General features: G+C 71.2%; 205 protein-coding genes, 2 tRNA genes and 1 pseudogene (1 of these 208 running past the window's edge). 108 read left to right on the top strand and 100 right to left on the bottom strand.

Annotation, left to right across the window (positions count from 1 at the left end; all coding sequences use genetic code 11):
• Positions 1-441: the end of a threonine ammonia-lyase gene (ilvA, locus tag ACQPZZ_RS35355; protein ID WP_432926272.1), read on the top strand. 774 nt of this gene lie to the left of the window's left edge; the window shows 441 of its 1215 coding nt (coding positions 775-1215); its start codon lies beyond the left edge, outside the window; it ends in the stop codon at positions 439-441.
• A gap of 19 nt (positions 442-460) precedes the next feature.
• Here the strand turns inward: ilvA and ACQPZZ_RS35350 are convergent, their stop codons facing one another.
• From ACQPZZ_RS35350 to hppD, 3 genes are all read right to left on the bottom strand, one after another.
• Positions 461-1969 carry a M1 family metallopeptidase gene (locus tag ACQPZZ_RS35350; RefSeq protein ID WP_432926271.1) on the bottom strand — a complete coding sequence of 503 codons (1509 nt, stop codon included), beginning with the start codon at positions 1967-1969 and terminating at the stop codon, positions 461-463.
• Between the two features lie 118 nt (positions 1970-2087).
• On the bottom strand, positions 2088-2594 hold the full coding sequence (locus tag ACQPZZ_RS35345) for an RDD family protein (RefSeq protein WP_432926269.1): 507 nt from the start codon (positions 2592-2594) through the stop codon (positions 2088-2090).
• 160 nt (positions 2595-2754) lie between these two features.
• A complete protein-coding gene (hppD, locus tag ACQPZZ_RS35340; protein WP_432926267.1) occupies positions 2755-3858 on the bottom strand; it encodes a 4-hydroxyphenylpyruvate dioxygenase in 1104 nt (367 codons plus the stop codon).
• Positions 3859-3955: 97 nt separating this feature from the next.
• Between hppD and ACQPZZ_RS35335 the strand changes: the two genes are divergently transcribed.
• Positions 3956-4423 carry an Lrp/AsnC family transcriptional regulator gene (locus ACQPZZ_RS35335; RefSeq protein ID WP_363644754.1) on the top strand — a complete coding sequence of 156 codons (468 nt, stop codon included), beginning with the start codon at positions 3956-3958 and terminating at the stop codon, positions 4421-4423.
• A gap of 161 nt (positions 4424-4584) precedes the next feature.
• Positions 4585-7077, top strand: coding sequence for a transglycosylase domain-containing protein (locus ACQPZZ_RS35330; protein ID WP_432926264.1), 2493 nt, complete (start codon positions 4585-4587; stop codon positions 7075-7077).
• Between the two features lie 31 nt (positions 7078-7108).
• Here ACQPZZ_RS35330 and ACQPZZ_RS35325 read toward each other — a convergent pair whose 3' ends face one another.
• Positions 7109-8428, bottom strand: coding sequence for an FAD-binding oxidoreductase (locus ACQPZZ_RS35325; protein WP_432926262.1), 1320 nt, complete (start codon positions 8426-8428; stop codon positions 7109-7111).
• A 223-nt stretch (positions 8429-8651) separates the two neighbouring features.
• Between ACQPZZ_RS35325 and ACQPZZ_RS35320 the strand changes: the two genes are divergently transcribed.
• Positions 8652-9548: a LysR family transcriptional regulator gene (locus tag ACQPZZ_RS35320; protein WP_432926260.1), complete on the top strand. Its 897-nt coding sequence runs from the start codon at positions 8652-8654 to the stop codon at positions 9546-9548.
• Positions 9549-9564: 16 nt separating this feature from the next.
• Here the strand turns inward: ACQPZZ_RS35320 and ACQPZZ_RS35315 are convergent, their stop codons facing one another.
• Complete coding sequence (locus tag ACQPZZ_RS35315) at positions 9565-11562, bottom strand: thioredoxin domain-containing protein (RefSeq protein WP_432926258.1); 1998 nt, start codon at positions 11560-11562, stop codon at positions 9565-9567.
• A 153-nt stretch (positions 11563-11715) separates the two neighbouring features.
• Between ACQPZZ_RS35315 and ACQPZZ_RS35310 the strand changes: the two genes are divergently transcribed.
• Positions 11716-12879 (top strand): hypothetical protein, encoded by a 1164-nt coding sequence (locus ACQPZZ_RS35310; protein ID WP_432926256.1) that lies wholly within the window; start codon positions 11716-11718, stop codon positions 12877-12879.
• 7 nt (positions 12880-12886) lie between these two features.
• Here the strand turns inward: ACQPZZ_RS35310 and ACQPZZ_RS35305 are convergent, their stop codons facing one another.
• Genes ACQPZZ_RS35305 through mca form a run of 3 tightly spaced genes read right to left on the bottom strand, consistent with a single transcriptional unit; the run spans position 12887 to position 14259 of the window.
• Positions 12887-13204 (bottom strand): GNAT family N-acetyltransferase, encoded by a 318-nt coding sequence (locus ACQPZZ_RS35305; RefSeq protein ID WP_432926254.1) that lies wholly within the window; start codon positions 13202-13204, stop codon positions 12887-12889.
• Positions 13201-13368 carry a hypothetical protein gene (locus ACQPZZ_RS35300; RefSeq protein ID WP_363644740.1) on the bottom strand — a complete coding sequence of 56 codons (168 nt, stop codon included), beginning with the start codon at positions 13366-13368 and terminating at the stop codon, positions 13201-13203. Before ACQPZZ_RS35300 ends, ACQPZZ_RS35305 begins: the two co-directional genes overlap by 4 nt.
• A 9-nt stretch (positions 13369-13377) precedes the next feature.
• Positions 13378-14259: a mycothiol conjugate amidase Mca gene (gene mca / locus ACQPZZ_RS35295; RefSeq protein WP_363644738.1), complete on the bottom strand. Its 882-nt coding sequence runs from the start codon at positions 14257-14259 to the stop codon at positions 13378-13380.
• A 154-nt stretch (positions 14260-14413) separates the two neighbouring features.
• Between mca and ACQPZZ_RS35290 the strand changes: the two genes are divergently transcribed.
• The 3 genes from ACQPZZ_RS35290 (at position 14414) to ACQPZZ_RS35280 (ending at position 16834) form a co-directional block, all read left to right on the top strand.
• Entirely contained in the window at positions 14414-14839 is a 426-nt protein-coding gene (locus ACQPZZ_RS35290) for a DUF4307 domain-containing protein (protein ID WP_432926252.1), read from the top strand.
• Between the two features lie 75 nt (positions 14840-14914).
• Entirely contained in the window at positions 14915-15415 is a 501-nt protein-coding gene (greA, locus tag ACQPZZ_RS35285; protein ID WP_363644734.1) for a transcription elongation factor GreA, read from the top strand.
• A 162-nt stretch (positions 15416-15577) separates the two neighbouring features.
• Positions 15578-16834, top strand: coding sequence for a C40 family peptidase (locus ACQPZZ_RS35280; RefSeq protein ID WP_432926249.1), 1257 nt, complete (start codon positions 15578-15580; stop codon positions 16832-16834).
• Between the two features lie 19 nt (positions 16835-16853).
• Here ACQPZZ_RS35280 and ACQPZZ_RS35275 read toward each other — a convergent pair whose 3' ends face one another.
• Complete coding sequence (locus ACQPZZ_RS35275) at positions 16854-17486, bottom strand: TetR family transcriptional regulator (protein WP_363644730.1); 633 nt, start codon at positions 17484-17486, stop codon at positions 16854-16856.
• A 134-nt stretch (positions 17487-17620) separates the two neighbouring features.
• Here ACQPZZ_RS35275 and ACQPZZ_RS35270 point away from each other — a divergent pair, with 134 nt between their 5' ends.
• The 4 genes from ACQPZZ_RS35270 (at position 17621) to ACQPZZ_RS35255 (ending at position 22856) form a co-directional block, all read left to right on the top strand.
• The gene (locus ACQPZZ_RS35270) at positions 17621-18139 is read left to right on the top strand and encodes a hypothetical protein (RefSeq protein WP_432926247.1); all 519 of its coding nucleotides are present in this window, start codon (positions 17621-17623) and stop codon (positions 18137-18139) included.
• Between the two features lie 282 nt (positions 18140-18421).
• A complete protein-coding gene (locus tag ACQPZZ_RS35265; protein WP_432926245.1) occupies positions 18422-20218 on the top strand; it encodes a phosphoenolpyruvate carboxykinase (GTP) in 1797 nt (598 codons plus the stop codon).
• A 316-nt stretch (positions 20219-20534) separates the two neighbouring features.
• Entirely contained in the window at positions 20535-21296 is a 762-nt protein-coding gene (locus ACQPZZ_RS35260; RefSeq protein WP_363644726.1) for an isoprenyl transferase, read from the top strand.
• A 249-nt stretch (positions 21297-21545) separates the two neighbouring features.
• Complete coding sequence (locus tag ACQPZZ_RS35255) at positions 21546-22856, top strand: PhoH family protein (protein ID WP_432926242.1); 1311 nt, start codon at positions 21546-21548, stop codon at positions 22854-22856.
• Between the two features lie 3 nt (positions 22857-22859).
• On the opposite strand, the gene ACQPZZ_RS35250 is transcribed toward ACQPZZ_RS35255, so the two are convergent.
• The 3 genes from ACQPZZ_RS35250 to ACQPZZ_RS35240 are packed head-to-tail and all read right to left on the bottom strand — an operon-like array spanning position 22860 to position 25539.
• Positions 22860-23426 (bottom strand): hypothetical protein, encoded by a 567-nt coding sequence (locus ACQPZZ_RS35250; protein WP_432926240.1) that lies wholly within the window; start codon positions 23424-23426, stop codon positions 22860-22862.
• Entirely contained in the window at positions 23423-24868 is a 1446-nt protein-coding gene (locus tag ACQPZZ_RS35245; protein WP_432926238.1) for a sensor histidine kinase, read from the bottom strand. The genes ACQPZZ_RS35250 and ACQPZZ_RS35245 overlap by 4 nt, the downstream gene beginning before the upstream one ends.
• A complete protein-coding gene (locus ACQPZZ_RS35240; RefSeq protein WP_363644718.1) occupies positions 24865-25539 on the bottom strand; it encodes a response regulator transcription factor in 675 nt (224 codons plus the stop codon). Before ACQPZZ_RS35240 ends, ACQPZZ_RS35245 begins: the two co-directional genes overlap by 4 nt.
• Positions 25540-25791: 252 nt before the next feature.
• Here ACQPZZ_RS35240 and ACQPZZ_RS35235 point away from each other — a divergent pair, with 252 nt between their 5' ends.
• Complete coding sequence (locus ACQPZZ_RS35235) at positions 25792-26499, top strand: lytic transglycosylase domain-containing protein (RefSeq protein ID WP_432926235.1); 708 nt, start codon at positions 25792-25794, stop codon at positions 26497-26499.
• Between the two features lie 92 nt (positions 26500-26591).
• On the top strand, positions 26592-28565 hold the full coding sequence (locus ACQPZZ_RS35230) for a glycosyltransferase family 2 protein (RefSeq protein WP_432926233.1): 1974 nt from the start codon (positions 26592-26594) through the stop codon (positions 28563-28565).
• Between the two features lie 17 nt (positions 28566-28582).
• Here ACQPZZ_RS35230 and ACQPZZ_RS35225 read toward each other — a convergent pair whose 3' ends face one another.
• The 7 genes from ACQPZZ_RS35225 to ACQPZZ_RS35195 all read right to left on the bottom strand — a co-directional run bounded on the left by ACQPZZ_RS35225 (position 28583) and on the right by ACQPZZ_RS35195 (position 37002).
• Complete coding sequence (locus tag ACQPZZ_RS35225) at positions 28583-29611, bottom strand: alpha/beta fold hydrolase (protein WP_432926231.1); 1029 nt, start codon at positions 29609-29611, stop codon at positions 28583-28585.
• Entirely contained in the window at positions 29608-30942 is a 1335-nt protein-coding gene (locus ACQPZZ_RS35220) for a 3-hydroxybutyrate oligomer hydrolase family protein (RefSeq protein ID WP_432926229.1), read from the bottom strand. The genes ACQPZZ_RS35225 and ACQPZZ_RS35220 overlap by 4 nt, the downstream gene beginning before the upstream one ends.
• The gene (locus ACQPZZ_RS35215) at positions 30942-32279 is read right to left on the bottom strand and encodes an MFS transporter (protein ID WP_432926227.1); all 1338 of its coding nucleotides are present in this window, start codon (positions 32277-32279) and stop codon (positions 30942-30944) included. The genes ACQPZZ_RS35220 and ACQPZZ_RS35215 overlap by 1 nt, the downstream gene beginning before the upstream one ends.
• Before the next feature lie 76 nt (positions 32280-32355).
• On the bottom strand, positions 32356-34257 hold the full coding sequence (locus tag ACQPZZ_RS35210; RefSeq protein ID WP_432926225.1) for a helix-turn-helix domain-containing protein: 1902 nt from the start codon (positions 34255-34257) through the stop codon (positions 32356-32358).
• A complete protein-coding gene (locus tag ACQPZZ_RS35205; RefSeq protein ID WP_432926223.1) occupies positions 34242-35015 on the bottom strand; it encodes a 3-hydroxybutyrate dehydrogenase in 774 nt (257 codons plus the stop codon). The genes ACQPZZ_RS35210 and ACQPZZ_RS35205 overlap by 16 nt, the downstream gene beginning before the upstream one ends.
• Before the next feature lie 67 nt (positions 35016-35082).
• Positions 35083-36474 carry a class II fumarate hydratase gene (locus tag ACQPZZ_RS35200; protein ID WP_432926222.1) on the bottom strand — a complete coding sequence of 464 codons (1392 nt, stop codon included), beginning with the start codon at positions 36472-36474 and terminating at the stop codon, positions 35083-35085.
• A gap of 87 nt (positions 36475-36561) precedes the next feature.
• Complete coding sequence (locus tag ACQPZZ_RS35195) at positions 36562-37002, bottom strand: DoxX family protein (RefSeq protein WP_363644700.1); 441 nt, start codon at positions 37000-37002, stop codon at positions 36562-36564.
• Positions 37003-37102: 100 nt separating this feature from the next.
• On the opposite strand from ACQPZZ_RS35195, the gene ACQPZZ_RS35190 reads away from it, so the two are divergent.
• Positions 37103-37705, top strand: a complete 603-nt coding sequence (locus tag ACQPZZ_RS35190; protein WP_432926219.1) for a TetR/AcrR family transcriptional regulator — start codon at positions 37103-37105, stop codon at positions 37703-37705.
• 26 nt (positions 37706-37731) lie between these two features.
• Here ACQPZZ_RS35190 and ACQPZZ_RS35185 read toward each other — a convergent pair whose 3' ends face one another.
• The 4 genes from ACQPZZ_RS35185 to ACQPZZ_RS35170 form a co-directional block, all read right to left on the bottom strand.
• Positions 37732-39360, bottom strand: a complete 1629-nt coding sequence (locus ACQPZZ_RS35185) for a serine/threonine-protein kinase (RefSeq protein ID WP_432926217.1) — start codon at positions 39358-39360, stop codon at positions 37732-37734.
• 42 nt (positions 39361-39402) lie between these two features.
• On the bottom strand, positions 39403-40893 hold the full coding sequence (locus tag ACQPZZ_RS35180) for a protein kinase domain-containing protein (protein ID WP_432926215.1): 1491 nt from the start codon (positions 40891-40893) through the stop codon (positions 39403-39405).
• Between the two features lie 99 nt (positions 40894-40992).
• On the bottom strand, positions 40993-42645 hold the full coding sequence (locus ACQPZZ_RS35175; protein WP_432926213.1) for a fumarate hydratase: 1653 nt from the start codon (positions 42643-42645) through the stop codon (positions 40993-40995).
• A 298-nt stretch (positions 42646-42943) separates the two neighbouring features.
• Positions 42944-43870 carry a DMT family transporter gene (locus ACQPZZ_RS35170; protein WP_432926211.1) on the bottom strand — a complete coding sequence of 309 codons (927 nt, stop codon included), beginning with the start codon at positions 43868-43870 and terminating at the stop codon, positions 42944-42946.
• Between the two features lie 67 nt (positions 43871-43937).
• On the opposite strand from ACQPZZ_RS35170, the gene ACQPZZ_RS35165 reads away from it, so the two are divergent.
• Positions 43938-45299 carry a PLP-dependent aminotransferase family protein gene (locus tag ACQPZZ_RS35165; RefSeq protein WP_432926209.1) on the top strand — a complete coding sequence of 454 codons (1362 nt, stop codon included), beginning with the start codon at positions 43938-43940 and terminating at the stop codon, positions 45297-45299.
• Here the strand turns inward: ACQPZZ_RS35165 and ACQPZZ_RS35160 are convergent.
• Together ACQPZZ_RS35160 and ACQPZZ_RS35155 are read right to left on the bottom strand one after the other, a co-directional pair.
• Positions 45289-46503 carry an MFS transporter gene (locus tag ACQPZZ_RS35160; RefSeq protein WP_432926207.1) on the bottom strand — a complete coding sequence of 405 codons (1215 nt, stop codon included), beginning with the start codon at positions 46501-46503 and terminating at the stop codon, positions 45289-45291. The two genes, ACQPZZ_RS35165 and ACQPZZ_RS35160, sit on opposite strands and share 11 nt — an antisense overlap.
• A 157-nt stretch (positions 46504-46660) precedes the next feature.
• A complete protein-coding gene (locus ACQPZZ_RS35155) occupies positions 46661-49051 on the bottom strand; it encodes an ATP-binding protein (protein ID WP_432926205.1) in 2391 nt (796 codons plus the stop codon).
• Between the two features lie 106 nt (positions 49052-49157).
• Here ACQPZZ_RS35155 and ACQPZZ_RS35150 point away from each other — a divergent pair, with 106 nt between their 5' ends.
• Positions 49158-49805 (top strand): DUF1707 SHOCT-like domain-containing protein, encoded by a 648-nt coding sequence (locus tag ACQPZZ_RS35150; protein WP_432926203.1) that lies wholly within the window; start codon positions 49158-49160, stop codon positions 49803-49805.
• On the opposite strand, the gene glpX is transcribed toward ACQPZZ_RS35150, so the two are convergent.
• Positions 49802-50830, bottom strand: coding sequence for a class II fructose-bisphosphatase (glpX, locus tag ACQPZZ_RS35145; protein ID WP_432926201.1), 1029 nt, complete (start codon positions 50828-50830; stop codon positions 49802-49804). The two genes, ACQPZZ_RS35150 and glpX, sit on opposite strands and share 4 nt — an antisense overlap.
• A 146-nt stretch (positions 50831-50976) precedes the next feature.
• Between glpX and ACQPZZ_RS35140 the strand changes: the two genes are divergently transcribed.
• Positions 50977-51570, top strand: a complete 594-nt coding sequence (locus ACQPZZ_RS35140) for a TetR/AcrR family transcriptional regulator (RefSeq protein WP_363644681.1) — start codon at positions 50977-50979, stop codon at positions 51568-51570.
• A 46-nt stretch (positions 51571-51616) separates the two neighbouring features.
• Complete coding sequence (locus ACQPZZ_RS35135) at positions 51617-52165, top strand: DUF4245 domain-containing protein (protein ID WP_432926199.1); 549 nt, start codon at positions 51617-51619, stop codon at positions 52163-52165.
• On the opposite strand, the gene ACQPZZ_RS35130 is transcribed toward ACQPZZ_RS35135, so the two are convergent.
• Positions 52154-53095: a LysR family transcriptional regulator gene (locus tag ACQPZZ_RS35130; RefSeq protein WP_432926197.1), complete on the bottom strand. Its 942-nt coding sequence runs from the start codon at positions 53093-53095 to the stop codon at positions 52154-52156. The two genes, ACQPZZ_RS35135 and ACQPZZ_RS35130, sit on opposite strands and share 12 nt — an antisense overlap.
• 73 nt (positions 53096-53168) lie before the next feature.
• On the opposite strand from ACQPZZ_RS35130, the gene ACQPZZ_RS35125 reads away from it, so the two are divergent.
• Positions 53169-53558 carry a RidA family protein gene (locus ACQPZZ_RS35125; protein ID WP_432926195.1) on the top strand — a complete coding sequence of 130 codons (390 nt, stop codon included), beginning with the start codon at positions 53169-53171 and terminating at the stop codon, positions 53556-53558.
• 150 nt (positions 53559-53708) lie between these two features.
• On the opposite strand, the gene ACQPZZ_RS35120 is transcribed toward ACQPZZ_RS35125, so the two are convergent.
• Positions 53709-53984, bottom strand: coding sequence for an exodeoxyribonuclease VII small subunit (locus ACQPZZ_RS35120; protein WP_432926193.1), 276 nt, complete (start codon positions 53982-53984; stop codon positions 53709-53711).
• A gap of 135 nt (positions 53985-54119) precedes the next feature.
• Here ACQPZZ_RS35120 and asnB point away from each other — a divergent pair, with 135 nt between their 5' ends.
• The gene (gene asnB / locus ACQPZZ_RS35115) at positions 54120-55961 is read left to right on the top strand and encodes an asparagine synthase (glutamine-hydrolyzing) (protein WP_432926191.1); all 1842 of its coding nucleotides are present in this window, start codon (positions 54120-54122) and stop codon (positions 55959-55961) included.
• A 96-nt stretch (positions 55962-56057) separates the two neighbouring features.
• On the opposite strand, the gene xseA is transcribed toward asnB, so the two are convergent.
• Both xseA and ACQPZZ_RS35105 read right to left on the bottom strand, forming a co-directional pair.
• A complete protein-coding gene (xseA, locus tag ACQPZZ_RS35110) occupies positions 56058-57281 on the bottom strand; it encodes an exodeoxyribonuclease VII large subunit (protein ID WP_432926189.1) in 1224 nt (407 codons plus the stop codon).
• A 129-nt stretch (positions 57282-57410) separates the two neighbouring features.
• Entirely contained in the window at positions 57411-58466 is a 1056-nt protein-coding gene (locus tag ACQPZZ_RS35105) for a hypothetical protein (protein WP_432926187.1), read from the bottom strand.
• Between the two features lie 89 nt (positions 58467-58555).
• Between ACQPZZ_RS35105 and ACQPZZ_RS35100 the strand changes: the two genes are divergently transcribed.
• Positions 58556-59521, top strand: coding sequence for a 4-hydroxy-3-methylbut-2-enyl diphosphate reductase (locus ACQPZZ_RS35100; RefSeq protein ID WP_432926185.1), 966 nt, complete (start codon positions 58556-58558; stop codon positions 59519-59521).
• 12 nt (positions 59522-59533) lie between these two features.
• Here ACQPZZ_RS35100 and ACQPZZ_RS35095 read toward each other — a convergent pair whose 3' ends face one another.
• Positions 59534-60028 (bottom strand): DUF6542 domain-containing protein, encoded by a 495-nt coding sequence (locus ACQPZZ_RS35095; RefSeq protein WP_432926183.1) that lies wholly within the window; start codon positions 60026-60028, stop codon positions 59534-59536.
• 9 nt (positions 60029-60037) lie between these two features.
• A complete protein-coding gene (locus ACQPZZ_RS35090; protein WP_432926181.1) occupies positions 60038-61339 on the bottom strand; it encodes a DNA recombination protein RmuC in 1302 nt (433 codons plus the stop codon).
• Positions 61340-61460: 121 nt separating this feature from the next.
• Here ACQPZZ_RS35090 and ychF point away from each other — a divergent pair, with 121 nt between their 5' ends.
• Positions 61461-62549 carry a redox-regulated ATPase YchF gene (gene ychF / locus ACQPZZ_RS35085; RefSeq protein WP_363644659.1) on the top strand — a complete coding sequence of 363 codons (1089 nt, stop codon included), beginning with the start codon at positions 61461-61463 and terminating at the stop codon, positions 62547-62549.
• A 560-nt stretch (positions 62550-63109) separates the two neighbouring features.
• On the opposite strand, the gene ACQPZZ_RS35080 is transcribed toward ychF, so the two are convergent.
• A complete protein-coding gene (locus tag ACQPZZ_RS35080; RefSeq protein WP_363644657.1) occupies positions 63110-63619 on the bottom strand; it encodes a hypothetical protein in 510 nt (169 codons plus the stop codon).
• A 626-nt stretch (positions 63620-64245) separates the two neighbouring features.
• Here ACQPZZ_RS35080 and ACQPZZ_RS35075 point away from each other — a divergent pair.
• From ACQPZZ_RS35075 to ACQPZZ_RS35065, 3 genes are all read left to right on the top strand, one after another.
• On the top strand, positions 64246-65028 hold the full coding sequence (locus tag ACQPZZ_RS35075; protein ID WP_432926179.1) for a formylglycine-generating enzyme family protein: 783 nt from the start codon (positions 64246-64248) through the stop codon (positions 65026-65028).
• A gap of 389 nt (positions 65029-65417) precedes the next feature.
• A complete protein-coding gene (locus tag ACQPZZ_RS35070) occupies positions 65418-65651 on the top strand; it encodes a FitA-like ribbon-helix-helix domain-containing protein (RefSeq protein ID WP_363644653.1) in 234 nt (77 codons plus the stop codon).
• Complete coding sequence (locus ACQPZZ_RS35065) at positions 65648-66067, top strand: type II toxin-antitoxin system VapC family toxin (RefSeq protein WP_432926177.1); 420 nt, start codon at positions 65648-65650, stop codon at positions 66065-66067. The genes ACQPZZ_RS35070 and ACQPZZ_RS35065 overlap by 4 nt, the downstream gene beginning before the upstream one ends.
• Before the next feature lie 134 nt (positions 66068-66201).
• Here the strand turns inward: ACQPZZ_RS35065 and ACQPZZ_RS35060 are convergent, their stop codons facing one another.
• Positions 66202-66678, bottom strand: coding sequence for a GNAT family N-acetyltransferase (locus ACQPZZ_RS35060; protein WP_432926175.1), 477 nt, complete (start codon positions 66676-66678; stop codon positions 66202-66204).
• A gap of 91 nt (positions 66679-66769) precedes the next feature.
• Between ACQPZZ_RS35060 and ACQPZZ_RS35055 the strand changes: the two genes are divergently transcribed.
• The 12 genes from ACQPZZ_RS35055 (at position 66770) to ACQPZZ_RS35000 (ending at position 81914) form a co-directional block, all read left to right on the top strand.
• Positions 66770-67078 carry an RNA polymerase sigma factor gene (locus ACQPZZ_RS35055; protein ID WP_432934648.1) on the top strand — a complete coding sequence of 103 codons (309 nt, stop codon included), beginning with the start codon at positions 66770-66772 and terminating at the stop codon, positions 67076-67078.
• On the top strand, positions 67024-67875 hold the full coding sequence (locus ACQPZZ_RS35050; RefSeq protein WP_432926173.1) for a hypothetical protein: 852 nt from the start codon (positions 67024-67026) through the stop codon (positions 67873-67875). The genes ACQPZZ_RS35055 and ACQPZZ_RS35050 overlap by 55 nt, the downstream gene beginning before the upstream one ends.
• Positions 67876-68308: 433 nt before the next feature.
• Positions 68309-69064 (top strand): hypothetical protein, encoded by a 756-nt coding sequence (locus ACQPZZ_RS35045; protein WP_432926171.1) that lies wholly within the window; start codon positions 68309-68311, stop codon positions 69062-69064.
• A gap of 360 nt (positions 69065-69424) precedes the next feature.
• Complete coding sequence (locus ACQPZZ_RS35040; protein WP_432926169.1) at positions 69425-70435, top strand: conjugal transfer protein; 1011 nt, start codon at positions 69425-69427, stop codon at positions 70433-70435.
• 50 nt (positions 70436-70485) lie between these two features.
• Positions 70486-70773 carry a hypothetical protein gene (locus ACQPZZ_RS35035; RefSeq protein WP_363644641.1) on the top strand — a complete coding sequence of 96 codons (288 nt, stop codon included), beginning with the start codon at positions 70486-70488 and terminating at the stop codon, positions 70771-70773.
• A gap of 22 nt (positions 70774-70795) precedes the next feature.
• The gene (locus ACQPZZ_RS35030; protein WP_432926167.1) at positions 70796-73675 is read left to right on the top strand and encodes a TcpE family conjugal transfer membrane protein; all 2880 of its coding nucleotides are present in this window, start codon (positions 70796-70798) and stop codon (positions 73673-73675) included.
• A gap of 30 nt (positions 73676-73705) precedes the next feature.
• Complete coding sequence (locus ACQPZZ_RS35025; protein WP_363644638.1) at positions 73706-76183, top strand: ATP-binding protein; 2478 nt, start codon at positions 73706-73708, stop codon at positions 76181-76183.
• A gap of 80 nt (positions 76184-76263) precedes the next feature.
• The gene (locus ACQPZZ_RS35020) at positions 76264-78639 is read left to right on the top strand and encodes a type IV secretion system protein (protein WP_432926165.1); all 2376 of its coding nucleotides are present in this window, start codon (positions 76264-76266) and stop codon (positions 78637-78639) included.
• A complete protein-coding gene (locus ACQPZZ_RS35015; protein WP_363644634.1) occupies positions 78639-79289 on the top strand; it encodes a hypothetical protein in 651 nt (216 codons plus the stop codon). The genes ACQPZZ_RS35020 and ACQPZZ_RS35015 overlap by 1 nt, the downstream gene beginning before the upstream one ends.
• Entirely contained in the window at positions 79286-80407 is a 1122-nt protein-coding gene (locus ACQPZZ_RS35010) for an NlpC/P60 family protein (RefSeq protein WP_432926163.1), read from the top strand. The genes ACQPZZ_RS35015 and ACQPZZ_RS35010 overlap by 4 nt, the downstream gene beginning before the upstream one ends.
• Positions 80404-80784 carry a (deoxy)nucleoside triphosphate pyrophosphohydrolase gene (locus ACQPZZ_RS35005; protein WP_432926162.1) on the top strand — a complete coding sequence of 127 codons (381 nt, stop codon included), beginning with the start codon at positions 80404-80406 and terminating at the stop codon, positions 80782-80784. The genes ACQPZZ_RS35010 and ACQPZZ_RS35005 overlap by 4 nt, the downstream gene beginning before the upstream one ends.
• Positions 80785-80876: 92 nt before the next feature.
• The gene (locus ACQPZZ_RS35000) at positions 80877-81914 is read left to right on the top strand and encodes a hypothetical protein (protein WP_432926160.1); all 1038 of its coding nucleotides are present in this window, start codon (positions 80877-80879) and stop codon (positions 81912-81914) included.
• 9 nt (positions 81915-81923) lie between these two features.
• On the opposite strand, the gene ACQPZZ_RS34995 is transcribed toward ACQPZZ_RS35000, so the two are convergent.
• The 10 genes from ACQPZZ_RS34995 to ACQPZZ_RS34950 all read right to left on the bottom strand — a co-directional run bounded on the left by ACQPZZ_RS34995 (position 81924) and on the right by ACQPZZ_RS34950 (position 92864).
• Positions 81924-82607 (bottom strand): DUF262 domain-containing protein, encoded by a 684-nt coding sequence (locus ACQPZZ_RS34995; protein ID WP_432926159.1) that lies wholly within the window; start codon positions 82605-82607, stop codon positions 81924-81926.
• Positions 82608-82672: 65 nt separating this feature from the next.
• On the bottom strand, positions 82673-83629 hold the full coding sequence (locus tag ACQPZZ_RS34990; protein ID WP_432926157.1) for a hypothetical protein: 957 nt from the start codon (positions 83627-83629) through the stop codon (positions 82673-82675).
• The gene (locus ACQPZZ_RS34985; RefSeq protein ID WP_432926155.1) at positions 83619-84947 is read right to left on the bottom strand and encodes a DUF3696 domain-containing protein; all 1329 of its coding nucleotides are present in this window, start codon (positions 84945-84947) and stop codon (positions 83619-83621) included. The genes ACQPZZ_RS34990 and ACQPZZ_RS34985 overlap by 11 nt, the downstream gene beginning before the upstream one ends.
• 86 nt (positions 84948-85033) lie before the next feature.
• Positions 85034-85786 (bottom strand): succinate dehydrogenase/fumarate reductase iron-sulfur subunit, encoded by a 753-nt coding sequence (locus tag ACQPZZ_RS34980; protein ID WP_363644626.1) that lies wholly within the window; start codon positions 85784-85786, stop codon positions 85034-85036.
• Positions 85786-87693 (bottom strand): fumarate reductase/succinate dehydrogenase flavoprotein subunit, encoded by a 1908-nt coding sequence (locus ACQPZZ_RS34975; protein WP_432926153.1) that lies wholly within the window; start codon positions 87691-87693, stop codon positions 85786-85788. Before ACQPZZ_RS34975 ends, ACQPZZ_RS34980 begins: the two co-directional genes overlap by 1 nt.
• Before the next feature lie 9 nt (positions 87694-87702).
• Positions 87703-88488: a hypothetical protein gene (locus ACQPZZ_RS34970; protein WP_363644622.1), complete on the bottom strand. Its 786-nt coding sequence runs from the start codon at positions 88486-88488 to the stop codon at positions 87703-87705.
• A 147-nt stretch (positions 88489-88635) separates the two neighbouring features.
• Entirely contained in the window at positions 88636-89073 is a 438-nt protein-coding gene (locus ACQPZZ_RS34965; protein ID WP_432926150.1) for a response regulator, read from the bottom strand.
• On the bottom strand, positions 89066-90670 hold the full coding sequence (locus ACQPZZ_RS34960) for a sensor histidine kinase (protein ID WP_432926148.1): 1605 nt from the start codon (positions 90668-90670) through the stop codon (positions 89066-89068). Before ACQPZZ_RS34960 ends, ACQPZZ_RS34965 begins: the two co-directional genes overlap by 8 nt.
• Complete coding sequence (locus ACQPZZ_RS34955; protein WP_432926146.1) at positions 90667-91854, bottom strand: PP2C family protein-serine/threonine phosphatase; 1188 nt, start codon at positions 91852-91854, stop codon at positions 90667-90669. Before ACQPZZ_RS34955 ends, ACQPZZ_RS34960 begins: the two co-directional genes overlap by 4 nt.
• An 83-nt stretch (positions 91855-91937) precedes the next feature.
• Positions 91938-92864 (bottom strand): LysR family transcriptional regulator, encoded by a 927-nt coding sequence (locus ACQPZZ_RS34950; protein WP_363644614.1) that lies wholly within the window; start codon positions 92862-92864, stop codon positions 91938-91940.
• 198 nt (positions 92865-93062) lie between these two features.
• On the opposite strand from ACQPZZ_RS34950, the gene ACQPZZ_RS34945 reads away from it, so the two are divergent.
• The 5 genes from ACQPZZ_RS34945 to ACQPZZ_RS34925 all read left to right on the top strand — a co-directional run bounded on the left by ACQPZZ_RS34945 (position 93063) and on the right by ACQPZZ_RS34925 (position 97645).
• Entirely contained in the window at positions 93063-93866 is an 804-nt protein-coding gene (locus ACQPZZ_RS34945) for a succinate dehydrogenase cytochrome b subunit (protein WP_432926144.1), read from the top strand.
• A 74-nt stretch (positions 93867-93940) separates the two neighbouring features.
• On the top strand, positions 93941-95872 hold the full coding sequence (locus tag ACQPZZ_RS34940) for a fumarate reductase/succinate dehydrogenase flavoprotein subunit (protein WP_363644932.1): 1932 nt from the start codon (positions 93941-93943) through the stop codon (positions 95870-95872).
• Positions 95869-96609, top strand: a complete 741-nt coding sequence (locus ACQPZZ_RS34935; RefSeq protein ID WP_139579333.1) for a succinate dehydrogenase/fumarate reductase iron-sulfur subunit — start codon at positions 95869-95871, stop codon at positions 96607-96609. The genes ACQPZZ_RS34940 and ACQPZZ_RS34935 overlap by 4 nt, the downstream gene beginning before the upstream one ends.
• Positions 96610-96723: 114 nt before the next feature.
• The gene (locus ACQPZZ_RS34930) at positions 96724-97170 is read left to right on the top strand and encodes an STAS domain-containing protein (RefSeq protein WP_363644608.1); all 447 of its coding nucleotides are present in this window, start codon (positions 96724-96726) and stop codon (positions 97168-97170) included.
• 124 nt (positions 97171-97294) lie between these two features.
• Complete coding sequence (locus tag ACQPZZ_RS34925; RefSeq protein WP_432926141.1) at positions 97295-97645, top strand: STAS domain-containing protein; 351 nt, start codon at positions 97295-97297, stop codon at positions 97643-97645.
• Here ACQPZZ_RS34925 and ACQPZZ_RS34920 read toward each other — a convergent pair.
• Both ACQPZZ_RS34920 and ACQPZZ_RS34915 read right to left on the bottom strand, forming a co-directional pair.
• Positions 97642-98205 (bottom strand): Clp protease N-terminal domain-containing protein, encoded by a 564-nt coding sequence (locus tag ACQPZZ_RS34920; protein ID WP_432926139.1) that lies wholly within the window; start codon positions 98203-98205, stop codon positions 97642-97644. The two genes, ACQPZZ_RS34925 and ACQPZZ_RS34920, sit on opposite strands and share 4 nt — an antisense overlap.
• The gene (locus tag ACQPZZ_RS34915; RefSeq protein WP_363644603.1) at positions 98206-98439 is read right to left on the bottom strand and encodes an RNA polymerase subunit sigma-70; all 234 of its coding nucleotides are present in this window, start codon (positions 98437-98439) and stop codon (positions 98206-98208) included.
• Positions 98440-98539: 100 nt separating this feature from the next.
• Here ACQPZZ_RS34915 and ACQPZZ_RS34910 point away from each other — a divergent pair, with 100 nt between their 5' ends.
• Complete coding sequence (locus tag ACQPZZ_RS34910) at positions 98540-100234, top strand: ABC transporter transmembrane domain-containing protein (protein WP_432926137.1); 1695 nt, start codon at positions 98540-98542, stop codon at positions 100232-100234.
• A gap of 2 nt (positions 100235-100236) precedes the next feature.
• Entirely contained in the window at positions 100237-101985 is a 1749-nt protein-coding gene (locus ACQPZZ_RS34905) for an ABC transporter ATP-binding protein (protein WP_432926135.1), read from the top strand.
• Between the two features lie 3 nt (positions 101986-101988).
• Here ACQPZZ_RS34905 and ACQPZZ_RS34900 read toward each other — a convergent pair whose 3' ends face one another.
• Complete coding sequence (locus ACQPZZ_RS34900; RefSeq protein ID WP_432926134.1) at positions 101989-104064, bottom strand: DPP IV N-terminal domain-containing protein; 2076 nt, start codon at positions 104062-104064, stop codon at positions 101989-101991.
• Positions 104065-104106: 42 nt separating this feature from the next.
• Between ACQPZZ_RS34900 and mshB the strand changes: the two genes are divergently transcribed.
• The 4 genes from mshB (at position 104107) to ACQPZZ_RS34880 (ending at position 107044) form a co-directional block, all read left to right on the top strand.
• On the top strand, positions 104107-105012 hold the full coding sequence (gene mshB / locus ACQPZZ_RS34895) for an N-acetyl-1-D-myo-inositol-2-amino-2-deoxy-alpha-D-glucopyranoside deacetylase (RefSeq protein ID WP_432926132.1): 906 nt from the start codon (positions 104107-104109) through the stop codon (positions 105010-105012).
• Between the two features lie 10 nt (positions 105013-105022).
• Entirely contained in the window at positions 105023-105457 is a 435-nt protein-coding gene (locus ACQPZZ_RS34890; RefSeq protein ID WP_432926130.1) for a DUF6113 family protein, read from the top strand.
• A 37-nt stretch (positions 105458-105494) separates the two neighbouring features.
• Positions 105495-105932, top strand: a complete 438-nt coding sequence (locus tag ACQPZZ_RS34885; protein WP_432926128.1) for a hypothetical protein — start codon at positions 105495-105497, stop codon at positions 105930-105932.
• Positions 105933-106087: 155 nt separating this feature from the next.
• Entirely contained in the window at positions 106088-107044 is a 957-nt protein-coding gene (locus ACQPZZ_RS34880; RefSeq protein ID WP_432926126.1) for an MBL fold metallo-hydrolase, read from the top strand.
• A gap of 20 nt (positions 107045-107064) precedes the next feature.
• Here the strand turns inward: ACQPZZ_RS34880 and ACQPZZ_RS34875 are convergent, their stop codons facing one another.
• The gene (locus ACQPZZ_RS34875) at positions 107065-108057 is read right to left on the bottom strand and encodes a hypothetical protein (protein WP_432926124.1); all 993 of its coding nucleotides are present in this window, start codon (positions 108055-108057) and stop codon (positions 107065-107067) included.
• A 126-nt stretch (positions 108058-108183) separates the two neighbouring features.
• Here ACQPZZ_RS34875 and rraA point away from each other — a divergent pair.
• A pseudogene (gene rraA / locus ACQPZZ_RS34870) lies at positions 108184-108665 on the top strand (ribonuclease E activity regulator RraA).
• A gap of 146 nt (positions 108666-108811) precedes the next feature.
• Here the strand turns inward: rraA and ACQPZZ_RS34865 are convergent.
• From ACQPZZ_RS34865 to ACQPZZ_RS34830, 8 genes are all read right to left on the bottom strand, one after another.
• Positions 108812-111598, bottom strand: a complete 2787-nt coding sequence (locus tag ACQPZZ_RS34865) for a DUF222 domain-containing protein (RefSeq protein WP_432926122.1) — start codon at positions 111596-111598, stop codon at positions 108812-108814.
• A gap of 157 nt (positions 111599-111755) precedes the next feature.
• Positions 111756-112892, bottom strand: coding sequence for a cysteine--tRNA ligase (locus ACQPZZ_RS34860; RefSeq protein WP_432926120.1), 1137 nt, complete (start codon positions 112890-112892; stop codon positions 111756-111758).
• Positions 112893-113051: 159 nt separating this feature from the next.
• Complete coding sequence (locus tag ACQPZZ_RS34855) at positions 113052-114917, bottom strand: sigma factor-like helix-turn-helix DNA-binding protein (protein ID WP_432926118.1); 1866 nt, start codon at positions 114915-114917, stop codon at positions 113052-113054.
• 55 nt (positions 114918-114972) lie between these two features.
• The gene (locus tag ACQPZZ_RS34850) at positions 114973-117033 is read right to left on the bottom strand and encodes a UvrD-helicase domain-containing protein (protein ID WP_363646983.1); all 2061 of its coding nucleotides are present in this window, start codon (positions 117031-117033) and stop codon (positions 114973-114975) included.
• Positions 117034-117036: 3 nt separating this feature from the next.
• Positions 117037-118770, bottom strand: coding sequence for a hypothetical protein (locus tag ACQPZZ_RS34845; RefSeq protein ID WP_432926116.1), 1734 nt, complete (start codon positions 118768-118770; stop codon positions 117037-117039).
• Between the two features lie 63 nt (positions 118771-118833).
• On the bottom strand, positions 118834-119610 hold the full coding sequence (locus tag ACQPZZ_RS34840; RefSeq protein ID WP_363646981.1) for a class I SAM-dependent methyltransferase: 777 nt from the start codon (positions 119608-119610) through the stop codon (positions 118834-118836).
• Between the two features lie 125 nt (positions 119611-119735).
• The gene (locus ACQPZZ_RS34835; RefSeq protein WP_432926114.1) at positions 119736-120827 is read right to left on the bottom strand and encodes an ABC transporter substrate-binding protein; all 1092 of its coding nucleotides are present in this window, start codon (positions 120825-120827) and stop codon (positions 119736-119738) included.
• A gap of 97 nt (positions 120828-120924) precedes the next feature.
• A complete protein-coding gene (locus tag ACQPZZ_RS34830) occupies positions 120925-121158 on the bottom strand; it encodes a hypothetical protein (RefSeq protein WP_432926112.1) in 234 nt (77 codons plus the stop codon).
• A 97-nt stretch (positions 121159-121255) separates the two neighbouring features.
• On the opposite strand from ACQPZZ_RS34830, the gene fdxA reads away from it, so the two are divergent.
• The 5 genes from fdxA to dapE are packed head-to-tail and all read left to right on the top strand — an operon-like array spanning position 121256 to position 125264.
• Positions 121256-121582, top strand: coding sequence for a ferredoxin (gene fdxA / locus ACQPZZ_RS34825; protein WP_363646978.1), 327 nt, complete (start codon positions 121256-121258; stop codon positions 121580-121582).
• A 44-nt stretch (positions 121583-121626) separates the two neighbouring features.
• A complete protein-coding gene (gene dapC / locus ACQPZZ_RS34820; RefSeq protein WP_432926110.1) occupies positions 121627-122706 on the top strand; it encodes a succinyldiaminopimelate transaminase in 1080 nt (359 codons plus the stop codon).
• 11 nt (positions 122707-122717) lie between these two features.
• Positions 122718-123362: a DUF4178 domain-containing protein gene (locus tag ACQPZZ_RS34815; RefSeq protein WP_432926108.1), complete on the top strand. Its 645-nt coding sequence runs from the start codon at positions 122718-122720 to the stop codon at positions 123360-123362.
• A 21-nt stretch (positions 123363-123383) separates the two neighbouring features.
• Positions 123384-124184: a hypothetical protein gene (locus ACQPZZ_RS34810; RefSeq protein WP_363646975.1), complete on the top strand. Its 801-nt coding sequence runs from the start codon at positions 123384-123386 to the stop codon at positions 124182-124184.
• A 24-nt stretch (positions 124185-124208) separates the two neighbouring features.
• A complete protein-coding gene (gene dapE / locus ACQPZZ_RS34805; protein ID WP_432926105.1) occupies positions 124209-125264 on the top strand; it encodes a succinyl-diaminopimelate desuccinylase in 1056 nt (351 codons plus the stop codon).
• Positions 125265-125470: 206 nt separating this feature from the next.
• Here the strand turns inward: dapE and ACQPZZ_RS34800 are convergent, their stop codons facing one another.
• Positions 125471-125635, bottom strand: coding sequence for a hypothetical protein (locus tag ACQPZZ_RS34800; RefSeq protein WP_432926103.1), 165 nt, complete (start codon positions 125633-125635; stop codon positions 125471-125473).
• Positions 125635-125841, bottom strand: coding sequence for a hypothetical protein (locus ACQPZZ_RS34795; protein ID WP_432926101.1), 207 nt, complete (start codon positions 125839-125841; stop codon positions 125635-125637). Before ACQPZZ_RS34795 ends, ACQPZZ_RS34800 begins: the two co-directional genes overlap by 1 nt.
• Before the next feature lie 183 nt (positions 125842-126024).
• On the opposite strand from ACQPZZ_RS34795, the gene ACQPZZ_RS34790 reads away from it, so the two are divergent.
• Both ACQPZZ_RS34790 and ACQPZZ_RS34785 read left to right on the top strand, forming a co-directional pair.
• Positions 126025-126771 (top strand): TIGR00730 family Rossman fold protein, encoded by a 747-nt coding sequence (locus ACQPZZ_RS34790; protein WP_432926099.1) that lies wholly within the window; start codon positions 126025-126027, stop codon positions 126769-126771.
• Positions 126772-126780: 9 nt separating this feature from the next.
• A complete protein-coding gene (locus tag ACQPZZ_RS34785) occupies positions 126781-127359 on the top strand; it encodes a TIGR00730 family Rossman fold protein (protein ID WP_432926097.1) in 579 nt (192 codons plus the stop codon).
• Here the strand turns inward: ACQPZZ_RS34785 and ACQPZZ_RS34780 are convergent, their stop codons facing one another.
• Positions 127360-127632, bottom strand: a complete 273-nt coding sequence (locus ACQPZZ_RS34780) for a hypothetical protein (protein ID WP_432926095.1) — start codon at positions 127630-127632, stop codon at positions 127360-127362.
• 43 nt (positions 127633-127675) lie between these two features.
• On the opposite strand from ACQPZZ_RS34780, the gene ACQPZZ_RS34775 reads away from it, so the two are divergent.
• Positions 127676-128092, top strand: a complete 417-nt coding sequence (locus tag ACQPZZ_RS34775) for a hypothetical protein (protein ID WP_432926093.1) — start codon at positions 127676-127678, stop codon at positions 128090-128092.
• Positions 128089-128667 carry a DNA-3-methyladenine glycosylase I gene (locus tag ACQPZZ_RS34770; protein WP_432926091.1) on the top strand — a complete coding sequence of 193 codons (579 nt, stop codon included), beginning with the start codon at positions 128089-128091 and terminating at the stop codon, positions 128665-128667. Before ACQPZZ_RS34775 ends, ACQPZZ_RS34770 begins: the two co-directional genes overlap by 4 nt.
• An 86-nt stretch (positions 128668-128753) precedes the next feature.
• Here the strand turns inward: ACQPZZ_RS34770 and ACQPZZ_RS34765 are convergent, their stop codons facing one another.
• Both ACQPZZ_RS34765 and ACQPZZ_RS34760 read right to left on the bottom strand, forming a co-directional pair.
• Positions 128754-129533 (bottom strand): enoyl-CoA hydratase-related protein, encoded by a 780-nt coding sequence (locus tag ACQPZZ_RS34765; protein ID WP_432926089.1) that lies wholly within the window; start codon positions 129531-129533, stop codon positions 128754-128756.
• 1 nt (position 129534) lies between these two features.
• Positions 129535-130362: a PaaX family transcriptional regulator gene (locus ACQPZZ_RS34760; RefSeq protein ID WP_363646966.1), complete on the bottom strand. Its 828-nt coding sequence runs from the start codon at positions 130360-130362 to the stop codon at positions 129535-129537.
• Positions 130363-130488: 126 nt separating this feature from the next.
• On the opposite strand from ACQPZZ_RS34760, the gene ACQPZZ_RS34755 reads away from it, so the two are divergent.
• Both ACQPZZ_RS34755 and ACQPZZ_RS34750 read left to right on the top strand, forming a co-directional pair.
• Positions 130489-130656 carry a DUF3117 domain-containing protein gene (locus ACQPZZ_RS34755; protein ID WP_076433904.1) on the top strand — a complete coding sequence of 56 codons (168 nt, stop codon included), beginning with the start codon at positions 130489-130491 and terminating at the stop codon, positions 130654-130656.
• Positions 130657-130733: 77 nt separating this feature from the next.
• Positions 130734-132182, top strand: coding sequence for a leucyl aminopeptidase (locus tag ACQPZZ_RS34750; protein WP_432926087.1), 1449 nt, complete (start codon positions 130734-130736; stop codon positions 132180-132182).
• A gap of 6 nt (positions 132183-132188) precedes the next feature.
• On the opposite strand, the gene ACQPZZ_RS34745 is transcribed toward ACQPZZ_RS34750, so the two are convergent.
• Entirely contained in the window at positions 132189-132818 is a 630-nt protein-coding gene (locus ACQPZZ_RS34745) for an O-methyltransferase (RefSeq protein WP_363646965.1), read from the bottom strand.
• A 185-nt stretch (positions 132819-133003) separates the two neighbouring features.
• Here ACQPZZ_RS34745 and sigE point away from each other — a divergent pair, with 185 nt between their 5' ends.
• From sigE to ACQPZZ_RS34725, 4 genes are all read left to right on the top strand, one after another.
• Positions 133004-133612 (top strand): RNA polymerase sigma factor SigE, encoded by a 609-nt coding sequence (gene sigE / locus ACQPZZ_RS34740; protein ID WP_432934646.1) that lies wholly within the window; start codon positions 133004-133006, stop codon positions 133610-133612.
• Positions 133609-134172: an anti-sigma factor family protein gene (locus ACQPZZ_RS34735; protein WP_363646964.1), complete on the top strand. Its 564-nt coding sequence runs from the start codon at positions 133609-133611 to the stop codon at positions 134170-134172. The genes sigE and ACQPZZ_RS34735 overlap by 4 nt, the downstream gene beginning before the upstream one ends.
• Positions 134173-134291: 119 nt before the next feature.
• Positions 134292-135656 carry a S1C family serine protease gene (locus ACQPZZ_RS34730; protein WP_432926084.1) on the top strand — a complete coding sequence of 455 codons (1365 nt, stop codon included), beginning with the start codon at positions 134292-134294 and terminating at the stop codon, positions 135654-135656.
• A 107-nt stretch (positions 135657-135763) separates the two neighbouring features.
• A complete protein-coding gene (locus ACQPZZ_RS34725) occupies positions 135764-136111 on the top strand; it encodes a sec-independent translocase (RefSeq protein ID WP_363646962.1) in 348 nt (115 codons plus the stop codon).
• A gap of 6 nt (positions 136112-136117) precedes the next feature.
• Here the strand turns inward: ACQPZZ_RS34725 and ACQPZZ_RS34720 are convergent, their stop codons facing one another.
• From ACQPZZ_RS34720 to ACQPZZ_RS34710, 3 genes are read right to left on the bottom strand one after another with little or no spacing between them, the layout of a single operon-like run.
• Entirely contained in the window at positions 136118-137257 is a 1140-nt protein-coding gene (locus tag ACQPZZ_RS34720; protein ID WP_363646961.1) for an Mrp/NBP35 family ATP-binding protein, read from the bottom strand.
• 17 nt (positions 137258-137274) lie between these two features.
• The gene (locus tag ACQPZZ_RS34715; RefSeq protein ID WP_432926081.1) at positions 137275-137769 is read right to left on the bottom strand and encodes a DUF1003 domain-containing protein; all 495 of its coding nucleotides are present in this window, start codon (positions 137767-137769) and stop codon (positions 137275-137277) included.
• Positions 137766-138971, bottom strand: a complete 1206-nt coding sequence (locus tag ACQPZZ_RS34710) for a magnesium transporter MgtE N-terminal domain-containing protein (protein WP_432926079.1) — start codon at positions 138969-138971, stop codon at positions 137766-137768. The genes ACQPZZ_RS34715 and ACQPZZ_RS34710 overlap by 4 nt, the downstream gene beginning before the upstream one ends.
• A gap of 85 nt (positions 138972-139056) precedes the next feature.
• Between ACQPZZ_RS34710 and ACQPZZ_RS34705 the strand changes: the two genes are divergently transcribed.
• Positions 139057-140001, top strand: a complete 945-nt coding sequence (locus ACQPZZ_RS34705) for an EamA family transporter (RefSeq protein WP_432934644.1) — start codon at positions 139057-139059, stop codon at positions 139999-140001.
• Positions 140002-140037: 36 nt separating this feature from the next.
• Here the strand turns inward: ACQPZZ_RS34705 and ACQPZZ_RS34700 are convergent, their stop codons facing one another.
• Positions 140038-140415, bottom strand: a complete 378-nt coding sequence (locus ACQPZZ_RS34700; protein WP_432926077.1) for a hypothetical protein — start codon at positions 140413-140415, stop codon at positions 140038-140040.
• A 35-nt stretch (positions 140416-140450) separates the two neighbouring features.
• Between ACQPZZ_RS34700 and ACQPZZ_RS34695 the strand changes: the two genes are divergently transcribed.
• From ACQPZZ_RS34695 to ACQPZZ_RS34685, 3 genes are all read left to right on the top strand, one after another.
• On the top strand, positions 140451-141389 hold the full coding sequence (locus ACQPZZ_RS34695) for an HpcH/HpaI aldolase/citrate lyase family protein (protein WP_432926075.1): 939 nt from the start codon (positions 140451-140453) through the stop codon (positions 141387-141389).
• 69 nt (positions 141390-141458) lie between these two features.
• On the top strand, positions 141459-142709 hold the full coding sequence (locus tag ACQPZZ_RS34690; protein WP_432926073.1) for a CPBP family glutamic-type intramembrane protease: 1251 nt from the start codon (positions 141459-141461) through the stop codon (positions 142707-142709).
• Positions 142710-142844: 135 nt separating this feature from the next.
• Positions 142845-146336, top strand: coding sequence for a hypothetical protein (locus ACQPZZ_RS34685; RefSeq protein WP_432926071.1), 3492 nt, complete (start codon positions 142845-142847; stop codon positions 146334-146336).
• Here ACQPZZ_RS34685 and ACQPZZ_RS34680 read toward each other — a convergent pair.
• Entirely contained in the window at positions 146323-146718 is a 396-nt protein-coding gene (locus tag ACQPZZ_RS34680; RefSeq protein ID WP_363646954.1) for an NUDIX hydrolase, read from the bottom strand. The two genes, ACQPZZ_RS34685 and ACQPZZ_RS34680, sit on opposite strands and share 14 nt — an antisense overlap.
• Before the next feature lie 72 nt (positions 146719-146790).
• Here ACQPZZ_RS34680 and ACQPZZ_RS34675 point away from each other — a divergent pair, with 72 nt between their 5' ends.
• From ACQPZZ_RS34675 to ACQPZZ_RS34665, 3 genes are read left to right on the top strand one after another with little or no spacing between them, the layout of a single operon-like run.
• A complete protein-coding gene (locus ACQPZZ_RS34675) occupies positions 146791-147435 on the top strand; it encodes a DUF6758 family protein (protein ID WP_363646953.1) in 645 nt (214 codons plus the stop codon).
• 14 nt (positions 147436-147449) lie between these two features.
• Positions 147450-148160, top strand: a complete 711-nt coding sequence (locus ACQPZZ_RS34670) for an MBL fold metallo-hydrolase (protein ID WP_363646952.1) — start codon at positions 147450-147452, stop codon at positions 148158-148160.
• A gap of 4 nt (positions 148161-148164) precedes the next feature.
• Entirely contained in the window at positions 148165-149094 is a 930-nt protein-coding gene (locus ACQPZZ_RS34665) for a RecB family exonuclease (RefSeq protein WP_432926068.1), read from the top strand.
• Between the two features lie 21 nt (positions 149095-149115).
• Here ACQPZZ_RS34665 and ACQPZZ_RS34660 read toward each other — a convergent pair whose 3' ends face one another.
• The 3 genes from ACQPZZ_RS34660 to ACQPZZ_RS34650 form a co-directional block, all read right to left on the bottom strand.
• Positions 149116-150054: an oxygenase MpaB family protein gene (locus ACQPZZ_RS34660; RefSeq protein ID WP_432926066.1), complete on the bottom strand. Its 939-nt coding sequence runs from the start codon at positions 150052-150054 to the stop codon at positions 149116-149118.
• Positions 150047-150931: an alpha/beta fold hydrolase gene (locus ACQPZZ_RS34655; RefSeq protein WP_432926064.1), complete on the bottom strand. Its 885-nt coding sequence runs from the start codon at positions 150929-150931 to the stop codon at positions 150047-150049. The genes ACQPZZ_RS34660 and ACQPZZ_RS34655 overlap by 8 nt, the downstream gene beginning before the upstream one ends.
• A gap of 302 nt (positions 150932-151233) precedes the next feature.
• Complete coding sequence (locus tag ACQPZZ_RS34650; protein ID WP_432926062.1) at positions 151234-153201, bottom strand: DEAD/DEAH box helicase; 1968 nt, start codon at positions 153199-153201, stop codon at positions 151234-151236.
• Between the two features lie 455 nt (positions 153202-153656).
• Between ACQPZZ_RS34650 and ACQPZZ_RS34645 the strand changes: the two genes are divergently transcribed.
• A complete protein-coding gene (locus ACQPZZ_RS34645) occupies positions 153657-154316 on the top strand; it encodes a ferritin-like fold-containing protein (RefSeq protein ID WP_432926060.1) in 660 nt (219 codons plus the stop codon).
• A gap of 496 nt (positions 154317-154812) precedes the next feature.
• On the opposite strand, the gene ACQPZZ_RS34640 is transcribed toward ACQPZZ_RS34645, so the two are convergent.
• The 4 genes from ACQPZZ_RS34640 to ligD all read right to left on the bottom strand — a co-directional run bounded on the left by ACQPZZ_RS34640 (position 154813) and on the right by ligD (position 156980).
• Entirely contained in the window at positions 154813-155043 is a 231-nt protein-coding gene (locus ACQPZZ_RS34640; RefSeq protein WP_363646946.1) for a DUF3107 domain-containing protein, read from the bottom strand.
• A 96-nt stretch (positions 155044-155139) separates the two neighbouring features.
• Complete coding sequence (locus ACQPZZ_RS34635; protein ID WP_363646944.1) at positions 155140-155760, bottom strand: TetR/AcrR family transcriptional regulator; 621 nt, start codon at positions 155758-155760, stop codon at positions 155140-155142.
• 70 nt (positions 155761-155830) lie between these two features.
• Positions 155831-156031, bottom strand: a complete 201-nt coding sequence (locus ACQPZZ_RS34630; RefSeq protein WP_363646943.1) for a hypothetical protein — start codon at positions 156029-156031, stop codon at positions 155831-155833.
• 67 nt (positions 156032-156098) lie between these two features.
• A complete protein-coding gene (gene ligD / locus ACQPZZ_RS34625) occupies positions 156099-156980 on the bottom strand; it encodes a non-homologous end-joining DNA ligase (protein ID WP_432926057.1) in 882 nt (293 codons plus the stop codon).
• Between the two features lie 307 nt (positions 156981-157287).
• Here ligD and ACQPZZ_RS34620 point away from each other — a divergent pair, with 307 nt between their 5' ends.
• Positions 157288-158208 (top strand): Ku protein, encoded by a 921-nt coding sequence (locus ACQPZZ_RS34620; protein WP_432926054.1) that lies wholly within the window; start codon positions 157288-157290, stop codon positions 158206-158208.
• A gap of 250 nt (positions 158209-158458) precedes the next feature.
• On the opposite strand, the gene ACQPZZ_RS34615 is transcribed toward ACQPZZ_RS34620, so the two are convergent.
• The 6 genes from ACQPZZ_RS34615 to ACQPZZ_RS34590 form a co-directional block, all read right to left on the bottom strand.
• A complete protein-coding gene (locus ACQPZZ_RS34615) occupies positions 158459-158761 on the bottom strand; it encodes a hypothetical protein (RefSeq protein WP_432926052.1) in 303 nt (100 codons plus the stop codon).
• Between the two features lie 653 nt (positions 158762-159414).
• Complete coding sequence (locus ACQPZZ_RS34610) at positions 159415-159981, bottom strand: hypothetical protein (protein WP_432926050.1); 567 nt, start codon at positions 159979-159981, stop codon at positions 159415-159417.
• Between the two features lie 691 nt (positions 159982-160672).
• Complete coding sequence (locus ACQPZZ_RS34605) at positions 160673-161203, bottom strand: hypothetical protein (RefSeq protein ID WP_432926048.1); 531 nt, start codon at positions 161201-161203, stop codon at positions 160673-160675.
• Between the two features lie 749 nt (positions 161204-161952).
• Positions 161953-162423 carry a hypothetical protein gene (locus ACQPZZ_RS34600; RefSeq protein WP_432926046.1) on the bottom strand — a complete coding sequence of 157 codons (471 nt, stop codon included), beginning with the start codon at positions 162421-162423 and terminating at the stop codon, positions 161953-161955.
• A 705-nt stretch (positions 162424-163128) separates the two neighbouring features.
• On the bottom strand, positions 163129-163767 hold the full coding sequence (locus ACQPZZ_RS34595; RefSeq protein ID WP_432926044.1) for a hypothetical protein: 639 nt from the start codon (positions 163765-163767) through the stop codon (positions 163129-163131).
• A gap of 419 nt (positions 163768-164186) precedes the next feature.
• Complete coding sequence (locus tag ACQPZZ_RS34590; protein ID WP_432926042.1) at positions 164187-164828, bottom strand: hypothetical protein; 642 nt, start codon at positions 164826-164828, stop codon at positions 164187-164189.
• 412 nt (positions 164829-165240) lie between these two features.
• Here ACQPZZ_RS34590 and ACQPZZ_RS34585 point away from each other — a divergent pair, with 412 nt between their 5' ends.
• On the top strand, positions 165241-166155 hold the full coding sequence (locus tag ACQPZZ_RS34585; protein WP_363646934.1) for an alpha/beta fold hydrolase: 915 nt from the start codon (positions 165241-165243) through the stop codon (positions 166153-166155).
• Positions 166156-166253: 98 nt separating this feature from the next.
• A complete protein-coding gene (gene moeZ, locus ACQPZZ_RS34580) occupies positions 166254-167432 on the top strand; it encodes an adenylyltransferase/sulfurtransferase MoeZ (protein ID WP_432926040.1) in 1179 nt (392 codons plus the stop codon).
• A gap of 68 nt (positions 167433-167500) precedes the next feature.
• Here moeZ and ACQPZZ_RS34575 read toward each other — a convergent pair whose 3' ends face one another.
• Together ACQPZZ_RS34575 and ACQPZZ_RS34570 are read right to left on the bottom strand one after the other, a co-directional pair.
• Entirely contained in the window at positions 167501-167812 is a 312-nt protein-coding gene (locus ACQPZZ_RS34575; protein WP_363646932.1) for a winged helix-turn-helix domain-containing protein, read from the bottom strand.
• Positions 167812-168279 carry a hypothetical protein gene (locus ACQPZZ_RS34570; protein WP_432926037.1) on the bottom strand — a complete coding sequence of 156 codons (468 nt, stop codon included), beginning with the start codon at positions 168277-168279 and terminating at the stop codon, positions 167812-167814. The genes ACQPZZ_RS34575 and ACQPZZ_RS34570 overlap by 1 nt, the downstream gene beginning before the upstream one ends.
• A 146-nt stretch (positions 168280-168425) precedes the next feature.
• Between ACQPZZ_RS34570 and ACQPZZ_RS34565 the strand changes: the two genes are divergently transcribed.
• From ACQPZZ_RS34565 to ACQPZZ_RS34525, 9 genes are all read left to right on the top strand, one after another.
• Positions 168426-169145: a hypothetical protein gene (locus tag ACQPZZ_RS34565; protein ID WP_432926035.1), complete on the top strand. Its 720-nt coding sequence runs from the start codon at positions 168426-168428 to the stop codon at positions 169143-169145.
• Positions 169139-170404, top strand: coding sequence for a S8 family serine peptidase (locus tag ACQPZZ_RS34560; protein ID WP_432926033.1), 1266 nt, complete (start codon positions 169139-169141; stop codon positions 170402-170404). The genes ACQPZZ_RS34565 and ACQPZZ_RS34560 overlap by 7 nt, the downstream gene beginning before the upstream one ends.
• 9 nt (positions 170405-170413) lie before the next feature.
• Positions 170414-171388: a hypothetical protein gene (locus ACQPZZ_RS34555; protein ID WP_432926031.1), complete on the top strand. Its 975-nt coding sequence runs from the start codon at positions 170414-170416 to the stop codon at positions 171386-171388.
• On the top strand, positions 171382-172560 hold the full coding sequence (locus ACQPZZ_RS34550; protein WP_432926029.1) for a S8 family serine peptidase: 1179 nt from the start codon (positions 171382-171384) through the stop codon (positions 172558-172560). The genes ACQPZZ_RS34555 and ACQPZZ_RS34550 overlap by 7 nt, the downstream gene beginning before the upstream one ends.
• Positions 172561-172661: 101 nt before the next feature.
• Entirely contained in the window at positions 172662-173030 is a 369-nt protein-coding gene (locus ACQPZZ_RS34545) for a hypothetical protein (protein ID WP_432926027.1), read from the top strand.
• On the top strand, positions 173027-173338 hold the full coding sequence (locus ACQPZZ_RS34540) for an MGMT family protein (RefSeq protein ID WP_432926025.1): 312 nt from the start codon (positions 173027-173029) through the stop codon (positions 173336-173338). Before ACQPZZ_RS34545 ends, ACQPZZ_RS34540 begins: the two co-directional genes overlap by 4 nt.
• Before the next feature lie 228 nt (positions 173339-173566).
• On the top strand, positions 173567-176464 hold the full coding sequence (locus ACQPZZ_RS34535) for a CDP-glycerol glycerophosphotransferase family protein (protein WP_432926024.1): 2898 nt from the start codon (positions 173567-173569) through the stop codon (positions 176462-176464).
• Between the two features lie 74 nt (positions 176465-176538).
• A complete protein-coding gene (locus tag ACQPZZ_RS34530; protein WP_432926022.1) occupies positions 176539-177033 on the top strand; it encodes a signal peptidase II in 495 nt (164 codons plus the stop codon).
• Between the two features lie 260 nt (positions 177034-177293).
• Complete coding sequence (locus ACQPZZ_RS34525; RefSeq protein WP_432926020.1) at positions 177294-177710, top strand: DUF6010 family protein; 417 nt, start codon at positions 177294-177296, stop codon at positions 177708-177710.
• Positions 177711-177762: 52 nt separating this feature from the next.
• On the opposite strand, the gene ACQPZZ_RS34520 is transcribed toward ACQPZZ_RS34525, so the two are convergent.
• Positions 177763-178524, bottom strand: a complete 762-nt coding sequence (locus tag ACQPZZ_RS34520) for an SDR family oxidoreductase (protein WP_432926018.1) — start codon at positions 178522-178524, stop codon at positions 177763-177765.
• Positions 178525-178631: 107 nt separating this feature from the next.
• Between ACQPZZ_RS34520 and ACQPZZ_RS34515 the strand changes: the two genes are divergently transcribed.
• The 3 genes from ACQPZZ_RS34515 (at position 178632) to ACQPZZ_RS34505 (ending at position 186042) form a co-directional block, all read left to right on the top strand.
• A complete protein-coding gene (locus ACQPZZ_RS34515) occupies positions 178632-179456 on the top strand; it encodes a helix-turn-helix transcriptional regulator (RefSeq protein ID WP_432926016.1) in 825 nt (274 codons plus the stop codon).
• Positions 179457-179527: 71 nt separating this feature from the next.
• Entirely contained in the window at positions 179528-182782 is a 3255-nt protein-coding gene (locus ACQPZZ_RS34510) for an ATP-dependent helicase (RefSeq protein ID WP_432926014.1), read from the top strand.
• Positions 182776-186042, top strand: coding sequence for an ATP-dependent helicase (locus ACQPZZ_RS34505; RefSeq protein ID WP_432926012.1), 3267 nt, complete (start codon positions 182776-182778; stop codon positions 186040-186042). The genes ACQPZZ_RS34510 and ACQPZZ_RS34505 overlap by 7 nt, the downstream gene beginning before the upstream one ends.
• On the opposite strand, the gene ACQPZZ_RS34500 is transcribed toward ACQPZZ_RS34505, so the two are convergent.
• A complete protein-coding gene (locus tag ACQPZZ_RS34500; RefSeq protein WP_432926010.1) occupies positions 186017-186763 on the bottom strand; it encodes a Uma2 family endonuclease in 747 nt (248 codons plus the stop codon). The genes ACQPZZ_RS34505 and ACQPZZ_RS34500 overlap by 26 nt on opposite strands.
• A gap of 463 nt (positions 186764-187226) precedes the next feature.
• Here ACQPZZ_RS34500 and ACQPZZ_RS34495 point away from each other — a divergent pair, with 463 nt between their 5' ends.
• Complete coding sequence (locus tag ACQPZZ_RS34495) at positions 187227-187715, top strand: hypothetical protein (protein WP_432926008.1); 489 nt, start codon at positions 187227-187229, stop codon at positions 187713-187715.
• 3 nt (positions 187716-187718) lie between these two features.
• Here the strand turns inward: ACQPZZ_RS34495 and ACQPZZ_RS34490 are convergent, their stop codons facing one another.
• The 4 genes from ACQPZZ_RS34490 to ACQPZZ_RS34475 are packed head-to-tail and all read right to left on the bottom strand — an operon-like array spanning position 187719 to position 193290.
• Positions 187719-188813, bottom strand: a complete 1095-nt coding sequence (locus ACQPZZ_RS34490) for a type III PLP-dependent enzyme (protein WP_432926006.1) — start codon at positions 188811-188813, stop codon at positions 187719-187721.
• Positions 188810-190525, bottom strand: coding sequence for an IucA/IucC family protein (locus ACQPZZ_RS34485; RefSeq protein ID WP_432926004.1), 1716 nt, complete (start codon positions 190523-190525; stop codon positions 188810-188812). Before ACQPZZ_RS34485 ends, ACQPZZ_RS34490 begins: the two co-directional genes overlap by 4 nt.
• 3 nt (positions 190526-190528) lie before the next feature.
• Complete coding sequence (locus tag ACQPZZ_RS34480) at positions 190529-192142, bottom strand: IucA/IucC family protein (RefSeq protein ID WP_432926002.1); 1614 nt, start codon at positions 192140-192142, stop codon at positions 190529-190531.
• Entirely contained in the window at positions 192127-193290 is a 1164-nt protein-coding gene (locus ACQPZZ_RS34475) for a siderophore biosynthesis protein (protein WP_432926000.1), read from the bottom strand. Before ACQPZZ_RS34475 ends, ACQPZZ_RS34480 begins: the two co-directional genes overlap by 16 nt.
• 104 nt (positions 193291-193394) lie before the next feature.
• Between ACQPZZ_RS34475 and nudC the strand changes: the two genes are divergently transcribed.
• Positions 193395-194315, top strand: a complete 921-nt coding sequence (nudC, locus tag ACQPZZ_RS34470; protein ID WP_432925998.1) for an NAD(+) diphosphatase — start codon at positions 193395-193397, stop codon at positions 194313-194315.
• Between the two features lie 22 nt (positions 194316-194337).
• Here the strand turns inward: nudC and ACQPZZ_RS34465 are convergent, their stop codons facing one another.
• Together ACQPZZ_RS34465 and ACQPZZ_RS34460 are read right to left on the bottom strand one after the other, a co-directional pair.
• A complete protein-coding gene (locus ACQPZZ_RS34465; RefSeq protein ID WP_363646907.1) occupies positions 194338-194577 on the bottom strand; it encodes a mycoredoxin in 240 nt (79 codons plus the stop codon).
• Positions 194578-194652: 75 nt separating this feature from the next.
• On the bottom strand, positions 194653-195684 hold the full coding sequence (locus ACQPZZ_RS34460) for an alpha/beta hydrolase (protein WP_432925995.1): 1032 nt from the start codon (positions 195682-195684) through the stop codon (positions 194653-194655).
• Between the two features lie 85 nt (positions 195685-195769).
• Here ACQPZZ_RS34460 and ACQPZZ_RS34455 point away from each other — a divergent pair, with 85 nt between their 5' ends.
• From ACQPZZ_RS34455 to ACQPZZ_RS34435, 5 genes are all read left to right on the top strand, one after another.
• Positions 195770-197866 (top strand): ATP-dependent DNA helicase UvrD2, encoded by a 2097-nt coding sequence (locus tag ACQPZZ_RS34455; protein ID WP_432925993.1) that lies wholly within the window; start codon positions 195770-195772, stop codon positions 197864-197866.
• Between the two features lie 24 nt (positions 197867-197890).
• On the top strand, positions 197891-198787 hold the full coding sequence (locus ACQPZZ_RS34450; protein WP_432925991.1) for an acyl-CoA thioesterase: 897 nt from the start codon (positions 197891-197893) through the stop codon (positions 198785-198787).
• A 524-nt stretch (positions 198788-199311) separates the two neighbouring features.
• Entirely contained in the window at positions 199312-199575 is a 264-nt protein-coding gene (locus ACQPZZ_RS34445; protein ID WP_079315495.1) for a WhiB family transcriptional regulator, read from the top strand.
• Positions 199576-199612: 37 nt separating this feature from the next.
• Entirely contained in the window at positions 199613-199798 is a 186-nt protein-coding gene (locus ACQPZZ_RS34440; RefSeq protein ID WP_363646902.1) for a hypothetical protein, read from the top strand.
• 269 nt (positions 199799-200067) lie between these two features.
• A complete protein-coding gene (locus tag ACQPZZ_RS34435) occupies positions 200068-200544 on the top strand; it encodes a hypothetical protein (protein WP_432925988.1) in 477 nt (158 codons plus the stop codon).
• A gap of 70 nt (positions 200545-200614) precedes the next feature.
• Here the strand turns inward: ACQPZZ_RS34435 and ACQPZZ_RS34430 are convergent, their stop codons facing one another.
• Together ACQPZZ_RS34430 and ACQPZZ_RS34425 are read right to left on the bottom strand one after the other, a co-directional pair.
• Positions 200615-201958, bottom strand: a complete 1344-nt coding sequence (locus tag ACQPZZ_RS34430) for an ABC1 kinase family protein (protein WP_432925986.1) — start codon at positions 201956-201958, stop codon at positions 200615-200617.
• A 187-nt stretch (positions 201959-202145) separates the two neighbouring features.
• Positions 202146-203183, bottom strand: a complete 1038-nt coding sequence (locus tag ACQPZZ_RS34425) for a nitrilase family protein (protein ID WP_432925984.1) — start codon at positions 203181-203183, stop codon at positions 202146-202148.
• Positions 203184-203276: 93 nt separating this feature from the next.
• On the opposite strand from ACQPZZ_RS34425, the gene ACQPZZ_RS34420 reads away from it, so the two are divergent.
• On the top strand, positions 203277-204158 hold the full coding sequence (locus ACQPZZ_RS34420) for a LysR family transcriptional regulator (RefSeq protein ID WP_432925982.1): 882 nt from the start codon (positions 203277-203279) through the stop codon (positions 204156-204158).
• 39 nt (positions 204159-204197) lie between these two features.
• Here the strand turns inward: ACQPZZ_RS34420 and ACQPZZ_RS34415 are convergent, their stop codons facing one another.
• On the bottom strand, positions 204198-205283 hold the full coding sequence (locus ACQPZZ_RS34415; RefSeq protein WP_432925980.1) for a ThiF family adenylyltransferase: 1086 nt from the start codon (positions 205281-205283) through the stop codon (positions 204198-204200).
• A 200-nt stretch (positions 205284-205483) separates the two neighbouring features.
• Here ACQPZZ_RS34415 and ACQPZZ_RS34410 point away from each other — a divergent pair, with 200 nt between their 5' ends.
• Both ACQPZZ_RS34410 and ACQPZZ_RS34405 read left to right on the top strand, forming a co-directional pair.
• Positions 205484-205999, top strand: a complete 516-nt coding sequence (locus ACQPZZ_RS34410; RefSeq protein ID WP_363646896.1) for a M48 metallopeptidase family protein — start codon at positions 205484-205486, stop codon at positions 205997-205999.
• Entirely contained in the window at positions 205996-206571 is a 576-nt protein-coding gene (locus ACQPZZ_RS34405; protein WP_432925978.1) for a DUF2064 domain-containing protein, read from the top strand. Before ACQPZZ_RS34410 ends, ACQPZZ_RS34405 begins: the two co-directional genes overlap by 4 nt.
• A gap of 16 nt (positions 206572-206587) precedes the next feature.
• On the opposite strand, the gene ACQPZZ_RS34400 is transcribed toward ACQPZZ_RS34405, so the two are convergent.
• The 3 genes from ACQPZZ_RS34400 to ACQPZZ_RS34390 all read right to left on the bottom strand — a co-directional run bounded on the left by ACQPZZ_RS34400 (position 206588) and on the right by ACQPZZ_RS34390 (position 209533).
• Complete coding sequence (locus ACQPZZ_RS34400) at positions 206588-207604, bottom strand: endonuclease/exonuclease/phosphatase family protein (protein WP_432925975.1); 1017 nt, start codon at positions 207602-207604, stop codon at positions 206588-206590.
• Positions 207605-207669: 65 nt separating this feature from the next.
• The gene (locus ACQPZZ_RS34395) at positions 207670-208212 is read right to left on the bottom strand and encodes an NUDIX hydrolase (RefSeq protein WP_432925973.1); all 543 of its coding nucleotides are present in this window, start codon (positions 208210-208212) and stop codon (positions 207670-207672) included.
• 28 nt (positions 208213-208240) lie between these two features.
• Positions 208241-209533: a zinc-dependent metalloprotease gene (locus tag ACQPZZ_RS34390; RefSeq protein ID WP_432925971.1), complete on the bottom strand. Its 1293-nt coding sequence runs from the start codon at positions 209531-209533 to the stop codon at positions 208241-208243.
• Between the two features lie 82 nt (positions 209534-209615).
• On the opposite strand from ACQPZZ_RS34390, the gene ACQPZZ_RS34385 reads away from it, so the two are divergent.
• The 5 genes from ACQPZZ_RS34385 (at position 209616) to ACQPZZ_RS34365 (ending at position 215552) form a co-directional block, all read left to right on the top strand.
• On the top strand, positions 209616-210686 hold the full coding sequence (locus tag ACQPZZ_RS34385; RefSeq protein WP_432925969.1) for an NAD-dependent epimerase/dehydratase family protein: 1071 nt from the start codon (positions 209616-209618) through the stop codon (positions 210684-210686).
• A 42-nt stretch (positions 210687-210728) separates the two neighbouring features.
• Entirely contained in the window at positions 210729-211154 is a 426-nt protein-coding gene (locus tag ACQPZZ_RS34380; protein WP_432925967.1) for a molybdenum cofactor biosynthesis protein MoaE, read from the top strand.
• 43 nt (positions 211155-211197) lie between these two features.
• The gene (locus tag ACQPZZ_RS34375; RefSeq protein ID WP_432925965.1) at positions 211198-212244 is read left to right on the top strand and encodes a YlbL family protein; all 1047 of its coding nucleotides are present in this window, start codon (positions 211198-211200) and stop codon (positions 212242-212244) included.
• A 232-nt stretch (positions 212245-212476) separates the two neighbouring features.
• Complete coding sequence (locus ACQPZZ_RS34370) at positions 212477-215392, top strand: UPF0182 family membrane protein (RefSeq protein WP_432934642.1); 2916 nt, start codon at positions 212477-212479, stop codon at positions 215390-215392.
• A gap of 83 nt (positions 215393-215475) precedes the next feature.
• A tRNA-Met gene (locus tag ACQPZZ_RS34365) sits at positions 215476-215552 on the top strand.
• An 82-nt stretch (positions 215553-215634) separates the two neighbouring features.
• Here ACQPZZ_RS34365 and ACQPZZ_RS34360 read toward each other — a convergent pair.
• Positions 215635-216597, bottom strand: coding sequence for a GlxA family transcriptional regulator (locus ACQPZZ_RS34360; protein ID WP_432925963.1), 963 nt, complete (start codon positions 216595-216597; stop codon positions 215635-215637).
• Positions 216598-216759: 162 nt separating this feature from the next.
• Between ACQPZZ_RS34360 and ACQPZZ_RS34355 the strand changes: the two genes are divergently transcribed.
• The 4 genes from ACQPZZ_RS34355 to ACQPZZ_RS34340 all read left to right on the top strand — a co-directional run bounded on the left by ACQPZZ_RS34355 (position 216760) and on the right by ACQPZZ_RS34340 (position 220933).
• A complete protein-coding gene (locus ACQPZZ_RS34355; RefSeq protein WP_432925961.1) occupies positions 216760-217824 on the top strand; it encodes a proline dehydrogenase family protein in 1065 nt (354 codons plus the stop codon).
• A 17-nt stretch (positions 217825-217841) separates the two neighbouring features.
• A tRNA-Met gene (locus tag ACQPZZ_RS34350) sits at positions 217842-217918 on the top strand.
• Between the two features lie 97 nt (positions 217919-218015).
• Entirely contained in the window at positions 218016-219557 is a 1542-nt protein-coding gene (locus tag ACQPZZ_RS34345; protein WP_432925960.1) for a PucR family transcriptional regulator, read from the top strand.
• 116 nt (positions 219558-219673) lie between these two features.
• On the top strand, positions 219674-220933 hold the full coding sequence (locus ACQPZZ_RS34340; RefSeq protein WP_432925958.1) for an NAD(P)/FAD-dependent oxidoreductase: 1260 nt from the start codon (positions 219674-219676) through the stop codon (positions 220931-220933).
• Positions 220934-221000: 67 nt separating this feature from the next.
• Here the strand turns inward: ACQPZZ_RS34340 and ACQPZZ_RS34335 are convergent, their stop codons facing one another.
• Both ACQPZZ_RS34335 and ACQPZZ_RS34330 read right to left on the bottom strand, forming a co-directional pair.
• A complete protein-coding gene (locus ACQPZZ_RS34335; RefSeq protein WP_363646884.1) occupies positions 221001-221372 on the bottom strand; it encodes a DUF742 domain-containing protein in 372 nt (123 codons plus the stop codon).
• A complete protein-coding gene (locus tag ACQPZZ_RS34330) occupies positions 221369-223381 on the bottom strand; it encodes a sensor histidine kinase (protein ID WP_432925955.1) in 2013 nt (670 codons plus the stop codon). Before ACQPZZ_RS34330 ends, ACQPZZ_RS34335 begins: the two co-directional genes overlap by 4 nt.
• Before the next feature lie 174 nt (positions 223382-223555).
• Between ACQPZZ_RS34330 and ACQPZZ_RS34325 the strand changes: the two genes are divergently transcribed.
• Entirely contained in the window at positions 223556-225154 is a 1599-nt protein-coding gene (locus tag ACQPZZ_RS34325; RefSeq protein ID WP_432925953.1) for an ABC transporter substrate-binding protein, read from the top strand.
• Positions 225155-225170: 16 nt separating this feature from the next.
• Here ACQPZZ_RS34325 and ACQPZZ_RS34320 read toward each other — a convergent pair whose 3' ends face one another.
• Positions 225171-225575, bottom strand: a complete 405-nt coding sequence (locus tag ACQPZZ_RS34320) for a hypothetical protein (RefSeq protein ID WP_432925951.1) — start codon at positions 225573-225575, stop codon at positions 225171-225173.
• Positions 225576-226566: the final 991 nt, after the last annotated feature.

Below are 226566 nucleotides of genomic sequence, written 5' to 3'. Positions count from 1 at the left end.
TCGGAGGAGTCGCTGTCGCGCGCCCTGCTGCTGTGCCTCGAACGCTCGAAGCTGCTGGTGGAGCCGGCCGGAGTGGCGGGGGTGGCGGCGCTGCTCGACCAGCCGCACGCGTTCGAGCCGCCGGTGGTCGTCGTGCTGTCGGGCGGCAACATCGACCCGCTGCTGCTGGCCAGGGTGCTGCGGCACGGCCTGGCGGCGGCGGGCCGCTACCTCGCCTTCCGCATCCGGCTGACCGATCGTCCCGGGGCGCTGGCCGCGCTGCTGGCCCGGCTGGCCGACCTCGGGGCCAACGTGCTCGACGTGGTGCACGAGCGCTTCGGCTCCCGCCTGCACCTGGAGGAGGCCGAGGTGCTGCTGCAACTGGAGACCCGCGGCCCCGCGCACTGCGACGAGGTGCTGAGCGCGCTGCGGCGGGACGGCTACAAGCTGCTGTTCTCCTGATTCCGCCGCCACCGGCCGCTCAGGTGACCGGAGCGGGACGCTTCGGCTGGAACAGCCAGGCGTCGAACAGCTCCTTGAGGTTCTTGCCCGAGACGCGCTCGGCCAGCGCGATGAACTCCCGCGTCGTGACGTTGCCGTATCTGTGGGCGTCGGTCCACGCCCTGATCAGCGGGAAGAACTTCTGGTCGCCGATCTCCCTGCGCAGGGCGTGCAGTGTCATCGCGCCGCGGTTGTAGACGGCGGCGCTGAACAGGTCGTCGGCGCGGGCCGTGCCCGGAGGATAGGCCCACATCGGGTCGGCCGCGTTCGCGTAGTAGCGCTGGAAGGCCGATTCGGCCGTGTACCGGCCGGTGTGCTCCGCCCACAGCCATTCGGCGTACGTCGCGAAGCCCTCGTTCAGCCACAGGTCCCGCCAGCGCGCGATGCTCACGCTGTCGCCGAACCACTGATGCGCGAGCTCGTGCGCGATGATCGCGGGCTCGGGGGAGAAACCGCCGTAGATGGGCTTGGTCTGGTTCTCCAGCGCGTACCCCGCCGCGTAGTCGTCGATCACGCCGCCCGTCGACGAGAAGGGGTACGGCCCGAACACGCTCGACCAGTAGTCGGTGATCTTTCCCGTCTCGGCGAAGAGCTTGTCGAGCGAGCCGCGGAAGGAGTCGGCGACGGCGGCGTAGATCGGCAGGCCCTTGCCGCTCGTGCCGGTGCGGACCTGGAACTTCCCGGTCGTCATCGTGGCGAGGTAGCTCGCCATGGGGTGCTTCTCCCGCCAGACGAAGGTCGTCTTGCCCGCCTTCGTCTGCGGCGTCCCGTCCATCTCGCCGTTGGCGATCGCGGTCAGCCCTTCGGGAACGGTGATCTGGAAGTCGTAGGTCGCCTTGTCCGAAGGATGGTCGTTCGACGGGAACCACGTCTTCGCGCCGTTCGGCTCACACGTGACGAACGCGCCGTCCGGAGTGGAGATGAAGCCGTATCGGCCGAGGTTGGCGGAGTCGCGCATCGGTTCCGGCACACCGGAGTAGTCGACCGTGACCTCGAACGCGTCGCCGTCGGAGACCCGCCGGGCAGGCTCGATCACGAGCTCGTCCCGGCTGCGGCTGAACGAGGCCGCCGCGCCGTCCACCGTCACCCGGCTCACCGTGAGCCCGTGCAGGTCCAGGTCGAACGACGTCAGGTCCTGTACGGCCTTCGCACGGATCGTGGCGCTGCCCGCGAGCTTCCTGGTCGACGGGTCGTACGACAGGCGGAGGCCGTAGTGCTGGACGTCGTAGCCGCCGTTGCCGTCGCTGGGGAAGTCCGGATCGCCGATTCCCGGAGCGCCCGTGGTGCCCGCGGTGTTCGCGGTGCCGCCGGCGCCGGGGGTGGCCCTCGACGTGCCCGCATCCGCCGATGCCGGCGCGACCGCGCCCTGGGACGGCGTGCAGGCCGTGGCGGTCCCGACGGCCACGGCACAGATCAGCGCAGAGATCGTTCTGCCCCGGGCGCCGGTCGGCGTCGTGATCGGCGAGGGGAACGAAGGAAGACGATGCATGGACATATGTCTGGCAACTGTACGCGAGGCGGTGGCGTGGTCCGGGTAGTGACTCCGGATGTTTTCCCTGTTCGCGGGGGTCGCAGGGGGGTGCAGGGGGTCCGCGGGCGCGCGGAGCTCAGGCGTCCACCACGAGCGTCCGGGCCGCCTTGTCGTGCAGGGCCTGCTTCCTGCGGTCGAACAGGATCCATGCGAGGTTCACCACTCCGAGGCAGAACAGCCAGCCCAGCACGATCTCCACCGCCTGCCGCACCGCGATCGGCCCGGGACCGGCAGGCGCCCCGGTGTCGCGTACGACGCGCATGCCGAACAGCCGCTTGCCCACCGTCTGGCCGTTCCAGAACGACTGGAGCAGCCAGTAGTAGAGGAATCCGACGATCCCGGCGAGTAGGCCGCTGCCGACCGGGATCCTCGTCGCCGCCCCCGTCGTGCCGTCGTACACGGCCCTCCAGCTGTCCCAGGTGAGGAGCGAGGTGACGAGCCCGACGAGCACGGCGTCCACGATCCCGGCGAACAGGCGGCGCCAGCGGCCGGCGAGCCGCGGCGCCGTCTGCCCGAAGGGCGGGGGCGTCCAGGGAATCCTCGGTTCCTCGTACGGGCTTCCCGGAGGCGGCGGTGTTCCCATGGCTGAATGGTCACCCCGCCGGCCTTCGGTCAAAGCCGGGCGCGCGCAAAGGCTGGGGAGTGTCCGTCAAATGCTGCCCGTCGCGTTCCCCAGGCGGCGGAGCGCGGACAGGCGCCGTCCCGGACGCCGCGAGGCCTGATCCGCCGGACATCGAGCCGGGTCAGAGCGTGCCCCGGCGTTCCTGCTCGCGCTCGATGGCCTCGAAGAGCGCCTTGAAGTTGCCCTTGCCGAAGCCGAGGGACCCGTGGCGCTCGATGAGCTCGTAGAAGACGGTCGGGCGGTCGCCCACCGGCTTGGTGAAGATCTGCAGAAGGTAGCCGTCCTCGTCGCGGTCGACGAGGATGCGGCGCTTCTTCAGCTCCTCGACCGGCACCCGCACCTCGCCGATGCGGCCGCGCAGCTCCGGGTCGTCGTAGTAGGAGTCGGGCGTGTCGAGGAACTCGATGCCCGCCTCGCGCATCGTGTCCACCGTCGTGACGATGTCGTTGGTGGCGAGCGCGATGTGCTGCACGCCCGGGCCGCCGTAGAACTCCAGGAACTCCTCGATCTGGGACTTCTTCTTGCCCTCGGCGGGCTCGTTCAGCGGGAACTTGACCTTCCGGGTGCCGTCCGCGACGACCTTGGACATCAGCGCCGAATATTCGGTGGCGATGTCGTCGCCGATGAACTCCGCCATCTTGGTGAAGCCCATGACCCTCTCATAGAACTCCACCCACTCCTCCATGCGCTCGACGTTGCCCACACAGTGGTCGATCGCCTGGAAGAGCCGGCCGTTCTTCACGGCGGGCGGCGCGACGAGAGGCTCGGCCGCGACGTATCCGGGGAGGTACGGGCCGGTGTAGTTGGCGCGGTCGATCAGCGTGTGCCGGGTCTCGCCGTAGGTCGCGATGGCCGCGACCACGACCTTGCCGTGCTCGTCCTCGACCACGTGGGGCTCCTCCAGCCCCCGCGCGCCGCGCTCCAGCGCGTGCCGGTAGGCCGTCTCCACGTCCGGCACGTCGAGCGCGAGGTCGACGACGCCGTCGCCGTGCTCGGCCACGTGCCGGGCGAGCGGCGTGCCCGCGCGTACGGCTCCGCGCAGCTCGAACCGGGCCGAGCCCGACACGAGGACGTACGCCACCTCGTCGCGGCTGCCCGTCTCCGGCCCCCGATAGGCCACCAGGCGCATCCCGAAGGCGGTCGAGTAGTAGTGGGCGGCCTGCTTCGCGTTGCCGACCGCGAAGACCACCGCGTCCATGCCGTGAACCGGAAAGACATCGTTCATGCCCTCAACTGTCCGTTGGTGTGGCCAATTTGTGCAACAGTAATCTGATTCAGTGGACAATATGCTCAGTGATCGCTTCACATAAGAGGAAATCGTTATGACGATTGACCACCTCGATGCCCGGCTCGTCGCCCTGCTGGCCGCCGAGCCCAGGATCGGCGTGCTCGAGTGCTCCCGCAGGCTGAACGTCGCCCGGGGGACGGTGCAGGCCCGGCTCGACCGGATGGCCGCGAAGGGGGTCATCACCGGCTACGGCCCGGACATCGACCCGGCCGCGCTCGGATTCGACGTGACGGCGTTCGTGACGTTGCACATCCGGCAGGTCGCGGGGCACGTGCCGGTGGCCGACCAGCTCGCGCTCATCCCGGAGGTCCTGGAGGTCCACACGATCACCGGCGGGGGAGACCTGCTCTGTCGCGTGGTCGCCCGCAGCAACGCCGATCTCCAGCGCGTGATCGACCTGATCGTGGACGTGCAGGGCGTCGTACGGACGGAGTCGGTGATCGCGCTCGACACGCCGGTGCCGTACCGGACTCTCCCGCTGGTCCGCGCGGCCGGGGGCTGACGCACGTTTTCCACAGGGTCCTTCCGTGGGCGAGGCTTTTCCACAGACGTCGCGGGAAGTGCCGGACCACCGATGGCCATCGTTTACCGTGGTCTCATCCGCCCAGCTCAGGGGGCACAAATGGGCGTATCGGGGGTATCGGACTTATCGGGGGTCACAGCGTGGACAGCGCCGAGGAGGGCCCGATCGAGGAGGGCGCCGTGGATCCGCGGGCGCCGCTCGGCGGCCCGAACGGGGGAGAAGGCGGCGGGGACGGCCGCGCGCCACAGCCTCGCCGGCGAAGACGGCTGCCGCGCGTCCTGCTCGTGGGCCTCGCCGCCGGGATCGCCGGGCTCGTCGTGTTCCTCGCCGTGGTGTGGGCGCTGACCCCCATCCCGGACAGCACCCAGGAACTGGCGACGGCCCAGGGCTCGGTGATCTACTACCGGGACGGCAGGACGGTCCTCGCCAATGAGGGCGTCAACCGAAAGAACGTGCCGCTCACGCAGGTCCCGCAGGTCGTCAGAAGCGCGGTGATCGCGGCGGAGAACCGGACGTTCTACCAGGATCAGGGTGTCTCCCTGTCCGGTACGGCCCGCGCTCTGTGGTCGACGGTGACCGGACGCCAGCTCCAGGGCGGCTCGACGATCACCCAGCAGATGGTCCGCAACTACTACAGCGGTCTCGGTCAGGAACGCTCCATCGGGCGCAAGCTCAAGGAGATCATGATCGCGCTTAAGGTGGATCGTTCCAAGTCGAAAGACTGGGTGCTGGAGCGTTACCTCAACACCATCTACTTCGGCCGCGGGGCGTACGGCATCCAGGCCGCCGCGCGGGCCTACTTCGACAAGGACGTGCAGAACCTCACGGCGGCCGAGGGCGCCTACCTCGCCGCCGTGATCCAGCAGCCCACCCGGTTCGCCAACCCCACCGGCGCCGCGCTCGACGCGGTGAAGGCCAGGTGGGCGTCGGTGATCCAGGGGATGCGCGAGATCGGCGCGATCACCCGCGAAGAGGCCGGCGCGCAGGTGTTCCCCACCCTCGCCAAGCAGCGGGCGCCGCTGTCCCTCGGCGGCCAGAACGGCTACATGCTGGCGCAGGTGCGCGCCGAGCTGAACCGGCTCGGCTACACCGACGAGGACATCAACCACGGCGGCCTGAAGGTCACCACGACGTTCGACAAGAAGCTGATGGCGCAGGCCCAGCAGGCGGTGAAGTCGGTCCTGCCGGACGACACCCCGAAGAAGGTCCGCACCGGCCTGGCGGCCGTCGATCCGGAGACCGGCGAGGTCGTCGCCTTCTACGGCGGGCGTTACGAGACCAACCAGTACGACAACGCCTTCTCCGCCAAGGTCCAGGCCGGCTCGACCTTCAAGCCCTACACGCTGGCCGCGGCGCTCGAGGCCGGATACGGGCTCGACACCCTGGTCTACGGCAACTCCCCCATCCATATCGGCTCCGCCGACATCCCCAACTCCGGCGGCAAGTCGTACGGGCAGGCGATCACCCTGCTCCAGGCGACGCAGTATTCGGTCAACACCGCCTTCGTGGACCTCGCGCAGCGGATCGGCCTCGACAAGGTCGTCGGGGCGGCGCGGGCCGCCGGGATCCCCGCGGCGCAACTCGCCCCGCACCAGAGCGCCGCCACGCTGCCCCTCGGTGTGGCGTCGGTGAGCGCCGTGCAGCAGGCCTCCGGGTTCGCCACGTTCGCCGCCGGAGGCATCCACCACGAGGCCCACGTGATCCGTGCGGTCACCGACGGCACGGGACTCACCCGTAAGTTCGCCCCTGCCGGCACCCGGGCCTTCAGCGAGAACACCGCCGCCGACACCACGTACGCGCTGGAGCAGGTGGTGCGCGGCGGCACCGGCACGGCCGCGCAGCTGTGGGACCGCCCGGTGGCGGGCAAGACCGGCACCACCGACGAGTCGGCGGCGGTCTGGTTCTCCGGCTACGTCCCCCAGCTGGCCGTCGCGGTCGACATGTTCCGCGACGACAACAAGCCGGTGACCGTCCCCGGGTACGGCGAGCTGTACGGCGGCACGCTGCCGGCCGAGATCTGGAAGACCTTCATGAGCACCGCCATGGAGGGCAAGCCGGTCCGGGAGTTCCCCGACCCGGTCACCTGGAACCCCTACTACTGGGACACCTACGGTGTGGCCCTGCCCCAGCAGGACGGGGGGCCCACGGCCTATCCGTCGGGGCCCGCCGGATCGCCCATCCCGTACGGGCGCGGTGACGGGACCACGGTGCCCGGCACCGACGTGCCCGGCGTTCCCGGCGGGTCCACAGGCGCGGACGAGGAGCAGCAGAACCCGACCGGCCAGGACGGCGAGCCCGGTCCGAGAGGCGGCGCGAACGGCATCGCGGGCCCGGACGGAACCGGCGGCGCGACAGGCCTGACAGGCCCGGCGGGCACGGGCCGCGCCGGCGACACGGGTGCCCAGGATCCCGCCCGCGGCGCCGCCACCGAGGCGGGGAACGCCAGATCCGACGCGAACACCACCGGCACGGGCGCGAGACGGCCCGGTCAGACAGAGCCGGGCGCCAGGCGGGCCGGTCAGACAGAGCCGGGCGCCAGGCGGACCGGCCAGGACGGTCAGGGTGATCAGCCCGGCCCGGCCGCGCAGATTCCCGGGCCTCAGCTCCCGGTCGCCCAGATCCCCGCCCGCTGACAGGCGAACGCCTCACACGCGAGCGTGACGTTCAGGCGAGGACCGGGAAGTTGCCGCGGAAGACGCCGTGGGGGTCGTGGCGGCGCTTGACGTCACGGAGGCGATCCAGCACGGCGGGGGTGAAGGCGTCGGCCACGCTCTCGCGGGGGTTGAGGAAGGTGAAGGGTTTACGCCCGCTGACGGGGAGGGCCTCGGTGAGCGCGCGCTGCCTGACCGTGATCGCCTCGGCCGTCGCCGGGTCGGCCGGGACGCCGAACAGGTAGAGCGCGTACGGCTCGGCCAGCGGTCCGTGCGGGCTGTCGGACGGGCGGGCGAACGCGCCGCCCAGATGGCGGATCTGCACGCTCATCAGCGGAGCGATCGGATCGGCGAGCAGGGTCTTGGCCGTCGTGTCGTCCAGTCCGGTCAGCAGTTCAGCGCGTGAGAGGCCGGCGCCGGGATCGGTGGGCTCGGCGGTGATGCCGCCGATCTCGGAGACCGGCATGATCCGCCGGGTGTCCGACAGTGGCCGGGGAAGGCGGTCCAGGGGAGCCAGCAGGTCGCGAGCCTCGGACGCCTCGCCGAGGTAGGTGACGTCGATGGCGACCATGGGATCGGCGCCCGGGAAGTGCAGCAGGTCCAGCCAGAGCGTCAACTCCGCGGGGGCGGTGGCCGTGATCCGCCGGTAGGCGTCCATCACGTCGGGCGCGTGCCCGGCCGGCCACAGCACCCGCCCGCCGTACAGTCGTGGGGCGGGGTGGAGGGACAGCTCCAGGGCGGTGACGATCGCGAAGTCGCCGCCTCCGCCGCGCAGGGCCCAGAACAGGTCAGCGCAGAACAGGTCGGGGTCGGCGCCCGGGGTGACGCGCCGCCGTCGTCCCTCGGCGTCGACGATGTCGAAGGCCGTGACGTTGTCGGCGACCCAGCCGTGTTTGCGGCCGAACCAGCTGAGCCCGCCACCGAGGGCGACGCCGGTGACGCTGACGACCGGAGAGCTGCCCGGCAGGCCGGTCAGGCCGTACGGCGCGGCGGCGGCCTGCAGCCGGCCCGAGGACACGCCGGCTCCGACGCGGGCGCGCCGGGCGGCCGGATCGATCTCCACGGAGTCCAGCGGCCGGGTCCGCAACAGGACGGAGCCGTCGGTGCGGCCGGTCGCGCCGTGCCCGTTCGGCTGAGTGGCGACGGTCAACCCGGCGGCGCGGGCGTGCCGGACCAGCGCGGCGACGTCGTCGGCGTCGGCGGCCTCCACCACGGCCGCGACCGGTTGTTCGACGGCCAGGTTCCACGGACGGCGGGAGGCGTCGAAGCCGGGATCGCCGGCCAGCCAGACCCGGCCGCGTACGACGGAGCGCAGGGTGTCCAAAGCATTCATGATCATTTTCTTTCCGTGAGGCAGGTCAGCAGGCTTCGGCGGGGCCGAAGAAGGCCGTCGGATCGCCCGTGTGCCAGGCGTTGTGGATGCGCATGCGGCATCGGCTGATCCCGTAGCAGGTGAGAGAGATTGCGGAACGTGTCCCACTCTCGGGCGGAGCGGAAAGCCGATCAACGCGGTCCTGTGCAATGATCGTGAAGCCTGGGTTAACGATGGGGGTGTCATGCTGGAACGGCACGAGCTGGAGGCGTTCCTCACCCTCGCCGAGGAGCTGCACTTCGGCCGCACCGCCGAACGCCTGCGGGTGTCCACAGCCCGGATCAGCCAGACCATCGCCAAGCTGGAACGCCGCGTCGGCGTCCCGCTGTTCGCCCGCACCAGCCGCCGCGTGGAGCTGACCCCGCTGGGACGCAGGCTGCACGAGGAGGTGCGGCCCGCCTGGCGCCGGATCACCTCGGCGTTCGAGCAGGCCGTCGCCGAGGGCCGCGGCATCGTCGGCACCCTGCGCGTCGCCTTCGTCGGTGCCGCCGCCGGGCAACTGCTCGTCGGGGCGGCCGAACTCCTGCGGCGGCGCGAGCCCGGTTGCGACGTTCAGCTCCGGGAAGCGCAGATGGTCGATCTCATGCCCTGGCTGCGCGCCGGCGAGGTCGACGTCGCGCTGGGCACCTTCCCCATCGAGGAGCCCGGCATCGCCACCGGGCCGGTCCTGGCGTCGGAGGCGCGCATGCTCGCGGTGCCGTCCGGGCATCCGTTCGCCCGCCGGGAGTCGGTCTCCCTGGAGGACCTGGCCAGGGTTCCCCTGCTCCAGCTCCCCGGCACGCTCCCCGACTCCCTGCGAGGCGATCGGACCCCGCGCACCACGCCCTCCGGCCGGGTGATCGAACCGGGCCCCTCGGCCGCCACGTTCAACGAGATGCTCACCCTCATCGGCGCCGGCCGAGGAGTCTTCCCTGTCGGCGCGCAGGCCAGGCGCTATTACGCCCGCCCCGACGTCGTCTACATCCCGTTCAGCGACGCCCCGCCGCTGCGTTGGGGCCTGCTGTGGCGAACGGACAACCGCACCGCACGCGTCCGCGATTTCGTCCGGGCCGCGAGCGATCTGGTCGGCGGCCGCACCTGAGGACGGGCCGCCGCCGCTACCGGGCGAGCTCGGCGCGAAGCTCGGCGGGGGTGGTGACCGGCGCCCGGCAGGTGAACTTCCGGCACACGTAGGCGGCCGGCGAACCGTCGACCATGCCCCGCCCCTCCAGCAGCGGCACGTCCGCCGGGACGGTGCCGGATCGTCCCGTGCCCAGCGCGACGACCAGCCCCGGCGTGCCGGACATGAGGGCCGCACGATGCAGCGCGCGCGTGCGGGCGTCGTCGGCCGGGCCGACGATCGCCACCTCGGCCGGGCCGCCCAGCGCCGCCTCCGCCACCGCGAGGCCCCATCCGGCGAACCGGGCGTACCGCCCCGCCAGCGCGGAGACCGTGCCCAGCGCCGCCTCTGCCGCCTCCCGGTGCCGGGCCGAACCGGTGAGCGCGGCGTACGACAGCAACGCTCCCGCCGCCGCGAACTGACCCGACGGCGTCGCGTTGTCGGTCGGGTCCTGGGGCCGCTGGAACAGCCTCTCGCCGTCGTCGGGGGCGTCGTAGAAGCCCCCCGACCCGTCGGGGAAGCGGGTCAGCACGGTCTCAAGCAGGTCTGCGGCGCGGTGGAACCACCGGCTCTCGCCGGTGACGCCGTAGAGGGCGAGGAAGCCCTCGGCGGTGTTGGCGTAGTCCTCCAGCATGCCGGCGTTGGCCCCCGCCCGGCCGTCGCGGGAGGTGCGCAGCAGCCGGGCCGGGCCGCGGCTCACCGTGTGCAGGTCGTCGAGCAGCACGGCCGTCTCGCGTGCGGCGTCGATCAAATCGGGCCGGTCGAGCAGCGCGCCCACCTCGGCCAGGGCGGCGATCACGAGCCCGTTCCAGGAGGCCACGATCTTGTCGTCCCGCCCGGGCCGTGGCCGTTGCTCTCGCGCAGCGCGCAGGGCCGTACGGACCCGATCGAACCGGGCCGGATCGTCGGGGTCGGCGAGAAGCTGCAGCACCGACATGCCGTGCTCGAACGTGCCGGTCACCTCGAACACCGAGGTGGCCCAGGCGGCGTCGTCCTCTCCGAGGACCTCGCGCAGCTGTTCCGGGGTCCAGACGTAGAACAGGCCCTCACCGTGGGTGCCGTCCGGCCCCTCGCTGTCGGCGTCGAGGGCCGAGGCGAAGGCGCCCTCGGGCGTGCGCATCTCCCGCAGCAGCCATTCGGCGGTCTCCAGGACCACGCGCCTGGCCAGGACCGAGCCGGACGCGCGCCACCAGTGGGCGTAGACCCGCAGCAGCAGCGCGTTGTCGTAGAGCATCTTCTCGAAGTGCGGCACGATCCAGTCGGCGTCGACCGAGTAGCGGGCGAAACCCCCGCCGAGCTGGTCGTACATGCCGCCCCTGGCCATCGCCTCCATGGTCGTCTCCGCCATGGCGACGGCCTTCCGGGTGCCGTGCCGCAGCAGGAACTCCAGAGCCATGGACGGCGGGAACTTCGGTGCCCCGCCGAACCCGCCCCGCCGCTCGTCGAAGCTCTCCGCGAGGTTCCGTACGGCAAGGTCGAGGGTCTCGGCGGTGGGCAACGGGCCCGACGGCGCCCCGGTGCGCTCCGCGAGCGCCTCCACCACCTTCTCTCCCTGGGCCAGGACGCCCTCCCGGTCCTGTCGCCAGGCCTGCGAGACGGCGTGCAGCAGCCGCTGGAAGTGCGGCCGGGGGAAGTAGGTGCCGGCGTAGAACGGATCTCCGCCCGGCGTGGCGAAGACGGTCATCGGCCAGCCGCCCTGACCGGTCATCGCCTGGACCGCGCCCATGTAGACGGCGTCCACGTCGGGCCGTTCCTCGCGGTCCACCTTGACGTTGACGAACAGCTCGTTCATCAGCTTCGCGGTGGCCTCGTCCTCGAACGACTCGTGTGCCATGACATGACACCAGTGGCATGCCGAATACCCCACGCTGATCAGCAGGGGGACGTCACGCCTGCGCGCCTCCGCGAACGCGTCCTCGCCCCAGGGGAACCAGTCCACCGGGTTGTCCGCGTGTTGCAGGAGGTAGGGAGAGGTCTCGCCACCCAGCCGGTTCATGGAACCAGCCTCCCACATCCCGTACGGCCCGCTTCCGCCGCCGCTCACGTGGGCGATGTTTCCCGGCGCGACTGCTCCGGCCGGCGTGGGGAGGGGGCGCGCGGGGGACGGCGGGGATGTGTTCCGGCGCGTCCCGGCGTAGGCTCACAGGACGTGGGCTTGAATCTGGACTTCGCTGTCAGGCACTCGGGACGTCCCGCGGCCGCCATGACGCGGCGCGACGTCGCACGGGTGCTGCTGGCCGTTCCGTCCGGGCAGGCCCTGGTCGCCCTTCCCGACCTGCGGCGGCAGCTGCTCGCGGCGGGCAACCCGCTGTCGCCCGCGTTCTGGGAGTCGGCCAAGGCCGTGCTGATGAGCATCGAGTCGGGCGTCGCGACGGTCGGCGACGTGCAGCGCTGGCTGGAGTCGAGCGGGACCGAGCCGATCATGCTCACCCGCAGCTACTTCCTGTGGCCGGAGGAGAGCGAGCGCGGCCCGGTGGCCACCGAGATGTACGAGCGGCTGGTCGAGTTCCTGGAGGAGCGGCTGGCGGCCGGGGAGATCGACGCGGACGCGCTGGCCGCAGGGGACCCCGACGCCCGGCACGCCTACGAGGAGCTCCAGGAGCGCTGGCTCGGCACCCCGTTGCCGGACGGCCGGGTGCCCAACGTCGTGGTCAACGACGAGCAGGACCAGGAGCTGTACGCCGCCTGGGACGAGGAGGAGGCGTACGCGCTGGGTGAGCTGCGGCGGCTGCTCGACGACCTGCCCGAGCCGCCCTTTCCCGGGGCCGATCTCCGCTCGGCGGCCCGGCGGCTGCGTGTGACGCTGACCCGTCCCGGCTACCCGGGCAACGTGCTGCGCGCCTGCGCCGGGCTGGAGCACGGCGAGCTGCCCGAAGGCGACGAGGACCTGTGGCTCACCGTCGCCGCCGGGATCGTCGCGCCGATCTCCGACCTTCCCGACGAGGAGGACGCCGCCCGGTTCTTCGACATGGAGGGCGAGCTCAGCCACGAGGACTCGATACTGGCCTCGTTGTGCGCCATCCACCACGCCGACTGGCTCGCGTCGGTGATCGCTCTGGTCCGGTACGGCCCCGGGGTGCTCGCCTCGCCCGAGCGGATCGCCCGGTTCATCGCCGACTCCGAGGACATCGACGTGGACCCGGACGAGCCTGAGGACCTGGAGGCGACGGAGATGCTGTTCACGGCGGTCACGCCGCTGTGGGCGCACCTCGGCATCGTGGACCGGGCCGAGGTGCTGACCCCGCTGGGCTGGTGGGGGCTGCCCAAGGCGCTGGAGCGCGCCTGGTCGTCCGGCCCCGCGCTGCCCGACTGAACGGGTCTCACCCGGCGGTGTCGGTCAGGTCGCGGTAGTCGTCGTCGACCAGGTCGCGGTATTCGGGATGCTTCTGCACATACCAGGCCACGAACGAGCACAGCGGGACGATCCGCAGGCCCGCAGCCCGCGCGCCGTCGAGGGCCGCTCGCACCAGCCTGCTGCCCAGGCCCCGGCCCTCGAACTCGTCGCGCACCTCGGTGTGCGTGAAGACCATGGCGCCGCCCCGCAGCCGGTACTGCGCGAACCCGACGACCACGCCGTCGAGCATGATCTCGTAACGCGACGCGGCGGCGTTGTCGTCGACCTGGGCGGCCGTGTTCACGCCTCGGGCCCGTTGCCGCGCCGTTCGTCCTCGCGGCCGTCGTGCGGCACCTGGATCTTCTTGATCTGCTTGTTCATGTTCTTCAGCAGGAAGAACAGAGCCAGCCCGATCGCGGCGACGACGAGGAAGCCCAGGAGGCCGGGCCCGTAGCTGCTTGCATCCACGCCCCCAGCTTACGAGCAGGCAGGGGTGACCTCGGCGTGGATCCCCGCGAACAGGTCGTCCTCCGGCAGCGTGGTGTCCACGAGCGACCGCGCGAGATGGTAGTCCTCGGTCGGCCAGATCTCCTCCTGGAGCTCACGCGGGCAGACGAACCAGAACCCGTCGGGGTCCACCTGGGTGGCGTGCGCGAGCAGGGCGAGGTCGCGGACCTCGAAGTAGTCCGCGCACGGGACCTTGGTGGTGACCTCCCACTTCTGCGGCCGGTCCTCCCACCGCGCGATCCAGTCGGCGTACGGCGAGCCCATGCCGCGCTCGGTCATCACGTTGTGCAGCGCCTCGAACCGCTCCCGCGTGAAACCCATGTGGTAGTAGAGCTTCAACGGCTGCCACGGCTCGCCCGTCCCGGGGTAGCGGTCGGGGTCGCCCGCCGCCTCGAACGCCTCGATCGACACCCGGTTGGTCATGATGTGGTCCGGGTGCGGATAGCCGCCGTTGTCGTCGTACGTGAGGATCACGTGCGGACGGAACTCCCGGACGGCGGCGACGAGCGGCGCCGAGGCCACCTCGAGCGGCTGCAGCGCGAAGCAGCCCTCGGGCAGCGGCTCGTTCTCGTCCTCCGGCAGCCCGGAGTCGACGAAGCCGAGGAACCGCTGCTGGACGCCGAGGATCTCGCGCGCCTTCTCCATCTCCTGGCGCCGCACCTCCCCGATGTTCTCCAGGATGTCGGGCCGGTCCATCTTCGGGTTGAGGATCGAGCCGCGTTCACCGCCCGTACATGTGACGACGAGCACCTCCGCGCCCTCCGCCACGTAGCGGGCCATCGTGGCGGCACCCTTGCTCGACTCGTCGTCTGGGTGCGCGTGCACGGCCATCAGCCTCAACGGTGCACTCACGGCTCTCCTCACGGTGTCCTCTGGCTACGAAAAGAGGTTAGCTTCTTAGTGACCGTGTGTTCCGAACCCGGTATGGCCCGCGTCGCGGCCACGGTCGAATCTGTGCGGAACGATCGTCTCGCACAACACCGACAATCCTCAGGGAGATTCCGCGATGCCCACCGATGAGGCCGGCGGCCGGGGGACACGCCCGGTGCTCGGCACGCCGGACGACTTCGCGCCCCGCCCCGCACGGCCCGCCAGGCTGGTGCCGTACATCGTGATGGCGCTGATCGTGGCGGTCATCGCGGGTGGATGGGGCTACGTCATGCTCCGGGCCAACGGCAATCCGTCCGTGAGCGCGGACGTGATCACCTTCGACGCGAGCGCCGCGGACTCCGCCCAGATCACCTTCACCGTGCACAAGCCCGCCGACCGGGCGGCGATGTGCCGGATCCAGGCGCTCGACACCAAGCACCTCGAGGTCGGCAGCCGCGAGGTCGACATTCCCAGGGGGCGGTCGGATCTGGAGTTCACCGAACGGCTGAGGACGAGCGCCCAGGCCACAGCGGTGCATGTCGACTACTGCGATCTCGTATAGTGGAATCTTTGGGGAAGCGTTCGAAGGCGTTATCTTGACAGCCTTCCGAGTCACTTACGGAAACAAGGAGAGCCCGTGGCCGTCTCCCAGAACGACAACGTCACCTGGCTGACGCAAGAGGCGTACGACCGCCTCAAGGAGGAGTACGAGTACCTTTCGGGCCCGGGTCGCACGGACATCGCCAAGAAAATCGAAGCCGCCCGGGAAGAGGGTGACCTCAGGGAGAACGGCGGCTACCACGCCGCCAAGGACGAGCAGGGCAAGATGGAGGCCCGCATCTTCCACCTCCGGCAGATCCTGGACAACGCCAGGGTCGGCGAGGCTCCCCGCGCCGAGGGCGTCGTGGGTCCCGGCATGACCGTGACGGTCCGCTTCGACGGCGACGACGAGGAGGTCACCTTCCTGCTGGCCTCCCGCGAGGAGAGCGGCGCGCCCATCGACGTCTACTCGCCGAAGTCTCCCCTCGGGTCCGCGATCAACGGCAAGAAGGTCGGGGAGAAGGCGACGTACACCCTGCCGAACGGCAGGCAGAACGCCGTCGAGATCCTCGAAGCCGTCCCGTACGTCGGCAACTAGTCCCTTTTCGCCCCGGCCGGGAACTCCGCAGTCGTTTGCGGTATTCCCGGCTGTGCGGCAGTCTCGTCGTGGACCGGACCACATCGCCGCGGGAGGGGTGAGATCGTGCTCGAACGCCGAGCGCGGCCATCCACCGGTTCCGGCGGAAGGCTCGCGAGAGCCGTGTCCGAGGCTCGCCAGGATCTCGCCTACCGGCCCCGCCTGCCCCGTCCGGGGCGCCTGCGCAGAACCGTTCCCCTCATCGCCGCGGCGCTCGTCGCCGTGCTGACGATCGACGTGTTCGTGCTCGGCGAGATCAGGTCGCAATCCGCCACTTCGGGCGCGGTCACGGCCCTGTCCGAGCGGCGCGTGGGCAACGGCTACGTGGCGGCGGCACGGCAGTTCCGCGACGGCCCGTCCCCGACGCCGGGGCGCCAGGCCCCGGCCGCCCAGACCGTGACGCAGCAGCCGGTGGCCCCGCTGGAGCGGCTGATCCGCCCGCACCTGTTCGTGGTGGCCAGCCGCCCCCTCCCGCCGGAGGTGGTGGAGAAGGTGCGCCGGGAGAAGGGCGTGACGGCGGCGGAGGTGACCGGCGCGGCCGATGTGGTCGTGGACGGCAAACGGGTGCCGACGATGGGTGTCGACCCGTCCACCTTCCGTTCGTACACGCCGAAGGTGACCGCCTCCTCGGACGGGTTGTGGCACAACATCGCCGCCGGCGACATGGCGGTGTCGTTCGAGCTCGGCCACGACGGCGGCGTCCAGCTCGGTTCGCAGGTCAAGAGCGGTGGCAGGCAGCTGCGCATCGGCGCGTACGCCACCGTGGGCATGGGCTCGATCGCGGCGATCGTCTCGAAGGGGACGGCGGCGGCGCTCGGCATCCCGGAGGGCAACGCCCTGGTCGTGAGCGCCCCGAAGGTCGACTCCCGCAAGCTCCGCCTCAGGCTGCTGAAGATCCTGCCCAAGGGCAGCCAGGTCGCCACGATCAACCCGGTGGTGGTGACGCCCAAGGGGCGCACGGTGTGGCCGCAGACCGCGTTCATGTCCGCGGAGCAGCTCAAGGTCGCGCTCACGGCGGCCGTCGGCAAGCTCGGCCGGCCGTACGTGTGGGGCGCCGAGGGGCCGGACAGCTTCGACTGCTCCGGGCTCGTGCAGTGGGCGTACGCGCAGGCGGGCGTGCGCATGCCGCGCGTGACGTACCAGCAGTGGGTCACCGGTCCGCAGGTGCCGCTGTCCCAGGCGCAGCCGGGCGACCTGCTGTTCTGGCGCAACGATCCGACCAACCCCGGATACATCTCGCACGTCGCCATCTACTGGGGCAACGGGAAGATGCTGCACGCCCCGCACACCGGCGACGTCGTGAAGATCGCGAACGTCTACACCAAGAACCTCGCCGGGGTCGTCCGGGTCAGTCCGCAGATCTCCGCCCGCGTCCGCTGACCCGGGCGGCCGGACGCCGTCAGATCGGCAGCCCGGCCTCCAGGTAGCCGAGGGCCTCGTCGAGCAGTACGGGCAGCGGCGTCCTGCCGTCCTGCTCCACCCAGGTGAACAGTGCCGGGAGCATGATCCCCATCACCGCGCCGACGAGCGTCCGTACGGCGGGACTGCGGGGGTCGCGGCCCGCCCGCTCGGCCACCGCGCCCGCGAGCACGTCGATCGTGGCGTACAGCCCCTCCACGGTCCGCGCCCGCAGGGCGGGCACGGAGGCGGACAGCTTGGTCCTCGCCAGCATCCGGTCGAGCTCCTCGGCCCCCATCGACTCGAGAGCGGAGCGGAACGCGGCGCGCAGCGCGGTCAGCGGGGGCAGATCCGCCGGCTGGGCCTTGATCGCCTCCAGGAGGATCGGGTCGTAGTCGTCCTGGGTGACCACGTCCTCTTTCGTGGGGAAGTAGCGGAAGAACGTGCTGGGGGAGACCTCGGCCGCCTCCGCGATCTGCTCGACCGTCGTGGCGTCGTACCCCTGCTCGGCGAACAACCGCATGGCCTCCTCCTGGATGGTCCTGCGGGTCTTGGCCTTCTTGCGCTCGCGCAGGCTCGTGACAGCGCGGTCGGAGGGGTACGAGGTCCGGTCAGCGCGCTGTGGTGAGCTCATGCCCCGATTCTGCCGCCTTTCCGCCCCTGGCCGTACTCCCCGGTAGGAAGGCAGCATCGGCGCCCTGATCACGGCCCGCGTGCGCCCGCGTACGTCGCGACCACCAACGCGCCGTGCGTTGTAATGTTGATTACATGAATGCAGACGAACAGTTGAGTGCCTGGTTCGCCGGGCGGCTGCCGGAGAACTGGTTCGCCGAGACCCCCAAGGTCGTCGTGGACCGCGAAGAGATCACCGTGCTCGGCACGCTGCCGTCGCTTTCGGTGGCCGAAGGGCTCCCCGAGCTGGAGCGCGCGGCGGCGATCGAGGGGTACGTCGAGCGGTTCCGCGAGGAGACCCGCGAGCGCAGGATCGACATCGCCAGGGAGGCCGAGCACCGCTTCCGCCGCAAGGTCTCCTGGGGCGTCGTCGTGGGCGGCGAGGCCGTGATGTTCACCACTCTTTCCGTTCCGGTCATGACCCGGTTGCGCCAGCCGGAACGACAGGTCCTCGACACCCTGGTCGCCGCGGGTGTCGCGCGCAGCCGCAGCGACGCGCTGGCCTGGTGCGTCCGGCTCGTCGGCAAACACACCGACAGTTGGCTCGCTGACCTGCGCGATGCCCTCCAGCACGTGGACCGGGTCAGGGCGGAAGGGCCCGGCGGATTGGACTGAACCAATTCCCGGAATGGTCTGGACCATTCGAACTGGCCTAAACCAATGTGTAACGCGGGCGAGATGGGTAAGGGGGGATAAGGACGTTTTTTCCAACAGGGCCGGAGTGGGTAAGGTCCCACGACATCACGGCCGCTGCCTGCGCTGACGCCGTCGGGGGTCGTGATGTTGAGAATGGCGCCGATTTAGCGGAGTGGAAACTCGGTGGTCTACTCCAATTGGATTCGGAGGCCATTCTCCGCCGATGATGCTCTGGCCCTGAGAGATTAAGGAGCCGCCCCCGTGTCCATTTCAGTAGAGGTACCGACGCCCACCACTCACAGCGATCTGGCGGACTGGGTGAGCCGGATCGCGGAGCTGACCCAGCCGGACCGGATCGAATGGTGCGACGGCTCCGAGGCCGAATGGACGCGCCTGACGAACCTTCTGGTCGAGCAGGGCACTTTCAAGCGGCTCGTCAAGCGTCCCAACAGCTTCTACGCGGCCTCGGACCCGAGCGACGTCGCCCGCGTGGAGGACCGCACGTTCATCTGCTCCGAGCGCGAGGAGGACGCCGGGCCCACCAACAACTGGATCGCGCCCGACGAGATGCGCCGGACGTTCGCCACCTTGTTCAAGGGCTGCATGCGCGGCCGGACGATGTACGTCGTGCCGTTCTGCATGGGCCCCCTGGGCGGGAACATCTCGCAGCTCGGCGTCGAGATCACCGACTCGCCGTACGTCGTGGTCTCCATGCGGATAATGACCAGGATGGGCGATCAGGCCCTGCGCCTGATCGAGGAGCGCAACGACTTCGTCAAAGCGGTGCATTCGGTGGGGGCGCCGCTGGAGCCCGGCCAGGCCGACGTGCCGTGGCCGTGCAACCGGACCAAGTACATCAGCCACTTCCCCGAGACCCGCGAGATCTGGTCGTACGGCTCGGGCTACGGCGGCAACGCGCTGCTGGGCAAGAAGTGCTACGCGCTGAGGATCGCCGGCGCGATGGCCCGCGACGAGGGCTGGCTGGCCGAGCACATGCTGATCCTCAAGCTCACGCCGCCGCAGGGCGAGGTGCGCTACATCGCCGCGGCCTTCCCGTCGGCGTGCGGCAAGACCAACCTCGCCATGCTCCTGCCCACGATCCCGGGCTGGAAGGTCGAGACGATCGGCGACGACATCGCCTGGATGCGCTTCGGCCCGGACGGCCGGCTGTACGCGATCAACCCGGAGGCCGGCTTCTTCGGGGTGGCGCCCGGGACCGGCCAGACCACGAACGCCAACGCGATCGAGACGCTGTGGGGCAACAGCATCTTCACCAACGTCGCGCTGACCGACGACGGGGACGTGTGGTGGGAGGGCCTCACCGACGAGCCGCCCGCGCACCTCACCGACTGGAAGGGCCGCGACTGGACGCCGGAGTCCGGCGAGCCCGCCGCCCATCCGAACGCCCGGTTCACCACTCCGGCCGAGCAGTGCCCGACGATCGCCCCCGAATGGCAGGACCCGGCCGGGGTGCCGATCTCGGCCATCCTGTTCGGCGGGCGCAGGGCGACCGCCGTACCGCTGGTGACCGAGTCGCTGAGCTGGCAGCACGGCGTCTTCCTGGGCGCCAACGTGGCCTCGGAGAAGACCGCGGCCGCCGAGGGCAAGGTCGGCGAGCTGCGCCGCGACCCGTTCGCGATGCTGCCGTTCTGCGGCTACAACATGGGCGACTACTTCGCGCACTGGATCGAGATCGGCACGATGACCGACCCGGAGAAGCTGCCGAAGATCTACTACGTGAACTGGTTCCGCAAGGACGAGAACGGCCGCTTCGTGTGGCCGGGCTTCGGCGAGAACAGCAGGGTGCTCAAGTGGATCGTCGACCGGCTGAACGGAGTGGCCGACGCCGTGCCGACGGCGATCGGGAACCTGCCGGCCACGCTCGACACCGAGGGCCTCGACATCACGCCCGAGGACCTGGAGCTGCTGCTCAGCGTCGACCCCGAGGTGTGGCGTGAGGAGGCGGCGCTGATCCCGCCCCACTTCGAGACCTTCGGCGACCACATGCCGGAGGAGCTGTGGGACGAGTACCGCGCCCTCGTCCGGCGGCTCGGCTGACCCACGCGTACGGCCCGCGCCCGCTCCCCGTGGACGAAACCACGGGGCGCGGGCCGTCGCCGGTGCGGCTCGCACGCCCGCGCGGGGGCGTGCCCGGCCGTGCCCCGCACCGTGTCCCGGACCGGCCCCCGGGGAAACCGGAAGAAGGGCAGGGCATGCCGCTGCGCCCGCGATAATTGATGATCGAGCCCCACCGCAGCGAGGAAGAGGGTCGCATGAGCGAGCGCAGCGAGCGATTCGACGAACACGGCGCGTCGCGCGAAGTGCCGACCCGCGCGTGCCCGGCCCGGCCGGACTCCTCGCACGGGGAGGAGGCATGAGCATGCGCGATCTCGTGTACAAGCTGTATGAGCGCAGGCTCGAACGGAAGCTGTCCGCCGACCAGATTCCCCGCCACGTCGGCGTCATTGTGGACGGCAACCGCAGGTGGGCGCGGGCCATGGGGCTGCGCGACGTCAGCCGGGGCCACCAGAAGGGCGCCGACAAGATCTCCGAGCTGCTGGTGTGGTGCCGCGAGGCCGGGGTCGAGTACGTCACGCTGTGGCTGCTTTCCACCGACAACCTCGCCAGGGACAAGGCCGAGCTCGAGCCGCTGCTCCAGGTGATCGAGAACCTCGTGCAGGATCTCGTGGACCAGGGATGGCACATGAACCCCATGGGCTCGCTCGACCTTCTGCCCGATCACACGGCACGTGTCCTCAAACACGCAAAAGAAACCACATCGCATCGTCCGGGCCTGATTGTGAACGTTGCCGTTGGGTATGGAGGAAGGCGTGAGATCGCTGATGCGGTGCGCTCCCTCCTCCAGGAGCATGCAAGCAAGGGCGCGAGCATCGAGGACCTCGTCGAGGTCCTCGACGTCGAGCACATCGCGGAGCATCTCTACACGCGCGGCCTGCCCGATCCGGATCTCGTCATCCGGACCTCGGGAGAGCAGCGACTCTCCGGATTCCTGCTCTGGCAGAGCGCCCACTCCGAGTTCTACTTCTGCGAGGCCTACTGGCCCGACTTCCGCAGAGTCGACTTCCTGCGGGCGCTCCGCTCGTACGCCGCACGACACCGTCGGTACGGCTCCTGAGACGGTACGTGACCAGCATCTTTTAGCCAGCGTAAACCTATTGGGCTGGGGAGATTCGTTACGTAACGTGGTAGCTGAGCGGCCGTCGAGGAGATCGGCGGCCACCACCTCGGGAGAGGGCCCGTCCTTGCGCGACCACCATGCGAGGAGGGCCGGAGCCCCGGTCGGCCTTCGCAGGAGGTCACGGGCCCGGTCCGTTCACCACCAGTCAAGGCAGGGCGCCCACCTCAGGCGCCCGGGGGAGAACGCGTGGCAGTGTCCTCGAGCAACCCGTCCACATCCCGCACCTACGTTCTGGACACGTCCGTCCTGCTCGCCGACCCGGCGGCGCTGAGCCGCTTCGCCGAGCACGAGGTCGTCGTCCCGATCGTCGTCATCACGGAACTGGAGGCCAAGCGCCACCACCCCGAGCTCGGCTACTTCGCCCGGGAGGCCCTGCGCTTCCTCGATGACCTCAGAGTGCGGTACGGACGGCTGGATGAGCCCATGCCGATCGGCGACGGGACCATCCGGGTCGAGCTGAACCATAGTGATCCGTCCTGCCTCCCGGCCGGCTTCCGGCTGGGCGACAACGACACCCGCATCCTCACCGTCGCGCAGAACCTGGCGGCGGAGGGCAAGGACGTGGTGCTGGTGTCGAAGGACCTTCCGATGCGGGTCAAGGCGGCGTCCATCGGCCTCAGCGCGGAGGAGTACCGCGCCGGCATGGTGGTCGAGTCCGGCTGGACCGGGATGGCGGAGCTCCAGGTCACCACGGAGGAGATGGACGCGCTCTTCGAGTCCGGCACGGCCGACATCGACGAGGCACGCGACCTGCCGTGTCACACGGGCCTGCGGCTGTTGTCCAGCCGCGGCTCGGCGCTCGGCCGCGTCCTGCCGGACAAGTCGGTGCGGCTGGTCAGGGGCGATCGGGAGGTCTTCGGGCTGCACGGCCGTTCCGCCGAGCAGCGCATCGCGCTCGACCTGCTGATGGACCCCGACGTCGGCATCGTCTCCATGGGCGGCCGCGCGGGCACCGGCAAGTCCGCGCTCGCGCTGTGCGCGGGGCTGGAGGCGGTGCTGGAGCGCCGCCAGCACCGCAAGATCATCGTTTTCCGTCCGTTGTACGCCGTGGGCGGCCAGGAGCTCGGTTATCTGCCCGGCACCGAGAACGACAAGATGGGCCCGTGGGCCCAGGCGGTCTACGACACGCTCGGCGCGGTGACCTCCCCCGAGGTCATCGAGGAGGTCATCGACCGGGGCATGCTGGAGGTCCTGCCGCTGACCCACATCCGCGGCCGGTCCCTGCACGACGCGTTCGTGATCGTGGACGAGGCGCAGTCGCTGGAGCGCGGCGTGCTGCTGACGGTGCTGTCGCGCATCGGGGCCAACTCGCGGGTGGTGCTCACCCACGACATCGCCCAGCGCGACAACCTGCGGGTGGGCCGGCACGACGGCGTCGTCGCCGTGGTGGAGAAGCTCAAGGGCCACCCGCTGTTCGCCCACATCACGCTGACCAGGTCCGAGCGGTCGCCGATCGCCGCCCTGGTGACCGAGATGCTGGAGAACATCACGCTCTGACGGTTACGGAGGGAGATGGCCGTCCTTGGGGGCCAGATCCCAGAACTCCCGGCAGGTGTGGACCTTCAGGGGGCCGTTCCTGTCGGGAGTCGCGTGAGCGATCTCCACGGCCCAGATCTCCGGGCGCAGCCGCGCCGTACAGGTGATCTGGGCCATCGCGGTCCTGGTGATCTTCCAACCGCTCACGAACAGCCGTACGCGCAGGCTGAGGGTGTTGTCGGGGTCGTTGCGGCTGCCCGCGTCCGGGGTGTATCTGACGAGTTGCACCTGGGCCAGCGTGAGCCCGGTCAGCGCGGTGGACAGCCGGTTCGACGACCGCCCGCTGGCCGCGAACAGGGCGTCCAGCGCGTCGTTGACGTGCGGCGAGCGCGCCGCGACCCGGGTGGGCTGCAGCCGGCCGTTCCGCAGCAGATAGATCGTGACGAGGGTGGGGGTGCCGCTGATGACCGGCGCGGGGCCGGCGTCGACCACCCCGGTCGGCGTGACCCCGCAGGCCGTCGTCGTGAGCAGCCCCGCGAGCAGCACCGCGAGCAGGGCCGCGACCGCGCGCTTGATCCGTTCCCTGCTCACGGTTTCGGGATCCACACGCAGAAGAGGGTGCCGGGCTCGCGCCGCTCGGCCGTGATCGAGCCGCCGTGCAGTTCGGCGTTGGCCTTGGCGATGGCCAGGCCGAGGCCGCTGCCCGCGCTCCTGGCGCGGTCGGTGCCCACCTTGTAGAAGCGGTCGAAGACGTGGGGGAGGACGTCGTCGGGGATGCCGCCGCCGTGGTCGCGGACCGTCACCTCGAGCCCTCCGTGCCTCTCGCCGCCGACGGCCACCCGCGCGCCCACCACGACGGGAGGCGCGCCGTGGTTGAGCGCGTTGCCCACGAGGTTGGCCACGATCACGTCGAACCTCCGGACGTCCAGGGAGAACGTGAGCCCGACGGGCACGGTGAGCTTCACCCGGTCGGCCCAGCCCCGCACCTCCAGGCAGTCGGCCAGCGCGTCGCCCACGTCGACGGTCTCCCGGCGGAGCGTGGCGGCTCCCGCGTCGAACCTGCTGATCTCGATGAGGTGCTCGACCAGCACCCGCAGCCTGTTGATCTCGCGGACGACGATCCGCACGGCCTCCCCGGCGTCGGACGGCAGGTCGTCGGCGTCCTCCGACAGCATGTCCGTCACCGCGGTCATCGCGGTCAGCGGCGTGCGCAGCTCGTGGGAGACGTCCGCGACGAACCTCCGCGACATCGACTCCAGGGTCCGCAGTTCGGAGACCGTGCCCTCCAGCGCGGCCGCCGTCTCGTTGAAGGTCGCGGTCAGCTCCGCCAGCTCGTCCCTGCCCCGTACGGGGAGGCGGACCTGCAGCTCGCCGGCGCCGAGGGCGCGGGCGGCCGCGCCGAGCCGCCGTACGGGCAGCAGCACCCTCCGGGCCGACAGCAGGGCCAGGGTCAGCGCCAGGACGAGCGTGATGCCCCCGGCCTGCGCGAGGGCGGCCTTGAGGCGGGACAGCACGGCGTCCTCCCCCGACAGCGGCACGAAGACGTAGGTCGTCAGGCCCGTCGGGCGCAGCACGCCGTCGCGGGTGGCCCGCTGGATCTGCGTGGCGACGATCAGCCACGGATGGTCCCTGAGCAGCACCGTCTGGTGGACCAGCCGCCGGGCCGCCTGCCAGCGGAGCTGGTCGGGCACGTCGGTCATGGTGAACCTGGCCCCGGCGCTGGAGCGCCGGCGGTCGCCGTAGGTCACGATGACGGTCCGCTCCGGCGCCTCCAGCGCCTGCACCACGCCGCCGAGGTCCTCCTCGGTGATGGTGGCGTCGCTCGGCCAGACGACGTCGCCCGCGCCGATCGGCAGCGTGATCCTGGACAGCGTCTCGCGCACGTCGGCGATCGCCCCCCGCTCCGCGCGCTCCAGGAGCCCCCGGCGGATGATCTGGTATCCCAGGCCCGCGACCATGGCGGACGCGGTGACCGCCACCAGCAGGAAGGTGATCACCAGCCGTGCCCGCAACCCGGTGGGCACCCAGGTCATGGCGGGCTGAAGCGGTACCCGAAGCCGCGGACGGTGTGGATGTAGACGGGGTCGGCGGGCACCGGCTCGATCTTGGCGCGGATGCGCTGCACGCACGCGTCGACCAACCGGGAGTCGGCCACGTGCGTGTGGTCCCAGACGGCGCGCAGGAGGTAGCGGCGGTTGAGCACCTGGCCGGGGTGGCGGACCAGTTCGAGCAGCAGGCGCAGCTCGGTCGGGGTGAGGTGGATCTCCTTGCCCGCGAGGCTCACCTTGAGGGCGCCGCGGTCGATCACGAGGTCGCCGAAGGTGAGCCGGTCGGGCGAGGCCGATTCCAGGCGGCGAAGGATGGCGCGGATTCGGGCGTCGAGCACCCGCGGCTCGACCGGCTTGACGACGTAGTCGTCCGCGCCGGCCTCCAGCCCCACCACCACGTCGAGGTCGTCGCCCCTGGCGGTGAGCAGGATGATCGGCAGCGGGTCGAGCCTGCGGATGCGGCGGCACACCTCCACTCCGTCGATGCCCGGCAGCATGACGTCGAGGATCGCGATCTCCGGACGCCGGGAGCGCACGTGTTCGAGGGCCTCCTCGCCCGTGGCGTACGCGGTCACCGAGTGGCCCTGCCGGGTGAGCGCGAGCTCGAGTCCGGCACGGACCGAGGGGTCGTCTTCGACCAGGAGGATGCCTGCCACCCGGTCATTATGGTGCGGACCACCCAATTCCCCTATTTGTCACAGTCCTGTGACCTGGCGCGCATCCCGTTGTCAAGAAGTGGGAGCACGCTGGTTGCGGGAGCCGCGGCCCGTCCGCAGGACCGTCAAGTGTGACGAAAATCACATCGCACGGGAAAGTCCATGTGATCGGCGGTGGGGTCAAGACGTCACCAAACAGGTACCACGATTCGGTTGCGGAGCACCCCCCAACACAGGGCAAGCTCATAAGCCGTGAGCTCTGGTCAGCAGTTGAAGGATCGCCCCCGCGCCTCCCGGTCCCGGCGGGGAGGAGACGGCCGGTCCGGTTCAGGCTGGCTGAGCCCCAAGCGCATCGCCGTCCTCGCCGTCACCGTGGCCGTGGTCGCGGGCGGGGGGACCTGGCTGGTCCGCACCTCGATCGAGAACAGCAGCGCGCCCAAGAAGGAGCTGGCGCCGGACAGCTTCCTCGCCCTCGATCCGGACGCGCCCGACCCCGAGGCCGACATCCTCAAGGAGAACGCCGTCCAGGCGCTGCGCAAGGCCAGGCTGGAGAAGGCCCGCGACCGGAAGAGGGTCCTCGACCCGGTCGACATCGTGGAGAAGGCCCCCGGCGGCGGCGGTTTCACCCCCGCCGACTTCCCGCCCGGCTCCAGCCCCGACCCCGGCAGCAACAAGGCGCTCGGCAAGCAGATGGCCGAGGCGCGCGGCTGGGGCGGCGAGTGGGGCTGCCTGGAGAAGCTCTGGGACAAGGAAAGCCACTGGAACGAGCGGGCCATGAACCGCTACAGCGGCGCCTACGGCATTCCCCAGTCGCTGCCCGGCAGCAAGATGGCGAGCGCGGGCTCCGACTGGCAGACCAACCCCGCCACCCAGATCAAGTGGGGTCTCGGCTACATCGCCGGCCGCTACAAGACCCCCTGCGGCGCCTGGGCGCACTCCCAGTCCACCGGCTGGTACTGAGATCTCTCCGGTCCGCGAAACTCTGGTCAGGGTTTCTCGACCTTTCGGCAAGCCCGCGCGTACGGCGGGGGTCGCACTGCACCCTTGGCCTCATGGGTGTGAAGGTCAGCGTGGTTATGCCCGTGTCCAACCCCGGGCTGTCGGACGACGCCTTCGGCGCGTGTGTGCGTTCGGTGCTGGAGCAGTCGCTGCCGCCGGAAGAGTACGAGGTCATCTTCGCGGACGACGGGTCGACGGACGGGACCCGCAGGCGGCTCGACGCGATCGCCGGGCAGCGCGACAACGTGCGGGTCCTGCACCTCGACCACAGCGGCTCGCCCGCCCGCGGGCGCAACGTCGGCCTGTCGGTCGCGCGCGGCCAGTACGTCTACCTGCTCGGCCAGTACGACAGGCTGGAGCCGCACGCCCTGGAGCGGATGTACGACAGGGCGGTGGAGACCGACGCCGACGTGCTGGTCGGCAGGCTCGCCGACAGGAATCCGCCGCCGGCCGCCTTCGCCCGTGACCGTGACCGGGCCGACGTGCTGCGCGATCACCTCCTCGCGCTGCCGACGGCGCACAAGCTGTTCAGCCGCGACTTCCTGGAGACCTGCCAGCTCCGCTTCGCCGACCGGCCGTTGTCCGAGCAGGTCTTCGTGACCAGGGCGTACCTGACCGCGAAGGTGATCGCCGTACTGGCCGGCCAGATCTGCTGCCACCTGGGCCCGGCACCGCGGGGGACGGCCGAGGAGGAGGTGCCGGACGCGGAGGCGCTCTTCGACGGCCTCAACGCGATCTTCGACGTGGTGGACGCCCACACCGAGCCGGGTCCGCAGCGGGAACGCATCCACGCCCACTGGTATCGGACGCTCGGGCTGCGTCGCCTGTCGGGCGCGCGGTTCCTCGCCGCCGGGCCGGACGAGCGGATGGTCCTTTTCTCCTTCCTGCGCCGCTTCACTCTCGACCGCTTTCCCGCCGCGCTCGACGTCCACCTGCCCGCGCATCTGCGCGCCCGTACGGCACTGCTGCGCCAGGACCGGCTCGACGCGCTGATCGCCCTCGCCGAGGCGTCCCGGGGCACCAGGCTCAGCGCCGAGCTGCGCGAGCTGCGCTGGGACCAGGGCGTGCTGTCGCTCGATCTGAGCGTGGAGATCCTGCGGGCGGGCGGCGGCCCGCTGTGGCTGCGGCAGCGGGACGACCGGCTCCTGTGGACCCCGCCGCCCGGGGTCGACGGCCTGCTCGACGGCCTGCTCGACGACGAGGGCGCCGACGTGACCGACGCGGTGCGCCGGGCCCGCGTGGAGGTCTGCGTGCGCCACGCGGAGACCGGAGTGGTCCACTCCCTGCCGGTCACCTGCTCGGTTGGGCGGGCCGGCCTCGGAAACCAGGTACGCGTCTGGGTGACGGGGCAGGCCCGGCTCGACGCCGGTGCGGCGGCTCTCGGACGGCCGCTGCCCGCCGGGCTGTGGGAGATCCATGTGCGCATGCGGGGCGTGCAGGCGGGCCGCACCCGGGTGGCCCGTCCCGCCCTGCCGATGAGCTGCGCGGGCGCGCTCGCCGGTGAGCCGAGGCGGCTCGTCGTGCCGTGCTGGTCGGAGCGGGGCGAGCTGGGCGTCTGCGTGGAGCCGAAGTCGTTCCCCGAGTCGATCGCGCTGGTCTCGTCCCGGGCCACGGTGGCCAGGCAGGAGGGGCACGTCTTCGTCGTCGTGCCCGTGCCGTACGTGCCGCCGAGCGGCGGGCCGCCCACCGAGCTGGTGCTGCGCGAGCAGGACGGACGCGGGCGCAGCATGGTCGTGCCCGCGCTGGTCGAGCCGGGCATCCCCGGCCGGGTGGCCGGGCAGCTCGTCGCGCGGGTGCCGGTGAGCCGGATCGGCGGGGACGACTGCCTCGGTCCGGGGGCCTGGCGGCCCGCGCTGCGCGTCGAGCAGAAGGACGTGGATCTGCTGTTCGGGCTGGCGGTGCGCCGCGGCGGGCAGGTGTCCGTCCTGCCCGCCGCGGTTTCGCCGCAGGCCCCCTCGCTGCTGCGGCGCATCGCCGTCCGGCTGCGGGGGACGCTCACCCCTCGCCACTCCTCGCTCACGCCGTGATCATGTAAACGACAGGATCACGCGGCGGGGGTGGGGAGGTGGGCGAGCAGGGCGGCGCGGAACTCCTCGGGCCTGTCGATCTGCGGCCCGTGGCCGGCGCCCTCGATGACCACCTCACGGTAGGCGCCGTAGCGCTCCAGGGCGGCCCGCGTCTGGGTCACCATGGGCTGGGCGGGCGTGCCGTCCCAGCCGGGCACGGCGCCGATCGCGCCCAGGTGAGCGAGGTCGAACAGCGAGCCGTCCGAGACGATCACGTCCTGGTCGCCCCTGATCCACAGGATGGGCGGCTTCGGGTCGATCTCGTGCAGGTCGTCGATCCTGAAGTTGGTCGGCGCGATCGTGTTGAGCACGCCGCGCTTGCCCGGGGCGACGTTCGGCCAGGCGTCCGAGGGCAGGGAGTCGCCCGGGTAGTGGTCGTCGCCGATCCGGGTGGACAGCATCGACTCCACGTACGCGTCCTCCTCCTCGCCCAGGTCCGTGCCGGGGGCGACGTACGTGGCGCGCAGCACGTTCCGGGGCGAGACGGGCGAGTCGGCCGATCGGTCGCCCGCCCGCAGAGCCGCCACGAAGTCGGGATTGGCCGCGCCGCCGCCGGAGCCGACGCCGTCGGGGCTCGTGAGCACCCCGTCCGGGCCGACGGTGCCGCCGAAGCCGTACGGCGAGACGGGGTTGACCAGCGTCGCGGTCAGGACCGCCGTGGGCCTGTCACGCATGGCCTGCATGACCACCCCGCCGCCGAGGCTCCAGCCCACCAGGTGCGCCGGGCCCAGCACGTCGAGCAGGGCCAGCACGTCGTCGGAGTAGTCGCGCACACCCCGGCTCGCGTCCACCGGTTCGGGGTCGGAGTCGCCGAAGCCGCGCAGGTCGACGGCGTACGGCCGGAAGCCCGCCGCGGCGACCGCGGTCATCGTCGGGCGCCAGAACGCGCTGGAGGAGACGTTGCCGTGCACGAACAGCACCGGATCACCCGACGAGCCGGGCACCGACAGGACGTTGAGGGTCAGGCGGGGCGTGCCGACGCGCTCGGCCGATATGGGCAGGGTCATGGTGTTGCTCCCAGTGTGCAGGTGTTTTCGAGGTCGCCCGTGGCCGGGCGAGGCAGGGTGGCGCTCGGAGGCGGTGGCGTGCCCCTGCCGAGCCACGTCTCCAGCGCGGTGAACGCGCTGCGGAAGCAGGGCAGCAAGGGCCGCAGGCGGTCGGGGAAGGCCGGGTAGAGGCTGTCGACGTGGGTGCCGTCCTCGACGCGGTAGTAGCGCAGCAGCCGGTCGCGGTGCCGGTCGGCGATCATCCTGGCGTATACGTCGGAATCCTCGCGGATCGGCAGCAACGCGTCCAGAGTGCCGTGGACGATGACCAGCGGCCGCTTGATCTTCCCGGTGAGACTCACCCGTGCCATCGCCTGCTTCACGGATGCGGGCCTGGAGGCGTAGTCGTAATCGGTGTCGCAGCCGGGCGTGCCGGAGGCGCAGAACGGCGTGCCCGCCTCGGTGTCGCCGTCGTAGGCCGGGTCGAACTCCTCACGGAAGACGCGCTGGGTGAAGTCCCAGTAGTACTGGTAGTGGAACGGCCACAGGAAGTCGGACTCGGGGGCGAAGCCCGCCGCCGCGACCCCCGCCGCGTCGCCCTTCGCGTACGCGCGCAGCGCCTTCGGCAGGAACGTCAGCAGGTTGGGTCCTTCGGCGGTGAACAGCGTGCCCTCCCAGTCGACGCCGCCGTCGAACAGGTCGGGGCGGTTCTCGAGCTGCCAGCGGACCAGGTAGCCGCCGTTCGACTGGCCGGCCGCGATCGTCGTGCGGGCCGGCCTGCCGTACCGCTGCCGGACGACGGCCTTGGCGGCGGCCGCGAGCTCGCTCACCCGGTGGTTCCACTCGGCCACCGCGTCTCCGGGACGTACGCCGTCCCGGTAGAAGTCGACGCCGGTGTTGCCCTTGTCGGTCGCGGCGTACGCGTAGCCCTTGGCCAGCGCCCAGTCGGAGATCGTGAAGTCGTTGGCGTACGTCTCCCGGTTGCCGGGCGACCCGGCGACGACCAGGCCGCCGTTCCACCGTTCGGGCAGGCGGACGACGAACTGGGAGTCGTGGTTCCAGCCGTGGTTGGTGTCGCCGGTGGAGGCGTCGGGGAAGTAGCCGTCGATCTGCACGCCCGGCACGCCGCTCGGGTTGACGGCGCCGGGGGAGCTGAGACCCGACCAGTCCGACTGGTCGGTGTGCCCGGAGGCCGACGTGCCCTTCGTGGTGAGGTCGCCGAGGCAGGCGATCACCTGCTTCTCCGCTCCCGGGACTCGCACCTGCGGGCAGGCGGCGGCCTGGGCGGGGAGCGCCGCGGCCAGGGGGAGGGCCACCGCCAGGGCGGCCAGGACACCGAAACGCCTGCGCATCAGGCCTCCTTCACGATCGCGGCGGTGCGGGCGGCGCCCGGGGCCGGTTCGACGGCGGACAGGTCGCGGTCGCGGGTCTCCCTGGAGGCGATCACCGCGATCATCGTGAGGATCGCCGCCGCCACCACGTAGACGGAGACCGGCACGCTCGAGCCGTACGCGTCGAGCAGGGCGACCGCGATCAGCGGGGCGACGCCGCCGGCCGCGATCGAGGCGAGCTGGTAGCCGATCGAGACGCCCGAGTAACGCATGCGAGTGGCGAACAGCTCGGAGAAGAACGCCGCCTGCGGGCCGTACATCGCGCCGTGCAGCAGCAGGCCGACCGTCACGGCCACGGTGACCAGGGCGAAGTTCCTGGTGTCGATCAGCGGGAAGAACGCGAAGGCCCACAGGCCGACGCCCGCCGCGCCGAGAAGGTAGACCGGCCTGCGGCCGAGCCGGTCCGACAGCGCGCCCCACAGCGGGATCGTGACGAAGTGGACCGCCGAGCCGATCAGCACGGCGTTGAGCACGGTGCCCTTGGGCAGACCCGCGGCCGTCGTGCCGTACACGAGGACGAACGCGGTGATCACGTAGTAGGAGACGTTCTCGCCCATCCGGGCGCCCATCGCCACCAGGACATCGCGCCAGTGGTGGCGCAGGACGCCCACGATGGGGGTCTTCGGCGCGGGATCCCGCCGCTCCAACGCCTCCTGGAACACCGGCGACTCGGCGACCGTCAGCCTGATCCACAGGCCGATCAGCACGAGCACGCCGGACAACAGGAACGCGATCCGCCAGCCCCAGGCGAGGAACGCGTCGTCGGGCTGCACCGCGGCCAGCAGCGCCAGCACACCGGTGGCGATCAGGTTGCCACCGGGAGCGCCGGCCTGCGGCCAGGACGCCCAGAACCCGCGGTTGCGGGGGTCGCCGTGCTCGGAGACCAGCAGCACCGCGCCACCCCACTCGCCGCCGAGCGCGAAACCCTGCACCAGGCGGAGCGCGGTCAGCAGCAGGGGCGCGCCGGCGCCGAGGGCGGCGTACGTCGGCAGGAGGCCGATCAGGAACGTCGATCCGCCCATCATGAGCAGGCTGATGACGAGCAGTCGCTTGCGGCCGAGCCGGTCGCCGTAGTGGCCGAAGACCAGCCCGCCGAGGGGCCGGGCGACGAAGCCGACGGCGTAGGTGAGGAACGCCAGCAGGGTGCCCGTCAGCTCGTCCTCGGTGGGGAAGAACAGCTTGTTGAAGACCAGGGCGGCGGCCGAGCCGTACAGGAAGAAGTCGTACCACTCGATCGTGGTGCCGATCAGGCTGGCCCCGACGACCTTGCCGATCCGGGCAGGTGGGGTGTTTGCCATGGGAACTCCTCCGATGGGGGGTTCCGCCACGGTATGCAGTGACCGAGGTCACTCCTATGGGGCGTCGCCACACACCTCAGGCGTCCGGCATGTGGGTGCGCAGCCGGTGCAGCCGCAGGGCGAGCTGGATCTCCAGGGCGCGCTCGGGCTCCTGCCAGTCCGCGCCGAGCAGCTGCCCCACCCGGTCGAGCCGCTGGGTCACCGTGTTGACGTGGATGTGCAGGGCCTCGGCCGTACGCGACAGCGAGCCGCCGGTGCCGAAATAGGCGATCAGCGTCTTGACCAGGGCGGTTCCCCGGCGCGCGTCGTAGTCGAGCACCGGCCCGAGCGCGCCGGACAGGAAGCCGGACACCTCGCGCCGCTCGCCCACCAGCAGGCCGACGAAGCCCAGCTCCTCGGCGCTCGCGCCGTCGCCCGTACGGCCGAGCGCGACCAGCGCCCCGGCGCAGCGCCGGGCCTCGGCGTAGGCGGCGGCGACCGCCGTCACCGGCCCCGAGGCCGGCGCGGCCCCGGCCGTCGCCGGGCGGCCCAGCGAGGCGCTCAGCTCGGCCGCGACGCGGCGGGCCAGCGCGCCGGGCCGCTCGCCGGGCAGCAGCAGGACGACCTCGTCGCCCCGGGCGGTGGCCAGGCCGTGCGCCAGCGTCGCCTGCGACGAGGCCCAGAAGGCGGCCCGCTCCCGCTGTCCGTCGTGCCGGGCCACGACCAGCACGTGCGGCGCGTCGAGGTCGACGCCGAGACGGCGGGCCCGGTCGTGCAGCCCGCGCAGCTCGGGGCGGGAGACCAGGTCGTCGAGCAGCTCGCCGCGCACCCGCCCCTCCGCCTCGGCGACGCTGCGGCGAAACAGCAGCAGCAGCGCGGTGACGATCGCGGCCCGCTCCAGGATCCGCTGGTCGGTGTCGGACACCGGGCGGTCGGTCCGCAGGACCAGCGTGCACAGCGGCGCCGCCCCGACGTCCACCGACGCGACGTACGCGTCGCCTCGCTTGACCGTGCGGCCGAGGGCCCGCGAGGACCGGGCGGCGTCGAACACGCCCGCGTCCAGGTCGCCGGACTCGCCCACGAGGGGGCGGCCCTCGTCGTCGAGCACGGTCAGGCGGCCGCCCAGCACCTCGGTGACGACCGCCGCGACGTCCTCCACCCCGCCTCCGCGCAGCACGAGGCCGGTCATCCGGTCGTGCGCGTCCGCGGCCCGCTCGATCGACTCGCTGTGCGCCCTGATCAGCGTGTTGGCCTCGCTCAGCTCGGCCAGCGCCGCCCGGGTCTCCTGCAGCAGCCGGGCGGTGTCGATGGCGACCGCGGCGTGCGCTGCCAGCGAGCACAGCAGCGCCACCTCCTCCTGCGCGAACGGCCTGGCGCCGCGGTTGGCCGCGAACAGCACGCCGATGACCTGCGTGCCGAGCCGCAGCGGCACCCCGAGGATCGCCACCAGGCCCTCCTCGTGGACGGCCACGTCGATCGTGTTCGTGTGCCGGAACCTCGGGTCGGCGAAGTAGTCCGCCGTGTTGTACGGCGTGCCGCTCTGCGCCACCAGCCCGCCCAGCCCGGCGCCCATCGGCAGCCGCAGCCGCCGGAAGCTGGCCGAGATCGACCCGTCGGTCACCCGCATGTAGGTGTCGCCGCGCTCGGGGTCGTTCAGCGTCATGTACGCGATGTCGGTCGCGAGCAGCTGCCTGGCCCGGTGCACGATGGCCTCCAGCACCGCGTCGAGGTCGCGTAGCCCGGCCAGGTCGCTCGCGGTGTCGAACAGCGCCGACAGCTCCGCCTCCCGCCTGGCCCGCCGGCGCAGCACGGCCCGCACCCGCAGCGCGGCGACCTTGGCCCGCTCCAGCTCCTCCAGGGTCGCGGAGTCGGCTCCCGCCGCCCTGGCCTGCAGGATCGGGCCCTCGAACTCGACCGCCGACGCCTCACGGGCGAGCAGGTCGAGGTAGGCGTACGCGCTGTTCTGGTCCGGAGCGGTCGGGGTCAGCGCGCGCTCCATCCTCCGTCGACGGGGATCGAGGCGCCGGTGACGAACGATCCCTGGGGCCCGCACAGGTAGGCGACCATCTCGGCCACCTCGTCCGGCTCGATCAGCCGCTTGATCGCCGCGGGGGCGAGCATGATCTGCTCGACGACCTCGTCCTCGCTGATGCCGTGCGTCCGCGCCTGGTCGGCGATCTGGTTCTCCACCAGCGGCGTGCGCACGTACGCCGGGTTGACGCAGTTGGAGGTGACCCCGTGCGGCGCCCCTTCGAGGGCGATCACCTTCGACAGGCCTTCGAGCGCGTGCTTCGCCGTCACGTAGGCCGACTTGAACGGCGAGGCGCGCAGGCCGTGCACCGAGGAGATGTTGACGATCCGGCCCCAGCCGCGCTCGTACATGCCGGGCAGCACGGCCCGCACGAGCAGGAACGGCGCCTCGACCATCACCCGCATGATCGCGCTGAAGATCTCGGGCGGGAACTCCTCGATCGGGGCCACGTGCTGGAAGCCCGCGTTGTTCACCACGATGTCGGCGTGCAGGCGGGTGTCCGGCGAGGGCGGGAGCTGGCCGCGCCAGGCCACCAGGAACTCCGGATCGGACAGGTCGACGGCCACCGGCGTGCCGCCGATCTCGGCGGCCACCTTGCCCGCGGCCTCGGCGTTGACGTCGGCGACGACGACGTGCGCGCCCTCGGCGGCAAGCCGCCGGGCGCACGCCCGGCCGATGCCGCTCCCCGCGCCGGTGACGAGTGCGGTACGCCCTTCAAGGCTCATGCTGTCTCATGATAGGAACCGGGCCCTTCCGGGCACATGGCGACCGGCGACATAGATGCCCGCCTTCCTATGTGGGGCGGGTCATGGACAGCACGTCCAGCGCCCGGTCGAGTTGCTCCTCGGTCAGCGTGCCGTTCGCCACGTGGCCGCGCTCGATGACGACCTCCCGGATCGTCTTGCGCTCCTTCAGCGCCTGTTTGGCGATCTTCGCGGCCTCCTCGTACCCCACATATCGGTTCAGCGGGGTGACGATCGACGGCGACGACTCGGCGTACTCGCGCAGGCGCTCCACGTTCGCCGTGATCCCGCCGACGCATCGGTCGGCGAGCAGCCGCGACACGCCGGCCAGCAGCCGGATCGACTCCAGCACGTTGCGGGCCATCACCGGCAGCATCACGTTGAGCTCGAACGCGCCGGAGGCCCCGGCCATCGTGACCGTGGCGTCGTTGCCCACGACCTGGGCGGCCACCATGGTCACGGCCTCGGGGATCACGGGGTTGACCTTCCCCGGCATGATCGACGAACCGGGCTGGAGGTCCGGGAGGTTGATCTCACCCAGCCCGGCGCGCGGGCCCGACCCCATCCACCGCAGGTCGTTGGCGATCTTGTTGAGCGAGACGGCGATCACCTTGAGCATGCCCGACAGCTCGACCAGCCCGTCGCGCGCGCCCTGCGCCTCGAAGTGGTCCCTGGCCTCGGTGAAGGGCAGGCCCGTGATGCGGCTCAGCTCGGCGATCACGGACTGCGCCCAGCCGGGGGCGGGCACGTTCACCCCGGTGCCCACGGCCGTGCCGCCCAGCGGCAGCTCGGCCAGACGCGGCAGCGCGGCCTGCAGCCGTTCGAGCGCCAGCTCGATCTGGGTGGAGTAGCCGCCGAACTCCTGCCCGAGTGTGACCGGCGTCGCGTCCATGAGGTGGGTGCGGCCCGACTTCACCACGTCGGCGAACTCGGTGGCCTTCTCCTCCAGCGTGGTCGCCAGGTGCTCCAGCGCGGGCGTCAGCTCGTGCACCACCGCGTACGTCGCCGCGACGTGGATGGAGGACGGGAAGACGTCGTTGGACGACTGGGCGGCGTTGACGTGGTCGTTCGGGTGGACGGGCCGGCCGAGCCGCTCCTGTGCGAGCGTGGCGACCACCTCGTTCATGTTCATGTTGGACGAGGTGCCCGACCCGGTCTGGAAGACGTCCACCGGGAACTGGTCGTCCCATTTCCCCTCGGCGACCTCGCTCGCGGCCTCCTGGATCGCCTGCGCCATGTCCTTGTCGATCACGCCGTACTCGGCGTTGACCTTCGCGCAGGCGGCCTTGATCCGGGCGAGCGCCGCGATGTGCGCGGGCTCGAGCCCCCGGCCCGAGACCGGGAAGTTCTCCACCGCGCGCTGCGTCTGGGCCCGCCACTTGGCCCGGGAGGGCACCCGGACCTCGCCCATGGAGTCGTGCTCGATGCGGAATTCGTCCATGCCTCAGTCCTTCGGGTCTTCCTACGGCTCGTTCCTGCCCGGATGCGCGCCCCCTGAACGAGGATCTTCGGACGTGCCGGCCCCGCGTCACACGGCCGCCGCCACGGCGGCGGCGACGAAGAGCACTTGAAGGGCCGTGCGGGCGGGCAACGGGGTCACCGGTTTCCCGGCCAGGGTGAGACCGCGGCGGGCCGCCGAGACGTTGGCCGGGAACATGGCGATCATGAGCAGGGCCAGCCCGATCGCCGCGTACGGCGCGACCGGCGGCGACAGCAGCCCGGCGGCGCCGGCCAGTTCCAGGACGCCGGTGACGGTGACCAGCAGGGCCGGGTGCGGGAACGCCCGCGGGATCATCGCGACGAAGTCGCGGCGCCACGAGGGCAGGAAATGCGGCACGCCGGTGACGACGAACATCAGGGCGAGAGCCCCCCGCAGCGCCGGTTGCCAGGCGTCCAGGGCGTCGAGCCCGACCAGGCCGATGAGCCGCAGGACGACGAAGCCGCCCGTGAGGGCGATGAACGGAGCCATCCCGTCCTCCAATCTTGTCAATGGAAAGATTGAAGGAACGCCGCCATCTTGTCAATGTCAAGATAGGGTGGGATCGGCACAGCGGCACCGGAACGCGGAGGTGAGGCAGATCAGCCAGCCGTCCTATCACCACGGCAACCTGAGGCGCGCCATCGTCGACGCCGCCCTCCAGGCCATCGCCGAATCCGGCCCGGCCGGATGGAGCCTGCGCGAGCTGGCCCGCCGCGCGGGCGTCTCACACGCCGCCCCCGCCCACCACTTCGGCGACAAGCAGGGCCTGCTGACGGCCGTGGCCGCCGAGGGCTTCGCCATGTTCGCCGACGCTCTCGAGGCCGCCGCCGACGACGTATGGGAGGTCGGCGTCGCCTACGTCCGCTTCGGCATCGACCACCGGCCCTACTTCGAAGTGATGTTCCGGCCCGAGCTCTACCGCACCGACGATCCGAGCGTCCGGACCGGGCGCGAGCGCGCCGCCGGGATGCTCGTCACCAGCACCCGCTGGCTGTCGCCCGGCCTGGAACACGACCGGATGACCACGATGGCGGCTTGGTCGCTGGTCCACGGCTTCACCAGCCTGTGGCTGAGCGGCGCCCTGCCGGAAAGCGCCGGCGGCGATCCGGAAGCGCTCGCCCGGTCGATGATCCGCCTTGTTCTCGGCGCCATGCGGACAGGATCAGGCGGCCGGGGGCTCGCGCCGGGCTGAAGCGGCGGCAGGCGTCCGGCGCACCGTCACCTGGCGAAGATGAAGACGCCCAGGAGGATCAGCGCGAGGACGGCGACGAGCACGATCCCCATCGTCACGAGCACCCGGGCCTGCGTCTTGGCGTCCGGACCGTCGGGGCCGCGCATCGCGAACAGGTCCGTGCCCAGGCTGGGCGGACGTGGGGCGCCACCGCCGGGACCTCCCGGGGCGTACGGGCCGGGACCCGCCGGGGGGTACGGCCCGGGCGGCGCGGGGTTCCGGCCGCCAGGGTGCGGAGCACCGGGAGGCGCGGTGTGCGGAGCACCGGGAGGCGCGGTGTGCGGAGCACCGGGAGGCGCGGTGTGCGGAGCACCGGGGGGCGCGGTGTGCGGAGCACCGGGGGGCGCGGTGTGCGGGCCGCCGGGCATTCCGGCGGAAGGCGCCGGCGTGGCGGGCGCGGGGCGGTCGCCGGCGTGAGGGCCGCCCGCTGCGGCCGCGGGGCCGCGGCCCGGCGCTCCGCCGGCCGGCGGAGGCTGGACGGCACCGCTACGCGGACCGGGCGCTCGCGGTGCGGGCTGTTCTCCCGGCCGGGCGGGTGGGGGAGGCAGGCGCGGGCCGCTCTGCGGGCGGGCGACGACCAGCGTGCGGTTGGCGTCGTCCTCGTCGTCCCGGGTCGCGCTCCCCCCGCCTGCCCGGCCTCCGGCCGCTCCGGCGGCCGGGGCGCCGCCGTGGGGTGGGCCGGCGTGGGGTGGGCCGGCGTGGGGTGGGGCGGCGGAGCCGTACCCGCCGGGGCGCGCCTTCATATCGCCCATGTCGCCCGGCCCCGCCGCGGGCACGGCGGGGATGGAACCCGTGGGGGTGTCGGCGATCACGCGCAGCATCGCGGCGGCCCGTTCGGGCGTGATGCGCGCGGTGTGGTCCTTCTCCAGCAGGCCGTCGAGGACCGGCCGCAGCGGTCCGGCCTGCGTGGGCGGGTCGGCCCTCTCCGTCATCAGCGCGGCCAGCGTCTCGCCCACGGTCGCCCGTTCGTACGCCGGGCGTCCCTCGACGGCGAAGTACAGCGTCGCGCCGAGCGACCACAGGTCGGACTCGGGACCGGTGTGGTCGCCCCTGGCCCGCTCCGGGGCGGTGTAGCCCGGCGAGCCGATCACCATGCCGGTCTGGGTGAGCGCGTTGTCGCCCAGCGCCTTGGCGATGCCGAAGTCGGTCAGGACCACCCTGCCGGTCTCGGTCAGCAGTACGTTGGCCGGCTTGACGTCCCGGTGCAGGATGTCCTGGGCGTGGGCCGCGCGCAGCGCGCCGAGCAGGTCGTAGCCGATCTCCGCCACCAGACGCGGCGGCAGCGGCCCCTCCTGGTCGATCACCTGTTCCAGGGAACGCCCCTCGACGAGCTCCATGATGATCCACGGGATGCCGTCGTGGACGATCACGTCGTGGATGGTGGCGACGGAGGGATGGCTGACACGCGCCGCCATGCGGCCCTCGCGCATCATGCGTTCGCGCAGCTCCTGCTGTTGCCGAGAGCTGAGCGAGGAGTCCTGACGGATCTCCTTGACCGCGACCTCCCGGCCGAGCGACTGGTCGTACGCCCGCCAGACGGTGCCCATGGTTCCCCGGCCGATGCGGGTGCGCAGCTCGTAGCGGTCGGCGAGCAGCGGCGGGTGCTGTTCCGGCATATCTAGAAAGATAGCGATCCCGTCTTGTAAATCGCTTTCCGGTTACTTGATGAAGATTCTGGGCCAATACCGGCGCGGGAGCAGAATCTTGATCATCTTTGCCACGTGCCGCATCATGGGGATGCGCACGACGTGGTAGAGAGTGGGCTCCGGCGGCTTCCGGTGCAGGCCCTCACTCGGCCGCCGCCGCTGGGACGGCACGGCCGGCATCTCCCGGGAGTCCCGGAAGTCGCGCGAGGTGCCGTGGTGGGGACCGGACTGCCCGTACTGTCCTTCGTACTGCCCGTACTGTCCTCCGTACTGCGGCTGCGGGCCGCTGTGTAGCCCACTGTGTGGACCACTGTGTGAGCCGCTGTACGGTCCGCTGTGCCGCAGGTGACCGCTCTGACCGAACTGTCCGTAGTGCCCGGACTGCCCGTGCGGGCCGTACGTGTGGGGTGTCTGCGGCCCCCTCGGCTGCCCGCTCTGCGGATACGGCTGGCCGTAGTCGCCGGGCCGGTACAGCTGGCCGTACGGGCCCGACTGCCGGTGGGCCCCCGAGTCGCGGTCGCGCGGGGTCACCTTGGGCGTGGGCCGCGACTCGGCCCGGTGCTGCCCTCGCTGGCCGCGCTGCGGCGGCTTGCGGGTGTCCGGGGCCGTGGGCTGCGGGGCGGTCGGCGGCGGCGTGGGCCGGCCGGCCCGGAACGGGGAGGCGAACGGGTCCTCGGCCATGCCTCCGGCGGCGATCCTGGACAGCGCGTGGGCGGCGCGGACGCTGTCGAGCCTGGCCGCGGGGTCGATCTGGAGCAGGCCGCGAAGGACCGGGGCGAGCGGGCCCGCCTTCTCCATGGGAATCGGGGCGCCGCTGGTCAGCGCCGCGAGCGCGGCCGCGGCCGTACGGCGCCCGTGCAGGCCGCGGCCCTCGACGGCGGTGTAGAGGGTCGCGCCCAGCGACCACAGGTCGGCCGCCGGGCTCGCCTTGTCGCCGAGGACGCGTTCCGGGGCGATGTACCCGGCGGAGCCCAGCACGATCCCGGCCTGGGTGATGGAGGCGTCGCCCTCCAGGGCGGCCAGCCCGAAGTCGGTCAGCACCGCCCGGTCGTCGTCGGTCACCAGCACGTTGCTGGGCTTCACGTCCCGGTGCAGGATGCCCTTGCCGTGGACGGCCCGCAGCGCGCCGAGCACCTGCCGTCCGATGTCGGCCACCCGGCGCGGCGGCAGCGGGCCCTCCTGGCGGATGAGCTCCTCCAGAGACCGCGCCCTGAGCAGCTCCATCACGATCCACGGGCGGTCGTCCTCGGTGATGACGTCGAAGACCGTGATCACCGCGGGGTGGGCGACCATGGCTGTCGCCCTGCCCTCGCGTTCGGTGCGCGCGCACAGCTCCGCACGCAGGTCCTCGTCCAGGACCAGCGGGAGGCGCACCTCCTTGACGGCCACCTCGCGGTCGAGCAGCTCGTCACGCGCGCGCCACACAGTGCCCATCCCGCCGCGCCCGACCGGCTCGATCAGCCGATAGCGCGCGGCTAACAGGTATCCGGACGGCGCACGCATGGGTGGCAGCTTACCGATTTGTACACTGCGACCTGTAGAGACCATGCCGGGAAATTGTTGAGATCTTCTGTCAAAGATCCTGACAACACCCCTGCAGGTTCAGCGCCGCCCGATGGTAAGGACGGGACCGGTCGTGTCGGCGAAGAAGTCGTCTCCCTTGTCGTCGACGACGATGAAAGCGGGGAAGTCCACGACCTCGATCTTCCACACCGCCTCCATGCCCAGCTCCGGATATTCCAGGACCTCGACCTTCTTGATGCAGTCCTGGGCCAGCCGGGCCGCCGGGCCGCCGATCGATCCGAGGTAGAAGCCGCCGTACTTCTGGCACGCCTCGGTGACCTGCTTGGACCGGTTGCCCTTGGCCAGCATGACCATCGAGCCGCCCGCCGCCTGGAAGCGCTCCACGTAGGAGTCCATCCGTCCGGCCGTGGTGGGCCCGAAGGAGCCGGACGCGTATCCCTCGGGGGTCTTGGCGGGGCCGGCGTAGTAGACCGCGTGGTCCTTCATGTACTGCGGCATGTCCTCGCCGGCGTCGAGCCGTTCGGCGATCTTGGCGTGGGCGATGTCGCGGGCCACGACGAGCGGGCCGGTGAGCGACAGGCGGGTCCTGACCGGATACCTGCTCAGCTCGGCCAGGATCTCCGGCATCGGGCGGTTGAGGTCGATGCTCACCACGTCGCCGCCGAGGTGCTCGTCGGTCGTGTCCGGAAGGAACCGGGCGGGATCGGTCTCCAGCTGTTCGAGGAAGACGCCCTCCGGCGTGATCTTCGCCAGCGCCTGCCGGTCCGCGCTGCAGCTCACCGCGATCGCGACCGGGCAGGACGCGCCGTGCCTCGGCAGGCGGATGACCCGCACGTCGTGGCAGAAGTACTTGCCGCCGAACTGCGCCCCGATGCCCAGCTTCTGGGTCAGCTCGAAGACCTTCTTCTCCATCTCCAGGTCGCGGAAGCCGTGCCCGCTCGCCGAGCCCTCGGTGGGGATCGAGTCGAGGTAGCGGGCCGAGGCGTACTTCGCGGTCTTCAGGGCGTACTCCGCGCTGGTGCCGCCCACGACGATCGCCAGATGGTACGGCGGGCAGGCGGCGGTGCCGAGCGAGCGGATCTTCTCCTCGAGGAAGGTGAGCATCCGCTTCTCGTTGAGCACCGCCTTGGTCTCCTGGTAGAGGAACGACTTGTTGGCCGAGCCGCCGCCCTTGGCCATGAACAGGAACTTGTACTCGTCCGGGTGGCCGTTCGGGTCCTCGGCGTACAGCTCGATCTGGGCGGGCAGGTTGGAGCCGGTGTTCTTCTCGTCCCACATGGTCAGCGGCGCCATCTGGGAGTAGCGCAGGTTGAGCCTGGTGTAGGCGTCGTACACGCCGCGGCTGAGGTGCTCGGCGTCACGGCCGTCGGTCAGCACGTGCCGGCCGCGCTTGCCCATGACGATCGCGGTCCCGGTGTCCTGGCACATCGGCAGCACGCCGCCGGCCGAGATGCTCGCGTTCTTGAGCAGGTCGAGGGCGACGAAGCGGTCGTTGCCGCTCGACTCGGGGTCGTCGACGATCTTGCGGAGCTGGGCCAGGTGGGACGCCCGCAGATAGTGCGAGATGTCGTGGATCGCGGTCTCGGTGAGCAGCCTCAGGGCCTCCGGCTCGACCTCCAGGAACCTGCGCCCGGCGGCCTCGGTGACCCGCACCCCCTCGCTGGTGATCAGGCGGTACTCCGTCTCGTCCGGTCCAAGCGGGAGCAGGTCGGTGTAGTCGAACTCCGGCATCGTCCTCGGTTCCTCGTGGTCTGCCTGGTCGGGCGCGCCCGCCGACCGGGCCGCCCATGGTCTTTGCACAGCGTACGGCGCGCGAGCCGCGGTCATGATGTCCGGGCTATGAGTAGGTTTTGAATAACTTCATACTGAACATTCGGCCGTAAAGCGGGATAATTGAGACAGAGGACAAAGAGGGGAGGGGCCATGGACGGCGGACTGTGGGTCATGGTCATCTTCGCGATCGGCATTCTCGTGGCCCTTGCGGTGTCGCTGCTGACGCTCGTGTTGCGGCAGGTCAAGGACGGCGACATCACCTGGTGGACCCCTCCAGCGGCGCGAGTGCAGCCCCGCGAGGAGCCGCGGCCGGCTGAGCGGGCAGACGAGGTGAGGGCGAGCGGAGCCCGAGGGCGATCCCGCTGATCACGAGGGCCGCTCCCGCCAGGTCGGCGGCGGAGGGGACGGCGACCCCCAGAAGGGCGGACGTGGCGAGCGCGCCGACGGGGATCATCCCGGCGAACAGCCCGGCCCGGTCCGCGCCCAGGCGGGGCAGCGAGCGGTACCACAGGAAGAACGCCACGGTCGTCACCACCAGGGCGAGGTAGGCGAGGCCGCCCGCCTCCGCGGCCGTCGGCACGCGCAGCACGTGACGGCCGTCCAGGGCGACGCCGGCGACCAGCAGGAACGGCACCGCCAGCGCGGACGTCCAGGCCGACAGCCTGAGGGGGCCGATCAGCGGCAGGAGCGGCAGGGCCAGCAACGAAAAGCACAGTTCGCAGAGCAGGGCGCCCAGCGACCACAGCAGTCCGGCGATGTTGCCGCTGCCTGCGCCGGTCGCCAGCGATGCCCCGGCGACCACCACCAGACCCGCGGCCACCACGCGAGGGGACGGCCGCGCCCCGGTGGCGATCGGGCCCACGAGGGCGAGCGCCAGCGGCACGGTGCCGAGGACGATGCCGGGCAGCGCCGGCCCGGCCGCGCGGGTCGCCTCGACCACGCAGACGTTGAACAGCACGAGTCCCGTCAGCGACAGCGCGGCGAGCAGCGCCCATTGGCGCGGCCGGAGTCGTACGAGCCCGAGGCCGCGTGCCCGGGCGACGACGAGCAGGATCACGGCGGCGAGGGCGTAGCGGAGCGCCTGACCCCCGTAGACCGGGTAGTCCGCGATGACGCCGGAGACCGCCGCCAAGGTCCCCACGAGGAACATCGCGCCCGCCGCTCCGGTCACGTGAGTGTTCATGTCAGGTGATGCTAGGGACGGCTTGGTCCTGGTTCATGGTCCAATCGGAGGCCGTTAGAGTGGACCAATGGCCGATCTTCATCTCGTGGTCGACCGGACCGCGGGCGGGCTCGCCGGGCAGATCGCCCGTGAGGTGCGGGAGGCCGTCCGGTCCGGGCGGCTCGTCCCGGGCACGCGCCTGCCCGCCACCCGCGATCTCGCCCGCGATCTCGGCCTGTCGCGCGGCGTCGTGGTCGAGGCGTACGAGCAACTGGTGGCCGAGGGAGTGCTCGACTCCAGAACGGGCGCGGGCACCCGGGTCGCGGCGGGGGCCGGGCGGCAGGCCGTCGAGCAGAGCCCGGCCGATCGGGAGGGCCGGCCTCACTATGGCCATCGGCCCACGTCGCCGGACCTCGGCCTCTTTCCCCGGCAGGCGTGGCTCGCCGCCGTCCGTCATGTGCTGGCCACGCTGCCCAACGACGCGCTCGACTACGGAGACCCCGGCGGTGTGCCGGCTCTGCGCCGCGAACTCGCCGCCTACCTCGGCAGGGTGCGCGCTGCCGACGCGTCACCGGACGACGTCGTGGTCGTGACCGGGGTGGCGCAGGGGCTCAGCCTCGTCGTGCAGACCCTGGTGCGGGACCGGGGCCGCGGGATCGTCCTGGCTGTGGAGGACCCGACGAGTGCGCGCCAGATACCGCTGCTCCGCCGCGCCGGGGCGGACATCGTCCCCGTGCCCGTCGACCGCGAGGGGATCGTCGTCGAAGCCCTGCCGGGCGACGCCGACGCCGTGGTGGTCACCCCCGCGCACCAGTACCCCACCGGCGTCGTCCTGTCCCCGGCCCGCCGCGCCGCGCTGATCGGCTGGGCGGCCCGCACGGGCGCCCTCGTGCTCGAAGACGACTACGACGCGGAGTTCCGCTTCGACCGAGACCCGGTCGGGTGCCTGCAGGGCCTCGCGCCCGACCGGGTCGTGCTCGCCGGCAGCGTGAGCAAGGCCCTCGCCCCGGGGCTGCGGCTCGGCTGGATCGCGGCGCCCCCGCGCGTCGCCCGTGCCGTACGGCTCGCGCGCGGAGAGCTCGACCTCGGCTCGCCGGTCCTCGACCAGTACGCGCTCGCCCACTTCATCGACGCCGGCGCGTACGACCGGCACCTGCGCCGGATGCGCCGGGAGTACCGGCGGCGCAGGGACGCTCTCGCCGGCGCCCTGGCCGAGCATCTGCCCTGGATCACCGTGCACGGGATCTCGGCGGGACTGCACCTGTACGCCGAGACGGACGGAGGGCGCGACGTGGACGGCCTGGTGCGGGCCGCCCGCGCCGCCGGCCTGTCCGCGGAGGCCGTGACGCCGGTCCACGGCCCGCGGGGGCTGGTGATCGGCTTCGCCCGCCTCCCGGCCCACCGCGTGACCGAGGCCGTACGCGCCCTCGCGGGGGACGTCAGGAGGTGACGGCGGGGGCCGCGGGTGCCGGGCCGGCCGCACGCGGCTGGAAACCGCGTGCGAGCAGGATGATCGCGGCGGCGAGGACGAGCGGTGCGGCGAAGGCGACGCGGAAACCGGAGGCGTCGGCGACACCCCCGACGACCGCGGCCCCGACGATGAACCCGACGTAGTTGAACATGTTGACCCTGGCGATCGCCACGCCCGTGCCCTCGGGGTCGAGCCGGCCGGCCGCGGAGAACGACTGCGGGGCGACGACGGACAGGCCGATCCCGGTGAGGGCGAAGCCCGCGATCGCCAGCGGCACCGTCGGCGCCGCCACGATCGCGACGAAGCCCAGTGCCGCGACGGAGCCTCCGGCCCGCACGATGGCCGCGGGGCCCCACCTGCGCACCGCGAGGTCGCCGCCGACGCGCACCAGGAACGTGGTGAGCTGGTAGGCACCCAGGGCCAGCGGGATCACGGTCGCCGAGGCGTGCAGGACCTTGTCCATGAAGACGGTGCCGAAGTTGGAGACCGACGAGTCGCCGACGTAGAGGAACGCCATCGCGAGGCAGAGGGGGATGATCGGGCGCCACGCCACCCCGGCCGGCGTGCCGGCGGCCGGGTCCTCGTCCCGGGCCGCGGACGCGTGGTGTTCCTCCTCGGGCCGGTAGAGCCGGAGCGAGGAGGCGACGGCGACCGCGGCGGCCGGAACGAGGGCGATCGCGAACGTGACGGGCAGGCCGAGGCCGAGCGTGGCCGCCACCGAGGCCCACAACGACCCGATGACCGCCGCGACGCTCCACAGGGCGTGAAACCCGGTGAGCACCGCCCTGCCGTACTGCCGTTCGACCGCGACGCCCTGCATGTTCATGCCCGCGTCCACCCCGCCCAGGCCGAGGCCGAACAGGACGTTGGCCGCCACCAGCATGGGGACGTTCGGGGCGAGGCCCGCGAGCACGACGGCGGCGCAGGCGAGCGGCTGCACCACGCGCAGGATCAGGCGGCTGCCCCACCGGGACGCGGCGGCGCCCGCGAGCACGCTCCCGGCCCCCGCGATGACCGGGACGACGAGAAGCAGGATCGTCAGCTCGCCGTCCGTCAGGCCGTGCTTCTTCTGCAGCGCCGCCACCTGGGTGAGCAGTGTGGCGAAGGTGAGGCCCTGCACGAAGAACACCGCGAACGTGGCGAGCCGCGCCTGCCGATCGCGAGGATTGGGCACCGTGTCCATAAGTGGCACCGTGGGCCTCCGCGAACATGAGGGGGGTTCAAGTTTTGGCCAGCGTAGGAGCCGTCACCCGCCCGGTCAATGGGGTGCGCCGGCCTGTGTGATCGGCCCGTGTGACCGGCCCGTGTGACCGGCCGGTGCCACCGGTCGGCGCCGCCGGTCAGGGCCTGCCCCCTGCCTCCCGTGCGGCCATCCAGGCGGCGACCTGGGCGCGGGAGGCGAAGCCGAGCTTGTCCAGGATGTGCTCGACGTGGCCCTCGACCGTGCGCTGCGAGATGACGAGGGCGGAGGCGATCTCCTTGTTGCTTCGTCCCTGCGCGATCAGCTCGGCGATCTCCCGCTCGCGCCGGGTGAGCGGGGACGGCTCGGCCGTCGAGTCCGCCGCCGGGGGGCGTCGTGGCCGCGTGGGCTCGGCCTCCACGAGCGTCTCGTCCGCGCGCGTGCGCCCGGCCTCGATCCGGTCGCCGAGCGCCTCCTCGATCGCCTCGTCCGGCGTCATCCGGCGGCCCCGGCGCAACTCCAGGCCGAGGGCCTTGTCTCCCATCCTGCTCCGGAGCGTGGCCAGGCAGCTCTCGTGGAACTCGGCGAGCCGCTTGACCCTGGTCGCGGTCAGGCCCATCGTGCGTCCGATCTCCTCAACGGCTCCCAAGAGCCGCGCGGCGTCCGCGTGACGGCCTTTCCTCGTGAGGATCCAGGCGAGCGTCTGCAGGTTCGTCGCGGCGTTCAGCCGGTCGCCGAAGTCGCGGCCCAGAGCCAGCCCCTCGCGCGCCAGTGCGGTCGCCCGCTCGTCGTCGCCGTACTGCCACAGGTAGATCGCGAAGAACGTCAGAGCCCAGGCCCGGCCGACTTTCTCCCCGTGTCTGCTGGTCAGCTCGATGCTCCGCTCGAACAGCTCCGTCGCGCGCTCGTGGTCGCCGAGCTGGCCCAATGTCGCCGCCAGCGTGGTCAGCGACGACAGTATCCCGTTCTTGTGACCCGCGGCCTCCTGTTCAACGAGGGCCAGGTTCAGCAGTTCGGCGCAGCTCGTGTAGTCGCCCCTGTAGTGCGCCGCCAGCCCGGCGATCAGGGACACGTACGCCAGGATCTCCGGATCGCCCAGTTCCTCGGCCAGCGCCCGGCCCTCGTCGAGAAGCGGGAGGCCCGCCGCGGTGTCCCCCTGCGTGAGCGCCAGGAAGGCGTCGAAGAGCAGAGCGCAGGCGCGCAGCCCGGTGCGTTCCGGCGTCGCCGCCAGCATGCGGTCGAGCCAGTGGCGACCCTCGTTGTAGAAGGCGTTGGTTGTCCAGTAGGGCTCGATGAGCAGGGTCGCCAGGCGCAGCCCGGTCTCCGCCTCGCAGGGCTCCTGCAGGCAGAAGTCCATCGCGGCGCGGAGGTTCGCCTGCTCCAGGTTGAGCCGCCTGGACCAGGAGAACTGGTCGGGGCCGAACCACTCGTCGGCGGCCTGCCGCGTCAGCAGGAGGTAGTGATCCCGGTGCCTCCGCTGGAGCGACCGGCGCTCCGCCGGCCCCCCGAGCCGCTTGCGGCCGAACTCGCGCAGCGTGTCGAGCATGCGGTAGCGGACCGCGCCGGCGTGCTCCTCGCGCAGCAGCAGCGACTTGTCCAGCAACGCGTCGAGCAGATCGAGCACGTCGTCCCGTTCGATCCCGTCACCGGTGCAGACCGCCTCGACGGCGTCCAGGTCGAAATGCGAGGGGAAGATGGACAGCCGGGTCCACAACGTCCGCTCGGCGCCGGGCAGCAGCTGGAAGCTCCAGTCGACCAGCGCGTGCAGTGTCTGCTGTCGTGGCACGGCCGTACTGCTGCCTCCGGTGAGCAGGCGGTAGCGATCGCGAAGGCGCTCGACGAGCGCGTTCACCGACAGGGTCCGCAGCCGCACCGCGGCGAGCTCGATGGCCAGGGGGATGCCGTCGAGCTGGCGGCACAGCTCGGCGACGGCCGCCTGGTTGTCCTCGGTCACGGCGAAGCCGGGCAGCACCGCCGCCGCCCGTTCCGTCAGCAGGCTGACCCCGTCGTACAACTCCAGCGACCTGCGGTTCAGCGGCCGGTCCGGCTCGGGGACGGGCAACGGCGGGATCTTCATCTGGTGTTCGCCGGTGATGCCGAGCGACTGCCGGCTCGTCGTGAGGATGCGCAGCTCGGGGGCCGCGCGCAGGAGCCGGTCGGCGAGCACGGCGCACGCGTCACGCAGATGCTCGCAGTTGTCCAGTATGAGCAGGGTCCGCTGCGAGGACAGCACCTGCTCCAGCGCGTCCGCGGGGCAGGCCGACGCCTCGTCCCGCACGCCCATGGTGGCCGCCACCGTCTCCGTGACGAGCCCGGGATCGGTGACCGTGCTCAGGTCCACCAGCCAGACGCTGTCGAACGCGCGGCGCTGCTCGGCGGCCGCCCGCAGGGCCAGCCGGGTCTTGCCGACGCCGCCCACCCCCGTCAGGGTCACCAGGCGCGACGCGGCGAGCAGCCGCCTGATCTCGGCCAGCTCGCGCCTACGGCCGACGAAGCTGGTCAGGTCGGCCGGAAGGTTGCCGACCTGCCGTGTCACCGCCCCCGCGACCACCTCCTCACGCTAAGCGGCCACGAAGTGCCCGGTCAACGCGGGGGCCCGGCACCGGGTGCCGCGTCGAGTGGTGACCGCCGCGCGAGGACCGCTTACTCTCGATGGTGTGAGCAGCAGCGAGTCCTCAGCCGTGAAGTGGATCTCCGCCTTCCTCTCGCCACGCACCCCGGACACGCCCGACCCCTCCCTGCTGCGGGCCTCCGACGCGGACCGGGAGCGGATCATCGAGGTGCTCGTGGACGCCGTCACCGACGGGCGGCTCACGCCGCTGGAGCACGAGGAGCGGGTGGAGCGCGTCTGGGCCGCGCGGACCCTCGGCGAGCTGGCCGAGCTGACCGTGGACCTGCTACCGCCGGAGAGCCAGCCGTTCCGCATGGACAGCCGCCCCGTCACCGCCTTCTTCCGTACGGAGACCCGGGGCGGCCGGTGGGTCGTGCCCTCCCAGGTGCCGGTGACCTCCCTGGGCGGCACCGTCTCGATGGACCTGTGCGAGGCGCTGCTCCAGTCACGGCACGTGGTGGTGCAGCTCGCCGTCATGGCCGGCACGGTCAACCTGACGGTTCCCGAGGGCGTGCGGATCGTGACCGCCCCGGACGCCCGCGTCCGGTCGCTCAGGAACGAGGTACGGCTCCCGCCGGGCGTGACCGATTTCGCGCCGGACGCACCCGTGATCGAGCTCGCCGGGTTCGTCTTCGGCGGAAAGGTCGTCGCCCGCTCGCCGAAGCGCCCCCGCCGCCGCCTGTTCGGCCGTTAGACGGCCGTGTCGAAGTTGATCGCGCTGTAGGCGCCGAGCTTCCAGAGCTGGTGCTCGCTCTCGATCTTCCGGATCGTGCCGGACCGCCCGCGCATGACGAGGGAGTGCGTGACCGCCGCGCCGCCCTGGAACCGCACGCCGTGCATCAGCTCGCCGTCGGTGATGCCGGTCGCGGCGAAGAACACGTCGTCGGAGCGTACGAGGTCGTCGGTGGTGAGCACCTGGCCGAGGCCGAGCCCGGCGTCGAGGGCCTTGCGGCGCTCCTCCTCGTCGCGCGGCCACAGCTTGCCCTGGATGACGCCGCCCATGCACTTGAGCGCGCAGGCGGCGACGATGCCCTCGGGGGTGCCGCCGATGCCGAGCATCAGGTCGACACCGGTGCCGTTGCGCGCCGCCATGATCGCGCCGGCCACGTCGCCGTCGGTGATGAAACGGATCCGGGCGCCGGTCTCCCGGATCTCCTTGACGATCCGCTCGTGCCGGGGCCGGTCGAGGATCACCACGGTGACGTCGGACGGTTTGGCGCCCTTGGCCCGCGCCACGGCGCGGATGTTGTCGGCCACCGGTGCGTCGATGTCCACGTGCTCGGCCGCCTGCTGACCGGTGACCAGCTTCTCCATGTAGAACACCGCGGAGGGGTCGTACATCGAGCCGCGCTCGCCGACCGCGATCACGGAGATCGCGTTGTTCATGCCGAGCGCGCACAACCGGGTGCCGTCGATCGGGTCCACGGCGACGTCGCACCCGGGGCCGGTCCCGTCGCCGACCTCCTCGCCGTTGTAGAGCATCGGGGCGTTGTCCTTCTCGCCCTCGCCGATCACCACGACGCCCTTCATCGAGACCGTGTTGATGAGTTGGCGCATGGCGTTCACAGCGGCGCCGTCCGCCCCGTTCTTGTCGCCGCGCCCCACCCAGCGCGCGGCCGCCATCGCCGCCGCCTCGGTCACCCTGACCAGTTCCAGAGCCAGGTTGCGGTCGGGTGCGCGTTCTCCCGTCGCCAGAGCGGCCGGTACGTGATCAGCCATCGATCCCCTTCCGGGCAGGTGCCGTTCCAGCGATCGTAGTTCGCCAAGCCGTTCCTGTCCGATTGGTCTGAACCTGTCGGGCCAGGTAGGAGGCCGTTTGCGGGCGTGCCCCCCCGGAGCGGACGGGTCGGGGATATCGTCGCCGCATGAGCAGCGACACCGAACGACCAGTGACGATGCGCACGTCGGAGCGCGGCGCCGCGACACGGGGAGCCCTCCTGGAGGCCGCGAAGGAGACGTTCATCACGAGCGGCTTCGCCGAAGCGGGCGTCACCGACGTCGTGGCCAGGGCCGGCGCCAGCGTCGGCAGCCTGTACCACCACTTCTCCGGCAAGGCCGACCTCTACCTGACGCTGTTCGAGGAGTTCCAGAAGCGGCAGACCCAGCGCACCCGGCAGGCGGTGCAGGAGGCGCGGGCGGCCGGGGAGACCGACCCGATGCCCCAGTTCCTCGCCGCCGCGCGGGCCTACCTGGAAGGCTGCCTCGCCGAGCGCGAGCTCGCGGCGCTCTTCCTGCGCGGCGACGCCCCGCCCGGTTTCGAGGTCATCATGCGTGACCGCCTCCGGCAGTGGGCCAGGCGCACCGCGGCGTTGTTCGAGCACGAGGACGCCCTGGTCGTCGTCGTCACCGGCGCCCTGGCGGCCGTCGTACAGGAGGTGACGCTGTCCGACGACCCGGAGACGGCGCACCGCATGGCCGAGGACGCTCTTCGCATCATCGGCGATATTCGGCATCCCTGACGGCCGGTACGGCCACCGCCCGCCCCACCGACTAATCTCGCATTACGTGGGACGATTCACCCAGGGTCTGTACGGCTACGCCTTCGCGCTCTTCGTCTGCCTCGCCGCCGTCGGAGTGTTCCTGCTCATCACGCCGCAGAGCCGCACCGAGCACATCCCGCGGGTGGACTTCTCCATCGACCAGGTCAACGCGGCGCGCACGGCGCCGTACGAGGTCGTCGCTCCGAACCAGGTGCTGCCCAACTGGGTGCCCAACAGCTCGTCGCTGAGCCAGAAGAACGGCGTTGTGACATGGCGGCTGGGGTTCGCGACCGCCAAGCGGCAGCACGCCATGCTCGCCCAGAGCGACGAGAAACCGGCCGCTGAATTCGTCAACCGCATGGCCAACACCGACAAGCCCGGCGGAAGCCGTCAGATCGACGGTGTGACCTGGGAGGAGCGGTTCCGCCAGGACAAGAACCAGCGCACGCTGGTCCGCGTCTTCCCCGATCACGCGGTGGTCGTCACCGGATCGGCCGACTGGGACGAACTGACCGCCCTCGCCCGGACCCTCGCCCCCCAGGCCACACCCTCTCCCGTTCCGTCAGCCGGCTGATTCCGGATCCCGCCCGAAGGCCGCCAGCAGATGCGCGACCAGGGGGCTCCGGTCGTCCTCGCGCCAGCCGACGGCGACCCGGGTGCGCGCGTTGGGCTCGACCGGGCGGAAGGCGACGCCCTTCAGCCGGATGCGCCGGATGCTCGCCGGGGCAAGGGAGACGCCCAGGCCGGTCTCCACGAGGGCGCACACGGTCTGCCACTCCACCGCGCGCTGCACGACCCGGGGGGTGAAGCCCGCCGCCTCGCACAGGCCGACGATCTGGTCGTGGAGTCCCGGTCCGGCCGCGCGGGGCAGGAGCACGAAGGGCGAGTCCGCCAGTCGCGCGAGCCGTACGGTCCGCGGGGCGGCCAGCGGGTGGGAGGACGGCAGCACGGCCACGAAGGGCTCGGTGAGCACCGTCCTGAAGTTCAGGCCCGCTGCGTCGGCGGTGTCGTCAGCGGAGTCGCCGGCGGCGTGGGCAGAAGGGGGTTCGCGCAGCAGGCCGACGTCGATGACCTTGTCGCGCAGAGCGGCGATCTGCGGAGCGGTGGTCATCTCGCGGATGTCCAGCCGGACGTCGGGGTAGCGCTCCCGGAACGCGCGCAGCAAACCGGGCAGGACGGTCAGGGCGGCGGAGGCGGCGAAGCCGATCCGCAGGCGGCCGGTCCGGCCGCTGCCGGCGGCCCGGGCGGCGGCCAGCCCGTCGGCGAGATCGGCGAGGGCGCGCCGGGCGGCCGGCAGCAGTTCGCGACCCGCCGCGGTGAGGGCGACACGACCCGGTTCCCGCGTGAACAGCGGGTGGCCCACCTTGTCCTCCAGGCGGCGGATCTGCTGGCTGAGCGGTGGCTGGGCGATTCCCAGACGGGCCGCCGCATGGCCGAAGTGCAGTTCCTCGGCGAGCACGGCGAAGGCGTGCAACTGCGCCAGGGGGAGTTCGGGACGCTCCATACGCCTACAGATATCAGGAACTCTCCGAAGACGTATTAGACGTATCGGCATGCGTCGGCCTAGCGTTCGGCGCATGACAGAGCGACGCGCGATCCTCGGCGGTTCGACGTTCGAGGAGCAGATCGGCTATGCCCGTGCCGTGGTGGACGGCGACCGGGTGCACGTGTCCGGGACGACCGGTTTCGACTACACCACCATGACCATCTCCGAGGACGCGGTGGAGCAGGCCGAGCAGTGCCTGCGGAACATCGAAGCGGCACTGGCCGAGGCGGGGTGCACGTTCGCCGACGTGGTGCGGGTGCGCTACCTGCTGCCCGAGCGGGCCGACTTCGAGCCGTGCTGGCCGGTCCTGCGCCGCCGCTTCGGCGACGTACGGCCGGCGGCCACGATGATGCAGTGCGGCCTGGCCGACCCCCGCATGAAGATCGAAATCGAGGTGGACGCACGGCGGCCCGGCATCTGACGGCCCGGCCGGAGGATCTGCAAGGCATGCTGCCCCGCACGCCCGGCCTGGCCACGGACCTGCTCGCCAATCAGCTGGTCGACCGCGATGTGTTGCTGCGCGCCGTGCCGTCCCGCCTGGCCACCCGTGGGACGCCTGAGAAGGGTCTGGTCAGAAGGGGGCCTCTTCGGGGCCGTTGGGCTGGGGCTCCTGGCGCTGGGCCATCGCGGCGGCCAGCTTCGCGCGGGCGCCCTGAAGCCACTCTTCGCAGATCGCGGCCAGCCTCTCTCCCCGCTCCCACAGCTCAATCGACTGCTCCAGTGTGAGCCCGCCGGTCTCCAGCCGGCGCACCACCTCGGTCAGCTCCTCGCGGGCCTTCTCATACGACGGCGTCTGCTCGTTCGACGGCGTCTGCTTGTCCGACGGGGTCTGCTTGTCCTCAGCCACGTCCCCACCTTAGAGGCGGGGACCGACACTCCGGGGACCTCTTCAACCTGTCCGCTATGGGCATAAATGGGGTGATTAGTCCGTTATTTAGGTGTACTAACCATCTTCGGGGGCGATGATCGGGGGGTCATCTTCATGTGTGGAATCAGCGGCTGGGTGGACTACGGACGCGACCTTCGTCGCGAACGGGAGGCCCTGCAGGCCATGACGGACACGATGGCGTGCCGGGGGCCCGACGCCGAGGGGGCGTGGCTCGCTGCGCACGTCGCGTTCGGCCACCGGCGGCTGGCCATCATCGACATCGAGGGCGGGCGCCAGCCCATGACCGCCGAGGCCGAGGGCGAGGTCGTGGCCGCGCTCACCTACAGCGGCGAGGTCTACAACTTCAGGGAGCTGCGTGCCGAGCTCGAACAGCGCGGGCACCGGTTCCGGACGCAGAGCGACACCGAGGTCGTCCTGGAGGCGTACCTCGAATGGGGTGAGGGCTTCGTCTCCCGCCTCAACGGCATGTACGCCTTCGCCATCTGGGACGCCCGCCGCGAGGAACTGCTGCTCGTGCGCGACCGTATGGGGATCAAGCCCCTGTACTACTACCCGACGTCCAACGGGGTCCTGTTCGGCTCGGAGCCCAAGGCCATCCTGGCCAACCCGCTCGCCGAGCGGGTGATCGACGCCGACGGCCTCCGCGAGATCCTGGCGTTCGTCAAGACGCCGGAGTGCGCCGTCTTCCGCGGGATGTACGAGGTGCGGCCCGGCCAGGTCGTGAAGGTGCGGCGCGAGGGCCTGAGCAAGCGCCGCTACTGGCGGCTGGAGGCCCGCGAGCACACCGACGACCTGCAGACCACCATCCGGACCGTGCGGGAGCTGCTCGACGACATCATCGAGCGGCAGCTCATCTCCGACGTGCCGCTGTGCACGCTGCTGTCCGGCGGTCTCGACTCCAGCGCGGTCACCGCGCTGGCCGCCCGTGCGCTCGCCGGCCAGGGCGCGGTGCGGTCGTTCTCCGTCGACTTCACCGGCTACAGCGAGAACTTCCAGGCCGACGACATGCGCGACACGCCGGACACGCCGTACGTCCACGACGTCGTGCGGCACGTCGGCTCCGACCACACGGACATCGTGCTGGACTCGGGCGACCTCATGGATCCCGCCGTCCGTGCGGCCGTGCTGCGGGCGAGGGACCTCCCCCTCGGCATCGGCGACATGGACACCTCGCTCTACCTGCTTTTCAAGGCGATCAGAGGGCACTCGACGGTGGCGCTGTCGGGGGAGTCCGCCGACGAGGTGTTCGGCGGCTACCGGTGGTTCCACGACCCCGAGGCCGTCAACTCGGGCACCTTCCCGTGGCTCGCCATACAGGGCCAGACGGGACTGTCCAGCCGGGGCGAGTTCCTGAACGAGGAACTGCTGCGCAAGCTCGACCTCCCCGCGTACCGCGCCGACAGCTACCAGCGGGCGCTGGCCGAGGTGCCCCGCGTGCAGGGGGAGACCGGGCTGCAGAAGCGGATGCGGGAGATCAGCTACCTGCACCTGACCCGGTTCGTGCAGATCCTGCTCGACCGGAAGGACCGCATGAGCATGGCCGTGGGCCTCGAGGTCCGGGTGCCGTTCTGCGACCATCGCCTGGTCGAGTACGTCTTCAACGCCCCCTGGGCCATGAAGACCTTCGACGGGCACGAGAAGAGCCTGCTGCGCGCCGCCACGGCGGACGTGCTGCCCCGGTCGGTGGTCGAGCGCCGCAAGGTGCCGTACCCCTCGACGCAGGACCCGGCGTACGAGCGCGCGCTGCGCGCCGAGGTGACCCGGGTGCTCGACGGGGACCCGGCCATCGGCTGCCTGGTCGACGCGGGCAAGGTGCGCACGATGCTCGACCAGCCCCTGGGTGCGGTGAGCCTCCAGGGCGCCCGGACGTCGCTGGAGGGCATCCTGCAGATGAACGCCTGGCTCGGCGCCTACGACGTCAGCCTCGCGATCTGACCCACCCCCCGCGCGTGATCTTGTAGTTGATCGCACGCGTACAGGAGGACCTGGTCATCTACCGTCCGTGATCTTGCGGCTCCGCGGAGTGCAAGATCACGGGCGTGGGTCGTCCTCGTCGAGGGTGGCGGTGACCGTCACGCGGTCGTCGGAGAAGCGGATCGTGAGCTCGTCACCGGGCTTGACGTCCTCGGCCAGGCGGACGACCTCGCCCGAAGGACGCTGCGCGATGGCGTAACCGCGCTCCAGGGTGGCGGCGGGGGAGAGGGCGACGAGCCTCGCCCTGAGGTGTTCCAGCGAATCCGCCGAGCGGTCCAGCGACGCCGACAGGCAGCGCCTCGACCGCTCGCGCAGCGCGTCGACCTGCTCGGCCCGCCGGTCGAGCTCGCGCACCGGATCGGCGAGCGACGGCCGGGAGCGAACCGACTCGAGCCAAGACATCTCGCGCTCGACCCAGCCGCGCAGCACCCGGCGGCCCCGGTCCCTGAGCTGATGGATCAGTGTGAGCTGCTCGCCCACGTCGGGCACGACCTTCTTGGCCGCGTCAGTCGGGGTCGAGGCACGCACGTCGGCCACCAGATCCAGCAGCGGGCTGTCCTGCTCGTGGCCGATCGCGCTCACCACCGGCGTACGGCAGGCCGCCACGGCCCGCACCAGCGACTCGTCGGAGAACGGCAGCAGATCCTCGAGCGAGCCGCCACCCCTGGCGATGACGATCACGTCGACCTCGGGGTCGGCGTCGAGCTTCCGCAGCGCCTCGGTCACCTCGCCCACGGCGTACGGCCCCTGGACGGCGACCTGCTCCACTGTGAAGCGGACGGCGGGCCAGCGGCGGCGGGAGTTCTCCAGCACGTCACGCTCGGCGGCGGAGTCCCGCCCGCAGATGAGTCCCACCGTGCCAGGAAGGAACGGCAGCCGTCTCTTCCTGTCGACGTTGAACAGGCCCTCGCCCGCCAGCACCTGACGGAGCCGCTCGAGCCGGGCCAGCAGTTCGCCGATGCCGACGGGGCGGATCTCCAGGGCCGTGAACGCGAAGGAGCCCCTGTTGACCCAGAAGTCTGGCTTGACGTGCATCACGACACGCGCGCCGTCCACAGGACGCGGCACACTCGCCTCGTACACCCCGCGCGCGCAGGTGATGCGCGCCGAGACGTTGGCCACGGGATCGCGCAGCGTCAGGAAGACGGTGCCGCCCCGGGCCGTCAGTTCGGTGATCTGCCCTTCGACCCAGACGGAGCCCAGCTTGCCGATCCACTGGGCGACCATCTGCAGCACCGACCTGATCGGCAGGGGCGCCTCCGGGGACGTCTTCGCGCTCAAGTGCCCTCCTCGCCTGACCCGCTCGTCCCTGCAGGCTAGCCGTACTCCCCGACAATCCACAGGCGAGCAGGCGGATGACGGCGCGCCCCGGCCCGCCCGGGACGTCCCGAGGGCGGGCGCGGCGCGGGATCAGGCCTCGGACTGCAGCTTGGACAGCCGGTTCTGGAACATCCGGACCACCTCGGGGCGGTTCAGGTGCGCCTGCTCGTAGTCCAGCAGCGCGTGCACCTGCTCGGCCGACTTGCCGCGCATCCGGGCCCGCAGCGACGCCACGGAGAGGTTCGCGTAGTTCGGCATCGGCTCGGCGGACTCAGCCGTCGCCGTCTCCTTCACCGCGGGCTGCTCCGACGGCTGTTCCGCCGTCGCCTCGGCAGGGCTGCTCTGCTGCGCCTGTGCGGAGGTGGTGGTCTTCCTGCGGGTCCTGGGGGCCTTCGGCGCGGCGGTTTCCGTGGTCTCGGCGGTCCCGGGGGCCTCGGCGCCCTCGGGGCTCTCGGCCGTCTCGGCGGTGGCCTTGCGGCGGGTGCGTGGCTTCTTGGGGGCCTCGACGGGCGCTGCGGCCTCGGCGGTCCCGGCGCTCTCCGCTGTCTCGGCCGTCTCCACGGGCTTGGCGGCGGCCTTGCGGGTGCGCGGCTTCTGCGGCTTCTCGGGCACTTCGGCGGGCGCAGCGGCCTCGGCCGGCACCTCGGCGACGGACTGGGGCTCGGCCTTGACGGGAGCGGCCTCGGCGGGCTTCGGGGCGACCTCGGCCGCCGGCTCGGCTACGGCCTGAGGCTCGGCCTTGACTGGTTCTGCCTCGACGGGTTCTGCGACGGGAGCGGCCTCGGGCTTCGGGGCGGCCTCGGCCGCCGGCTCGGCTACGGCCCGGGGCTCGGCCTCCGCGGGCGCCGCCTCCGCGGGCGCCGCCTCCGGGGGCGTCTCGGGCGTCACCGCGCCGGCCTGCTCGGCCTGCTCGGCCTTGCTCGGACGGGGAGCGTAGATGACGGGCTTGCGGGGCTCGGTGCGCTCCTCGGCGGTCTGCGCGTCCCGCGGCGCCTCGGTGGCCTCCGGACGTCCGCCGTCCTGCGCCTCGCCACCGGCGAAGCGTTCCTTGACGGTGGTCTTGATCTTGTCGCCGACCAGCAGCGCCTGTCCGACCCCGTTCAGAGCGGTCTGAAGGACTGTAGTTATTGCTCTAAGGACGGACATTTCGGCTCCCGGGGAGATGTGTATCTGGTACACCCAGTCTTGCAAGACCAGGGTCAAGAAGCGGCTCGCGTTCCACATAGCATAGGAACATGGACGTGCAGACCTCAGCGACCCGCCGTGTCCTGATCGCCAAGCCCCGCGGCTACTGCGCGGGAGTCGACCGCGCGGTGCAGGCGGTCGAGCGGGCGCTGGAGCAGTACGGCGCGCCCATCTACGTACGCAAGCAGATCGTGCACAACACCCACGTCGTGAAGACGCTGGAGGAGCGCGGCGCCGTCTTCGTGGAGGAGACCGAGGAGGTCCCCGAGGGCGCCATCGTCGTCTTCTCCGCTCACGGCGTCGCGCCCGCCGTGCACGAGGAGGCCGAGAGCCGCCGTCTGCGGACCATCGACGCGACGTGCCCGCTGGTGACCAAGGTGCACAACGAGGCCAAGAGGTTCGCGGCCAAGGACTACGACATCCTCCTCATCGGACATGAGGGACACGAGGAGGTCGAGGGCACCTCTGGTGAGGCGCCCGAGCACATCCGGCTGGTGGACGGGCTCGACGGCGTCGACGCGGTGTCCGTACGCGACCCGGAGAAGGTCGTCTGGCTCTCCCAGACGACCCTGTCGGTGGACGAGACCACCGAGACGGTCGCACGGCTGCGGGCGCGCTTCCCGAACCTCATCGACCCGCCGAGTGACGACATCTGCTACGCCACCTCCAACAGGCAGACCGCCGTCAAGCAGATCGCCGCCGAGTCGGACCTGGTCATCGTCGTCGGCTCGGCCAACTCCTCCAACTCCAAGCGGCTGGTCGAGGTCGCCAAGGACTACGGCGCCGCCGCCTCCTACCTCGTCGACGACGCCTCGTTCGTACGGGACGAGTGGCTGGAGGGCGTGCGCACGGTCGGCCTGACGAGCGGCGCGTCCGTCCCCGAGGAACTGGTGCAGGGAGTGCTCGCCAAGCTGGCCGGCCACGGCTTCACCGATGTCGAGGAGGTCGAGTCGGTGCAGGAGAGCATGCGTTTCGCCCTCCCCCACGAACTCCGCAAGGACCTCCGCGCGGTCTGACCGATACCGGGGCTACTCGTCGGCCGCCCTGCCGTACACGCGGGGCTCGAAGTAGCCCTCCGGCTCGGGATCGAACGCACCGGCGCGGCGACGGCGGGCGCGTGCGGCGGGCGTGGGCGTTGTTGCCGGCGCGCCGCGCAACTCCCTCAGGTTGCCGGGCAGTCCACGCACCCACGCGATCCCCAGCGTCAGCGCGGACCCGAGGAACAGCCACGGCGCGCCGGACGACAGCGCGGTGAACATGCCGAGCCCGAACGTCTGGAGCAGCGAAGCGGACCCGACCGCTCGCACGAGTTCCACCAGCAGGGCCGCGCCGAAGAAGACCAGCGGGGGCGTCACCACCAGTGGCAGCAGGTCGCGGGGGCGCACCAGCAGGACCGCCGCGAGGCAACCGGCCACGAACGCGGGCCCGGGCAGGAACGGCATGCCCACCAGGCTGATCACGAAGAGCATGACGATCGCCCCCCGAGCGGTCAGCCGCAGCCCCGCTCGACCGGTGCCTGTCATCGGGCCCCCTTACGACAAGTCTCGCGTCAATTTACCGTTCTGATGTTGCGGGGGAGGGGGGCTTACCCGCTCTTCACCTTCGAGTTCGGGGATGGCGACCGGCCGGGGGACCTCCTCCACCGCCGCCGGAGCGTCGAGCGAGTAGTCCACCAGCCCGAGGTCGTTCATCCTCCGCGCGCTGACCAGGACCCGGCTCTCCAGCGAGCCGACCGTCTGGTTGTAGGCGGTGACCGCTCTGGTGAGCGCCTTGCCCAGGTTGTCGACGTGGCGTCCGAGGGAGCCGAGCCGCTCGTACAGCTCCTTGCCCAGATCGAAGACCGCCTTGGCGTTCTCGCTGACCGCGGCCTGCTGCCAGGCGTACTGCGCGGTGCGGAGCATCGTGACGAGCGTCGTGGGAGTGGCGATGTGGACGCGCCTGCGCATCGCGTACTCCAGCAGCCCGGGATCGCGCTCCAGCGCGGGCGCGAGGAACGCCTCGCCGGGGATGAACAGGACCACGAACTCGGGCGACGGGCTGAACGCCTGCCAGTAGGACTTGGCGGCTAACCGGTCCACGTGCTCGCGCACGTGCCGCGCGTGGGCGTCCAGCCGGGCCGAGGCGAAGGCGGGATCGGCGGCCTCGGCCGCCTCCAGATAGGCCGCGAGCGAGACCTTCGCGTCGACGATCACGTTCTTGCCGCCGCTGAGCCGTACGACCATGTCGGGCCGGACCACGCCGTCGCGGGTGGCGGCGCTCACCTGCTCGTCGAAGTCGCAGAAGCGGGCCATCCCGGCGATCTCCGCCACCCGGCGCAGCTGCAGCTCTCCCCAGCGTCCCCGGGCCTCCGGCCGCTGGAGCGCCCGCACCAGCGCGTCCGTCTGGGCCTTGAGCCGATCGGAGCTCTCCCGGACGAAGTCCATCTGCTTGCTCAGCTCGGCGCGGGCGGCGCGCGCGCCCGACTCGCTCTCCCTGAGCTGGCTCTCCACCTTGGCGAGCGTCTCACGCAGCGGCGCGACCAGGTTCTCGACCGCCTGCCTGCGCTGGTCGAGGTCCCCGGCCGCCTCGGCCCTGGTGGTGTTCAGCCGGTTCTCGGCGAGTTCGAGGAAGCGCAGGTTGGCCACGTCGAGGGCGTGCGCGGAGATGGCCTGGAACCGCTCGGTGAGCTGGTTTTCCATGTAGGCCACCTTGTCCTCGGCCGCCCGCGTCCTCGCCTCGGCCTCGGCCACCCTGGCGGCGTCCCGGGCGGCACGGCCCGCGGTCCGCATCCCGGCGAGCGCCGCGCCGACCACCACGCCGATCACCAGTCCCAGTGCGAGAGCCACGACATCCACGGTCTGGATGATTTCAGGCATTGGCGTGCCAAACAGGGAGGCGCGCCTGGGAGCGGGCCGAGCCGGACGACGACGCCGTCGATGTCCGGCGCACCCACCGAGACCCCTAAACTCGGGGTACGTGAGCCTGAGCATCGGCATCGTCGGCCTGCCCAACGTCGGCAAGTCCACGCTTTTCAACGCCCTGACCAAGAGCGGGAACGCCCTGGCGGCCAACTACCCGTTCGCCACGATCGAGCCCAACGTGGGCATCGTCGGCGTGCCGGACTCCCGTCTGGACACGCTGGCGGAGATCTTCGGCTCCGCGCGCATCCTCCCGGCCAAGGTCGAGTTCGTCGACATCGCGGGCCTGGTCAAGGGTGCATCGGAGGGCCAGGGACGGGGCAACCAGTTCCTCGCCAACATCCGCGAGACCGACGCGATCTGCCAGGTCATCCGGGTCTTCTCCGACCCCGACGTCACCCACGTGGACGGCGAGGTGGCGCCGGAGCGCGACATCGAGACGATCAACACCGAGCTGATCCTCGCCGACCTGCAGACGATCGAGAAGGCGGTGCCCCGTCTGCAGAAGGAGGCGCGCACCAACAAGGACCGCAAGGTCCTCCTGGAGGCCGCCGAGGCCGCGGCGAAGCTGCTCGACACCGGCACGACCCTGTACGCCGGGGGCAAGGCGGCCGGGATAGACCTCGCCGACCTGCGCGAGCTCCACCTCCTCACGGCCAAGCCGTTCCTGTACGTCTTCAACCTCGACGCCGACGAGCTGACCGACGCCGACCTGCGGGCCAAGCTCTCGGCGCTCGTGGCGCCGGCGGAGGCCGTGTTCCTCGACGCGAAGATCGAGTCGGAGCTGGTGGAGCTGCCCGACGACGAGGCGCTTGAGCTGCTGCAGTCGGTCGGCCAGGAGGAGTCGGGCCTGTCCCAGCTCGCCCGGGTCGGGTTCGAGACGCTGGGCCTGCAGACCTACCTCACGGCCGGGCCGAAGGAGGCCCGGGCCTGGACGATCCGCAAGGGCGCGACCGCTCCCGAGGCCGCCGGGGTCATCCACACCGACTTCCAGCGTGGCTTCATCAAGGCCGAGGTCATCTCGTTCGACGACCTGGTGGAGGCGGGTTCGATGACCGCGGCCAGGGCGGCGGGCAAGGCCCGCATCGAGGGCAAGGACTACGTGATGCGCGACGGCGACGTCGTGGAGTTCCGCTTCAACGTCTGAACCGGCCCTGTCCGCCCTGCTCATGCCTCCGGGGCCTCGTTCTGGGGCACATCTGGGGCACACGACCCGCGCCGCCGTCACGGCAACGCCGCCGCCTCCCGCTGGCGCTCCCGGCGGACGGCTAAAAGCACCGCCGGACGGCTGGCGCGGACGAGTGGAGCGGGCCGCCGCGCGACAGTACAGGTCGGTCACAGGGCGGTGGGCTGAGCTGGAACAGCCGCCACGTGCCGCGCCGAGCATGGTGGCGCCTCCGGCGGGAGGCGCTCCGGCTCCGGAATGGCTTCGAACAGACGTGCGGGTGGTGGGGTGGCTGGGGTAGGTGTCCATCTCGCCCGCCATCGACCCCAGGCAAGCCCAGCAGCCCGCCTCCTCCGCCGCAAGCCCGGCTGTGACCGTTGGCGTCCAATCACCGTGGAAGGTGCCCAGGCGGAGGGACACGTCAAGCCGGGCTTGCGCCTCTGGCACCGGCCCGCTGCCGCTCCGCGGTGGGGTCGACGGCAGACGGGATGGCCAGCACGCGCGTCCGCGATTGTCCCCGAAGGCTCTGATTGGGGAAGTGGTCAGGGCGTCAGGCCGGGCCGCCATAGTTGGAGGCGGTAGAGCTGGACTTGGTAAACGTCGCGCGGGAAGTCCGGCTCCTCGGTATTGGTCATGACTTTGGTCAGCACGCGAACCGACCAGGAAAGGCCAGTCTCCCCGAGGTCGAACGGCTCGAATTCTTTCGGCTCATGTTCAGAGACGTACTCCGAGAGGGCGATCGTCCCCGAATCGATCCGCAGTTCGCCAGTCCATAGCTCCGCCCAGGACTCCAGCGGCTCCGGGGGGCCGTCCCACAGCTCATACCGGACGAAGTGGTCGTTCTCTTCAACCATCCGACTGGTCTGAAAAGGGAGTTGGCTGGTCAGAACAAGGCCGCTCCGGCCCGCGTGGATGCCGGGACCGACTAGGGGAGCCCCACCCCCGGGACCGGGGTCACCGGTGATTTTCCCGTCCGTCACCTCGGTGATGACGAAAGGATCGCCAGGGGTGAGGCTGATCATCTCCACCATACTGGCGAGCAGATTCACCATGGTCAATTCTCTCCAAGGCGACGCACAACGTCGGCCGCGTTCCGCGTGTCCCGCGCGGCATGATCGTAACCTATCCTCAAGCTGATAACGCGGATCGAGAACGATACTGCTGGCCGGAACCTAGACGAGCCACCCCGCCCCGGAGCGCTATGTCCCCTGATCAGATGCGTGTTCCGGTTGCTTCACACGGACGCAGTAAACAGGAAGTCGGGACGGCCTAAGCGCGGCACTGCCCAGGGGACGGCGCTGCCCAGGGGACCATCTGGGGACCACACAACATGCGTACGGGCGAACGCGTCGTCCATCTTCATCTGAAGGCCGCCGAGCTATAAAAACGCGGACTCCAACGTCCTGGGGGTCAAGAGGGAGCACAAGGACGAACTTACGCACCGCCATTGGCGGGCCCGGCGCTCGTCCTCGCGATCCATGAGGGCACAACGAGGGCACATGACACCATGATCAGCTGAGAAATGCCGAGAACCGCCGAGACAACCAGGGCCAGGTCATCACGGCGGTTCGGATGTTTCGCCAGGTCACGATCAAGGGTGGATCAGATCTCGATGTACTAGGCCCGCAAGCCGTCTACCTGCATGTTCCGCGCTAGCAGCGTCGGAAAAGAACAGCCGGTGATCGGGCTGCTAGCGTTCGGCGCCATGTGGACCGAGGAGATCGTGGCCGGGCGACCGGCATGGCGGCATGCCCCGTCGGGCGTGGTGTTCCGAGAGGTTCCGGGCGGCACGTTCCGGATGGGCTTGTCCGACGCGGAGCTGGACGCGGTACGCGCCATCGAGCGCAGCGGCGGGGTCGAGGACACCATCGAGCCGTTCCTCGCGGGCGCCGGGGACGCACAGCCGGTACGCGAGGTGCGGGTCGAGCCGTTCCTGATCGCGCGGCACCCGCTGACGGTCGCGCAGGTCCGGCACTGGCTGCCCGAATACGAGGACCCGTACGCCGAGGCGGGCACCGGCACGGCCCGGCTCGAAGGCGACCTGGACGACCTGCTCAAGCTGTTGCCGTTCCAGCTGCCCAGCGAGGCGCAGTGGGAATACGCGGCGCGGGCCGGCACTACCACGCTGACCTTCCGCGGTGACGGGAAACCCGGCGAGGACCAACTGCTCGACGACTTCGGCGACGAGACGCGGGTGGCCGCGGCGGAGAACTCGTTCGGGCTGGCGGCAATGGGGTCGGCGAACGAGCTCTGTGCCGACGTGTGGATCCCCGGATTCGCGGGCGCGCCGGCAGACGCACAGCCACGGACCGGCGACGGGCCTCGGACCGTACGTGGCGGAGCCGCCGACGTATACCCGTGGCAGGGCTGCGACGAGTGGCTGCTGTTGCTCTCCGCCACCCGATACGAGCACGCGGAGTTCACGGCGGTTCGCCCGGTCGCACCACTGCCACTCCGCTGAAAGCCATCTCAGCGGATCCAGGGTGCCGGTAGTTTCCGGCCCAGAACAACGCTAAGCACTTTGATCTAAGGCAGCAGGCCCGTCTACGGCCGGCGGAACGTTGTAGCGCGCGCCACGCGGGACGCTCGTGTCCCTCCCACTGGGGCACGTAAGGGGCACAAGCCACCGTGAAACGTCGGCAACCAACGACCACCGACGTGAGACCAGAAGACCGCCCGACCAGCGCAGCAAGCATCCTGACCCAGGTCGACAGGATGGCGGTCAGAGTTCCGCTTCAACATCCGCTCGCTCGCCACTGAGAGGGGCCCGCGCGGCGGTCAGCCGATTCGCTGTTCGCTGATACGACCCGAGCGCTATCATGGCTGATATCAGTTGAGGAGGTGGCTCTGATGTCAGCCATCGTCATCCGCGGGCTCGATGAGTCCGTGAAGAAGCAGCTCGCCGCTCAGGCGAAGGAGCACGGCCGCTCCATGGAAGCCGAGGTCCGCGACATCCTCACGAAGGCCGCGCGTCGGCCCCACATCGGCCTGGCGCTCATGCGGGCGGCGCAGGAGGTCGGCGGGATCGACGATCTCGTCGTCCCTGAGCGCGGCGACGTCGCACGAGCCGTGGACTTCGAATGATCGTCCTCGACACGAACGTCATCTCGGAGATCTTCCGACCGAAGCCCGATGCCCGCGTCGTGGCATGGTTGGAGTCTCTCGCCGGTGATGTGGCCATCACCTCCATCACGCTCGCCGAGCTTCTGGCCGGCGTGCGCCGTCTCCCGGATGGTCGCCGCAGGTCGGCGCTGAGCGCGGTGATCGAGAGCGCGTTGCAGCCCTACCGGGAGACCAAGGCTGTGCTGGCCTTCGACGACGAGGCGGCAGACCACTACGCCAAGGTGCTAGTCGCGCGTGAGCAGGCAGGGCTGCCGATCAGCACGGCCGATGCCCAGATCGCCGCGATCTGCCGGTCTCACAAGGCCGCGTGCGCGACCCGGAACACCAAGGACTTCGTGCAGACCGGAGTCGAACTGCTCGACCCCTGGGCAGACTGAGTTGGCTTCCTCGCTGCGCCCGACCATCGCACGCTCGCTCCGCTTCAACGTTTGAACCGGTGCTGTCCGCCACCCCCTCATGCCTTCGGCCCGAGGGGGTGGCGGCAGGCGGGACGGACGAGCGCGGCCGGCTGTCAGGCGAGGTCGCGGTAGTAGTAGAACATCGGCTCGGTCGCCCCGGGCTCGCTGTTGGCGAAGCCGTGCGCCTCGTAGAAGCGGCGGGTGTCGGTGTCCTCGCCGTCGACGTTTATTTCGAGCGTCTCCGCGCCGCGTTCCCGCACCAGACGGCACGCCTCTTCCAGCAGGGCGTGCCCGAACCGCTGCCCGCGCAGGTCGGGCCGCACATACAGCTCGTCCAGGATCGCGGCCGGACCCTCCTGCCACACGTTGGGCCGGAAGGACAGAACCGCGACGCCGACGGCCGGTTCGCCGGTGAGAAGGGCGACGAGATGGTCCCCGGCGATCAGCCGGCGGAGGCGTGCCGTGAGCACGTCCGTTCCCGGTGACGGCGCGTCGAACTCGCGGTTGAAGGCGTCCAGCAACTCGGCGACGACAGCGGCGTCGGACGTCGTCGCCTGCCGTACCAGGTGCTCTTGCTGAGGTATGGCCACCTCTGGAACCTTCCTGCCCTGTCCGGCGGACCGCAAGATATTTTCGAACATCCGGGGAAGAGGCGCGTGACCATTCCCACCCCGGCCGCGTCTGGTCTGTTGTGACAGACACGAAGACGCGGGGGGCATCATCATCGAGGAGCTGTACCGCGAGCACTGGGCGCTCGTGTGCGGGTTCCTGTTGCGCCGCACCCGCGACCCCCACCTCGCCGAGGACCTGGCTCAGGAGACGTTCGTCAAGGCGACCAGGGCGCTGCTCGGCTGGCGCGGTGAGAACCTCCCGACTTCGATCCCAAGGCGACCCGCCGGGCCGTACGGCGGGGTGTCGCCCGCACCGCGATCACGGTGCTGGCGGCACTGCTGGTCCTCGTCCTGGCGGCGACGGTGGGCTCCGGCCTGATCCAGCGGCGCGGCGACCGGGAACAGCGCATGACCGACGTGCTGGGCACCGCCTTCAAGATCTACAACCCCGCCTACGACATCGATATCCGAAGCTGGGGTGCCACCACACCGCTGTCGATGTCGTTCACCGTGGCCGCCCGGCCCATGCGGGCCTTCGGGGGCTTCACTGAAGGGTACGGCGGCGTCGAGCATGTCGTCACCCAGGACTTCTTCGGCCACGTGGGCAGGCTGCCGCTCGGCAACTTCGCCGGCACCTCGCTGAGCAGGGCGTTGATGAACGTGGGGACGACCCTCCAGCGCAAGGAGGACAGCCGCAAGATGCTGGCCCGGATCCCGGAGGGGCTCAGCGCGCTGGCGGTGGTCGAGTTCGCGAGGCCGCTCACCGCCGACGAGCTGGTCGCCTTCACCGCCAGACACAAGTCGCATGCCGAGAAGGTGGTTCTCGAGCGGCGTCCCGGATCCATGCCCATCACCTGGGGAGGCACGACGACGTGGGACAGGGCGCCGATGCCGGGAGAGCCCGGGGAGGAGCATGCGATCGAGCCCGTTGACGGGAACAAGCTGGACCTCAGGAACTTCCGCCGCTGGGTCGGCATCCTCGAGGACTACGACGACGACAACCTGCACGACTTCGATCTGAGCCTGGCCCGGCTGCGCAAGGCCGCGAACGACAGCCTGGCCTACGCCTACGTGGACTCGTGGGCGAGGATCGGGCAACTACGGGAGATCATCGAGGATCCGCTGGTCCGCACGGTCCGCGTGGCGGACGTCACCTACAACCTCGAAGGACCCTGAGACGGCCCGGTCACGCAAAGCGGCGGTCATGGCGGTGAGGGCTCGTCATCGGGGGCGGCTGACGGGCTCGCCGTGCTCGCGGCGCCCGCATCTCGCGACGATCGCGGAAGGACAAGCCCAGACTGCTCGGCCGTACAAGCAGCCGCAAATCGCCCTACCGGCATCACCTGCCGCATCCCTCACTCCGGTCAGATCCTCCATGGCCAGCGGAAACGCTTGAGCCAAGTGCCCTAGACGCATTCGGGAGGCTCGTTGAAGCATCGAGATGAGGCCGTTCGGCGTGAAGTCGCCACATCGAATTCTCCCTTTTCGCGACAAATCTTCTCGTCTGCCGTAATCCGGCATGCGGAAGGGGAGACGGCCGAATTCGGGCACCGGGAAAAGCCCAGGTGGCCCGATCTGCCGAGGCCCGATCGGGCCCGAGGAGGCAACCATGCATCGGAAATCCAGACAGCCGGCTCTCGCGGCGATTGTCGCCTCGACGTTCGCGGCCGGCGCGGTCGCGCTGCTCGGCGGCACCGCCTCCGCGGCCACCGGCGTCCCGGGCTCGGCCTGGGCGTCGCAGGCGGGCGAGCCCGGCGGTTCGGTGCGGGCGACGTCGTACACCACCACCATCAGCGAGCCGCTGCTGGTGACCGAGTCCGTACCCGGGGCCAGGATGCTGTCGGCTCCGCTGATCACCGCACCGGTGATCATGGAGAGCCTGCCGGTCCAGGCGCCGCAGCTCACCGTCTCCATGCCGCGGATGTCCGTCGCGGAGCTGCCGCAGACCGTCTCGGTCACGGTAGGCCAGGAGTTCCCGGCGCAGTGGTCCGCCCGGCACCACAGCGGTTCGAGCCTGCGCAGTGAGGCGTTCCCGGCCAGGGGCATGTCGATGGAGCAGACGGCGGAGGAGGCCAGGCAGAGCATCAGGGACGAGGCGAGCAGCGCCAAGCAGCAGATCATGCAGCAGGCGACGAACGCGCAGCAACGCATCGAGCAGATGTCCCAGCGCGCCCAGCAGCAGGTGTCGGAGGCGCAGTCCCAGTCCCCGTCGCTGTCCCAGTCGCAGTCGTCGGCGGGCCAGTCGCAGAGCTCCTCGCTGCCCGAGAGCGCCTTGGGAAACGCGCCGGAGAGCGGTCCGCCGGCGGCCATCCCGCCGACCTTGGGCGAGTCGTCCTCCTCGTACTCCTCGGAGGCGTGTCAGTAAGGGCGCGGGCACCGGCCCGCCGACGGCCCCGCTTCGGGCGGGGCCGTTCGCCGTCCGGGGCGAGGCGCGCGGTCGGTTTCGTTATGCCTGCGAGCTGCGAAGACAGCAATAGGTGGCGGTTAGGTAATCGCTGCCCCCGCTGGCCAGGCGTAACGTGCTTTTCCGCAGAGTGGATAGGTGTGGGGCGTCTCAACGGGATGTGGACCTGGTTTGCTCGGTCGCGGCGATGCTTGCACCATGGGCGTGGCTTACCTGGAAGAATTGGCGAGACCGCTAGGGTGAATACTTCAATGCGGTTAACCGGATCGAGAGCAAGAGGAAACCGCGCCAGCCGGAGGGATCGGCGCGAGCGGAGGCGTGATGGCTCGCAGGTCAGACGTCCAGCAGGATCCGCGGATCGCTGGCGACCCTGACCCATACCCACTGGAAGGCTTCGAGCCGGCCGGCGCCGCGAACGGCACGGCCCTCCGCCGCAGAGGCTGGAGCGGCGGTGGAGGCCGCTGGCTCGTGTGGACCGGGCGGGTCATCCTCTGGGCGCTGATCGTCGTCATCGTGGTCAACGGCATACGTGCCCCGTTGGAACGGCTGGCGGGGGACGACCCGGCCACCGTGACTCCCACCGGCACGGCCACGTCCGGATTCCCGGTGACGCAGGCGACGGCGTTCGCCAACCAGTTCGCGGCGGTCTACCTCAACTACGACGCGGCCAATCCCCAGCAGCGCGCGGAACGGCTCAAGTCGTTCCTGCCGGAGGGCGCCGACGATCAGTTCGGCTGGAACGGCTACGGGCGCATGTCGGCCGGAGCATTCCAGTTCGCCGGGATCGACGTGGTCGACGACCACAACGCCCGGGTGACCGTGACGTACCAGTCCGGAGCCAGCCGCGGCCTGCTGTCCGTGCCGATCTACTACGACAACGGCAGGTTCGTGGTCTCGGCCCAGCCGGCTCTGCTGCCCGAACCTGGTCCGGCGGGCCTGCCGCAGCTGCCGGACCCCGACCGCGACTCCGCCACCGAGGCCGAACTGCGTCCCCAGCTCGAAGGCTTCTTCAAGGCGTACGCCGCGGGCAACCAGAACGATCTGCAGCGTTACGTCGCGAGTGGGGCGACCGTCAACGGGTTCGACGGCGAGTTCACCCTCGCCGAGCTGAAGGACGTCGTGGTCCCGCCGGGCGGCGCCGACAGCAGGAAGGTCACGGCGGTGGTCGTGTGGGCGGTGGCGTCCGGAGAGTCGGCGGCGGTGGCCAGCCCGTCGCAGGACCCGGAGGCGCAGCCCGCCGGTCTCGAGCAGGCATACCAGTTGACGATCGAAAAGCAGGGCGGCAAGTGGTTCGTCAGGGACATCCAGGGTGCGAGCCGATCCGTGGGGTAGCGCATGCCCGGCAAAGACATCGCTGATCCATACCCCCGGGAGGGCGAGAGTTGATACTGAAGACCATCGCGGACCACGTCCTTGATCTGGCCGCGCCGTCACCGGCGCCGACGACGGGCATCAACACCGAAGGTCTCGCCGAATTCCTCCGGAGGTTCTTCGCTCCGCTCTTCCTCGCGGTCGTCTCGGTCGTGGCCCTCTTCTTCCTCTTCACCCGCGAGATCACCAGGTTCGTCCAGTTCATCATCCTGGCGATCGCGATCGGCGTGATCTTCTACGTTCCCAACATCATCGAGGTGACGGCGAAGGCGATCGCGGGCGCGCTTGGCATCAAGTGATCGGGCGGAGAGGAGGTTCGGGGTGGATCTGCCCACATATACCAATATCTGGCGTATTGAGAAGCGGCTGTACAAGCTGTACGACCTACGGCTGCCGATGCCGCTTCCGGTCGTCTGGATCGGTGTGTTCGTGGGTGTCTCCGTGCCGTGGTGGGTCTTCCTCTACCTGGTCGGGCTGCCGTTCGAGGCTCCCTGGCACGTCATCTACCTGGTCCCTCCCGGCGTGCTCACCTGGCTGTCCACCCGTCCCGTCATCGAGGGCAAGCGCCTCACCGAGCTGCTCCAGTCGCAGCTCCGCTACGTGAGCGAGCCCCGGATCTGGTGCCGCATGGCCCCGTTCGACGAGCCGGACGAGGTCGCCCTGACAGCGCGTGTCTGGCGGACCTCGCCGCCGGCCGTGGCGGTGCGCGGCAAGGCGGCACGCAAGGCGCGCCGCGCGGTCTCGGTCAAGGTGCCCGTTCCGAAGACCCCCCGGACGGGCGTACGGGCGGCCCCGGGAGTCGCGGCGCGAGCGGCCGCGCACGAGGTGGACCCGTCGCGCGTCGTGCGCCCGGCCGTGGCGGCCGCCGCGGCCGCCGCCGTGCCGGTCACCGGCACCCCCGCCCCTTCCCGCAGCGGTACGGCCGCCAGGACCGGCGCCGCCGGTGAGCGCGTCTTCTACCTTCCGGAACCGTCCGCGCCCCCCGCGAGCCCGGCGGAGCCGCGAGCCGGCCATGACGCCGTACGCGAGGAGCGACCGGGAGGTCATGTCACCGGCCCGGATCACGGACACGACCCGGATGAGAGTCATGGGCATGCGGGACACGGCCATGCGGGACACGGCCATGCGGGACACGACGTCCAGGAGGGCCATGAGCCGAGCTCTGCCGAGCCGGAATCTCACGCGGCTCCCGCCGAGGCGTCGGACGCGCCCGCCGTTCCCCCTATCGGCACCGAGACGCTGCGCCGTCTGCGCAGGCTCGCCGCTTCGGCCGAACCCCGCGCCGTGTCGCCGTCCGCTGTGACGTCCTTCACGACACCGGGTGAGCCCGCCCAGGATTCCTCCGCGCGAAGTGAGCCGAGCGGGCCCGAGCCGGCCACGGGCGAGTCCGCAAACGAGGAACCGGCCCACGACGAGCAGGCGGTGACGGAGGAGGCTCCGGCGTCCGCGCCGTCCGTGGAGCCCGCCGACGATGCGGCCGATCCCGCGGACGGCGACCAGGCCGCCTCGCACGACACGGCGCAAGAGGACCCGGCGCAAGAGGACCCGGCGCAAGAGGACCCGGCGCGGGAAGACACGGCGCAAGAGGACACGGCGGGGGAAGACACGGCGGGGGAAGACACGGCGCAGCGGGACGCCGAGGCCCTTGAACAGCATCGCAAGGGCCGTCCGCCTCGGCTCGTGCGGCCCCGGGTGCCGGGTGGCGCCTGGAGCGGGACTTCCCGGATTTCCTCTCCGGAGCCGGAACCGGAGCAGGCGCCCTCGGCGGCGGGCGAAACGACCGAGGCCGGGGGACACGCGGAGGCCGTCGATCGGCATCCTGGGGACGCCACGACGGGCCCTGCACCGGCGACCGACGCCACGACGGAGGAAACGCCGCACATGTCCACCTCCACGACCCGGCTGCACGCCGCTCAGGAGGGCGGGCCGAGAGAGGCCCTCGACGACACCGGTTCTGGGGCGCACACCGCCCGGGAGGGGACGCATGCGCCGGGCTCGCGGCCGTACGAGAGTGCCGGGGGCGAGTCCCGCGGCGGATTCCGTGGATCCGGTGCCCACAGCAGAAGTGACGCCGGCAGCGAGGAGGCCGCGCCCGCGATGCCGGCCGTCCTCCCCGAGCCGGGCGTGCCCACCGGTAAGGGAAGCGTGACGCCGCCGGCGGGCCCGGCGGGGGTGTCGATCCGGGCCGTGCCCGCGGGACCCCGCGCGGCCGGCCCCGCCGGTCCCGCCCGCCCGTCCCTGCCCGCCGCGGGCAGGACCACGCCCGGCAGGCCGGCGCACGAGGAGCCGCCGCGGCTGCGCCGTGTCGAGGCCGTCGTCGGGCGTGACACCTCGGGCGGCTGGCGGCGGCTGGCACAGGTCGTGGTGGGCGGCAGCCGTACGGACGGCATGGAGGTCGACGAGGCCCGGACCCGCATCCCGCTCACCACGAGCAGGCGGATCATGGTGCTCGGCTGCACCGGCGGCGCCGGGCAGACGACCACGGCGTTAATGCTGGGCCACACGCTGGCCCGCTACCGCGAGGACCGCGTGCTCGCGCTCGACGCGAACACCGGAGAGGACACGCTCACGACGAGGATCGCCGCCGAGTCCCCCGAGACGCTGAGCTCGCTCATCGAGGGCTCGGAAGAGGTGACCGGCTACCTCGGGATGCGGGCGTACACGACGCGCTGCGAATCGGGGCTGGAGGTCGTCGGCGCGGACACCGACGACCGGGTGACGCAGCGCCTGGCGGAACGCGCGTTCCTGGCCGACTGGCGCAGGACGCTCGCCGCGCTCGACCGGCACTACCGGCTTACCGTGATCGACCCCGCGGCCGCGCTGGCGGCCCGGCTCCTGCCGTACGCCGACCAGCTCGTGCTGGTCGCCCCGGCGAGCGAGGACGCCTCCGAGGCGGTGGCGATGACCTACGAGTGGCTCGACGGGCACGGCTGCTCCGACCTGCGGCGCCGCGCCGTCATGGTGATCAACGGCGTGAGCCGCCGCAGCCTCCCCGACGTGGAGCAGGCCGAGGCGGTCGCCAGCGGCCGCTGCCGGGCCATCGTCCGGGTGCCCTGGGAGGACGAGCTGGCTCCCGGACGGCCGGGACCGGTCGACGTCAATCACCTCCGCATGGGCGGCCGCAGGGCGTACGTTGCGCTTGCGGGTGTGATCGTGAGCGGCCTGGCGGCTGTCCAGGCCAAGCAGGAGGTGGCCAGATGAGGGGCGAGCGAGGAAGCTGGTGATAGGTCGATGAGCAGGGCGCGCAGTCGCCTCGCGGTACGGTACTTCGACGATCGCGTTCTCCTCACCGACTCGGCGGCCTGGGCCTACTTCCGGCTGCCGACGGTGAGTTACGAGTTCCTCACCCCCGAGGAGCGCGAGGCGCTGGCCACGAACATCACGATCGCGCTGGCCGCGATCAGAATGTCCGACGCCGAGGTGCACCTGCGGATCGCGCACCGGGCCTATCCGGCGGCGGAGTGGGCCATGGCGCTCAACTCGACCTCCGACGAGGGCCCGGGCTGGCGGGAGTATCTGGAGGAGATGTACCGCCACGTCTGGGCCAAGGACTTCTGGAGCAAGGAGGTCTACCTCGGCGTACGGCTCGGGCCGCGTGGCGCGCAGCTCGGCACCGGCGTGTTCGGCCAGCTCTTCGGCTTCTACCAGCGCAGCGAGAGGGCGCTCGGCATCGAGGACGACCACGTGCCGGACAAGGAGATCAACCGGTGGACCGAGGCGGCGGAACGGCTCGGCCGGGCCCTGGCCTCCAGCGCGTTGTACGCGCGCCACGCCACCTCCACCGAGATCGCCTGGCTGTTCCAGCACGCGGCGGCGGGCGGCCTCGGCGAGCCGCTGCCGTCGGCCACGCCGCGCCGTAGGTGGGGCAAGGGCGAGATCGAGTCGCTGGTCGAGGGCCAGATCCACAACGGCAGGTCGCTGCTGCGGATCGAGCAGCCGGCCGGAGACTCCTACACCGCGCATCTGTCGTTCGCCCGGTTCCCCGACCTCATGCCGTTCCCCGACGGCGAGCCGTGGCTGCACTTCGCCGACCAGTTGCCGTTCCCGGTGGAGGTCTCCAGCCGGATGCGGCTGATCCCCCCGGTCAGGGCGAGCAAGGACGTCGCGCGCAAGCTGGCCCACGCCCGCGACATGGACATCCACATCCGCGAGGCGGGCGCCGAGGCGCCGCTCGCGCTGGCCGAGCAGATCGACGCCGCCCGCATGCTGGAGCACGGCATCACCAAGGAACGCCTGCCGTTCGTGTACGGCTGGCACCGGCTGAGCGTCAGCGCGCCCACCGAGGAGATGTGCGTCCAGCGGGTCGAGGCCGTCGTGGAGCACTACCGCGACCTCGGCATCGACGTCGTCAACTCCACCGGCGACCAGTTCTCGCTGTTCTGCGAGGCCCTGCCGGGGGAGCGCCTGCGGGTCAACGCGTACGCCCAGCGGCAGCCGCTGCGCACGATCGCGGGCGGCATGGCCACCGCGACCGTCGAGATCGGCGACCGGGTGGACGAGTCGAACGCCGGATGGACCGGGCCGTACATCGGGGAGACGCTGGGCCGGGCGCGCAGCATCGTCCACTTCGACCCGCTCGTCGCGGCGGCGCGCAACCGCCCGACCGCCATCGCGATCACCGGCGAACCGGGTGGCGGCAAGACGACGCTCGCGTTGCTGCTGATCTACCAGATGGCGCTGCGCGGCGTCACGATCGCCGTCATCGACCCCAAGGGCGACGCCGAGTCGCTCGTACGGCTGCTGCGCGACCGGGGCCGCAAGGCCAGGGTGATCCCGCTGGGGTCGGCGGCGCCGGGCCTGCTCGACCCGTTCTCGTTCGGCGACGACATCGCGACCAAGAAGACGATGGCGACCGAGACCCTGCGGCTGCTGCTGCCGAGGATGTCGGAGGAGCGCGAGTCCGCGATGATCCAGGCGGTCGCCGCGGTCTCCAACGAGCCCGATCCGTCGCTCGGCAAGGTGGTCGACCACCTGGAGCAGTCCACCGACCCGGCGTCCAAGAACCTCGGCGCCGTGCTGCGGTCGATGTCGGAGATGCATCTGGCACGGCTGTGCTTCGACGCGTCGGGGGGCGAGCAGATCGACACCGAGGGCTGGACGACCGTGTTCACGCTCGGCGGCCTCACGCTGCCGGACGTGATGACGGCCAGGGACGACTACTCCTACGAGCAGCGGCTGTCGGTCGCGCTGCTCTACCTGGTGTCGCAGTTCGCGCGGCGGCTGATGAACGGGCTCGACCGGCGCACACCGAAGGCGATCTTCCTCGACGAGGCGTGGGCGATCACGTCCACCCCGGAGGGCGCCAAGCTCGTGCCGGAGGTCTCCAGGATGGGCCGTTCGCGCAACACCGCGCTCGTCCTCGTCTCGCAGAACGCCGGTGACCTGCTCAACGAGCAGGTGACCAACTGTCTGTCGTCGGTCTTCGCGTTCCGTTCCACGGAGCGTGTGGAGGTCGAGCACGTGATGGAGCTCCTCGGGGTGGACCCGTCGGAGGAGCACAAGGGGGTGCTGCGCTCCCTCGGCAACGGGGAGTGCGTCTTCCGAGATCTGGACGGCCGTGCGGGCCGTATCGGGGTGGACCTGATCTCGGAGGAACTCCTGCGCTGGCTTGACACCAATCCGACACACGACAAACCCGGCGAGAACGTGCATGATCTTCTTGACGGGGGCTCCGGTCGGTCGGGGGTCGCGCAGGAGGTGCGATCGTGAGCGTGCGCAGGAACGGTCCCAGAGGTCGCACCAGAGAGGGAGGCAGACGCGGCAGACGGATTCGGCGGAGCCTTGCTCTGTTGTTCGTCGCGTTCGCGGCGTTCGTGACGCTGCCGCTGGTCTTCCCCAGCGGCACGGCGAGCGCGGTCGGGCCCTGTGACCTGTCACCCGCCCTGGCTCCGGAGATCGTGGGCGGCGGCGTCGACGGGCTGGTGCAGCCGCCGTCGACAGAAGAGACGACGGCCGGCGCCGGCCAGCCCACCCAGGCGCCGAAGGAGCCGCAGACCAACTACGAGCGGTACGGCATGGCCGGCCAGTTCTGGCACACCTATGACCTGGGGTGCTCCGACGTCACGGCCGTGCTCGGCAACGCCTGGGCCAACACGATCTTCTCGTGGGCCAAGGCGGTCGACCGGCTGACGATCAGCACCTACCAGGCGGCGGCGACCGAGGGACCGCTGCAGCCCATCAAGGAAGTCGCCGACGAGATCGTCACCAATCTCGCCAACGCGATGTACTGGCCCTACCTGCGGCCGATCGTCATCCTCGGCGCGATCTGGCTGGCGTGGTACGGCCTGATCCGCAAACGCGCCACGACGACCACTGAGGGCGTCATCTGGATGGTCCTCGCCGTCACGGTCGCGATCTGGTTCTTCAGCCGTCCCGGCGATTTCACCAGCCTCGGCAAGACCGTGACCGACAAGACCGGCGAGATCGTCAACTCGGCGTTCTCCGGCCTGCCGGGAGCGGGCGGCGCGTCCTGCCTGCCCATGAAGGAGACCGAGCCGGGGCAGACGCCGAGCGAGCCCACGCCCGGGGGCTACGGCCGCCAGGGCACGCCCGGGGTGGCCCAGAACGCCGACGCGCTGTGGTCGGTGCTGGTGTGCAAGCCCTGGCTGATGGGCGAGTTCGGCACGGCCGACCCCGACGCCGGCGTGGTGAAGGGCCTGGGCGCGAAAACCCTGAACCTTCAGGCGCTCGACGCCCAGGAGCAGGCGGCCGGCCAGATCCCCAGCACCGACGAGCACCAGAAGCGGTTCGAGGAGGAGGTCGCCAAGCCCCTGCAGGGCACCCCGATGTACTTCCTCTTCCAGGGCAAGGACTGGACCAGCCGCCTCGGCATCGCGATCGGCGCGTTCATCGCGGCGATGGTCGCCGGTCTGCTCATCTTCCTCGTCGCGGTGTCGCTGCTCGTTTTGAAGGTCGGCTTCCTGCTGCTGCTTATGCTCGGGCCGATCTTCCTGCTGATCGGCGTGCATCCGGGCTCGGGCCGCATCATCGCGATGCGCTGGGTGGAGATGCTGGTCGGCACCCTGCTCCGCCAGGCGGTGCTGGCCCTGGTGCTCGGCGTCCTCGTGTACGGCTACGCCCTGATCATCTCGACCAACCTGCCCTGGGGCATGCAGATCCTGTTCATGGCGCTGATGACGATCGCGGTCTTCTTCTACAGGCGGCCGTTCCAGCACCTGTTCGCCTCGATGGACGGGCACACGCTCACCACCCGGATGCTCGGCGAGGCCACCACCGCGCCGACCCTGTCGCGGGCGGCCAACGCGCTGCCGCCGGTCGCCGCCGCCCGGGCGGGCCGATGGGGCCTGCGCAAGGCCGAGCCGGTCATCGGCGCGGCCGTGATGGCGACCGGCGCGGGCACGGCGGCGGCCGCCGCGGCGGGCGTGGCGCAGGGCCGCGTGCGCGGCGAGGAGGGCGCGGGCAATGTCGCCGCCCAGGCCGGAGCGCGTGCGGGGGCGCAACCCGCACCGCTCGACGCCGACGCGCAGGGAGCAGGTCGCCGCAAGGCCGGGGTCACCGCCTCGCGTCCGGGAACGGCCCCGCCGCTCAACCTGTCGGGGGTGCGGCCCGGCGGGTCCGTACGGGCGTCCGGGCCGTCCGGCCCGGCCTCGCCCTCCGCACCCCAGGCCGCGCCGTCGCAGCGGGTCACCGGCGCCTCCGCCGCGCCGGCCCCGTCCGCCGCGCCGTCCCGAGGCGGGTCCGGCGGTGGGTCCGGCACCGGGTCCGGCACCGGGTCCGGCGGCGGCTGGTTCAGCGGCAGGTCGGGCGGCTGGGCCTCCCGGCCGTCCTCGACGCGATCGTCCGGCGGCGGCTCGGGCGGGTTCTTCGGCGGCTCACGCGGTTCGTCGAGCGGTTCGAGCAGGTCGGGCGGCTCGGGCGGATTCTTCGGCGGCTCCTCCGGCAGGTCCTCGAGCAAGTCCGGTGGTTCGTCCGGTGGTTCGTCGTCTGGAGGCCTGTTCGGCGGGTCGTCCCGGCGGGGCGACGGCGGCCGTTCCCGGCCCGCCCCGCCGCGTGACTCCGGTTCGTCGGCCGGCTCGTCCTCCAGCCGTTCCCGTGCCGCCGAGCCGCCTCCGCTCTGGCTGCCGACCAGGGGAGCGGGGACACGCCGCGACAGCGACGCACCGACCCCGTTCTGGGCCACGCCCGCCGACCACGACTCAGACTGATGAGAAACCGAAACAGCGACCGGGGGAAGGGCCTCGCCTTCGCGGCGGCCGTCGTGGTGCTCGCGGCCGTCGGCGTCTACCTCACGATGAGCCCGCCGTCGGGTTCCTCCTCCGAGGGCGGCGAGCAGACGAGGGAGCAGTCCGTCGTGGTCACCCCGCGGGTGACGACCGCGGTCAGGGAGCCCAGCCCGGTGGCCACGACTCCCGGCGCCTTCGACGTGTATGCGTACCTGCCGCTGTCGAGACAGGAGATCGGCGCGGCGGCCGACCTCGCCCGCCGCTTCACCGAGGCGTACGGCGGTTTCTCGCCCGGTGAGGAGCCGGCGGCGCGCGCCGAACGGCTGACGCGGTTCGCGACCGAGGAGTTCGCCGGCCAGCTCACCAGGACCGTCACCGACCCCGCCGTGGTGGAACAGAACAAGGCCGACCAGGTGACCTCGAAGGCGTCGGCGAAAGTGGCGACGATCCGCGACATGACGGCGAACCAGGTGGTGTTCGTCGTCGACTCGGTCCGTCACGTGACGGACAAGAACGGCCAGAAGGACGTGCCCGAGCGGTTCGCCGTGACCGTGGTCAAGGCGGGGACCGACTGGCGGGTGTACGACCTGCAACTGGCCGACGCGGGTCAGGACGGGGACACCTCGTCATGACCGTCTCGGCACGCGTCCTACGGGGGCTCACCTCGGCGGGGCGGGACTGGCGGACGATCGCCGTGGCCCTCGTCGTGATCGTCCCGGCCACGCTGCTCGGCTCGATCATCCTGATGACCCCCAGCCCGTCGATCCTCCTCGGCGGCGGTGCGGCCGAGAACTGCGCGGAGGCGGCCACCGGGGACGCCGCCGACGTCTCCCAGACGGCGCAGGGCGACATCCCGGCCGACTACCTGGAGCTCTACAAGAAGTTCGGCAAGCAGATCGGCGTGCAGTGGAACGTCCTGGCCGCCATCGGCAAGCGGGAGACGAACCACGGCCGCTCGACGTTGCCGGGAGTGGGCAGCGGCACCAACTACGCGGGGGCCGCCGGCCCGATGCAGTTCCTCATCAGCACCTGGGGCGGCCAGGCCAAGATGAAGATCGAGCCGGGCATCAACGGCTACGCCTCCGACGGCGACGGCGACGGCTACGGCGACGTCTACAACCCGGCGGACGCCATCCTCGGCGCCGCCAAGATGCTCAGGCGCAACGGCGCCCCCGACGACCTCAGAAGAGCGATCTTCGTCTACAACCGGGCCACCTGGTACGTCGACCAGGTGCTGGAGATCGCCAAGCGCTACGCGGCGACCGGGGACATCGGCGTGCCGCCGGAGGCCGACCCGGCCTGCGACTCCGGCTACGTCGACAGCGCCCCCGACGACGTCGTACGAGAGATCCTCGAGTACGCTCTGGCGCAGCGGGGCAAGCCGTACCGGTGGGGCGGCACGGGCCCGGACGCCTTCGACTGCTCGGGGATCATCTACATGGCCTACCGCAACGCGGGTCTGACCATTCCCCGCACGACCTTCGGCCAGTGGCCCTTCGGTGCCAAAATCGAGGAGGGCGAGGAGCAGCCCGGCGACCTCGTCTTCTTCAACGCCGGGCCGGGCACGTCCAAGGACAGTCCAGGCCATGTGGGGATGATCGTGTCGCCCGGCAAGATGATCGAGGCGCGGTGCACGCTCTGCGGGCCCATCAAGGTCACGACGTACCGCGACCGGCCGAACATCGTGGGCTTCACCCGCCCGCTGGAGAACGAGACCGTCATCGCGCAGCTCAAGCGGGCCCAGACATGACGCGTCTCGTCGTCGGCGCCGCGATCGTCGGGGACGGCCGCCTCCTGGCCGCCCAGAGGTCCGGCCCTCCCGAGCTGCGCGGCGGCTGGGAGTTCCCCGGCGGGAAGGTCGACCCGGGGGAGGACGAGCGCGCGGCGCTGGTGCGCGAGTGCGCCGAGGAGCTCGGCGTCGAGGTCGTCCTAGGGACCCGCGTCGGCGGGGACTGGCCGCTGGCCAACGGTTATGTGATGCACGTCTGGCTCGCCGCCGTCGTCGAGGGCGTGCCCCGCCCGCTGGAGCACCTCGCGCTGCGCTGGCTGGAGCCGCACGAGCTGTACGACGTGCCCTGGCTCGCGGCGGACCTGCCGGTCGTCGCCGCGATCGAAAAGCTGCTGTAGTCGCCGAATCGTTCGCAAGATCCGGCTTTGCTCCTGCTTTTACCGAACTACAATCGGTGTTGGTTTCGGAGCGGCCCGACAGGAGGCGATCGGTGATCGGACGCGCGTACATGAGGGCCGCGTCCACGGCTGTCGCGTCGGTGGCTCTCGCCACGGTGGCGACCCTGGCGCTGGCCCCGGTGATCGGCGTCAAGGCCGAGCCGGTGGAGCCGTGTGACCCCACTCAGGATCCCCAGTGCGCGGTCGTCACGGTCACCGTCACGCAGACGCCGCCGGCCAGCCCGGCGGAGGCGAGCCCCACCGCCGATCCTGTGGTGACCAAGACCGTCACCATCACGCCGACGCCGAAGCAGACCAAGACCGCGACGCCCAAGCCGGTCAAGACGACCACCGCTCCTCCTGCATCCACCACGGAGCAGGAAGCGCCGGCACAGAACACGCAGACGTTCCCCGCGCTGACCGACGCTCCCGCCCCGAGTCCCAGCCCGAGCCCGCAGGACGAGGGGCAAGTGGTCCTGCCCACCGCGTCGGCCGAGCCTTCGCCGGACGTGGCGCAGCAGACCCCCAGCGCGGGTGTGTCGTTCGAGCAGCCCGATCCCGAGACGGTGCCGATCGAGATCCGCAACGCGTCCCCCGAGTACGACAAGCCGACCCTGGCCCACCGGCTCGCCATCCCCGCCGGGGTTCTCGTCGGCATCGCGCTCATCGCCTGGCTGATCTTCGAGGGCCGGCTGCGGAGGATGGCGCACGCGGCCGCCGTACGGCGGGGTGGCCCGGTCGCGGCGCGGACGCCGGCTCCCGCCGAGGCGGCGGCGGCCTATCCGGCGGCCACGCCCGGCTACGCCCCGATGGTCGGCTTCGTGCCCGTCCAGCCCTACACCATGGGCTATCCGCAGCAGCAGCCCTACGGCTACCCGATGCCGTACGGCTACGCCCAGTCGCCGTACGGGTATCCGGTGGCGGACCCCGCCCAGATGCAGGCCCAGCAGCAGGCGGCACAGCAGCAGCAGACACACGGCCAGCAGTACCCGGCCCCGGCCGACCCCTGGGCCGAGGCCACCCGGCCGGGCAACCTCCCGCAGCAGCCTCCTTACGGCCCCGTGGACGAGGACCCCACGACCCGCCGCTGACTGACTGAGTCACCCGCTGTCTTGAGCGCTCTCAGAGTCGTCGGTGTGCTCGCGCACTGTGGCCGATTCGTCCGCGGTCAGTGACACGCCGCTGCTGTTGAGCCGGGAGAAGACAGTGGTCGCCTGGGAGAGGGACCCTCCGATCACTCGGACGACGGGGACCCGATAGTCCTTGATGTGGTGAATCACGTCGTACGCCTCGTAGAGAAGCTCCTCCAGTTCCTCCCCCCGCGCTATACCGGTGAGCACGCGCTGGTAGGAGAGGAAATCCTTCGTCCTGAGCACCGATCTGAGCGGCAGCCAATCCGGAGGAGCCTCGACAGCGCCCCAGTGCCGATAGCGGCTTTCATGGAGCAGTCGAAGGCCGAGAACGCGGTAGATCCGCCACATCCAGGCATCGGCGGAAGCCTGTGCGGACGCGGGAGCACGCAGACAGCCGAACAGGGTAGCCAGGCGCTGGTGCCCGTCGAGCACGTAGGAGATCGGCAGGCCGGGTGGTGGCGACGGTATCGGGATCCCGCCGATCTCACTCATGCTTTCCACACCATCGGCAGGCTCCCATAGGATCAGGCTGCCGATGGGATAGCCGTCCTCGATGCTCTCGAAGAGAGCGGTCATTTGACGTGGATGCCAGATGAAGGGGCGGCTGAACAGCGGCACACGGACGGCACCGCTCGCGACTTTCTCGATCAACGCCTCCAGATCCCAGCTCTCCGGGACGGACCTGAGCTTCCCGCCACGGTCTGGCACGGCATCCCCTAGATAATCTGTCGAAGCATGGCGAGAAGCCGGCGTAGTTCGGTGGCGATGCCCTCGCCGAGCTTCTCGAAGTCGGACTGCGTCAGCCGGCCGTCTGCCGCAGCGCGTTCCATGAGCTCGGGCAGACTGGAGCCGAAACCTTCCCGTAGCTTAGCGATCGTTTCGTCGGGCACCCCGTCGTACAGGTCCTCATGGCCGCGCGGCACCCGGGAACCGCCGAGCCCGTAGGCGGGGAAGCCCTTCTTCATGTCGAAATAGCCGCGCTGTTCCGGCGTCAGGGTCTTCAGGGCGTCGATTTTCTTGGTGGTCTCTCGGATCGGCTGAAGCATCGCCAGGACCTTGTTCGGGACGTAGTTCTCCACCTCGCGGAGTTCCAGCACGTGGACCTGCACGCCGAGCGCGCGGACGCTGTCTGCGATCTTGTGGCAGCGAGTCACCTGGCCCGGGGCGAATCGATCACTGTCCAGAAGAAGGGCCGCCCGAGTCGTCCGCCGGAACCGAGAGGATACGTGGAGCGCCTGTCTGTACGCCCGGTCCTTTCCTCCGCAGTGCCTGATGTCGAGGCGCTGAGTGGCCTCCGCCTCCGCCAGGGTCGTCATCTCGAAGACCCGGGCCACCGCCAGGAGAAAACAACGATCAGAGAACTCGTCCTCGACGAGGAGCACCGCGGGCTGCCGCAGATCCCAGACGTCGTCGTGGATGGTGTGCGCGGTGACGAGCAGTGGTGCATCGGCGTGGTTCATCCACGCCTGGGCGACGCTGGCCTTGACAGCGAATTCGGTGTAGGCGGACGAAAGGGTCGGAAAATGCGTCTTGAAGAAGTCCGACACCTCGTCCACCTGATCCGGATGAACGGTCCAATCGTGGCGACCTTCGAGAAACAGGCGGATCAAGTCGTGAGCAGTCGCGACATCGTCGTCCACCGCGAACACCCCGGAATGGATCTCAACGCGCATCGGTGTCCGTCCGCTCGGCCTGGGCTGCGGCGAGTGCGCGCGTCTCCTCGAAGTCCTCGGCGAAGACTCCACGCGGCCAGTAGTCGAGATTGCCCAGCCCGTCCAGTCTGATCCGCCGGGCGCTGGCCGCCCCCCCGTTGTTCTCCACGAAGTAGATCGCGATGTCCTCGGGGTCCACGATGCCCTCCGCGACCCGTCTGCGGAGCCGGAGCAGGAACGTCTCACTGTGCGTTTCGATGAGAAAACGGACCTTCGACGCTTTGGTCGCGGCCAGGAAGCCGTCGGCGACGAGTGCGTGAGCGGACGGGTGCAGGTGGAGTTCGGGCTCTTCGACGATCTCCAGGACCGGTTCCCTCGGGGGGTTCGCGGCATCCACTGCTCGTTGGATGAGGATGGGAAGGAGCTGGGCGACTCCGGTGCCCGCGTCGGCGAGGTTGACTTCGAGACCGGTTTCGCGCGACCGCAACACGACGGAGTAGAGATCGTCCACAAGATCCTCGACCTGAAGCGACCAGCCCGGAAGATGGTCCGTCAGCAACTCGTTGAGCTTCTGGTTCACCCGGCCGTGTCGACGTAACCGGTCGTGCGCGAGGAGACTCAGCGCCTGCTCGCCGTCTGCTCCCACGACCAGAGAGGAGAGACGGGGCGGCAGGCGGTGAACGCGGGCGGGCCTGTCCCGATAGGGCCCGAGATAGCGGACCTGGTCGAAGTCCGCGCGTATGGCTTCGACGTCGGCGCTCAGGTCCTCCGGATCCCAGTCGTCATTCCAGCCGTTCCCGAAATTGACAGGTGTGGCCGGCAGCAACCCGTGAAAGACGACATCACCGGGGGGCGCCGCATCGGAGAGGAGGTCGGTCCTTGCGACGTAGAGGTGCGGCTCATCCCACTTGTCTTCCTGCTCGGCCCTGTCCAGCTCGTATTCGTCCAGCCACATCAATGTCGTTGTGGCGGAACCCGATGTGACGGCCAATTGCCTGACAACCTGATCCTGCCACTCGTCGATGTTCTGCACGGTGACGTCGACGCTCCGTGCGTCGGTCGGTCCGCCGGCGAACTCCAGTCCCAGCCGGATGCTGCCGTGCGGGCGGCCACCGTGCACCAGATGGCGGAATTCCGGCGCCTCGTCGCCCAGCTGATCGAGGTCGAAGGGCGACCGGGACATCGTACGGATGCCTGCTTGTAGGAGGAGCGGTGTCCGGACAAGTGCACTCTTTCCGGAATTGTTTCTTCCGAGCACCACGGTGATCGGCCGCAGCTCCACTTTCTGCGGCTTTGCAAAACACCGATAGTTTTCGACGGTGAAGCTGATCAGCGGCATGCGCCAACGCTAGTCCGGATCTCGATGGCCTGTAAGGAAAACGAAAGCGCCGATCGGGCCGGCCGATCGGCGCTTCTTCAGCGGGCTCAGCGCTGGCGCTTGAAGATCTTCGAGCCCAGCCAGACCAGCGGGTCGTACTTCCGGTCGACCACGCGCTCCTTCATCGGGATCAGCGCGTTGTCGGTGATCTTGATGTGCTCGGGGCAGACCTCGGTGCAGCACTTGGTGATGTTGCAGTAGCCGAGGCCGTGCTCCTCCTGCGCCGAATCCTTGCGCTCCGCCACGTCGTACGGGTGCATGTCGAGCTCGGCGATCCGCATGAGGTAGCGCGGGCCGGCGAAGTTCGGCTTGTTCTCCTCATGGTCGCGGATCACGTGACAGACGTTCTGGCACATGAAGCACTCGATGCACTTGCGGAACTCCTGCGAGCGCTCGACGTCGACCTGCTGCATGCGGTACTCGCCCGGCTTGACGTCGGCCGGCGGCGTGAACGACGGGATCTCGCGAGCCTTCTGGTAGTTGAACGACACGTCCGTCACCAGGTCCTTGATGACCGGGAACGTCCGCAGCGGCGTGACCGTGATGGTCTCGCTCTCCTCGAAGGTGGACATCCGGGTCATGCAGCCCAGCCGGGGCTTGCCGTTGATCTCCATCGAGCACGAGCCGCACTTGCCGGCCTTGCAGTTCCAGCGGACCGCGAGGTCGGGGGCCTGCGTGGCCTGGAGCCGGTGGATGACGTCGAGGACGACCTCGCCCTCGTTCACCTCGACGGTGAAGTCCTCCAGGCGGCCCTCGCCGCCCTCACCGCGCCAGATGCGGAACTTCGCCTTGTATCCCATCACGACTCCTTGACCGCGGTGTCGTATTCCGCCAGCTCTTCCTCGGTGAGGTACTTCTCCAGCTCGGAGCGCTCGAACAGGCCGATGAGGTCGCCGCGCATGGACGGCTGGATCTTCTCCTCGACCGTGATGGACGTGCCGTCCGGGTTCGCGGAGCAGACCAGCAGCCTGCGCCGCCACTCCGGCGACATGCCGGGGTAGTCGTCGCGGGTGTGGCCGCCGCGGCTCTCCTCCCGCAACAGCGCGGCCTTCGCCACGCACTCGCTCACCAGCAGCATGTTCCGCAGGTCGAGAGCGAGGTGCCAGCCCGGGTTGTAGATCCGGCTGCCCGCGGAGGCGGTGTTCCCGGCCCGCTCCTTGAGCTTCTCGATGACCTGGAGGGCCTCGCTGATCTCCCCGGACTTGCGGATGATGCCGACCAGGTCGTTCATCGTGCGCTGCAGCTCGTGGTGGACCTCGTACGGGTTCTCCCCGCCGGTCCGCTCCAGCGGGGTCAGGGCCTCGGCCTTGGCCTCCTCGACGCCGGTCACGACCGGCCGCCTGGCCAGCCCGTCCACGTACGCCGCGGCTCCCGCGCCGGCCCTGCGGCCGAACACCAGCAGGTCCGACAGCGAGTTGCCGCCGAGGCGGTTGGACCCGTGCATGCCGCCGGAGACCTCGCCGGCCGCGAACAGGCCGGGGACCGACGCCGCGCCGGTGTCGGCGTCCACCTCGACGCCGCCCATGATGTAGTGGCAGGTCGGGCCGACCTGCATGGGCTCCTTGGTGATGTCGACGTCCGCCAGCTCCTTGAACTGGTGGTGCATCGACGGCAGCCGCCTGACGATCTCGGCGGCCGGCAGGCGGGTGGACACGTCGAGGAACACCCCGCCCTGCGGTGAGCCGCGCCCGGCCTTCACCTCGGCGTTGATCGCCCTGGCCACCTCGTCACGCGGCAGCAGCTCCGGCGGGCGGCGGTTGTTGGCCTGGTCGTCGTACCAGCGGTCCGCCTCCTCCTCGGTCGTGGCGTACTTGTCCTTGAACACGTCCGGGATGTAGTCGAACATGAACCGGCGGCCCTCGGAGTTGCGCAGGACGCCGCCGTCGCCGCGCACCGACTCGGTCACCAGGATGCCGCGCACCGACGGGGGCCAGACCATGCCCGTCGGGTGGAACTGGATGAACTCCATGTTGATGAGCTTCGCGCCGGCGAGCAGGGCCAGCGCGTGACCGTCACCGGTGTACTCCCAGGAGTTCGACGTGACGACGTACGACTTGCCGATGCCGCCGGTGGCCAGCACCACGGCGGGGGCGTCGAAGACGATGAAGTCGCCCGTCTCACGCCAGTAGCCGAAGGCCCCGGAGATGGCACCGTTTTCCCCGTGCCCGGAGCCGGCGTCCTTCAGCAGCTTGGTGATCGTGCATTCGGCGAAGACCTTGATGTACGCCTCGGGGTCGCCGTGCAGCCTCTCGTCCTCCTGCTGGAGGGCGACGACGCGCTGCTGGAGGGTGCGGATCAGCTCCAGGCCGGTACGGTCGCCCACGTGGGCGAGGCGCGGGTACTCGTGGCCGCCGAAGTTGCGCTGGCTGATCTTGCCGTCCTTGGTGCGGTCGAACAGCGCGCCCCAGGCCTCCAGTTCCCAGACGCGGTCCGGGGCCTCCTTGGCGTGGAGTTCCGCCATGCGCCAGTTGTTGAGGAACTTGCCTCCGCGCATGGTGTCGCGGAAGTGCACCATCCAGTTGTCGCTCGGATTGACGTTGCCCATCGCGGCGGCGGCGCCGCCCTCGGCCATGACCGTGTGGGCCTTGCCGAACAACGACTTGCAGACGATCGCCGTCCGCTTGCCCTGCTGCCGCGCCTCGATCGCCGCGCGGAGCCCCGCTCCACCGGCTCCGATGACGACGACGTCGTATTCGTGACGCTCCACTTGAGATCCTTATGCGAACGGGAAGTTGATGACGCCCTTGGCGACGAGCCGGACGTACAGGTCGGCGATCATGACCGAGAACAGCGAGGCCCAGGCGAACTGCTGGTGCCTGGCGTTGAGCTTCGAGACCAGGGTCCACGCCTTGTAACGCAGCGGGTGCTTGGAGAAGTGGTTCAGGCGCCCGGCGGTGATGTGGCGGCACGAGTGGCAGCCGAACGTGTAGCAGAGAATGAGCGCCGCGTTGGCGAGCAGGATCCAGGAGCCCAGCCCGGCGGGCTTGTGCACCAGCGCGAGCACCGCGTCGTACGTCAGGATCAGGCCGATGAGGATGGCGAAGTAGAAGAAGTAGCGGTGGATGTTCTGCAGGATCAGCGGCAGACGCGTCTCACCGGTGTACTTCCCGTGCGGCTCGGCCACGGCGCACGCCGGCGGCGACATCCAGAACGACCGGTAGTAGGCCTTGCGGTAGTAGTAGCAGGTGAGCCGGAACCCGCCGGGCAGTCCGAGGATCAAAATCCCGGGCGGCAGCGTGTACCAGTCACCGAACGGGGCGAGCCCGAACAACCGGGCCCCCTCGGGACACGACGTCGCCAGGCACGGCGACGAGAAGGGCGCGATGTACGGGTCGACGAAGTAGCTCTTGTCGAAGATCGCCCAAAATCCGTAAATCAAGAACAACAGGAGCCCGGCGGCGGTGAACGCCGGAGCCAGCCACCATCGGTCGGTGCGAAGCGTGCGCACCCTGATTTGCGCGCGTTGTTTCCTAGCCGTGCTCTCGGCCGTTGTCTGGGTCATCGGAGACCTTCCACCCTCACTGACTCCGCGCACGCCGGAGCGACCGCGCCGTACTGCTCAGGCCGTGCGCGTTATTGGTGGGGCACACATTACGACGAGCACATCACGAAGTGTGAGGAGGGTCACTCCTCCCCGCTGTGATCTCGGTCACTTCCCAGGCAGTTTGACGACGGTCACGAAGAATTCGTCGATCTGCCGTACTACCCGCGTGAACTGGTCGAAATCCACCGGCTTGGTGATGTACGCGTTGGCGTGCAGGTTGTATCCACGCAGGATATCCTGCTCGGCCTCCGATGTGGTGAGGATCACAACGGGGATGGTCCGCAGGGAGGGGTCCCTCTTGACCTCCTCCAGCACCTCGAAGCCGTTCACGCGGGGCAGGTTGAGGTCGAGCAGCACCAGGTCGGGCCGGGGCGCGTCGGAGTACTGCCCCTCGGCGCGCAGGAAGGCCAGCGCCTGTTCGCCGTCGTTGACCACGTGCAGGTTGTTGCCGACCTTGTTGTAGGAGAACGCCTCCTGGCAGAGCAGGACGTCGCCCGGGTCGTCCTCGACCAGGAGGACCTCGATCGGGCGGAATTCAGTCATCGGGATCTCCCAAGGCCGGCAGCGTCCAGCGGAACGTGGCTCCGGCGTCCTCGTTCGTGTCGAGCCAGATCCGGCCGCCATGATATTCGACGATTTTCCGGCACAGGGCCAGTCCGATACCCGTCCCCGGATAGACGTCCCGCGGGTGCAGGCGCTGGAAAATCAGGAAGATGCGGTCGGCGTACTTGGACTCGACGCCGATTCCGTTGTCCGAGCAGCTGAACTCCCACACGTCGCCGTCCCGGCGTACGCCGATGTGGACGCGGGGAGGCTCCTCGGAACGGAACTTGAGCGCGTTGCTGACGAGGTTCTGGAAGAGCTGGGTCAGCAGCGTGCGGGTGCCGACGACCTTGGGCAGGTCGTCGTGGGTGACCGTCGCGCCGGTCTCCGACAGCCGGGCGTCGAGGTTGCGCAGCGCGGTGGCCAGCGCGTCGCCCGTGTCCATCTCCTCGGGTTCGCCGCCGACGCGGCCCACCCGGGAGAAGTCGAGCAGGTCGTTGATGAGCAGCTGCATGCGGCGGGCGCCGTCGACCGCGAAGCCGATGTACTGCCGGGCGCGGTCGTCGAGGCGATCGGCGTAGCGCTGCTCCAGCATCTGGGTGAAGCTCGCCACCTTGCGCAGCGGCTCCTGCAGGTCGTGGCTGGCCACGTAGGCGAACTGCTCCAGCTCCCGGTTGGAGCGCTTGAGCTCCTCGGCCTGCTCGGCGAGCTGCTGACGGGCCTCGGCGGACGCCTGCCACTCGGTCATGATCCGGCGGCGCATCCCGTCGACGTGGCCCGACAGCTCCCACAGCTCGGCCGGCCGCTCGACCCGGATCTCGTGGTCGAAGTCGCCCGCGGCCACCGCCCTGACCTGGCGGGTCAGCCGGGCGATCGGGCCGCCGACGGCGCGGCGCACGATCAGCGCGCAGAACACGATCGCCAGCACCATCGCGCCGACCAGCGCGGCGACCGCCACATAGATGGTGTCCCAGCCGGAGTAGAGCCGGGCCCTGGCCACGTCGTGCAGCCGCCCCAGCAGGGCCTGCTGCTCGTCGAGGGAGGCCTTGACCGCCGAGAAGCGCTGCAGGTTGTTCCTGGCCAGGTCGGTGAGCGAGCCGGGACCGCTCTTGAGGGTCCTGGCGACCACGGGCTCGGCGTAGTCGCGCCGCCAGGCGTCCGTGGCGTCGGTGAGCTCGCGGATCTGGCGGCGCACGCCGTAGCCTTCCGGAAGCCGGGGGACGAGCCTGGCGATCGCGTCCTTGGCCGACTGCTCCTCCGAGACTCCCTGGCGATAGGTGTCGAGGTACTGCTGCTCTCCGGTGAGCCCGTATCCGCGGATCGCGCCCTCCTGCGCCTGCACCGCCCTGGCGACGCGCAGCGTCTGCAGGGCGGCGGGATCGACCGCGTCGACGAGGGTCTGCCGGGCCTCGTACGTCGAGGTCAGCGCCAGGAGAATGGCGCTGACCGCGATCACGAAGATGAGCAGGACGCCGGCCCCGGCGAGCAGGAACCACCGGCCGACCGGCATGCGGGAGCCCCGCGCGGACGGGGCGAGCGGGGGCAGCGGGGCCGGGGCCGTCTCAACCTGCCCCTGTGTGGGGTACGCCGTGCTCACGCGATCGCCTCCCGAATGTCCTCCCGGACGCTCTGCTCGGCGTGACCGCGCGCGACGAGGACGGCCGCGACGTCGTCGTGCATGGCGCCGTCGAGACTGGCGATGATGCGGTCGAGGTCGATCCCCGCCTGGGCGCGGATCAGGTTCGCGAGCCCCTCGGTGCCGAGCAGGTCCCGGTTCTCGCCGACAGTGGCCTCGATCAGGCCGTCGGTGTAGAGCAGCAGCGACCATCGCTCGCCCAAGGTGACGTCGATGGGCGTCCACTCGATGTCAGGGAAGATCCCCAGCGGCGGGCCCGACGGCGTCTCGGTGACCACTTCGAGCACGCCGTCGCGCAGCAGCAGCGGGGGCGGGTGACCGATCACGTGCAGGCGGGCGGTGGTCAGGTCGGGGGTGATGGCGGCGGTGCACATCGTGGTGAAGATCTCCGGCGACTTGCGCTCGTGCCGCAGCAGCGTGTCGAGGGTGCGCAGCACGTCGTTGCCGGCCTGCCCGGCCAGCACCAGGGTGCGCCAGGCGATGCGCAGCGCAGTGCCGAGCGCGGCCTCGTCGGGCCCGTGCCCGCACACGTCGCCGATCAGCACGTGCACCGCGCCGTCGGGCGTCTGCACCGTGTCCCAGAAGTCGCCGGCCAGCAGCCCGCCCGTACGTCCGGGAAGGTAACGGGCCTGGTGGTGCAGGAGCGTGGGGTCGAGCAGGGGGACGGGCAGCAGGCCGCGTTCGAGGCGGGAGTTCTCCTTGCTGATGATGCGTTCCTGCAGGAGCTCGCGCATGGCGAGATCGGCGCGCTTGCGCTCGATGGCGTATCGGATGGCCCGGATCAGCAGCCGGGCGTCGACGTCCTGCTTGACCAGGAAGTCCTGTGCTCCGGCGGCGACCGCCTCGATGCCGACGTGCGCGTCCCCGAGCCCGGTCAGGACGAGCACCGCCGTGTCCGGGGCCATGGCGATGACCTGCTGCAGCGCCTCCAGCCCGGAGGCGTCGGGAAGGGACAGGTCGACGAGCACGCACTGCACGTCGTCGGTGAGCCGCGCGCGTCCCTCGGCGAGCGTCCGCGCCCAGGTGATCTTCGGCGGCCTCTCGGCGCCCGCCAGCAACTCCTCGACGAGAAACGCGTCGCCGGCGTCGTCCTCGATCAGCAGGAGGGTGAGCGGATCGGGCAGATCAGGGGAGACCGGGGTCACGAACGCCTCTCGTCAGCGTCGGCATCATCGTCGTGCAGCATCGTGTGCACAAACTTATCGTCTGGGAACTGCTCGGTAGGGGATCACACGTCAACGAGTGTCTCTATTCCCGGAGGAAGCGTCCCGTCACGTGCGGCGTCGCCGAGGAACGACAGCAGCGTCCCACGGAAGGCCTGCGCCGCCCGAGTCGGCTCCACGTCTTTGCGGTGGGCGAGGGCGACCGTACGGCGCAGCCCCGGCAGCAGCGGCGTGCCCGTCAGCCTCGGGCGGTTCTCCAGCACCATCGAGGGCACCACGGCGATGCCCAGCCCCGCCTCGACGAACCGCAGCACCGCGTCCATCTCCCCGCCCTCCACCGCGAAGCGCGGTTCGAAACCCGCCTGCCGGCACGCCGCCAGCGTCGCCTCCCGCACGTCGTACCCCCGGCGGAACATCACGAGGGGCCGGCCGCGCAGGTCCTCGATCCGTATGTACGACCTGCGCCCCCGGGCCGACGTGGAGGCCACGACGAGGTTCTCGCTCAGGATCTCCTGGGTCACCAGCGACGGATCGCTGCTCTGCAGCGGCAGGATGATCAGCGCCAGGTCGAGCTGACCCCTGGCGAGGTCGCGGACGAGGTCGCGGGACCCGCCCTCCTCGACCTGCAGCTCAACCCCGGGGTAGTCGCGGTGGAAGCGGGCCAGCGCGTCGGCCAGCAGCCCGGCGCACAGCGACGGGGTCGCGCCGAGGCGCACCCGCCCCCGCCGTAGCCCGGCGAGCTCGGCGACCTCGCGCCGGGCCGTCTCGGCGTCGGCGAGCATGCGCCGGGCGAGCGGCAGGAGCGCCTCACCCGCCGGGGTGAGGGTGACGTTGCCCCTGGCCCGGCTGAACAGCGGGGCTCCCAGCTCGGTCTCCAGGCTCTTGATCTGCTTGCTCAGCGACGGCTGCGCGACCCGCATCCGCTCCGCGGCCTGCGTGAAGTGCCGCGTCTCGGCCACGGCCATGAAGTAGGCCAGTTGCTGGAGCTGCACACCTCAATAGCCTAGGGCTATCGCCGAAGCCGGCTCGATGCGCCCCCCGTGCCGCGAAACCGTGTGAGTTTCGTCGCACCCATCCGGGACTTTCGACCCTGGGAAGCCGTATGGGTCAGAGCGCATAGCCGGGGGCTATCGAAACCAGGCCTGTCATGACTTGGACGTCTGAAAAGCGCGAACCTAGCGTGAGCATTCGTGACTGCCACTGTTGACCACTCTGTGGACTCCGCTTCCGTGGATCGGGGCTCGGCGACCGCTCCGGTTCCCACGCACAACGCACCTCCCAAGCCCGCCGGGCCCGCGCCGCGTACGCCCGCCCGTCGCGGCCTGCTCGGCACCTCCGCGGGGAGGAAGGCCGTGATGGCCGTCACGGGCGCCGTTCTCGTGCTCTTCCTGATCGCCCACATGCTGGGCAATCTCAAGATTTTCATCAGTGGCGAATCTTTCAACCACTATGCCGAATGGTTGCGCACCGTGGGCTCGCCCGCGCTGCCGAACCGGACCCTGTTGACGATCGCCGAGATCGTGCTGGGGCTCTGCGTCCTGCTGCACATGTGGGCGGCCGTGTCGCTCGCCCGGCGGGCGTCGAAGGCGCGGCCCGTCAAGTACGCGGCCAAGCGGAAGTCGCAGGCCAACGGGTACGCGACGCACACCATGCGGTACGGCGGCGTGATCATCCTGCTGTTCGTGATCTGGCATCTGCTGGACATGACCTTCGGCACGGTGAACCCCAAGGGCGGCGACGCCACGCCGTACGACCGGATGGTCGCCGGCTTCCAGCCCGAGCGCTGGTGGGTGACGGTGTTCTACCTGGTCGCCATGGTGCTGGTCGGCCTCCACCTGCGCCACGGCATGTGGAGCGCGTTCCAGTCGCTCGGCCTGACCCGCCGCCCCCGCGTCCGCAGCGCGCTGCAGACGGGCGCCGCCGTGGTCTCCGCGGTGCTGGTGCTCGGATTCGTCGCCGCGCCCATCTGCATCATGATCGGAGTGGTCAAGTGAAGTTCCGCCGCCGCGCCCAGCAGGACGCACAGCAGGACGTTCAGCAGCAGGAGACCCGGGACACGGCGCCGGGCATCGTCGGGCAGTACCGGGTCGGTGAGCCCATCCGGGACACCAAGGCGCCGGAGGGTCCCATCGAGGACCGCTGGGACACGCGCCGTTTCCAGGCCAAGCTGGTCAACCCGGTTAACAAGCGCAAGCTGACCGTCATCGTGGTCGGCACCGGCCTGGCCGGCGGCTCCGCCGCGGCCACGCTCGGCGAGCTGGGCTACAAGGTCAAGTCGTTCTGCTACCAGGACTCGCCGCGGCGGGCCCACTCGATCGCCGCGCAGGGCGGCATCAACGCCGCCAAGAACTACCGCGGCGACGGCGACAGCGTCTACCGGCTGTTCTACGACACGGTCAAGGGCGGCGACTACCGCGCCCGCGAGTCGAACGTGTACCGCCTCGCCCAGGTCAGCGTGAACATCATCGACCAGGCGGTGGCGCAGGGCGTGCCGTTCGCCCGCGAGTACGGCGGCCTGCTCGACACCCGCTCCTTCGGCGGCACCCAGGTGTCGCGCACCTTCTACGCCCGGGGCCAGACGGGCCAGCAGCTCCTGCTCGGCGCCTACCAGGCCCTGGAGCGGCAGGTCGCGGCGGGGAACGTGGAGGTCCACACCCGCCACGAGATGCTGGAGCTGATCGTCAGCGGCGGCCGGGCCCGGGGCATCGTGGTCCGCGACATGGTCACCGGCGAGATCGAGACCCACCTCGCCGATGCCGTCGTGCTCGCCAGCGGCGGCTACGGCAACGTGTTCTACCTGTCCACCAACGCCAAGGGCTGCAACACCACGGCGATCTGGCGGGCGCACAAGAAGGGCGCCTACTTCGGCAACCCCTGCTACACGCAGATCCACCCGACCTGCATCCCGCAGAGCGGCGACCACCAGTCGAAGCTGACGCTGATGTCGGAGTCGCTGCGCAACGACGGCCGCGTCTGGGTGCCCAAGCGCAAGGGCGACAACCGCGCGCCGGGCGACATCCCCGAGGACGAGCGCGACTACTACCTGGAGCGCATCTACCCGGCGTTCGGCAACCTCGTGCCCCGTGACATCGCCAGCCGGGCCGCCAAGAACGTCTGCGACGAGGGCCGCGGCGTCGGCCCCGGCGGGCTCGGCGTCTACCTCGACTTCGCCGACGCCATCAGGCGGATGGGCCGGGAGGCCGTCGAGAAGAAGTACGGCAACCTCTTCGAGATGTACGAGCGCATCACCGGCGAGAACCCGTACGACGTGCCGATGCGCATCTACCCGGCCGTCCACTACACGATGGGCGGGCTGTGGGTGGACTACGACCTGCAGTCCACGATCCCCGGGCTGTTCGTGATCGGCGAGGCCAACTTCTCCGACCACGGCGCCAACCGCCTGGGCGCCTCGGCGCTGATGCAGGGCCTGGCGGACGGCTACTTCGTGCTGCCGACGACGATCGGCGACTACCTCGCCGGGGCCGGCGCGTTCGGGCCGGTCGAGGAGGGGGACGTCGCGGAGGCCAGGAAGGCCGTCCAGGACAAGATCGACAAGCTCCTGTCCGTGAACGGCGACCGCACCGCCGACTCCTACCACCGCGAGCTCGGCCGCATCATGTGGGAGTACTGCGGCATGGAGCGCACCGAGGAGTCGCTGCGCAAGGCGCTGGAGCGCATTCCCGAGCTGCGCGAGGAGTTCTGGAACAACGTCAAGGTGCCGGGCGACTCCGAGGGGCTCAACCAGGCGCTCGAACGGGCCGGCCGCGTCGCCGACTTCTTCGAGCTCGCCGAGCTGATGTGCGTCGACGCCCTGCACCGTACGGAGTCGTGCGGCGGCCACTTCCGGGCCGAGTCGCAGGACGCGGACGGCGAGGCGCTGCGCGACGACGAGAACTTCGCTTACGTCGCCGCGTGGGAGTGGACCCCGGACGGCCCGGTCCTGCACAAGGAAGAGCTCAACTACGAGTACGTCAAGATGACCCAGCGGAGCTACAAGTGAACCTGACCCTCAAGATCTGGCGGCAGAACGGCTCGTCGGACAAGGGACGGATGGTGACCTACCGGGTCGAAGACGTCTCTCCGGACATGTCGTTCCTGGAAATGCTCGACGTCCTCAACGAGCGGCTGATTCTCGAGGGCGACGACCCGGTCGCCTTCGACCACGACTGCCGTGAGGGCATCTGCGGCATGTGCGGCATGGTCATCAACGGCGTGGCGCACGGCGAGCAGAAGCTCACCACGACCTGTCAGCTGCACATGCGGCACTTCAAGGACGGCGACGTCATCACCATCGAGCCGTGGCGTGCCGCGGCGTTCCCGGTGGTCAAGGACCTCGTCGTGGACAGGTCGGCGTTCGACCGGATCATCCAGGCGGGCGGCTTCATCTCCGTTCCCGCCGGGTCCGCCCCGGAGGCGCACTCCGTCCCGGTGCCGAAGGCCGATGCCGACGCCGCTTTCGACGCCGCCACCTGCATCGGGTGCGGCGCGTGCGTCGCCGCCTGCCCGAACGGTTCGGCCTCGCTGTTCACCGCGGCGAAGATCACTCATCTGAGCCTGCTGCCGCAGGGCCAGCCGGAGCGCGAGTCCCGTGCCCGGGCGATGGTCGAGCAGATGGACGCCGAGGGCTTCGGCGGCTGCACCAACACCGGCGAGTGCACGGCGGTGTGCCCGAAGGGCATCCCGTTCGACACGATCGCTCAGATGAACGCCGACTACCTGAAGGCCGCTTCCAAGTAGCGGACGAGTGACGTGGGCCGGTCGGCCGTAACATAATCGACCCGCCTCCCGGGTAACGTGTGCTCTGTGTCGGCGTAACACGCCTGCCGTGATCCCGCAGGCGAGGGAGAGAGCATGTCCGTGACCGGTCCACGTTCCACTTTGAAGGTCGCGTCCGCGGTCCATGGCGCCGCTGTCGTCGTGCGCGTGGAAGGCGATCTCGACGCCGGCACCGTTCACCTGCTCCACGACGAGTTGCACCGGATATGGGAGTCGCCGGGGACGTCCGTCCTCGTGCTCGACGTCGCCGGGCTCATGTTCTGCGACTCGCGGGGGCTGAGCGAGCTGATCTCCGCGTTGCAGCGTGGTCAGGCCCTGAACGTCCGGTTGATTCTCAGCGGCGTGCAGGGCGTGCTGCGCCGCGTTCTGACGATCACCGGCCTGCGCAACGTGTTCGAGCAGTCCGCGACGGCCTCGGAAGCGCTCGCGCAGGCGGCGGACGCCGGGCCGCGTCAGTCCCGGCCCGGCGGCGACTCGGACGCCGGCTCGGGCGGGCTGTACGAGACCGCCGGCGACCGCTGAGCCCGCCCGTCCTGTCCCGCTCCTCCACGCGGGTGAATTGGTAGCCTTGCCTCCCCCCGCCTGCCGGGGTATCTAGAGGTGTAACTTCTCTGTAGATCTTTGAGATCTCGGGATGAGGACAGGGATGACGACGAGACTTGGCGTCACGGTGAGCCATGAGCCGACGCACACGCTCGTCACCCTGATCGGCGAGCTGGACGTGATCTCCGGCGAGCGGCTGCGCACCGTGTTCGGCAAGTTGTCGGACGAGGGCGGCACCCGGCTGGTCGTGGACGCGTCCGAGCTGACCTTCTGCGACTCCATGGGCCTGCGGCTGCTGCTGGAGGCGCATGATCGCGCCGTGGAGGCGGGCGGGTTCATGAAACTCGCCGGCGTCAAGGGCGTCTTCCGGAGGATCCTCACGGTGACCGGGCTGCACGCGGCGTTCCCCATCTACGACACCCCCGCGGACGCCCTGGCGGCCCTGAATGACTAAGGGGTCAGGGCGCTCCTGACGTCCGTCCGTAGTTCCGCCAGGTCGACTCCGGCGTCGGTCAGGATGCGGACGCCCAGGCCCTCGCCCTCCCGGATGACACCGAGGAGGATGTGACCGTCGCGGATGTCCTTGCTCTTGAGCGCGATGGCCTCGCGGAGCGCGAGTTCGAGCGTCTTCCTGGCCCGCGGGCCGAACGGGGCCCGGCGCCCGCTGAGGAGCGCCCCCCGACGGTCGCGGCGCGGCTCCCGGTCGAGGGCCCCGACGCCGAAGACCTCCTCGACCCTCTCCCGGACGGCCGACAGGTCGATCCCGATCGTCTCCAGGGCCTCGGCGTCGATGTCCCCGCCGGTGGCGTCGCCGAGGATCCGGACGACCTCGGCCCGCACCCGCTCATGAGTGACCCCGCGGGCGGTGAGGAGCCGGGCGGACGTCGTCTCCGGACGGCTCAGCAGGCCGAGCAGGATGTGCTCGGTGCCCACCTGCCCGTGCCGGAGTTCCCTGGCCTGCTCGTTGGCGTGTATGACGACCTGCCGCGCGTCGTCGGTGAACCTCTCCAGCATCTACTTCTCCCGTCTCAGCAGTCCTCGCCCGCCCGCGTACTTCTTGTGCACCGCCTGCCGGGACACCCCGAGCAGGAGCGCGATGTCCTGCCACGACCATCCCGCGGTGCGTGCGTTCTCCACCTGCAGCGCTTCGAGCCGGTCCACCAGGAGCCGCAGCGCCCGTACGGCCCGTAGGCCGACGGCCGGATCGCGGCTGCCGGCGTCGCTCGCCAGCTGTGCCGTATCGCTCATGCCTGTCAACATAGGTTGACAATCCCATGCGTGTCAACCCTGGTTGACACAAGAAAACGATTTGCCCGCCGACCTGCGTCTTTGCGAGCCTGGAACGACTATGCGCGCTCTTCCTGTGGCCGATCCCGGCACTCCCGACGCCCGTGGGCCGCTGCGCTACCTGTGGTGGGTGGCGCGCGGCCAGGCCGGCCCGATGCTGGCCGGAGCCGGCCTGGCGGTGCTGTGGTGGCTGGGGCAGGCGCTCGTGCCGGCGGCCCTGGGCAAGGCGATCGACGCGATGGCCGCGCGGGACGCCGGCACGCTGATCAAATGGTCGCTGGTGGTGCTCGGCCTCGGTGTGGTCCAGGCGGTCGCGGGTGTCACGCGTCACCGGTTCGCGACCTTCGCCTGGCTGTCGGCGGCCTACCGCACCGTGCAGGTGACCGTACGGCAGGCGGCCAGGCTCGGGGCGACGCTGCCGAAACGCCTGTCGACAGGCGAGGTCGTCAGCGTCGGCAACTCGGACATCGCGCACATCGGCAACGCCATGGACATCCTCCTGCGCGGCACCGGCGCGGCCGTCGCCGTCGTCGCGGTGACCGTGATCCTCATCGCCACCTCGGTCCCGCTGGGCCTGGTCGTGCTGATCGGAGTGCCGCTGATGGCGGCCGCGGTGGGTCCTCTGCTCAAGCCGCTGCACCGGCGCCAGCACGAGCAGCGCGACCTGCAGGGCGACCTCGCCACCCGGGCCGCCGACATCGTGGCCGGCCTGCGGGTGCTGCGCGGCGTCGGCGGCGAGCAGGTCTTCGCCGCGCGCTACCGCGAGGAGTCGCAACGCGTACGGCGGGCGGGGGTGCGGGTGGCCTCGGTGGAGTCCCTGCTCGAAGGCGCCCAGATCCTGCTGCCCGGCGTGCTGATCGCGTGCGTGACCTGGCTCGGCGCGCACTTCGCGCTCGAGGGCCGCATCACCCCCGGTCAGCTCGTCGCGTTCTACGGCTACGCGGTCTTCCTGATCGCGCCTCTGCGCACGCTGACCGAGGCCGCCGACAAGCTCACCAAGGGGCATGTGGCGGCGCGCCGCGTCTGCCGCATCCTGTCCCTGGAACCCGAGATCACGGGCGGCGACGGCCGATTCCCGGCCCGGGCAGGCGCGCTCCGCGACGGCGAGTCGGGTGTCGAGGTCCGGCCCGGCCGGCTCACGGCGGTCGCGGCGGCCGCGCCGGAGGACGCCGTCGCCGTCGCCGACCGCCTGGGCGGGTTCGCCCCCGGCGACGTCACGCTCGGCGGGGCGCCGCTGGCGGAACTGCCGCTCGCCGAGGTCAGGCGGCACATCCTGCTGGCCGACAACGGCGCGCGGCTGTTCACCGGACGGCTGCGCGACGAGCTGGACGTGCGGGGCACGGCCGGCGACGAGGACGTCCGCCAGGCGCTGTACGCCTCGTGCGCCGAGGACATCGTGGCGGCGCTGCCCGAGGGCCTCGACGCGCACGTGGCCGAGTCGGGCCGCGAGTTCTCCGGCGGTCAGCAGCAGCGGTTGCGGCTGGCCCGGGCGCTGCTCGCCGATCCGGAGATCCTCATCCTGGTCGAGCCCACCAGCGCCGTCGACGCGCACACGGAGGCGCGCGTCGCCGAACGGCTGGGCAAGGCGCGGGCGGGCCGCGCGACCCTCGTCTGCACGAGCAGCCCGCTCGTGCTCGACCGGGCCGACCACGTGCTGTACGTCGAGGACGGAGCGGTGCGGGCCCAGGGCACCCACCGGGCGCTGCTGGACAGCGAGCCGGGATACCGGGCGACTGTCACGAGAGGGGAAGGCTGAGCATGGCCCGCGAGATCCTGCCGGTCGCCGACCGGGCGCAGGTGCGCGCCTACGCCCGGCGGCTGACACTGAAGTATCCGCGCGAACTCGGCCTGGCGCTGGCCCTGCACGCCCTGGCCGCGGTCGCGGGCCTGGTCGCGCCCCGCATGCTCGGCGACCTGGTGGAGGGTCTGGCCGAGGGCCGGGCCGACCTGCGCGTGGACGCCGTCGCCCTGGCCATCGCCGCCTTCGTGGCCGCGCAGGCGGTGCTGGTCAGGTTCGCGGTGTACGCGTCGTCGCGACTGGGCGAGAAGGTGCTGGCCGAGCTGAGGGAGGACTTCGTCGGCCGGGTGCTCGCGCTGCCGCTCTCGACGGTCGAGCGGGCCGGTTCCGGCGACCTCATCACCCGGACCTCCAGGGACGTGGACGCGCTGTCCCGGTCCGTACGGCACGCCGTGCCCGAGACGCTGATCGCGGTCGTGACCGGGATCTTCGTCGTCGGCGCGGTGATCCTCGTCGGCCCGGTGATGGCCGTGCCGTCGCTGGTCGCCGTGCCGCTGCTCTGGGGCGCCACCCGGTGGTACCTCAACCGGGCCAGGGACGGCTACCTGCGGGAGAACGCGGCGTACGCCGACATGACCGAAGGACTTGCCGAGACCGTCGAGGGCGCGCGCACGATCGAGGCGCTGGGGCTGGACAGGCGCCGTCATGACCGTACCGACCGGGACATCTCCCGGTCGTTCGCGGCGGAGCGGTACACCCTGGGCCTGCGCATGGTGTGGTTCCCCGCCGTCGAGTTCGGCTACGTGATCCCGGTCGTGGCGACCCTGCTCATCGGCGGGCTGTTCTCCATCGAGGGCTGGGTCACGGTGGCCCAGGTGACGACCGCCACGCTCTACGTCCAGCAGCTCATCGACCCGCTCGACCGGCTGCTGTCGTGGGTGGACGAGCTCCAGGTCGGCGGGGCCTCGATGGCCCGGCTGCTGGGGGTCGCCAACGTGCCCGACGACCGGATCGCGGGCGAGGCCCGGCCGGTGGGGGAGGAGCTGAAGGTCAGCGGCGTGCGGTACGCCTACCGCGAGGGCCGCGACGTGCTGCACGGCATCGACCTCGACGTACGCCCGGGGGAGCGGCTGGCCATGGTCGGGCCCTCGGGGGCGGGCAAGTCGACGCTGGGCCGCCTCATCGCCGGGGTGCACGCGCCGGGGAGCGGGTCGGTCACGGTCGGCGGGGTGCCGCTGGTCGAGCTGCCGCTCGACGAGCTGCGCGGGCACGTCGCCCTGGTCACCCAGGAGCACCACGTGTTCCGGGGGACGCTGCGCGACAACCTGCTGATCGCCAGGCCCGACGCCTCGGACGCCGACGTGCGCCGCGCGCTGGAGGCCGTGGACGCCTGGGAGTGGGTGGCGACTCTGGACGAGGAGCTGGACACCGCGGTCGGCTCCGGCGGCGCGGCGGTCTCGCCGGCCCGGGCGCAGCAGCTGGCGCTCGCCCGGCTGGTGCTGGCCGACCCGCACACGCTCGTGCTGGACGAGGCCACCTCGCTGATCGACCCGCGGGCCGCCCGCGACCTGGAGCGGTCGCTCGCGGCCGTGCTCGAGGGCCGTACGGTGATCGCCATCGCGCACCGGCTGTACACCGCGCACGACGCCGACCGGGTGGCCGTGGTGGAGGACGGCCGGATCAGCGAGCTGGGCTCGCACGACGAGCTGGTGGCGGCGGGCGGCGCCTATGCCGCGCTGTGGGACAGCTGGCACGGCACCGCCCGCTGAGCGTCAGCTCGTGGTCAGCGACTTCTTGAGGAAGTCGAGCTGCAGGAGCAGCAGGTTCTCGGCCACGACCTCCTGCGGGGTCATGTGGGTGACGCCCGACAACGGGAGCACGGTGTGCGGGCGGCCGGCCGCGAGCAGGGCCGACGACAGCCGCAGCGTGTGCGCGGCGACCACGTTGTCGTCGGCCAGGCCGTGGATCAGCAGCAGCGGGCGCTCCAGCTTCTCTGCGTCTCCCTTCTCGGCGTCTCCCAGCAGCGATGACCTTTCATAGTGGCCCTCGTCCGGATGGCCGAGGTAGCGCTCGGTGTAACAGGTGTCGTACAGCCGCCAGTCGGTGACCGGGGCGCCCGCGACGGCGGCGTGGAACACGTCCGGGCGGCGCAGCACCGCGAGCGCCGCGAGGTAGCCGCCGAACGACCAGCCCCGGATCGCCACCCGCGACAGGTCGAGGTCATCGGGGTGCAGGGCCGCCACGCCCTGCAGGGCGTCCACCTGGTCCTGCAGCGAGATCGTGAAGTCGTGCAGCATCTCGCGCTCGAAGGCAGGGCCGCGCCCCGGCGTGCCCCGCCCGTCGGCCACGATCACCGCGAAGCCCTGCTCGGCCCACCACTGGGACTCCAGGAACATCCGCCGGGCAGACAACACCCGCTGGGCGTGCGGCCCGCCGTACGGGTCCATCAGGACGGGCAGCGGGCCCGAGCCGGGCACGTGCCACGAGGGCAGCAGGACGGCCGTGGACAGTTCGCGCGCGCCCGCCCGGACGAGCGACACGCGCGGTTCCAGGCCGGGCCGCTCGGCGAGGGACGCGATCGATACTCCCCCTATCGACACGGCCGTTCCCTCGGTGTCGAGGCTCTGCCGGGCGACGAGCGTCACGCCGCCCGCGCGGCGGCCGGAGTGCACGCCCGGCTCGGTGGTCACCGGGCTGATGGTGCCCGCCGAGTACGTCCACAGGTGGATCTCGGTGGGCTCGCCGCTCGCGGAGAAGAGCACGGTGTCGCCGTCGACGTCGAGCACCGCGCGGACCTGCAGCGACGGCGGCGTCACCGGCTCGTCGCCGACCACGAGGCGGTGGCCGCCGTCGGCGTCGGCAACCCAGACCAGGGTGCCGTCCGACAGGCGGGCCGGGACGCCGGCGACGATGTCCACCCAGGCGGGGTCGGTGTCCTCGCGCAGGAGCGTCGTCCCGCCCGTGTCCGGGTCGACGGACAGCAGGCGCATGGTCCGCTGGTCCCGCGACAACGTGACGATCGCGAGGCCGTGGGCGTCCCAGGCCGCCGTCACCAGGTACTCCTGCTCGAACGGCACAGCCGTACGCGCGCCGTCCAGCCCGATGACGTGCAGCGTGACCTCGGCGTTGGCCGTGCCGGCGGCGGGGTAGCGCTGCGGGACGGGCTGACGGCCGGGGTTGGCCGGGTCGGAGATGTGCCACAGGGTCACCGGCGACTCGTCCACGCGGGACACCAGCAGGCGGTCGCCGGTGGGCGACCACCAGTAGCCGCGCATCCGCTCCATCTCCTCGGCCGCGACGAACTCCGCGAGGCCGTAGGTGACCAGGTCGCCTTCCGGCTCGGCGAGCAGGGTGTCGGCTCCGGTAGCGACCTCCAGCACGTGCAGGGCGCCGCCCGTGACGTACGCGACCAGCGCGCCGGCGGGGTTGAGACGGGGATCGATGACCGGCCCGGCCGCCGGGAGCCGCCGCACCTCTACCTCGCCGGCCTCGCCCGAGGCGAGGTCGGCCAGGTAGAGCTCGCCCGACAGCGCGAACACGGCCCGCCGGACCTCCCGGTCGGTGGCGTAGGCCACCACGCCGCCCGCCGACTCCCGCGACCGCTCGCGGCGGGCGCGCTCCTCCGGCGGCAGGTCCTCGTCGGCGGCGCCCAGGGCGAGGGGGTCGACGACGAGCCGCTCGGTTCCGGACGCGACGTCCAGCTCCCACAGGCAGGTCACCGGATCGGTGCCGGATCTCGTCCTGAGGAAGGTCACGCGACCGCCGTCAGGGGAGATCGTGAAGTTGCGCGGCACCCCGAGGGTGAACCGCCGGGTCCTGGCATGCAACCGCGGGAAGCTCTCCGTCATAGCTCCTCATACTGCCAGCACGAGGGCACTACCCTCGGAGGCATGACTGACCGTCGCTTGCTGCTCGTGCACGCCCACCCCGACGACGAGTCCATCGGCACCGGCGCGATCATGGCCAAGTACGCCGCCGAGGGGGCGCACGTGACGCTCGTGACCTGCACCCTGGGGGAGGAAGGCGAGATCATCCCCCCGGAGCTCGCCCACCACGGAGCCGACAGGGACGACACGCTCGGTCAGTACCGCATCGGCGAGCTGGCCGCCGCCTGTAAGGCGCTCGGCGTCACCGATCACCGGTTCCTCGGCGGGGCCGGCCGCTGGCGCGACTCGGGCATGATGGGCGCGGCGACCAACGACCGTCCCGGCTGCTTCTGGCAGGCCGGCCTCGACGAGGCCGCGGGCGAGCTGGTGAGAGTGATCCGCGAGGTCAGGCCCCAGGTTCTCGTCACCTACGACGAGAACGGCTTCTACGGTCATCCCGACCACATCCAGGCGCACCGCGTCTCCTGGCGGGCCTTCGAACTGGCCGCCGACCCCGCGTTCCCCGGCGGTGAGCCGTGGCGGGTCGCCAAGTTCTACCTCACCGCCATGCCGAAGTCGGTGCTGCGGCGGACCATGGAGACCATGCGCGAGGCCGACGTCGAGTTCTGGGTGCCGGAGTCGATCGACGACATGCCGGGATGCGCGGACGAGGACGTGACGACGGAGATCGACGCCCGGCCGTACGTGGAGGCCAAGCTCGACGCGATGCGGGCGCACGCGACGCAGATCGCCGTGGACGCGCCGTGGTTCGCGCTCTCGAACAACGTCGGTCAGCAGGCCCTCGGGGTCGAGCACTTCATCCTGCGCGCGGGGGTGCCCGGCCGGCCCGGCATCGGCGCTCCGCCCGAGGTCGGCGGCCTGGGCGAGCCGTACAACCGCGAGGCCGACCTGTTCGCCGGTATCGACTAAGTTGGTCGACATGACGCAGGAGACGCATATCGGCGTCGAAACGACCGAGGACGCCCCCGGCCCGTTGGCCGGGGCCGTGACCGGCGCGGCGTACGGCGTGCTCTTCCTGCTTGGCCTGGTGCTCGGCGTCGTCGGGGGCTTCCAGCACGCGTGGTACGCCGGGCAGGTGCCGGTCGCCGCGATCGCCTGGCTGGCGGTGCTGTTCGCCGTGCCGTACGGCATGGGCAGGCTGATGGGCGGCAAGCTGGGCGCGCTCGCCCCCGGCGTCGGCTGGCTCCTCGTGTCGTTCCTGCTGTCCACGCCGCAGCGGGCCGGCGACCTCGCCATCGCGGGCAACTCAGCCGGCTACTGGTACCTGTACGGCGGCGCCGTCGCCGTCGCGGCGGCCGTGGTCGTCACCCGTTCCACCAGCTCGTGGATGCTCAGGTCGTACGGCCGCGCGTGAGCTTGTCTGTGTGGGAGCGGTCGCGGATCCTGGGGGCATGCGGCGGTCGCATCGGTTCCGGCAGATCATCAACTACGTCAACCTCTCCACACCCCTCGGGCTGCTGATCGCGCGAATCGGCGGAGCGCGCACCCGCGCGGGGGAGCGCGGCCTCGTCTACGCGCACGGCTATCGCATTCCCTTTCCCGTCGCCGGTGCGTTCACCGTGGGCAACGTCATCCTGACCAAGCACGGGGAGGGCTATCTCACCGGCTGCCTGCTCGACCATGAATCCCGCCACGCCACTCAGTACGCGTTCTGCGTCGGCCTGCCCATGCTCCTGCTGTACGTGCTCGCCTCGGCCTTCTCGTACGCCGTCTGCGGCCATCCGGCCTCATGGAACCTTTTCGAGCGGATGGCCGGTCTCGACGACGGCGGCTATCCCCGGGTGCGTCCCTGGTGGAGGAGAACGTGGAGGAGGTCGCGTTCCCCCTGAAGACGGAGTGAACGTGCGCGGAATCGACCGGTCGTAGGAGGAATATTTTCGGCTCTGTGGGGATCATGGGAAGCGGAAGGGAGTTCCCCATGTCGCAGACGATTCATCCGGAAAGCCCTGAGGCCCCAGAAATCCCCGTTTCTCCCGTTCCGAATGTGCCGAGCGCGCCGGCCGTGCGTCCGGCCGAACCCCGCCGATGGCCGTCCAGCTTCGCCGACAGGCTGACCGCCCCTCTCCCGGACTTCCGCGAGGTCACGAGCGTCATGTGGCACGGGCAGCTACGGCCCGACATCGGTGACAGCGACCAGATTCCGGTCCACCGGGTCGGCCTGCCCCGCGCCGCCGCGACCGAGACCGTGGTGACCTGGGTCGGCCACGCGACGTTCGTCCTCCAGATCGGCGGGCTCACCGTGCTGACCGATCCGGTGTGGTCTCGCAAGATCCCCGGCGTGCGCCAGCGGCTGACCCCTCCCGGCGTCGCCTGGTCCGACCTGCCGGAGATCGACGCGATCGTGCTCAGCCACAATCACTACGACCACCTTGACGCGCCGACGATCCGCCGCCTGCCGAGGGACACCGCCGTCTTTGTGCCGGCCAAACTCGCGGGGTGGTTCCGGCGGCGCGGCTTCCGCCACGTGACCGAGCTGGACTGGTGGGAGTCGGCCCGTCTCGGCGATGTGACGTTCGACTTCGTACCGGCCCACCACTGGAGCCGCCGTACGCTGTGGGACACCTGCCGCACCCTGTGGGGCGGCTGGGTGCTCACCTCCCCCGAGCACCGGGTCTACTTCGCCGGCGACACGGCCTACGGGGAGCGGTTCGCCCAGATCGGCGAGCGTTACCCGGGCATCGACCTCGCCCTGATGCCGGTCGGCGCCTACGAGCCGCGCTGGTTCATGAAGGTCTCGCACGTCGACCCCGCCCAGGCCGTGCAGGGCTGCCTCGACGTGGGCGCGCGGCGGATGGCCACCATGCACTGGGGCACGTTCGTGCTGTCGGGCGAACCGCTGCTGGAGCCGGTACGCGAGGCCCGGGCCGTGTGGGAGTCCCGCGGCCTCGACCCCGCCGACCTGTGGGACCTCGCCGTCGGCGAGAGCCGTACGCTGCCCTGATCGGGCGTCGTCGCCCGGCGCTACGGCCGTTCTCCGAGCATCGACGCGGCGTTGGCCAGCCGGGTGCGCAGCTGCTTGCGGAAGGTCCGCAGCTCCGGGCGGTGAGCCTTGACGATCGCCCGCTGGGCCGCGATCTCCGTCGTCACCCGTACGGTCAGGTAGTCCACCCGAAGCTTGCAGCGCATGTCCGCCGCGGCGGTGGCCCGCTGCCGGGCGTCGACGGGGCCGCGCCAGCGCGGGTCCTCCCACGCCTCGACGGGCGTCGGGTAGGTGTGGCCGGCCCTCTTCATGCAGGCGCTCCACTCCGCGTTGACCGCCTTCACCCGAGGATCCCTGAGCGCCCTGTCGTACGCCTGCGACGCCAGCCGGACGATCAGCCACTCGCTCTCGGGCGGGACTCCCTTCATCACGCGCCGGTTGGCCTCACCGAGGCAGCCGCCCTCCGGCACGCGGACGCCCCGCACCGTCTTCGGTCCATTCCCGCCGCCCAGGACGGCCTGCTCCTCGAGCGGCGTCAGACCGGTGTCCATCCTCTCCGGCCTCCTCTTTGACGCGCTTTTGTCCGATGGCAGGGGCACGCGGTAGTAGCCGTAGCGGGCGGCGAGGGCAGGATCGACGAACAGGTATCGTCGCGTCCTCGGCGCCGGGTCGCGCAGCGGCGGCAACGGCGTGTCGTCGTAACCCTGGATGCCGAACCTCCTCGCGCACAGGGCCACCGAATGACGCACGGCATTGGTGAGCCGGGCCTGCTGCTCGGGAGTCGGTCCGAAGGCGTCCAGAGGGAACACCGCCTTCTCGACCCTGCGCACCGCGTCGTCGGCCGTCTGCCCGCCGGACGGCGCGGGCGACGCGGCGGCGGTGGTGGCGGTCGCGGTTGTGGGAATGGTGGCGGCGGTGGCGCTCGTCTGGCACCCGCTGAGCCCGGTAGCGGCCAACACGGCGGTCGTGGCGAACGCGGCGAACGCGGCGGCTCCGGTGGGCGGAAGCGGACGAAAGCGTGAGGCATTCTTCACGGCTGTCATCTTCTACCGTGCGAGTCCTGCCCACATACATAAGACATTTACGGACATTCACTGATTGGCGAATGGCGCGTTTTCGGGCGGCGGCAGCGGCCCGGACGACCCTGCCACAATGCGGGCATGAGCTTCGCGACCGCTGATCTCTACGACACTCATGGCGACGCGCTGCGCAGTTGCGTCACCCTGTTTCGCTCGTACGGCGCTCGCACGAAATTCTCCGGACGGATTTCGACGATCCGGTGCCTGGAGGACAACGCGCTCGTCAAGCAGGTGCTCGCGACGCCGGGCAAGCGACGCGTACTGGTGGTCGACGGCGGCGGATCACTGCGTACGGCTCTGCTCGGCGACCTGATCGCGACCTCGGCCGTGCGGAACGGCTGGGCGGGCGTAGTGATCAACGGCGCCGTGCGGGACACGGCGGCGCTGGCCGGGCTCGACCTCGGCATCAAGGCGCTCGGCGCCAACCCCGCAAGAGCGCCAAGACGGGCCTGGGGAAGGTCGACGTTCCGGTGACCTTAGGGGACGTGACCTTCGCCCCGGGAGAATGGCTCTACAGCGACGAGGACGGCATCGTCATCAGCGACCACCGCCTCGACGCCTGAGCAGGCCGATGCCGGCCGGTGCCCCGCGTGCGGCCAGTGCCCGGCGTGTAGGCCAGTGCCCGGCATGCGGCCAGTGGGCCGGTCGCTCGGGCATGGTCACGGGAGCCGTAACTCGCGCCGTAATGCGTGCCGTTCCACAGGCGCGTTCAGTCTCGCCGCCTCGGGGCTCGGGTGGGGTGGTGGTAGGTGAAGGCCCAGCGGTCTTTGCCGGTTGTGTGGCGGGTGTAGCGCTCGGGGTGCTGGTAGCGGTCGCGGTTGTGGAACTGGCAGGCCGGGCCGAGGAGTTTGAGGTCGGTGAGCCCGCCGGTGCTCCAGTTGTCGGCGTGGTCGATCTGGCACATGGTGGCGGGCAGGGGGCAGCCGTCGATCCAGCAGGTGGCGTAGCGGGCGAAGACCGCCCGTCGCTGGGCCGGGGTGGCGAGTCTGACTTTTCGGCCCATGTCGAGGACCTGTCCGTCGGCGTTCATGACCAGGCGCACCAGGGTGGAGGTGCGGGCCAGGCGGTGCACGCCGGAGACCGGCAGCACCTGCCCCGTGGCCAGCAGCAGCCCCGGCGCCCTGCCCAGTAACGCCCCCAGCCCTGACCCCGGGTCTGCCCCTGGCCCTGGCTCCGGGTCTGGGCCCGGCCCTTGCCCCGAATCTGCCTCAGGCCGTGAATTCGGCCCTGGCTCCGGGTCTGCCCCCGGCCCTGGCACCGGCCGTTGCCCCGGCCATGTGCCCGACTCATGAGGGCCCGGGTCATGGGAGCCCGGGTCATGGGAGTGCTGCCCGCCGCGCACGCCGCCGTGGGCCTCAGGCGTGCCCAGCCCATGCCGGGATTCCCCCGCGGGCCGAGGCCCGGCGTGGGCGTGACGGGCAGAAGCGCCCCACGCAGGAGGATCCGGCGGTTGCCACTCATCCCAGCGCGACCTACCCGACCGTGACTCGCTCTGCTGTGACTCACGCTGTCGTGGCTTGCTCTGCTGGGGCTCGCTCGACCGCGCCTTCTCCGGCCGAGCCTCCTCCGACTGCGTCCCCTCGGGCTGTGTCCCTTCCTGCTGCTTGCTTTCCGGCTCGTTGCCCTCCGGCTGCGCGTATCCGGCCGCGTCACCGAGGCCAGCACCGGCGCCGGGGGCGACCGCGTCCGTCCCTTCGGCCTCGCCGGGCGCGGGCTCGACTGCCTCGGCAGGACCGACGGACTCGACTGGCTTGATGAGCTCGGAAGCGGCCGACTCAGAAACGGCGGGCCCGGGCTCTGCAACCTCGGTAGTCTCCGTGCGATCGCACAGGTCATCGCCCCGGCCGGCAGCGTCAACGACGTCAACGCCGCATGCGTCATCCGCGCCACTCGGGTCGTCCGCGTCAGCGGCGTCGTCCACGCTGCCGGTCTCCCCGGCCTTCTCCGCGTTCCGGCCGCCCTCGGCGCCCAGGACGTTGTCGGCGTCTGCGGTGTCTTCGGCGTCCTGAGTGTCCGGGCGGCTGCCGAGATCCTCGGTGTCGCTGGCGCCAGCGTCCTCGGGCTGGTCGTCCTGGTCGCCCTGGTCGTGGACCGGGTCGGGGGCGGCGGGGTCGGTAGCGGGGTCAGGGGCGGTGTCGGTGGCGGTGTCGGTGACCGGGTCGGTGGGGAGGGACTCGGCGTTGACCAGTACCAGAAGCTCAGCGACGATCTTCTGCTCCAGCAACGCGATCAACGCATCGGCCTGACGTACCCGCAGCGGCCGGTCATCACCCTCTGCCCGGGGCCGGGCATAGGCGTCCAGCAACGCCCGCAACCGGGCGGCCGCCTCACGAGGCAGATAAAACTCCCCCTCCAGCCCACCCCCCTTACCCGGACGAACCCGCAGAAACTGCCGCCCGTAATCGGCCCGCTCATCACGCTCGTCCCCATCAGGGTCCAGCACCGCCCGCAGATACCGGCCCGCCCTGGCCACCTCCGCCGGCCCCGCCCGGCCCGCCAGCTCCAACAAAATCGGCTCGGCCAGCCCCACCTGCTCACCGGTCAGATGCTCGGTAGCCATACAGATGGCCTCCACCACCCCCGCCGACAACCCCCCGCCCGCAAACGCCTCCCGCACCCGCGGCAACCGCGCCAACTGCACGCCCAACGTCAGCAGCCGGCCCGCCCCCGCCACACTCAACCCACCCACCGTGCGCAACCAACTGCGGGTCGAGGCATGCCCATGCTGCCTAGCCTGCCCCGCCCGATGCACCCGCCCCACCCGATCCGCCAACGCCGAGGTAATCCGATCGCGGACGAACATCAAGTCCTCGGCCTCGGCCAGGCAGATGCCGGCATCGTCCGGAACCGGCGCCAGCGCCAACGCCTGCGCCGACTCCCGCAACGAGGCCACCAACACCCACGACGTCCGGACCCCCGACGACCGGCCCCGGCCCCGACCCGCACCACCACCCGCATCCCCGACAGACCCGGCATCCCCGGCAGACCCGGCACCAGCCGAACCAGTCCCGGCACCACCGCTACCGGCGGCGCTTGCGCCATCGGGACCCGCGGCACCACTGGAACCAGCCGCGGAAGCGGCCCTGGAATCGTCGCCAACAGGACCGGCGGCATCTGCCGCGCCAGCCCTGGCAGGACCGGCGGCACCAGCACTTCCGGCACCGGCGCTGTCGGCACCAGCGCTGTCGGCACCGGTGCCGACAGCGGCGCTACTTGCGGCAGAGCCGACCGTGGCCGCATCCTCCACCGCATCGGTCGAACCGATCTCGACTGAACCGCCGACGCCTGCACCGGCACGGGCTGAACCGTTACGCGCGCCCTCGGGACCCGGCCTCCGCGGGATGCCGCTCAGGAGATGCCTGACGGGGCACTCGTCACGGGCGAGGGAACCCTCCAACGACCACAAAGGGGAATCGGCGGTCAGCCGCTCCCACCAGTCGCCGTCGGCATCAATCGAACGACGAGGGCGGTCAGGATCAGAGTTGAACAGATCCATCAGACCCTCCTCACACTGATTCGAACTCCTGTCCTAATTCTTCCACGCCGTTGCATGGCGAACACGAATGAGCGGTGATTTGTTGGAGCGACAGGTTGAGCCGTCTGACGCGGTCGTCTGACGCGGCGGCCGGGCCGTACGCGCGCCAGACGCGCCGTCAGATCCGTCCGATGTCGGCGGGCAGGTCGAGGGCGAGCACGTGATCGAAATGGAGGAAGGTCTCGAACTTGGATCCCGGCGCGACCGACCCGTCGGTCTCCAGGTCGCGCAACAGGCGCAGGACCGCCGGCGTGTCGAGGTCGTCGTCCAACGCCCGCTGGACGCGCTCGGCGTGGGCCCGGTCGATCGGACGGCTGGGCGACTCCGCCCATTCGGCCACCCGCCGCCGCAGCCGCCGCAGCTCCTCGTCGGCGGCGCGCAGGCTGTCCCAGGTGAGGTCGATGGGCCGCCGGTAGTGGCGTTCGAGCAGGGCCAGCCGTACGGCGAGGGGGTCGAGGCCGGCGGCGGCGACGGCGGACAGCGGTATGACGTCTCCGGAGTCGGCCGGACGGCCGTCGAACAGCAGGCGTCCGGAATGCGCCCAATGGGCGGCGGCCTCCTGACCTGTCGCGGCGTTCGACTGGGCCCGCGCCCTCTCGTGGTGGGGGAAGCACAGGTCGGTCCCGCCCACGTACAGGTCGAAGCGTGGGCCGAGGAAGCGCAGCGGCGTGGCCGAGCACTCGATGTCGCGGGCGGGAAGCCCGCGGCCCCAGGGCGCGTCCCATGTCGCTCGCGCGCCACCGTCGGCTCGCCGCGTCCGCTGACCCACGGGTTCCGGCAGAGGCTCCCACAGGGGCCAATCCGACGCCGAGCCGGGCTTGCCGGAGATCTCGCCGTACGTGGGGAAGGACGCCGCGTCGAAGAACACCGCCCCCTCCGGGGTGGCGTACGCGTGGCCACGCTCGATGAGCCGGCCGATGAGCTCGATCACCAGCCCCATCGTCTCGCTGGTCCTGGGAGAGTGCTCGGGGGCGCGCATGTTGAGCGCGAGCGTGTCGGCGTCGAGAGAGGCACCGGCGCCGTCGCCGCGCCCGCCGCCTTCACCGTTGCCGAGGTCGGAGACGTTCCGGCAGGCGAGCACCCGCAGCCCGGCGCGCTCGGCGACACGGCGGACCAGGTCGGCGAGCAGGGCGGGGCGCAGATCGGCGAGGCCGACGGGCCCGTGCGCGGCGCAGGTGTACATGCGCAGGATCCGCGAGCCGTCCGGGGTGACGGGCACGACCTGGCGGGTCAGGGTGTCGTGGAGCCGCAACATGCTCCGAGCCTACGTGCTGCCCCCGACAGCCCACCCCCGGCCCCGCACGGCCACTCCGGCCCCGCACGGCCACCCGGGCACCCCGCATGACCGTGTGGCACCCTCGCATGGCCGCCCCGGCCGGCTCCGCTACCGGCTCCGGCCCGCGGCCAACGGCCCTCAGGTCAGGAAACGCAGGATGTCGCGGTCGCCGCGTTCGCGTAGGCGCTCGAGGACCTCCTCGCGCGTGGTTCCCTCCGGCAGGCCGATGCGGGCGCCGATGAACCGCAGGCCCTCGGCCTCGGACGCCACCGGAGCGGTGTACCCGATCAGGTGCAGCGCATGGTTGATCGCGGGCAGCCCGGCCCCCGCGACGGGCAGGAAGCGGGTGAGCAGCTCGCCGCCGTCGGAGACCGTGAGGAAGACGTGGTCGCCCTCGGACGCGTTGTACTCGGCGAGCACGTGCCTGATCGAGCCGATGGTCGGCTGGTTGTGCCAGCTGATCACCACCTCGCCCGACGTGGTGGACGCGGTGAGCTGGCCGCCGGGCGCCATGCCGAGGTGAGCGGCGAAGCCGGTCGGCAGCGGGGAGCCCGAGCCGCGCAGGTGCTCGGCGTTCACGTCCACCCGGTGCCACCAGCGGCCGTCCCTGCTGCGGAAGCAGCGGCGGGTCATCGAGACGTCGCGGCGCGGCTGGTACTGCTCGGCCTGGTCCTGGGCGGCCACCCTGATGTAGCCGCGCTGGGTCCGCTCGAATCCGGGCCCTCCGGCGTACGCCCTGATGGAGCTCTCGCTCACGTCGTAGCGGGAGGTCAGGTTGTCCACCACCGTGCTCACGGACGCCTCGCCGCCCGCGCGCTCGATCTCCCTGATGATCATCTCTCGGATGCCGAGGTACTCGTCTCCGCCCCAGCGCCGCAGGCCGTACTTGCTGCGGTCGAGCCGGATGAACCGTTCGTCGGAGGCGAGCTGGTTGCGGATGCCGACGATGCTGTAGTCCTCGCCGATGCGACCCTGGATGTCCTCGGGGGTGAGCGGAGTGTGGACGACCGCCAGCACGGCCTCCGCCTTGTCGCCCATGCTGCGCGGCCAGGGGCTGACGTGGCCGTCCATGACCCGCAGGTGCGGCACCGACGCCAGCCAGCGCTCGGCGACGTCCTCCCGGATGCCGAGCTGGGCGACGAGGGAGACCGCCTCGTCGAGCGGCCGGGGGCCGTCGGCGAACAGCTGTCGTGTCTTCTCCCTGAGCTCGTCGGCGCCGCCCGCGATCAGCCAGCCGTCCACCTGCTCGTACCCGGTCAGCAGCGTGCGGACGAACCGCCAGGCGGGGATCGCGAGCGTGATCAGCTCGGTGCGGTGCCACGGCACGGCCGCGGCGAGGTCGTCGGCGGGCACGGCCGAGCCCAGGCGGGTACGCAGCCAGGACAGATGGGCGTTCAGAGGCGCGGCGGCCGGGCCGTTGAGCCAGTCCGTCACGTGATCGCGCAGGTCGCGCTCGATCTGGCGGATGCGCTCGCGGGTCACCGAGAAGCGCTGGGCCAGCTCGTCCAGGGTGGCCCGCTGGGCCTGGCCGGGGTGCTGGGAGGCGTCGAAGTAGAGCCGGTCTCGCGCGATGGCCCGCTGACGGTCGTCCAGCCGCGCGAAGATCTCGTCGATGATCTCGGGCATCGGCCGCTCGGGGAGGGCCGGCGGGACCGGCGCCCCGGCCGGCTCCCGCGCGGGCTCGGTGGCCAGCAGCTTGTCGATCACGTCGATGTACAGCTCGTGGACGCTCTCCCGCGGGCCCGGCGTCTGGAGGCTCTCCTCGGGGTGGGTGAACCTCAGCAGCGGCAGGATGTCGCCGAGGACCAGGTGCGCCCAGCAGGCGATGGTGAGGTCGGCGAGCCGGGAGGCGACCTGACCGGTCCCCACCGCCGCGCAGGCCCGGTCGAGCGGAAGCGCCTGCCACCACGCGTCGGGAAGACCGGGGTCGCTCGCGATCGGCTCTACCTGGCTGGGCGCGGTCCAGCGCAGGGGAGGCACGATGTCGCTAAGGCTGAGGTTCATGCAGGTCCAACCGGCAAGGGGAATATATCCGCAGTTCAGACTAGGGGATGAGGCGTCAGGCCGGGATGAAGGGACTGGCTCGGCCGGAATAGGACACATAGAGCAACTCCCCCGCCCGCGTACATGCCACGTAGAGCAGCCCCCGTTCGCGTTGCAGATCGTGCGCCCGGGCCGTCGGGTCCTCGTCGGCCGGGGTCAGCGCGTCGGGCGCCGGCACGATTCCGTCAGCCACGCCTATCACGGCCACCCGACGGAATTCCAGCCCTTTCATGCCATGGAGGGACGTTACTTTGACCATGATGCCCGCTTCGCGTAGTGCGGTGCGGGCGGTGCGCACGAGGTTCGCGGTGCGTGCGGCCACCGCGATCTGGGCGGTCGGCACCCCCTCCTCCAGCCATTCGGCCACAGTGGAGACGAGCCCAGCGATCTCCGCCTCCGCGTTCACGTATCCGCGCACCATCGGACGCGCGCCGTGGTCGAGCGCGCGATAGCCGTACATCTCGGCGTTGCCCGCGACCAGGCCGTCTGCGGGGCCGCCGCCGCGCAGGCGCACCCCCCACGACAGGGTCTCGGCGGACAGCCGGTGGGAGATCCTCAGGTGGAACGTGCGGGCGGGAACGCCGACGTCCGCGAGCGCGACCCGCGTGTCGAACATGCGCTGGTGCGGGTCCCCGACGATGAACAGGTCGTTCGGGGCGGTGGGCACCGCCGCCCGCAACAGCCGCCACTGCGCCGGGTGCAGGTCCTGCGCCTCGTCGACCACGATGTGCCGGTACGGCTCCCGCCCCGGCGCCTCGTCGCCCAGCAGGTCGCCCACGGCGCGTCCGAGCAGGCCCGCCGCCTCCGAGGCGAGCTGGAGCAGGGTGCGCCGGCCGGACTCGCGCAGCCGTCGTATGACCTGCTGGACGGCCTCCCACACCATCGTCCTGGCCTCGGCGTCGAGCCGGACGCCGCGGCCAGGACGGGCGGCGGCCTGATACTCCTCCAGCGTCCGGAGGTCCTGCGCGAGGATCACCTGCTCCCACTCACGCAGCAGGAACGCGCTGCCGAAGCGTCCGACGGCCGCCTCCTGCCACAGGTCGGCCAGGTCATCGGAGGAGACGAGCGCGGGGGAGCGGCCCTCCGCCTCGGCGACGATGCGGTGGGCGATCCTGTCGACGTTGCCCACCTCGACGCGCTTGCGGACGACCTCGTCATTGATGATCTTGTCGAGTCGTGCGGACAGCTCGGTCGCGAGGCCCTGTGAGAACGTGACCAGCAGCACCGGGCCGGTGGCCGCGCGGGCCAGCAGGGCCGCCCGGTGCAGCGCGATCACCGTCTTGCCGGTCCCCGCGCCGCCGGTGATCAGCACCGGCTGCTCGTACGCCGGCCAGTTGGCGTACGTGTGCTGCGGCGGGTACAGGAACGTGCACCAGTCGGGCAGTGTCAGGATGCGTTCGAGTTCCGCGGCGCCGGCCGCGAACGCCGCCCGGTCGGGGCTGCGCCGCAGCGCCGCGAGGAGGTCCTCGGGGTCGATGTCGTCGACGCCCCGGGAGCGGCAGGCGTCCAGTTCGCGCCAGGCCGCAGCGAGCGAGTCGCCGCGGGCGAGCGCGGCGAGCGGCGCGTACTGGCTCTGCGGAAGCAGCGGCTCAAGGGCCGCGAGATGCGACTCCGACGTCATGAGCCGCAGCAGCGGCAGCAGGCGGGCGTCGACGCCGACGCTCTGCAGATCGGTGTCGCACCAGTTCTCGAACAGCGGCCGTCCGCCGGTGTCCGACGCACGGCGCAGAGCGGGCTCGACCCGCTCCAGGGCCTCGGCGTCCCATGTCTCGACGATCCCGACCGCCGTGTTGACGCCGAACCTGTGCCGCTGGGCGTACGACCACGCCTCGGCGTCCGGCAGCACGGTGAGGAGCCAGTAGACGTCCTCCTGCCGCACCACCACCCCTCGGTGGCGGTCGGCGAGCCGCAGGGTGGCGACGCGGGGGTCGCGGGAGTTGCGCACCCTCTCGGGATGCGGCGCGCCGGAGGCGTTCAGCAGGAACCGGCGTACCGCGAGGGCGACGTCCCGTCGGACGGGCCGGGTGAGCGCGCCGAGCCCGCGCAGGAACTCCGGGGAGATCGCGAGCCGGGGCATGGGCTATCCCAGCAGGGTCAGCAGGTCGCGGTCCCCGCGTTCTCGCAGCCGCGCGAGGAGCTCGGGGCGGTCGGCGGGTCCGGAGAGGCCGACGCGCGTCGCGATCACCCGCGCGGCCTGCTCCGGCGTGCCGCCCGGCGCGGTGTAGCCCACCAGGCGCAGCGCACGGCTCGTCTGGTCGCCGCCGTTCGCCGCGGGCAGGTGCCGTACGCGGAGCATGCCCTCCTCGGACAGGGTCAGGAAGATGTGGCTGCCCTCCTCGGCCGAGACCTCGCTGAGAATCCGCTTGAGGGAGCCCAGAGCCGGCCGCGCGTGCCAGGAGAGGCCGACCTCCCCGGCCGCGCTGCGTACCATGCGCTCCTCGCCCGGGGCGAGACCGACGTACGCGGCGAACCCGCTCGGCAGCGGCACCTCGCCGCCGTCGAGGTGGTCGCCGGAGACGTCCACTCTGAGCCACCACCTGCCGTCCGGCTGCCGGAAGCACCGCCGGGTCAGCGCCACGTCCTTGAGCCCGCCCCGCTGCCCGTCCTGTTGCCCGTCCTGTTGCCGGTCGGGCGGTTGCTCCGCGTCGATCTCCGGGTTGATCTCCGGGTTGATCTCCGGGTCGATGTCCGCGTTGGTCCCCGGGCTGATCTCTGGGTTGATCCCTGGGTTGATCTCCGACGCCTTCTGCGCGCGCAGCTGCGGCACGCTCTCCAGCCACTGCCTGGCCACGTCGGGACGGATGCCGAGAGAACCGATCATCTCCAGCGCCTGGGGGACGGTCGGCGGCCGCTCGGCCGAGGCGATCAGATTCCGGGTCCTGCTCCGCAGGTCCTCGATGTCGCCGGCCACGAGCCAGTCGCCGTGGAGCCGGTGGCCGGGAAGCGTGGCGAGCACGAACCGCCAGGCGGGCACCTCCAGCGAGCGCAGTTCGCGCCCGTGCCACTCGGCCGCAGTGACAAGCCGCGCCTTCGGAACCGCGGCCCCGAGCGTGTCGGTGAGCCGGGCCAGGTGCTCCGCGTACGGCGCGGCCTCCGGCAGCGCGAGCCAGCGGGTTAAGCGGTCACGCAGGGCCGCTTCGAGATCGTGGATCACGGCGGGAGGGACGGCCAGCAGCTTGGCGAGCTGCTCGGGGGCGGACGGCTCGTCGGCGAAGACCCGGTTCTGCGCCACCATCCAGGTCTGGTCGTCCAGGTCGCCGAAGGCCGCGTCGATCAGCGAGGGAAGATCCTCGTCCGGCCGTTCCTCCGGCGCCTCGTCCTGCTCGATGTCCTGCTCGATGTCCTGCTCGGGGTCCTGTTCGATGTCCCGCTCGGCGCCGGGAACGGCCTCCTCGGGGAACATCCGTAAGAACACGGCGGTGAAAAGGGCGGTCAGCACGGGACGAGCCTTGACGAACGGCTGGTCGGCCAGTTCCCGGCCGGACAGCGCGAGCAGGCCGTGCCACGACCCCGCCCGGTCGAGCGCGATGGCGACCTGGGGGTCGTCGGCCTCGTCGGGGTCCAGCACGTGCAGCGCGGGCAGCACGTCACCGACGGCCGCCGCCGGCCAGTGGCCGAGCGCGAGCTCGGTGAGCAGGTCGCCGAGCGCCTCGGCGTCCAGGACGGCGAGCACCCGGTGCAGGGGCAGCGTCCGCCACCAGGCGTCCGGCAGGCCGGGCCGGTCGGCCAGCGTCGTGATGCGGGCAGCGTCACTCCAGCGCAGCGGTGGCACGAGGTCACTCAGGCAGAAGTTCATGCTGTCCCCATCACTCACAAAGACCAGTCCATAGTCTGGCAAATCGCCCCCGCAGCGGTGGAGATTCGTGGTCCACCCGACTCAACGGCGTTCGGCGGCGAAGCGGAGGCGGACGTAGTCGGCCATCCAGCCGGTCTCGCGGCGCAGGGCGGGGGCGGCCAGTTCGTTGACCCGGCGCAGCAGCGGCTCCACGGCCGCCGGGGGCACCCGGTCGAGCAGCGACCCCGCGAACATCCTGACCCAGTCGGCCGCGCCGTTCGGGCACTCGTCGAGCGGGGTGGGCCGGTCGAAATACTCCAGCAGCCGGACCGTGAACCCGCCCTTCTCAAGGCGGAGGGCGTACTCGGCGGGGCTCGGGAAATACCACGGCAGCTCGGGCTCGGGCAGGCCGTACTCACGCCAGGCGGTGAACACGGCGGCGGTCAGGGCCGCGCAGTTGCCCGCGCCGCCCATCTCGGCGACGAACCGGCCACCGGGCCGCAGCGCCTCCCGCACGCAGTCGATCACCGCGCCGGGGTCGCGGCTCATCCAGTGCAGCGCCGCGTTCGAGAAGACCGCGTCGTACGGCTGGGCGACGGTGAAGTCATAGCCGTCGCCCACGGTGAAGTCGAGTCCGGGGTGGTGCGCGATGGCCTGTTCGATCATCGAGTGGGAGCCGTCGATGCCCAGCACGTGGGCGCCTCGCCTGGCGATGTCGGCGGTGAGCACGCCCGTGCCGCAGCCGAGGTCGAGCACGCGCTCACCGGGGCGCGGGTCGAGCAGTTCCACCAGCGGCGCGCCCTGAGCCGAGACGTAGCCGAAGGAGCTGTCGTAGGCGCGAGCGTTCCATCGAGTGGGACTGGGAGTTTCGTACCGCAAGATCGGCTCGCATTCTGACACGTGGTGCCCGGTGTCGGGATTGCCGCAATCTCATGCCGACTTGTGAGACTGCTGGGATAACGACACACTTTACGGCTTCCGTCGCCCCTGCGAGATCAGGCTGCTCAACCGACCATCTGGGCCCAGTGCGCGTTGACGTACGACTTGGCCTTGTCCTGTTCGGGGATGCTCAGGATCACCGGGTCGCCGGACGCCTCCGGCAGCCTGGCGGCGGCGTCCCCGTCCAGCGTGTCGCGCATCTCCATCGCCTCCATGCGGGCGGGCCGGGCGTAGGCCTTCAGGAAGAGGTTCTGGCCCTCGTCGGACAGCAGGAACTCCTCCCACAGCCGGGCGGCGGCCGGATGCGGCGCGTCGGCGCTGATCGCCTGCATGTAGTAGGAGGCGAGCACCTCGTTCTTCGGAACCGTCACCCGCCAGGCCGCCGGGCCGCGGCCGGAGGCGGCCCGCGCCGTGTTCATGAAGTCCCAGTCGACCACCGCGCCGGCCTGGTCGGGGCGGCCGAGCATGCCGCCCTTCTTCAGACGTGCGAACAGGTCCACGCCCCGTGCGGCGTCCGGCAGTCCCTTGCCGAGTGAGGCGGCCATCACGGCGCTGAACGCCGAGGCCACCCGGCGGGGGTCGCCGGGCAGCGCCACGATCGTCCCCGGCCTGACCAGCGCGCCGTACGACGCGGGGGCGGGGACCTTCTTCGGGTCGTAGCCGACCGACATGTATCCGCCATAGGCGGCGTACCAGCGGCCCCGCTGCTCCTTGGCCTCGTCGGGGATGTCCGCCCACCCCGTCACCCGGTACGGCGCGAAGAGCTTGGTGTTGGCGGCCGCGACCTCCATGGTGAGGTCGAAGACGTCCGGCGCCTGCTTCGTCCCCCGCAGGCGGGCCGCGGTGTCGATCTCCTGTTTGCTGCTCGCCTCCGGCACGATCGAGGTCACCTTGATGCCGTACTTGCCGGAGAAGCGCGCGATGATCTCCTTGTAACCGACCCAGCCGCCCGGCAGGCCCACGACGGTGAGTGCGCCCTCGTTCTTGGCCGCCTCGACGAGCCTGTCCATCGTGCCGAACCCGGACTCCAGGCTGTCGGCCCGCGGGTTCAACGGGGGCAGCGGCTTGTCCGGCGACGACGACTTCGAGCACGCCGAGGCCGCGGACAGGAGGATCGCCGCCGAGGCGATCGTCACGACGCAGGCACGTATGGTCACGCCGCGTATACTCCCCGCGCCGCGGCGGACGTTCGCGGCGGCGCGCTGGACGATTGCCGGAGGATTACCGAGTCGGCGTCCGCACGAGGCGAGGGGATTACCGGGCGGGCGGCGCGGGCGGCACGACTTTGGCGGCGGCCAGGGTGTCCTCGGCGATCTCGACGAGGCTTCCGTCCCGTTTGCGGACGATGAGCAGCCCGTCGTGCCAGGATTCCAACACGCCGACGGCGTCCCGGTGCCCGCCGGGCACCCTGCGCCGCGTCGTCACCCGTTTGCCCACGTCGGCGGGGGTGATGGCGATCACGAGACGGGCTCCGAGCCGAGGGGCCACGACGATTGCCCCCCTCCTGTTCCGGCTAGTCGGCAGGCACCGCAATACTAGGGCTAGCAACCCGCGGTCGAGCCGTGCAACCCAGAAGGAGCCTGAGGTGACGTACGTCATCGCGCAGCCTTGCGTGGACGTCCTGGACAAGGCGTGCATCGAGGAGTGCCCCGTCGATTGCATCTACGAGGGCGAACGCATGCTCTACATCCACCCCGACGAGTGCGTGGACTGCGGTGCGTGCGAGCCGGTGTGCCCCGTAGAGGCGATTTTCTACGAAGACGACCTTCCCGAGCAGTGGAAGGACTTCTACAAGGCCAACGTCGACTTCTTCGAGGAGCTGGGGTCGCCCGGCGGCGCATCGAAGGTCGGCAAGATCAACAAGGACCACCCGGTGATCGCGGCGCTTCCGCCACAGGGTGAGGACCACTGACCGACGCCTGACCGGCGTGGTCCGTGACGACTGGGGGATTTTCTTTGCTTGCGTTGCCGGACTTCCCATGGGATCGGCTCGTGCCCTACCAGGACCTGGCGCGGGCGCATCCCGGCGGGATCGTCGACCTGTCGGTCGGCACGCCGGTCGACCCGGTGCCCCCGGTCGCACGTGAAGCGCTCGCCGCCGCCGCGGACAGCCCCGGCTATCCCCTGACGTACGGCACCCCGCGGTTGCGTGAAGCGGCCGCGGGCTGGCTGCGGCGGCGGCACGGCGTCACGGTCGACCCCGCCGACGTGCTGCCGACCATCGGCTCCAAGGAACTGGTGGCCTGGCTGCCGACGCTGCTCGGCGTGCGTCCCGGCGAGCGCGTGGTCTTCCCCGAGCTGGCCTATCCCACGTACGACGTGGGAGCGAGGCTGGCCGGAGCGGAGCCCTACGCGACCGACGGGCTCCTCGCGCTGGGCCCGGAGCGGGTGCCGCTCGTCTGGGTGAACTCGCCGTCCAACCCCACCGGACGGGTCCTGCCCGCCGAGCACCTGCGCAAGGTCGTCGCGTGGGCGCGCGAACGGGGCGCGGTCGTGGCGTCCGACGAGTGCTACATCGAGCTGGGCTGGGAGGAGCACCCGGTCTCCGTCCTCCACCCGGACGTGTGCGAGGGCTCCCACGAGAACCTGCTCGCGGTCCACTCGCTGTCGAAGCGGTCGAACTTCGCCGGATACCGCGCCGGCTTCGTCGCCGGCGATCCCCGGCTCGTACGACGGCTGCTGGAGGTGCGCAAGCACGCCGGCATGATGATGCCCGCCCCGGTGCAGGCCGCGACGGCGGCCGTGCTCGACGATGACGCGCACGCCGACGAGCAGCGGGAGCGCTACGCCCGGCGCAGGTCGGTGCTGCGGCCCGCGCTCGAGCGGGCCGGCTGGCGGGTCGAGCACTCGGCCGCCGGGCTCTACCTGTGGGCCACGAACGGCACCGGCTGCTGGGACCAGGTGCGCGCCCTGGCAGAAAGGGGCATCCTCGTCGCGCCGGGCGAGTTCTACGGCGACGCCGGACGCGGTCATGTCCGCATCGCCGTCACCGCCACCGACGAGCGCGTCGATGCGGCGGTGAGCCGCCTCCAGTAGGATCGCGCGCCATGACGACAGCGATCGTGATCGTGCTGGGCCTTGCCACGGTCGTCGTCGTGCTGGGCGCGATCGTGCGGAGCGCCGCGGCCCGGCGCACGCGTGCGCGAGAGCCTGTCCGCACCCCGCCCGCCGCCCCGGGGCGACTGCCGCTGAGTGCCCCCGTGGCCGACGCCGACTTCTTCGACCCCCGGACGATCAGGGTCGGGGACACGGTCTACGTGGATGCGGCCCGCTATCGGGCCGTGGGCGCCCTGCACTGCACCATGCAGGGCGAGAAGTGGACGGAGTACCTGCTCGACGAGGGCGCCCGGCGCCACAACTGGCTGTCGATCGAGGAGCGGCCGGGCACGCAGGGCGAGTCCCTCCACCTGGAGGTCCTTCTGTGGACCGACGTGCCGACCCAGGGCATGGTGCCGGCCAGGCACATGCTGATCGTCGACGGCGTGGAGTTCGCTCCTATCGAGCGCGGCACGGCCGCCTTCCGTTCCGAGGGGAACACCGGGCTGCCCGAGCGCGGCCTGCTCGACTTCGCCGACTATCGGGCGGGAGACGGCCGCCTGCTGTCGTTCCAGCGTGTGCAGGGCGGCCAGTGGGAGGCGGCCTACGCCCGGCCGCTCACCCCGGGGTCCGTTCGAGTGGATCGGATGCCCTGATCACCGGGGTAGGTTCTGCTCGTGGAACGGCGCCTCACCAAACCTGTCCTGACCGTGGTCGTCATCGTCGTCCTGCTGGGCGCGGCCATCTTCTACGGCGCCTATCACCTGCTGAAGCGGACCCAGCCCTTCGCACTGGGCGAACACTGCATGATCAAGACCTCCGACGGCACGCTCGACCTCGACATCGAGCAGGCTCAGGTCGCCGCCACCATCGCCGCCGTCGCGGTGCGGCGCAAACTGCCCGAGCGCGCCCTCCAGATCGCCTACGTCACCGCGATCCAGGAGTCGAAGCTGAGCAACCTGCCCTATGGCGACCGCGACTCGGTGGGGGTCTTCCAGCAGCGGCCCTCGCAGGGCTGGGGGACGGCCCGGCAGTTGCAGGACCCCGTCTACTCGGCGCGGAAGTTCTTCGCCGCGCTGGAGAAGGTCAAGCACTACCGGACCCTGCCGCTGCACGAGGCGGCCCAGGCCGTGCAGCGCTCCGCCGACGGCTCGGCCTACGCGGAGCACGAGTACGACGCCAAGATCCTCTCGGCGGCGTTCGCCGGGCGCGTGCCCCAGGCCGTCCACTGCTGGTACCCCCCGGCAGACAAGCCCGCGCCACCGCAGACGGAGGCCGCGCGCAAGCAGCTCGTACGCGCGCTCGGCGCGGACTCCGCGCCCAAGCGCGGCTGGCTGGTCGCCGCCTGGTACGTCGTCCACGCCCAGAAGTACAGCCTGCGCCAGGTGCGCTTCGAGGGCGTCACCTGGACGGCCGCCGCCGGTCACGACGGCTGGCGCAAGGACACCAAGCCCGTCGCCACCGTGCAGATCGCGTGAGCCCGTGGGTTAGGGTCGGGTGACATGCGGCTCGACCTTGCCCAGGACGTGGGCGCGCTGACGGCGCGACTGGTGGACATCGAATCGGTGAGCGGCGCGGAGAAGGCGCTGGCCGACGCCATCGAGGAGGCGCTCCGGCCACTGCCCCATCTCACGGTGCTGCGGGACGGCGACGCCGTGGTGGCGCGCACCGACCTCGGCCGGTCCGAGCGCGTGGTGATCGCCGGGCACATCGACACGGTTCCGGTGGCGGGCAATCTGCCCAGCAGAGCCGAGGACGGCGTGCTCTACGGCTGCGGCACCTCCGACATGAAGAGCGGGGTGGCGGTGCAGCTCAAGCTCTGCCTGCTGGCGGAGCCGAACCGCGACCTGACCTTCGTCTTCTACGACTGCGAGGAGATCGAGGCCGAGCGGAGCGGCCTGCTGCGGCTCACCCGCACCCACCCCGAGTGGATCACGGGTGACTTCGCGGTCGTGATGGAGCCGACCGACGGGCTCATCGAGGGCGGCTGTCAGGGCACGCTGCGCGCCGAGATCACGGTGAAGGGCGTGCGCGCGCACAGCGCCAGGTCGTGGGAGGGCGTCAACGCCATCCACGGCGTCGCGCCGGTCCTGGAGACCCTCTCCCGGTACGAGGCGCGGCGGCCGGTGGTGGACGGCCTCCAGTTCCACGAGGGGCTCAACGCGGTGGGCGTGCGCGGCGGGGTGGCCGGAAACGTGATCCCGGACGAGTGTGTGGTGACGGTGAATTACCGTTTCGCCCCCGACCGCACGGTGGAGGAGGCGTTCGCCCACGTCCAGGAGGTCTTCGACGGCTTCGACGTGCGGCTCACGGACGGAGTCCCGGGCGCGCGCCCGGGACTGACCCACCCCGTCGCCGCGGCGTTCGCCGCCGCGATCGGCGGCACCCCCCGGGCCAAGCTCGGCTGGACCGACGTCGCGCGGTTCTCGGCCCTCGGCATGCCCGCCGTCAACTGCGGCCCGGGCAACCCGAACGTCGCCCACACGGCGGGAGAGAGCGTGAGCCTGGCCGAGATCGCCGAGAGCGAGCGCCGGATGACGGCCTGGCTCAGCGAGTGAGCCTTATCGGCCGTAGAACTGGCCATAGATACTGGCCATAGATAGAAGAAAGTGGCTTTCCTCGCCGGCCATTTGGCGGGGAAAGCCACTTTCGTCCCGAGCAGCACCCTCGTTTCTTAGACGGAGCCTCGGCGACGACCGGTTCCGTCCTTCCGAGGATCTTTTTCAAGATTCTTCCGGAGCGGCGCCTCAGGCGGGGGTGCCGGTCAGGCAGTGCGGCGGACGCTGCGGAAGTAGGCGTTGGCCATGGGGCTGAACATGAGAGTCATCGCTCCCCACACCGCCGACAGGTGCAGCACCCGGCTGAAGGTGAAGGCGAGGGTCGTGGCGTCGGCGCCGGTGAGGAACTCGACGATCGAATGCCCGTCCATCAGCCACTGAAGAAGACCCCCAAGGTCAAAGCGAGGGCGACACGTGCCCAGCCTCGCCCCTGACGCAGGCGCACCGCCATGAAGATCGCCGCGGCGAAGACCGTCAGCCGGAAACCGAGGCCGCCCGCCAGGCCGGTCAAGGAGGCCGATCCGTCGGCGAGCATGCCGGCCACCGCCAAGGCGGACTCGAACACACCGGCGCCCACGGCGGTGAACCAGAGGGACGACGCGGTCGTGACGGGAGCGGGAACGGAAGGCGACCCCAGCCGAAGGTGGGAAAGGCCCTACCACGAACCCCTGCGGCCGGTGCCGCGCGTTTGGGCCGCGGGGTGCCCGGGCAGTGCGTGCGTCTTGCACCGTTCCCCGTCCCGACCGTTAGCGTGACCGTCATGAACCACACCCGACCCGAACGCCGGCAGGGTCCGTCGCTCGTCCGCGGCGGCCTCGTCCCCGAATCCACGCACGACCAGCGCCTGCTCGACCGCCGCGGCCCCACCGGCTGGCTGCACGAGGACCCCTGGCGGGTCCTGCGCATCCAGTCGGAGTTCGTCGAGGGCTTCGGCGCCCTCGCCGACCTTCCTCCGGCGGTGACCGTCTTCGGCTCGGCCCGCACCGGCCCCGACAGCCCCGAGTACGAACTCGGGGTGAAGGTCGGCTCGGCGCTCGCCAAGGCGGGCTACGCGGTGATCACCGGCGGCGGGCCCGGGGTGATGGAGGCGGCCAACAGGGGCGCTCTCGAAGCCGGTGGCGTCTCGGTCGGCCTCGGCATCGAACTGCCGCACGAGCAGCGCCTCAACGACTACGTGGACCTCGGCATCGAGTTCCGCTACTTCTTCGTGCGCAAGACGATGTTCGTCAAGTACGCCAGCGGGTTCGTGTCCCTGCCCGGCGGCTTCGGGACGCTCGACGAGCTCTTCGAGGCGCTGACCCTGGTGCAGACGCGGAAGGTCACCTCGTTCCCGGTGATCATGATGGGTGTCGCGTTCTGGTCGCCGCTGATCGACTGGATCCGCGACACGCTGCTCGCGACGGGCAAGATCTCGCCGCAGGACGTCGAACTGGTCTCGGTAACCGACGACCCCGACGAGGCCGTACGGCTCATCGTGGAGGCCGATCGGCGCGCCGGCGCTCAGTAGGGTTGCGGTGTGTTCGTCTGCGTGTACTGCTCCTCCAGTCAGAAGATCGACCGCAAGTACCTCGACCTCGCCGCGGAGGTGGGAACGGAACTGGCCCGCCGCGGCCACGGCCTCGTCAGCGGGGGCGCCATCGTCTCCTGCATGGGCGAGGTCGCCCGGGCCACCCGCGCCGGCGGCGGCCACACGATCGGGGTGATTCCCCAGGCCCTGGTCGACATCGAGATCTCCGACACCGACTCCGACGAGCTGATCGTCACCACCGACATGCGGGAACGCAAGGGGATCATGGACGCCAGGTCCGACGCGTTCCTCGTGCTCCCCGGCGGCATCGGCACCCTGGAGGAGCTGTTCGAGATCTGGACCTCCCGGGTGCTCGGCCTGCACGAGCGGCCACTGGTCGTCCTCGACCCCTGGGGCCTGTACAGGCCGCTGCGCGACCTGGTCGACGGCATGTACGAGCAGGGCTTCACCCGGCCGAACGTGTTCGACGCGATCTCCTGGGCCACCACGGTCGAGGAGGCGCTCGACCTGCTGGAGCGGCCTGCGCCCCACCTCAGCCCCACGGGGGAGGAACTGGGCGAGTCCTGATCAGGCCAGGCCGCGGCGGGTCAGGACGGGAGGCCGGCGGCCCAGCAGGGCCTCGGTCATGTCGAGGGCCCGCCGTATGTCATGGGACGTCCTGAAGACGCTCGCGCCCGCCCAGGCGTAGGCGGCGGCGGCCGCGAGCGCCTCGGTCTCGTCGCCGGGAAGCGTCACGACGACGGTGTGCCCCGCCCGGGCCAGGGTGGACACCTCCGGCAGCGAGGCGGCCTCGACCCAGCCGGGCTCGGTCTCGTCGTCGGGGCCGATCACGCGCGTCATGCTTCCATGCTCGCATGCCGGAGAGTTGTGGCACGATTCGTATGTGCTGGTCGTACTCGTCATCGCCGGACTCGCCGTGATCGCCTGCGTGGTCATGGTCTCGCTGGGACACGGCGGCGAGATGGCGGAGTTCCCTCCCGACGTGCCACCGCTCGACCTGCCCGCGGCCGGCCAGGTGACTCCCGCCGACCTGGTCGCGCTCCGGCTTCCGATCGGTCTCGTGGGCTACAGCACCCAGGCGGTCGACGAGACCCTGCACCGGGTCTCGGTCGCGCTCGGCGAGCGCGACACGCGCATCGCGGTGCTCGAGCAGCGCGTGGCCGAGTTATCGTACGCGCGGCCGCAGGCGCGTCAGGAGACGCGACAGGTGGAAGCGGAGCAGGCCGAAGCGGAGCAGGACGGCGACGCCGACGAGAGCCGGGCCGAGCGTGACCGCGCGGAGGCGGAGGAGGCGTGGTGACGGCGCATGACGGGCTGGTCCGCTGCGGATGGGCGGGCACGACACCCGACTACGTCGCCTATCACGACGAGGAGTGGGGCCGTCCGGTCCACGGAGACGACCTCGTCTTCGAGCGGGTCACCCTGGAGGCGTTCCAGTCCGGCCTGTCGTGGCTGACGATTCTGCGCAAGCGAGACAACTTCCGTAAGGCGTTCGCGGGCTTCTCGATCCCGGCGGTGGCGGCCTTCGACGAGGGCGACGTGGAGCGCCTGCTCGCCGACACGGGCATCGTGCGCAACCGCGCCAAGATCGAGGCGGCCGTCGCCAACGCCCGCGCCGCCCTGGAGGTGCCGGGCGGGCTGTCGGCGCTGGTGTGGAAGTACGCCGAGGAACCCGGGCGGGCGCCCGGCACCCTCACCGACGTCCCGGCCCGCACCGCGGGCTCCACGGCGCTGGCCAAGGAGCTCAAGAAGCACGGCTTCCGCTTCGTCGGCCCCACGACCGCGTACGCCCTGATGCAGGCCATCGGCCTGGTCAACGACCACGTGGCCGACTGCCACGTCCGCGAGGCCGTCAGCGCCCTTCGCCGTGTCTGATTGCTTCGAAGCGCCTGTCGGCCTTCGCTGTGTCGTTTGCTTCGAAGCGCCTGTCGGCCTTCGCTGTGTTGTCTGCTTTGAAGCGCCTATCGGCCTTCGAAGGCCGGCCTCTCCTTGTTGAGGAACGCCTTGGTGGCCGCCGCGTGGTCGGCGGTGGCCGCGCACTCGTCCTGAAGCACCGCCTCCCGCTCCAGCGCCTCGGCGAGGGAGCAGGACGCCGCGTGGTCCAGCGCCGCCTTGGTCGCGGCGTACGCCCGGGTGGGCCCCTGCGCGAGCCGTACGGCGAGGTCGCGGGCGGCCGACGCCAGCCGGTCGGCTGGGACCACCTCGCCCACCAGACCGAGCTGCAGCGCCCTGGCGGCGTCCACGACGTCGCCGAGCAGCAGCATCTCCCGGGCGCGCGCGGGGCCGACGAGCCGCTGGAGCGTCCAGGACGCCCCCGAGTCCGGCGCGAGCCCGATCCCGGTGAACGCCATCGAGAACCTGGCGCTCTCCGCCGCCACCCGGAAGTCACACGCGAACGCGAGTGAGGCGCCCGCCCCCGCGGCGACCCCGTTGACGGCGGCCACGACCGGCTTGCCCATCGAGGTGACGGCCAGCACGATCGGGTTGTAGTGCTCGCGCACGGTGCCGGCCAGCCCGAGGCCCCGGTCGAGGTTGTCGGCGTGCTCGCGCAGGTCCTGCCCCGCGCAGAAGGCGCGGCCCGCGCCGGTGAGGAGCACGGCACGCACCGATGCGTCGTCCGCGGCGCGCCGGACGGCCGCGAGCAGGTCGGTCTTCATCGCGACGGTCAGCGAGTTCATCGCGTCGGGGCGGTTCAGCGTGATCGTGGCGACGGCTTCGTCGACGTCATACGTCACGGTCATCTCAGGCGGCTCCATTCAGTGTGCGGTCCACGAACGCGGCGGCGGCGGGCAGCAGCCGGGCGGCCTCCTGATCGAAGAAGGCGCGGGCCTTGTCGCCCGGCCAGCCCGGCGGCAGCAGGTCGGCGGGCAGCCCCGGGTCGCGGAACAGGAAGTTGCGCCACCCGTGCACGAGTCTGCTGCGGACGGCGAAGACCCGGTCGTCCGCGGCGTCGTCCGGCAGCGAGCCGACCAGGTCCGCCGCGCTGGCCAGCCAATCCTCGTACGCGCTGCCGATGGCGTCCAGGTCCCACGCGCGGGCGAGCAGGTCCCGCGGGTCGCCCTCGTACGCGGCGTCGAACCGGTGGCCCGGCACCCGCAGCGCGTCGAGTTCCGGCGAGGGCCGGGGTCCGATCCAGGTCGTCTCCGACAGCGGGGCGTACCCGAGGAAGGCGAGATCGGCGCGCAGCCGCTCACGGCGCGCCCGGTCCCTGACCGGTTCGAGCACCAGAACGTGCCAGCGGCCGGTCCACGGCGTGTCGCCCCCGCTGTAGACGCGGGCGACCGTCTCGTCGAGCCTGCGTTCGCACTTCGGCGTGACCGCGTATCCCGGTCCCTGCGGCAACCGTACGGGATCGAGCCAGCCCTGCCTGACCATGCGGGATATCGCGGTCCGTACGGCCGGCGCCGCGATGTCGAGCGGTGCGAGCAACCTTACGAGCGCGGCCACGGATGCACGGCCGCCACGGGTGCGAAGGTGGTCCCCATAGAGATCGAAAAGCGCGGCTCGGGCGTTCACCCCACCCAGTGTGGGGTCACGTCCGGTCCGCCCACAACGCGTGCCGCGTCGCATTGATCCACTGACCGGAGCCGGGCCGTTACCTTTTTGAGCTCGGAGGCGGGATAATAGAACATCACAGAAACGTGAATACGCCGGTTACCCTCCGGGGCGGCCGACAACGCGGGAAGGGATACACGCATGGCGGCGATGAAGCCGCGGACCGGTGACGGTCCGCTGGAGGTCACCAAGGAAGGACGGGGCATCGTCATGCGGGTCCCTCTCGAAGGTGGCGGCCGACTCGTCGTGGAGCTGTCCGCGGACGAGGCCAGCGCCCTCGGTGATGCGCTCAAGAAGGTGGTCGGCTGATTCGTCAGCCGACCTGTTAGATTCACGGCCCTGGCGGCGGGTGCTCCCGCGCCGGGGCCGCCCTGTTGGAGGTGGACGTGCCCATCGAGACCACGCCGGTCCTCGCCGGTTCCCGCGGTGTCAACGGTCCCCACGGTGCCGGCCCCGCGCCGGACGCCGAGCTGGTGGCCGTGCCTTTCGGCCCTGATCTGGCCCTCGCCCCGGCGCCCTGGCTGGAGCCGCCCGTGCCGGTGGACGCGCTGCTGGCGCACTACGAGGCCAAGGGAGAGCCCGGCGAGGTCGTGGAGATGCCCACCGTCCGGGACGGCGGGGTGCGGCGTGTTCTGCTGTACGGCACCGGCGACGGCTCGGCCGCCGCGCTGCGCAAGGCCGGAGCGGCCGTCGCGAGGCGGGCGAAGGGCCGGGCGTCGCTGTCGGTCGTCGTCCCTTCCGAGGGGGACGCCGCCGCCCTGGTCGAGGGCGCGCTGCTCGCGGCATACACCTTCACCATCGGCAACGGCCGCACGAAGCCGGTGGGCGAGATCGTCTTCGTCGGCGGGGACGAGCGCGACCTGAAGCGCGGCGAGGCGGTCGCGCGGGCCACGGCGCTCGCCCGCGACCTCGTCAACACCCCGTCGTCGGTGAAGACGCCCGCCTGGCTCGCCGAGCAGGCCGTGGCGGTCGCGGCCGAGTCCGGGCTCGGCGTGCGCGTGTGGGAGGAGGCCGAGCTCGGCGAGTTCGGCGGCATCCGGGCGGTGGGGCAGGGGTCGGTGAGCCCGCCCCGGCTGGTCATGCTCTCCTACGCCCCCGAGGGCGCCACGACCCACGTGGTGCTCGCAGGCAAGGGCATCACCTTCGACACCGGCGGCCTGTCCCTGAAGCCCACCGAGGGCATGAAGGCGATGAAGACGGACATGGCGGGCGGAGCCGCCGTCATCGCCGCGATGAGCGCGCTGGCGGCCTTCGAGGTGCCGGTGCGCGTCACCGGCCTCGTGGCATGCGCCGAGAACTCCATCTCCGGATCGGCGCAGCGGCCCGGAGACGTCATCACCCAGTACGGCGGGCGCACGGTCGAGGTGCTGAACACCGACGCCGAGGGCCGTCTCGTGCTGGCCGACGCGCTGGCGTACGCCGACGCCGAGCTGGACCCGGACGTCGTCATCGACATCGCGACGTTGACCGGTGCGGCCAAGGTCGCGCTCGGGCAGTCGGTCGCGGCCGTCTACGCGACCGACGAGTCGCTGGCCGCCGCGCTGACCGGCGCGGGGGAGGCCAGCGGGGAGCGGCTGTGGCGGATGCCGCTGGTCGAGGACTACCGCGCGATGCTCGACTCGGACGTGGCCGACCTGTCCAACATCGACAGGATGAAGTCGGGCGCGGCGGGGTCGATCACCGCGGCGCTGTTCCTGCGCGAGTTCACCGGCGGCCGGCCCTGGGCTCACCTGGACATCGCGGGGCCCGCGCGGGCCGGCTCGGACGAGGCGGAGATCACCAAGGGCGGCACGGGCTTCGGCGTCCGCCTGCTGCTGCGCTACCTGACCGGCTGACGCCGCTCAGGAAAGTTTCACGGCGGCCAGCAGGCCGGAGCCGAGCGGCAGCATCAGCGGGCGCAGCCGCTCGTCGTTCCTGACGAGCTTGCCCAGTTCGCGGATGGCGACCGTGTCGGGGTCGCGCTGCGTGGGGTCGGCCACCTGGTCGTCGCAGAAGGCGTCGCCGAAGACGACGACCCCGCCCCGGCGCAGGAGCCGTACGGACTCGGTGAGGTAGTCGATGTACTCCTGCTTGGCCGCGTCGCAGAAGACCATGTCGTAGCCGCCGTCGGCGAGGCGGGGGAGGACGTCGAGCGCGCGGCCGCCGATGAGGCGGATCCGGCTGCCGGAGAATCCCGCCTCCGCGAACGTCTGGCGAGCCATGCGCTGGTGCTCCGGCTCCACGTCCACGCTCGTGAGCGTGCCGTCCGGGCGCATCCCGCGCAGCAGCCACAGGCCGGAGACTCCGCACCCGGTGCCGACCTCCACCACCGAGCGCGCGTTCACGACGGTGGCGAGGAAGCAGAGCGCCGCTCCGCACCCGGGCAGCATCGGGCGCGCTCCGACCTCGATGCCACGCCGGCGCGCGGTCCGCAGGATGTCGTCCTCCGGGACGAACTCCTCCGCGTACTCCAGGCTGGCCGGTGTCGCCATCGGCCTCTCCCTCCCCTGCTTCATCTTGGTCGCAGCCTAGGGGAGTCGGACCGGAACGGGAACTCACGCCACAACGGGGACGTTGCACGCTTTGAACGGTCTTTGTTCGAGACCGCTCAGCCCGCGGTGCGCAGGAAGGGGCGAAACCAGGCACTATGGCTGTAGCGACGATCCTGCAGAGAGGAATGCCGGTGGACGAGCACGACCACCAGGCGGAGACTTCGGTGTCCGACTGGACGCCTCCCACATGGGAGGAGGTCGTCCGAACTCATTCCACCCGGGTCTACCGGCTGGCCTATCGGCTGACGGGCAACGTCCACGACGCCGAGGACCTCACTCAGGAGGTCTTCGTCCGGGTCTTCCGGTCCCTTTCCAGCTACACCCCGGGCACGTTCGAGGGGTGGCTGCACCGGATCACGACGAACCTCTTCCTCGACATGGCGCGGCGCAAGCAGCGCATCCGCTTCGAGGGGCTCGCGGACGACGCCGCCGAGCGGCTGCACGGCCGCGAGCCGTCCCCGGCGCAGGCGTACGACGACGCGCACCTGGAGCCCGACATCCAGGCCGCGCTCGACGCCCTGGCGCCGGAGTTCCGCGCGGCCGTGGTGCTGTGCGACATCGAGGGACTGTCCTACGAGGAGATCGCCGCGACACTCGGCGTGAAACTCGGCACGGTGCGCAGCCGCATTCACCGCGGCCGCGCCCAACTGCGGGAGGCACTCGACCACCGGGCGCCCTCCGCGAACCGGAACGGCGATCAAACCCCCCCTTCATTCAGCAGGGAGGGACTGTGAGTCATCTTGGCGAGCGCGTCTCCGCGCTCATCGACGGCGAACTCAGTCACAACGAGCGGGAACGCGCCCTCGCGCACCTGACCTTCTGCGCGGACTGCCGTGCGGAGGTCGACGCGATGCGGGCGCTGAAGACACGCCTGCGGTCCATGGATCCGCCCGCCATGCCGGCGGACCTCACCATGTCGCTGCTGCGTATGGCGGAGCCGGGAGGGCCGTTGCCGCCGCGGATGCGGCCCTTTCCCGACCATCCGGCCTTCGGCGCGGGGCGGCTGCCCGGAATGCACGCCGCCGGGCCGATGGACAACCGGCCCCGGGGACGGGACGACGGACGATCGGGCCCGGGGCGGCCCGGCAGGATCAGACGCGCGGGGTACGTCGCCGTGGGAATGGCCGGCGCCGCCGTCGCCCTCGGCACCATGCTCATGGCCGGCGGATCCACAGCCACCCCCAACCCGACGCCCGGGCAGATGTTCGTACAGCACCCCGGCCAGAACAGGGCACCCGTGGTGAGCGTGTCGCCCACCCCGTCACCCAGTGTCACCAGGGGGCTTTCGCGCTGATCGGAGGAATCGGCATACGATCGGACACCACAGCCGTCGTGTGCCGCTTTCCTCATGGTCGCCGGCATGGCCGCCCGGCTGCCAGCGGATGACGCCGTGCGCGAGGAGTGACTGCCGCGATGACCGACAACACGCGACCCTTCGGCGCGTCGGACCGGCCCGAGTTCCTTCCCGCGGGCGAGGAGCCCCCGCAGGGGCCCTCTCAGGAGCCGCCTGCGGGCTCGTGGGGCGCCCCCGGGGAGAGACCGCAGGAGGGGGCACGGGAGGGGGCGCAGGCCGGCCCTCCGCCTCCCACCGGCGCGTACGGCATGGGCCCCGGCTGGGCTCCGCCGCCGCTGTATCCCGTCGTGCCGCCGCGCGAGTCGCGCGGCCCCAACATCGCGCTGTACGCCGCCCTGGCCGTGGTCATCGCGCTCGTGGCGGCGGGGGTGGCGAGCTGGGGGACGTTCCTGCTGACGCGTCCGGCCCCCGGCATCGACCCCGGATACGCGCTGAGCACTCCGTCGAAGCAGCCCACGGCCCGGCCGCCGGAGTCGGTGGCCGGGGTGGCCGCAAAGGTCCTGCCCAGCGTGGTGTCGCTGGAGGTCAAGGGCAACAGCGAGTCCGGCACCGGATCGGGCTTCGTCATCAGGGGCGGCTACATCGTTACGAACAACCATGTCGTGGCCGTCGCGGGACAGGCCGGGGAGATCCGCATCCGCTACAACGACCGCACGTCCTCGGGGGCGCGTGTCGTCGGCCGCGACCCGAACTCCGACATCGCGGTCGTGAAGCCCGACGCGCCCGCCAAGGCGCCGGAGCTGCCCCTCGGCAACTCCGACGGCGCGGTCGTGGGCGACCCGGTCATCGCGGTCGGCTCGCCCCTCGGCCTGAGCGGCACGGTCACCACCGGCATCATCAGCTCGCTCAACCGGCCCGTCGAGGCGGGCGGCAGCACGGGGTCCGACTACGCGCTCATCAACGCGATCCAGACCGACGCCGCCATCAACCCCGGCAACTCGGGCGGCCCCCTGGTCAACACCGCGGGTGAGGTGATCGGGGTGAACTCGGCGATCGCCACGGTCGGCGGCTCCCTGCTGGGCGAGCAGTCCGGCAGCATCGGCCTCGGCTTCGCGATCCCGGTCAACCAGGTGCGCAGGATCGCCCAGGAGCTCATCACCACGGGAACGGCCCGCACCTCCAGGATCGGGATCACGATCGACCAGGGCTACCAGGGCCAGGGGGTGCGGATCGCGACCCGGGCGGAGGCCGGGGCCGCGCCGGTCACGCCGGGCGGCCCGGCCGCGAAGGCGGGCCTGCACGCGGGGGACGTCATCCTGGAGGTCGACGGTCAGCCCGTGAGCGACAGCCGGGAGCTGATCGTGACCATCCGCAGCAAGGCCCCCGGCGACCAGGTGCGAATCAAATTCCGGCACGACGGCGAGATGCGGACGGCCACGGTCACGGTCGGCGCGGCGCCGGCGCCCAGCGCGCGGCCTTCATGAAGCAGGGCCCGTGAAGCAGGGCCCATGAAGCAGGGCGTCCCCTGTCCACAGCTCGGGGCGCGGGCATTAGTCTGATTTCAGCGTCGCACGTGCAGGAGGAGATCGCCATGTTCGGACTCGGCTGGGGGGAGGCCCTGGCACTGGTGGTGATCGCCCTGCTCGTCTTCGGGCCGGAGAAGCTGCCTCAGGCCGCCTCGCAGGCGGGCCGCACGCTCCGGCAGCTCCGGCAGATGGCCAACAACGCGAAGGCGGACCTGCAGGCCAACATGGGGCCCGAGTTCGCCAACTTCGACCCGGCCGACCTCAATCCGAAGAACTTCGTGCGCAAACACCTGCTCGACGACATCGAGAAGGACTGGAACGCCACGCCGGGACTGGAGACGGAGCCGGCGGCCGCCCCCACGCCGGAGCTGGGCGTGGGGGAGATCCCGCCGTACGACAACGAGGCGACCTGATCCGGGTCAGTGCTTGACCGGCGAGATGTCGAGCTTCAGGCCCTTGAGGCTGGTCGGCTTCCTGCCGAGGCCGGACGCGATACGGCGCAGCTCCGCGGCCGCCGGGGCGTCGGGGTCGGTCAGCACGAGCGGCTTGCCCTCGTCGCCGCCCTCACGCAGCCGCATGTCGATCGGCACCTGACCGAGCAGCGGCACGCGCGCGCCCAGCGTGCGGGTGAGCGCGTCGGCCACGGTCTGGCCGCCGCCCTCGCCGAACACCGAGATGCGCTCGTCGCAGTGCGGGCAGGGCAGCCACGCCATGTTCTCGATGACGCCCGCGATCTGCTGGTGGGTCTGGGCGGCGATCGACCCGGCGCGCTCGGCCACCTCGGCGGCGGCCTGCTGCGGGGTCGTCACGACCAGGATCTCGGCCGTGGGCATCCGCTGGGCGACCGAGATCGCGATGTCGCCGGTGCCCGGGGGCAGGTCCATCAGCAGGACGTCGAGGTCGCCCCAGTAGACGTCGGTGAGGAACTGGTAGAGCGCACGGTCGAGCATCGGGCCGCGCCACACCACGGGCGTGTTGCCCTCGGGCTTGAACATGCCGACCGAGATGACCTTGATGTCATGCGCCACCGGCGGCATGATCATGTCCTCGACCTTGGTGGGCCGCTCGCTCACGCCGAGCATGCGCGGCACCGAGTGGCCGTAGATGTCGGCGTCCACGACGCCGACCTTCAGGCCCTGGGCGGCCATCGCCGCGGCGAGGTTCACCGTGACCGACGACTTGCCGACGCCGCCCTTGCCGCTCGCGACCGCGAACACGCGGGTCAGCGAGCCGGGCTTGGCGAAGGGGATCTCCTTCTCCGGCCCGCGGTCGCCGCGCAGCTTCGTCTGTAGTTCCTTGCGCTGCTCCGCGCTCATGACGTCCATGTCCACGTGCACGCGGGACACGCCGTCGATCCGGGACACGGCTCCGGTGACGTCGCGGGTGATGGTGTCCTTCAGCGGACAGCCGGCGACGGTCAGGAGCACGCCAACGCGCACCACCCCGTCGGGGGAGATGTCGACGTTCTTGACCATGCCGAGCTCGGTGATCGGCCGGCGGATCTCCGGATCGTTCACTGTCGCCAGCGCGGCCATGACCAGTTCAGGGGATGGTGCCATGAATCCATGCTATGGACTCAGCGGGGATCCTCAGAACCCGGCCCACGCGATCTAGGCGTATCGGCGCTCAGCTCGTCCTGCAGACGCTGGAGCTCGGAGCGGATGTAGTCGCGCGTGGCGACCTCGCCAAGCGCCATGCGCAGGCCGGCGATCTCCCGGGTGAGGTACTCGATCTCGGCCTGGTTGCGCTCGGCCGTCGTCCTGTCCTGCTCGTACTGGACGCGGTCGCGGTCGGCCTGCCGGTTCTGCGCCAGCAGGATCAGCGGCGCGGCGTACGACGCCTGGAGCGAGAGCATCAGGGTCAGGAAGATGAACGGATAGGGGTCGAACTTGTACGGCGCGAACACGTTCCACAGCAACCACACCCCGACGAACACGGTCATGTAGACGATGAACCGTGCCGTGCCGAGGAAGCGCGCGAACCGTTCCGAGAACTCGCCGAACGCCTCGGGATCGTAGTAGATCCGCAGCCGGGGGGTCAGCTCGCGCGGCTGATCGAGGCGTTCTGTCATGGGCGTTCCCGCCAGTCCTCCGGCAGCATGTGGTCCAGCACGTCGTCGACGGTCACCGCGCCGAGCAGCCGGCACAGCTCGTCCACGACGGGGACCGCGACCAGGTTGTAGGTGGCGAGGTAGGCCGCCACCTCGTGCACGGTGAGTTCGGGCCTGATCGGGTCCACGGTGATGTCTATCACGCTGCCGAGCAGCGTCGACGGCGGCTCCCGCAGCAGGCGCTGGAAATGCGCCACCCCCAGGAAGCGCCCGGTCGGCGTCTCGCTCGGCGGGCGGGTGACGTACACCTGGGCGGCGATGGCGGGGGGCCGCTCCTCCTGGCGGATGTGCGCGAGGGCCTCGGCCACGGTCGAGGTCGGCGGGAGGATCACCGGCTCGGTCGTCATCATGCCGCCGGCGGTGAACTCGTCGTAGGTCAGCAGCCGCCGGACCGGCGCGGCCTCCTCCGGCACCATGAGCCGCAGCAGCCCCTCGGCCTGCTCGGCGGGCAGCTCCTGCAGCAGGTCGGCGGCGTCGTCCGGGCTCATCTCTTCAAGCACGTCGGCGGCGCGCTCGCGGTGCAGCCTGCTCAGCACGAGCACCTGGTCGCGCTCGGGCAGCTCCTCCAGCACGTCGGCGAGCCGGTCGTCGTCCAGGGCCGCGGCGACCTCGGCCATCCGCTTGCTGGGCAGCTCGTGCAGCATGTTCGCGAGGTCGGCCGGGCGCAGCGCCTCGAAGACGGCGAGCAGGTTGGCCGCGCCCTGGTCCTTCTGGATCCCCGTGAAGCCGCTGACCTCGTCCCAGTCCACGATCAGCGTCTCGCCCCTGCGCCGGCTCCCGCGGCGTACCGCGACCTTTGTGATGAGCCAGTCGGACGGCCGGGGCTGCTCCATGGCCAGGTCCTGCACGGTCACCCGCTGGCCCTTGTACTCGACGACGCGGTCGAGCATCTCCCCGATGGCCAGCGTCTCGGCGTCCCGGCACTCGAACCTGCGCATGTTGAGCTTGCCGGTGAAGATGACGGCGCGGGCCTCGATGCCGGTGACCCTCGTGATCGGCAGGAAGACCCGGCGGCGTGGCTGGACCTCGACGACGAAGCCGTGGACCCGGGGGAGCAGCGGTCCTCGCAGCGAGACGACGACGTCCCGGATCCGGCCGATCTGGTCGCCGGCCGGGTCGAAGACCGCCAGCCCCGTCAGGCGGGCCACGAAGATCCGATCCACTCTGTCAGGTTACGCAAGGATGCGGACCGCTCCGGGTTATGACAGGATCAAAGCCGTTTATTGGTAATTACATGGGCAGGTGACGATGAGGGCTGTCAGCCTGGCGATCGCGGGCGTCTCGGCCTTCTGCTTCGGGTTCTCCGGACCGATGGCGAAGATCATCGGCATTGCGGGGCTCACGCCGCTGGAGGCCGTGTGGATCCGCATGGCGGGGGCCGGGGTGCTCCTGCTGGCGGTCCTGGCCGCCGTCAGGCCGCGCGCGCTGCGCATCCCCCGCGACCGCCTGCTGTTCTTCGCGGCGTACGCCGTGGTCGCCGTGGCCGCCGTGCAGGCCCTGTATTTCGTGGCCATCACCCGGCTGCCGGTCGGCGTCGCGCTGCTAATCGAGTACACCTCGCCGGTGATGGTGGTCCTGTGGGTGCGGTTCGTCCGGCGCGTACGACTGCCGCGCTCGGCCTACCTGGGGGCGCTGATCGCGATCGTCGGCCTGGCGATCGTCGTGCAGGTCTGGGAGGGGCTGCGCCTCGACGCGCTCGGGCTGCTGCTCGCTCTGATCGCCGCCGCCTGCTGCGCTGGATATTTCCTGATGAGCGACTCATTCGGGGACGATGTGGACAGCCTTGGCCTGATCGGCTGGGGCATGCTCGGCTCGGCGGTGGTCCTGCTGCCCGTCTCCAGGCCCTGGAACATCGACTGGCCCGCCTTCACCCGCGCCGTCGAGGTCTCCGGGCACACGGTCCCCGTCGCCGCGGCCGGTGTGGTGCTGGTCGTGGTGGCCACCGTGATCGCGTACACGACCGGGGTGACCGCCGTGCGGCGGCTGTCGGCCGCGGTCGGCGCGACGGTCGCGTCGGTGGAGGTCATCGCGGGAGCGGTGATCGCCTGGGTGCTGCTCGGCGAGCGTCTGGGAGCCGCCCAGATCACCGGAGGCGTGATCGTCCTCGCCGGGGCCCTGCTGGCCCAGACCGCGACCGTACGGCTCGGCCCGGAGCACCACGCCGCCGAGGTGGCCGAGACCGTACGCGCCTGAGCGTTCAGGTGCCGGCCGGATCAGTTGCCGGGGGGTTCAGGTGCGGGGGACGAGCCGTACGACGGTGGACCGCTCGGCCCAGCGGGCGGTCAGGCCGGCGGCGTCGCGGGCGTTGAGACGCTCCTTGGCCAGCGCGGCCACGGCCTCGGGGGAGGCCGCCTGGTCCACCACCTCGGCGACGGCCGGGAAACGGACGAGTTCGGCGCCGTTGTCCTTGCTGCGCAGCACGACCTCGATCTCACCCCGCCCGGCCGCGATCCCGGACAGGCCGGGCAGGGACTGCTCCTCGCCGCCGGTCACCACGTAGACCGCGCCGTCGTGCCAGACATGCCAGGCCAGCCGCGGTCCGGACGGCAGGCCGAGCCACAGCACATTGGACTTCTTCGCGCCCTCTTCGATCACCGACAGGGTCATGAGGGACAGCCTATGCACCGCGCTACCGTTGGCCCATGCGCGCTCGACGTTCGTGCCTGGCGGTGCCCGGCAGCAACCCGCGTTTCCTGGAGAAGGCCCAGGGCCTCGCCGCCGACGAGATCTTCCTCGACCTGGAGGACTCCGTCGCCCCCGGCGCCAAGGACGAGGCGCGCCGCAACGTCGTCGCCGCGCTCAGGGAGGGCGACTGGACGGGGAGGACGGTCGTCGTCCGGGTCAACGACCTCACCACCCGGTGGACCTACCGGGACGTCATCGACGTCGTCGAGGGCGCGGGCGACCGGCTCGACTGCCTCATGCTGCCGAAGGTCTCCGACGCCTCCCACGTGGCCTGGCTCGACACCCTCCTCGGCCAGATCGAGCGGGCCACCGGCCTGCCCGAGGGCGGCATCGGCATCGAGGCGCAGATCGAGGACGCCCGGGGCCTGGTCAATGTGGACGACATCGCGGCATCCTCGCCCCGGCTGGAGACGCTGGTCTTCGGCCCCGCCGACTTCATGGCCTCGATCGGCATGCGCACGCTGACCGTGGGCGAGCAGCCCCCCGGCTACGGCGAAGGGGACGCCTACCACTACATCCTCATGCGCATCCTGATGGCCGCACGCGCGCACGGCCTCCAGGCGATCGACGGGCCGTACCTGCAGATCCGCGACCTGGACGGCTTCCGCCGGGTGGCGATGCGCTCGGCCGCGCTGGGGTTCGACGGCAAGTGGGTGCTCCACCCGTCGCAGGTGGAGGCGGCCAACGAGGTCTTCTCTCCGTCGCAGAAGGACTACGACCACGCCGAGCTCATCCTCGACGCGTACGAGTACCACACGACGGTCGAGAAGCGGGGCGCGGTCATGCTGGGGGACGAGATGATCGACGAGGCGTCGCGGAAGATGGCCCTGGTGGTGGCCGCGAAGGGCCGTGCCGCCGGCCTTTCCCGCTCCAGCGCCTTCAGCCCGCCCAGCTGATCGCCCGCGGCAGGGCACAGGGCCGGGGGCGTCGCGCGAGGGCGGGCGGGGGACGCGAAGAATGGACACATGAACGAACCACAGCCGGATCCGGCCGTCCCCTCCCCGCCGGCCACGCCGCCGGGCCTGCACCAGGCGCCGGGCCCGGATCAGGCCGGCGGAGCGACTCAGATGCCCGGTCCCTACCTGGCGCCAGGGCCGTACGCGGGAGGGACGGCCTGGCCTGCCGGCCCGCCGCAGCCGCTGCCGCACCCGGCGATCGGGCCCCAGCCCTGGTCCCGGGGACAGCGGCAACAGCCCGGCGGGTGGCCGCCGGGCGCGTACCAGGGGCCTCATCCCGGGCAGTATCCGGGGCAGTACCAGGGGCCTTATCCCGGGCAGTATCCGGGGCCCTATCCGTGGGGGCCGCCTCCGCGTACCCGCTGGGACGTCCCGCCCCCGCCCGGCACCCGTTACGACCGGCTGGCCCGTACGCCGTTGCACCGCTGGTGGCGGCCGATCGCCGGGACCGCGGCGATCATCGTGGCCTTCCTGGCGCTCTCGATCGTCGTCGGGCTGGTGGCCTTCCTGGTCTCGCTGGTCACCGGCGTGCCCATGGTGCGGACGGGGACCCGGCTGTTCGCCGACCCCGTCCTCGACCTCGGATTCCAGCTGGGGGTCATCGCGCTGCTGCTGCCGCTGGTGCTCGGGGCGGCGTGGCTGTTCCAGCGAAGACCGCCGGGGTCGCTGTCGTCGGTGGCCCTGCGGCTGCGGTGGCGGTGGCTGGGGGCCTGCCTGCTGGTCGCGCTGGTGGCGGTCGTGCTCGGTCAGGCGGTCGAGGCGGTGACGCTGATGTCCGCCGGGGTGGATCCCGGATTCCGCTGGGCGGGCTGGGAGCGGTTCCTTCCGGCCATCATCGTGATCCTGCTGCTGGTGCCGTTCCAGTCGGCGGCCGAGGAGTACGCCTACCGCGGGTGGATCATCCAGGGGTTCGGGGCGTACCTGCGTAATCCGTGGCCGGCGATCGTGGTGGGAGCGGCGGCCTTCGCCGCCTCACACGGGTACACGGGCTGGGGAATCGTCTACGTCTTCGCGTTCGGCATGCTCATGGGGTGGCTGGCGGTCCGGACCGGCGGGCTGGAGGCGCCGATCGCCCTGCACGCGACCAACAACATCGTGGCGTTCGGAGTCGTCGCGGCCTCCGGGGACATGGGCAGCGCGATGGAACAGGGCGAGGTGCCGTGGGAGGCGCTGATCGGATCGGCCGTCCAGTTCGCGGTTTTCGGCATTGGCGTGCTGATAATCGCCCGAAAGTGGGCAATTCAGACCCTCTCCCGATAAATCTCACTAGAGAGGTATGGTCCGCGGGCTCTTCCCGTGTTGCTCTGTATCCGTGATGGGGTATCACTGTGATCGCTTTGCCGTACCACAGGTGGAACGGTCCGGATCGACCCCTCCGGGGAGGAGGTACTGACCGTGGCCTCGGGCCCCCACGAGCGCGACCGCCGGCGCGCCGCCGACGAGCAGGACGCGCCGGGTGCGCGGGAGTCGCGACGCCCTGCGGCGACCCCTCCCACGCCCCCGTCCGCCTCCCTGCCCCCGCCGGAGCTGCACCACCGGCCGCCCGCCCCGTCACCGTGGGCGCTGCCTCCGTTCGCCGCCCCCATACCTGAGGACGCCGTACCCGAGGACGCGGGCGGCCCGGACTTACACGACCCGGACTTACGCGGCCCGGACTTACGCGGCGGCCAGCCGGGCGGCGGCCGGGATCGGCCCGCGGACCCGTCCGCCGCGCCGGACGCCTGGGCGCCGCGCCCCACGACGGACGACCCACGCGACCGCGGTCCCCGGGCCGGGCGCAGGCCGTACGCGGCGCCCTACGAAACAGGGGAGCACGGAACAGGGGAGCAGGGGACGCCGGAACCGCGCCACAGCCGCTCCACCCCACGAAGTCCCGGAGATCCCGGTGAGCCGGGCGACGCGGGGCCGCCCGGCCCCGCGCCCACCTCCACGACCTGGCACGGCGAGGGTGCCAGGTCGGCGGGGGAGGCGGCGCCCCCGCCGCATGAGGAGGGCCGGCCCCGCCGGATCGTGAACCGGCCGGACAAGCTGGTCGCCTCCGGCCCGCCCCGGCCGAGGCGTGCCCAGATTCCGCGGGAGAACCCGGACGGGCCGGGCGCCCCCGAGATCGACACTCCCCTGTCGAGGCCGCTGCGCGAGCAGGCCCCCGGCGATCAGGAACGCGGCGATCAGGAACGCGACGATCAGGATCGCGGCGAGCGGGGGGAGCACGTCTGGGCGCACACGCCGCCCGAGCCCGCCTCGCGTCACGGCCTCGGGTGGCCGTACGAGCCCGCGGAGCCGCGTGAGGCCGGGGAGTCCGGCGGCATCCGCATGAGCCCCGAGATTCCGGTCGAGCCCGAGCCCGAGCACGGGCCCGAGCACGAGGGGGGGCCGGGGAGCCGCCAGGATGAGCCGGTCGAGCGCATCGGGCGCCCGCCCGGGGGCCGTCCGGCCCGGCGCGACGTGCTCGTGGCCGCCGGCCCGCCCCGGCCGGGCGGCGGACGCCGCCACAGGCGGGTGCTGCCGGTCCGGCGGTTCTCCCCCCGGTTACCCGTACGGCTTCCCCGGCTGGTTCCCGCGGCGGTGGTCGCCGTGGTCCTCGTCGCGGCCGCCGCGCTGGGCGTGGCCGTCGTCAGGTGGTGGACCGGCGGCCCGTCCACGGCCGGGCTGCGCCTCGCCGCCGGCGACGGCCAGTCGGGCGACGCGGCGTTCTCCGCGCCCGGCCTGCCGGGCAACGGCTCCAGCCAGGTGCTCAACGCGTTCGCGGCGGACGGCGCGACGGTGGTGGCGGCGGGCAGCGACACGACGAGCCCTCTCGCCCGGCCGCTGTTCCTCGTGTCCGCCGACGGCGGTGAGCACTGGCAGACGGGCCGGGTGGCCGACGCTCCGGGGTACGAGTCCGCGCCCGGTGCGGTCGGCAGGGTCGCGGGCGGCGACGGCCGCTGGCTCGCCGTCGGAACCGACGCGCCCGGCTCCGTGGGCCCGGCCTCGCGCGGCATGTGGGTCTCCTCCGACGGCCGGTCCTGGACGGCGGTGGACCCCGCCAGGCTGACCGCGTTCTGGAGCCAGGACAGGATCACCGACGTGGCGCGGACCGCGACCGGTTTCCTGGCCGTGGGCGCCACGACCCTGCGTGACGGCACGGCGGGCCCGGTCGCCTGGACGTCACGCGACGGCGTCGGCTGGACGAGGGTGGACACCGACCAGATCGGCACCCCCGACAAGGTCCGCACCATGCGGGCGGTGGCCGCCCGAGGCGACCGGGTGGTGGCACTGGCCGACGCGGGCTCCGACAACCAGGGCTCCGACAACCAGGGCTCCGGCGACTCGACCTCGATCGTCCTTCGCTCCGACGACGGCGGCCGCACCTGGTTGCGTACGGCCGCGGCCCTGGCGGGCGTACGGCCGGAGCCCGGCGCGCTGGCCGCCACCGGCAAGGGCTTCGTGCTCGTGCCGACCCGGCAGAAGTCGGACGGCGGCGAGGTCCGGGTCTACTGCTCCCCGGAGGGCGCCGAATGGACCCAGTGCGGCACGATCGGGCCGCTCGGCGCGGAGGGGACGGGCGTGCGCGGCCTGGCCGCGTCGGCGGCGGGTGTCGCGGCGGTCGCCGAGTCGGCCTGGGAACGGTACGCCGTCTACACCAGCCAGGACGGGCACAAGTGGACCAGGAGCGCCGACCTCGGCGACATCCCCGGGACGCTGCGCGGGCTGGCCGTCACCGACGCCGGGGTCCTCGTGGCGGGCGGCGACAAGCGCGGGCCGGGCGACGTCGAGAACCTGCCCGTGCTGATCACCGCGGGGAAAGGCGAGGCGGCCCGCGCCGTGCCGCTCAAGGGGATCGCCGGACTCAACCGGATGGCCAGGGACATCGCGGACGTCGCCGCCGCCGGAGGCGCGTTCGTCGCCGTGGGCTCGGCCAACGGCGACGCCGCGATCTGGACGAGCGGCAACAACGGAGCCAACTGGAAGGACGCGGCGTTCCCCGACCTGCTGGGCGGGCCGGGACGCCAGGCGCTCGGCGGCGTGGCGCACGGACCCAGGGGATGGCTGGCCGTCGGCAGCACGACGACCGACCCGGCGGTGACCCGGCCGCTGCTGGTCACCTCGGCCGACGGGAAGAGCTGGCGGCCCGGTCCCGCGATCGAGGTGCCCGCGGGCCACTTCCTGCTCGCGCCGGGCGTGGTGGCCGCCGGGCCGAAGGGCTACGTCCTGGCGGGGGAGGACCGGTCCGCGACCGGGACGCTGCCCGCCCTGTGGTTCAGCCCCGACCTCAAGCGGTTCACCCGTTCCGCGCCGGGCAGCATGCCGGCCGGAGGGGCGGGCGTGCGCCTGCACGACGTCACGGCGACGCCCCACGGGTTCATGGCGGTCGGCGGGTCCGGCACCGCCGACCGCGAGACGGGAGTGGCCTGGGTCTCCTCCGACGGGCTCAACTGGAACGCGCGCGGCCGGATCCTGCCGCCGGACGCGACCTCGGCCGGGCTGCGCCACGTGGCCGTGACCGAGGCCGGCGTGGTGGTCGTCGGCACCGCGATGACCGAGGACGGCCCCCGCCCGTTCTCCGCGCTGTCCACCGACGACGGCGCGAGCTGGGAGTACGGCACGCTGCCCGCCGACGCCGCCGCCTCGGTGCTCGACGTCACCGCGACCGGGCGGGGACTGGTCGCCGTCGGATCACACCGGTCGTCGGCGGAGGACGGTGAGGGCGACAGCGCGGCCTGGGTCTCCGAGAACGGAGTCGACTGGTCGCGCCAGGCGCTCACCCAGGACGGCCTCGGCGGTCAGGGATCGCAGTGGCTGGGGGCGGTGGCGGTGTCCGGTGACAGGGTCGTGGCCGTCGGCAGATCGGCCGGGTCCGCCGATGATCATTTGACGATCTGGCGCAGCACGGTCACACGGCGATGATCCCCCATGCGGTGAGGGCGTCGGCGAGGCCGTCGGTCAACGGGAGCCGTGCCAGATCGGACGGCGCCCACCAGCCGGCGTCGGCGGCGTCGTCCCCGGCGACCGGCACGCCCGAGGCCGTCGCGACGTAGTCGTGGATCTCGTATGTCGCGCCGCCGGGAGCGGGCCGCAGCACGGTTCCCGCGAGCCGCACGACGGTGACGTCGAGGCCGGTCTCCTCGCGCAGCTCGCGGCGCAGCGCCTGCTCATCGGTCTCGCCGGGCTCGACCCTGCCGCCCGGCAGCGACCACAGCCCCTCGCCGGGAGGGCGGCCCCGCCGCACCAGCAGGAGACGCCCCTCGGCGTCGGCGACGATCGCCCCCACACATCTGATGCACCGCACATCACCAAGATTACGACTAGATAACGGGCAGACTCTTGACGTATGGACATCACGGAAGCACCGTGAATATTTGTGAGAACCGCGCCAACTTGTCCGCGGTGCTTCGGGCCGCTGCACGAACCTAACGTCTGGTCGAGTTCCTGGCGTTGTGACGCCCACGGGGACGTCCTGCCCCTCCAGCCGCCCCGGCGGCCCTCGCAGGCCGCTCTGGAGGCCCTGTGCGAGGCGGCCAGGGTGCCCGTCTGGCTCCCGTGGCCGCTCCCTTCCGGATGGCTGGTGACCGGCTTCGCCGAGGTGGGTGACGAGCGCACCGGTGTCAGGGCGAGCGTCGTCGCGCTCGCCGGCCCGTCGGTCACCCACGGTCCCGCCGACATGCTCCTCATCGCGGAAGAACCCGGCATCGGTCTCGGCGCCGCGTACGCCGGGCTGCCGGGCCCGGACCCCGGCGCGGGCTTCGACGCCGGGCCGCCGCACGCCAAGATCGACGCGCGTGGCCATCCGACGGCGCTGTGGTGCGCGGGGCGGGGAGTGCCGGGGGACCGGGCCGTCTACGTGGGCGAGGCCCTCGGCAACTGGCTGTGGACGGTCGCCTGGCCGGTCGAGGCCGGCTGCTTCATCGCGCTGGCCAACCTGTCGCTGCGCGACCTGCGGGACCAGGACCAGGCGCTCGACCTGCCCTTCGGCGCCTTCTCGCCGCGTTTGGACGGAGAGGGATAGTAAGGTTCTGAGCCGTGACAGCGCGTATCGAACGAGTGGTGAGCTCGGGCCTGGTGGACATCGAGGGCGACGAGCACAAGGTCGAGAACAACACCTGGATCGTGGGCGACGACGACGAGGTGATCGTCATCGATCCGGCGCGGGACGCCGACAAGATCCTTGAGAAGGTCGGCGACCGCGAGGTCCTCGCCGTCATCTGCACCCACGGCCTGCCCGACCACGTGGGCGCCGCGATCGAGGTGGCGGCCAGGGACGAGGCCGTGATCGCGGTGCACCCCAAGGACAAGCGCCTGTGGCGGCAGACCTGGGAGGAGACCTGGCCCGACATCGACATGGAGGACGAGGGACTGTTCTCCGTGGCCGACGTCGAGCTGGAGGTGCTCTCCACGCCGGGTGTCACGCCGGGCGGGGTCTCGCTCTACTGCGAGGGCCTCGGCGCGGTCTTCACCGGCAAGACCCTGCTCATGGACGGCCCCGGCAAGCTCGGCGGGGAGTACCCCGCGCTCGCCGACCAGCTCACCTCGATCGGCGAGCGGCTGTTCACGCTGCCGCACGAGACGAGGGTGCTGCCCGCGCACGGCGAGGAGGGCAAGATCGGCGACCTGGAGCCCGAGTTCGACCGCTGGCTGTCGGGGTCGCTGACCGGCGCCCAGGAGGCCGACCCGGCGATGCCGCTCGTGGACGGCACCGCGGCGTCCGGCATCACGCTGAACCTCGACGAGTAGGGCCGTGGAGCAGCTCGGCCTCGACGGCATGCCGAGGCGGCTCTACACCTGCACCCCGTCGCGCCTGAACACCTGGCTCGACTGCCGGCGTCGCTACCGCTTCACCTATCTCGACCGGCCCGCTCCGCAGAAGGGGCCCCCGTGGGCGCACAACAGCGTGGGGGCCTCCGTCCACAACGCGCTGGCCGCGTGGTGGCGGGAGCCGTACGACCGGCGTACGCCGGTGATGGCGGCCGTGCTGCTCACCAACGGCTGGATCCGCGAGGGGTTCAGAGACGAGGAGCAGTCGGCCGCGTGGCGGGACCGGGCGCGTGAGATGGTCTCCTCCTACGTCGCCACGCTCGACCCGGGAGACGAGCCGGTGGGCGTCGAGCGCACCGTCGCCACGCGTACGTCGGTCATCGCCGTCTCCGGCCGCGTCGACCGGCTCGACCGGCGCGGGGACGAACTCGTCGTGGTCGACTACAAGACCGGACGCCGGCCTTCGACCTCCGACGACGCCCGCTCCTCCATCGCGCTGGCCGTCTACGCGATCGCCTCGTCCCGCATGATGCGCAGGCCCTGCCGCCGCGTGGAGCTGCACCACCTGCCCACCGGGACGGTCGCGGAGTGGGAGCACACCGACGAGTCTCTCGCCCGCCACCTGCGCAGGGCCGAGGACATCGCGACGGAGGCGGCCGACGCCGACGACGCCTACCGCGCATGGGCCGGGCCCGCGAAGGGCGCCGTGCCGGCCCCGCGGCGGGAGGAGGGCACGCGGGCGCCCGCGGTGCCGCCCGAGATCGACCGGCTGTTCCCGCCAGAACCGGGCCCTATCTGCTCCTGGTGCGACTTCCGCCGCCACTGCCCGGAGGGTCGCGCCGTATCCCCCGACCGGCTCCCCTGGGACGGCCTCGCCGGCCACGAGAGTCAGGAGCTCCCCCCTCGCGCGTGATCGTGCGCGGAAACTACACGATCACGGTGGTGGTGAGGGGGCGGCGGGGTGGTGGTGGCGACGATCGACCAGGGCCCTGAGGCCCTTGCCGACGTCGTACCCGGCGGCGCCCAGGCGCTCGCGTGAGGCCTGCAGCATGGCCCTCGTGCCCTCGTCCAGCACCCGTTGGTGCACGAAGTCGGGAATGGTGTTCATGGTCAGCCGGAAGGCGCGCAACGCCGCCGTGACCGTGATCTGCGGCACCTCGGGCAGCGCGCCGTACAGGCGGCGGGCCCAGCCGGGGAGCGTGTAGTAGCAGAGCGCGCCGAACGGGAAGTAGATCGGCTTAGCCGGGGACAGCAGGCGCATGTTGTCCGGCAGCCGCGGCCACAGCAGGAACCGCACGGCGGCGGCGGACTCGGGGATCACCCGCAGGAGGGGCCGCATCCGGGTGAAGTAGTCGTTCATCTCGCCGACCGAGCCGGGCACGTCGTCAGGATGGAGCCCGACGTACGTCGCGCTGTGCCGCTGCTCGGCGAGGTACCGGTCGGCCTGCCGGTCGGTGATCGGGGCGCCCGCGCGGCGGACGACCTCCAGGTAGGACATGACCTCCGCGCAGTGGACCCACAGCAGCAGCTCGGGGTCGTCCACCCGGTGCGTCCTGCCCGTGTCGGGGTCGCGGATACGCAGGGCCCGATGGATCGCACGCACCCGCCTGCCGATCGCCTCGGCCTCCTCCGGACTGCCGTACGTCACGCGGCCCACGAAGTCGGCGGTACGGCGCAGCCGCCCGAAGGGGTCCTCCCGGAAGTTGGAGTTCTGCCACACGCCCCGCATCGCCAGCGGATGCAGGGCCTGCAGCATCAGGCCGCGTACGCCGGCCACCCACATGGTCCGGTCGACGTGGACCAGCCACGTCACGGACTCGGGAGGCTGGACGGTCGGGCCGCCGTTGCCGGGCATGGCGACCGGGTCATCCATGCTGGTGCTGGAGCAGCCGGCTCTCCGCCGCGTTCCAGAAGCGGGTCAGAGCCGCCGCGGTGGTCTCGGGGGCCTCGACGGCCGGCGAATGGAGCGCCCCCGGAACCACGACGCACTCCGCGTCGAGCCGGCGGGCCATCTCGGCCTGCAGCGGCGGCGGCCAGCCGTCGTCGTGCTCGCCGTACAGGACCAGGAGGTCGAGCCCGCACCGGGCCAGCTCCGCACAGCGGTCGGGGGCGTCCAGGACCTCCTCCGCCATGGCGAGGAGACCGGCCGGATGATTGGCGAGCAGCCGCTTGCGCAGGAACGCGACGATGTCATCGGGGATGCCCGCGGCCAGCGCGTCGGGCTCCATCCTGTTCGACCACATGTACTCGAGGCCGTACTCCGGAAGCTCGGCCAGCATGACCCGGCCCATTCGCTCCCGCGGCCCGACGATGCCCGCCGGCCCCGAGCTCATGAGCGTCAGCGAGGCGAGCTTGGCGGCGTCGTTCAGCGCCGCCTCCCGGGCGACCAGCCCGCCGAAGGAGTGCCCCAGCAGGTGGACGGGCTCACCCTGGCCCACCTCCGCCGCGATCGCCTCGATGTCCGCGCCGAGGGCCCCGCAGGTGTACGCCGCCGGATCGTCCGGGCCCGGCGTCTCGTACTGCCCGCGCATGTCCACCGCGATCACCTTGCGGCCGGCCTGCGCCAGCGTCTGCAGCACGGCGATGAAGTCCTCCTTCGACCCGGTGAAACCGGGGACGAGAAGGGCAGGCCAGCGCTCGGGGACACCGCTGACCGGAAGCGCTTCGAGGGCCGCGAACGATCCCAGCGGCGTCTCGATCTGCTCACTGCTGACACCCGGGGGAAGGGTCAGGAACCGTGGCGTGCTCACGAGGCCTCCTCCACCTCACCCCGGATCCCGGGAATCGATGGGCCTGACCGGCCCCACGTCCTGGACCGTCTGCTGAAGGCTCGCTCACTCACGTGGCATCACGATACCCAGGGAAGATCCCGGTGACACTGTCGAAGTGACTACGCCGGTTTCGGACGGTCATTGCGCATGCCTCCTGTCCAGGTCATACCCACTGCGGGGCGAGGCGGCCCCCAAACACGGCGCAGGGAGAGCGCCGGTCGCCCGGTGCCCTCCCTGCCCTTGCGGTCGTGCTCATCGACGAGCGGGCCCGTGCCGGCCCGTCACCCCGTACGGCGAGGCCGCGGCCGGGGCGGGCGGCGCCGCTGCTGGGCGCGCTCGCTCGCGGCGGACGGCGCGGGATCGTCGTCATCGGTCGCGAGGTCGGGAGACTTGAAAATGATCATAAACGGGCTGGCCGGGATGATCCGCTCCTGTTCCGGCTCCGCCTTCGCGGCCGGCCGTTCGACCGGTTCGTCGTCGGCGACCTCGCTCGCGAGCGCTTCCACGGCCGGCTCCCGCGCCACGAGCGCCTGGTCGGCGGTGTCCGCGGCGCGGGTCCTGCGGCGGCGGGCCGGGCGATCCTCCGCCGGCTCCTCCGGGAGCGCCCGGCCGGCGGTGTCCGCGGCGCGCGTTCCGCGGCGGGTGGTCCTGCGGGCGGGTGCCGCCTCCGGCTCCGGCCCGTCACCGGGCCGCGTGGCCTCCCCGCTCACCGGAGCCTCGGCGTGGTCCTCCACGCCGCCCTCCACACCGGCCTCCGTGCCGTCCTGACGGGGCCGTACGGCCTCGGCGTCGGCCAGCGCGTCGCTCAGGGCCGCCGTGTTGGCGCCCCTGCGACCACGGCGCGTCGGCGAGGCCTCGGCGGCAGGGGCCTCCACAGGGCTCTCCAGAGGGCTCTCCACAGGGCCTTCCAGGGAGGTCTCCACCGGAGCCGGCGCCTCGGTCTCCCCGGAGGAGAGCCCGTCGGCGTCGTGAAGGCGTCCCCCACGGGTCCGCCGCCGCTCGCGGGTGCGGGCGGGGCGCTCACGGCGCTCCTCGGTGTTGTCGCGGGCGTCGCCGCGACGGGACTTGCCACGGGAGCGGGAGCGCCCGGTCTCGCCGAGGTCCTCCAGCTCCTCGGCCTCCAGCCCCGCCCGGGAGCGCTGGGCGCGCGGCAGCACGCCCTTGGTCCCCTCGGGGATGTCGAGGTCGGCGTACAGGTGCGGGGAGCTCGAATAGGTCTCGACGGGATCGGAGAAATCCAGCGAGAGGGCGTTGTTGATGACCTTCCAGCGGGTCAGCTCGGTCCACTCGACGAAGGTCACCGCGACGCCGGTGCGGCCCGCCCGGCCGGTACGGCCGATCCGGTGGACGTAGGCCTTCTCGTCCTGCGGGCAGTCGTAGTTGACGACGTGGGTGACGTCGTCGATGTCGATGCCGCGCGCCGCGACGTCGGTCGCCACCAGCACGTTGATCTTGCCGCTGCGGAACGCCCGCAGCGCCTGCTCGCGCTGGCCCTGGCCGAGGTCGCCGTGGACGGCCGCCACCGCGAAGCCCTTGTCCTTGAGCTGCTCGGCGACCATGTCGCAGGCCCGCTTGGTCTCACAGAACACCATCGTGAGCCCGGCGCCCCTGCTCTGCAGCAGACGTGCCACAATCTCGATCTTGTCCATGCGGTGCGTGCGGTAGACGTGCTGCGTCGTCAGCGTGGTCGTCTCGGCCTCGGCCGTGCTGCTCTCCGCCCGGACCCGGGTCGGCTGGGTGAGGTAGCGGCGGGACAGGTTGACGATCTCGCCGGGCATGGTCGCCGAGAACAGCATGGTCTGCCGCTCCTCGGGCACGAGCTTGATGATCCGCTCGATGTCCGGGAGGAAGCCGAGATCCAGCATGCGGTCGGCCTCGTCGAGGACGAGCATGGTGATCTGACCGAGGTCGAGGTGCTTCTGCTTGACCAGGTCGAGCAGCCGCCCCGGTGTGCCGACGATCACGTCGACGCCGGCCTTGAGCGCCTCGATCTGCGGCTCGTACGCGCGCCCGCCGTACACGGTGAGAATGCGCGAGCCCAGCTTGCCGGCGGCGAGGACCAGGTCCTCGGTCACCTGGAGGGCCAGCTCGCGGGTGGGGACGAGGACGAGTCCGCGTGGCTTCTTGCGGTTCTTCCTCGGCTTGCCGACGAGCTGGAGCATGGCGACACCGAAGGCATATGTCTTGCCCGTGCCGGTGCGCGCCTGTCCGATGACGTCCTGGCCGGCCAGCGCCAGCGGGAGCGCCATCTCCTGAATTGGGAACGGTGAAGTGATGCCCTCGGTCTCGAGCGCATCGGCGATCTCCGGGATGACTCCCAGGTCTCGGAACGTCGTTGTCAGCGTGGCCTGCCTCAATCAATGCGAAGGCGGCCTTCCGGGACATCCGGCCGGCAGATCCTCCCCGGTCCGGGTCCTCGCGGGCAGTCGCGCCTTCATCGTGATCAGCGACCGCGGCATCCAGTGGTTCCTGGGGGTCCGGGGGTGGCCCCGGATCGACACAGGGATCGATACGGTGATCGACACCGTACTGATCCACGCAGTGCGGTCGCACTTCCACGAAGCAGTCTACTCGATACCACAACACAGAACCGATTTCTGCGTCTTCTCGCTAAAAGCTCTTGCTGTGTCGCCCGGCGAGCCGAGGGGAGCCCGGTGACGAGCGCGGCACCGGAGGGGGAGCCGGGGAGCCGTACGCTGCACCCATGAGTGATTCCTCTCCAGGGGTTGTGGACCTGCTCGGCGTTCTCGCTTACGCCGAGCTCACCGCCTTCCTCAGGCTGGCCGAGGACGCCGCCCTGCTGGCGCCGACGCTCAACGACAGGGCAGCCCTCGGGGACGTCGCCGCGACCGAGTACGGGCACTTCCGGGCGCTGCGGGATCGGCTGGCCTCGCTCGGTGTCGAACCGGAGGAGGCGATGGCCCCCTTCACGGAGGCGATCGACGCCTGGCACGCTCAGACCAAGCCGAAGGACTGGTACGAGGCGCTGATCAAGGCGTACGTCGGCGTGGGGATCGCGGGCGACTTCTACCGTGAGGCGGCGCGTCACACCACTCCCTCGATCAGCGCCCTGGCGGACGATGTGCTGGCCGACGAGAGCCGCGGGGAGTTCGCGGTGGAGCGGGTGCGCGCCGCGCTGGACGCCGACCCCCGGCTGTGCGGCCGCCTCGCGCTGTGGGCACGCCGCATGGTTGGCGAGGCGCTGAGCCAGGGGCAGCGGCTCGCCGCCGCCCGGCCGCAACTCGCCGCCCTGCTGGTGGGCGAGGAGGGCGAGGACCTGGCGGAGGTCGGGCGGATGTTCGCCAGGCTGACCGAGGCGCACGGCAAGCGGATGGCGGCCCTCGGCCTCACGCCCGGGCCCTAGCCGGCCTGCACGGCTTCCTCCGCGGTCTTCACCGTGTCGCGGTCGTCCGCGACACGGGTGCCCGGCGCACTCGGCTTCGCTGACCTGGCCCGTCTTCCGTGACGGCGGGGACCGGTGGGGCCGGGAGTCCGGTTCGCGCACCGGCCGGTCCGGCGTTCGTGGGTCGCGCACCCGCCAAACGGATGTACGGTGCGAGCATGAGGGCCTCGCGCCGCTACGGCACTTCCTTGACGAGATGTGGGCCGAACAACTGGACTCCGCGTGCGGTGTTGCGGAGAGAAAGCGCGGGCTGCCCGACGATCAGCGGGAGGCGGGATCCCCATCGCGCGGACCTCACCCGCCGCCCCCGCGGATGCGGGTACGGGCGCACCTGAGCCCGCCGCGATCCGGACGGCCGATCAATGAGGCACCCGGCGCAGGGATTCAACAGGACCAGCCACTCCGGCGGCGCGCCTGATCGGTGCGCCGCCGGCGGGCCTGCCTCGGCCGGGAAACGCTAGAGCGTCCCGCCGAAGCCGACGGGGCGCGTCTCGTCCTCGCCGATCTCGACGAATCCGAGCGAGGCGACGGGGACGACCACTCGGCGACCCTTGGTGTCGGTGAGCGAGAAGACCCCCCGGTCGGAGGCGAGCGCCTTGCGGAGTTCCTCCTCGATATCCTCGGCCGACAGGTCGGTCTCCACGACGAGCTCACGGTGCACCGACTGCACGCCGATCTTTATTTCCATCGGGCTCCCCTTTCGCGAGGGCTGGGTCCCTACCCATCGTCGTCGCCCGCGGAGAACGGCGAGCCCTTTGATCGCGTGGAGCGAACAGGATTCCGGTCAGCCGGTGCGGGGGAAACCGCTGATGCCGCGCCAGGCCAGGCGCGCCATCAGCTGCGTCGCCGCCTCCTTGGGAATCGAGCCGTGGCTGCTCAGCCAGTAACGCGCGCTCACCTCGGCCATGCCGACCAGGCCGACGCCGAGCAGGTGCGCCTCGTCGCTGGAGCAGCCGGTGTCCTCCTGGATCACCCGGCTGATCGCCTCGGCGCTTTCGTACAACGAACGCTCCATGCGCTGCCGTACGGGCGCGACGTTGCGCAGGTCGGATTCGAAGACGAGCCGGAAGGCCTCGCCCTGGCTGGAGACGAAGTCGAAGAAGGCGCCGATGGCGGCCTGCACCCGCTGCTTGTTGTCGGTGGTGGACTCGAGCGCCTGCCGGCACCGGGTCACCATGTCGTCGACGTGCAGGTCCAGCAGCGCGAGATACAGCTCCAGCTTGCCCGGGAAGTGCTGGTAGAGCACCGGCTTGCTCACACCGGCCCGCTCGGCGATCTCGTCCATCGCCGCCGCGTGGTAGCCGTTCTCCACGAACACTTCCTGTGCCGCGCTCAGCAGCTGGCGGCGGCGGGCCATCCGGGGTAGCCGGGTGCCCCGGGGCTTGGCGTCCGGGGTAGCGGTCACGGCAGTCTCCTTGCAAGGCGCATCGGGGGCTCCCGCCCCGGGGCCTCATCCTACGTGTCGGTAACTCGGATCAGCGATAGTCCTCGTCGTCGAGGTCGACCGTGCGCTCCTGTTCGGTCACGTCGGCCGGGTCGGCGTCGAACGGGACGTGCTCGGGCCAGCGCCGGTCGTCGGGCACGTTGACGAGCTGGTGCTGCTCGACCGCGTCGGCCTCCGGCGCCTCGATCGAGATCTCCCCGACCACCTCGTCGAGGGGGTCCATCTCGGCCATCTGCTTGTCCTTCCGTTCGAAGGTCGGCTGCGACAGGTTCAACACTACGGCCAGGGCGGCCGCCGGGCTAAGCGGTGAGGGGTCCCAACAGGTCTCCGTGTTCCGCCACGCGCTCCAGCACGTCAGGTGCCGTGAACACCAACTGGTCCGGGCTCTCGCACGCCTCGACCTCCTCCCACAGCAGGGGGGTGGACGCGGTCGGTCCGCGCGCGGCGCGCAGCGAGTACGGCGCGACCGTCGTCTTGGCGGGATTGTTCTGGCTCCAGTCGATGAAGACCTTGCCCGGCCGCTCCTTCTTCGCCATCACGCTGGTCACGAACGGATGCTCCGCCTGCATCCGCCGGGCGAGCGCCTTGGCATAGCCGGACGTGCCGGGTCCGCGGTCCCAGGGGACGTAGACCTGCATGCCCTTCTGGCCGCTGGTCTTGGGGTGGCTTTGCAGGCCGTCGTCGGCCAGGGCCCGCCGCAGCAGGACGGCGACGCGGCAGCAGTCGACGATCGTGGCGGGGGCGCCGGGGTCGAGGTCGAAGACCAGGGTGTCGGGCGGCTGCGGTTCCCCGTCCTTGGCCACCCGCCACATGGGCACGTGGATCTCCAGGGCGGCCAGGTTGGCGTAGTACACGAGCGTGGGCAGGTCGTCCACGAGCGCGAAGTCGATCTCCTCGCGGTTCTTGGTGCTGCCCGGCGCGGGCAGGGTCACCGTACGGACCCACCCGGGGGTGTGCTCGGGCACGTTCTTCTCGAAGAAGAACTGGCCGTCGACGCCGTTCGGATACCGCTTGACCGTGAGCGGACGCCCCTTCAGGTGCGGGAGCAGGACCGGCGCGATCCGGGTGTAGTAGTCGATCACCTCGGCCTTGGTGAACGCGGCGTCGGGATAGAGCACCTTGTCCAGATTGGTCAGGACCAGCAGGCGACCGTCGACCTTCACCCGCACCTTCTCCGTCATCCCTGCCCCTCCCGCCGCACCTCCGCGACGATCTCGTCGCCACGCACGCCTCGGCCGGATCCATCGGGCGTTCCCGGGGATCCGCCTCGGCAGCCGGCCAGAGAAGGGGCTCTGCCCGATCTCGGGCGGCTCAATCAGGCGGAGGAGGTCGCCGGACATCGCCGGCGATCCGCGGAGGGGACTTGTCCGGGAATGGCGAGCATCGGTGCGGTCGGATACGGCACCGCCATAGTGGGTACCTGCCCATGAGGTAACTCCCTTGAATCCCACCATGGCGTTGTTCGAACACAGAGACGAGAATGTGGCTATGCGCAGCATCTGGAAAGGCGCGATCTCGTTCGGTCTGGTCACCATCCCGGTGAAGCTCTATTCGGCGACCGAACAGAAGGACGTGGCGTTCCACCAGGTGCATCGGGATGACGGCGGGCGGGTCAAGTACAAGCGGGTCTGCTCGATCGACGGGGAAGAGGTGCCGTACTCCGACATCGCCAAGGGGTACGAGCTCGCCACCGGCGAGATGGTCGTGCTGACCGACGAGGACTTCGCCGACCTGCCGCTGACCAGCTCCCGCAGGATCGACGTGCTGCAGTTCACCCCCGCGGAACAGATCGATCCCATCTACTTCGCCAAGTCGTACTACCTGGAGCCGGACGGGCAGGGCGCGAAGCCGTACGTGCTGCTCAGGGACGCGCTGGAGCGGTCGGGGCAGGTGGCGGTCGTGAAGATCGCCCTGCGGCAGCGCGAGTCGCTGGCCGCGCTCCGCGTCCGGGACGGCGTCTTCGTGCTGGAGACCATGCTCTGGCCGGACGAGATCCGCGAGGCCGACTTCGGGTTCCTGGAGGAGGACGTCGACGTACGGCCCCAGGAGCTGAAGATGGCCGAGTCCCTGATCGAGACCATGGTGGCGGATTTCGACCCCACCGAGTACAAGGACGCCTACCGGGAGGCGCTGCAGGAGGTCATCGAGGCGAAAGTGGCCGGCAAGGAGGTCGTCGCCCCCGAGGTCCCGGCCGAGGCCGGGCCGGCCGTCGACCTCATGGCCGCGCTGCGGGCCAGCGTCGAGGCGGCCAAGCGGGAGCGTCAGGGCGCCGCCGAGTCGAAGTCGCCCGGCGGGGCCGCCAAGGCCAAGACCGCCGCCTCCGGCACCGCTGCCAAGAAGGCCGCGTCGAACGGCGCGGACGAGGAGGAGAAGGCGCCCAAGAAGCGGAAGACGCGCCGCTCGGCCTAGACCCTGCCCGAGCACCCTGCGGGCCTATTGTGAGGAGCCCCGGCGGGCGATTCCGCCGGGGCTTACTTCACGGTACGGAAGTGGGCGATCCGTACAGGGCCGCAACTCTCGGCCGTCCGTTCGCCCGGCCGCCCGATTCACCCGCCCGCCCGATCGACATGGAGGTGGCGGCGAAGGCGTGATCAGGGCGGGCCCGGACACCGCGGCTTCACGCTGACGGCCCCGTACGGGTGGGCGTCACCCGTCAGTGTCAGTCGTCGTCGTCGCCGTCGATCTCGACGACGGCGTCACCGGATGCGAAGGCCGCGTTGCTGCGGTGGACCTTCTTCTCCTTCTTGAACTTGAAGAAGCGGAAGTCGTTGCGGTTGACGGCCGTGTTACGGCAGCCGCGGCCGCGACGTCCGCAGTGACCCCAGCCGTGGCCGGAGTTGCTGGAGATGGTCGGGGTGCTAGGGGTGGCCGCGTGAGCGGCGGTGGTGCTCAGGGCGAGCGCGCCGCCCGTCATTACCGTCCCGACCGCCAGGCTGGTGATGACGTTCCGGAATTTGGGCATTGAGGTCCTCCTCGAAGGATGGAGTGCCCGAGTGCGACATTTCCAGGGACTGCCGGAAATGCCCGGGAGATGTCCTGTATGTCCGACTATCGCCCGTGGCGTCTTAATTACCGATGCGGCCTGCCGGCAAACTCGGCGGGAGGGGATTTGGGCCGGCGTTGTGCTGTGGCGCCCCACGTTAGGCGACGGCTGACCTGATCGACGTTCATGCCTGACGCGTTCGGGCGGGATCCGGGGTAGGGCGGGCTCCTGGTCCGCGGTGCGGTGTTGCCAATCCCCGGTTCTCGTGCGCTTCGTCCCTTTCTCAGCAGTGTCCGGGGGAGAGCGGCGGCGGGCCGTGGGAGGGGGAGACGGCGCGAGGTCCACCGCGTCGTGAGGTGGCGGGCCGTGAGGTGGCGGGCCGGGATCGGGCGCGCAACGGTCAGGGCTCCGGCGAGGATCTCGCCGGAGCCCTTGTCTCATGCCATCCGATGGAGGGTGTTTCCAGGCATCCTGTCGCTCAGCGCGCGGATGCGCTGGAAACACCTGGCTGCACTCACCGGCGCCGTCGTCCCCGGTCGTTGGCGGAGAGGAACGCGTGAGCGGTCCCGCCCACCGGCTTCCGTCACCCGACCGGACGGCGCGGTGTCGCGCGAGGCGTCAGGCCTCGCGGATCAGACGTCGTTGTTGTGGTTGTTGTTGTGGTTGTTGTTGTTACGCTCGCGGTCGTTGCGGTTCCACCAGTCGTTGTTGTTGTGGTCCCACCAGTTCTGGTCGGCCCACCAGTTGTTGTTGAGCCAGTTGAAGTCGCGGTCGTCCTTCTCCTGGAAACCGAAGGCGACGTCCTTGGCGACGAGGCCGAAGGCGTCGTGCCCGGAGCGGTCGTCCTTGTAGAGGTTCTGACCCCACCAGTTGTTGGTGTCCCACCAGTTGTTCTGGTTGCGGTCGTTGAGGTTGTGGTTCTGGTCGTTGCGCTGCGGGTTGTTGTTGTTCGGGAAGAAGGCGTTCGGGAAGTCGTTCCCCTTCTTGTTGTCCTGGGCGATGCCGCCCGTGCTGTCGTCGACGCCGTTGGCCGCGCCGTCCTTGACGATGGGGCGGTCCTCGTTCTTGTTGAAGAAGAAGTCGTTCTTCTTGAAGGGGTTGTCGTCGGCGCTGGCGGCCGTGGCGCCCATGGCGACGGCCCCGCCGACGACCGCGGTGCTGAGCGCGAGCCCGGCGAAAATCTTCTTGAGGTTGGGCATTATGGTTCCTCCCTGACAGGATTCGATTTCGAATTGCCCTGCGTTTATCGGTATTTCCCGCCCGCCTGCGGCGGGCGGAAATTTCTTCATGGCTCTTATTGAGCCTTGCTTCCGACGCTAGGGTGATTTCCTGCCGGGCGGCCCGACAAACTGACGTCTGCTGCTTTTAGTTAATGATTAGCTGCGTATAGGCTTGATTCGATGGATAATGCGCCTTATGTAGTGATAGGTACGATTTGTCCCCCAGGCGCGGACGCGTCCTGACGTCCGGTGAGCGGGGGTGCCGACTTACCTGCGTTTGCCGTCGATGGGCGGGTCGGGGAGGTCGGGGAGGTCGGGGAGGTTGGGGAGGTTGGGGAGCGGTCGCGATCGCCGGCGGTGGAAAGGCCACGGAGGGAAGGCCGCAGAGGGAAGTGAGTGGCGGCGATGGCCGTGGTCAGGGGAAAGAGCAGGGCTCCGGCGGAACCTTCCCGCCGGAGCCCTTGGTTGTCACTGTAGGAGGATTGACGGCCGTTCCCGTTCAGGCCGCCGTCGCTCGATGAGCGAGCGGCCGGCCGGTCGAGGAACGTGTCTCTGCACTCAACGGCGCCAGTCCGTGTGCCGGGATTGGAGACCTCGTGGGAGGTTCTCCGGATCCGTCACCTTGCGGAACGGGCGCGATCGTCTCGCAGGAGCCGCTGGACCTGCCTTTTCAGTTCACGCGGTCGTTGTTGTTGTTGTTCCACCAGTTGTTGTCGTTGCAGTTCCACCAGTTGTTGTTGTTCCACCAGTTGTTGTTGAACCAGGTGTTGTCCTTGTTCGTCTTGTCCTGGAAGCCGATCGCGACGTCCTTGGCGACGAGCCCGAAACCGGAGAAGTCGTCGCGCCGGTCGGCGAAGGCCCCCTGGTTCCAGAAGCTCTGGTTGTTCCACCAGTTGTTGTTGTCGTTCTGGTTGAAGTCCTGGTTCTGGTTGTTGCGGTCGAAGTTGTTGTTGTTGTTCGGGCTGAAGAACACAGGGAAGACGTTCTCCCGATCACCGCGCTCGCCGATTCCCCGGTTGCCCTGGGCGATGCCGCCCGTGCTGTCGTCGACGCCGTTGGCCAGGCCGTCCTTGACGATGGGACGGTCCACGTCGACGTTCTTGGAGTCGGCGACGGCGGCACCGGCGGCCAGGGCGAGCACGCCGCCGGCGGCGGCGGTGCTGAGCGCGAGACCAGCGATGATCTTGTGGAGCTTGGACATTCGTGTCCCCCTTGACAGGATTCAGTATCCCTGAATTTGTTTAGGGCATTTCTGAGAGAAATGTCCTTTGGGCTCTTGATTGAGCCCCAACTTCCTGTGCTGTCATGATTTCCAGCTGGCTGGCCCGACAAACGGTCATCTAAGCCTTTTGATCACTAGTTAGACTCTTATGAACTGACTTAGAGACATTAGAAGAGAAATGTCTCGATTGACCGATTTCCGGCAGGGGTGGTCGCGTTCGGAACTCGGCGGTGAGACGAAAACGGGGGGCGGCGGCCTGAGCTCCTGGGCATGGTGAGCGTCGTCCCGCCCGCGTTCCGCTGCCGCATGGCCGCGGCCCATCCGGCGGGGCCGGGAACGGCGTTCCGGAGGGCTGTGCGCTGTCCGGAACCTGTGCGCGAATCTGTCGATTCCGGCTGCGCACCTGAGGCTGTGCGTCTGAGGCTGGTCACCTGGGGGCTGCGCGGCCTGAGGGCGGCCCTGGGCCCTGCCCCGCCGTACGGGAAAAAAGTCAGGGCTCCGGCGAGAGTCTCGCCGGAGCCCTTGTCTCTGCTGGATCGAACGGCCGTTCCCGGAGCGTGGAGTGCTCACAGAGCTTTCGACGCCGTGGGAACGTGACTGCGCCTCAGGGCGCCGTTCTCCTGTCAAGGCGGTGGAGGACGGTGTAACCGGCCGTTTCAGTCATCCCTTCACCTGGCAGGATTCCGAGCGGCGCGGTCGTCTCACGGGCCGTCGCCGGCCCCGCCTTCTCAGTTGCAGAAGTTGTCGTTGTTGTTGTTGCACCAGTTGTTGTTCTGGTTGTTGTTGAACCAGTTGTTGTTCTGGAACCAGCCGTTGTTGAACCAGTTGTTCTCGCGGTTGGTCTTGTCGCTGAAGGCGATCGTGGCGCACGGGCCGACGATGGCGAAGTTGGAGTCGCTGTCGAGGTTGTCGCAGAACGCGCTCTGGTTCCAGAAGCTCTGGTTGTTCCAGAAGTTGTTGTTCTGGTTGTTGTTGCACCAGTTGTTGTTGTTGCAGTTGTTGTTGTTGAAGGGCTGGCAGTTGTTGTTATTGTTACAGTTGAAGGGAACGAAATTGTTGTTGTTGCAGGGCATGCCGCCCATACCGAAGAAGCCGTCTCCACAACCGGCGCTCGCAGCCGTGGCGCTCATGGCGATCGCGCCCCCGGCGATCGCGGTGCCGAGTGCGAGGCCGGCGAGAACGTTCTTGAACTTGGGCATTGCTGTCCCCCTTGAAAGGATTGGAATTCCCCGCATCCTTCGATATTTCTCACTTGGAGATTCGAGAGAAATATCTCTATGGCCCCCGTGGGCCGGGTTCCTGCGATACGTTGATGTCCGGCGGCGTCACCTGACAAACGCCCCTCTGTAGCCTTTGATCGCCTATTAAAGCTTTATGGTGCGACTTAGAGTAATAAAGGGCGACTTGTCCCGAAATGTCCGATTTAAATGTGGGGTGCCGGATCCGCGGAAGCGGCGGCGCGAGCGTGGTGGCAGGCCTGCGAGGAGGGAGCAGCCGGGAGGCGCGCGGTCTCAAGCGACGCGTTCGAGGGGCCTTGCGAGAGGGCCTCGGGAGAGGGCCTTGGGGCGTTTCGAGGGGACATGGAGCACGGCCGTGGCGGGCCGGGCCCGGCGGTGGCGGCCCACGGGCGGCCCGGGAGACGTGACTGCGGGCTCCGCCTGGGGTGGGGTGGGTGGGCACAACCCCGGAGGCCGGCGGCTGAGGGAAACCGGGCCTGGACGACGAACCCTGGGAGCGGGCGCGGTGAAGAGCGGCCGAAATGGGGGAGACGAAACAGTGCCCGTGCTCACGAGGGGCGCGAAACTTCACCCCAGGCGAGCACGGGCACATCTATCCGGCAGCCGGGCCGACGGCCCGAGGCTCAGCGCGACCGGTCATCCCGGCCATGCGAAGGACGCCACGGATCAGGGGATGGGCGTGTACCCCGGACGCTCGTAGTCGTCCTGCCAGTAGCCGCCCTTCTTCTTCTTCTCCTTCTCCTCTTCCTTCTTCTTGATGTCGGCGTCGACGTCGATGTCGACATCCTTGGTCTTGGCCTCCGGGTTGACCTGGGTGGCCGTGTTCGTGCGCGGGTCGGCCTGCGAGGACTGGTCCTGCCAGGGCCGGTTGTGCAGCTGGTTGTAGTCGCTGGTGTTGGTGTACGGCAGCGTGGAGTTCTGCGACCACTGGGAGTTCCACGGAACCGCGGCGGAGCCGTTCGACGACTTCTGGAACGGCGTGAGGACGAGCGTGAAGTCACGCAGCAGGAACTGGCTCTGGTTCTCCGACTGACGAGCGTGCTGCCACTCGTGGTTCTTGTTCTTGTTCTTGTTCTTGTTCTTGTTACGGCCCTTCTGCCCCTGGGCCTGCCGGTTGGTGTTGTAGTTGCGGTTGTAGCTCGGCCGGACGTAACGGACACCGCCGGACGGAGCAGGAATGTATCCGCCCATAACGGTCGCTGCGCTGGCCGTGCCGACGGTGGCGACGCCACCGAGCACGATGGCCGCGCCGCTCAGCGCGGTGCCGAGGGCGAGGGCCCCGGCGATGTTCTTCAACACGGACATCTGGGTGTTTCTCCTCTGAATATCGCGACCCCGGCCCGGTCCGGCGGGGGACCAGGGCGGGTGGTAGTGGGTTCGGCGCCGTCGTGTGTGACGCGGCGCGATGCGTTCGCCTGGCACCGGCGGTCCTCTCCTCGAAACACGCCGCCGGTGCTCTGCTCTCTCAACTGCTCTCTCAGCTGCTCGCTCGACCGCGGACGGAGCGGCGGACGCGGGTGGCGCCGGTGCCGTGTCTCACGGTCATCCGGTCGCCGCCCGTTCCGCGGGCGGGTGTGTCCGCCGCTCCGCCGATCGAGCGTGTCTCCCGTCGCTCGCGGGCCGCGGCTCAGGTGAGGCCGCCGGTCACGAGCGCGGGTGGCCGTCGGCCGGTGCGTTACCCGCCGTGGCCGGGACGTTCACCGAGGCCGTTCGTGCGGATCCCGTCAGGGCACGATCACGGGCTCGTCGCCGCGGTCGTAGCCGCGGTCGTAGCCGTGGTCGTAGCCGTGGTCGTAGCCCTTCTTCTTCTCCTTCTCCTTCTCCTTCTCCACGTCCACGTCGATGTCCGCGTCGATGTCCTTCTTCTTGATGCGCGGGTTGACCTCGGTGGCCGTGTTCGTCTTCGGCTGGGCCAGGGAGTCCTGGTCCTGACGCGGGTTGTTGAACTGGTCGCTGAAGCTGTTCGTACGCGTGTACGGGTACGACTGCGTGTTTCCGTACTGCCAGTTGTACGGAAGCGCCCGCGCGTCGGTGTCCGTCTTCTGGAACGGCGTGAGGACGAGCGTGAAGTCACGCAGCAGGAACTGGTTCTGGGCCTGGTTCTGCCGCTCGTGCTGCCACTGCTTCGTCTTGTTCTTGTTCTTGTTCTTGTTGCCGTTCAGCGCCTTGTTCTTCTGCCGCTGCCCGTTCCGGTTGCGGTTGTAGTTCACGTAGGGGTAGTAGCCGCCGCCACCGCCCACGTAGCCGCCCGTGACGGTCGTGGCGTTCGCGCTGGTGGCGGCGACAGCGGTACCCAGGGTCACGGCACCACCGGTGAGCGCGGCGCTGATCGCGAGGATCCCGACCAGGTTGTTGAACTTGGGCATTTCATGTCCTCCTTGAAGGATTGTTGCCCCGACACTCCGGCGTTTTCCAAGTCGTTCGGAAAATGCCCTTACTGATGACCCTTGGTGGATCATCCCTGCATTGTCTTGTTTTCCTCGCCGTCCGAGCGACAAACGGCGATCGGCGGCTTTTGCCATTCACTTATCGCTTTATTGGCATCGTTGACACCGATAGGAGTGCTTTAGTCCGGATTGTCATTCATATCCGCATTTCGAAATGTCCGAATAAGGGTGATATTGGCTCTATGTCGCTCTCGCCGAACGGGGTGAACCCGGATGATCGATCCCACGTCCCACGGGTAGCGGGAGTGCCCGCCGAGGTGACGTACGGGCGGGGTTATCGTCGAGAAACTCGACGCGAACGAGGCGAACGAGGCGAAACAGGGGAGGACGTGTGGGTGACGAGCCGATTCCGTCGTGGCCCGGCCGGCTCATCGACGTGGGGGGAGCGCGCATCCATGTGCGGACGACCCCGGAGGGGCCGCCCGAGACCGCCGTGTACGTGCACGGCCTGGCGGGCTCGGCGACCAACTGGACCGACCTGATGGGCGAGCTCGCCGACGAGGTGCGCGGGGTCGCGGTCGACCTGCCCGGGGCCGGCTACTCGCCGGAACCCGTGGACGGCGACTATTCGGTCCCCGCCCACGCCAGGGCGGTGGCCGGGCTCGTCGAGGCGCTGGGAGAGGGGCCGGTCCACCTCTTCGGCAACTCCATGGGCGGCGCGGTCTCGGTGCGGGTCGCGGCCACGCGGCCCGATCTCGTCAGGTCGCTGACGCTGGTCTCGCCGGCGCTGCCCGACCTGCTGCCGAGGTACGGACCGGCGCGGGTCGCCATGTCGGCCGCTCCGCGCCTGGGAGAGCTGGCCGTGCGCTGGCTCAGCGCGCTGCCGCCCGAGCGGCGCGTCCAGGCGACGCTCAGCATGTGTTACGCCGACGCCGGGCGGGTCCACCCGGAGCGGCTGCGTGAGGCGGTGGAGGAGCTGCGCCGCCGCGACGGGCTCCCGCACGCGGGCGCGGCCATGGTCGGATGTGCCCGCGCGATCGTGCGCGAGTACTTCCGCCTGGGCCCGGACAACCTCTGGCGCCATGCCGAGCGGGTCACCGCGCCCACCCTCGTCGTGTACGGCCTGCGCGACCGGCTTGTCCACGCCCGCATGGCGCATCGGGCCGGACGGGTCTTCCGTGACGTGCGACTGGTCACACTTCCGCGCGCCGGCCACGTGGCACAGATGGAGTATCCCGAGCTCGTTGCCCGGGAGGCACGCCGTCTGCTGGCCTACACGAGGACGCCCCTGCGCCGAACAGCGTGATTGGGGAATGCGGGGCCACCCCGGTTAAGTTGTGAGAAGAGCTTGTGATGGGCCCATGGAGCCGAGCGCGACATTGGCACGAAAACGGGAGTGGAACTGTGTCGTTGCCACCGCTGGTAGAGCCGGCAGCAGAGCTGACGGTTGACGAGGTGCGCCGCTACTCGCGCCACCTGATCATCCCCGACGTCGGCATGGCGGGTCAGAAGCGCCTCAAGAACGCCAAGGTGCTGTGTGTGGGCGCGGGCGGGCTGGGCTCTCCCGCGCTGCTGTACCTGGCCGCGGCCGGGGTAGGGACGCTCGGCATCATCGACTTCGACGTCGTGGACGAGTCGAACCTGCAGCGTCAGGTGATCCACGGGCAGTCGGACGTGGGCCGTCTGAAGGCCGAGTCGGCCGCCGCGAGCGTGCGTGAGATCAACCCGCTGGTCAACGTCGTCATTCACAACGTCGCTCTCACGACCGACAACGTGATGGACATCTTCTCCGGCTACGACCTCATCGTGGACGGCACGGACAACTTCGCCACCCGCTACATGGTCAACGACGCGGCCGTGCTGCTGGGCAAGCCGTACGTGTGGGGGTCCATCTACCGCTTCGACGGGCAGGCGAGCGTCTTCTGGGCCGAGTACGGGCCGTGCTACCGCTGCCTCTACCCCGAGCCCCCGCCGCCGGGCATGGTCCCGAGCTGCGCCGAGGGCGGCGTGCTCGGCGTGCTGTGCGCGTCGATCGGCTCGATCCAGGTGAACGAGGCCATCAAGCTGATCACCGGCGTCGGCGAGCCGCTCGTCGGCCGCCTGATGATCTACGACGCCCTCGAGATGAAGTACCGCGACGTCAAGGTCCGCAAGGACCCCGAGTGCCCGCTGTGCGGCAAGAACCCCTCGATCACCGAGCTGATCGACTACGAGGCGTTCTGCGGCGTGATCTCCGACGAGGCGCAGCAGGCCGCCGCGGGCAGCACGATCACCGCGGCCGAGCTCGAGGCGATGCGCGAGCGCGGCGAGGACATCATGATCATCGATGTCCGCGAGCCGAACGAGTACGAGATCGTCAACATTCCCGGCGCGGTGCTGATCCCCAAGGGCGAGTTCCTCAACGGCTCGGCCCTGGAGGGGCTGCCGCAGGACAAGAAGATCGTGCTGCACTGCAAGTCGGGCGCCCGCTCGGCCGAGGTGCTCGCGGTCCTGAAGAACGCCGGCTTCTCCGACGCCGTCCACGTGGGCGGCGGCGTGCTGAGCTGGATCAAGACGGTCGACCCCAGCCTGCCGACCTACTGATTCACCACGACCACGGCGACGGCCGCCGCCTCATCACGAGGCGGCGGCCGTCGCCGCGTTGAGCGCCCTTATGCGCGTTTGTCCGGAGTGACGCTGAGACCGCTGGGTGCGACGATGCGCTGCAGGTTCTCGACGTACGCGGTGAAAGCCGCCCGTCCCTTGTCGGTGAGCTTGAACCACGTCTTGGGCCGCTTGCCCACGTAACCCTTGCGCACGGCGACGTAGCCGGCGGCCTCCAGCGCGCTGCCGTGCTTGGACAGGACCGAGTCGCTGACGCCGACGGTGTCGCGCACGAACCCGAACTCGGCTTCCTGTGCGGCGGCGAGCAGCGAGACGATCTGCAGCCGGGCGGGGGCGTGGATGACCGGGTCGAGCTCCATCAGCGACCGCTCTCCACTCGGCGGGCCATCCGGTCCGAGATCCACCGCGCGACGAAGGGCCCGGTCGCGGCCATGAACACCGTCATGGCGAGGGCGCCGTACGTCCGCCCGTAGGGCACCTCCGCGAAGGTGAGCCAGAACGTCAACGCTATGTCGAGGGCGATGGAGCCGACGAGCCACACCGCGAAGGCGACGGAACCGGACCCCGTCATCAGGCTGCGGTGCGCCGACATTTTGCGCCTGCGCACCATCAGGAAGGCCAGGATGACCATGCCGGTGAGTAGCACGAGCCCGCCACCGATCATGACCGGGATCGGGGTGCCCGGCTCGGTGACGAACTGGCCGCCGGTGACGAACACGCCGACGCCGGTGGTGTACCAGTGGGGGAACCAGGGCTCCGACCGCAACGCCTTCGCCTGGGTCCGCCGGATCGTCGCCAGGCTCTGTGCCGCTTCTTCGGGGTTCATTCGCGTCACCACCTCTTTCCATCTAGGAAAGTACTTTCTACTTTCCGTAGCGTCAAGTACTTTCCGGAGGCATTTGTGGGGATGACGGGTGGTAGGTCGCGTTAAGGTCACTGGAGGAGGGAGGCCGTGACGGGAACGGAGGCGCAGTGGGCGAGACGCGGACCTGGCCGGCCGTGGCCGTGGCCACCGCGATCACCGTCATCTGCGCGATCGCCGGCGGTATCGCGGCCAGCGCCGCCGTCGCCGAACTGACCAGAGGGCCGAGCGCCGCCGAGCTGCGCGAGGCCCGGGCGGCGGAAGTGGCGCTGCGGTGGGAGCGCTGGCCGGCCGGCCGGATCTTCCCCGCCACCCTGCCCTACACGAGTGAGCAGGGCGGGCGTGAGCAGGCGCGGCGGGTGGGCATCTCCCCGCGCACGGACTGCCGCGGCGCGGTCGACTCGGCCATCGCCGGCCAGATGAAGGACGCCGGCTGCCGGGCGATCCTGCGGGCCACCTACCTCGACGCCCTCCAGGGCATCGTGGTGACGATCGGCGTGGCGGCCTTCCGCGACGAGCTCAAGGCGCGCTCGGCCATCCCCATCTTTCCCAGCGACGGGTCGGCCGCCCCCGGGCTGCGCGCCCTCGCGTTCCCCGGCACCGTGACCGACCGCTTCACCGCGAGCGGACGCCAGTCGCTGGTCCTGCGTGCGGTCGGGCCGTACCTCGTGATGACGACGGCGGGGCAGATCGACGGGCGTCCGGCCCGTGCGCTCGGGGAGCAACGGGAGACGATGTTCTCGTTCACCGAGGACCTGGCCGAGGAGGTGGCCGCGAGCCTCACCGCCCCGGCGTCGCCCGACTGCGCGGCCAAGGAGTGGCAGTGCTGACCGCGCTCCGGCGCAGGGCCCTGGCCGCGTCGTCCGCCGCGGTGCTCGCCCTGTCCGGCGGCACGTTTCTCGTTCCGGTTCCGGCCGGCGCCGACGACGTACGGCTCAGCCAGCAGGACGTGCTGCGCACCCTCGACGTCGACGACGCCTGGCGGCTGACGAAGGGCGGCGGCGTCACCGTCGCGGTCCTGGACTCCGGGGTCGACCCCGATCACCGCGACCTCGCCGGATCGGTCGTCACCGGGAGGGACTTCACCGCCGGCGCCAACCCGCGGGGGGTGCAGCCGGTGCGCCTGCACGGCACCTACATGGCCTCGCTCATCGCCGGGCACGGGCACGGCCCGGACGGCGCCGACGGCATCATCGGCGTCGCGCCGGAGGCCAGGGTGCTGTCCGTGCGGGTGATCCTGGAGGACGAGGAGCCCGGGTTCCGCACGTTCAACTCGGACGCCCGTTACGAGGCCGTGGTCGCCAAGGGCATCCGGTACGCCGTGGACCACGGCGCCGAGGTCATCAACATGTCGCTGTCGAAGGACATGCCGACGAAGGACGAGCGTTCGGCGATCGCGTACGCGATATCCAAGGGCGTCGTCCTCGTCGCCGCGGCGGGCAACGAGGGCGCGGGCAAGCGGACCGCGCCGTACTCCTATCCGGCGGCGATCCCCGGGGTGATCTCGGTGGCCGCCGTCACGTCCACGTTGCGACGCGCCTCGTTCTCCAACCGCAACTCCTCGGTGATGGTGGCAGCCCCGGGCGTCGACGTCCTCGGGGCCGGGCCGGGCGACGAGTACTGGGTCGGCCGGGGGACCTCCCAGGCGACCGCGCTCGTCTCCGGCGTCGCCGCGCTGATCAAGTCGCGCCACCCCCGCATGTCGCCCGCCCTCGTCGCGCAGGCGCTCACCTCGTCGCCGGACCACCGGGGGCCGTACAACATCGGCACCGGGTTCGGGGTGGTCAACGCGTACCGGGCGCTGAGCGTGGCGGCCACCCTCTCCCGCCATCGCACGACGGCGTCGGGATCGGGCGTGCAGAGCCCCTCGCGTCCCGTCCGTTCGTCCGCGAACGACCACGACCCCATCGTGGTCGTACGGCGCGACACGGGGACGATCCTCCTCTACGGCGGCATCGCGCTCGGCGCCTTCTCCGGCTCGGGCGCGGGCCTGGCCGTCCTGCTCGTGCTCGCGCGGCGGGCGCGCAGACGGCAGGAGGAGAACGACGCGCTGCCGCCGGCTCCTTGGCCGACGAGGCTGCCGACGTAGCATCGGAGTATGCCGCCCGAGCAGCCCCGCATCCCGCCGACGGCACGGACGCCGTCCGGCCTCCGGCAGGCCGGCCTCCGGCAGGCCGGGCTCAGGCAGGCCGGGCTCAGACGGGGCAGCCTGCGGGGAGACGGCCGGACGGCTCCGGGGGCACCGCCGCTCGGCGCGTCCGCCCGCCGGACCCGGGCACGGACCTGGACGGGGTCGAAGGGGCGGACCGCCGCCGCGGAGGCGGCCAGGGAACGGGCCGAGCTCGAGCGCGGCATCCGCTTCCGCTCGCTCTACCTGACGATCATGGGCGTCGTCCTCGCCGTCGCCGCGGTCAACGTGCTGCTGGGGTCGGTCGGGTTCATCAAGGAGAACAGGTCCCGGCCGCTCACCGACGCCGAGCGCGCCCGCTATGTGGCCGAGGACGTCGCCAGACGGTGGCGTGCCTGGCCCGCCGGGATGGTCTTTCCCGAGGAGCTTCCGTACACGGCGCTCGGCCGCGCGCAGCAGTACGCCCGCCGGGTCGGCATCGCCCCCGAGGCGGCGTGCGCGGCGGCGGTCGACGCGCCGGTGGCGTCCGTGCTGCGCAAACACGGCTGCCGGGCCATGCTGCGCGCCACCTACGTCGACCAGACCTCGACGTTCGCCGTCACCGTGGGCGTCGCCGTGCTGCCGGGCGAGCAGGCCAGGACCGACGCGGCGGGCGAACTGCCGGTGGACGACCGGGTGGGCGTACGGCCGATGGCCTTCCCCGGTACGGTCACCGACACCTTCGGCGCGGCCCAGCGCCAGCGCACCGGATGGGTGGGCGCGGGGCCGTACATCGTCTTCTCCGCAGTGGGGTACACCGACGGAAGGACGCGTGCCTCCGTCCCCCTGGAGGAACAGGTGAACAGCGAGATGTGGCCCGTGGCCGAGACCGTGGCCGGGCGCATCGCGCGTGCCCTCGCCGAGCCCCCGGACGTCCCCCGCTGCACGCAGGGGAACGTGTGCTGAGGCCGGCCTCCGTCTGCGCGGCGCTGACGGCCGTCCTCCTGGGGACGGGGCCGGCGGCCTGGGCCGCGGCGCCGGCGCCCGGCGGTGAGGACGGGCAGTGGGCGCTCCACGCCGTCAACGCCGCCGCCGCGTGGAAGGTCAGCAAGGGCGCGGGCGTGACCGTCGCCCTGCTCGGCGGCGGCCAGCCCGACACCGGTGTGCCCGAGCTGAGCGGCCGGGTCGAGCGGGGGCCGGACATGACGGGCACGACGTTCGACGACGAGACGATGAGACCGGGCGACGACGTGACCGCGCTGGCCTCGGTGATCGCGGGAAACGGGCGCGGCGGGGGGATCTCCGGGGTCGCGCCGCAGGCGCGGGTGCTGTCTTTGCCCGTGACGGCGGCGGGGCCGGGGCAGGGCGGCTCCGCCGGTCCCGAGGGCCCGGCGCGTGAGACACAGGACAGCCCTCTGGCCCGCGGCATCCGCTACGCGATCGGCCGGGGGGCCAAGGTCATCTGCCTGCCCGTCCCGGCGTACGGCGTGGACCGCGTGGAGCGGGACGCCATCTCCTCGGCGCTGGCGAGGGGAGTGGTGCTCGTGGCGGCGGTGGGGGACGCGGGCAGGTCGCCCTACGCCAGGCAGAACGGCACCTCCTACTGGGCGTTCCCGGCGGGCTACCCCGGAGTGGTGGGGGTCGCCGCCGTCGACCGCCGGGGCGCCAAGACCGCCGGCAGCAGCGACAACCTCTCGGTCCTGGTCGCCGCGCCCGGGGACCGGGTGCCCGTCGCTCTCGCCGGGGGCCGCCATGGGACGGTGTCGGGGACCGGAGTGGCCAGCGCGATCGTTGCGGGAACTATCGCGCTAATTAAGGCGAAATATCCTGATCTGCCGCCGGAATTGGTGTCGCGTGCTCTGACGTCGACCTCCCGTCCCCACCCGTCGTCGGGCTACGACGACAAAGTCGGATTCGGAGTGGTGGACGCGGCGGCGGCCCTGCGAAAGGCCGGGGAGCTGACCGGATACGGCCCCGCCTCCGCGGTGCGGGACGACGCGCACTTCGGCAAGGGCCCGGTCTCGCAGGGGCCCGCGCGCCCGGGACCGGATCCGGTTAGGCTCTGGATCTACGGCATCGCCGTTCTGCTCGGAATCGGCGGTTTTTGTGCCGCCGCCGTCGCGCTCATCCGCCGGTGATCACATGTTGGCCGCCGTTTCGCTGCATTTCGGACGCGGTACTCCCGATGTTCGTGTTTCCGGTGACACAGCCGGGTCAAGTTTCGCTAAGGTCGCGGCTCATGGGGTACGAGCTGCGCGTAGAGCGTGAGGCACCGCTCGCCTACGCCGAACTCGCGAGCGTTTCGGCGCAGGCCGGATTCGAGCTGCGCGGGTCGCACGAGGCGAGCGAGATCGTCGCGCGCCACGGCGACTCCGTGCACCCGGTCGCGACCTGGTCGGGCCGGCTCTCCGGTCAGCCGGGATCGGACTGGCAGGTCGCTCAGCTGGCCCGTCTCACCGACCTCATGGGGGCCCGGCTCGTGGGCGAGGACGGCGAGGCGTACGGCATCAGGAACGGGGTCGTCGAGCAGATCAACGGATCGTCGGTCTACGAGTTCGGCAAGCTCGAAGAGATCCTCGCCGCCGGGCCGGCCGAGTGGAGCGCTTGAAAGACGGCCGCGGCCAGCCGCCGCCGTACGCCGAGCGGGTGCTCGACCTGGTCGAGCGGATCCCTCCCGGCAGGGTGATGTCCTACGGAGACGTGGCCGAGTATCTCGGCGAGGGCGGCCCCCGGCAGGTCGGCCGCGTGATGTCGCTGTGGGGCGGGGCCGTGCCGTGGTGGCGGGTGATCCACGCCGACGGCACCCCAGCGGCCGGTCTCGAGGCCGAATGCCTGGCGCGGTGGCGCGAGGAGGGCACTCCGGTCCGCGGCGCGCGGGCCGACATGCGCGCGGCCCGCTGGGACGGCCGCGCCTGACCGCCGAATCGTCTCCCTGATCCCTAACCGGATGAATGACAAACCGCTGTGTGATCGGTCGGACGGGCGCCCCTCCCCCCGCGTAGTGCTGCTCGTCACCCCGTGCCACAGGGGTGTCACACGGCGATTCCCAGGAAATCCACAGGCTTGCGCGAGTCAGATCTGGCAGTGTTCTGAGGGCATTACCATTTTCTGAACACAGGTCTGGCGAAGGGTGGTGCCTCCCGTATGACACCCGCACCCACGAGCGACGCCGTCGCTGAACGACTGCGGGCTGTCCAGGAGCTTTACGACCGGGGCGAGCCGATCGACGCGCTGGTCGCGCTCGTGCGCGCGGAGGGGCTTAGCCCCGCGCAGCGCCGGGAGGTCGACCGCGAGGCGATCGCCGGTCCCCTCGGTCTGCGCCTCGACGCCGCAGCCAAGCGCGGGCCAGCCCGCCGCCGCCAGACCATCGACGCGCTCCGGCCGTATCTCGCGGAGGTCGATCCGAAGGTCAAGCGGGAGCTGCCGGTCGGGCGCCGGGTCGCCTGCCACCTGATCGAGACGCAGGACCCGGGCGAGCTCGCCGAGGGCGACGCGCTGGTCAAGCTCGCCGCCGCCGCGGCCGAGCCGTCCCGCCGAGTCCGGCGGGGCCTGCGGTGGTACGCCGACCTGCCGGTCGAGGTCGGCGACCCCTCGCTGCTGCGCCTGCGGGCGGCCGACCTCGTGCCGGTCACGCAGATCGACGACATCACCTGGGTGGGCAACCGCCTGAGGGTGACCGGGCACGCCTACATCGCGGGCCTGTCGGTCCGCAGCGGCCGTTTCAACCGCGCCACCGTCGTGCTGCACGGTCCCCGCTGGCTGCCCCGGGTCACGATGAGGACCCGCAGGACCTACCGCCCCGAGGCCACCCACGCCGCCCGCGAACCCGGATGCAACTACGACTGGGCCGGCTTCACGGCCGAGCTGCATCCGTTCTCCCTGCGCTGGCGTGCCGGGGTGCGGGCCCTGGTGCGCGGCACGAAGCGGGTGCTGCGCCGCCGCCACACCGTCCAGGACACCACCACCTGGCGGGCCGAGATCGTGATCTGGAGCCGCGCCGCCCGCGCCAAGGGCGTGCTGCGCGGTCCCGTGATCGGCCGCACCGAGCGCCCGGCCGGGCTGCAGGTGCGCCCGCGCTGGTGGGTGCGGCCCGTGTGGACCTCCGACAAGGCGCTGCAGGTGGTCTACCAGCCGACCCGCGCCCAGCTCACCGATGTGCAGCTGAACGGCGACAACATCGAGCTCACCGGCTTCCTGCCGGGCCGGCCGATCACCAAGGGCAAGGCCCGTGTCGGCGGGCACCGCATGTCGGCCGACTTCGCCCCGGTCGAGGGCGGCAGCCGTTTCTCGCTGTCGCTCGCGGTCGGCACCCTGCTCAACGCCGAGTCCCGGCGGTTGTGGGTCGAGCCCAAGGGCGACCCGGCCGCGGCCGTGATGCTGGAGGGCGCGGAGGAGACCCGCCTGCTCCTCGGCGAGCGCGAGGTCACGGTGCAGGGCGACCGGCGCGACCGCGTCGTCATCTCGGGTCACAAGATCCTGCCTGTGATCACCTCGGCCGAGTGGCACGACGAGTCGATCACGCTCACCGGCCGCTACCCCGACCCCGACCAGGGGCCGCGCGACCTGGTGCTGCGGCACCGGGGCGGGCTCACGATCCGGATGCCGCTGGAGCGCGACGGCGAGCGGTTCACCGTACGGCTGTCGCCCGGCGCGATGCCGCGCTTCGGGTCGGCCGTGCCGCTGGCCGAGGGCACGTGGAACATCTCGGTGGCCCCGCCCGGCAGGTACGGCCCCGCCATGGTGCCCGCCCGGTTCGACCACGCGGGCCTCGACGTGCTGGACGAGGGACCGAGGGCCATCGGCGGCCGGGTCTACCGGTTCGTCGCCACCCGCTACGACGTGCCGGTGCTGGTCGCGGCGGAGGACCGTCCGGGCGACGAGCGGAGCGCGGCGGGTGTCTGGGCGCTCAGCCGCACCTTCTACCCCGCCGAGCGCGCCCGGCCCCTGCGCGAGGCGACGGTCTACGTCTCCTTCGACGGCCGCGCGTACTCGGACAACCCGCGCGCCATCTACGAGGAGCGGCTGCGGCGCGGTGACGAGAGCGAGCACATCTGGGTCGTCAGGGACGGCGCGTTCGTGCCGCCGGGCTCGCACGAGCTGGGGCTCGGCGACGGCGTGACGCCCACGGTGGTCCGCGAGGGCAGCCGGGAGCACTACGAGGCGCTGGCACGCGCCCGCTACATCGTCTCCAACGGTTTCCTGCCGCAGTGGTTCCGCACCCGTGAGGACCAGGTGTGCCTGCAGACCTGGCACGGCACGCCCGTCAAGCACATCGGCCGCGACCAGGCCCACATGAAGCGCGAGCCCCGGCCCCCGGTGTGGCACCGCCAGGCCGTGGAGGTGCGCGGCTGGGACGTGCTGCTGTCGCAGAGCCCGTGGGCGTCGTCCGTGCTGCGCAAGGCCTTCGGCTACGAGGGCGAGATCCTGGAGGCCGGCTACCCGCGCAACGACGTCCTCGTCTCCGGCGAGCGCGACGCCCTGGCGGCGGAGATCCGGCGCAGGATCGGCATCCCCGAGGGCAAGCGGGTCGTCCTGTACGCACCGACCTACCGCGACTACGACCGCAGGAACGCCGCGGTCAAGCTCGACCTGGCCGACGCGAAGCGGGCACTCGGCGCCGATCACGTCGTGCTGGTGCGAGGTCACATGATGCAGGCCTTCCCGCACGTGAACGCGCAGGGCGGCTTCGCGATCGACGTGACGACCTACCCCGACACCGCCGATCTCCTGCTGATCGCCGACGTGCTCGTCACCGACTACTCGTCGGTCATGTTCGACTTCGTGGCGACCGGGCGGCCGGTCGTGCTGTTCACGCCGGACCTGGCCAAGTATCGCTCCTCGCGCGGCCTGTACCTCGACCTGGAGTCGCAGCGCCCGGGTCCGCGCCTGGAGACCTCGCCCGAGGTCGTGGAGGCCCTGCGGAACATCGACGCCGTGACCGCCAAGCTGGCCGACCGTTACGCGTCCTTCGTGCGGACCTACGCGCCGCACGACAACGGCAAGGCCACCGCCCGCGTCATCGATCACGTCTTCACGTCCTGACCGAGACCGAGAATGTCGTGGATCGCGAGGTAGGGGTGTCGGACGGGCGAGGTTCGCAGGGGACGAGACCAGGCATGCGGCAATATGGGCGGATGCTCGTGCTGGCCGCGGTCGTTCTTCTCGTGGACCAGGCCTCCAAGTTCTGGGCGACGTCCGCGCTTTCCGACGGTCGGACCATCACGGTGATCCCGCAGCTGATCCGGTTGCGGTTGTTGCTGAACGCCGGCGCCGCCTTCTCGACCGGCGAGGGGGTGACGTGGGTGTTCACCCTGACGACGGCCGCCGCGGTCGCCGGCATCCTCTACGTCGGGCGGCGGCTGCGGTCGCCGGCCTGGACTCTCGTGCTGGGAGCGTTGCTCGGGGGCGCCACATCCCATCTGCTCGACCGCCTCTTCCGCCCGCCCGCCTTCGCCCAGGGCCATGTCGTGGACTTCATCGACTACGGCGGCCTGTTCGTCGGCAACGTCGCCGACATCGCGATCGTGGGGGGCGGCGCCTTCCTGCTGCTGCTGAATCTGCGCGATGTCCCTCTCGGGGGTGTGCCCGACAAGGGACGTCCATCCGCGTAGGAGAACCGCCGCGGCGGTTCTCCTCCTCGCCGGTGAGCCTTCTACGCCCCGGGCCCGTCTCCATGCGGCCCGGGGCGCGGCATGTCGCCCCGGCGCCTGGCGGGATCCCGTCGGCATGTGTCGCCAATGCCCCTGGGAAGGCATGTGGCCGTCTGATTGGCTTTCTGCCGCGGGTTCGCCGTCGCCATCCGCGGTGCCGGCCGTCCGCTCGCGCCATCACGACAGCCATGTGAGAGAGCCGCACAATCATGAGTCTTGTCATGCCGATCCTGATCGGCCTCGCCTACGCCGTGCTGATGTCGCTGATCCCCGAACCGCACCGCCGTCGCTTCAACGCCGTCATGGTGGCCGGAGCGGGGGCCGCCTACCTCAGTGGCGGGGGGCTCGGCGGCTGGGAGTTCCCCTTCACCGCGCTCGTCGCGTACTGCGCCTATCGCGGCCTGGAGTCGTGGACGTTCATCGGGATCGCCTGGCTGCTGCACACCGGATGGGACATTCTCCACCACCTCAAGGGCAGCCCGATCATCCCCTTCGCCCACGACTCGTCCTTCGGCTGCGCCATCTGCGATCCCGTCATCGCCCTGTGGTGCTTCTGGGGCGGTCCCTCGCTCATCGGCCTCGTCCGGGCCCGCGTCACCCGGCCCCGCACCACGGACGTGGTTCCTCTTGACGAGTAGTGCTCTCTGGGTGAGCTGCTCGCCTGACCGAGACGCCCGGCGCACGGAGACCTCAGGCCTGGTTCGTCGGCAGCACGACGACCTGACGGAGGTTGACGTGCTTGGCCCTGCTGACCGTGTAGCCGATCAGGTCGGCGATCTCCTCGGCGGTCAAGGGCGTGATGACCTGGAACATGCCCGCCAGCTGTGCCCCGAGCTCCGGGCTGTCGACGTGGTCGCCCAGCTCCGTCGCCGTCAGGCCCGGCTCGATGTTGGTCACCCGCACGCCGCGCGGGCCGAACTCGGTGCGCAGGAGTGTGGACAGGTGGGTGAGGGCGGCCTTGGTCGCCCCGTAGACGGCGTAGCCGGGGAAGACGGCGTGGGCGCCGATCGACGAGACGTTGACGAGGTCGGCCGTCCTGCCGTCCGCCGCCGCAGCGAGCAGGTCGGCGGTGAAGGCCCGGATGATCCGCAGGGCGCCGGCGAGGTTCGTGTCGAGCATCCGCGTCCACTCGTCGATGCGGCCGTCGTCGATCGGGTTGGGCAGCATCACGCCCGCGGCGTTCACCACCAGGTCCACGGGCCCGAGTTCGGCGTGGATCCGGTCCACGGCGGCGGCCACGCTGTCGTCCCGAGTGATGTCCGCGGTCACGGCCAGCGCGGTGCCGCCGTCGGCTGCGATCTTCCGGGCCAGGTCCTCCAGCCGGTCGGCGCGGCGGGCGAGCAGCGCGACCTTCGCGCCGGAGGCGGCCAGCAGCCGCGCCGTCGCCTCTCCCATGCCGCTGGCGGCCCCGGTGACCACGGCGACGCGTCCGGCCAGGTTCTCGTAGCTCATCGTGACTCCTTCGCGTTCGAGGTTGACGAGAGCCACTCTGGCGGGGCGGGGCGGGCCTACCCAGGCCACGCCCTTTCCTGGTAACGGCAGTACTAGTCTTGGGCGTCATGGATGGTGATCTGGGACGGTTCCTGCGCTCTCGCCGGGCCCGGATCCGGCCGGAGGACGCGGGGCTCCCGGCACACGGACGGCGGCGTGTCAGCGGGCTGCGGCGCGAGGAGGTCGCGCTGCTCGCGGGCGTGAGCGCCGAGTACTACATCCGCCTGGAGCAGCAGCGCGTACGCAACGTCTCGGACGAGGTGCTCGACGCGGTCGCCCGGGTGCTGCGCATGGACGGCACCGAGCGGGCACACCTGCGCCGCCTCCTGCGCCCGCCCGAGGACCGGCGGGCTCCTGCCTCCCATGTCCGGCCCGGAGTGCGGATGCTCCTGGACGCGGCCGACAGCGTGCCGGCGTTCGTCCTCGGCCCCCGGATGGACGTGCTCGCCTGGAACGCCCTCGCCGACCGGATCACCGGCTTCTCGGCCATGCCCGAGGGTGAGCGCAACATGGCCCGTCAGACGTTCCTGTCGCCGCGTGCGCGTTCGCTCTACCGCGACTGGGCGACTGTGGCCGTCGAGATCATCGCCCATCTGCGCCTGTACGCCGGGAGGCACCCCGACGACCCCCTGCTGGGCCCGCTCGTCGCCGACCTGTCCGCCGACCCGGACTTCGCCCGCCTGTGGGAGGAGCACCGGGTGGCCGAGAAGACCTTCGGGGCCAAGCTGCTGCGGCACCCGGAGCTCGGAGACCTGGACTTCGCATACGAGACCCTGGCTCTGCCGGGCGACCCCGACCTGCTGGTGGTCATGTACACCGCCGATCCGGCCTCCCCGACCGGCCGCACGCTGGCCCGGCTCCGGCAGGACCAGGGGCTGAGCATGCGGGGCTGATCCGCCCAATCGTGTCACGGACTGGGCGTTCGGGCACGATCTGCCTCAGTGATCTGGTGGAATGCTGTGCTGTGAGTGGTCAGAACTACCGGCTGGTGCGTCGTGGGGGCGTGGGACGCCGAGCGGCCCCGGTGCTGGACGAACATCAGCGCGCCGTCGTCGAGCACAAGAGCGGACCCCTGCTGGTGCTCGCCGGGCCGGGCACCGGCAAGACCACCACGATCGTGGAGACCGTCGTCGACCGGGTCGAGCGCCGCGGCGTGGACCCCGAGCGCGTGCTCGTCCTCACCTTCAGCCGCAAGGCGGCCGGTGAGCTGCGCGAACGTATCACGGCCCGGATGCGCAGGACCACCAGGACGCCGCTGGCCCTCACCTTCCACAGCTACGCGTACGCGCTGCTGCGCCGGGAGGCGGTGCTGGCCGGCGAGCCCCCGCCGCGGCTGCTCACCGGGCCCGAGCAGCTGCTGGAGATCCGGCGGCTGCTGCACGGCGAGCTGGAGGACGGCGCGCGGCACTGGCCCCCGGACATGCGGGAGCTGCTGAAGACCCGGGGGTTCGCCGAGGAGCTGCGCGACTTCCTGTCCCGGGCCGCCGAGCGCGGCCTGTACGGCGATGCGCTGGTGCGGCTGGGGCGCGAGCACGGCAGGGCCGACTGGGAGGCCGCCGGCCTGTTCTCCTTCCGCTACCAGGACCGGTTCGACCTCGACCCGGTGCCCGCGCTGGACTACTCGGAGCTGATCCGGGCGGCGGCCGGCCTGCTGACCGACGGCGAGGTGCGGCGGCGCGAACGGGCGGCCTATGACATGGTGCTGGTCGACGAGTACCAGGACACCGACCCGGCGCAGGAGTTCCTGCTCGGGCAGCTCGCCGGGGACGGCCGCGACCTCATCGCCGTGGGCGACCCCGACCAGTCCATCTACGGCTTTCGCGGCGCGGACGTGCAGGGCATCCTGCGGTTTCCCGAACGGTTCCCGGCCCCGGACGGACGGGACGCCCCGGTGATCGCGCTGCGCGTGTGCCGCCGCAGCGGCCCGGCCCTGCTGGAGGCCTCGCGCCGCGTCGCCTTCCGCCTCCCGGCCGTACCGGGCCATGAGAACAAGACCGGAGGCCATCGCGATCTGATCCCCGTCGGGGACGCCGACCCGGGCGAGGTGAAGGTCCTGGTGGCCGGCAGCGCGAGCCAGGAGGCCGCGGTGGTGGCCGACACCCTGCGCCGTGCCCACCTGCTCGACGGGGTGCCGTGGTCGCGCATGGCGGTCCTCGTGCGCAGCGCCGTACGGCAGCTGCCGATGCTGCGCCGGGCGCTGGTGTCGGCCGGGGTGCCGGTCGTGGTCGCGGGCGACGAGCTGCCGCTCGTGCAGGAGCCCGGCGTCCGGCCGTTGGTCACGCTGCTGCGGGTCGCCGCGTCGCTTGCGGCCCGCGACAAGAGGCCGGTCCCGCCCGCCGCGCTCGAAGCGCTCGACGTGGCGACCGCCGAAGAGTTGCTGACCGGCCCGCTCGGCGGCACCGACATGATCGGCGTACGACGGCTGCGCCGCGCCCTGCGGATCGCCGAGCACGAGGCGGCCGTGGCGGAGTCCGCGAAGGAGGACAGCGGGCAGCCGGCCCTGCCTCTCACCCTCCACTCGTCGGACGAGCTGCTGGTCGCCGCGCTGCTCGACGCCCGCGAGCTCGGCGGCGTCGAGCCGCACGTGGCGGCCCCGGCCGAACGCCTCGCGCGGCTCATCGCGATCGCCCGCGAGGCCGTACGGCACGGCCGGGGCGCGGAGGAGACGCTCTGGGAGATCTGGCAGGCCAGCGGGCTCGCGGAGCGCTGGACCGAGGCCAGCCTCGCGGGCGGGGCGCGGGGCGCGCAGGCCGATCGCGACCTCGACGCGGTCGTCGCGCTGTTCGACCACGTGGCCCGTTTCACCGACCGGCTGCCCAAGGCCGGAGTCGAGGTCTTTCTCGACGACCTGACCTCTCAGGAGATCGCCGGCGACACGCTCGCCGAGTCCGCCCCCGAGGGTGAGGCCGTGCGGATCCTGACCGCGCACCGGTCGAAGGGCCTGGAGTGGGACGTGGTCGTGGTCGCCGGCGTACAGGAGGGCCTGTGGCCCGACCTGCGCCTGCGCGGATCCCTGCTGGGCACCGAGGCCCTCGTCGAACTCGTCTCGGGCTCCGAGGCGGCCACCGAGAAGGTGACGGCCGCGACCATCACCTCCAAGCTGCTCGCCGAGGAGCGGCGGCTGTTCTACGTCGCGGCGACCCGCGCCCGCAGGAGGCTCGTCGTCACCGCCGTCGGCGGCGAGGACACCGACGAACGGCCCTCCCGGTTCCTCACCGAGCTGCTGCCGCAGGGGGTCGCCCCGGCCACCACCGACGACCGGGCCCGGTGGCTGAGCATGTCCGCGCTCGTGGCGGACCTGCGTTCCGTCGTGTGCGACACCGACAGGCCCGAGCCGATGCGCCGGGCGGCCGCCGGGCACCTCGCCCGGCTGGCGCAGGCCGGGGTGCCCGGCGCGAACCCCCGCGAGTGGTACGCGCTGACGCCGATCAGCGACGACCGGCCGCTGGGCTGGCCGGACAACGTGGTGCAGATCTCGCCCTCGGCGGTGGAGAGCTTCACCAGGTGCGGGCTGCGGTGGGTACTGGAGACGGCGGTGGGCGCGCGCGACACCAGCGTCGTCCAGAGCCTCGGGACCGTGGTCCACGCGATCGCCGTGCTGGCGACGCAGGACGGCAGCGACCTGTTCGGGCGGCTGGACGACGTCTGGGACCAACTGGACTTCGGCGGCGTGTGGTTCAACCGCAAGCAGCGCCTCGTCGCCGAGCAGATGGTCGAACGGTTCGTGCAGTGGCACAAGAACAACGACCGCGATCTCGTCAGGACCGAGGAGGCGTTCACCGTCGAGATGCCGGAGATCGGCGTACGCATCAAGGGCCGGGTCGACCGGGTCGAGCGCGACGGGAACGGCCGGGCGGTCATCGTGGACATCAAGACCGGCACCTCCAAACCGAAGGACGGCGAGATCGACCGGCACCCGCAGCTCGGGGTGTACCAGCTCGCCACGACGCTGAAGGCGTTCGAGAAGCTCGGCCTGACCGAGCCGGGCGGCGCCTCGCTCCTGCACGTGGGCAAGGCGGCGGGGACCAAGGAGGCCAAGGAGCAGGTGCAGGGGGCGCTCACGGACGACCCGGAGCCCAAGTGGGCCGAAGAACTGGTGAAAACCGTGGCGACGGGCATGTCGGCGAAGGTGTTCCAGGCCACGGTCAACGACGGCTGCCGCACGTGCGCGGCCAGAATCGCCTGCCCGGTGAACGACAAGGGGGGCCAGGTGTGCTGACGCCGGGGCAGCTCGCCGAACGGCTGGACATCCGCACTCCCACCCCCGAGCAGGCGGTGGTCATCGAGGCGCCCACGGAGCCGATGGTGGTCGTGGCGGGCGCGGGGTCCGGCAAGAGCGAGACGATGGCCGGACGGGTGGTCTGGCTCGTGGCCAACGGCGTGGCCAGGCCCGAGCAGATCCTCGGCCTCACCTTCACCCGCAAGGCGGCCGCCGAGCTCGCCGAGCGGGTGCGTCAGCGGCTGGCCGGCCTGGCGAAGGCCGGCGTCGTCGAGGACGAGCAGGTGCTCGACTCCGAGCCGACGATCTCGACGTACCATGCGTACGCGGCCCGGCTGGTGACCGACCACGCGCTGCGGGAGGGGCTGGAGCCCACCATGCGGCTCGTCACTCCCGCCGTCGCCTGGCAGATGGCGGCACGGGTGGTCGGGCGGTACGACGGGCCGATGGACCGGGTCGACTACGCCCCCACCACCGTCACGGCCGCGGTGCTGGAGCTGGCCGGGGAGATGGCCGAACACCTGTGCGGCCCCGAGAACGTGCGTGAGGTCGGCGACCGGCTGCGCGAGCGCCTGGCCGCGCTCACCGGACGGGTCACCAAGGACCAGCGCAAGCCGGTGGACACCCAGGCCGTACGCGAGCAGTTGCTGCCGATGGTCGAGGCGTACGAACGGCTCAAGCGGAGCCGCGAGGTCATCGACTACGGCGACCAGATGGCGCTGGCCGCGCGGATCGCCAGCCGGCATCCGGAGGTCGGGATGTCGGAGCGGTCCCGGTTCTCGGTCGTCCTGCTGGACGAGTACCAGGACACCAGCCACGCCCAGCTCGTGCTGCTGCGCTCCCTGTACGGAGGGGGCCACCCGGTCACCGCGGTCGGCGACCCCTGCCAGTCGATCTACGGCTGGCGCGGTGCGTCGGCCGGCAATCTGTCCCGGTTTCCCCACGACTTTCCCACGGCATCCGGGGAGCCCGCGCCGGTGCGGCAGCTGTCGGTCAGCTTCCGCAACGGTGAGCGCGTGCTCGACGTGGCGGCCCGGATCCAGTCACCCCTGCGCGGGGAGGCCCGGCAGGTGCCGGTGCTGGTGCCGGGCGGCAACCGAGCGGGCCGCGGACGGGTGCGATGCGCGTTCCACCGTACGGCCGAGGACGAGGCGGCGTGGATCGCCGGACAGATCGGGGACCTGCTCGGATCCGGGCACGCTCCCGACGGCCTGCCCTGGAGCGAGGGCGAGCGGAGCAAACGCGGCCCCGTCCTGCAGCCGCAGGACGTCGCGATCCTGGCCCGCAAGCGGTCCCAGTTTCCCGCGCTGCGCCGGGCGCTGGAGAAGAGGAACATCCCCGTCGAGGTCGTCGGGCTCGGCGGCCTGCTGACCGTGCCCGAGGTCGCCGACATCGTGGCGACGCTGCGGGTCCTCTACGACCCCACCGCCGGCGACGCGCTGGTCCGGCTGCTCGCCGGGCCGCGCTGGCGGATCGGGCCGGCCGACCTGAAGCTGCTCGGCGACAGGGCCCGCGAACTGAACAGGGAGCTTCGCGGCGGCCGGGATGAGCCGCGGCCACAGGACCCGCTCGACCAGGTCGTCGCCGACCTCGCGGAGGAGCGCGGCAGTCTCGTCGACGCGCTGGACGAGCTGCCGGACCGGCAGGGCTGGCTGGAGGGCTTCTCCCCGGCCGCGCGGGAACGGATGCCCGCGCTCGCCCAGGAGCTGCGCCTGCTGCGCTCCCACACCGGGCAGCCGCTGCCCGATCTCGTCAGCGAGATCGAACGCAGACTCGGCCTCGACGTCGAGGTGGCCGCCAAGGGAGGTAGCCCGCTGGCCGCCCGTGCCGCCCTGGACGCCTTCCTCGACGCGGCCTTCCGCTTCGCCGGCGACTCCGAGGACCCGACGCTCGGCGCGTTCCTGGCGTACCTCAAGGCGGCGGAGACCGAGGAGTTCGGGCTGGACGCGGGACGGGTCGGCGACAGCAACACGGTCAAGCTGATGACGGTGCACGCGTCGAAGGGCCTGGAGTGGCCGGTCGTGATCGTGCCCGGGCTGTCGGAGCTCACGACGAAGGACGGGGCGCCGACGAAGGGCACGCTGTTCCCCGCGGCGCCGGTGACGAACTCACGCTGGACGGAGAACCCCCGCAAGCTGCCGTACCCGCTGCGCGGCGACGCTGCGGACCTGCCGGCCCTTGCCGGGCTGGAGAAGGAGGCGCTGGCCGAGTTCGACGAGCGGTGCCGCGACCGCGACCTGATGGAGGAGCGGCGCCTGGCGTACGTCGCCGTGACCCGGGCGCACTATCTGCTGATCGCGAGCGGCTACCGCTGGGGGACCTCGTCCAGGCCGCTCGCGCCGTCCCGCTTCCTGGAGGAGATCAGAGACGCCGGGGCCGAGGTCGCGGGCTGGGCCGGCGAGGCGGAGGACACGGAAGACGCCGTGAACCCCTTGCTCGCCCAGCCCGCCTCGGCCGACTGGCCGTCGATCGAGGTGCCCGCCGCCGTCGAGGACGGCGCTCGCCTCGTCGAGGAGGCGATGACCGGCGTCGCCTCCGGGGCGGCCGACGACCAGGTCCTGCTCAGCATGCGGGAGTGGGAGCGGATGCGGGCCTGGGCGCGCGACACCGACCTCCTGCTGCGTGAGCGAGAGATGAACCGCCGGCGGGCCGGGGCGGTCGTGGAGCTGCCGTCACGGCTGTCGGTGTCGTCGCTGGTCACGCTGACCCAGGATCCGGCGGCGTTCGCCCGGCAGGTGCGGCGTCCGGTGCCGCGCAGGCCCGCCCCGCTGGCTCGCAGAGGCACGACCTTCCACCGGTGGCTGGAGTCGCGCTGGGGCCAGCAGCGCCTGATCGATGACCTGGAACTGCCCGGCGCCGCCGACGAGATCTCGGAGACCGACGTCCAGCTCGCCGAGCTGCAGGAGCGGTTCGAGGAGAGCGAGTGGGCCGCGCGTGAGCCGGTCGACCTGGAGGTCCCGTTCGAGACCATGATCGGAGACCGCCTGCTGCGCGGGCGGATGGACGCGGTCTTCCGCGAGGGCGACGGCTACGTGGTGGTCGACTGGAAGACCGGCGAACGGCCGCAGGGCAGGGCGGCCGAAACCGCGTCGGTCCAGCTCGCGGCCTACCGGGTGGCCTGGGCGACGCTGTCCGGGGTGCCGCTGGAGAAGGTGGGGGCCGCGTTCCACTACGTCCGCTCGAACGAGACCGTCCGCCCCGTCGACCTCCTCGACGCGGACGGCCTCACCACCCTCATTCAGCGGGTTCCTGAGGAGTGACCACCGGTTCGTCCTGGTCGAACAGCGCGCTCGTCTCGATCTTGATCTCGAAGGGCCAGGGTAGCTTCAGGACCTCGCCCTCCTCGGCCGTGACGATCTTCCGGTACGCCTGCCGGTGATAATCGAAGGGTTCGAGGTCGGAGAGGGGATCGCTCATCAGCGTCACTCTGCGCGGAGACGCCACGGGGTCCATGATCAGGTAGAGCGGCACGCCCGCCCGCGCATAGTCGAGCGGCTTCTCCTGCCAGTCGACCTTGTACGTTCCGGGCGAGCACACCTCAACCACGAGGAGGGCGCAGTGTCCGCGCATGCGCATGTTGTCGAATTGCTCGACCTCATCGGGGGCGACCATGAGATCGGGTAGCCGAAGATCCTGATATGGCGGGATGTGCACCCCCCAGGTCTGGTGGAACCGCCAGCCGTTCGCCAGCTTCAGCGGGATCAGCAGATCGGAGAGCCTGTCGACGATGTATGTACTCTCCCTTCCCGCGGGCGGCGTCACGACGACCTGCCCGAGACGAATTTCCGCCCGGTAACCGGCGTCGTTGAGTTGCGTACACAGGTGCAGCACCTCGTCAGGGAGCTCCTGTGGTTCTTCATGCTCGTGCTCTTCGGGCTTCCCGGCGTCTGGGGGCTCGTGCTCGTCGGAGACGGGATCGTCCTGCTTCTGCGGGACGGAGTGGTCGTGCCTGCCGCGCTTGGTCGGCTTGGTGAGGGCCATGTCGTCATCCTCTCCTGCTCCTCCATCGATGGTACGGAAGGTTTCCGGATCGCCACGGAAAGTAACAGGGGGATGATGGGAGGGAAATTCCTGGAAGGGGCGACGAGGTGAAGGAAAGCCCTACCGGGAAGAGGAAAACCGGCTCCGTGAATCGGTCATAGGCGACGTACCTGCAGCAAATGTCTCGCGACGGGATCGGACTTTTCCGCGAGAGTGATTACCTCTTTCGCCGACGCGGGCTGTTCATGATCGGCTATGAATTCCCTATGTCGGGTTTGCGGATGGCGATGGCAGCGGCCTGTGTCGCGGCGGTGACCGGATGTTCGGCCTCGTCGGCGGCGGTGAATCCTCCGGATCTCACCCTTCCCCTGGACGCCTACAGTCTCGGCGCGAAAGACCGTGCGCAGGTGATACGAGCCCGGTTCCTGCTCGTGGAGGAATGCATGCGCCGCCCGGGGGGTGTATGACCGCGGCGGACGCCCTGCTGAACCGGGGAGCGCGGGGCCTCGGCCCGGCCGATGCCGGCAAGAGGTTCGACGACGACGAGGTCCCGCGCTTCGTCGACAGCGCGACCGACCTCGCCCTGAGTGACCCGCGGATCGCGGCGGCCGAGCGCGAGTGGAGCGACTGCATGAGGTCGGAGGGCTTCGACTACCGGAGCGCCGACCAGGCCCTGGGAGACCCCCGCTGGGCGGTGACCGTCAACGACGACTCGATCGGCCACACCCCCAAGCCGCGCGGCACACGGGCCGAGATCGACACGGCGGTCGCGGACGCGGAGTGCCGGGCCGAGACGGGCTACTCCGACGTGCGCCGTACGGTCTTCGTCGAGGCCGAGAACCGGGTCATCGACCGCGACCGTGCCCGGCTCGACGTGGTCAAGGCGCTCAACCAGGCCCGCCTCGCCAACTCCGCCAAGGTCCTCGACGGCACGCTCACGCTGTCCTGGTAGCCCTCACCTCAGGTAGTGGAACGCGGGTTTCGGATGCATGAGGAAGTCGTGGTGCGAGATGTTCCACGCGTACGCACCGGCCATGGCGAAGGCGACGACGTCGCCGACGGCGAGTGAGGCGGTGACGCGGCGGGCGAAGACGTCCTTGGGGGTGCACAGCTGTCCCACCAGGGTCACCGGCCCGTCCTCGCCCCCGCCGCCCCTCGGGAGCACGGCGAACGGCTGGTCGTGTCCCTTCGTCACCGGAGTCCGCAGGTGGTGGGTGCCGCCCGACATGATGGCGAAGCGCTCTCCGTGGACGCGCTTCACGTCGAGCACGGTCGCGAGATACCACCCGCAGTAGGCCGTCAGGGCGCGTCCCGGCTCCACGCGCAGCGTCTCGCCCGGCAGTGCCAGCCTCCGCAGGCCCGCGCCGTACGCCGCCCAGTCGAACCGCTCCTGCGGGCGGGCGTAGGAGACGGCCATGCCGCCGCCCACGTTGAACTCGCGCAGCCCGAGGCTCCTGCCGTACGCCAGGACGGCCTCGGCGAGGGTGAGCAGGCCGGGGGCGGCCAGGCCGCTCGCGAGGTGGGCGTGGACGCCGCGCAGCCGCACCGGTGAGGACCCGAGCAGGGCGAGGCACTCGGCGACCCCGCCGTGGTCCATGCCGAACGGCGTGGCGCCGCCGCCCATCGCGAGCGCCGCGCCGGCGACGTTCACGTCGAGGTTGACCCGCAGCAGCACGTCCGCGGGTTCCCGCATCCGCCGCAGCTCGGCCGGGCTCTCGACGTGCCAGCGGTACGCCGAGGGGGCGAGGGCCAGCTCGGCGCCGGTCTTCCCCGGCCCGCCGAAGCTCAGCGGGACCTCCGGCAACACCGCCCTGACGTGGGCGAACTCGCCGCCGGAGGAGACCTCGAAGCCGTCCACGTGCGGCGCGAGCGTCCGCAGCACCTCCGGGTCGGGATTGGCCTTGACTGCGTAGCAGATCTCCGTGCCCGCCAGGGCGGCCCGTACGGCGGCGGCGTGGCGGGCGAGCCCGGCCAGGTCGTAGACGTAGGCGGGGACGTCGTCCAGCGACTCGGCGACCTTCCGCACGCCCGCCGGAATATCGATGCTCATCCGCGCTCCCCGCACACCTCGGTCAACGTCTCCACGCCCGTCTGCCCGCCGATCACGCGCTGGCCGGGCTGCGCGAGCGGGTTCGGGACGGGCACATATCCGGCGGTCCGGTCGGCCGCCCTCGCCCAGCGCACGCCCAGGTTGGCCTTGGCCGGCAGCGGCGCCCCGGCCAGCAGCCGCGTCAGCGGTTCGGCCGGACCGGCGGCGTGGTCCTCCACATAGCGGCTCAAAGTCGCACGGGCGGCCGCCCACAACGCGCGCAGAACGTCGTCGACCGTGCCGGCGACGGTGTCTGCCACGGTGGCGGCGACCTCCGCGAGGTGGTTGACGAACAGGCAGTAGGCGACCCGGTTCCAGCCGCCCGCGGCGTCGTACGACAGGGGGGCCGCCACCTCGCCGGGCAGGCCGGTCAGGTCGTGGCGGCCGGCCACCAGCTTGGTGCCCTCCAGGTCGCGGAAGACCGCCTCGACCGGCCACCCGGCGGCGTCGAACCCGACCAGCACGTTCTGCACGTGCGCTTCGAGCACGACGCCGTGCCGGAAGAAGGCGTCGAGCACCGGATACGCCACGCGCTCGACGTACGCCTCCCACCATGCGACAGGGTCGGCCGCGCGGCGGGCCAGGACGGCCCGGGGCACCCCGTCCGCACCGGCGGCCAGGGCGGCGGCGAGGACCGGCGTGATCCCCGGCCCGCACACCCCCCACGGGCCGGTACGCACGATCACCCCGAGCCCTTCCAGCAGCCGGGTGCCGAGGGCGGCCGAGCGGTAGCCGGGTTCCGGCAGCCACCGCGTGCCGGGGAAGCGCCGGGCCAGCCGGTCGAAGACGGGCGAGAGCCGCCGGGTCAGCTCGACCGCGCCGGACAGCTCATACCACGCGTTCTTCCGCACGCAGTTGGTGATCCGCACGTTCAGGCTGAACTTCAGGCACATGCCGGTGCCGGGGTCGTACACCGTCCTGACCGAGGACGTGGGCACGACGGCGCGGGGGCCGGGCCCGAGGTCGACGAGCCGCCCGTCCGCGAGCGGCCCGCGCAGGTCGGCGGCCAGCAGGTCGAGTTGCCAGGGGTGGGCGGGCAGCGGGAGGTATCCCGCAGGCGCGCCGCCGAACGCGTCCAGCGCCGCCGTGTCCCCCTCCTGGGCCACCAGATCGGCGCGCACCCCGAGCAGCCGCGGCGCGAACCGCGCGTGCGTCTCGGGCGCGTAGTCCAGCCAGCCGTCGCCTCCGTGGGCTTTTGGAGCCGGATGGAACGGATGCCCGGCCACGAGGGCCTGCTCGGAGGCGAGCCACGGGTCGGCGGGGGGGACGGCCCGCTCGCGGGCGGCCAGGATCGCCGCGATCGCCTCCCTGCCTGCGCGCACCTGCGCGGCGAACTCCTCGTTGCCGCCGTCGAGCTCCCGTTCCAGCAGAGCGACGAGCGCGGGCAGGTTCAGGGGCCGCCACCGGCCCTCCGCCCCCTCACCGGTGACGAGGTGCTCGGGCGGGCCGTCGAAGCGCAGCGCGATTCCGCCACGGGCGCGTACGCGCACCGGTGTCCCGGCCACGCGGAGCGTCAGGTGAGGCCCTGCGGCCCTCACATGGCCACGGGGGCCGCCGACCTCGCGCAGCCAGCACCGCAGCAGCGCCCCGAGCGCCGCCTCCTCGGCCGGGCCGGCGTGCGGGTCCGAGGCATGCGGTTCGGGGGCGTGCGGGCCGAGGAGAAGGCGGTCCATGGCTCAGGCACCCCTCAGATAGTTGGGGCCGGTCGTGCCGTAGAACTTGTTGACGTCCCTGGCTCCGGTGCGCTCCTTGGTCACGAGCGTCCCGGCGACGACCATCGACTTGCCGGTGAGACGGGCGGCCTCCAGCGTGCGGGCCCGCAGCAGCCGGGCCATGGGGTCGTCCCCGTACGGCTCCAGTGCGGCGGCCAGGGCCCGTCCGACCAGCGTGGCGGCGGAGCCGGGCAGCGCGCCGTGGGCCACGGCCATGGCGGCCAGATGCAGGGTGATCGTCACGAAGACGTCGGCGAGCGCGTAGGGGTCGTCGGTCAGCATGCGCTCGTCGCCGAAGTCCGGTGTCGCGATCCCCGCCGCGCGCAGCCGCCGCGGCGAGGCCAGCAGCCCGTCGTTGTCCTTGATCAGCAGCCGCATGGGCCCGTCGCCGAACAGCAGCGCCAGGTTCTGCTGGTGGGCCTCCAGAGCGACGCCGTACCGGACGAACAGCGCGACGTTCCACTCCAGCAGCGCCGCGAGGTAGTCGCGCAGCAACGCCTCCGCGTCGCCGCCGTGGTGGCGCTCGGCCACCTCGTGCAGGACGAGCCGCCCGTCCGCGTCCGGGAGCGGCGCGAGCAGGGCGGCGACCGGCACGATGTCGCCTTCGGGCAGGCCGCGGACGAGCCAGCCCAGGTATTCGTGCTCCGCGTGCCCGTAGGTCTGCTCGTCCGCGAGCGTGACGCGCGGGCCGGGCTCGCGCGCCAGGATCTCGCGCAGCAGCGACTCGGCCAGCGCGCCGTCCCGCAGGGTGCCCGGTTTGATCGACCGCCGGTTGCGCAGGCCCAGCGTGCTGGCCGGGAGCGGCACCTTGAGGTGGACGCGTTCGCCGGCCTCGACCGTGCGGGCCGACAGGGTCGGCCGCACGGTCAGGTACGGCTCGCGCCCCGCGACGAGCCCGGGGAGCCCGCCCACCAGCGGCTCCGCCAGCGGATGGACGGGGAAGAGCACGTGCGTGCGGGCCAGACCGGACGGCAGCCCCACGTCGCCCGGCGACGGCCACCAGCCGGGGAGGTTCGGCCGCGAAAGCGTCACCCGCTCGCGCGGCACCGCCGTCCACCGCATCGCGAACTCCGGAGCGAACTCGGGCGCGTAGGCCGCCAGGTCGGCGGGGGAGATCCCGAGGCGGCAGCGGGCCGTCGGATAGAGCGGGTGGTCCACCGTCGCGGCCAGCGACTCGTAGCGGATGAGGCCGTGACGCCCGCGCAGCCGCCGGGCCACCTCGCCGCGCCGGCGGTGGTGGGCCTCCAGGGCCGCGAGGGCTTCCCCGCACTCCCGCTCGAAGGCGGCGACCCCCTCGGCGTCCGCCGGGTCGGCGACGGCCCGCAACGTCTCCAGCACCTCCGCCAGGCGCAGGCGCTCCCAGGGGGCGGTGGCGAAGTCGTGGAACGGGTCGCCCGCCGCGAGCCCGACCCGCCGTCCCGAGGCGAGAACGATCGCCACTCCGTCCCTGTCGTGGGTGACCCTGGCCGAGATCCCGGCGTAGTCCTCCCGCAGCAGCGCGTTCAGCACCCGCGCGGCCAGGTAGTGCTCCCGGCCCGTGGCCTCCCGGCGGGCCGGCCGGGTCATGCGAGCACCCAAGGGTGCTCCTTCCTGAAGGTGTCGATCGCGGCGTCGACGCTCGCGCCGTCCGGGCCGACGGCCCGCAGCAGGCCGAGGTAGTCGCGGTTGGTGCCCGTCACCTCGACATGATCGCCGATTCCGCGCAGTGCCCGGTGCCACAGGCGTACGCCGCCCGCCGCCTCCTGAGCGGACAGGCCGGGCGGCGCGGCGGTCACCGTGCCGGAGCGCTCGGCCACGAGGCTCACCACGGATCCGTACGCCGCGCGAAGGCCGCCCGGATCGAACGCCGGCAGCGGTTCGCCCGCGTGGACGCGCAGGATCCACTGGTGCAGGGGCACGCCGAGCAGGTCCGCCAGCAGGAAGTCGCAGTTGTCGCCGATCAGCCGATAGTTCATCTCGATGACGCGGGGACCGTCGCGGGTGACGGCGTACTCGGTGTGGCACACGCCGAAGCCGACCCCGGCCGCGTCGAGCGCCGCGGCGAGATGGGGCAGGTGGCCGGTGTCCGGCGGCCGCCAGTCCAGGCGCTCCTCCACGAAGTGCGGCAGCGGGCCGAGCGTGGTGGCGAATCCGCCGACGACTTCCCGGGTGATGCCGTCGCCGAGCGTCTCCAGCGTGCGGACCGGCCCTTCCAGGAACTCCTCCGCGACCAGGACCTCCTCCGGCCGCCGCTCCCTGATGGCCGCGACGGCGGCGGCCAGGGCGTCCGCGCCGTCCACCAGCACGACGTCCTCGCTGGCCACGCCTTGCGCGGGCTTCACCACCACCGGGTACGGCAGGTCACCGGGCGGGTTCGCGCCGGGAGGAATCCGTGCGGACCTGACCGGTTCGACGGCGGCGAGGGCGCGGCGGGTGAGCACCTTGTTCTTGGCCGTGACGCAGGCCCGCCAGTCCTTGCCGGGCAGACCGAAATACTCGGCGGCGAGCGCGGTGGCGGCCTGGAGGTGGTCGGAGTTGGAGAAGATCACATCGGGCCGGTGATGGGCGGCGACCACGTCGATCACCGCCCGGGGATCGCGGACGTCGGCGGCCACGACGTCGTACCCCGGATACCGATCAGGCTGGTCGGTGAGTATCGTCACGTCCCAGCCCAGCGCGGCCGCGGCGGGGAGGAACCCGCCGGTCACCGAATCGGTCGGGTTGAGCGTGGTGAGGTACAGCCGCACCGGGCCTCCATAGGTAAGGCTAACCTAAGTGGTCTGCATCCTATCCGGACTGCGATCTCTTGGCGGGAAGATTGCCGGGGCGGCGGCAGTGGAAGGATGACGGCGTGGAAATCCCCGAAGGACTGCTCGGCCCCCTGCTCCTGGCGCGCAGCGCCATCGACCGATCGGCGGCACTGCGCGGCGACGAGGAGTGGCTGCGGCGAGCGTGGGAGGCGGAGAAGACGAGAGTCCTCCTCGTCCACGGCGGCCGCACGCTGGTCCGCCGCTTCACCGACGGCGCGGCGCTGGTGCTCACCTCGCCGGCCGAGGCGCCGGAGGGCACCCGTTACCTGCTGGGCGTGGACGAGGACGGCGTGCCCTATTTCGCGGTCAACGCGCCGCTGCCCGAGCCCGGCCAGGGCGCCGGCGACACGGCGGGGCTGAGGGAGGCCGCGGTGCTGCTCGACGACCGCGACGCCGGGCTGCTCGTCTACGCGGTGGCCCTGGAGGCGTGGCACGCGAGCCACGAGTACTGCCCGAGGTGCGGCAGCCATACGGACGTCACCGCGTCGGGGCACATGCGGGTGTGCCCGCGCGACGGCAGCCAGCACTTCCCGCGCGTCGACCCCGCGGTGATCATGCTGGTGCACGACGACGAGGGCCGCATCCTGCTCGCGCGCGGCCCGCAGTGGCCGCAAGGCCGGTTGTCGGTGCTCGCCGGGTTCGTCGAGCCGGGGGAGTCGCTGGAGCACGCGGTGGTCCGTGAGGTCCTGGAGGAGGTGGGCGTCGCCGTCACCGCGCCGCGTTATCTGGGCAGCCAGCCCTGGCCGTTCCCGCGCAGCCTGATGCTCGGCTTCTTCGCCCGCGCCGTCACGACCGACCTGCGTCCCGACCTGGAGGAGATCGCCGAGGCCCGCTGGCTGTCCCGGGAGGAGCTGGAGGCCCAGGTACGCTCGGGCGAACTGGTGCTGCCCGGCCAGGTCTCGATCGCCCGGCGGCTGATCGAGACCTGGTACGGAGCGCCGATCCCCGACACCGGCTGGTGATTCGGGGAGTGCCGGACAGGATCTAGCAGGCGCCCGCGAGGTGCCGCTTCACCTCGGCGACCGAGGGGTTGGTCATGGTGTGGCAGTCGGCGACCACGGTGGGGACGACCTGGTTGCCGTTGTTCACACTGGCGACGAAATCGGCGGCGTCGGGGTGGCGTTCGATGTCGACCTCGCTGTAGACGATGCCCTCCCGCGTGAGCTGGCTCTTCAGCCGCTTACAGGGGCCGCACCAGCTCGTGGTGTAAACCGTCAGCGCCATCTGTCGTCCCTTTCGTGCGCATGAGTGCTCGGCGAGCAGTCGTGGCAACATCGCGCGCGTGCCGGGTGTTCCCGCCTATCGCCCCGGCGGGACCGCCGCGGGCGGCACGACGTGTCCCAGCCTGGCGGTGATCCAGGACTGGACGCTCTCGGCGACCCCCGGCTCCCGGTACAAAGGGGAGCTGTGCTGGGTGCCGGCCATCGTCTTGACGGTCATCCGGACCCCGACGCTCTCCAGCGACTCCTTGAGCATCTCGCTCTGGTAGGGCGGGACGAACTCCTCGGACGAGTGGACGGTGAGCATGGGCGGGTCGCCGGCCGAGGCGTGGAACGGCACCTCCATGCTCGACCAGACGCGCGGGCACTTGGCGGGCGCGCATCCACCGGCCAGCTTGATGGCCGCCTTGCGCAGTTTCTGCTGCTCCTTGGTGCCGAACGCGCTGCCGTCCTCGAACGCCGACAGCGGCGAGACGGGCGGAGAGATCCCGACGACGCCGCGCAGGCCCGGCCGGCCGTCGCCGTACGCGCCGACGGCGGTGGCGAGGTGGCCGCCCGCGGAGAACCCGAGCAGCACGTAGCGGCCGGGATCGGCGTTGAACATCGCCGCGTGCCTGCGCACGGCGCTGACGGCGGCGATGACGTCGGTGCGCTGGGCCGGCCAGGCCGCGTCACCCGACAGCCGGTAGTCGAGGTTGACCACGGTGTAGCCGAGCTGGGAGTAGCTGCGGCTGATCGAGGTCATGTACTTCTTGTCGCCCCCCGACCACCAGCCGCCGTGGATGACGAACACGATCGGGCGGCGCGGGCCGTCGGTGTGCCACCACACGTCCATGATCTGGCGCGCGTGCGAGCCGTACGCGTAGGTGCGGATCCGCGGGCCTGACGGCGTCGCCGGTGAGGGGGAGGCCGACGGGGACGGCGAGGGCGACGGGCTCGCGGAGGGCCTCGCGGAGGGCGCGGAAGGCGTCGCGGACGGAGACGGAGAGGCGGAGGGCCGGTGGGCGGGATGGCCCGCGGAAGTGGCAGCCCAGGCGGAGGTCGAGGCGAGCATGAGGGTGGCGAGGGCGGCGGTGCCCATGCCCAAAGCAGTTCGGACCGCGGTGGCCACGGCGTGTTCCTCCCCGATGTAGCGTCGTGCGCCGGCCGCTCCACGGGCGTCCCCGGGACACGCTCGGCCGGCTGCTGGAAGGATGATGCCAGTAACAACGTCCGCAACGCATGTTGGGAGCCGCTCCTTGGACGTCCTGGACGGTCTGGATCCCGAGCAGCGCGAGGTCGCCCAGGCGGTGCGCGGACCGGTGTGCGTGCTCGCGGGAGCGGGGACCGGCAAGACCCGCGCGATCACGCACCGCATCGCTCACGCCGTGCACACCGGGATCGTCGAGCCGCAGGGCGTGCTCGCCGTGACCTTCACCACCCGCGCGGCGGCCGAGCTGAAGCAGCGGTTGCGCGGCCTCGGCGCGCCCGGCGTGCAGGCCCGCACCTTCCACGCGGCGGCCCTGCGGCAGCTCAGCTACTTCTGGCCGAGGGTGATCGGCGGCGACCCGCCGCAGGTGGTCGAGTCGAAGCTGCCGTTACTCGTGGAGGCGGCGCGGCGGCTGCGCAGGAACCCCGACCGCGGCGAGCTGCGCGACGTCGCGAGCGAGATCGAGTGGGCGAAGGTCACCCAGGTCGGTCCCGAGGACTACCCGGCCGCCGCCGTCAAGGCGGGCCGCACTCCGCCGATCGCGCCCGAGGAGGTGGCGCGGCTGTACGAGGGGTACGAGAGCCTGCGCCGCCAGCGCAACCTGATCGACTTCGAGACGATCCTGGAGCTCACGGCGGCCGTCATGACCGAACATCGTGAGGTCGCGGCGCAGATCCGCCAGCAGTACCGCTACTTCGTGGTCGACGAGTTCCAGGACGTCAACCCGCTGCAGAAGCTGCTGCTCGACACCTGGCTCGGCGGGCGTGACGACGTGTGCGTGGTGGGCGACCCCAACCAGACCATCTACTCGTTCACCGGCGCGACGCCCCACTACCTGACCAACTTCGCCGTCGAGCACCCCTCGGCGGCCGTGATCAGGCTGGTGCGCGACTACCGCTCGACCCCGCAGGTGGTCGCGCTGGCCAACCGCGTCATGGCGCGCTCGCCCCACCGGCTGGAGCTGGTCGCCCAGCGGCCCGAAGGGCCCGAGCCGGTCTTCACCGAGTACGACGACGAGCAGGCCGAGGCGCTCGGCGTCGCGCTCACGGTGAAGAAGCTGATGGCCGACGGCGTGCCCACCCGCGAGATCGCCGTGCTGTTCCGCGTCAACGCCCAGTCGGAGGCGTACGAGCAGGCGTTCACCGACGCGGGCGTGCCCTACCTGCTGCGCGGGGCGGAGCGGTTCTTCGAGCGCCCGGAGGTGCGCCAGGCCGTGGTGCTGCTGCGCGGCGCGGCCCGGTCGGCGGGCGACGAGCCGCTCGCCCCCGCCGTGCACGCGATCCTGTCGGGGATCGGGCTGACCGCCGAGCCGCCGGGCGGCGGCAAGGCCAGGGAGAAGTGGGAGTCGCTCAAGGCGCTCGCCGACCTGGCCGAGGACATGGCGGCCGAGGGCGCCGACCTTCCCCGGTTCGTGGGCGAGCTGGAGCGCAGGGCGATGGAGCAGCACGCGCCGCCGGTCGAGGGCGTGACGCTCGCCTCGCTGCACGCCGCGAAGGGCCTGGAGTGGGACGCCGTCTTCCTCGTCGGCCTCACCGACGGCATGGTCCCGATCGTGTACGCGGAGACGCCGGACCAGGTAGAGGAGGAACGACGGCTGCTGTACGTCGGGATCACCAGGGCCCGCGAACATCTGCACCTGTCGTGGGCGCTCGCCCGCTCGCCGGGGGGCCGCCGTGCCCGCAGGCCGTCGCGCTTCCTCGACGGGCTGTCCCCGCGTACGGCGATTCCGGCCCGGGCCGAGCGACCGGGAGGCGCGGGCGGCAGGGCGAAGCGGGCGGCGGTGCCGCTGCACTGCCGGATCTGCGGCAAGACGCTGTCGGCGGCGGCCGAGCAGAAGCTGGGCCGCTGCGCGACCTGCCCGGCCGACTACGACGAGGCCCTGCTCGAACGGCTCAAGACGTGGCGCACGGCGGCGGCGAAGGAGGCCAAGGTGCCGGCCTACGTCGTCTTCACGGACGTCACCCTCCAGGCCATCGCCGAGCGGGTGCCCACTTCCGAGGAGGACCTGCTCGCGATCGCCGGAATCGGACGCGTCAAACTTGAGCGGTACGGCGACGCGGTTCTCGAGCTCTGCCGCGGCGCCGATAGTGTTACCGACGAGTAATACCCGCGTGCGCTGGAGGCCCCTGTGAACTCGGCCCTGAAGGAGCTGCTGGACCTGCTCGATCTCGAACCGATCGAGCTCGACATCTTCCGGGGGCGCAGCCCGGAGGAGCGGATCCAGCGGGTCTTCGGCGGCCAGGTGGCCGCGCAGGCGCTCGTGGCGGCCGGCCGTACGGTGCCGTCCGACCGGATGGTCCACTCGCTGCACGCCTACTTCATCCGGCCGGGAGACCCGGCCGTCCCGATCGTCTACAACGTGGAGCGGGTGCGGGACGGCCGCTCGTTCACCACCCGGCGCATCACGGCCATCCAGCACGGCAAGGCGATCTTCTCGATGTCGGTGTCGTTCCACATCGAGGAGCCGGGCGTGAGCCACCAGGCCGCGCGCATGCCGGAGGTGCCGCACCCCGAGACCCTGCCGACGTTCCAGCAGCGGATGCTGGACGTCGTGGGGGACGAGCCGGGGTGGCGCGAGCTGCTGGCCAAGCCGCGGCCTGTCGACGCGCGGTATGTGAACGCGCTGACCTGGGAGGCCGCCCAGGACCCCGCCCTGGTCACGCCCGAGAACAACGTCTGGTTCCGCTACGACGCCGACCTGCCCGACGACCCGCTGCTGCACGTCGTGCTCGCGGCCTACGCCAGCGACTTCACCCTGGTGGACACCGTTCTGCTGGCCCACGGGCTGGCCTGGGGCTCCTCGGCGGTGTCCGGCGCGTCGCTGGATCACGCGATGTGGTTCCACCGGCCCTTCCGCGCCGACGAGTGGCTGCTCTACGCCCAGGAGTCGCCCTGGTCCGGGGCGGCGCGCGGCCTGGCCCGCGGGCAGATGTTCACCGCCGCCGGAGACCTGGCCGTCTCCGTGGTCCAGGAATGCTTGATCCGTGTGTCGCCCGCGCTGCATCCGGATGTCACGACATCGTGAAAATCGCAGGTAGAAAATAGGTTGCCCGCCCTGCCGCGGCAGTTTAGGGTCTTGGACAAGTCAGCCGGACGCTTCGGTCCGGCGAGATCGCACTGAAATGGAGGTGAGTCCCGTGAGGAACACGACGATGTCCCGCGCGCTGTGGCTCGCCTCCGCATGCCCGGCCGCCATTGTCATGCCGACGAAACTGCGGCGTGGCGAGGCCGCCCCTGCCCAGGCTCTGGCCACCGGAGTCGCGGGACTGGCCGCCTTCGGCGTGTCCGCCCGTCCGGCCGCCCATGGCACCCCCGCTCTCCGACCGGTGTATGTCAACCGGCCGATGAGCGATGAGCAGATCCGCACCGCCGCTCGCGGCGGTGCACAGGGTCCGCACTACGCCTGGAGAGGACCAGTCATACCCTGACCGGTCTCCACCTCCGGGCCGCGGATCCGCACCAGGATCCGCGGCCTTCTTGTTTGTCGGCCACGAATCCACACCCCAGAACGAGGACACCCAGACCAAATCATTCGAAGAGGTGACGCAGATGGCGGCCCCGGTCATGGACCTGATCGAAGCCGAAATCCCCTGTCGTACCGACCCCGACCTGTGGTTCGCCGAGTCTCCCGAGGACGTGGAGTTCGCCAAGGCGCTCTGCGGCGGCTGCCCGATCCAGAAGGCCTGCCTGGCCCGCGCGCTGGAGCGCGAGGAGCCGTGGGGCGTCTGGGGCGGGGAGCTCATCCTCCGGGGGGTCGTCGTGCCCCGCAAGCGCCCCCGTGGGCGCCCGCGCAAGTCTCCCGTCGCCGCCTGACCAGCAACCACAGCACTTCCGGAAGGAACCGATCCAGATGACCATCTCCCCGATCTCCGCCTTGTATCTGAACCAAGAACTGGCGCATGAGCGAATACGGACCCTGCAGAGCGAGGCCGCGCAGGAGCGGCTGGCCGGCCGGATCAGGAGCGTGCAGAAGGCACGCCGGCAGGCCGAGCGCGCGTCCCGGCGGCTGACTTCCGCGCTGGCGCGCATCGTCTGACGCGGGGTCGTCGGAAGTTCGTTGAGATGGGCGGTCCCGGCAGGGACCGCCCATCGTCGTTCCCGTCCTGCCGTGGGTGGTGCCGGTCGTCCTCCGGCGTCCCTGACCACGGCCGCCGCGCGTCCGCGCCAAGGCCGGGGCCCGTAAACAAGCGATCATCGGACGAACAGGAGATCGCCTGCCGTGGGATCCGGGCAGGACCACGGGGTATGAGCAGAGCGCCCCGGCGCCGCATGGTCACGGGCGGCAGGCGAAACAATGCGTGAGCGGTGGGTGGGACTCGGATGGGCGACCGGACGTCAGGCGCGCTTGATCTCGCGACGGGCGCGCGGCGGCTCGCCGTCGCCGCGCTCGTCGCCGGACTGTGGGGGGTCGTCGGAGTGTGGGGGCCGGCCATGCCGGAGGCCGATGCCGCGCCGATGCCCGCGGTGTCCCGGGTGGCCCGTCACGGCGACGGTCACGGTCACGGCGGGGGGGACGGCGGCGGAGCGACCCAGGTCAGCGGGGGGACCAATACCTCGAACTCACCCGCCATCAAGAGCCCGGTCAGGCAGATCTCGGCGGGCCGGGGCAACGTGAACGCCCCCGCGGCCAACAGCGCCGTCACGTTCGCGGGCATCCAGCAGGTGTCGAGCGTCAGCGTCTTCACCAACACCCTCAACGGCAACTGCAAGAGAGGGATCAAGCGCTGCGTCATCAACCAGAACCTGCGGACGGTCGAGAGCCGCGGCGGCACCGGCAGATGACGCGCGTCGCCGGTGACGACGACGGCGCGGCGATGCGCCGCCTGGAGCCACGCTCGCCGGATACGACTCCCTAGGTCAGGGCGAGAGCGTTGTCCTCGGACTCGCCCGTCTCGTCGCCGAAGCCGGGGACCCAGCGCACGACCTCGTCGCGGAAGCGTGCCGTGGCGCCGAGCTGGCACAGCACGCCGACGCCGGCCGCGTGCACGCGGTGGATCAGCACGTACGACGCGGGCAGGTTGAGCTGACGGACCACGTTGTTGGGCCTCAGGTCGGCCACGGTCGCCGCCTGCTCCCGCAGCCACTCCCTGCTGAAGGCGAACTCCTCGACCCGGGTCGGCTCGACGTACGGCGCGAGGAAGGCCCGCAGGGCGTCGACGTCGACCTCGATGTGCGGGCGGATGAACCCCTCCGCGCGCAGCCCGCGTACGACGGTGTCCATGTCGCCCTGGTTGAAGATGCGGGTGAGCCTGCCGAAGGCGACGGGGTAGCCGTCGGGCATGCGGTTGACCGCGCCGAAGTCCAGCACCCCGAGCCGCCCGTCCTCCGTCAGCCGGAAGTTGCCGGGATGGGGGTCGGCGTGCAGCATGCCGACCCGGGCCGGAGAGCAGAACAGGAAGCGGACGAACAGCAGGCCGGCGTGGTTGCGCTCCTCCTGCGTCCCCTCGCTGATGATCTTGGAGAGCGGGGTGCCCGTCATCCACTCGGTGACGAGGATCTGCTCGTTGGCCGCGAGGACCGCGGGCACGTGGAAGTCCGGGTCGTCGCGGAACTCCTCGGCGAACGCGTGCTGGGCCTCGGCCTCCTTGAGATAGTCGAGCTCCTCGGACACCCGCTCCTTCAGCTCGGCCAGGACCGGTTTGATGTCCAGCCCGGGAAGCAACGCGCCGAAGAGCTTGCCGAGTCGCGCGAGCTGGTTGAAGTCGGAGATCAGGGCCTTGCCCGCCCCCGGATACTGGACCTTCACGGCGACCGGGCGGCCGTCGTGCCACACGGCGCGGTGCACCTGCCCGATGGACGCCGCGGCGCTCGGCCGGTTGTCGAACTCCAGGAAGTTCTCCCGCCAGTCGTCGCCCAGCTGCTCGGTCAGGACCCGGTGGACGGTGGCGGCCGGAAGCGGCGGCGCGGCGTCCTGCAGTCGCGTCAGCGTCGCCCGGTACGGCCCCGCGATCTCGGGTGGCAGCGCGGCCTCGAAGATCGACAGGGCCTGGCCGAGTTTCATGGCCCCGCCCTTGAGCTCGCCGAGCACCTTGAAGATCTGGTCGGCCGTGCGCCGCTGGATCTCCTGCGTGACGATGTCCGCGGAGGCGCCACCGAGCCGCCTGCCCAGTCCGAGCGCGGTGCGGCCGGCGAACCCGAGGGGGAGCGTCGCGAGCTTTGCCGAGCGGGTCACGGCACGGTGGGGAAGGTCACTCACATGACCATTGTCGGCGATGAAGAGTGCTTTCGACCACAATTTCCGATCGCCCGACCGCCCCGGCTTCGGCAGTGGCGAGCCTCTCGGGGAAATAGGCGGTCTATGACATTGGTCACAGCGTCGCTGTCGTGACGGGAGTTTCCGGTGAGCGGTGTGCCGGGCCGCACGGCGGTTCGCGCGAGCCGGGTCAGGCGGAGCCGGCCCGGGCCGTACGACCGGGGGTGCGCGTGACCGGCACGGGCTCCACGGCGAACCGGGCGGTCCGGGGGTCCCGCTCGTCCCCGAAGCGCCGGGTGAGGACGCCGTACAGCTCCGGCCGCCGTCCCTGCAGCCACCGGCGGCCGGTGGACAGCGGCAGCATTCCGAGATCGAGATCGGCGACGACCATGTCGTCGGCGGCGGCCCAGGTCTCCTCCAGGACCCTGCCGTACGGGTCGAGGATCATGGCGTTGCCCGTGCGTACCTCGTCGTCGTCCTGGCCGATCCCATTGCTGAACAGGATGAACAGGCCGTTGTCGTGGGCGCGCGCGGGCAGCCACCGCATCAGCCACTCGCGTCCGTTCGGCCCGCGCAGCTCGGCCTCGATCGCCTCCGGATCGCTGAGCCTGCGCCGCCACAGCTCCGCCGGAATCGGCCGCATGCCGTGGGGGCTGCGGGAGGCGGTGCCACCGGTCTGGTGCGGCGCGAGCAGCACCGAGGCGCCCATCAGCGCGGTCGCCCGGACGTTCTCCACCAGATTGTTGTCCCAGCAGATGAGGACGCCCGCGCGGAAGCCCCAGGGCGTGTCGAAGACGGTGTAGGAGTCACCGCTGTCGATGGCCTCGTGCTCGAACGCGTGCAACTTCCGGTGGCGGTGGACGCGCCCGTCCGGCAGACAGACCGCGTAGCTGTTGAACAGCCGGCCCTTCTCGTCGATCTCCAGGAAGCCCGCTCCCACCGCCATGCCGTGCTCGGCCGCCAGCGCGCGCACGACGCCGACCGACGGTCCTGTCAGGGGCTCGGCCAGCTCACGCAGCCGCTCGGCGGTGTGCCGGCGCAGGTGCCAGTAGCCCAGCACGCACATCTCCGGGAAGGTGATGATCCGCACCCCTTCGGCCGCGGCCGAGCGGACGAAGTGCTCGATCCTGCTCAGGTTGTAGGCCTTGTCGTCGGGCCGGTGCTCGAACTGCACGGTCGCGCACCGCACCGCCTTCGCAGCGGTCCCGTCCTCGGTGACCTGTCCCATCTCGTCCTCCTGATCGTCTCGGGACCACCAGGACATCCCAGACCGCTTCGATTCGTCCAATGAATGTTCTTCGCACTTCCATAGGATCAGGGAATGGATCTGAGCCTGCTCCGCGCGTTCGTCACTCTCGCCGCGCACCGCAACTACGGCCGCGCGGCGCGGGATCTCTCGGTGACCCAGCCCACCTTGACCAAGCAGATCCAGTCGCTGGAGGCGCGGGCCGGCGGCAGGCTGTTCCACCGGGGGCGGCACGGGGCCACGCTGACCGATCTCGGTGTCCTCCTGCTGCCGGACGCGCACGATCTGCTGCGCCGGGCCGACGCCCTGTCCGCGCGGATGGCCGGCATGGCGAACGGTGCGCTCGGGAGGCTGGCGGTCGGCTTCGGCCTGTCGAGCATCGACCTGGCCCCTCGCGCCGTGGCGCTCTTCCGGCGCCGTCACCCGCAGGTGAGCGTGACCTTGGACGACATGTCCTCGCAGGCCCAGATCGAGGGGCTCGAAACGGGCGAGCTCGACGTCGGCTTCGTCCGGCTCCCGGTCGGCGACGAGTGGGAGCACCTGACGATCGGCACCGACCGGCTCGCACTCGCGGTGAGCGAGCGGCACGGTCCTCCGCCTTCCACCGCTGCGGACCTTCCGGGGTGGGCCGCGACGCACGGCGTCATACGGCTGGCCGCGGCCCGGGGGCCGGGGCTAGACCGGCAGATCGACCGGCTCCACGCCGCCGTGGGCGTCCGCCCGGACGTCGTGCAGGAGGCGCATGACCTGCAGACCGTGCTGGCATTGGTCGCGGCGGGAATCGGCGTCGCGTTCGTGCCGGCCGGCGCCGCCCGTATCGCGCCGCCGACGGTGACGATCACTCCGATCGACCATCCGGCCGCGGTCTGGCGGATCGGCGTCGCCTGGAACGGAGCGCGTCGCACCGCCGTTATCCGCAACTTCCTTGAAGTGGTCCGGGAGGTCTGCGCCGTCTGAGTAGCCCGTCCTGGGACGTGGAGCGGCGGTGACGGCGGTTCACGCCGTCCGGCCGGGAGCGCGCGGCGCGAACACGGCCGGGACCGGGTCGCTCCGGACACAGCCGCACCGGTCGTGCGCGTCCAGCCGGCGGTGCCGCCAGCGCCACCCGGGCGACACCTCCAGCAGGCCGTCCGGCACGCGCCCCTCGTCGAGGTAGGCCAGGGCCTGACCGGCCGCCTGCGCCGCCACCAGGCAGGACAGCACGACGTCGCAGGCGATCTCGCCCGCCGGGTAACCCCCGAGCAGGGCGCCCACGAGCGGCCAGGACGGGTCGCGGTCACTGCGGGTGAGATCGAGGCAGCGCAGGCAGGGGGTGTGCCCCGGGACGACGAAGGGCCCCACCGAGCCGTGTCCCTCGAACGCGCAGACGAGCAGGTGCGGCACGCCCTCGGTGACGACCTCGTGGACCAGCGTGGCGTCGAGCGGGTCGGCGGGCGCGAGGATCACGAGGTCGGGGCGCACTCCGCCGTCGGACAGGCGGGAGGCCGCACGGCCGGGCCAGGCGTTGACGGCGGGGGAGACCCGCCGGGCCGCGAGCACGGCGGCGTCCTCGCGGGTCATCCCCGTCTCGGAGCGGCCGATTCCGCCCGGGACCACGTCGCCGCCGGTGGCCGTGCCGGGATCGACCACGCAGATGTGGCCCACGCCGGCGGCGGCGAGCAGGGTGACGACCCGTGCGCCGACCCGGCCCGCGCCGTACACGCGGACCCGGGCCGCCCTCCGCGCCGACAACGCGCTCATGCCGCCGTCGGTGGAGGTCAGCGACAGCCGGTCCAGTTCGGGACGCAGCCGGTCCCGCTCGGCCGCGGGCAGGTCGGCGACGGGTTCCGGCCGGGCCGCGGCGTCCTCGATCAGGCCGTGCGCGGCGAGCCGGGCGACCACCTCCTCGGCGGACGCCTCGTCGAGGCCGCTGCAGGCCACCGCCTGCCGGAGGGTGCGGGTGCCGTCCAGGCCGTCGATCAGGCGACGTACGGGCGGCTCGACGCCGGTGAGCACGACGGCCCGCAGCGGATGGACGCCGAACTGGAGCGTGCGGCCGTCTCGTTCGACCCGGCGCAGGACGGGCTTGAGTCGAGGTCTCATAGTCGCCAGACCTTGCCATACGCCGGACGCGCCGGGCGCCGGAACCAGCGGGGCTGTGGATAATTACCGGGGTGATCGTGGTTGATGAATATCCGCAACCCCGTAGTTTTCACGCCCGCAAGGTCACGTTCGCCCGATTGACCAGGGAGAACGTCTATCACCCCCTGTGGAATTCGGCGCGTGTCGGCTACCTTTCATATGTGCCCCCCGAGACAGTCGAGGTTCGTCGGAGCGCACGACGGCGGCGAACCGTTTCCGCGTACCGCGATGGAGACAAAACCATCGTGTTGCTTCCGGCTGGTCTGAGCACGACCGACGAGGAGCAGTGGGTGCGCCGCATGCTCGACCGCCTTGCGGCCAAGGAGCAGCGAAGACGCCCGAGCGACGACGACCTGCTCGAACGGGCGACCGAGCTGTCCGCGCGTTACCTCGACGGCAAGGCCGTGCCGGCCAGTGTGCGGTGGGTGGAGAACCAGCTTCACCGGTGGGGGTCGTGCACGCCCGACCACGGCACGATCAGGCTGTCGGCCCGGCTGCGGGGCATGCCGGCCTGGGTGGTCGACTACGTCATCATGCACGAGCTCGTCCATCTGCTCGTGCCGAGTCACGGCCCGCGTTTCTGGGCCCTCGTGGAGCGCTACCCCCGGGCGGAACGCGCGAGGGGTTTCCTGGAGGGCTTCTCGATGGCGGCCAACGGCTCCCCGGAGGAGTGTTGACCCGGATCGCCGCGGTGCTGGTCACGCCGGGCATGGCGGACGCGGCTCCCCCCGGTGTCGACCCCGCCGGGTTCCTGACGGCGATGGCCGAGGACACCTACGAGATGGTCGCCGGGCTCGAACTGGTGCGGCCGGTGATCCTGTCGGCCGGCGTGCCGGGGCTCGAGGACATCGCCTGGCCGGGCACGCCCGTCCTGCCGATCGCCTCGCCCGCCGACGCCTTCGCTGCGCTGCCTCCGGAAGAGGAGGCGGTGGTCGTCAGCGCCGACGCGCCCGACCTGCCTCCCCTACTGATCGGAAAGCTCTTCCGGGAGCTCGGCCGGGCCCACCTCGCGGTCTGCCCGGCGGAGGGCGGCGGCGCGGTCGCCGTGGCGGCGCGACTGCCGGTCCCCGAGTGGGCCGCGCCCGATCTCGACGAACCCGACATCGTGGCGGCGATGCGCCGCCGGGCGCCCGGACCGCGCATGGTCGCCACCGGTCCCGGCTGGCACCGGCTCAGGCAACCGCGCGACGTGGCCCGCCTCGACCCCGGCCTCGAAGGCTGGGACAACACCCGCGCCCTGCTGACCTGAGTCCTGCCCGGAGGGGTCACAAACTCCGGGGCAGGCGGAGCTCGGCGAACAACGCCCGGTGATCGCTGCCCGGGACGGTGTGGACACCGGTGCTCACCGCCGACGCCCTCTCGTCGTACAGCACGTGGTCGATCGTGATCAACGGCGGATAACGCCTGCCGGCCGGCCACGTGGTGGCCAGGCCGTCACCGGTCGCGTCGGCCGCGTCGGCGTATCCCCGTCCGAGCACCGCGCGCAGGGCCGCGTGATCGAGGCTCGCGTTGAAGTCGCCGGCCAGGACGCGTACGACGCCGGGGGACGCGGCGGGCAGCGCCGCCAGCTCGGCGGTCCACTGCGCGGCGTCCGCACCGCTCAGGGGCGCGAGAGTGTGCACGTCGACGATCTCCACGGGCGGCCCCGACGGCAGGGCGAGCCGAGCCCTCGGCATGTTGTGGCCGCCTTCGGGCGCGAAGTCGGGGGCCTCGGTCAGGGGGTGACGCGCGTAGATCCCGCTGCCCGAGGGCCCGGGCCCCGCCTCCAGACGCCGGTACGGCAGGAGCCTCTCCACGCCCGCCGCGTCCAGCGCCTCGACGGCCTTCGGGGTGAGCTCCTGGGTGTTGAGCACGTCCGGCCGGAGCCTGCGTACGAGGTCCACCACGGTCGCGGCGTCGCCCGCGCCGAAGAAGAGGTTGACCGTGAGGATCCGCAGCGACGGCCCGCCGGCCGTGGGGGTCGAGCCGGCCGCGCGGGGCAGGACCACGGCCGCCAGGAGGACCGACGCCGCCCCCGCCACCGCGATCACGGCCGGGCGGCGGGCGGCCAGCGCGATCGGCACCGCCAGGAGCGACGCGGCCGCGACGTACGGCGTGCCCGTCATCAGCGCGACGCCGGCTGCCGAGAGGCGACCGGCGCCGTCGAGGCCGTCGAGACCGGCGAGCCGGGCCGCGGCCCAGACCGCGAACGGCGCCACCGCGACCCACGCCAGAAGCGGGGAGACCCGGAGCTTCCGGCGCGGGGGAGAGACGATCTCGCCGCCCACGTCAAGCTTGGTCATGAGGCGACACTAGCCACCGATCTCGAAAGACGGTGTAAGGGTGACGTGCACAAACGGTGCAGACGTCAGGCGCGGCAGAGCGATCGGGCGCGGCGGGCCAGGCGCCGGGTCGCCTCGTCGCTCAGCTCCGGGATCTCCTCCACCGAGAACCAGCGCAGGTCGAGGGACTCGTCGCTGATCACCGCCTCGGCCTCCGGCGGCGCGACCGCGGCGTACTCGACGTCGAGATGCCAGCTGTGCGGCGGGTGGCACCAGACCTTGTGCCGGTCGAGGGCGAGCGGCCCGTCGAGCAGGGTCAGCCCGGGGATGCCCGACTCCTCGGTGGCCTCGCGCAGGGCGACCTGCGCGAGCGTGGTGTCGGACGCCTCGCAGTGCCCGCCCATCGGCAGCCACATCCCGGCCTTGGGATGCAAGGTCAGCAGAACCCGTTCGCCGTCGTGGGACAGGACGGCCGTCGTCGCGGTGAGGTGGCCGGGGACGCACTCGCGCCACATCGCGTCCTCGTGGTCGCGCAGGTGCGTCAGGAACTCCTCACGGAGCCGCTCCTCCTCGGGGGTGGGCGCGACCCATCCGGCCAGTACGGCTTGCGCGTCACGGTGCAGGCTCACCGGCGCAGCCTACCGGCAGACGGCGAACCTAATCGCCGGTCTCCCCGCCGGAGCCGGGCTCCTTGCGCTCCCCGGGCTCCTCGCGCTCCGCGGACTCCTCCAGGGCCGACAGGTCGAACTCGGCCTCGCCCTTCACGAACGACTGCGGGTCGTCCAGGTCGTCCGCGGTGGGCATCAGGTCGGGGTGACCCCAGACGGCGTCTCTGCCCTCGATCCCGCGCTCGTCGCCCAGTGCCCTCCACAGGGCGGCCGCCTCACGCAGCCGTCTCGGGCGCAGCTCCAGGCCGACCAGGGTGGCGAAAGTGCGCTCGGCCGGGCCGCCCGTGGCGCGGCGGCGCCGTACGGTCTCGGCCAGCGCGGCGGCGGACGGCAGCTTGCCCTCCGCGGCGGCGTCGACCACCGTGGCCACCCAGCCCTCGACCAGCGCGAGCGCGGTCTCCAGCCGGCTGAGCGCGGCCTTCTGCCGTTCGGTCTCCTCGGGCTTGAGCAGCTCGCCGCCGCCCAGGACCTCCTGGATCCGCTCGGGGTCGCTGAGGTCGAGCCCCTGAAGCTTGTCCTGCAGCGCCGACACGTCCACCGTGATGCCCTGGGCGTACTCCTCGACCGCGCCGAGCAGGTGCGCCCGCAGCCACGGGACGTGCTGGAAGAGCCGGTGGTGCGCGGCCTCGCGCAGCGCGAGGTAGAGCCGGATCTCGTCCGAGGGCGTCTCCAGGCCGCTGCTGAAGGCGGCGACGCCTCCGGGCAGCAGGGCCGCGGTGTCGGACAGGGGCAGGCCGATGTCGGAGGAGCCGACCACCTCGCGGGCGAGCGAGCCGAGGGCCTGGCCGATCTGCTGGCCGACCATCATGCTGCCCATCTGCTTGAGCATGCCCATGAGCGGCCCGGCCATGGCCTGCGCCTCGGGCGGCAGGCCCGACCCGCCGAGCGTGCCGCCCATCGTCTCCACCATCTGGGCGGCGACGGGATCGCACAGCTGCTTCCAGACCGGGACCGTCTTCTCGATCCACTCCGACCGGCTCCAGGCCTGCGGGGTGGTCACGCCGCTCGGCAGCGTGGTCACCTCGTTGAGCCACAGGTCGGCCAGGTTGAGGGCCTCGACGATCTGGCGTCGCTCGCCCTCCATGACGCTCGGATCACCCTCGGCGACCACGGCGTGCCGTGCGATGTTCTTCGCCATGTCCCAGTTGACGGGCCCGGCCTCCGGCGAGGCCGACAGCATGTCGGCGAACTGCCGCATGGCCGCGGCGATCTGCTCCGGGCTGCCGAACATGGCGAACGGATTGTCGTTGGGGTCGTTTTCGCGACCTGGCAGGTCAGTCACCGCGCCACCTCGTGCAGGATGGAGGAGTCCACATCCGCCACGTTATCCGCCGTGGGGCGGATCAGTGCAAAGTGAGGACCTCGTGCCTACCTCGAAACGCCCGCGTCCCCCCGTCGTCGCCGTCACCGGCGCCGCCTCCGGTCTCGGCCGGGCGTTCCTCGCGAAGGTGGCCTCGTCTGCGGATTTCCGCCGCGTGGTGGCCATCGACGACCAGCGCGGCGACACCCCCGACGTCACCTGGCGGGTCCTCGACATTCGTGATCCGCTCTTGGCGAACCGGATCTCCGATGTGGACGTCCTGGTTCATCTCGGCACCGACGAGTCGCTCGACTCCGACGCCGCCGAGCGCCGCCGCTACAACCTGCGGGCCGCCCAGACCGTGCTCACGGCCTGCGCGGCGGCGCGGGTGCGGCGGGTCGTGCTGGTGACGAGCGCGATGGTGTACGGCGCCGCCGCCGACAACCCGGTGCCCCTGCCCGAGGACGCCCCGGTCGCGGCCGAGCCCGACACCGGCCTGGTGGGCGACCATCTGGAGATCGAGGCCCTCGTACGGCGGTCGCTGCGGGCGCATCCCGGCCTGGAGGTGACCGTGCTGCGGCCCGCCGCGCTGGTCGGGCCGGGCGTCGACACCGTCATCACCCGCCACTTCGAGGCGCCCCGGCTGCTCGTGGTGAAGGGCTGCCTGCCGCGCTGGCAGTTCTGCCACGTCGACGATCTGGTGTCCGCGCTGGAGACCGCCGCCCTGGGCAGGGTCGGCGGGATCGTGGCGGTCGGCTCGGAGGGCTGGCTGGAGATGGAGCAGGTGGAGGAGCTCTCCGGCCTGAAGCGGTTCGAGCTGCCGGCGGGTGTGACGTTCGGCACCGCGCAGCGGCTGCACAGGCTCGGCATCACGCCGACCGCCGCGACCGACCTGCACTACGTGGTCTACCCCTGGGTGGTCGACGGCGTGGCACTGCGGGAGGCGGGCTGGAAACCGGCCTGGACCAACGAGGCGGCCCTGCGGGAGCTGCTCGAACTGAGCGAGGGCAGGCACGCGGTCGTCGGCCGCCGCCTGTCGGGCAAGGAGGCCACGATCACCGCCGCGGGCGCGACCGTCGCGGTCATCGGCACGGCCGCCATCGTCCGCGCCGCCCGCCGCAAGCGCCGCACCTGACAGCGCCACATCTGATCGGGCTCAGGCATTAACCTCGGGGACGTGGACGTCATCCGATTGCTGGGCATTCGCGATACCCCGCTGTCCGTGGACGAGGTGCTGCGCGCGGTGGAGGACCACGCCGCCGGGGGCACGGCGGTCTTCGTCGGGACGGTACGCGAGCAGGACGGCGGCAGGCCGGTGACGCTCCTGTCGTACTCGGCGCACCCGTCCGCCGAGGAGCACCTGCGCAGGGTCGCGGAGAAGGTGGCGGGGGACTTCCCGGTCACCGCCCTTGCGGCCGTCCACCGGGTGGGCGACCTGCGGCTGGGGGAGATCGCCGTCGTCGTGGCGGCCGCCTGCCCCCACCGCGGCGAGGCGTTCGAGGCCTGCCGCAGGCTGATCGACGACCTCAAGCACGAGGTGCCCATCTGGAAGCACCAGGTGTTCGCCGACGGGGGCGCCGAGTGGGTCGGCGCCTGCGACTAGCGCCTTTGGAACGCATAGGGGCCGGAACGCATAGAGTTCGTCCATGTCCCGACGCGCTCTGACCCTGCTGGTCGCGGGTTTCCTCACCCTCGCGCTGGCCGTGATCGGTGCCATGCTTCCGGTGCCGTACGTCGTGCTGAGCCCCGGCCCCACCGAGAACACGATCGGCGATGTCAAGGGCAAACCGGTTATCACGATCTCGGGCCACGAGACCTACCCCACGCAGGGCAGGCTGAGCCTGGTCACCGTCGCGTACCAGGGCGGTCCGGACAACCGCCTCGACCTGCTCACGGCGCTGCGCGGCTGGCTCGACCCGACGATCGCCGTGGTGCCGGAGGAGACGCTGTTCCCGAAGTCCACCTCGGCCAAGCAGGTCGAGGAGCAGAACACGCAGGAGATGACCGACTCGCAGCAGTCGGCCACGGCCGCCGCGCTGAACGCGCTCAAGGTGCCCATCGAGAAGGTGGTCACGGTCGCCCAGACCGACAAGGGGACGCCCGCCGACGGGAAGCTCAAGCCGGGCGACGAGATCACGGCGGTGGACGGCACGGCGGTGGGCGAGCTCGACTCCGTCGCGGCGTCCGTGCAGGGCCACAAGCCGGGCGAGCAGGTGACGTTCACGGTGAAACGCGACGGCGCCACCACCGAGGTGCCGGTCGGCACCGTGGCGGGCAAGGACGGCAAGGCCAGGGTCGGCGTCCAGATGCGTTCGGGCTACCGGTTCCCCTTCAAGGTCGACATCAGCGTCGGCGAGGTCGGCGGGCCGAGCGCGGGCCTGATGTTCTCGCTGGGCATCTACGACAAACTCACGCCGGGGGCGCTCACCGGAGGCATGTCGATCGCCGGCACCGGCACGATCGACCCGGCCGGCAAGGTCGGCCCGATCGGCGGGATCGAGCAGAAGATGGTGGGCGCGCGCCGGGCCGGAGCCACGGTCTTCCTCACCCCCGCGGACAACTGCGCCGCCGCCGTCAAGGCCGCCCCCGCGGGCCTGCGCCTGGTGCGGGTCGAGACGCTGGACGGCGCGATCAGAGCGATCGACTCCCTGCGCGACCACTCGGGCGAGGTTCCCTCCTGCCCGGCCGCTTGACCGTACACCTCGGGCACGATGGTCCTGACCTGCCCGTCTTGCCGTGCGCGGCGTCGTTATAACGATCAGATCCGTTACCACGACCACGCCCGTCGCGGTGTAGGTTTCCAAGCACGGACCGTTGCCCCATCGACAATCCTGGCCCTGACAATCTGAGACAAGGGGTTGAGCGTTGAGCTTCCGGAGCCCCGGAGCCGGACGGGCGGTGCGCCTGCCGCGACGGCCGCGCCTTCTGATACCTGTGCTGATCGCCGTCGTGGCGATCGTCGTGTTACTGCTGGTCTTCTCGGGGATCTACACCGACTACCTCTGGTACGACTCGGTGGACTTCTCCTCGGTGTTCTCCACGATGCTGCTCACCCAGGTGCTGCTGTTCGTCGTGGGCGCCGTCCTGATGATCGCCATCGTGGGCGGCAACATGGTGCTCGCGCACCGGACCCGCCCGATGTTCGGGCCGGGGATGTTCGGGGCGCCGCAGGGCGCCGACCGCTACCGGGTCGCCCTCGACCCGCACCGGCGGCTGGTCTTCCTGGTCGGCATGGGCGTGCTCGCCCTGTTCACCGGATCGTCCACGTCCGGGCAGTGGAGGATCTGGCTGCAGTTCGTGAACCGCGCGCCGTTCAACGAGAAGGACGCGCAGTTCCACCTCGATCTGTCGTTCTTCGTGTTCACGATGCCGTTCCTGCGGATGCTGCTGAACTTCCTGTTCACGGCCGTGATCCTGTCGATCCTCCTGGCCGCGGTCGTGCACTACCTGTACGGCGGGTTCCGGATCTCCTCTCCCGGCGGGGCGCACGCGACCCGGGCCGCCCGGGTCCACCTGTCGGTGCTGCTCGGCGTGTTCGTCCTGCTCAAGGCCCTGGCCTACTGGCTCGACCGGTATGACCTCGTCTTCTCTTCCCGCGGCTTCGTGCACGGCGCCTCCTACACCGACGTGAACGCCGTGCTGCCGGGCAAGGGGATCCTCGCGGTCATCGCCCTGATCTGCGCGTTGATCTTCTTCGCGGGGGTCGTCAGGCCGGGCGGGATGTTCCCCGGCGTCGCCTTCGGGCTCCTGGTCCTGTCCGCGATCCTGATCGGCAGCGTCTATCCGGCCCTCGTGGAGCAGTTCCAGGTCAAGCCCAACCAGCAGGGCAAGGAGGAGACCTTCATCGCGCGCAACATCGCCGCGACCCGCGAGGCGTACGGCGTGCAGGACGCGAAGGTGGTGCAGTACCAGGCCCAGGGGACGCCCCCGAAGGACGGCGCCGCCACGGACACCACCGTGTCGGGCGTGCGGCTGCTCGACCCCGTGCTGGTGGCCAAGACCTTCCAGCAGAAGCAGCGGATCCGAGGTTTCTACGACTTCCCCGACCCGCTCGACGTCGATCGCTACAAGGACGCGAGCGGGACGGTGCGCGACCACGTCGTGGGCGTGCGCGAGCTGACCGGGCCGCCGAGCGAGCAGGACAACTGGATCAACCGCCACCTCGTCTACACCCACGGCTACGGCTTCGTCGCAGCCCCGGGCAACGAGGTGGACGGCGAGGGCCTGCCCGCCTTCGACGCCAAGGACATGCCGGTCGCCGGGTCCCTCCCCTCGTCCGCCGGGCTGAAGGAGCCCCGGGTGTACTTCGGGGAGGAGGGCACCGACTACGTCGTCGTCGGGGGTTCGCCGAACAAGCCCATGGAGCTCGACTACCCGGAGAGCGCGGGCACCGGCCAGCAGGACACCAGCTACACGGGCAAGGGCGGTGTCCCGCTCGGCTCGTTCCTCAACCGCGTGCTGTACGCCATGAAGTACGGGGAGAAGAACCTGCTGCTGTCGGGCGACATCAACGACCAGTCGCGGATCCTGTACGACCGGAACCCGGCGGCGCGGGTGGCCAAGGTGGCGCCGTTCCTCACCCTCGACTCCGACCCGTACCCCGCGATCGTGGACGGCAGGATCGTGTGGATCGTCGACGGCTACACGACGAGCAACGAGTATCCGTACTCGCAGAGCCGCAGCCTCGGTGACATGATCAAGGACACGGCGACCAACCCGCGTGCCATCACGCCGCAGCCGCGCGACCAGATCAACTACATCCGCAACTCGGTCAAGGCCACGGTCGACGCCTACGACGGCACGGTGACGCTGTACGAGTGGGACTCGGCCGACCCCGTGCTCAAGGTGTGGGAGAAGGCGTTCCCCGGCCTCGTCAAGTCGAAGGACCGCATCGGGGAGCAGCTCAAGGAGCACCTGCGCTACCCGGAGGACCTGTTCAAGGTGCAGCGCGACATCCTGTCCCGCTACCACATCACCGACGCGCGGTCCTTCTACAGCGGCCAGGACTTCTGGAACGTCCCCGACGACCCGTCGCCGACGGAGAAGAACGTCAAGCAGCCGCCGTACTACCTGTCGGTCACGATGCCGGGCGAGTCGACGTCGTCGTTCTCGCTCACGACCACCTTCGTGCCCAAGCAGGGGCCCAACCTGGCGGCGTTCATGGCGGTCAAGGCCACGCCGGACGGCAACGGCGCCCTGCAGATCCTGCGCATGCCGGCCAACACCACGATCTCCGGACCCGGCCAGGTGCAGAACACCTTCGCCAACCGGTTCGCCGGGGAGCTCAACATCCTGGGGCTCGGCAAGGCGCAGATCCTCTACGGCAACCTGCTGACGTTGCCGTACGCGGGCGGGCTGGTCTACGTGGAGCCGGTGTACGTGCAGGCGCCGGCGGGCGCCGGGCAGGAGCCGTACCCGATCCTGGCCCGCGTGCTGGTGATGTTCGGCGACCGGGTCGGCTCGGCCGACACGTTGGAGGAGGCGCTGAAGCAGGTCTTCGGCGGGGCGCAGAGCCCGACCACTCCGAACACCCCGACCACGCCGCAGAAACCGTCCACGAGTGACACCGGCGCGCTGTCCTCGGTGGCCGCCAAGGCGCAGCAGGCGTTCGCGGACGCGCAGAAGGCGCTGTCGGCCGGGCCCGACTGGCAGGCGTACGGCGAGGCGCAGAAGGCGCTCAAGCAGGCGCTGGACGACCTGGGCAAGCTGCAGGGAGGCGCCGCCCCGGCGGCGACGCCCTCGCCCGCAGCCACGGCGAGCGGCAGTCCCAGCCCGGGTGCGAGCGCCAGTCCGAGCGCTCCACCGGTCAGCGCGACCCCCAGCCCCGCACCGAGCGGCTGACCCCTTCCGGAGCCCCGCGTCCCCACGGGCGCGGGGCTCCGGTTTGCCTCCCGCCCGATGCCGGGATAGTCTCGTAGAGCCGACGCGGGGTGGAGCAGCTCGGTAGCTCGCTGGGCTCATAACCCAGAGGTCGCAGGTTCAAATCCTGTCCCCGCTACCAAATGGAAACCCCCGAACCCATGGGTTCGGGGGTTTCCTGCTGTCCGCCGTGATTTTCTGATCCGTCCGGTGAGCCGCCGTCGTCAACGCGTGGTCGCCGTCCTGCCGCGGAAGGTGCGCCGGTAGGCGTGGGGCGTGACGCCCAGACGCCGTGCGAAGTGGTGACGCAGGGTGTCGATCGAGCCGAACCCGGACCGCTCGGCGATGGTGGCGATCGGCTCGTCGGTGTTCTCCAGATGCCGCTGGGCCAGCAGTAGGCGCTGCTCGGTGAGCCACTGGAGCGGCGTGGTGCCGATCTCCTGCTGGAAGCGGCGGGCGAAGGTGCGGGGTGACATGTGCGCGCGCCTGGCCATGCCCTCCACCGTCAGCTCGCGATGGAGGTTGGCCTGCAGCCACACCAGCAGCGACGCCAGCGCCCCCGCACCCCGTTCGGGCTCCGCGCGCTTGATGTACTGCGTCTGGCCCCCGTCCCGGTACGGCGGCGCCACCATGCGCCGGGCGATGTCGTTGGCGACGGCGCTGCCCTGCTCCTTGCGCACCAGGTGGAGACAGGTGTCGATCCCGGCCGCGGTGCCGGCGCCGGTGATGACCGGGTCCTCGTCGACGAAGAGGACGTCCAGCTCCACCCGGGCCAGCGGGAAGCGGCGCGCGAGTTCGTCGCCGTAGCGCCAATGCGTGGTGCAGCGGCGGCCGTCCAGCAGACCGGCCTCGCCGAGCAGAAAGGCGCCGGAGCAGATGCTGAGCACGCGGGCGCCGCGCCGTACCGCGGCTCGGAGCGCTTCGAACAGTTCCTCCGGGTGCCGTGTACGCGGATCGTGGGCCGGGACGCCGATGAGGTCGGCCGACGCCAGCCTCTCCAGCCCGTGCGGCGTCTCGACCCCGAAGCCGTGCCTGGTCCGCACGCTCGTCCCCGTGGGGGAGACGACCGCGAAGTCGTACGCGGGCAGGCCGTCGTCGCTGCGGTCGATGCCGAAGACCTCGCAGAACACCCCCAGCTCGAAGGCGTGCCCGCCGTCGAGGGCGAGCACGGCCACGTCACGCAGCATCGGGCTGCTCCTTCCGGGGATACGGCCGCGGCGACCCCGCGTCGCGGAATGGCAGGAATTTCAGCCTACTGGGCATTCCTGCCTCTCCCCGGGCCGGGATCGCGGCTGGGAGGGTGGTGCCCAGGAGGCCGGCCCACCGGCCGCACGCGGAGCGGCGAAGCCGTGGCCGCGCCCCTTCTCACCATCGACAGCTGGGCGGAACCGATGAGCGACACCTTCACCGTTACCGAGGAGACGTCCGCGAAGGCGGCTCAGATCCTGCGCGGGCTCGCGCTCGACGAGGACCTCAAGTGGCGGGTGCCGGCGCATCCCGTGCTCGGCCCGCTCGCCCGCAGGGTTGCCCGGCGCTTCGTTGCCGGGGAGAGCGTCGAGGCCGCGCTGGAGCGGGTGACGGAGGTCATCGCGAGCGGGCACCGGGCGAGCCTCGAGTACATGGGCGAGAGCTGCCGCGATGCGCGGCGAGCCGTGGCCGAGACCGGCGTGTTCGTCGACGCCGCCATGAGGCTCGCCCCGGGAGTCTCGATCTCCCTGGACCTCTCGCACATCGGCCTGGCCGTCGGCGAGGATCTCGCCTTCGACAACGCCGCCCGCATCGCCGAGGCCGCCGCGGGCACCGGGCGCGAGTTGATGATCTCGGCGGAGGGCACCGGCCGCACCGACGCCGTCCTGTCGGTGCACCGCCGCCTGTGCGAGCGTTTCGCCCACGTGGGGATCACGGTTCAGGCGCGGCTGCATCGCACGGACGCGGACCTGCGGGCACTGCTGGACCTGCCCGGTCGCATCCGCCTGGTCAAGGGCGCCTTCCTGGAGCCGGAGAGCGTGGCCTACAGGCGGGAGGATCCGGCGCTGGGCGCCGCTTATCTGCGCTACGCGGAACTGCTGGCCGACTCGGAGCACCCGTGCTCGTTCGCCACCCACGACTGGGAGCTCATCGGGCGAATCGACCGTCATCTCGGAGGGGCGGGGCACGACGGCGCGCCGTGGGAGTTCGAGACCCTGCTCGGCCTCGGGCGCGACCGCCTCGACGCCCTGGCGGCGAAGGGCCATCCCACCCGTGAGTACGTCGTCTTCGGCACCGAGTGGTGGCTCTACGTGTGCAACAGGCTGGCCGAGGACCCGCAACGCCTGCTCCAGGCCGTTGTCGACGCGGCCTCTCCGGACGTCGGCCCCGCGGCCGGCGGCGCGGTTCCGCCAAACGATTTGGCACCTGTGCCCGGCGACGGGTAAGGTTGTGAACACAACGACGCGGGGTGGAGCAGTTCGGTAGCTCGCTGGGCTCATAACCCAGAGGTCGCAGGTTCAAATCCTGTCCCCGCTACCAAGAGACGAAGGCCCGGCCTCCGGAAACGGAGACCGGGCCTTCGGCCTTTCGCGGGTCCGGTCCGGCACAACCGTCGGCCTCCCGACAGGAGTAGCGCATGATCACGTTGGATCGCCTGGTCAACGTGCTGGGCGCGTACGGCGTGCGGCTGTGCGGACGGCCCGAGAGGCGCTCGGCGCGGCTGCGCAGCGTGGCGATACCGGACGCCACCGACGGCCGGGTCACCGGTGACGTGCTCGTGGCCGTGGGAGCCGGGTCGGTGACCGAGGCGGTGCGGTGGGCGGTCGCGGCGCAGGCCACGGTGGTCCTGGTCCGGGCGGGCGCCGGGAGCGAGCGTGAGGCCGCCGCGGCCGGTGAGGGCCTGGACGTCTCCGTGCTCCTGGTCGACCCCGCGGTCTCGTGGAGCCAGCTCGTGGGCGTGGTCTACGGCCTGGTGCTGGAAGGGCGGGAGACCGAGTCGGGGCGGGGGCCCACGGACCTGTTCGCGCTGGCGGACAGCCTGGCCGACGCGGTCGGGGGCGCCGTGACGATCGAGGACCCGCTCTCACGGGTGCTGGCGTACTCCCGCTCGCAGCAGGCGGGCGACCCGGCGCGGCTGGAGACGATCCTGGTGCGGCAGGTGCCGGAGCGGCTGCGTGAGGTCTTCCGGGCGAGGGGGGTGTTCGCCCGCCTCGCTGCGACGGACGAGCCGATCTTCGTCGAGCCGGACCCGCGGCACGGGATGACCGGGCGGATGGCGGTGGCGGTGCGAGCCGGTCGCGAGCTGCTCGGGTCCGTGTGGGTGACGTGCGGCAGCCCCCTCACCGGGACGCGGCACAGCGCCCTGGCGAACGGCGCGCGCACGGTCGCGTTGCACCTGCTGCGCTCCCGGGCGAGCGCGGACCTCGAACGTCAGGTGGAGTCCGACCTGGTCGTCCGGCTGCTCGAAGGCACCGCCGACGCCGCGACCCTGGTCAGCCGGCTGGGGCTGCCCGCGCGCGAGATGCGGGTCGTCGCGGTGCGCACGCACACCGCCGAGGAGCCGCACGCCATGCTCCTGCTGGCCTTCGAACGCGCCACCACCGGTTTCGGCTGGTCCAGGCCGGGGCGGAGCACGCTGCTCGGCGACACGCTCTACACGATCCTGCCGGACGCGGGAGTGGCCGCCGCGCGGGAATGGGTGGCCGCGCTGGGGGCCGGGCTGCCGCCCCGGGTGCGGGTCGCGGCCGGGATCGGCGCGGTGGCGCAGGCCGCGGATCTGCCGGCCGCCCGCCGGGAGGCGGAGGAGTGCCTGGCGCTGCACGAGAGGGACAGGCCCCCCGCCGTGCCTATGGATGGGCCGCCGGCGTACGACGAGTCCTGGGACGACATCCTGCTGCAGCGGCTACGCGCGGCGGCGCGGGCGGGGCGCGTCCCCGCACGCGGACCGTTGAGCGCGTTGCGCAGGCACGACGCCCTCCACGACACCCGCTACGTGGCGACGTTGCGGGCGTGGCTGGAGGCCCAGGGGGATCTCGCGGTCGCGGCCGAACGGCTCGGTGTGCACGTCAACACGGTTCGCAACCGGCTGCGCAGGATGGGCGAGGTGACCCCGCTGGGCCTGGACGACCCGCGCAAGCGCCTCGCCATGGTCATCACTCTGGCCGCGGAGGACGACTAGGAGGTTGTCCGGCGCCCACAAGAAGGGCGCCGCGATTGTGCGGCCGCCACAACCGTACGCGCCGCCGTACGGGCCATCCTGACCAGGAAAGCAGTCTCCTGGTGTGGAGGTGGGACATGACCGGCGCCGAGCGGATCGACGGCTGGCCGCGGTCGGTGATCGTGGTGGGTGCCGGCATCGTGGGCCTGTCCACCGCGTGGTTCCTGCAGGAACGCGGTGTGGAGGTCACCGTGGTCGACCGCCGCGGCGTGGCGGCGGGCGCGTCGTGGGGCAACGCGGGCTGGATCGCGCCAGGCCTCGCCATCCCGCTGAACGAGCCCTCCGTCCTGCGCTACGGCCTGCGCTCGCTGGTGAATCCGGCCGCGCCGCTGCACATCCCGGCGACCGTCGACCCGGGACTGTGGGCGTTCCTGACCCGCTTCGCCGCCAACTGCCGGTGGTCGTCGTGGACCCGGGCGGTGCGCGCCAACCTGCCGCTCAACGACGAGTGCGTCGAGGCGTACGAGGTGCTCGCCGCCAACGGCGTGGCCGCCCCCGTCGAAGACGCGCCGATCACCGCCGGGTTCCGCACGCCGCGTCAGGCCGAGGGCCTGCTGCACGAGCTGCGCAGGATGGCCGAGGCCGGGCAGCCGGTCGACCACACCCCGCTGGGCGCGCGGGAGCTGGCCGAGGCCGTGCCGCTCGCCTCGCAGGCCCTGACCGCGGGCGTGCGGATCGACGGGCAGCGCTACGTCGACCCCGGCCGCTTCGTGCACGCGCTGGGCGAAGCCGTCGTCGCCCGGGGTGCCACCGTGGAGACCTTCGAGGTCGCGGACGTGCGCACCGACAACAAGAAGGTCGTCGTGGTGGCCCGTGACGGCGCCGCCCTGTCCGCCGACGCGGCGGTGCTGGCCACCGGCGCCTGGCTGTCCCGGCTGGCGGGCCGCTGGGGCGTACGCGTCCCCGTGCGGGCCGGCCGCGGCTACTCGTTCACCGTCCCGGTGGATCATCCCGTTCCCGGCCCGATCTACCTGCCGGACGTGCGGGTGGCGTGCACGCCCTATCAGGGTGGGCTGCGCGTCGCGGGCACGATGGAGTTCCGCGACCCCGACGCCCCGGCCGTCGAGGCCCGGCTGCGGGCGATCATCGCCTCGGCCCGGCCCCTGCTGCGGGGCGTGCGCTGGGAGGAACGCACCGACGTCTGGGTCGGCCCCCGGCCGGTCACGCCGGACGGGCGTCCGCTGATCGGCGCGACCGACGCCCCGGGGATCTACGTGGCGGGCGGGCACGGCATGTGGGGCCTGGCCCAGGGCCCGGCCACCGGACGGCTCGTCGCCGAACAGATCACCACCGGCAAGCAGCCGGCCGCCCTGCGGGAGTTCGACCCGCTGCGCTGATCGCGTCCCAGCGGGAAGCGGCACCACCCGGGGGCCCTGTGATCCGCGGGCCCTGGCATCCGGCGGATCACAGGGCCCGCAGGCCGTTGATCACCTCGCCGAGGAGTTTCTCGGTGGGGAAACGCGCGACGTTGGCGGGTGGGCGCACCTGTACGAGACCCTGCTCGTGGAGGTCGCCCACCAGCACCCGTACGACGCCGAGCGGCAGGTCGATCGCCGCGGCGATGTCCGCCAGCGACGCCGCGCGGGCGCACAGGCTGAGGATCATCCACTGCTCGGGGCCGAGACTCACGGGCGTGGGCCCGCCGGTCGCGGTCACGATGGCGACGAGGTCGATCTCCTGGCTGGACGGTCGCACGCGTCCGCGGGTCAGGGCGTAGGCCGGCACGACGGGCCCGGCCTCCTCGTCCAGCCATTGGTCCTGCATGCGTTCCGTCACTTCCGGTCCTCCTCGCCGGTGTTCTCGTTTTCCTGCGGCCCTCGTTTCAACGAGGCGAGGATGATGTCCTCCGGAGTGACCTCTCCCGAGACGAGACGGGCGAGGTCGGGATCCTTGGGGCCGACCATGAGCGTGGACGGGATCAGCACGATGGCGGTCGTTCCTCCGTAGGGCGAAAGCCGCAGGGTCACGCGGATGTCCCGCCGCGCGGCCAGGCGCGCGACGACGAACAGCCCCATGCGCTCGGTGTCCGCGATGTCGAACTCCGGTGGGTCGGCCAGGCGCTCGTTGAGCTCCGCGAGCCGCTCCTTGGTCATGCCGAGTCCGCGGTCCTCGATCTCGACGGCGAAGCCCATGCCGACGACCTCGCCGCGTACCAGCACGGACGTGCGCGGCGGCGAGAAGGCCGTGGCGTTCTCGATCAGTTCGGCGATGAGGTGGATGACGTCGGCCACCGCGGAGCCGTCGAGCCCGTGGTCCTCCATGGGCAGCACGTTCACCCGGGCGTAGTCCTCCACCTCGGCCGCGGCCCCGCGCACGACGTCGTACATCGGGACGGGTTTGCGCCAGGCGCGGCCGGGGGCGTTGCCGGACAGGATGATCAGGCCCTCGGCGTGGCGGCGCATGCGGGTCGTCAGGTGGTCGAGCCGGAACAGCTCCTCCAGCATGTCCGGGTCGGTCGTGTGGCGCTGCATGCCGTGCAACTGGGCCCGCTGCCGGTGCAGCAGCGTCTGGCTGCGCCGTGCCAGGTTGAGGAAGACCTGGCTGACACCCCGCTGCAGGCGAGCCTGCCCGACGGCGGCCTCCACCGCGGTCTCCTGAACGGTCGAGAAGGCCCGCCCCACGTCCTGGATCTCGGCGGTTCCGCCCGTGGTCCGGATCGGGGGCGCCTCGACGGCCACGTCGACGTCGTCGCCCCGCTTGAGCTTGGCCAGCAGTTCCGGCAGCCGCTTGTTCGCGAGGTCGAGCGCGGCCTGCCGCAGGCCGGCCAGCTCGCGGGCGAGGCGTCCGCCGACCCGCAGAGAGATCAGGATCGAGGCGATGACCGCGAGGAGGCCGAAGCCCCCGGCCAGCACGGCCCGCCGCAGGATCGAGTCGGCGATCGGCGCGGCGCGCTGGGCGAGCAGGGCCGCCGCCTCGGTCTGCGTTTTCTGGAACGACTCGGCCAGGTCGTCGGAGGTCGACTGCCACACCCTCTGCGTACGCGCCGAGAGCTTGGGCGCCGAGATGATCTGCTCCTCCTGCAGCCGCAGCCGCTGGTAGAGCGGAGTGGTGATCAGGTTGACGTGGAGCTGGCGCAGACCGGCGTCCAGCTCGGGCAGGGCCTGGTCGATGAGGAACCGGCGGTTGCCCACGAGCTGGGTGAACAGCTTGCGCTCCTCGTCGGTGAGACCGCCGGACGCCGCGGCGCCCGCCTCCAGCGCCTGCTCCCGGGTCAGCAGCTCGTTGGCGTATCCCAGCGAGATCACCACACGCGACTGCTGGTAGAGCGGGATGTCGTCGATCAGAGCCAGGCTGTGGTGCATGCGGTAGATCGCGTCGCTGACCAGGTTGTAGGTCTCGATGGCGCGCAGCCGTGACGCGAGCCTCTCGTCGATCTCCGTGCGGATCTCGTCGATGCGGCCGAGTCCCGTCAGCATCTCGTCGACGCGCCTGCGCATCGCCGCTGTCGTGGCCGAGCGGGAGCGGTCGGACAGGGCCAGCGCCCGGACCTTCTCCCTGGTCCTGTCCGTCCGCTGACGCTGAAGGACCATGACGTCGCGGTCGCTCGTCTGGTGCGAACCGAGGTATCGGGCCGTGGTCAGGCGCTCGGCCTGCAGATCGACGATGAGAGTGTCGGCGGGCCGCCGCAGAGTGGACCACAGCGTGTCGTACGTACGCAGGCTCAGACTGTCGCCGATCGTGACGCCGGCGGTGACGACCCACAGGACGATCAGTGAGAAGAGGGGGACGAGCAGCAGGCCGACGAGCCGGGACCTGATCGGCCGGTCACGCCTGCGCGGACTCATGGCACCTCGCCCAGTGAGGCAGAAGCCTCACATAAACCTTTTTTGCGACAGAGATAGAGATTAGCAGCGCGTGAGCCGGTTGAGGGCTCTGTGATCGGATGGCCGAAAATATCGTGTCCAATCGTGATCTTGCAGTAGCGTCGATCATGGTGGACATGGAAAGGACCCGCACGCATGCGCCGTTTTCTCGTGCTGGGGATGATGGCCGTGCTGGCCCTCGCGGGCTGCGGCGGGGGTGACGAGGTCCAGGAGATCTCGGCGCCCAACCTCCCGTCGGCGAAAGACTCCACCTTCGTCTACCTGCACCATCTCGGCATCGTCGCCGACTGGGACCCGGCGAGCTCGTACTCCGGCGAGGTCGTCGCGATGGAGAACATCTACGACTCGCTGACGACGTACAACCCCAGAACTCGGCGGGCGGCGCCGCGCCTGGCCGAGCGGTGGCAGACGTCGCCCGACGGCAAGGTCTGGACGTTCACGTTGCGCAGCGGCGTAATTTTCCACACCGGGCGGCCGGTGGACGCCGACGCGGTGAAGGCGTCCATCGAGCGGACCAAGCGAATGGGCGCCGGGGCGGCCTACATCTGGGACCCCGTCCAGCGGATCACGGTCAAGGACCCGCTCACCGTGGAGTTCCGGCTCGAGTACGCCGCCCCGCTGGACCTGATCGCCTCGGCCGACTACGCCGCGTACATCTACGACACGCGAGCGGCGGGCTCGGGCGACCTCAAGAAGTGGTTCCAGGCCGGCCGTGACGCGGGCTCGGGGCCGTACACCGTGGCGAGCTGGAAGAAGGGGCGGGAGAAGGAACTGCTGCTGCGCGCCTTCGACCGCTACTGGGGCGGCTGGGACGGCCCGCACTACCGGAACATCGAGTTCCGCGTCACCCCCGACCCCGGCCGGGCGTACCGGCTGCTGCTGAGCGGCGAGGCGAGCTACGTTCAGCGGCTGAGCCCCGAGCTGTTCCGCCGGGTCAGCGCGACCCCGGGCGTTCGCACGCTGCAGGTGCCGTCGTTCCAGAACCTGCTCATGCTGTTCAACACCGCCTCCGGCCCACTCGCCGACATACGGTTGCGCAAGGCGGTGCAGAAGGCCGTCGACTACGACGGCCTGATCACCCAGCTTCACGGGGCGGTGGCGCCGGCCCCCGGTCTGGTGCCCGAGGGCCTGCTCGGTCACACGCCCGGCCTGACCCAGAAGCAGGACCTCGCCGGAGCGTCCGCGCTGCTCACCGAGGCGGGATACGGCCCCGGCGGCAAGCCGCTGCGGCTCACGCTGACCTACGCGCAGGGGGACGACGACGAGGAACTGCTGGTGCGCACGCTCAAGCGCGCGCTCGCCGAGCTGAACATTCAGCTCGATGCCAAGGCGATGCGCTGGGAGGAACAGCGGGACCAGGGCAGGTCCGCCGACCAGGCCAAGAGTCATGACATCTTCGTCATGTACTGGTATCCGGATTACGCCGACGCGTACTCGCTGTTCCTCAACTTCTTCCACAGCGCCGGACCGGTGTCCTCCAACCTCGCCTACCTGAAGAGCGGGGACGTCGACGCCAAGATCGAGCGTCTGCCGTCACTGGTGACGAACAGCCGATCCTCCGCCGAGGGGGCGTACGCCGACCTCCAGCGTGGCCTCATCCAGGAGAAGGCGGTGGTGGCGGTGCCGTGGGTGCTGACCTACCGGCGGGCCTATCTGGGCAACGTCCAAGGGCTCACCGACAACCCGGCCTACCCGGGGGTCGTCTTCGTGCACGAGCTCACCCCCGGCGGCTGAGCCGCAGGCGGCGGGGTCAGCCCCGCAACCTGCGGCTCATTCCGCTGCAGTGGGGGCCGCGGGCGGTGCGGGGCCGCCGCGGCGGCGTCTCGTCGAGGGGGGAGAGCATGGCCTGCGCGGCCGCGGCGTCGGACAACACCCGCTGCGCCTGCTCGTCATCGGGAAACTGATCGGGAAGCTGTCCATGCTCGGCCAGCTCGTGCCGGAGGAAGGTGAGCGGTGCCGGGTGCCCGCCGGCGTCCGCGGCCACGGTGGCGCGAGCGGCGATCAGCAGGGCGAGATAGTGCGAGCGCAGGATCGACTCGCGCGATCGCAACTGCTCCAAGTCGTCCAACAGGGAGTGCACGAGCTCGAGCAGGTCGCCCGGGCGCGGCGGCTCGGCGGTGATGTGGGCGCGGATGTCGTCGAACTCCGACCGCATGATGATGGCCACCTCCAGCGACGGAAGTCCGGGCGGCCGGGTTGGCGCCGTACGGGGACTTCCGCATCGTGTTCGTAGCGCGGGGCGATTGCGAGCGGCTTGACGTTCGGTTGCGTGGGAAGGGAACGGCCCACCAGAGCCGTCCCGGAACGCGGGGGACGACGGCCACCCACGGCTTTCGTCCCTCACGTCGTGCCTCCCCGATCGTCCGTGCCATGCCGGCGTGATCGCCGCGGCGCTAAGTAGATGCCTGAGAGCGGGATCTGGTTGTCCCTACCCGCTCGTACGTTTTGCGGTGTACGGCATGCGGAGGAACATCGCGACGATGACCTGCGGGAATACCCGCAGGCGGCCGGTGTGTTGCGACAAAACGACGCCCGCCCCTCCCCGGGACGGCCAGGCGGGAATAGTCCCCGCCGTGCGGTGTATTGAACGCTTCGACGCCCGGCCTCCCTCGCCGGCGCGAAGGGGAACAGCCGCCGCTGCGGGGCCGGTCGTTCTCAAACCGGGTCATGGCGGTGCCGGACCCCTGGTAATCTTCTGGTGTCGGCGCGGTTCGGCGCACTCCTTCTCGATCACTTCGGTGGTTGTGTTGTGTGTGCGCGGGCTGGTTGCCGGTGCTCCTCTTCTTTGTGGATCTTCTGGTTCGGTGGTTTTGCGCCGGGCTGGGGGTTCGGGTAAGTTAGAGGGGTTGCCTCGGAAACGGGGTGGTCGAATTCCTGTCGGTTGGCGGGTTTCGGGTCAAATAAGTCCCGGTGGGGCGGATTTGACACGGAAGAGCCGGTCGGGAAGAATTAAGACCAGCAAGACAAAAGAAAAACAAACGGTGAAACGCCCCGGAGCGTGGGACCTTCTCGGAGGGTTTCGGGTGATGGTGGTCGCGTCCGTTTCTTGAGAACTCAACAGTGTGCTAAAAGCCAGTGCATGAATCATGCATGACCCCGTCATAGCGGCACTTCGGTGTCGGTGACGGATTCCTTTGACGGCATCC

The organism is Microbispora sp. CA-135349 (assembly GCF_050947365.1).
Taxonomy (GTDB): Bacteria; Actinomycetota; Actinomycetes; order Streptosporangiales; family Streptosporangiaceae; genus Microbispora.
Note: the sequence above shows the minus strand (reverse complement) of the source record. Positions and strands in the feature narration are given on the sequence as shown.

Excerpts from the sequence above, each read along its gene's own strand:
- ACQPZZ_RS35215 (WP_432926227.1), bottom strand. The coding sequence starts at position 32,279 with ATGGCAAACACCCCACCTGCCCGGATCGGCAAGGTCGTCGGGGCCAGC.
- ACQPZZ_RS34760 (WP_363646966.1), bottom strand. The coding sequence starts at position 130,362 with ATGCGACGCGGCACGCGTTGTGGGCGGACCGGACGTGACCCCACACTG.
- ACQPZZ_RS35125 (WP_432926195.1), top strand. The coding sequence starts at position 53,169 with ATGACAGAGCGACGCGCGATCCTCGGCGGTTCGACGTTCGAGGAGCAG.
- ACQPZZ_RS34790 (WP_432926099.1), top strand. The coding sequence starts at position 126,025 with ATGAACCACACCCGACCCGAACGCCGGCAGGGTCCGTCGCTCGTCCGC.
- ligD (WP_432926057.1), bottom strand. The coding sequence starts at position 156,980 with ATGACGGAGAAGGTGCGGGTGAAGGTCGACGGTCGCCTGCTGGTCCTG.
- ACQPZZ_RS35275 (WP_363644730.1), bottom strand. The coding sequence starts at position 17,486 with ATGAGCTCACCACAGCGCGCTGACCGGACCTCGTACCCCTCCGACCGC.
- asnB (WP_432926191.1), top strand. The coding sequence starts at position 54,120 with ATGTGTGGAATCAGCGGCTGGGTGGACTACGGACGCGACCTTCGTCGC.
- ACQPZZ_RS34525 (WP_432926020.1), top strand. The coding sequence starts at position 177,294 with ATGCCGATCCTGATCGGCCTCGCCTACGCCGTGCTGATGTCGCTGATC.
- ACQPZZ_RS34930 (WP_363644608.1), top strand. The coding sequence starts at position 96,724 with ATGTCCGTGACCGGTCCACGTTCCACTTTGAAGGTCGCGTCCGCGGTC.
- ACQPZZ_RS34660 (WP_432926066.1), bottom strand. The coding sequence starts at position 150,054 with ATGGATGACCCGGTCGCCATGCCCGGCAACGGCGGCCCGACCGTCCAG.
- ACQPZZ_RS34695 (WP_432926075.1), top strand. The coding sequence starts at position 140,451 with ATGCGCGCTCGACGTTCGTGCCTGGCGGTGCCCGGCAGCAACCCGCGT.
- ACQPZZ_RS35165 (WP_432926209.1), top strand. The coding sequence starts at position 43,938 with ATGGCCGATCTTCATCTCGTGGTCGACCGGACCGCGGGCGGGCTCGCC.
- ACQPZZ_RS35195 (WP_363644700.1), bottom strand. The coding sequence starts at position 37,002 with ATGGCTCCGTTCATCGCCCTCACGGGCGGCTTCGTCGTCCTGCGGCTC.
- ACQPZZ_RS34630 (WP_363646943.1), bottom strand. The coding sequence starts at position 156,031 with ATGGCCGAGATGGACCCCCTCGACGAGGTGGTCGGGGAGATCTCGATC.
- ACQPZZ_RS34495 (WP_432926008.1), top strand. The coding sequence starts at position 187,227 with ATGACCGCGGCGGACGCCCTGCTGAACCGGGGAGCGCGGGGCCTCGGC.
- ACQPZZ_RS34610 (WP_432926050.1), bottom strand. The coding sequence starts at position 159,981 with ATGCCCAACCTCAAGAAGATTTTCGCCGGGCTCGCGCTCAGCACCGCG.
- ACQPZZ_RS35130 (WP_432926197.1), bottom strand. The coding sequence starts at position 53,095 with ATGGAGCGTCCCGAACTCCCCCTGGCGCAGTTGCACGCCTTCGCCGTG.
- ACQPZZ_RS34745 (WP_363646965.1), bottom strand. The coding sequence starts at position 132,818 with ATGGCGACACCGGCCAGCCTGGAGTACGCGGAGGAGTTCGTCCCGGAG.
- ACQPZZ_RS34400 (WP_432925975.1), bottom strand. The coding sequence starts at position 207,604 with ATGACCAAGCTTGACGTGGGCGGCGAGATCGTCTCTCCCCCGCGCCGG.
- ACQPZZ_RS34520 (WP_432926018.1), bottom strand. The coding sequence starts at position 178,524 with ATGAGCTACGAGAACCTGGCCGGACGCGTCGCCGTGGTCACCGGGGCC.
- ACQPZZ_RS35170 (WP_432926211.1), bottom strand. The coding sequence starts at position 43,870 with ATGAACACTCACGTGACCGGAGCGGCGGGCGCGATGTTCCTCGTGGGG.
- ACQPZZ_RS34865 (WP_432926122.1), bottom strand. The coding sequence starts at position 111,598 with ATGGATCTGTTCAACTCTGATCCTGACCGCCCTCGTCGTTCGATTGAT.
- ACQPZZ_RS34325 (WP_432925953.1), top strand. The coding sequence starts at position 223,556 with ATGCGCCGTTTTCTCGTGCTGGGGATGATGGCCGTGCTGGCCCTCGCG.
- ACQPZZ_RS34860 (WP_432926120.1), bottom strand. The coding sequence starts at position 112,892 with ATGTTGCGGCTCCACGACACCCTGACCCGCCAGGTCGTGCCCGTCACC.
- ACQPZZ_RS35160 (WP_432926207.1), bottom strand. The coding sequence starts at position 46,503 with ATGGACACGGTGCCCAATCCTCGCGATCGGCAGGCGCGGCTCGCCACG.
- ACQPZZ_RS35100 (WP_432926185.1), top strand. The coding sequence starts at position 58,556 with ATGGACGTGCAGACCTCAGCGACCCGCCGTGTCCTGATCGCCAAGCCC.
- glpX (WP_432926201.1), bottom strand. The coding sequence starts at position 50,830 with ATGGCTGATCACGTACCGGCCGCTCTGGCGACGGGAGAACGCGCACCC.
- ACQPZZ_RS35350 (WP_432926271.1), bottom strand. The coding sequence starts at position 1,969 with ATGCATCGTCTTCCTTCGTTCCCCTCGCCGATCACGACGCCGACCGGC.
- ACQPZZ_RS34530 (WP_432926022.1), top strand. The coding sequence starts at position 176,539 with ATGCGGCAATATGGGCGGATGCTCGTGCTGGCCGCGGTCGTTCTTCTC.
- ACQPZZ_RS34885 (WP_432926128.1), top strand. The coding sequence starts at position 105,495 with ATGCGGCGGTCGCATCGGTTCCGGCAGATCATCAACTACGTCAACCTC.
- ACQPZZ_RS34545 (WP_432926027.1), top strand. The coding sequence starts at position 172,662 with ATGGGGTACGAGCTGCGCGTAGAGCGTGAGGCACCGCTCGCCTACGCC.
- ACQPZZ_RS34915 (WP_363644603.1), bottom strand. The coding sequence starts at position 98,439 with ATGAGCGATACGGCACAGCTGGCGAGCGACGCCGGCAGCCGCGATCCG.
- ACQPZZ_RS34920 (WP_432926139.1), bottom strand. The coding sequence starts at position 98,205 with ATGCTGGAGAGGTTCACCGACGACGCGCGGCAGGTCGTCATACACGCC.
- ACQPZZ_RS34855 (WP_432926118.1), bottom strand. The coding sequence starts at position 114,917 with ATGAACCTCAGCCTTAGCGACATCGTGCCTCCCCTGCGCTGGACCGCG.
- ACQPZZ_RS34755 (WP_076433904.1), top strand. The coding sequence starts at position 130,489 with ATGGCGGCGATGAAGCCGCGGACCGGTGACGGTCCGCTGGAGGTCACC.
- ACQPZZ_RS35105 (WP_432926187.1), bottom strand. The coding sequence starts at position 58,466 with ATGTCCGTCCTTAGAGCAATAACTACAGTCCTTCAGACCGCTCTGAAC.
- ACQPZZ_RS34910 (WP_432926137.1), top strand. The coding sequence starts at position 98,540 with ATGCGCGCTCTTCCTGTGGCCGATCCCGGCACTCCCGACGCCCGTGGG.
- ACQPZZ_RS35260 (WP_363644726.1), top strand. The coding sequence starts at position 20,535 with ATGAGCATGCGCGATCTCGTGTACAAGCTGTATGAGCGCAGGCTCGAA.
- ACQPZZ_RS34815 (WP_432926108.1), top strand. The coding sequence starts at position 122,718 with ATGACGACAGCGATCGTGATCGTGCTGGGCCTTGCCACGGTCGTCGTC.
- ACQPZZ_RS34905 (WP_432926135.1), top strand. The coding sequence starts at position 100,237 with ATGGCCCGCGAGATCCTGCCGGTCGCCGACCGGGCGCAGGTGCGCGCC.
- ACQPZZ_RS34570 (WP_432926037.1), bottom strand. The coding sequence starts at position 168,279 with ATGAACCCCGAAGAAGCGGCACAGAGCCTGGCGACGATCCGGCGGACC.
- ACQPZZ_RS35175 (WP_432926213.1), bottom strand. The coding sequence starts at position 42,645 with ATGCCGGAGTTCGACTACACCGACCTGCTCCCGCTTGGACCGGACGAG.
- ACQPZZ_RS35185 (WP_432926217.1), bottom strand. The coding sequence starts at position 39,360 with ATGCCGGAACAGCACCCGCCGCTGCTCGCCGACCGCTACGAGCTGCGC.
- ACQPZZ_RS35290 (WP_432926252.1), top strand. The coding sequence starts at position 14,414 with ATGCCCACCGATGAGGCCGGCGGCCGGGGGACACGCCCGGTGCTCGGC.
- ACQPZZ_RS34375 (WP_432925965.1), top strand. The coding sequence starts at position 211,198 with ATGTCCCGACGCGCTCTGACCCTGCTGGTCGCGGGTTTCCTCACCCTC.
- ACQPZZ_RS34715 (WP_432926081.1), bottom strand. The coding sequence starts at position 137,769 with ATGACAGAACGCCTCGATCAGCCGCGCGAGCTGACCCCCCGGCTGCGG.
- ACQPZZ_RS34320 (WP_432925951.1), bottom strand. The coding sequence starts at position 225,575 with ATGCGGTCGGAGTTCGACGACATCCGCGCCCACATCACCGCCGAGCCG.
- ACQPZZ_RS34800 (WP_432926103.1), bottom strand. The coding sequence starts at position 125,635 with ATGGACGGGCATTCGATCGTCGAGTTCCTCACCGGCGCCGACGCCACG.
- ACQPZZ_RS35040 (WP_432926169.1), top strand. The coding sequence starts at position 69,425 with ATGGCTCGCAGGTCAGACGTCCAGCAGGATCCGCGGATCGCTGGCGAC.
- ACQPZZ_RS35315 (WP_432926258.1), bottom strand. The coding sequence starts at position 11,562 with ATGAACCGGCTGGGTGGCGAGACCTCTCCCTACCTCCTGCAACACGCG.
- ACQPZZ_RS34650 (WP_432926062.1), bottom strand. The coding sequence starts at position 153,201 with ATGGCGCTCCCGCTGGCGCTGGCCGGCCAGGACGTCATCGGACAGGCG.
- ACQPZZ_RS35205 (WP_432926223.1), bottom strand. The coding sequence starts at position 35,015 with ATGAGCCTTGAAGGGCGTACCGCACTCGTCACCGGCGCGGGGAGCGGC.
- ACQPZZ_RS34900 (WP_432926134.1), bottom strand. The coding sequence starts at position 104,064 with ATGACGGAGAGCTTCCCGCGGTTGCATGCCAGGACCCGGCGGTTCACC.
- ACQPZZ_RS34345 (WP_432925960.1), top strand. The coding sequence starts at position 218,016 with ATGATCACGTTGGATCGCCTGGTCAACGTGCTGGGCGCGTACGGCGTG.
- ACQPZZ_RS34445 (WP_079315495.1), top strand. The coding sequence starts at position 199,312 with ATGGCGGCCCCGGTCATGGACCTGATCGAAGCCGAAATCCCCTGTCGT.
- ACQPZZ_RS35015 (WP_363644634.1), top strand. The coding sequence starts at position 78,639 with ATGAGAAACCGAAACAGCGACCGGGGGAAGGGCCTCGCCTTCGCGGCG.
- hppD (WP_432926267.1), bottom strand. The coding sequence starts at position 3,858 with ATGAACGATGTCTTTCCGGTTCACGGCATGGACGCGGTGGTCTTCGCG.
- ACQPZZ_RS34465 (WP_363646907.1), bottom strand. The coding sequence starts at position 194,577 with ATGGCGCTGACGGTTTACACCACGAGCTGGTGCGGCCCCTGTAAGCGG.
- ACQPZZ_RS35200 (WP_432926222.1), bottom strand. The coding sequence starts at position 36,474 with ATGGACGAATTCCGCATCGAGCACGACTCCATGGGCGAGGTCCGGGTG.
- ACQPZZ_RS35005 (WP_432926162.1), top strand. The coding sequence starts at position 80,404 with ATGACGCGTCTCGTCGTCGGCGCCGCGATCGTCGGGGACGGCCGCCTC.
- ACQPZZ_RS34965 (WP_432926150.1), bottom strand. The coding sequence starts at position 89,073 with ATGACTGAATTCCGCCCGATCGAGGTCCTCCTGGTCGAGGACGACCCG.
- ACQPZZ_RS34990 (WP_432926157.1), bottom strand. The coding sequence starts at position 83,629 with ATGCGCGTTGAGATCCATTCCGGGGTGTTCGCGGTGGACGACGATGTC.
- ACQPZZ_RS34340 (WP_432925958.1), top strand. The coding sequence starts at position 219,674 with ATGACCGGCGCCGAGCGGATCGACGGCTGGCCGCGGTCGGTGATCGTG.
- ACQPZZ_RS34425 (WP_432925984.1), bottom strand. The coding sequence starts at position 203,183 with ATGGGACAGGTCACCGAGGACGGGACCGCTGCGAAGGCGGTGCGGTGC.
- ACQPZZ_RS35325 (WP_432926262.1), bottom strand. The coding sequence starts at position 8,428 with ATGAATGCTTTGGACACCCTGCGCTCCGTCGTACGCGGCCGGGTCTGG.
- ACQPZZ_RS35045 (WP_432926171.1), top strand. The coding sequence starts at position 68,309 with ATGCATCGGAAATCCAGACAGCCGGCTCTCGCGGCGATTGTCGCCTCG.
- ACQPZZ_RS34985 (WP_432926155.1), bottom strand. The coding sequence starts at position 84,947 with ATGCCGCTGATCAGCTTCACCGTCGAAAACTATCGGTGTTTTGCAAAG.
- ACQPZZ_RS35270 (WP_432926247.1), top strand. The coding sequence starts at position 17,621 with ATGAATGCAGACGAACAGTTGAGTGCCTGGTTCGCCGGGCGGCTGCCG.
- ACQPZZ_RS34765 (WP_432926089.1), bottom strand. The coding sequence starts at position 129,533 with ATGACCGTGACGTATGACGTCGACGAAGCCGTCGCCACGATCACGCTG.
- ACQPZZ_RS34575 (WP_363646932.1), bottom strand. The coding sequence starts at position 167,812 with ATGGAGCTCGACCCGGTCATCCACGCCCCCGCCCGGCTGCAGATCGTC.
- ACQPZZ_RS34730 (WP_432926084.1), top strand. The coding sequence starts at position 134,292 with ATGACCGACAACACGCGACCCTTCGGCGCGTCGGACCGGCCCGAGTTC.
- ACQPZZ_RS35225 (WP_432926231.1), bottom strand. The coding sequence starts at position 29,611 with ATGACCCTGCCCATATCGGCCGAGCGCGTCGGCACGCCCCGCCTGACC.
- ACQPZZ_RS34925 (WP_432926141.1), top strand. The coding sequence starts at position 97,295 with ATGACGACGAGACTTGGCGTCACGGTGAGCCATGAGCCGACGCACACG.
- ACQPZZ_RS34690 (WP_432926073.1), top strand. The coding sequence starts at position 141,459 with ATGAACGAACCACAGCCGGATCCGGCCGTCCCCTCCCCGCCGGCCACG.
- ACQPZZ_RS35095 (WP_432926183.1), bottom strand. The coding sequence starts at position 60,028 with ATGACAGGCACCGGTCGAGCGGGGCTGCGGCTGACCGCTCGGGGGGCG.
- ACQPZZ_RS35010 (WP_432926163.1), top strand. The coding sequence starts at position 79,286 with ATGACCGTCTCGGCACGCGTCCTACGGGGGCTCACCTCGGCGGGGCGG.
- ACQPZZ_RS34490 (WP_432926006.1), bottom strand. The coding sequence starts at position 188,813 with ATGAGCATCGATATTCCGGCGGGCGTGCGGAAGGTCGCCGAGTCGCTG.
- ACQPZZ_RS34600 (WP_432926046.1), bottom strand. The coding sequence starts at position 162,423 with ATGCCCAAGTTCAAGAACGTTCTCGCCGGCCTCGCACTCGGCACCGCG.
- ACQPZZ_RS35140 (WP_363644681.1), top strand. The coding sequence starts at position 50,977 with ATGAGCAGCGACACCGAACGACCAGTGACGATGCGCACGTCGGAGCGC.
- ACQPZZ_RS34330 (WP_432925955.1), bottom strand. The coding sequence starts at position 223,381 with ATGAGTCCGCGCAGGCGTGACCGGCCGATCAGGTCCCGGCTCGTCGGC.
- ACQPZZ_RS34645 (WP_432926060.1), top strand. The coding sequence starts at position 153,657 with ATGAGTGATTCCTCTCCAGGGGTTGTGGACCTGCTCGGCGTTCTCGCT.
- dapE (WP_432926105.1), top strand. The coding sequence starts at position 124,209 with ATGCGGCTCGACCTTGCCCAGGACGTGGGCGCGCTGACGGCGCGACTG.
- ACQPZZ_RS35230 (WP_432926233.1), top strand. The coding sequence starts at position 26,592 with ATGGGTGTGAAGGTCAGCGTGGTTATGCCCGTGTCCAACCCCGGGCTG.
- ACQPZZ_RS34440 (WP_363646902.1), top strand. The coding sequence starts at position 199,613 with ATGACCATCTCCCCGATCTCCGCCTTGTATCTGAACCAAGAACTGGCG.
- ACQPZZ_RS35025 (WP_363644638.1), top strand. The coding sequence starts at position 73,706 with ATGAGCAGGGCGCGCAGTCGCCTCGCGGTACGGTACTTCGACGATCGC.
- ACQPZZ_RS35070 (WP_363644653.1), top strand. The coding sequence starts at position 65,418 with ATGTCAGCCATCGTCATCCGCGGGCTCGATGAGTCCGTGAAGAAGCAG.
- mshB (WP_432926132.1), top strand. The coding sequence starts at position 104,107 with ATGACTGACCGTCGCTTGCTGCTCGTGCACGCCCACCCCGACGACGAG.
- ACQPZZ_RS35220 (WP_432926229.1), bottom strand. The coding sequence starts at position 30,942 with ATGCGCAGGCGTTTCGGTGTCCTGGCCGCCCTGGCGGTGGCCCTCCCC.
- ACQPZZ_RS35245 (WP_432926238.1), bottom strand. The coding sequence starts at position 24,868 with ATGACCTGGGTGCCCACCGGGTTGCGGGCACGGCTGGTGATCACCTTC.
- ACQPZZ_RS35345 (WP_432926269.1), bottom strand. The coding sequence starts at position 2,594 with ATGGGAACACCGCCGCCTCCGGGAAGCCCGTACGAGGAACCGAGGATT.
- ACQPZZ_RS34605 (WP_432926048.1), bottom strand. The coding sequence starts at position 161,203 with ATGTCCAAGCTCCACAAGATCATCGCTGGTCTCGCGCTCAGCACCGCC.
- ACQPZZ_RS34725 (WP_363646962.1), top strand. The coding sequence starts at position 135,764 with ATGTTCGGACTCGGCTGGGGGGAGGCCCTGGCACTGGTGGTGATCGCC.
- ACQPZZ_RS35180 (WP_432926215.1), bottom strand. The coding sequence starts at position 40,893 with ATGCGTGCGCCGTCCGGATACCTGTTAGCCGCGCGCTATCGGCTGATC.
- ACQPZZ_RS34485 (WP_432926004.1), bottom strand. The coding sequence starts at position 190,525 with ATGGACCGCCTTCTCCTCGGCCCGCACGCCCCCGAACCGCATGCCTCG.
- ACQPZZ_RS34420 (WP_432925982.1), top strand. The coding sequence starts at position 203,277 with ATGGATCTGAGCCTGCTCCGCGCGTTCGTCACTCTCGCCGCGCACCGC.
- ACQPZZ_RS34700 (WP_432926077.1), bottom strand. The coding sequence starts at position 140,415 with ATGACCCTGTCGGTGATCGAAGAGGGCGCGAAGAAGTCCAATGTGCTG.
- ACQPZZ_RS34590 (WP_432926042.1), bottom strand. The coding sequence starts at position 164,828 with ATGCCCAAGTTCAACAACCTGGTCGGGATCCTCGCGATCAGCGCCGCG.
- ACQPZZ_RS35335 (WP_363644754.1), top strand. The coding sequence starts at position 3,956 with ATGACGATTGACCACCTCGATGCCCGGCTCGTCGCCCTGCTGGCCGCC.
- ACQPZZ_RS34980 (WP_363644626.1), bottom strand. The coding sequence starts at position 85,786 with ATGGGATACAAGGCGAAGTTCCGCATCTGGCGCGGTGAGGGCGGCGAG.
- ACQPZZ_RS34890 (WP_432926130.1), top strand. The coding sequence starts at position 105,023 with ATGACGCAGGAGACGCATATCGGCGTCGAAACGACCGAGGACGCCCCC.
- ACQPZZ_RS34620 (WP_432926054.1), top strand. The coding sequence starts at position 157,288 with ATGCGCAGCATCTGGAAAGGCGCGATCTCGTTCGGTCTGGTCACCATC.
- ACQPZZ_RS34535 (WP_432926024.1), top strand. The coding sequence starts at position 173,567 with ATGACACCCGCACCCACGAGCGACGCCGTCGCTGAACGACTGCGGGCT.
- ACQPZZ_RS34705 (WP_432934644.1), top strand. The coding sequence starts at position 139,057 with ATGAGGGCTGTCAGCCTGGCGATCGCGGGCGTCTCGGCCTTCTGCTTC.
- ACQPZZ_RS34615 (WP_432926052.1), bottom strand. The coding sequence starts at position 158,761 with ATGCCCAAATTCCGGAACGTCATCACCAGCCTGGCGGTCGGGACGGTA.
- ACQPZZ_RS34640 (WP_363646946.1), bottom strand. The coding sequence starts at position 155,043 with ATGGAAATAAAGATCGGCGTGCAGTCGGTGCACCGTGAGCTCGTCGTG.
- ACQPZZ_RS35065 (WP_432926177.1), top strand. The coding sequence starts at position 65,648 with ATGATCGTCCTCGACACGAACGTCATCTCGGAGATCTTCCGACCGAAG.
- ACQPZZ_RS34970 (WP_363644622.1), bottom strand. The coding sequence starts at position 88,488 with ATGACCCAGACAACGGCCGAGAGCACGGCTAGGAAACAACGCGCGCAA.
- ACQPZZ_RS34415 (WP_432925980.1), bottom strand. The coding sequence starts at position 205,283 with ATGAGACCTCGACTCAAGCCCGTCCTGCGCCGGGTCGAACGAGACGGC.
- ACQPZZ_RS34515 (WP_432926016.1), top strand. The coding sequence starts at position 178,632 with ATGGATGGTGATCTGGGACGGTTCCTGCGCTCTCGCCGGGCCCGGATC.
- ACQPZZ_RS34780 (WP_432926095.1), bottom strand. The coding sequence starts at position 127,632 with ATGACGCGCGTGATCGGCCCCGACGACGAGACCGAGCCCGGCTGGGTC.
- ACQPZZ_RS35080 (WP_363644657.1), bottom strand. The coding sequence starts at position 63,619 with ATGGTGAATCTGCTCGCCAGTATGGTGGAGATGATCAGCCTCACCCCT.
- ACQPZZ_RS35320 (WP_432926260.1), top strand. The coding sequence starts at position 8,652 with ATGCTGGAACGGCACGAGCTGGAGGCGTTCCTCACCCTCGCCGAGGAG.
- ACQPZZ_RS34555 (WP_432926031.1), top strand. The coding sequence starts at position 170,414 with ATGCCGCCCGAGCAGCCCCGCATCCCGCCGACGGCACGGACGCCGTCC.
- ACQPZZ_RS34850 (WP_363646983.1), bottom strand. The coding sequence starts at position 117,033 with ATGCCCCGGCTCGCGATCTCCCCGGAGTTCCTGCGCGGGCTCGGCGCG.
- ACQPZZ_RS34360 (WP_432925963.1), bottom strand. The coding sequence starts at position 216,597 with ATGCTGCGTGACGTGGCCGTGCTCGCCCTCGACGGCGGGCACGCCTTC.
- ACQPZZ_RS34455 (WP_432925993.1), top strand. The coding sequence starts at position 195,770 with ATGCCAGTAACAACGTCCGCAACGCATGTTGGGAGCCGCTCCTTGGAC.
- ACQPZZ_RS34500 (WP_432926010.1), bottom strand. The coding sequence starts at position 186,763 with ATGGCCCTCACCAAGCCGACCAAGCGCGGCAGGCACGACCACTCCGTC.
- sigE (WP_432934646.1), top strand. The coding sequence starts at position 133,004 with ATGCCGGTGGACGAGCACGACCACCAGGCGGAGACTTCGGTGTCCGAC.
- ACQPZZ_RS35210 (WP_432926225.1), bottom strand. The coding sequence starts at position 34,257 with ATGGAGCGCGCGCTGACCCCGACCGCTCCGGACCAGAACAGCGCGTAC.
- ACQPZZ_RS34595 (WP_432926044.1), bottom strand. The coding sequence starts at position 163,767 with ATGTCCGTGTTGAAGAACATCGCCGGGGCCCTCGCCCTCGGCACCGCG.
- ACQPZZ_RS34720 (WP_363646961.1), bottom strand. The coding sequence starts at position 137,257 with ATGGCACCATCCCCTGAACTGGTCATGGCCGCGCTGGCGACAGTGAAC.